The 230,686-nt window shown below is 43.3% G+C and carries 188 protein-coding genes, 1 tRNA gene and 3 pseudogenes (2 of these 192 cut by a window edge); 67 read left to right on the forward strand and 125 right to left on the reverse strand.

Annotation, left to right across the window (positions count from 1 at the left end; all coding sequences use genetic code 11):
* Nucleotides 1-5,453, reverse strand: partial view of a tandem-95 repeat protein gene (locus IHV80_RS08675; RefSeq protein ID WP_192888739.1) — the 5' portion only. The gene continues 2,425 nt to the left of window position 1, outside the view; only the first 5,453 of its 7,878 coding nucleotides appear in the window; it begins with the start codon at nt 5,451-5,453; its stop codon lies off the left edge, out of view.
* A 369-nt stretch (nt 5,454-5,822) separates the two neighbouring features.
* Here IHV80_RS08675 and IHV80_RS08680 point away from each other — a divergent pair, with 369 nt between their 5' ends.
* From IHV80_RS08680 to IHV80_RS08705, 6 genes are all read left to right on the forward strand, one after another.
* Nucleotides 5,823-7,148: an HlyD family type I secretion periplasmic adaptor subunit gene (locus IHV80_RS08680; RefSeq protein WP_192888740.1), complete on the forward strand. Its 1,326-nt coding sequence runs from the start codon at nt 5,823-5,825 to the stop codon at nt 7,146-7,148.
* A 6-nt stretch (nt 7,149-7,154) separates the two neighbouring features.
* A complete protein-coding gene (locus IHV80_RS08685) occupies nt 7,155-9,374 on the forward strand; it encodes a response regulator (protein ID WP_192888741.1) in 2,220 nt (739 codons plus the stop codon).
* Nucleotides 9,374-10,822, forward strand: coding sequence for a TolC family protein (locus IHV80_RS08690; protein WP_192888742.1), 1,449 nt, complete (start codon nt 9,374-9,376; stop codon nt 10,820-10,822). Before IHV80_RS08685 ends, IHV80_RS08690 begins: the two co-directional genes overlap by 1 nt.
* Complete coding sequence (locus IHV80_RS08695; protein ID WP_192888743.1) at nt 10,815-12,395, forward strand: ABC transporter transmembrane domain-containing protein; 1,581 nt, start codon at nt 10,815-10,817, stop codon at nt 12,393-12,395. Before IHV80_RS08690 ends, IHV80_RS08695 begins: the two co-directional genes overlap by 8 nt.
* Before the next feature lies 1 nt (nt 12,396).
* Nucleotides 12,397-14,550 (forward strand): ATP-binding cassette domain-containing protein, encoded by a 2,154-nt coding sequence (locus IHV80_RS08700; RefSeq protein ID WP_192888744.1) that lies wholly within the window; start codon nt 12,397-12,399, stop codon nt 14,548-14,550.
* Between the two features lie 476 nt (nt 14,551-15,026).
* On the forward strand, nt 15,027-16,769 hold the full coding sequence (locus IHV80_RS08705; RefSeq protein ID WP_192888745.1) for a S8 family peptidase: 1,743 nt from the start codon (nt 15,027-15,029) through the stop codon (nt 16,767-16,769).
* A gap of 176 nt (nt 16,770-16,945) precedes the next feature.
* Here the strand turns inward: IHV80_RS08705 and IHV80_RS08710 are convergent, their stop codons facing one another.
* Nucleotides 16,946-17,404: a GNAT family N-acetyltransferase gene (locus IHV80_RS08710; RefSeq protein WP_192888746.1), complete on the reverse strand. Its 459-nt coding sequence runs from the start codon at nt 17,402-17,404 to the stop codon at nt 16,946-16,948.
* 217 nt (nt 17,405-17,621) lie between these two features.
* Here IHV80_RS08710 and IHV80_RS08715 point away from each other — a divergent pair, with 217 nt between their 5' ends.
* Entirely contained in the window at nt 17,622-18,965 is a 1,344-nt protein-coding gene (locus IHV80_RS08715; protein ID WP_192888747.1) for a sensor domain-containing diguanylate cyclase, read from the forward strand.
* A 129-nt stretch (nt 18,966-19,094) separates the two neighbouring features.
* Entirely contained in the window at nt 19,095-19,838 is a 744-nt protein-coding gene (locus tag IHV80_RS08720; protein WP_192888748.1) for a class I SAM-dependent DNA methyltransferase, read from the forward strand.
* A 113-nt stretch (nt 19,839-19,951) separates the two neighbouring features.
* Here IHV80_RS08720 and IHV80_RS08725 read toward each other — a convergent pair whose 3' ends face one another.
* From IHV80_RS08725 to dmeF, 7 genes are all read right to left on the reverse strand, one after another.
* A complete protein-coding gene (locus IHV80_RS08725; protein WP_192888749.1) occupies nt 19,952-21,997 on the reverse strand; it encodes a TonB-dependent receptor domain-containing protein in 2,046 nt (681 codons plus the stop codon).
* A gap of 181 nt (nt 21,998-22,178) precedes the next feature.
* Nucleotides 22,179-23,099 (reverse strand): LysR family transcriptional regulator, encoded by a 921-nt coding sequence (locus tag IHV80_RS08730; RefSeq protein WP_192888750.1) that lies wholly within the window; start codon nt 23,097-23,099, stop codon nt 22,179-22,181.
* Between the two features lie 212 nt (nt 23,100-23,311).
* Nucleotides 23,312-25,501, reverse strand: coding sequence for an immunoglobulin-like domain-containing protein (locus IHV80_RS08735; protein WP_192888751.1), 2,190 nt, complete (start codon nt 25,499-25,501; stop codon nt 23,312-23,314).
* Nucleotides 25,502-25,982: 481 nt separating this feature from the next.
* Nucleotides 25,983-26,990: a DHH family phosphoesterase gene (locus IHV80_RS08740; RefSeq protein ID WP_192888752.1), complete on the reverse strand. Its 1,008-nt coding sequence runs from the start codon at nt 26,988-26,990 to the stop codon at nt 25,983-25,985.
* A gap of 224 nt (nt 26,991-27,214) precedes the next feature.
* Nucleotides 27,215-28,939, reverse strand: coding sequence for a methyl-accepting chemotaxis protein (locus tag IHV80_RS08745; RefSeq protein ID WP_192890742.1), 1,725 nt, complete (start codon nt 28,937-28,939; stop codon nt 27,215-27,217).
* 591 nt (nt 28,940-29,530) lie between these two features.
* On the reverse strand, nt 29,531-29,947 hold the full coding sequence (locus IHV80_RS08750) for a MarR family winged helix-turn-helix transcriptional regulator (RefSeq protein WP_192888753.1): 417 nt from the start codon (nt 29,945-29,947) through the stop codon (nt 29,531-29,533).
* On the reverse strand, nt 29,925-30,914 hold the full coding sequence (gene dmeF / locus IHV80_RS08755; protein ID WP_192888754.1) for a CDF family Co(II)/Ni(II) efflux transporter DmeF: 990 nt from the start codon (nt 30,912-30,914) through the stop codon (nt 29,925-29,927). Before dmeF ends, IHV80_RS08750 begins: the two co-directional genes overlap by 23 nt.
* A gap of 620 nt (nt 30,915-31,534) precedes the next feature.
* Between dmeF and IHV80_RS08760 the strand changes: the two genes are divergently transcribed.
* Nucleotides 31,535-32,041, forward strand: coding sequence for a YgjV family protein (locus tag IHV80_RS08760; protein WP_192888755.1), 507 nt, complete (start codon nt 31,535-31,537; stop codon nt 32,039-32,041).
* Nucleotides 32,042-32,054: 13 nt separating this feature from the next.
* On the opposite strand, the gene IHV80_RS08765 is transcribed toward IHV80_RS08760, so the two are convergent.
* The 4 genes from IHV80_RS08765 to IHV80_RS08780 all read right to left on the reverse strand — a co-directional run bounded on the left by IHV80_RS08765 (nt 32,055) and on the right by IHV80_RS08780 (nt 37,020).
* Nucleotides 32,055-32,561, reverse strand: coding sequence for a hypothetical protein (locus IHV80_RS08765; RefSeq protein WP_226088480.1), 507 nt, complete (start codon nt 32,559-32,561; stop codon nt 32,055-32,057).
* Between the two features lie 38 nt (nt 32,562-32,599).
* Entirely contained in the window at nt 32,600-34,555 is a 1,956-nt protein-coding gene (locus tag IHV80_RS08770) for an alkyl/aryl-sulfatase (RefSeq protein ID WP_192888757.1), read from the reverse strand.
* A gap of 129 nt (nt 34,556-34,684) precedes the next feature.
* Nucleotides 34,685-35,665 (reverse strand): helix-turn-helix domain-containing protein, encoded by a 981-nt coding sequence (locus IHV80_RS08775; RefSeq protein ID WP_192888758.1) that lies wholly within the window; start codon nt 35,663-35,665, stop codon nt 34,685-34,687.
* Between the two features lie 428 nt (nt 35,666-36,093).
* Nucleotides 36,094-37,020 carry a LysR family transcriptional regulator gene (locus IHV80_RS08780; protein ID WP_192888759.1) on the reverse strand — a complete coding sequence of 309 codons (927 nt, stop codon included), beginning with the start codon at nt 37,018-37,020 and terminating at the stop codon, nt 36,094-36,096.
* Nucleotides 37,021-37,203: 183 nt separating this feature from the next.
* On the opposite strand from IHV80_RS08780, the gene IHV80_RS08785 reads away from it, so the two are divergent.
* Complete coding sequence (locus IHV80_RS08785; RefSeq protein ID WP_192888760.1) at nt 37,204-38,463, forward strand: adenylosuccinate synthase; 1,260 nt, start codon at nt 37,204-37,206, stop codon at nt 38,461-38,463.
* A 79-nt stretch (nt 38,464-38,542) separates the two neighbouring features.
* On the opposite strand, the gene IHV80_RS08790 is transcribed toward IHV80_RS08785, so the two are convergent.
* The 15 genes from IHV80_RS08790 to IHV80_RS08860 form a co-directional block, all read right to left on the reverse strand.
* Entirely contained in the window at nt 38,543-39,484 is a 942-nt protein-coding gene (locus IHV80_RS08790; RefSeq protein ID WP_192888761.1) for a sensor domain-containing diguanylate cyclase, read from the reverse strand.
* Nucleotides 39,485-39,664: 180 nt separating this feature from the next.
* Nucleotides 39,665-40,303 carry an OmpA family protein gene (locus IHV80_RS08795; protein WP_192888762.1) on the reverse strand — a complete coding sequence of 213 codons (639 nt, stop codon included), beginning with the start codon at nt 40,301-40,303 and terminating at the stop codon, nt 39,665-39,667.
* A gap of 8 nt (nt 40,304-40,311) precedes the next feature.
* On the reverse strand, nt 40,312-41,868 hold the full coding sequence (locus IHV80_RS08800) for a TadE/TadG family type IV pilus assembly protein (RefSeq protein ID WP_192890743.1): 1,557 nt from the start codon (nt 41,866-41,868) through the stop codon (nt 40,312-40,314).
* 10 nt (nt 41,869-41,878) lie between these two features.
* A complete protein-coding gene (tadF, locus tag IHV80_RS08805; protein ID WP_192890744.1) occupies nt 41,879-42,436 on the reverse strand; it encodes a tight adherence pilus pseudopilin TadF in 558 nt (185 codons plus the stop codon).
* Nucleotides 42,426-42,908, reverse strand: a complete 483-nt coding sequence (locus tag IHV80_RS08810; protein WP_192890746.1) for a TadE/TadG family type IV pilus assembly protein — start codon at nt 42,906-42,908, stop codon at nt 42,426-42,428. Before IHV80_RS08810 ends, tadF begins: the two co-directional genes overlap by 11 nt.
* Complete coding sequence (locus tag IHV80_RS08815) at nt 42,895-43,596, reverse strand: tetratricopeptide repeat protein (protein ID WP_192890745.1); 702 nt, start codon at nt 43,594-43,596, stop codon at nt 42,895-42,897. Before IHV80_RS08815 ends, IHV80_RS08810 begins: the two co-directional genes overlap by 14 nt.
* Before the next feature lie 47 nt (nt 43,597-43,643).
* On the reverse strand, nt 43,644-44,486 hold the full coding sequence (locus IHV80_RS08820) for a type II secretion system F family protein (protein ID WP_192888763.1): 843 nt from the start codon (nt 44,484-44,486) through the stop codon (nt 43,644-43,646).
* The gene (locus tag IHV80_RS08825) at nt 44,483-45,385 is read right to left on the reverse strand and encodes a type II secretion system F family protein (protein WP_192888764.1); all 903 of its coding nucleotides are present in this window, start codon (nt 45,383-45,385) and stop codon (nt 44,483-44,485) included. Before IHV80_RS08825 ends, IHV80_RS08820 begins: the two co-directional genes overlap by 4 nt.
* Before the next feature lies 1 nt (nt 45,386).
* Nucleotides 45,387-46,658 (reverse strand): CpaF family protein, encoded by a 1,272-nt coding sequence (locus IHV80_RS08830; RefSeq protein ID WP_004733950.1) that lies wholly within the window; start codon nt 46,656-46,658, stop codon nt 45,387-45,389.
* The gene (locus IHV80_RS08835; RefSeq protein ID WP_192888765.1) at nt 46,655-47,896 is read right to left on the reverse strand and encodes an AAA family ATPase; all 1,242 of its coding nucleotides are present in this window, start codon (nt 47,894-47,896) and stop codon (nt 46,655-46,657) included. The genes IHV80_RS08830 and IHV80_RS08835 overlap by 4 nt, the downstream gene beginning before the upstream one ends.
* Nucleotides 47,896-48,375, reverse strand: coding sequence for a hypothetical protein (locus IHV80_RS08840; protein WP_192888766.1), 480 nt, complete (start codon nt 48,373-48,375; stop codon nt 47,896-47,898). The genes IHV80_RS08835 and IHV80_RS08840 overlap by 1 nt, the downstream gene beginning before the upstream one ends.
* A complete protein-coding gene (locus tag IHV80_RS08845) occupies nt 48,372-49,742 on the reverse strand; it encodes a type II and III secretion system protein family protein (RefSeq protein WP_192890747.1) in 1,371 nt (456 codons plus the stop codon). Before IHV80_RS08845 ends, IHV80_RS08840 begins: the two co-directional genes overlap by 4 nt.
* A complete protein-coding gene (gene cpaB / locus IHV80_RS08850) occupies nt 49,742-50,566 on the reverse strand; it encodes a Flp pilus assembly protein CpaB (protein ID WP_192888767.1) in 825 nt (274 codons plus the stop codon). Before cpaB ends, IHV80_RS08845 begins: the two co-directional genes overlap by 1 nt.
* 21 nt (nt 50,567-50,587) lie before the next feature.
* Nucleotides 50,588-51,028: an A24 family peptidase gene (locus tag IHV80_RS08855; protein ID WP_192888768.1), complete on the reverse strand. Its 441-nt coding sequence runs from the start codon at nt 51,026-51,028 to the stop codon at nt 50,588-50,590.
* A 157-nt stretch (nt 51,029-51,185) separates the two neighbouring features.
* Nucleotides 51,186-51,392 carry a Flp family type IVb pilin gene (locus tag IHV80_RS08860; RefSeq protein ID WP_192888769.1) on the reverse strand — a complete coding sequence of 69 codons (207 nt, stop codon included), beginning with the start codon at nt 51,390-51,392 and terminating at the stop codon, nt 51,186-51,188.
* A 419-nt stretch (nt 51,393-51,811) separates the two neighbouring features.
* Between IHV80_RS08860 and IHV80_RS08865 the strand changes: the two genes are divergently transcribed.
* Nucleotides 51,812-52,705: a LysR family transcriptional regulator gene (locus IHV80_RS08865; RefSeq protein WP_192888770.1), complete on the forward strand. Its 894-nt coding sequence runs from the start codon at nt 51,812-51,814 to the stop codon at nt 52,703-52,705.
* A gap of 360 nt (nt 52,706-53,065) precedes the next feature.
* Here IHV80_RS08865 and IHV80_RS08870 read toward each other — a convergent pair whose 3' ends face one another.
* Nucleotides 53,066-53,389: a winged helix-turn-helix transcriptional regulator gene (locus IHV80_RS08870; RefSeq protein ID WP_192888771.1), complete on the reverse strand. Its 324-nt coding sequence runs from the start codon at nt 53,387-53,389 to the stop codon at nt 53,066-53,068.
* 139 nt (nt 53,390-53,528) lie between these two features.
* On the opposite strand from IHV80_RS08870, the gene IHV80_RS08875 reads away from it, so the two are divergent.
* Entirely contained in the window at nt 53,529-53,942 is a 414-nt protein-coding gene (locus tag IHV80_RS08875) for a YybH family protein (RefSeq protein ID WP_192888772.1), read from the forward strand.
* A 254-nt stretch (nt 53,943-54,196) separates the two neighbouring features.
* Here the strand turns inward: IHV80_RS08875 and IHV80_RS08880 are convergent, their stop codons facing one another.
* The 21 genes from IHV80_RS08880 to IHV80_RS08980 form a co-directional block, all read right to left on the reverse strand.
* Nucleotides 54,197-57,973: a DEAD/DEAH box helicase family protein gene (locus tag IHV80_RS08880; RefSeq protein ID WP_192888773.1), complete on the reverse strand. Its 3,777-nt coding sequence runs from the start codon at nt 57,971-57,973 to the stop codon at nt 54,197-54,199.
* Between the two features lie 14 nt (nt 57,974-57,987).
* Nucleotides 57,988-59,991, reverse strand: coding sequence for a phospholipase D-like domain-containing protein (locus IHV80_RS08885; protein ID WP_192888774.1), 2,004 nt, complete (start codon nt 59,989-59,991; stop codon nt 57,988-57,990).
* 1 nt (nt 59,992) lies between these two features.
* Nucleotides 59,993-61,246, reverse strand: a complete 1,254-nt coding sequence (locus IHV80_RS08890) for a hypothetical protein (protein ID WP_192888775.1) — start codon at nt 61,244-61,246, stop codon at nt 59,993-59,995.
* On the reverse strand, nt 61,224-61,763 hold the full coding sequence (locus IHV80_RS08895) for a HEPN domain-containing protein (protein WP_192888776.1): 540 nt from the start codon (nt 61,761-61,763) through the stop codon (nt 61,224-61,226). The genes IHV80_RS08890 and IHV80_RS08895 overlap by 23 nt, the downstream gene beginning before the upstream one ends.
* 18 nt (nt 61,764-61,781) lie before the next feature.
* Nucleotides 61,782-63,287, reverse strand: coding sequence for a VWA domain-containing protein (locus IHV80_RS08900; protein WP_192888777.1), 1,506 nt, complete (start codon nt 63,285-63,287; stop codon nt 61,782-61,784).
* Between the two features lie 34 nt (nt 63,288-63,321).
* Entirely contained in the window at nt 63,322-64,845 is a 1,524-nt protein-coding gene (locus IHV80_RS08905) for an AAA family ATPase (protein ID WP_226088481.1), read from the reverse strand.
* Nucleotides 64,846-65,213: 368 nt separating this feature from the next.
* Nucleotides 65,214-66,116, reverse strand: a complete 903-nt coding sequence (locus tag IHV80_RS08910; RefSeq protein WP_192888778.1) for a hypothetical protein — start codon at nt 66,114-66,116, stop codon at nt 65,214-65,216.
* A 2-nt stretch (nt 66,117-66,118) separates the two neighbouring features.
* Nucleotides 66,119-67,561, reverse strand: coding sequence for an AAA family ATPase (locus IHV80_RS08915; protein WP_192888779.1), 1,443 nt, complete (start codon nt 67,559-67,561; stop codon nt 66,119-66,121).
* 26 nt (nt 67,562-67,587) lie between these two features.
* Nucleotides 67,588-73,911 (reverse strand): DEAD/DEAH box helicase, encoded by a 6,324-nt coding sequence (locus IHV80_RS08920; protein ID WP_192888780.1) that lies wholly within the window; start codon nt 73,909-73,911, stop codon nt 67,588-67,590.
* Entirely contained in the window at nt 73,912-77,220 is a 3,309-nt protein-coding gene (locus tag IHV80_RS08925; RefSeq protein ID WP_192888781.1) for an STY4851/ECs_5259 family protein, read from the reverse strand. It lies immediately after the preceding gene.
* Between the two features lie 360 nt (nt 77,221-77,580).
* Entirely contained in the window at nt 77,581-78,759 is a 1,179-nt protein-coding gene (locus tag IHV80_RS08930; RefSeq protein WP_192888782.1) for a restriction endonuclease subunit S, read from the reverse strand.
* Complete coding sequence (locus IHV80_RS08935) at nt 78,756-80,351, reverse strand: type I restriction-modification system subunit M (RefSeq protein WP_192888783.1); 1,596 nt, start codon at nt 80,349-80,351, stop codon at nt 78,756-78,758. Before IHV80_RS08935 ends, IHV80_RS08930 begins: the two co-directional genes overlap by 4 nt.
* A 168-nt stretch (nt 80,352-80,519) precedes the next feature.
* Entirely contained in the window at nt 80,520-83,957 is a 3,438-nt protein-coding gene (locus IHV80_RS08940; protein WP_192888784.1) for a DEAD/DEAH box helicase family protein, read from the reverse strand.
* 76 nt (nt 83,958-84,033) lie between these two features.
* Entirely contained in the window at nt 84,034-85,473 is a 1,440-nt protein-coding gene (locus IHV80_RS08945) for a sigma-54 interaction domain-containing protein (RefSeq protein WP_226088482.1), read from the reverse strand.
* A 100-nt stretch (nt 85,474-85,573) separates the two neighbouring features.
* A complete protein-coding gene (locus tag IHV80_RS08950) occupies nt 85,574-88,465 on the reverse strand; it encodes a UvrD-helicase domain-containing protein (protein ID WP_192888786.1) in 2,892 nt (963 codons plus the stop codon).
* 153 nt (nt 88,466-88,618) lie between these two features.
* A complete protein-coding gene (locus IHV80_RS08955; protein ID WP_192888787.1) occupies nt 88,619-89,746 on the reverse strand; it encodes an HNH endonuclease in 1,128 nt (375 codons plus the stop codon).
* Nucleotides 89,746-90,363: a class I SAM-dependent methyltransferase gene (locus IHV80_RS08960; protein ID WP_192888788.1), complete on the reverse strand. Its 618-nt coding sequence runs from the start codon at nt 90,361-90,363 to the stop codon at nt 89,746-89,748. Before IHV80_RS08960 ends, IHV80_RS08955 begins: the two co-directional genes overlap by 1 nt.
* 186 nt (nt 90,364-90,549) lie before the next feature.
* Nucleotides 90,550-90,717, reverse strand: coding sequence for a helix-turn-helix transcriptional regulator (locus IHV80_RS08965; protein ID WP_055318677.1), 168 nt, complete (start codon nt 90,715-90,717; stop codon nt 90,550-90,552).
* 57 nt (nt 90,718-90,774) lie between these two features.
* The gene (locus IHV80_RS08970) at nt 90,775-91,275 is read right to left on the reverse strand and encodes a phage N-6-adenine-methyltransferase (RefSeq protein ID WP_016784429.1); all 501 of its coding nucleotides are present in this window, start codon (nt 91,273-91,275) and stop codon (nt 90,775-90,777) included.
* A complete protein-coding gene (locus IHV80_RS08975; RefSeq protein WP_226088483.1) occupies nt 91,265-91,930 on the reverse strand; it encodes a YagK/YfjJ domain-containing protein in 666 nt (221 codons plus the stop codon). Before IHV80_RS08975 ends, IHV80_RS08970 begins: the two co-directional genes overlap by 11 nt.
* A gap of 1 nt (nt 91,931) precedes the next feature.
* Complete coding sequence (locus IHV80_RS08980) at nt 91,932-92,201, reverse strand: helix-turn-helix transcriptional regulator (RefSeq protein ID WP_102535802.1); 270 nt, start codon at nt 92,199-92,201, stop codon at nt 91,932-91,934.
* Between the two features lie 155 nt (nt 92,202-92,356).
* On the opposite strand from IHV80_RS08980, the gene radC reads away from it, so the two are divergent.
* The 5 genes from radC (at nt 92,357) to IHV80_RS09005 (ending at nt 95,324) form a co-directional block, all read left to right on the forward strand.
* Nucleotides 92,357-92,821 (forward strand): RadC family protein, encoded by a 465-nt coding sequence (gene radC, locus IHV80_RS08985; protein ID WP_192888789.1) that lies wholly within the window; start codon nt 92,357-92,359, stop codon nt 92,819-92,821.
* Complete coding sequence (locus tag IHV80_RS08990) at nt 92,818-93,252, forward strand: DUF2787 family protein (protein WP_192888790.1); 435 nt, start codon at nt 92,818-92,820, stop codon at nt 93,250-93,252. The genes radC and IHV80_RS08990 overlap by 4 nt, the downstream gene beginning before the upstream one ends.
* Before the next feature lie 101 nt (nt 93,253-93,353).
* A complete protein-coding gene (locus IHV80_RS08995; protein WP_192888791.1) occupies nt 93,354-93,800 on the forward strand; it encodes a DUF2787 domain-containing protein in 447 nt (148 codons plus the stop codon).
* An 82-nt stretch (nt 93,801-93,882) separates the two neighbouring features.
* Nucleotides 93,883-94,656 (forward strand): hypothetical protein, encoded by a 774-nt coding sequence (locus IHV80_RS09000; protein ID WP_226088484.1) that lies wholly within the window; start codon nt 93,883-93,885, stop codon nt 94,654-94,656.
* 380 nt (nt 94,657-95,036) lie between these two features.
* Complete coding sequence (locus IHV80_RS09005; protein WP_192888793.1) at nt 95,037-95,324, forward strand: hypothetical protein; 288 nt, start codon at nt 95,037-95,039, stop codon at nt 95,322-95,324.
* Nucleotides 95,325-95,369: 45 nt separating this feature from the next.
* On the opposite strand, the gene IHV80_RS09010 is transcribed toward IHV80_RS09005, so the two are convergent.
* Together IHV80_RS09010 and IHV80_RS09015 are read right to left on the reverse strand one after the other, a co-directional pair.
* Nucleotides 95,370-95,630, reverse strand: coding sequence for a helix-turn-helix transcriptional regulator (locus tag IHV80_RS09010; RefSeq protein WP_055318719.1), 261 nt, complete (start codon nt 95,628-95,630; stop codon nt 95,370-95,372).
* Between the two features lie 682 nt (nt 95,631-96,312).
* On the reverse strand, nt 96,313-97,335 hold the full coding sequence (locus IHV80_RS09015; RefSeq protein WP_192888794.1) for a hypothetical protein: 1,023 nt from the start codon (nt 97,333-97,335) through the stop codon (nt 96,313-96,315).
* A gap of 135 nt (nt 97,336-97,470) precedes the next feature.
* Between IHV80_RS09015 and IHV80_RS09020 the strand changes: the two genes are divergently transcribed.
* Entirely contained in the window at nt 97,471-98,220 is a 750-nt protein-coding gene (locus IHV80_RS09020; protein ID WP_192888795.1) for a hypothetical protein, read from the forward strand.
* A gap of 220 nt (nt 98,221-98,440) precedes the next feature.
* Here the strand turns inward: IHV80_RS09020 and IHV80_RS09025 are convergent, their stop codons facing one another.
* The 3 genes from IHV80_RS09025 to IHV80_RS09035 all read right to left on the reverse strand — a co-directional run bounded on the left by IHV80_RS09025 (nt 98,441) and on the right by IHV80_RS09035 (nt 100,867).
* Nucleotides 98,441-99,682: an integrase domain-containing protein gene (locus IHV80_RS09025; RefSeq protein WP_192888796.1), complete on the reverse strand. Its 1,242-nt coding sequence runs from the start codon at nt 99,680-99,682 to the stop codon at nt 98,441-98,443.
* A gap of 174 nt (nt 99,683-99,856) precedes the next feature.
* Nucleotides 99,857-99,933: transfer RNA gene (locus tag IHV80_RS09030), tRNA-Val, on the reverse strand.
* 265 nt (nt 99,934-100,198) lie between these two features.
* A complete protein-coding gene (locus IHV80_RS09035) occupies nt 100,199-100,867 on the reverse strand; it encodes a DUF2726 domain-containing protein (RefSeq protein ID WP_102278572.1) in 669 nt (222 codons plus the stop codon).
* A 273-nt stretch (nt 100,868-101,140) separates the two neighbouring features.
* On the opposite strand from IHV80_RS09035, the gene IHV80_RS09040 reads away from it, so the two are divergent.
* Nucleotides 101,141-101,326: a hypothetical protein gene (locus IHV80_RS09040; RefSeq protein ID WP_099166894.1), complete on the forward strand. Its 186-nt coding sequence runs from the start codon at nt 101,141-101,143 to the stop codon at nt 101,324-101,326.
* 97 nt (nt 101,327-101,423) lie between these two features.
* Here IHV80_RS09040 and IHV80_RS25410 read toward each other — a convergent pair.
* Nucleotides 101,424-103,388, reverse strand: a pseudogene (locus tag IHV80_RS25410) (diguanylate cyclase).
* A 259-nt stretch (nt 103,389-103,647) separates the two neighbouring features.
* Here IHV80_RS25410 and IHV80_RS09050 point away from each other — a divergent pair.
* Nucleotides 103,648-104,754: a M20/M25/M40 family metallo-hydrolase gene (locus IHV80_RS09050; protein ID WP_192888797.1), complete on the forward strand. Its 1,107-nt coding sequence runs from the start codon at nt 103,648-103,650 to the stop codon at nt 104,752-104,754.
* A 100-nt stretch (nt 104,755-104,854) separates the two neighbouring features.
* Here IHV80_RS09050 and IHV80_RS09055 read toward each other — a convergent pair whose 3' ends face one another.
* The 5 genes from IHV80_RS09055 to IHV80_RS09075 form a co-directional block, all read right to left on the reverse strand.
* On the reverse strand, nt 104,855-105,250 hold the full coding sequence (locus IHV80_RS09055) for a hypothetical protein (protein WP_192888798.1): 396 nt from the start codon (nt 105,248-105,250) through the stop codon (nt 104,855-104,857).
* The gene (locus tag IHV80_RS09060) at nt 105,247-105,513 is read right to left on the reverse strand and encodes a hypothetical protein (protein ID WP_192888799.1); all 267 of its coding nucleotides are present in this window, start codon (nt 105,511-105,513) and stop codon (nt 105,247-105,249) included. The genes IHV80_RS09055 and IHV80_RS09060 overlap by 4 nt, the downstream gene beginning before the upstream one ends.
* Before the next feature lie 270 nt (nt 105,514-105,783).
* Complete coding sequence (locus tag IHV80_RS09065; protein ID WP_192888800.1) at nt 105,784-106,125, reverse strand: hypothetical protein; 342 nt, start codon at nt 106,123-106,125, stop codon at nt 105,784-105,786.
* A 188-nt stretch (nt 106,126-106,313) separates the two neighbouring features.
* The gene (locus tag IHV80_RS09070) at nt 106,314-106,736 is read right to left on the reverse strand and encodes a DUF3859 domain-containing protein (protein ID WP_192888801.1); all 423 of its coding nucleotides are present in this window, start codon (nt 106,734-106,736) and stop codon (nt 106,314-106,316) included.
* 94 nt (nt 106,737-106,830) lie between these two features.
* A complete protein-coding gene (locus IHV80_RS09075; RefSeq protein ID WP_192888802.1) occupies nt 106,831-107,199 on the reverse strand; it encodes an AAA family ATPase in 369 nt (122 codons plus the stop codon).
* Between the two features lie 273 nt (nt 107,200-107,472).
* Between IHV80_RS09075 and metA the strand changes: the two genes are divergently transcribed.
* Nucleotides 107,473-108,414, forward strand: coding sequence for a homoserine O-acetyltransferase MetA (metA, locus tag IHV80_RS09080; protein ID WP_192888803.1), 942 nt, complete (start codon nt 107,473-107,475; stop codon nt 108,412-108,414).
* Nucleotides 108,415-108,600: 186 nt separating this feature from the next.
* Nucleotides 108,601-109,347, forward strand: a complete 747-nt coding sequence (gene pilW, locus IHV80_RS09085) for a type IV pilus biogenesis/stability protein PilW (RefSeq protein WP_192888804.1) — start codon at nt 108,601-108,603, stop codon at nt 109,345-109,347.
* A gap of 80 nt (nt 109,348-109,427) precedes the next feature.
* On the opposite strand, the gene rlmF is transcribed toward pilW, so the two are convergent.
* A complete protein-coding gene (rlmF, locus tag IHV80_RS09090; protein ID WP_192888805.1) occupies nt 109,428-110,729 on the reverse strand; it encodes a 23S rRNA (adenine(1618)-N(6))-methyltransferase RlmF in 1,302 nt (433 codons plus the stop codon).
* Nucleotides 110,730-110,733: 4 nt separating this feature from the next.
* Nucleotides 110,734-111,231, reverse strand: coding sequence for a M48 metallopeptidase family protein (locus IHV80_RS09095; protein WP_102307301.1), 498 nt, complete (start codon nt 111,229-111,231; stop codon nt 110,734-110,736).
* Nucleotides 111,232-111,368: 137 nt separating this feature from the next.
* Here IHV80_RS09095 and IHV80_RS09100 point away from each other — a divergent pair, with 137 nt between their 5' ends.
* Nucleotides 111,369-111,605, forward strand: coding sequence for a glutaredoxin family protein (locus IHV80_RS09100; RefSeq protein WP_004734934.1), 237 nt, complete (start codon nt 111,369-111,371; stop codon nt 111,603-111,605).
* Nucleotides 111,606-111,996: 391 nt separating this feature from the next.
* Here IHV80_RS09100 and IHV80_RS09105 read toward each other — a convergent pair whose 3' ends face one another.
* Nucleotides 111,997-112,869, reverse strand: coding sequence for a LysR family transcriptional regulator (locus tag IHV80_RS09105; protein ID WP_192888806.1), 873 nt, complete (start codon nt 112,867-112,869; stop codon nt 111,997-111,999).
* A 110-nt stretch (nt 112,870-112,979) separates the two neighbouring features.
* On the opposite strand from IHV80_RS09105, the gene IHV80_RS09110 reads away from it, so the two are divergent.
* Both IHV80_RS09110 and IHV80_RS09115 read left to right on the forward strand, forming a co-directional pair.
* Complete coding sequence (locus IHV80_RS09110; protein ID WP_192888807.1) at nt 112,980-114,179, forward strand: MFS transporter; 1,200 nt, start codon at nt 112,980-112,982, stop codon at nt 114,177-114,179.
* A gap of 85 nt (nt 114,180-114,264) precedes the next feature.
* Complete coding sequence (locus IHV80_RS09115) at nt 114,265-114,831, forward strand: DUF1415 domain-containing protein (RefSeq protein WP_102350833.1); 567 nt, start codon at nt 114,265-114,267, stop codon at nt 114,829-114,831.
* Nucleotides 114,832-114,870: 39 nt separating this feature from the next.
* On the opposite strand, the gene IHV80_RS09120 is transcribed toward IHV80_RS09115, so the two are convergent.
* A complete protein-coding gene (locus tag IHV80_RS09120) occupies nt 114,871-115,941 on the reverse strand; it encodes a sensor domain-containing diguanylate cyclase (protein ID WP_192888808.1) in 1,071 nt (356 codons plus the stop codon).
* Nucleotides 115,942-116,154: 213 nt separating this feature from the next.
* Here IHV80_RS09120 and IHV80_RS09125 point away from each other — a divergent pair, with 213 nt between their 5' ends.
* Nucleotides 116,155-116,730: a nucleoside triphosphate pyrophosphohydrolase family protein gene (locus IHV80_RS09125; protein ID WP_102516678.1), complete on the forward strand. Its 576-nt coding sequence runs from the start codon at nt 116,155-116,157 to the stop codon at nt 116,728-116,730.
* Nucleotides 116,731-117,048: 318 nt separating this feature from the next.
* On the opposite strand, the gene IHV80_RS09130 is transcribed toward IHV80_RS09125, so the two are convergent.
* The 24 genes and pseudogenes from IHV80_RS09130 to IHV80_RS09270 all read right to left on the reverse strand — a co-directional run.
* Nucleotides 117,049-117,222 carry a hypothetical protein gene (locus IHV80_RS09130; protein ID WP_192888809.1) on the reverse strand — a complete coding sequence of 58 codons (174 nt, stop codon included), beginning with the start codon at nt 117,220-117,222 and terminating at the stop codon, nt 117,049-117,051.
* A gap of 79 nt (nt 117,223-117,301) precedes the next feature.
* Complete coding sequence (locus IHV80_RS25195) at nt 117,302-124,147, reverse strand: Ig-like domain-containing protein (protein WP_226088487.1); 6,846 nt, start codon at nt 124,145-124,147, stop codon at nt 117,302-117,304.
* Entirely contained in the window at nt 124,140-125,156 is a 1,017-nt protein-coding gene (locus tag IHV80_RS09160) for an OmpA family protein (RefSeq protein WP_226088488.1), read from the reverse strand. Before IHV80_RS09160 ends, IHV80_RS25195 begins: the two co-directional genes overlap by 8 nt.
* 310 nt (nt 125,157-125,466) lie before the next feature.
* Nucleotides 125,467-126,057, reverse strand: a complete 591-nt coding sequence (locus IHV80_RS09165; protein WP_192888811.1) for an outer membrane beta-barrel protein — start codon at nt 126,055-126,057, stop codon at nt 125,467-125,469.
* Between the two features lie 531 nt (nt 126,058-126,588).
* On the reverse strand, nt 126,589-127,059 hold the full coding sequence (locus IHV80_RS09170) for a hypothetical protein (protein WP_192888812.1): 471 nt from the start codon (nt 127,057-127,059) through the stop codon (nt 126,589-126,591).
* Nucleotides 127,046-127,723: a winged helix-turn-helix domain-containing protein gene (locus tag IHV80_RS09175; RefSeq protein WP_192888813.1), complete on the reverse strand. Its 678-nt coding sequence runs from the start codon at nt 127,721-127,723 to the stop codon at nt 127,046-127,048. The genes IHV80_RS09170 and IHV80_RS09175 overlap by 14 nt, the downstream gene beginning before the upstream one ends.
* A 706-nt stretch (nt 127,724-128,429) precedes the next feature.
* Nucleotides 128,430-128,918, reverse strand: coding sequence for a GNAT family N-acetyltransferase (locus tag IHV80_RS09185; protein ID WP_102435203.1), 489 nt, complete (start codon nt 128,916-128,918; stop codon nt 128,430-128,432).
* A gap of 265 nt (nt 128,919-129,183) precedes the next feature.
* Entirely contained in the window at nt 129,184-129,363 is a 180-nt protein-coding gene (locus IHV80_RS09190; protein WP_192888814.1) for a hypothetical protein, read from the reverse strand.
* A 223-nt stretch (nt 129,364-129,586) separates the two neighbouring features.
* Nucleotides 129,587-129,688, reverse strand: a complete 102-nt coding sequence (gene cydX / locus IHV80_RS09195) for a cytochrome bd-I oxidase subunit CydX (protein WP_192888815.1) — start codon at nt 129,686-129,688, stop codon at nt 129,587-129,589.
* 10 nt (nt 129,689-129,698) lie between these two features.
* On the reverse strand, nt 129,699-130,835 hold the full coding sequence (gene cydB / locus IHV80_RS09200) for a cytochrome d ubiquinol oxidase subunit II (RefSeq protein ID WP_192888816.1): 1,137 nt from the start codon (nt 130,833-130,835) through the stop codon (nt 129,699-129,701).
* A 12-nt stretch (nt 130,836-130,847) separates the two neighbouring features.
* Nucleotides 130,848-132,431 (reverse strand): cytochrome ubiquinol oxidase subunit I, encoded by a 1,584-nt coding sequence (locus tag IHV80_RS09205; RefSeq protein ID WP_192888817.1) that lies wholly within the window; start codon nt 132,429-132,431, stop codon nt 130,848-130,850.
* A gap of 174 nt (nt 132,432-132,605) precedes the next feature.
* Complete coding sequence (locus IHV80_RS09210) at nt 132,606-134,024, reverse strand: aminotransferase-like domain-containing protein (protein ID WP_192888818.1); 1,419 nt, start codon at nt 134,022-134,024, stop codon at nt 132,606-132,608.
* 225 nt (nt 134,025-134,249) lie between these two features.
* Nucleotides 134,250-135,698: a lytic polysaccharide monooxygenase gene (locus IHV80_RS09215; protein ID WP_192890751.1), complete on the reverse strand. Its 1,449-nt coding sequence runs from the start codon at nt 135,696-135,698 to the stop codon at nt 134,250-134,252.
* Between the two features lie 387 nt (nt 135,699-136,085).
* Complete coding sequence (gene gbpA, locus IHV80_RS09220) at nt 136,086-137,531, reverse strand: N-acetylglucosamine-binding protein GbpA (RefSeq protein ID WP_192888819.1); 1,446 nt, start codon at nt 137,529-137,531, stop codon at nt 136,086-136,088.
* Nucleotides 137,532-137,951: 420 nt separating this feature from the next.
* On the reverse strand, nt 137,952-138,311 hold the full coding sequence (locus IHV80_RS09225; protein ID WP_192888820.1) for a DUF6559 family protein: 360 nt from the start codon (nt 138,309-138,311) through the stop codon (nt 137,952-137,954).
* Nucleotides 138,312-138,402: 91 nt separating this feature from the next.
* Entirely contained in the window at nt 138,403-139,161 is a 759-nt protein-coding gene (btuD, locus tag IHV80_RS09230) for a vitamin B12 ABC transporter ATP-binding protein BtuD (RefSeq protein ID WP_192888821.1), read from the reverse strand.
* Nucleotides 139,148-140,143 carry a vitamin B12 ABC transporter permease BtuC gene (gene btuC / locus IHV80_RS09235; RefSeq protein ID WP_017104468.1) on the reverse strand — a complete coding sequence of 332 codons (996 nt, stop codon included), beginning with the start codon at nt 140,141-140,143 and terminating at the stop codon, nt 139,148-139,150. The genes btuD and btuC overlap by 14 nt, the downstream gene beginning before the upstream one ends.
* Before the next feature lie 132 nt (nt 140,144-140,275).
* A complete protein-coding gene (locus IHV80_RS09240) occupies nt 140,276-141,304 on the reverse strand; it encodes a succinylglutamate desuccinylase (protein ID WP_102307313.1) in 1,029 nt (342 codons plus the stop codon).
* A gap of 258 nt (nt 141,305-141,562) precedes the next feature.
* Nucleotides 141,563-143,359: a M3 family oligoendopeptidase gene (locus IHV80_RS09245; protein ID WP_192890752.1), complete on the reverse strand. Its 1,797-nt coding sequence runs from the start codon at nt 143,357-143,359 to the stop codon at nt 141,563-141,565.
* A 147-nt stretch (nt 143,360-143,506) separates the two neighbouring features.
* On the reverse strand, nt 143,507-144,124 hold the full coding sequence (gene cobC, locus IHV80_RS09250; protein ID WP_192888822.1) for an alpha-ribazole phosphatase family protein: 618 nt from the start codon (nt 144,122-144,124) through the stop codon (nt 143,507-143,509).
* Nucleotides 144,125-144,133: 9 nt separating this feature from the next.
* Complete coding sequence (gene cobU, locus IHV80_RS09255; RefSeq protein WP_192888823.1) at nt 144,134-144,727, reverse strand: bifunctional adenosylcobinamide kinase/adenosylcobinamide-phosphate guanylyltransferase; 594 nt, start codon at nt 144,725-144,727, stop codon at nt 144,134-144,136.
* 26 nt (nt 144,728-144,753) lie between these two features.
* On the reverse strand, nt 144,754-145,560 hold the full coding sequence (locus IHV80_RS09260) for an adenosylcobinamide-GDP ribazoletransferase (protein ID WP_192888824.1): 807 nt from the start codon (nt 145,558-145,560) through the stop codon (nt 144,754-144,756).
* The gene (gene cobT, locus IHV80_RS09265; RefSeq protein ID WP_192888825.1) at nt 145,557-146,597 is read right to left on the reverse strand and encodes a nicotinate-nucleotide--dimethylbenzimidazole phosphoribosyltransferase; all 1,041 of its coding nucleotides are present in this window, start codon (nt 146,595-146,597) and stop codon (nt 145,557-145,559) included. The genes IHV80_RS09260 and cobT overlap by 4 nt, the downstream gene beginning before the upstream one ends.
* A gap of 89 nt (nt 146,598-146,686) precedes the next feature.
* A pseudogene (locus IHV80_RS09270) lies at nt 146,687-146,794 on the reverse strand (flavin reductase family protein); the annotation flags it as partial.
* A 621-nt stretch (nt 146,795-147,415) separates the two neighbouring features.
* On the opposite strand from IHV80_RS09270, the gene IHV80_RS09275 reads away from it, so the two are divergent.
* Both IHV80_RS09275 and IHV80_RS09280 read left to right on the forward strand, forming a co-directional pair.
* Entirely contained in the window at nt 147,416-148,111 is a 696-nt protein-coding gene (locus IHV80_RS09275) for an NAD-dependent epimerase/dehydratase family protein (RefSeq protein ID WP_192888826.1), read from the forward strand.
* Nucleotides 148,112-148,296: 185 nt separating this feature from the next.
* Nucleotides 148,297-149,667, forward strand: coding sequence for an L-cystine transporter (locus tag IHV80_RS09280; protein WP_192888827.1), 1,371 nt, complete (start codon nt 148,297-148,299; stop codon nt 149,665-149,667).
* Nucleotides 149,668-149,787: 120 nt separating this feature from the next.
* Here the strand turns inward: IHV80_RS09280 and IHV80_RS09285 are convergent, their stop codons facing one another.
* Both IHV80_RS09285 and IHV80_RS09290 read right to left on the reverse strand, forming a co-directional pair.
* Entirely contained in the window at nt 149,788-150,180 is a 393-nt protein-coding gene (locus tag IHV80_RS09285; RefSeq protein ID WP_192888828.1) for a GlcG/HbpS family heme-binding protein, read from the reverse strand.
* A 9-nt stretch (nt 150,181-150,189) separates the two neighbouring features.
* Complete coding sequence (locus IHV80_RS09290; protein WP_192888829.1) at nt 150,190-151,200, reverse strand: aldo/keto reductase; 1,011 nt, start codon at nt 151,198-151,200, stop codon at nt 150,190-150,192.
* A 142-nt stretch (nt 151,201-151,342) separates the two neighbouring features.
* Here IHV80_RS09290 and IHV80_RS09295 point away from each other — a divergent pair, with 142 nt between their 5' ends.
* The 4 genes from IHV80_RS09295 (at nt 151,343) to IHV80_RS09310 (ending at nt 155,660) form a co-directional block, all read left to right on the forward strand.
* The gene (locus IHV80_RS09295) at nt 151,343-152,227 is read left to right on the forward strand and encodes a LysR family transcriptional regulator (protein ID WP_192888830.1); all 885 of its coding nucleotides are present in this window, start codon (nt 151,343-151,345) and stop codon (nt 152,225-152,227) included.
* Between the two features lie 278 nt (nt 152,228-152,505).
* Nucleotides 152,506-153,267 carry a YdcF family protein gene (locus IHV80_RS09300; RefSeq protein ID WP_192888831.1) on the forward strand — a complete coding sequence of 254 codons (762 nt, stop codon included), beginning with the start codon at nt 152,506-152,508 and terminating at the stop codon, nt 153,265-153,267.
* A gap of 485 nt (nt 153,268-153,752) precedes the next feature.
* The gene (locus tag IHV80_RS09305) at nt 153,753-155,225 is read left to right on the forward strand and encodes an aerolysin family beta-barrel pore-forming toxin (protein WP_192888832.1); all 1,473 of its coding nucleotides are present in this window, start codon (nt 153,753-153,755) and stop codon (nt 155,223-155,225) included.
* A 252-nt stretch (nt 155,226-155,477) separates the two neighbouring features.
* The gene (locus IHV80_RS09310; RefSeq protein ID WP_086713224.1) at nt 155,478-155,660 is read left to right on the forward strand and encodes a hypothetical protein; all 183 of its coding nucleotides are present in this window, start codon (nt 155,478-155,480) and stop codon (nt 155,658-155,660) included.
* 227 nt (nt 155,661-155,887) lie between these two features.
* Here IHV80_RS09310 and IHV80_RS09315 read toward each other — a convergent pair whose 3' ends face one another.
* The gene (locus tag IHV80_RS09315; protein ID WP_004734880.1) at nt 155,888-156,409 is read right to left on the reverse strand and encodes a DUF2058 domain-containing protein; all 522 of its coding nucleotides are present in this window, start codon (nt 156,407-156,409) and stop codon (nt 155,888-155,890) included.
* 402 nt (nt 156,410-156,811) lie between these two features.
* Between IHV80_RS09315 and IHV80_RS09320 the strand changes: the two genes are divergently transcribed.
* Both IHV80_RS09320 and IHV80_RS09325 read left to right on the forward strand, forming a co-directional pair.
* A complete protein-coding gene (locus IHV80_RS09320; RefSeq protein ID WP_192888833.1) occupies nt 156,812-158,146 on the forward strand; it encodes a sphingomyelin phosphodiesterase in 1,335 nt (444 codons plus the stop codon).
* 39 nt (nt 158,147-158,185) lie between these two features.
* Nucleotides 158,186-159,136, forward strand: coding sequence for a chromosome partitioning protein ParA (locus IHV80_RS09325; protein WP_192890753.1), 951 nt, complete (start codon nt 158,186-158,188; stop codon nt 159,134-159,136).
* Nucleotides 159,137-159,161: 25 nt separating this feature from the next.
* On the opposite strand, the gene IHV80_RS09330 is transcribed toward IHV80_RS09325, so the two are convergent.
* On the reverse strand, nt 159,162-160,196 hold the full coding sequence (locus tag IHV80_RS09330; protein ID WP_192888834.1) for an AraC family transcriptional regulator: 1,035 nt from the start codon (nt 160,194-160,196) through the stop codon (nt 159,162-159,164).
* 170 nt (nt 160,197-160,366) lie between these two features.
* Here IHV80_RS09330 and IHV80_RS09335 point away from each other — a divergent pair, with 170 nt between their 5' ends.
* On the forward strand, nt 160,367-161,380 hold the full coding sequence (locus tag IHV80_RS09335; protein ID WP_192888835.1) for a DUF2804 domain-containing protein: 1,014 nt from the start codon (nt 160,367-160,369) through the stop codon (nt 161,378-161,380).
* A gap of 109 nt (nt 161,381-161,489) precedes the next feature.
* Nucleotides 161,490-162,338, forward strand: a complete 849-nt coding sequence (locus IHV80_RS09340) for a sterol desaturase family protein (RefSeq protein WP_192888836.1) — start codon at nt 161,490-161,492, stop codon at nt 162,336-162,338.
* 30 nt (nt 162,339-162,368) lie between these two features.
* Here the strand turns inward: IHV80_RS09340 and IHV80_RS09345 are convergent, their stop codons facing one another.
* The 4 genes from IHV80_RS09345 to IHV80_RS09360 form a co-directional block, all read right to left on the reverse strand.
* Entirely contained in the window at nt 162,369-164,813 is a 2,445-nt protein-coding gene (locus IHV80_RS09345; RefSeq protein ID WP_192890754.1) for a carboxypeptidase-like regulatory domain-containing protein, read from the reverse strand.
* Between the two features lie 74 nt (nt 164,814-164,887).
* Nucleotides 164,888-165,598: a fimbrial biogenesis chaperone gene (locus tag IHV80_RS09350; protein WP_192888837.1), complete on the reverse strand. Its 711-nt coding sequence runs from the start codon at nt 165,596-165,598 to the stop codon at nt 164,888-164,890.
* Nucleotides 165,595-166,032, reverse strand: a complete 438-nt coding sequence (locus IHV80_RS09355; RefSeq protein WP_192888838.1) for a DUF4402 domain-containing protein — start codon at nt 166,030-166,032, stop codon at nt 165,595-165,597. The genes IHV80_RS09350 and IHV80_RS09355 overlap by 4 nt, the downstream gene beginning before the upstream one ends.
* 52 nt (nt 166,033-166,084) lie before the next feature.
* Nucleotides 166,085-166,519, reverse strand: a complete 435-nt coding sequence (locus IHV80_RS09360; protein WP_192888839.1) for a DUF4402 domain-containing protein — start codon at nt 166,517-166,519, stop codon at nt 166,085-166,087.
* A 941-nt stretch (nt 166,520-167,460) separates the two neighbouring features.
* Between IHV80_RS09360 and sbcB the strand changes: the two genes are divergently transcribed.
* From sbcB to purT, 5 genes are all read left to right on the forward strand, one after another.
* Nucleotides 167,461-168,885 carry an exodeoxyribonuclease I gene (gene sbcB / locus IHV80_RS09365; protein WP_192888840.1) on the forward strand — a complete coding sequence of 475 codons (1,425 nt, stop codon included), beginning with the start codon at nt 167,461-167,463 and terminating at the stop codon, nt 168,883-168,885.
* A gap of 24 nt (nt 168,886-168,909) precedes the next feature.
* A complete protein-coding gene (locus tag IHV80_RS09370) occupies nt 168,910-169,281 on the forward strand; it encodes a CidA/LrgA family protein (protein WP_192888841.1) in 372 nt (123 codons plus the stop codon).
* Nucleotides 169,282-169,283: 2 nt separating this feature from the next.
* Nucleotides 169,284-169,961 (forward strand): LrgB family protein, encoded by a 678-nt coding sequence (locus tag IHV80_RS09375; RefSeq protein ID WP_192888842.1) that lies wholly within the window; start codon nt 169,284-169,286, stop codon nt 169,959-169,961.
* Nucleotides 169,962-170,250: 289 nt separating this feature from the next.
* Nucleotides 170,251-171,138, forward strand: coding sequence for a cytidine deaminase (cdd, locus tag IHV80_RS09380; RefSeq protein WP_192888843.1), 888 nt, complete (start codon nt 170,251-170,253; stop codon nt 171,136-171,138).
* Nucleotides 171,139-171,305: 167 nt separating this feature from the next.
* On the forward strand, nt 171,306-172,481 hold the full coding sequence (purT, locus tag IHV80_RS09385; RefSeq protein WP_192888844.1) for a formate-dependent phosphoribosylglycinamide formyltransferase: 1,176 nt from the start codon (nt 171,306-171,308) through the stop codon (nt 172,479-172,481).
* A 90-nt stretch (nt 172,482-172,571) separates the two neighbouring features.
* On the opposite strand, the gene IHV80_RS09390 is transcribed toward purT, so the two are convergent.
* Nucleotides 172,572-173,225 carry a thiopurine S-methyltransferase gene (locus tag IHV80_RS09390; protein ID WP_192888845.1) on the reverse strand — a complete coding sequence of 218 codons (654 nt, stop codon included), beginning with the start codon at nt 173,223-173,225 and terminating at the stop codon, nt 172,572-172,574.
* A 332-nt stretch (nt 173,226-173,557) separates the two neighbouring features.
* On the opposite strand from IHV80_RS09390, the gene IHV80_RS09395 reads away from it, so the two are divergent.
* The gene (locus IHV80_RS09395; RefSeq protein WP_192888846.1) at nt 173,558-174,337 is read left to right on the forward strand and encodes a RelA/SpoT domain-containing protein; all 780 of its coding nucleotides are present in this window, start codon (nt 173,558-173,560) and stop codon (nt 174,335-174,337) included.
* 131 nt (nt 174,338-174,468) lie between these two features.
* Here IHV80_RS09395 and IHV80_RS09400 read toward each other — a convergent pair whose 3' ends face one another.
* The 6 genes from IHV80_RS09400 to IHV80_RS09425 form a co-directional block, all read right to left on the reverse strand.
* On the reverse strand, nt 174,469-174,993 hold the full coding sequence (locus IHV80_RS09400; RefSeq protein WP_192888847.1) for a c-type cytochrome: 525 nt from the start codon (nt 174,991-174,993) through the stop codon (nt 174,469-174,471).
* Nucleotides 174,990-175,493, reverse strand: coding sequence for a cytochrome C (locus IHV80_RS09405; protein ID WP_192888848.1), 504 nt, complete (start codon nt 175,491-175,493; stop codon nt 174,990-174,992). Before IHV80_RS09405 ends, IHV80_RS09400 begins: the two co-directional genes overlap by 4 nt.
* Nucleotides 175,493-176,719: a molybdopterin-dependent oxidoreductase gene (locus IHV80_RS09410; RefSeq protein ID WP_192888849.1), complete on the reverse strand. Its 1,227-nt coding sequence runs from the start codon at nt 176,717-176,719 to the stop codon at nt 175,493-175,495. Before IHV80_RS09410 ends, IHV80_RS09405 begins: the two co-directional genes overlap by 1 nt.
* Entirely contained in the window at nt 176,716-177,021 is a 306-nt protein-coding gene (locus IHV80_RS09415) for a c-type cytochrome (RefSeq protein WP_086713204.1), read from the reverse strand. The genes IHV80_RS09410 and IHV80_RS09415 overlap by 4 nt, the downstream gene beginning before the upstream one ends.
* A gap of 481 nt (nt 177,022-177,502) precedes the next feature.
* Nucleotides 177,503-177,799: an integration host factor subunit alpha gene (ihfA, locus tag IHV80_RS09420; RefSeq protein WP_004734853.1), complete on the reverse strand. Its 297-nt coding sequence runs from the start codon at nt 177,797-177,799 to the stop codon at nt 177,503-177,505.
* 447 nt (nt 177,800-178,246) lie between these two features.
* Nucleotides 178,247-178,978 (reverse strand): SDR family NAD(P)-dependent oxidoreductase, encoded by a 732-nt coding sequence (locus tag IHV80_RS09425; RefSeq protein WP_192888850.1) that lies wholly within the window; start codon nt 178,976-178,978, stop codon nt 178,247-178,249.
* A gap of 129 nt (nt 178,979-179,107) precedes the next feature.
* On the opposite strand from IHV80_RS09425, the gene IHV80_RS09430 reads away from it, so the two are divergent.
* A complete protein-coding gene (locus tag IHV80_RS09430; protein WP_192888851.1) occupies nt 179,108-179,866 on the forward strand; it encodes a helix-turn-helix domain-containing protein in 759 nt (252 codons plus the stop codon).
* Between the two features lie 42 nt (nt 179,867-179,908).
* On the opposite strand, the gene IHV80_RS09435 is transcribed toward IHV80_RS09430, so the two are convergent.
* Nucleotides 179,909-180,802, reverse strand: coding sequence for an EamA family transporter (locus IHV80_RS09435; protein ID WP_192888852.1), 894 nt, complete (start codon nt 180,800-180,802; stop codon nt 179,909-179,911).
* A 103-nt stretch (nt 180,803-180,905) separates the two neighbouring features.
* Between IHV80_RS09435 and IHV80_RS09440 the strand changes: the two genes are divergently transcribed.
* Together IHV80_RS09440 and cqsA are read left to right on the forward strand one after the other, a co-directional pair.
* On the forward strand, nt 180,906-182,294 hold the full coding sequence (locus IHV80_RS09440; protein ID WP_192888853.1) for an aminotransferase-like domain-containing protein: 1,389 nt from the start codon (nt 180,906-180,908) through the stop codon (nt 182,292-182,294).
* Nucleotides 182,295-182,602: 308 nt separating this feature from the next.
* Nucleotides 182,603-183,784 (forward strand): alpha-hydroxyketone-type quorum-sensing autoinducer synthase, encoded by a 1,182-nt coding sequence (gene cqsA, locus IHV80_RS09445; RefSeq protein WP_192888854.1) that lies wholly within the window; start codon nt 182,603-182,605, stop codon nt 183,782-183,784.
* A 153-nt stretch (nt 183,785-183,937) separates the two neighbouring features.
* Here the strand turns inward: cqsA and IHV80_RS09450 are convergent, their stop codons facing one another.
* The 5 genes from IHV80_RS09450 to IHV80_RS09470 all read right to left on the reverse strand — a co-directional run bounded on the left by IHV80_RS09450 (nt 183,938) and on the right by IHV80_RS09470 (nt 191,719).
* Complete coding sequence (locus IHV80_RS09450; protein WP_192888855.1) at nt 183,938-185,986, reverse strand: ATP-binding response regulator; 2,049 nt, start codon at nt 185,984-185,986, stop codon at nt 183,938-183,940.
* Nucleotides 185,987-186,342: 356 nt separating this feature from the next.
* Nucleotides 186,343-188,112 carry an ABC-F family ATP-binding cassette domain-containing protein gene (locus IHV80_RS09455; RefSeq protein ID WP_192888856.1) on the reverse strand — a complete coding sequence of 590 codons (1,770 nt, stop codon included), beginning with the start codon at nt 188,110-188,112 and terminating at the stop codon, nt 186,343-186,345.
* 313 nt (nt 188,113-188,425) lie between these two features.
* Complete coding sequence (locus IHV80_RS09460; RefSeq protein WP_192888857.1) at nt 188,426-189,241, reverse strand: TauD/TfdA dioxygenase family protein; 816 nt, start codon at nt 189,239-189,241, stop codon at nt 188,426-188,428.
* 132 nt (nt 189,242-189,373) lie between these two features.
* Nucleotides 189,374-190,578 (reverse strand): IS3 family transposase gene (locus tag IHV80_RS09465; RefSeq protein WP_192888858.1). Its coding sequence is split into 2 segments (ribosomal slippage): nt 189,374-190,191 and nt 190,191-190,578, totalling 1,206 coding nucleotides; the frame shifts between segments, so codons are not numbered across the junction.
* Nucleotides 190,579-190,816: 238 nt separating this feature from the next.
* Nucleotides 190,817-191,719 carry a Vmh family MBL fold metallo-hydrolase gene (locus tag IHV80_RS09470; RefSeq protein WP_192888859.1) on the reverse strand — a complete coding sequence of 301 codons (903 nt, stop codon included), beginning with the start codon at nt 191,717-191,719 and terminating at the stop codon, nt 190,817-190,819.
* 177 nt (nt 191,720-191,896) lie between these two features.
* Here IHV80_RS09470 and IHV80_RS09475 point away from each other — a divergent pair, with 177 nt between their 5' ends.
* Together IHV80_RS09475 and IHV80_RS09480 are read left to right on the forward strand one after the other, a co-directional pair.
* Nucleotides 191,897-192,790, forward strand: coding sequence for a LysR family transcriptional regulator (locus IHV80_RS09475; protein WP_192888860.1), 894 nt, complete (start codon nt 191,897-191,899; stop codon nt 192,788-192,790).
* A 132-nt stretch (nt 192,791-192,922) separates the two neighbouring features.
* The gene (locus tag IHV80_RS09480; protein ID WP_192888861.1) at nt 192,923-193,324 is read left to right on the forward strand and encodes an ACT domain-containing protein; all 402 of its coding nucleotides are present in this window, start codon (nt 192,923-192,925) and stop codon (nt 193,322-193,324) included.
* Nucleotides 193,325-193,425: 101 nt separating this feature from the next.
* Here IHV80_RS09480 and IHV80_RS09485 read toward each other — a convergent pair whose 3' ends face one another.
* A complete protein-coding gene (locus IHV80_RS09485) occupies nt 193,426-195,312 on the reverse strand; it encodes a methyl-accepting chemotaxis protein (RefSeq protein ID WP_192888862.1) in 1,887 nt (628 codons plus the stop codon).
* Nucleotides 195,313-195,617: 305 nt separating this feature from the next.
* On the opposite strand from IHV80_RS09485, the gene IHV80_RS09490 reads away from it, so the two are divergent.
* Both IHV80_RS09490 and IHV80_RS09495 read left to right on the forward strand, forming a co-directional pair.
* Entirely contained in the window at nt 195,618-196,319 is a 702-nt protein-coding gene (locus tag IHV80_RS09490) for a helix-turn-helix transcriptional regulator (protein WP_192888863.1), read from the forward strand.
* A 134-nt stretch (nt 196,320-196,453) separates the two neighbouring features.
* Nucleotides 196,454-196,813 carry a VOC family protein gene (locus IHV80_RS09495; protein WP_192888864.1) on the forward strand — a complete coding sequence of 120 codons (360 nt, stop codon included), beginning with the start codon at nt 196,454-196,456 and terminating at the stop codon, nt 196,811-196,813.
* 87 nt (nt 196,814-196,900) lie between these two features.
* Here the strand turns inward: IHV80_RS09495 and IHV80_RS09500 are convergent, their stop codons facing one another.
* Entirely contained in the window at nt 196,901-197,617 is a 717-nt protein-coding gene (locus IHV80_RS09500; RefSeq protein WP_192890755.1) for a DUF1826 domain-containing protein, read from the reverse strand.
* Nucleotides 197,618-197,919: 302 nt separating this feature from the next.
* On the opposite strand from IHV80_RS09500, the gene IHV80_RS09505 reads away from it, so the two are divergent.
* The 6 genes from IHV80_RS09505 to IHV80_RS09530 all read left to right on the forward strand — a co-directional run bounded on the left by IHV80_RS09505 (nt 197,920) and on the right by IHV80_RS09530 (nt 202,808).
* Nucleotides 197,920-198,492 carry a YceI family protein gene (locus IHV80_RS09505; protein WP_192888865.1) on the forward strand — a complete coding sequence of 191 codons (573 nt, stop codon included), beginning with the start codon at nt 197,920-197,922 and terminating at the stop codon, nt 198,490-198,492.
* Between the two features lie 210 nt (nt 198,493-198,702).
* Complete coding sequence (locus tag IHV80_RS09510) at nt 198,703-199,947, forward strand: NADH:flavin oxidoreductase/NADH oxidase family protein (protein ID WP_192888866.1); 1,245 nt, start codon at nt 198,703-198,705, stop codon at nt 199,945-199,947.
* A 164-nt stretch (nt 199,948-200,111) separates the two neighbouring features.
* Nucleotides 200,112-200,807 carry a VC0807 family protein gene (locus IHV80_RS09515; protein ID WP_192888867.1) on the forward strand — a complete coding sequence of 232 codons (696 nt, stop codon included), beginning with the start codon at nt 200,112-200,114 and terminating at the stop codon, nt 200,805-200,807.
* Nucleotides 200,808-201,159: 352 nt separating this feature from the next.
* Complete coding sequence (locus IHV80_RS09520) at nt 201,160-201,435, forward strand: HU family DNA-binding protein (protein WP_192888868.1); 276 nt, start codon at nt 201,160-201,162, stop codon at nt 201,433-201,435.
* 27 nt (nt 201,436-201,462) lie between these two features.
* Nucleotides 201,463-201,609, forward strand: a complete 147-nt coding sequence (locus IHV80_RS09525; RefSeq protein WP_192888869.1) for a hypothetical protein — start codon at nt 201,463-201,465, stop codon at nt 201,607-201,609.
* A gap of 284 nt (nt 201,610-201,893) precedes the next feature.
* A complete protein-coding gene (locus tag IHV80_RS09530) occupies nt 201,894-202,808 on the forward strand; it encodes a VirK/YbjX family protein (RefSeq protein ID WP_192890756.1) in 915 nt (304 codons plus the stop codon).
* Between the two features lie 53 nt (nt 202,809-202,861).
* Here the strand turns inward: IHV80_RS09530 and IHV80_RS09535 are convergent, their stop codons facing one another.
* From IHV80_RS09535 to speA, 4 genes and pseudogenes are all read right to left on the reverse strand, one after another.
* A complete protein-coding gene (locus IHV80_RS09535) occupies nt 202,862-203,542 on the reverse strand; it encodes a Crp/Fnr family transcriptional regulator (protein WP_192888870.1) in 681 nt (226 codons plus the stop codon).
* A gap of 90 nt (nt 203,543-203,632) precedes the next feature.
* A pseudogene (locus tag IHV80_RS25505) lies at nt 203,633-204,259 on the reverse strand (ISL3 family transposase).
* Between the two features lie 138 nt (nt 204,260-204,397).
* Nucleotides 204,398-205,327 carry an agmatinase gene (gene speB / locus IHV80_RS09545; protein WP_192888871.1) on the reverse strand — a complete coding sequence of 310 codons (930 nt, stop codon included), beginning with the start codon at nt 205,325-205,327 and terminating at the stop codon, nt 204,398-204,400.
* Entirely contained in the window at nt 205,327-207,216 is a 1,890-nt protein-coding gene (gene speA, locus IHV80_RS09550; RefSeq protein WP_192890757.1) for an arginine decarboxylase, read from the reverse strand. Before speA ends, speB begins: the two co-directional genes overlap by 1 nt.
* A 442-nt stretch (nt 207,217-207,658) precedes the next feature.
* Here speA and IHV80_RS09555 point away from each other — a divergent pair, with 442 nt between their 5' ends.
* From IHV80_RS09555 to IHV80_RS09575, 5 genes are all read left to right on the forward strand, one after another.
* A complete protein-coding gene (locus tag IHV80_RS09555) occupies nt 207,659-208,363 on the forward strand; it encodes a class I SAM-dependent methyltransferase (RefSeq protein ID WP_192888872.1) in 705 nt (234 codons plus the stop codon).
* 234 nt (nt 208,364-208,597) lie between these two features.
* On the forward strand, nt 208,598-210,034 hold the full coding sequence (locus tag IHV80_RS09560) for a coniferyl aldehyde dehydrogenase (protein WP_192888873.1): 1,437 nt from the start codon (nt 208,598-208,600) through the stop codon (nt 210,032-210,034).
* Nucleotides 210,031-210,609 carry a TetR/AcrR family transcriptional regulator gene (locus IHV80_RS09565; RefSeq protein ID WP_192888874.1) on the forward strand — a complete coding sequence of 193 codons (579 nt, stop codon included), beginning with the start codon at nt 210,031-210,033 and terminating at the stop codon, nt 210,607-210,609. Before IHV80_RS09560 ends, IHV80_RS09565 begins: the two co-directional genes overlap by 4 nt.
* Nucleotides 210,610-211,080: 471 nt before the next feature.
* Nucleotides 211,081-212,655 carry an ABC-F family ATP-binding cassette domain-containing protein gene (locus IHV80_RS09570; protein WP_192888875.1) on the forward strand — a complete coding sequence of 525 codons (1,575 nt, stop codon included), beginning with the start codon at nt 211,081-211,083 and terminating at the stop codon, nt 212,653-212,655.
* Between the two features lie 114 nt (nt 212,656-212,769).
* Nucleotides 212,770-214,008: a leucine-rich repeat-containing protein kinase family protein gene (locus tag IHV80_RS09575; protein ID WP_192888876.1), complete on the forward strand. Its 1,239-nt coding sequence runs from the start codon at nt 212,770-212,772 to the stop codon at nt 214,006-214,008.
* Nucleotides 214,009-214,141: 133 nt separating this feature from the next.
* Here IHV80_RS09575 and IHV80_RS09580 read toward each other — a convergent pair whose 3' ends face one another.
* From IHV80_RS09580 to thrS, 6 genes are all read right to left on the reverse strand, one after another.
* Nucleotides 214,142-214,579 (reverse strand): hypothetical protein, encoded by a 438-nt coding sequence (locus tag IHV80_RS09580; RefSeq protein ID WP_192888877.1) that lies wholly within the window; start codon nt 214,577-214,579, stop codon nt 214,142-214,144.
* Nucleotides 214,580-214,629: 50 nt separating this feature from the next.
* The gene (gene yqfB, locus IHV80_RS09585; protein ID WP_192888878.1) at nt 214,630-214,947 is read right to left on the reverse strand and encodes a N(4)-acetylcytidine aminohydrolase; all 318 of its coding nucleotides are present in this window, start codon (nt 214,945-214,947) and stop codon (nt 214,630-214,632) included.
* 261 nt (nt 214,948-215,208) lie between these two features.
* Nucleotides 215,209-215,562 carry a 50S ribosomal protein L20 gene (gene rplT, locus IHV80_RS09590; RefSeq protein ID WP_004733517.1) on the reverse strand — a complete coding sequence of 118 codons (354 nt, stop codon included), beginning with the start codon at nt 215,560-215,562 and terminating at the stop codon, nt 215,209-215,211.
* 42 nt (nt 215,563-215,604) lie between these two features.
* The gene (gene rpmI / locus IHV80_RS09595; protein ID WP_004738430.1) at nt 215,605-215,799 is read right to left on the reverse strand and encodes a 50S ribosomal protein L35; all 195 of its coding nucleotides are present in this window, start codon (nt 215,797-215,799) and stop codon (nt 215,605-215,607) included.
* 104 nt (nt 215,800-215,903) lie between these two features.
* On the reverse strand, nt 215,904-216,374 hold the full coding sequence (gene infC, locus IHV80_RS09600) for a translation initiation factor IF-3 (RefSeq protein ID WP_009846505.1): 471 nt from the start codon (nt 216,372-216,374) through the stop codon (nt 215,904-215,906).
* Between the two features lie 83 nt (nt 216,375-216,457).
* Entirely contained in the window at nt 216,458-218,386 is a 1,929-nt protein-coding gene (gene thrS, locus IHV80_RS09605; RefSeq protein WP_029223062.1) for a threonine--tRNA ligase, read from the reverse strand.
* Nucleotides 218,387-218,790: 404 nt separating this feature from the next.
* Between thrS and IHV80_RS09610 the strand changes: the two genes are divergently transcribed.
* On the forward strand, nt 218,791-219,774 hold the full coding sequence (locus IHV80_RS09610; RefSeq protein ID WP_192888879.1) for a DUF3187 family protein: 984 nt from the start codon (nt 218,791-218,793) through the stop codon (nt 219,772-219,774).
* A 92-nt stretch (nt 219,775-219,866) separates the two neighbouring features.
* Here the strand turns inward: IHV80_RS09610 and IHV80_RS09615 are convergent, their stop codons facing one another.
* The gene (locus IHV80_RS09615; RefSeq protein WP_192888880.1) at nt 219,867-220,610 is read right to left on the reverse strand and encodes a sporulation protein; all 744 of its coding nucleotides are present in this window, start codon (nt 220,608-220,610) and stop codon (nt 219,867-219,869) included.
* Between the two features lie 181 nt (nt 220,611-220,791).
* Between IHV80_RS09615 and hutC the strand changes: the two genes are divergently transcribed.
* The 6 genes from hutC to IHV80_RS09645 all read left to right on the forward strand — a co-directional run bounded on the left by hutC (nt 220,792) and on the right by IHV80_RS09645 (nt 228,204).
* A complete protein-coding gene (gene hutC, locus IHV80_RS09620) occupies nt 220,792-221,505 on the forward strand; it encodes a histidine utilization repressor (protein WP_192888881.1) in 714 nt (237 codons plus the stop codon).
* A gap of 113 nt (nt 221,506-221,618) precedes the next feature.
* A complete protein-coding gene (gene hutI / locus IHV80_RS09625) occupies nt 221,619-222,869 on the forward strand; it encodes an imidazolonepropionase (RefSeq protein WP_192888882.1) in 1,251 nt (416 codons plus the stop codon).
* A complete protein-coding gene (gene hutG / locus IHV80_RS09630) occupies nt 222,856-223,902 on the forward strand; it encodes a formimidoylglutamase (RefSeq protein ID WP_192888883.1) in 1,047 nt (348 codons plus the stop codon). Before hutI ends, hutG begins: the two co-directional genes overlap by 14 nt.
* Nucleotides 223,903-224,010: 108 nt before the next feature.
* Nucleotides 224,011-225,705: a urocanate hydratase gene (hutU, locus tag IHV80_RS09635; RefSeq protein WP_192888884.1), complete on the forward strand. Its 1,695-nt coding sequence runs from the start codon at nt 224,011-224,013 to the stop codon at nt 225,703-225,705.
* Nucleotides 225,706-225,719: 14 nt separating this feature from the next.
* Nucleotides 225,720-227,252, forward strand: coding sequence for a histidine ammonia-lyase (gene hutH, locus IHV80_RS09640; protein WP_032501161.1), 1,533 nt, complete (start codon nt 225,720-225,722; stop codon nt 227,250-227,252).
* Between the two features lie 226 nt (nt 227,253-227,478).
* Complete coding sequence (locus IHV80_RS09645) at nt 227,479-228,204, forward strand: DUF3581 domain-containing protein (protein WP_010438254.1); 726 nt, start codon at nt 227,479-227,481, stop codon at nt 228,202-228,204.
* Between the two features lie 127 nt (nt 228,205-228,331).
* On the opposite strand, the gene IHV80_RS09650 is transcribed toward IHV80_RS09645, so the two are convergent.
* Nucleotides 228,332-228,793, reverse strand: a complete 462-nt coding sequence (locus IHV80_RS09650; protein ID WP_192888885.1) for a methyltransferase family protein — start codon at nt 228,791-228,793, stop codon at nt 228,332-228,334.
* 67 nt (nt 228,794-228,860) lie between these two features.
* A protein-coding gene (ydiJ, locus tag IHV80_RS09655; protein ID WP_192888886.1) for a D-2-hydroxyglutarate dehydrogenase YdiJ crosses the window boundary here: on the reverse strand, nt 228,861-230,686 show its 3' portion. 1,210 nt of this gene lie beyond the right edge of the window; 1,826 of the gene's 3,036 nt are visible here — the last part of the coding sequence; its start codon lies beyond the right edge, outside the window — the gene reads right to left on this strand; the stop codon is at nt 228,861-228,863.

A 230,686-nucleotide genomic window follows, 5' to 3' on the forward strand; every position in this document is an offset into this window, starting at 1 on the left:
TCGCCCTGAATTGTCACGAGCTGGAGCTCTTCAGACAAAGTTCTTGATACCGTCATGTTTTGTACTACATAAGTACCGCCACCACCTGTTGTCCCTAATACGAAGTGGTGAACAGGTTGATCTGTTGTGAAGGCGTATGTGTCTTGATACTCACCCGACTCACGGTAACCACCTTGAGAGTCAATGACATTACCATCAGAGTCATAAGCTGTAATGATGACTTCCGTTGCATTCGAGTTAGATTCATCAAACCAGCCTCCCAAACCATCTAGTTGGAAAGTTATCTGGTTAACATCCTCCCCTTCAACCGTCACAATAAGCTCGTCATCGTCCGATAAACCATGTCGACCTTGGTCACCAATCCCTGCACCAACTGATGTTCCAGCGCCATTCCACGCTGTTAGGTCACCGTTAGTCACTTCTGTTGTAATGGTGACGTTGTCTTGAGCAAACACTGCAGTACTACCATTAACTTGGCCCCAATCGGAAGCCTGTGCAACGCCGTCAAACACCGTTGTACTTGCATCGCTATCAAAGCTACCAACCTTAATATCCATTGTTGAAGCTTCAACGTCGGCGACGTCTGGAACATACTGAAGTTCGGTATCCGCCGGGTAAACAACACCAACTTCGAGTTCAGCCCATTCGTTATTGTCATTGAGGTATTCCAGTGTGCCGTGTTCCGGCGCAGCATCGAGACGAATCGAAGGCTCAGCGGCTGGTAAAGAGGAATCATCTGTCGCAAAAACAGCATCATTGACTGACACAACGGTAATATCGGCAGTCGTATTTGCTAATGCTCCTTCGTTATCTGAAATAACCACATCTAACGACAAATTACCGTGGAAATTTTCATTTGGTGTAAATAGGTAGCTACCATCTTGGTTAAGCTCTAACGTCCCATCATCACCAGAATAAGTGACCGATTCTAACGTCACGTCACCTTCTACATCTGATGAATTTTCCAATAACATTTCAGGTGTCAGTTCGAGTACACCGTCTTCGTCAAATTCATAGGAAGTCACACCCGCAACTGGACCGTCATTGACAGCTTCCACCTCAAGCTCAAGGCTTCCCTCAACAGACTCTACGCCATCGGTCACTTGGTACGTAATCGAAACAACACCGGCGTAATTTTCGTCAGGTGTAATCGTGAACGTATCATCACCGTTGTCCATGATTGAGCCATTCTCTACTTGGAAGTCGCTCACAGAAAGTTCATCACCCTCAACATCATCAGCATTCGCGAGTAGCTCTTCTAAGCTAAGAGTGATTTCGTTGTCTTCTTTGGTAGACGCAGAAACTGTTCCCGACACCGTTGGGCCATCGTTGACTGGGGTCACATTTAATTGAAGATCACCCGCCACTACATGAGTCCCATCACTAACATCAAAACTCAGCTCGATTTCACCATTGACGTTGGCATCGGGCGTTATTGTGTAAGAACCGTCTTCATTCTCTATGACCGAGGCGTTACCGTTAACAACCGTTAAATTGGTAGCAATAAGGTCATCACCATTGACATCAGACGCGTTGGCTAACAGCTCATCTTGCGTGACAGTAATCGCGACGTCTTCATCCGTTGTGGCTTCAACAGATTCAACATCCGGTGCATATTCATTGGCATCAACGTGAATCGTATGTAGTGTGGTCGCTGAATCTTGATTTGCTGCTTCTGTCGTTGTTGCAGCAACTTCCAAATCAAATGAATCACTGAACCCATCAGGCAATTCAAGCGCTAACGTTTGGTCCAATACAACGGAAGGGATAACGATCGGTGTATCATCGGAAACAACTATTTCACCGCTGTATATCCCTTGGTTAACTTCACCTAAATCGATAGAGAAAGAGAAATCATCATAGTCTCGGTCACCTCCATTATAGAGGTCCTCGATTCCATAGATCAGTTCGCCTTCTTCGTCCATCGTTGTGCGAGTATGCTCTTGACCATCTTGGTTGAGGTTGGTGCTAGTTCCGCCATGAAATACCGCGTCACCATTCTGGCTCCGAACGACTGTCTCTGTGCCGTCTTGAGCTATATAGATAAGTTGAGGATCAACTGAAGACATCGACGCTGGAGAGCCATCATTTTCTCTAAACTCATATTGCCCATCTTGCATGGTACTAAAGTTGTTGTGGCTATTGCCGTTTGGAATGACAAATAGGTTGAAGCTTTGACCTGCTTCTAGGTCGAAAGAGAAGGAAGACTGACCGGGTATTAGATCCCCTCCAGAGCCTTGCTGTGAAGCATTAACGTAAACCAAATTTACATCTGAAATGGTGCCATCTTCTTCAACAAGGTAGTAGCCAGCCGAGTTTTGGAAACCAGCGCCCTCACCTTCAAATGTCACCGTTACCGTAGTATCTGCAAAACTCGTCAAACCGTTCGACTGGTCATTAATAACGGCATCATTGTCATAACGAAGAACACTGCCTTGTGGCGAACCACCTAAGGTCACACTTAACGTTTCTGACAGATCTTGGTCGACTAGTTCGGCATCAATATTCAGCTCAACGACATTGGCGTCATCGCGAATTGAGCCACCGTCTTCGATTACGGTACCATCACCTTCGGTAATTTGAAGATTGGCAGAATCCGCAACTGCATCAACCGTGATCTCTATTGATGCTGAACTACTTTCGATCCCATCCGTGATAGAGAAGTCCAAATTCAGTTCACCACTGAAGTTCTCGCTAGGCGTAAACACATGAGTTCCGCTAGCAGGGTCACTAACTAACGTCCCGTCGTTGCCACTGTAAGAAACCGATTCAACCGCTAAGTCATCGCCATCAACGTCTGACGCAGCTTCAATTAACTGGACATCTGTCAGTGTAATAGTGCCATCTTCATCCATTTGATAAGCGAGGTTTTCAACTACTGGCCCATCATTTACCGCAGCGACATTAAAGCTCACCGTCGAACTGGTGGTGGAAGTGTCGCCATTGGAAGCTTCAATGGAGGTCGCAGACACTTCTAAGTCCACATCTCCGTTGAAATTCTCGGCGGGTGTGAACTGTAAGTCTCCATGAGCCCAATCTTTGACATCAACAGAGTCATCATCACCACTTGCTGTAAAGGTATTCGTACCATCCGTTACGGTTGCACCTTCTGGAATGGCATCAATGATAATGGACTGCATACTCTCAGAGCCATCTAAGTCCGTGAGCACTGCACTAATATCAATCGCAATATCTTGATCTTCAGTCGCAACTTCGGTGACTTGAATTCTATCTAATACACCCCCGACACTATCATCACCAGGAGCGTTAAATTCGAGACGTGGGTTATCCGTTGAAGCCGTAAGTTCATAATTGTATGTGTGCCAGCCGACACTGTCGTGGCTGATCGTGTCGATTAACTCGCCTTCAAAGTAAACTTGAATCGCAGAGTTATCGCCTTCCGCATTCTGTCTTGCGGAATAATCGAAGCTCAGAGATACCGTCTCACCTTGTTGAATGGTCAAATTCTGGTAGATATTCGATTCATCACCAGGATGGGCCTCTAACTCTATTACGTTGCCTCGGTCGCTATCACTGATGCCGGTGTAAACTTGTTCACCACGAATTTCCAAATAACCATTCGCGTTGTCTGTACTCCAGTTGGCTAAAATATTAGGGTCATCGAAGTCGGTAGTGACAGGCTGACCTATCGTGACAGTAACATCTGGCGCATCAGCCACAGCGTCTACCGTAAACTGAACAGAAGATGTGGTTGTGGCCGTGTCCCCATTGGACTCTTCAATAGAAGTCGCTGAAACACTTAAACTAATATCACCACTGAAATTTTCAGGTGGGGTAAACTGTAACTCAGAGTGTTGCCATCCATTTACGTCAATTGAATTATCGTTGGAAGTCGCTGTAAATGATTGCTCCCCATCCGTTAATGTTGCGCCTTCTGGAATTGAGTCAACAACGATTGACTGCATGCTCTCTGAACCATCCAGATCAGTAAGAGCAGCACTAATATCGATACTAATATCGTTGTCTTCAGTCGCTAGTTCTGTGACTTGTATGTTATCCAACACACCACCAACACTATCGTCCCCAGGCGCGTTGAATTCTAAACGAGGATTGTCAGACGACGCGGTTAGCTCGTAGTTATATGTATGCCACCCCACGCTGTCTTGACTGATCGTGTCGATTAACTCGCCTTCAAAGTAAACTTGAATAGCTGAATTATCACCTTCGGCGTTCAAACGAGCCGAGTAATCAAAGCTAAGCTGGACGGTTTCGCCCTCTTGGATCTGCAAGTCTTGGTAAATATTAGACTCATCACCAGGGTGCGCTTCCAACTCAATTACGTTACCTCGCTCACTATCCGTAATACCTGTGTAAACTTGTTCACCACGAATTTCGATATGGTCATTCGCGTTGTCTGTGCTCCACTCGGAAAGCAAATTAGGGTCATCAAAATCGGTGATTGTAGGATCGCCCACCGTCACAGTGACTTCAGGAGCATCAGCTTCAGCATCAATGACGAACTGGATAGAAGAGTGTGTCGTTGCGGTATCACTGTTGGATGTTTCGACAGAGGTAGCTGAAAGATCTAGCGACACTTCACCGCTGAAATTTTCCACTGTAGTAAACTGTAAACCGTCATGTTGCCAATTGGTAATATCAGCTGACGATTCACTTGAACTCGAGGTAAAAGTGTTGGTTCCATCGGTTAGCGTTGCGCCTTCCGGAATATCACTCACCACAATTGACTGCATCGCTTCAGAGCCATCCATATCAACCAATGCCGCACTGATATCAATAGAGACGGCGTGATCTTCAGTGATTATTTCATCCACGACGACATTAAGTTCTGGTGCATCAGCCTCTGCTTCAACACTCACATCAAAACTTAATGTATCGGTAGTCGTATCTGAATGTTCCAATTCGTCGGAATAAATGGAATGTTCCGGCTCAACTTGCACACCAAATGATGTGGAATCTACTTTACTGTCGCTACTTGAATCATTGTTTGAATTTTGTGAGGACGACGCTGACTTAGCACTGTCATTTGAGGCTGAGCTCTGTTGTGAGTTTTGTTGTTGACTCGAACTCGCAGATGGTGATTGTTCAGCTGAATTTCCGCCTACATCTTGTGTCTCTTGAGCACTACTTGAAAGAGGAGATAGCCCATCATCGGCTTCCGGCTCGTCCTCAAGCACTTTAGATTGAGCGCTACCTTGTTGTTCACTCGGTTGATCTTCTTCGACGGCTTGAACTTGAGATTCGCCTTCTTCTTGAGAAGCACCCTGCTCTTGCCCGCTTTCTTCTTGCTGTACTTCCTCTTCAGCCGATAAAGGTGCGACCGAATCAGTACCAGTTGCTACCGTGTTTGCGGCAGAGGATTGCTGATTATTTTGACTGTTCGCATTCGATGAAGCAGGAGATTTGTCATCAGTAACAACCTGTTCTACTGCATCATTTAGATTATTGTTATTAGTATTTCCACCAACTGGCATATTCCGCTCCTTGTCATTAACTTAAACATGCACAAACTACAATGCTACCTGTAGCATAGAATACAAAGCTCATATGACAAGCTTAGAAAAAGCAATAATATTTAAAATCTGATCGCTCTCTTACTTGAAACATTTAAGTATTAAAATTAACAAGTTGCGTCCTATTATATGCAATAGGTTTTTATGCGTCTCAACCAAAACTAAAACAACATAGATAAAGTTGAGGTTACGAAAGCCATTTAGGTAGATTCAGTTCTATACGGAGTATTAGGAAGTAACCCGTATTCTGATGAATTGACCAAGTGAGCGGAATTGCTCCGCTACTTGTGTACATAAAATACGTCAAGGCAAAAGCAAGGACATTGGCTTATGAGTGACTTAGATAAAATCATCGAGCGATCAATAAACAAAGTGCACGATGATCAGACAGACAGAAACATCACCCCAAGTAAAGTCACCACACATACCGTCTTCATTGTGGCGGTGTTTCTTGGCTTTTGTGCCGTTGTTTGGTCATCACAGGCAACCATTGATATAACCGTTTCGACTCGTGGTGAGGTTTTATTAGAGTCAGACGTTGAAAAGGTACAGCACCTCGAGGGAGGAATACTCAACGAACTCTTCGTATCCCCGGGAGATCTGGTTTTCAAAGGTCAGAAGATTGCCTCTCTAACCTCTAAAGATCGTGTATCGGAACTCAACTCCACGCAATATGAGATTGCCGAACTCCAGATCGAGCAACAGAAATACTCCTCTCTTATCAATCAAACGACCCCCGATTTTTCACGATATGGTCAATACCCAAACTTAGTAAAAACTCAGACCCTATCTTGGGAAGAAGAGAATAATAAGAACCAATCGAACGATGATCTGTTTGTTCACGATATCAAACATAAACGAAGCTTGATTCAGTCGATGAATAACCGCGTCCAGTCTTCCAACAAGCAGCTAAAACTCATCAGCAAGCAACTCTCCATTAAGAACCAGTTGTATAAAGAAGAAATGGCCTCTTATGTTGACGTTATAAATATGGAAATTCAGAAAATGAACATGGTTCGTGAGATAGAAAACCTTGATGAATCTATCTTGAATGAGCGTTTTCAGATGCAGCGCCTTGAAAAACAGCTCGGCGATCACCGCAAAGCCCGAAACTCAGAATATTATGAGAAGCTCACGGAAGTGAATAAAACGCTCAAAAACAAAGAGACGCAACTCCCGACCATTACCGACAAAGTAGAAAGGTTGATCGTCTTCTCTCCTGTTGATGGAACAGTCGACAAAATCAACTTCAACTACTTATCTGCCGTGATACCACCTGGCGACAGCATTGCTGATATCACCCCCCTAAATAATGAAATGCACGCAGAGGTTAAAATTCCAAGGAAAGACGTTGGTTTCATTGAAAAAGGGCAAGAAGTTAAGCTCAAATTCGACACCTATAACTTTGCGAAGTACGGCGTCATTTCAGGTCAAATAGCCTCAATTTCTAGAAGCTCTTACGAAGAACAAGAGCAAGAATATTACTTAGCAAAAGTTAAAATCGCTGAAAACTACTTACTGAGAAATAACGTGAAGTTCCATATTGCACCTTACATGGAGTTCACAGCTGATATCAAAACCGGGAACCGAAAAATTATTGATTATGCTCTCAAGCCAATCATGACAGCGCTCGACGAATCTTTTAATGAGAGGTAATGGGATATGAAAAACAAATTACAGTACAACAGCAAAGTCAGTCATATCTTATTTATCTTGATCATAGGAATCATGTTACTGAATGGGGCTTACACTCTGCATAGTATTACTTCTGAAGATCAGCAGAGCCACACTCGTACTCTATTGGTGAGCAAATCCAATGAGATCCTAAATGACATCAATTTACTCAATGCAACATTAGGGACCTGTTCAAGCAACAACGAGACATGTTCTTCTGCGGCAATACAGCTTTTAGTCGAAGAGTTGAACTTAGAAATAGCTCGCTTTCAAAGTATTGTTTCACAAGAAAAATCTCTGGCCTCACTGACGGGTACGCTTGGCTTCGATTTATTGCAGTTACACATCAAAGAGTACAAGCAAACACGGGATACAAATAAGCTGGCAACCTCAATTAAAGAGGCTTCAAACACCAGTATTGCGATCATTAATAGCCTGTTGGCAAACTACAGCGATTCCAACACAAGAGAAGACACGCAAACGATCTACAAAGTGGTTGCTATCAACGCCTTACTGCTTTGTGTGTTTATGCTTTTTTATTTTAGAAACGCTCGGTTAATCAAGCATATAGAAGTAGAAAGACAGCGTGCTCACGCTACGTTCAAAACGATATCAAACAACCTTAAAACGATCGATCAAGAGAAGGTTAAAGAACGCATATCAAACATCACGACCACCAGCATCGAAAAGAACATTTACGCAAAACTGCTGACGAGCTACGAACAATTAGAAGGTCAAAAGTCCCAAACAGATTTATACCAAAGGCTCTACAACCTTCTGGGCTACGAGATTCGAGGTATCACCAACACCATCCAAGGAGGGGTTAAACTATTGGTTAAAGACAGTGATGAAAACGGTGCTTTACTTGCTAAAGAAATTATCTCGGCAACGCGTACGCTTGAAAACCTTGCGGACAACTTTAATCGAATCTCAAATATCGACTCATCAAACACTGAAAAAACCATCAATTTCTACAACTTAGTGAGTGAACTTATTGTTTTGGGTGGCACAAAATCTAAGCAACACTCAAAGCACATTGAGTGCTTCGTTGAGAACACCATCCCTCAGCAAATGCATGGCAATCAAACCGGACTGTTTTGGATCTTACTGCTACAAATTTCAAATCGTATATCAGCCTCTCCATACTCAAATGTCTTACTTCATGTTGGGTGCTCAGGCTCTCAACAAGTCGACAAACTCACCATAACGTTCACCTTATATTTCTATGATGAAGATTATGAAACTGTCGATCATGTTGAAGGCCTTGATTGGGACAGCGCAAGTAACAAAGATATTACCAATACGGAACTATCCAACAACCTGTTAAACGGTATTAAAAATTACCAAGCAATGCTACACACGATCGAAAGAGCGGAGAAGGTAGCGATTTCGTTTGATGTCCACACTTCACACTACACACCATTAAGTAATCGCCTAGCAGGCAAAACTATCCTGTTGTGCGGAACAGCAAACATCCACTTGGATATTTTGCAAAAAATATTGATAAGCGAAGGCGCTAAGGTTGTCATCGCTAATACCGCCAACGACATTTTTATGATGATGAAAGGTCTCAATGCAAATGACGGTATTTTCTTAACCGATCATATTAAGGGCATTACGCTCGATTCTTTCTGTAAAACACTAAAAGCACGTCTATCCGCAAGAAACATTAAGTTGATGATGTCGATGTCTAACTCTGTCGATATTGACGACATCTACAATCACGTTGACTACATTTTTTATCATCCGTTTACACCAACAGATTTCATTGAGCACATCGTTAAAACACTTGAAAGTGTCGGCCAAGAAGAAGAGAAACTCGCGAGTTCATTTCTGATCGTTGAAGACGACCGAGTTCAGCAAATTATCCTTAATAAAATCCTTAGTGGGTTCGACTTCCAGTGTCAGGGTGTTGATGATGGTGAAAAAGCAGTTTCTCTTATCAAAGAGCAAGATTTCGACATCATATTCATGGACTGCATCATGCCTAATATGGGGGGGATAGATGCGACACTACTCATCCGACAGTACGAAAAAGAGAATGGACTTCCGCCAACAACCATCATTGGTGCAACGGCCTTAAAGAGTAATAAAGAGCACAAACGCTGTATCGATGCAGGAATGGATTACGTCATCAGTAAGCCGTATAAAAATGAAGAAATTTACTCGGTGATTAAGAAGTACATGGCAATAAGGAAGGTTGGCTAATGAAGACACTTGAACGCCGTAGCTCCCCTGTTGTTCTATCGATATCTAACTCAGGATCAACATCGCCTTTAAGTTTGGCAATAAAGCGCGTCTTACTCCCTCTCGCCTGTGGTTTTGGCTCTTTCTACAGTGTCTCCGGGCATACAAGTGAACTGTCTGCGTTAATCAACCATACAATAGATAGTAACTACCAGGTCATTAGCGCTCGATATGATGTCAATTCATCGCGCTACGACAAAGACATCAGCAGCGCTTTTTTCTACCCATCAATCAATGCCAGTGCTAACACAACGTGGAACGAGTCTGATGTTGACTCTACAACGCCATCAAATAACGAATACAACAGCAACGGGTATCGAATATCCATTACTCAAACTATTTTAGACCTATCACGACTCGACACGTACAAAGAGTCAGAGATCGACCTTAAAATCAGCCGCCTTCAACATGACAAAGTGGTCAACGACATTGTCTTTGAAGTTGTCGATAACTACTTCTCATATCTAAAATATCACGCACAGAAAAAGGCAACAGACGCACAACTCAAATCCTCTCAGTCTCGGCTTAAACAGATAACTAGAAACCATGAACTGGGTAATTTGCCAAAAACAGATGTGTACGAAACACAAGCTCAGAAAGGCACGACTAGTAAACAAATCACTGATATCCGTAAGAAAATAAGTCAGGCCCTGAATCAACTTCGTTCGACCACACAAACTCGTATTTCGCCGTCATACGATATGGCACTGACTAATCAATATAGTGAGATTGATGAATCAGAAAGAGCTGCACTCGAAAAAAAACTGATTAGCGGTAACTTTGAAATTGCGATTGCGCGCTCTAACTTAGATAAGTCGAAACGCACTCTCAGTAAATCAAAATCCGAGTTCTACCCCACATTATCTGCCAGTGCGAATTATGAATATTCAGACAGCAATCTCGACCATTCAATACAAGACACATCGACCTACGCGCTAACCTTAGATGTACCCATTTTCGAAGGCGGTTCGGACTACTACGAATACCGAAAGAGCAAAAACACAATCCAACAACTGTCATCTCGCTATGACCAATCGCTCAACGACACTCGTGTGGAACTGGACGACACAATATTAAACATCAACGCCAATATTGAATCACTGGATATCTTAAAGTCCGTAATTCAGTCGAATTACTTAGTGTATACAGGCAATAAAAAGGCTTATCGGCTAGGAACAAAAACCCTAACAGACTTATTAAACTCTGAATCTGACCTCTATGATTCGATCCGAGATTACCATTCCAACCAATACGACTACATCATCAACACCACCAAGCTGTACTCTCTATTTGGTGCAATAGACCTCAAAGCAATTGAAGCAATTTCCAATAGCATGGTGCCGATAAACGAAACCTTCGACATGGCCGCGCTAGAACAATTTGCCTCAGGAGAGATGCCGAATGAATAAGCTCAATTACCTCCCTAAACTCAGCATTACAGACAGTTGCTTTCTTGTTGCATCGAGTACGATGACCACGTTGCTAGGTTTGGTTCTGCCGTTCTCAATTTTGATCATATTTGACAGAATCATCCCTAATAACTCGAGCTCTTCGCTGTATTTTATTTTCGTTATTATCCTTGTTGCGATTGCTCTGGACTACAGAATCAAAAACATCGAAGAATCCATGGTCTCTCGCATTGGTAACCGATTTGAAAACACCGTCACCAATCAACTATTCCATGCTATTTGTCACTCCAAAGGTTCACAATTCAAACGATTGGAAACTGGTGAATACCTGGAGCGCTTAACCACGATCATGGGGCTTAAGTCTTTCTACAGTGGCGAATTGATTAGCGCATTTATTAATGCATTCACGTGTCTTATCACTTTAATCGTCATCGCGATTATTAACCCACCAGCCGGCGCTATTTTGGCCCTAGCCTCTGCTTTTTTGTTGGCTGCATCGCTTCATTTATCGCGCAAAAAAATCGCACTAATGAAAATGAAATCAGACTCCGAAGGTGCAACCAATTCCAATATCATTAATATCATTTCGTTCCCACTCGACATCAAGAGTCGCTCTATGGAATTTCGCCTTGAGAACCTTATGGACGCGATGGTCAAAGAACGTGAATACCACACCAGTGAATTCGAAAAACAAGAGTCAAAATTCAACCTGACACTGACCCTTATCCAGCAACTGGCGATTGTCCTTACCGTCGTCACCAGTGCAATTGCAGTGATAAACCTAGATATTAGCCAAGGTGTCATGGCCGCGATCATACTGCTGACCAACCGCTTCTTTGCACCTTATCAACAAACCATGAGAGCGATCAGTCAGTGGGAAGTAAACAAAAACTATATCGCTCGTCTAAATGAAATCTTAGAGTTAGAGTCAGAGCAAGATGCCCATGCTGTAGATGAACCACCACCGAAAACACTCAATTATTCCGGCCGCAGTGACTACCAATTTTTATCCAATAAAATTTCAGTACTATCGGGGCAATCAGGATCTGGTAAGTCATCAATTTTAAGAGCCTTTACTCACACGCAACATGACAATGAGTATCAAGTCTCAACCGACCAATTGTCGGCAGAACAATACTTAGCATCTAACACTGAAAACAATGTCATCTTAATAGACAAAAGCAGTACATTTGTTGACGGTACAATCATCGACAACATCACCTGTTTTCGCCCTCAACTACACAAAGCCGCCTATTCTCTTTGCGAATCTCTTGGTATTAAAAGTGATATCGATGACCTTAAACTTGGCTTTTATACCGATATCACAACCACTGGCGTAAAACCGTTCTCTCGAAAGGTGAGCTTCGCTTTATTGATCGTCAGGGCACTATTAAGTAATAAGAAAATCCTATTAATTGATTATCTGGATCTGTCATACGATGAAGCGTTTTGCTCCAACTTATTGTCATGCCTTCGCCCGAGAGTGAACTCTTATTTGTTTATTATCGCGAGCAATAAAATCAAACATGTCGACATGAACCTTCAATATGTTAATGCCAATGAGGTCGCTTAATATGGATACATTAATTGCCTTTGATGAGATTCAAGAACGTCTAGTGCACTTTCGAGAAGGTCATTTATCAACGCGCTATGCAGAAACACCCATTTTACTCGGCTTAAGCTACGCTTTAGTCTCTTTGCAGTGGGAAGGAACCGCTGACATGCTTTCCGATGCCTTTGTCAGCCACAGCCAACCGTCAACCTCTTTCGATAAAACGCTCTCTCGGCTCGGATACCAATGCATCAACAGTCGAATCACACATACAGACCAATTGTGTACGATCAATAGCCCAGCGTTTATTACCATTGATAAACAACACTATATTTTACTGAACTACGAAGGCGGGGTTCTTTTCTTATACGATTACGAGAACGACCTGCCAATCGAGAGCCCAGTATCGGGAAAGCTCAAAGCGTATGTGTGCAGTATTTCGAGTTACTCTCGAATATTTAGAGAGCCATCACCAGAGTCACAAGACAAAAGGAACTGGGTCAAACACATTTTTTACCAGTACAGCAGGGAGTTTAAAAGTCTTGCCTTGTTGAGCCTGTTTAACACTCTCTTTGGTACGATACAGCCATTCTTTATTATGGGGGTGTACACGTTTGCATTAACGGCAGAATCGGTATCAACCCTATACTGGCTCGCGTCTGGTGCTATCGTAATCGCCATCTTAGAGCACTTTTTAAAACGTCAAAGGATGAATATCCTCAACACTTCTGGGCAAGAACTCGCGTGCTATATTTCATACCATATTATTTCAAAGCTTCTATGGTTACCCTACTCTCTAACGTCAACAGCCACGACGTCGTCTCAACTTGCAAGGCTTAAAGATATTGACCAGTTTAGACAACTAGTGACCGCGGAATCGAGCCTAAGCTATTTCGACCTGCCATTCATCTTCATATTCCTAGTCGCGATTTCCATCATGTCAGGCACTGCAGCAATCACGGTATTAGTCGGTATCGCCGTTATGCTCGTATTCTGTATGTACTCTCGATATGTCTACCTTCAAGCAACATCAAAAAGTTCTCGAGCTAATGCCATGGTTTCTTATCAATGGAATGAGCTACTGATGAACGTGGGTTCGATTCAAAAGCTGCCACTGCTATCCGTGGTTAAATCTCGCTTCAACTCAGCGCTCACGCAGCGCCTAAAAGATTCATACCAAGTGTCTGTCACTAACGCAAAAATACAGCAGCTGGGGACCAGCTTTATTCAGATTATCGGTACGACAACCATCGTTGTTGCTGTGAGTGCGGTGATGTCTGGTGACGCGAACCCTGGTTCAATGTTGGCTATCATCATCTTAGTTTGGAAGGCATTAACGCCGATCATGGGGATCTATAACTCATTAGCTAAGGTCGACACCATCAAAGCGTCTTCCGCTCAAATTAACGCCCTGATGTCGTTAGATGATGATAAAACCCGAATGGAAAAAAGCCCGCCTATCCATGAGTTTAGTGGCAACCTGAATATCAAAGCCTTGTCACATCGCCACCAAGGCTGTAGCCGTGGACTAACGAATCTATCGTTCAATATCCAAGCTGGTGAAAAAATTTCTATTTGTGCGCCTTCAGGCTCCGGAAAGACCACACTTATGAATATTCTGGCTGGGATTGAAGTACGTTTTCAAGGGCAGTTGCTGTATGACGGTTACAATGTCACGCAATTCAATAACTTTAGGTTCAGAAGCAGTATTTGCCATATCCCCTTCGACATGCACATTTACCATAGCTCCGTGCACGCAAATTACACGGTATACAACGGGTATGTACCTGAAGACTTTATTGATGAGATGTTGAATTTCTTAGATTTGATACCTTACCTACCACACGGAAAAAATACCGTTTTGTCTGCGGAGTTCTTGTCCACACTCCCTGATGGCGTATACAGGAAGCTCATACTTGCGATAGGCATCGGATATTGCAATAAGAAAGTGATCATCATGGATGAGCCGTTTGTAGGCTCTGAACAAGAGAACAATCGCTATCTAACTCTCCTATTCAAAGAGTATCTTGCCAATAGCACCGTTATATTCACTACTTCAAGTAAAGCGATGGTCGCGATCACGAATCAGTGCCTTTTACTTGAGAAAGATGGCTCTCAGAAGTTCTTTGGGACCCCAGACAAAGTATTACAAGCGGCACCAACCATGTTGACGTAGATGTTAATTTGAACATCGACTATCGATTCGAACTAGAAATTCGATAAACGTCATTTCAAAAAAGGTCAGTCATAAAAGATTGGCCTTTTTATATTACCGGGGTGCTCTTCACACCACTAATGACTGTGCTATCGATACCATAATCACGCCTCCTACTCTTCTCCACAATAACTAACAAACTAATCAATTGATTTTTAAGGCCTTTACACTCGAAGTTTATTTTATAAATGTTGATCTTATTAATAGAATTCAGCTCAAACTTTACGACGTAAAAATCGACCACAGTGAGACCTTTCTACCATTTTATTGACTGAGTGAATGATACAAATCTGATTGCATATTACCTTTTGACTGATTTTGAGCGGGCATTTCCCGTCCACGTAACTGACTTAACGCGTATTTTTCCATCGCTCTTCGAACACGTCAGTTTTAATCGCACAACTATTTAGTCGCACAATGATAAGGATGTAACACAGATGAATCACGGACACAGACTTACCACTATAGCCTTAGCCATTATGGCTTCGGCTCACGTATCAGCTTCGGATCTCAATGAAAATAGCCTAGAGCCGCAACCTTTCAACTCACCTTTCATCCAAGATGTAAAAGGTACGATTGTCGAGGATTACTCGCGAGAAACAATCCAACCTTCATTTTTCTCCATGAGAATGATGAATAATGCCGATGAACAACGTGGCGATTGGTTTAACCTATCAGCAAGCTACACAAGACTTCAGGGCGTGGGTTCTGATGTTGTTTACGACTACCTCATGCCCCCTCTTCAACCGCAGCCAGTGATCGTTGCCGTTCTTGATTCGGGAGTCGATATCCAACACGAAGACCTAAAAAACAAGCTTTGGACCAATGAAGGAGAGATCCCAGACAACGGTATCGATGATGATGGCAATGGCTACATCGATGATGATGGCAATGGCTACATCGATGATGTTCATGGTTGGAATTTCCTTGGTAACTCATTAGGTATTAACGTTGATCAAGACACATTAGAGGTCACCAGAGAATACAAGAAGTACCTCGAATTAAAAGAGAACGGACATTGGATTCCTCGTAAGAAACGTACGTACTATCAAGCTGTTGAAGCAGATTACTTGTCGTCTCTAAAAGATGACCAAGACGCGTTGAATCGTGTAACCGCAGCAACTGACGAAGCAAATGTTTACAAAGCAGAAATACTAAAACTCACCGAACATAAAGACTTCACAGTAAACGGATTACAAGTTCTATTAAATAACGACAACCCGAGTGTTGTTACAGCTGCTGAAGGGCTTTTGAATGTGTTTGATTCATGGTACTCATTTGAATATCTAGAATCACGTCGAAGCCGTTATCAAGACTCCTTAGATTTCCATCTCAACCTAGATCTCGATACGCGTGCTGACATTGTTTGGGACGACATCAACAATCCTTGGGAAAAAGGCTACGGTAACAACGATGTTAAAGGCCCCGTCGGTTCACATGGCACACACGTGGCTGGAATCATCGCAGCAGAACGCAATAATTTCATCGGTATTGATGGTGTAGCGGACCATGCTCAGATCATGGCGGTACGTATGGTGCCAAATGGCGATGAGCGAGACAAAGATATTGCCAACGCAGTGCGTTACGCAGTCGATAACGGCGCGAAGATCATTAACATGAGCTTCGGAAAGAGCTACTCACCACGTAAATATATAGTCGACCATGCTTTCCGCTATGCCGCGCGTAAAGGCGTGCTGATTGTTCACTCTGCTGGGAACAGCCGCAACGATAACGACATAAAACCAAGCTTTCCAAATCGCTACGCAAAACACTACCGATCAAAACCAATTTCTACATGGTTAGATGTGGGCGCATCAGCGAAATACGCTGACGAAACGTTAGTTGCGAGCTTCAGTAACTTCGGCCAGAAATCTGTTGATGTTTTTGCTCCGGGGTACCGTATTTTATCAACCACTCCGGGTAACACCTATGGTTCGAAGAGTGGCACTAGTATGGCTGCGCCTGTTGTTTCTGGCGTCGCGGCATTAGTGTGGTCACGCTATCCGGATTTATCAGTCAAAGAGCTGAAGGCAATGTTGATGGGTGATTCAAAAACCTACCCTGAACTGCTTGTTAAAAAGCCTTCTCACCCTGAGGATTTGGTTCCGTTCAGCACACTTTCTATCTCAGGAAGCATGGTGGATGCTGAAGCTATTTTCGCAGAGCTTGAAACTCGCTAACGATTTTAGCTATTAGTCATTGATACCGGAAATTCGTCATTCCCTAAAGCGAGGGACGAGCATTATAGGGAATCTCGCTTTGAGGTTAGAGATTCCACATACCTCGTCCCTCGGTTCTGGAATGACGTAGGGAATATCTCTTTTATCATTGTTGGCGATTAGCTATTGAGCTTGTATTAGCGCAGTTCGATACTCATAAACTGGCTGTACGGATCTAACTCGTAATCAGCAAACGGTTCACAGTAACCAAAGCCAAACTTCTCATATAGATTACGAGCAGGTTTAAAATAGTCTTCTGAACCTGTTTCTAAACTGACTGTTCGATACTGACGAGCGATTGCGGTATCCAAAACGTGCTGCAGTAACTTACTTGCCACCCCAGATTTACGAGCAACCTGAGTCGTACGCATTGACTTTAGCTCAGCGTGATTGCTATCTAACTCTTTAATGGCAACACACCCTAGTAGTTGGCTGTCTTTCCAAGCGCTAAAAAACGTTATCTCAGGCGACTTTAACCCTTCGATGTCGAGCGCATGAACACTTTCAGGCGGTGATGTTGCGTACATATCAGCCAAGTGCTCTTCAAGCAATCCAACCACCTCTCCGCCAGACAAGTCGTCTATCTTTATTTCCATAACGATTTAATTATCCTTAATAATTTTTTAATCCGTTTTCGATACAGTAAAATTAAGCTAGTCTCGAAAATCATGAATATCATATTTTGTTTACATAGTCTCGCGCGTTTATATTGCAACACCTCGAAAACTCTTTCTTGGTACTGCAACCTAATATGCTTAGCACCAAAATCCATACAAGCACCTATTCCCGGTGAGAGATAATAGCCAGGTCGATATGAGCATCCAACTAGATTTAACCACCGCTACACCTTGCCAGAATTTCGACTCGGTACAGGGCTACATCACCCTACAAGATCATCTAGTTATCGATGTAGATGACAATATCGCAAAAATATTCGGTTACGTTAGCCGAGAAACGCTCCTAAACAATGTCGACTTCGTTTATTCAATAGTACCTGAAAATTATCGTGGGTCTGTTCGCGAGCGCTATCTCTCAGCAATCAAAGGACAACTCCAAAAGGGAAAACTGTATAAAGACGTTTCAATCAATGGACGAACCCTCTCTTTATTTAGTCTGGCACAAGCCATTAAAGTCAATGATCGCCCTGCACTCCGTGTCATGATCATTGATATCACATCGGTTGTCGCTTCAGAACGAAAACACCAAGCACAAGACCGCATGTACCGAGCCCTTCTCAATAGTTCGAAACAAGGCGTACTCATTCATCGGAATTTTAAGCCGTTGATGGTTAATCAAGCTTGGGTTGAAATGCAGGGCGCCAAATCGATATCGCAAGTACTTACCATGGAATCAGTCATTTCAATCATTCCACCTGACAATCGCATTAACGCGATGAGGCGTAGTAACAACATTCTTGCAGGTAACACGCCAAGCTTCAGTTCAGTGGTAGAAAATCATTGCCTCGACGGCAGCAAGAAACACTTCAACATCTACGACAACATCATTTACTGGGAAGGTGAAAAAGCGATTCAAGTTGTAGTAGAAGACGTCACAGATAAGGTGAGATTGGAACAAGAGTTATTGCACCGCGCCCTTCACGATGACCTAACACAAGTGTTCAACCGCAGTGCTATTTACGATTGGTTGAAAGAACCGGTAAACAACCACACAGAGATTTCTTGTTTACTGTTCGATATTGATGATTTCAAAAAGATTAACGACCAGTTTGGGCACAATGTTGGGGATGAAGTCATCCGAACTCTTGCTCAAACCATCAAGAAGCACGTCAAAATCTTAAACGGTGTCGTAGGGCGTTGGGGCGGCGAAGAATTTATCGTCTTTTTCCCAAGAGCTCGAACAACTTACGCGACGGCACTCGCCACCGCTGAATCTCAAGCAAGAATTGTTGGTGAGCGCATCTGCGAGGAATTTCGTTCACTTCAGTTTTTAGGGTTTAACCGAAAGAAATTTCAATCGAGTGTCAGTATTGGCATCACCGACAGTTGCATTGTACGCTCCAGCAGATCGATCAATACCTTGATAAAAGTAACCGATGACGCGCTCTACCAAGCGAAAGCCAAAGGTAAAAATCGAGTGTCGGTAACCCCAGAAGGCCGTTGTGTGGAGTGCGAACCCAAAACAGCATATCTAAGATAAAGAGATGCAATAAAGGACAAGAGTTTGTGCTGTTTAAGTCAGTAAATTTATATAAGATTTTCTTGTCATTTTTAAGTTCTAGTTTACTATGCGCCACCCCAACTTTTTCAGCAAATGCTGCAGGCAAACATGTCCGCCAACGCGCTCTATACCGACCTATCTGGTTACTATGATTTAATGTGTGTTGATATTGACTACCAATCGCAAAGTAACTGCATTCGTAGACTACATCAGATTTTTGGAAACGAAGGAAAAAACCACCTAGACCTTGGATGTGGCACTGGACCACACGTTCGCTACTTCATTGATTATGGCTATCAAAGCAATGGTCTTGACCTGAATAAGCCGATGCTAGATATTGCTCAAGTCCGTTGTCCTGAAGCCAATTTTTCAGTACAGAACATGAGTAATTTCGAAGTCTCTGAGCCATTCGACCTTATCACTTGTTTCTTATACTCCATCCACTACAACGATGGCATCGATAAGTTGAAAGAGTGTATTGCGAGTGTTCACAAAGCACTTAAAGAAGGCGGAGTCTTCTGCTTTAACGTGGTCGATAAAGATAAGATCAGCAACGACCTATTTGTTCGACATACGACTAACCAAGAAGAGGAAGATTTTACTTTCCGCTCTGGCTGGTATTACTCAGGTAAAGGCGATAAACAGGCATTGAAACTCTGTATTGAGAAGACAACAGCAGGTAAAACGCAGGTATGGAATGATGAACACCCTATGGTGGCATTCACGTTCAAAGAACTGATCGAAATGTTGAGCCCCTTGTTTGAAGTTCATATATTTGAACACGATTACGACAAGCTTTTGCCGTGGAATAACCTTTCAGGCAATGCTCTAATCACTTGTGTAAAAGCCTAATACGAAAAGAACCCACACAACTTATAATCTGTAATACAGCTCAGCGTCAGTAATAACGCTAAGTTGTGCGGGTCTTTTTAGTAACTTAGACTGGTTAAATCATCAAATCCAGATTAGAAATCAGCTGTCATACCTACGTAGTAAGTACGTGGTTCTTCAACATAACCCATACTCTCTAGCTCTTGTGATACCGCTTCGTCAGTCAAGTTCGTGATACCCGCACGCAATCGTACTGAATCATTCACGTTGTACACGGCACCCATGTTCAGCGTTGTATATGCGTCTTGAGTTAGGTCGCTTTCAATCTGACGCTCACCACGGTAACGCGCACTAACAAACGTATTCAGGTCGTAAGTCGGGCTCCAGTTCAGTTTAACCAAACCCGAGTGTTTGTAACGCTCAAGCAGTTCTTCACCTGTTGATTTGTCTTCTGTGTCTAAGAATGTGTAGTTACCAGACACGCCCCACTCATCCGTAATTTGGAATTGACCTGTCAGCTCTGCACCTTGGACAACGGCTTCTGACACATTGGTGTAAGTACGTTTACCTTTTACATAGCCAGTTGAACTAGAGCTATCCGCACACCCTTTGCCCGATTCAAACATTCCGCCGTTCTCACAATATGTTTCATCACGGTCAATAAGGTCGTTAATTTCATTGCGGAACAACGCACCTTCGACATTCCAACGAGGTTGACTGTATATAGCTGCAATCTCATAGTTCCAGCTAGTTTCAGGCTTTAGATCTTCGTTACCATATAGATCACATGCCCCTTTACAGCTATTAACTTGATAGTCCGCTTGGTTTTGCGTCAAGGTCGGTGCTTTAAATGCTTTACCCACTCCACCCTTAATGATCAAGTCATTTGTGGTTTGGTGTACCAAGTACACTCGCGGGCTGAACTCTTCACCGTACAATTCGTGCTTATCTAAACGCCCACCAATGGTCGCCGTTAGTTGTTCTGTCATTAGCCATTGGTCTTGAACAAACAATGCGCCTTGGTAAGCCTCTGACGTTCCATTAAGGAGGTTTTCTTTGTTGGTCAACTCACTCAATTGGTAATCCATACCAAACGTTACTGTGTGGCTGTCACCAAGATAAGTGGTTGCAGACGCTTCAACTATTTGGGTCAGCTCTTCAACATCACTGCTGTAATTAGTATCAGAGTCAGCAGCATCATTATCAGTCACGTTCTCACGAGAATAACGTACTTGAGTATCACCCCAACTCCAAAAGCCACTATGGGTAATCGCTTGGCTCTGGCGCACTACTTGTGTATCAGATTCAATTACAGAACTTAAGTTTTCAGCGGATGAGTCACGTTCATCATCACTGTAGCCAAAATCGAAATCGATGGTTTGGTTGTCTGTTGCATTCCATGTCAGGCTCGCAAGTAAGCTTAACGTGTCGCGTTCTTCTAGAGCTGTTATCTCTGAACGATCGTAACCAGAACTGTGTGTACCAGAATATGGTTGCCATGCGTTACGGCTCGTTTGGTTAACAGAAAGGCGAGCAAACAACTCATCTTCAATCAATGCACCAGATGTCGTGAAGCCCATGGAGTACTCTTCCCCTCCATAACCATCAAGCGGTGATGAAGTGTCCATGCTTAGTGTTGAACTCCAATCATTTTCCGGAGCTTTAGTGATGATGTTGATTGTGCCACCCATGCCATCTGAACCGTAAAGCGCCGACATTGGGCCACGGATGATTTCAACACGCTCGATTGAATCGGCAGGAATGGTAGAAAGGTCGAAATCGTTACCACGGATGATGGCGCTTGCTGAGCTTAAACGACGGCCATTGACCATGATAAGCGTGTAATCAGAATCCATACCACGAATAGAGATCATTTGACGGCCAGCACGTGTGCTATCGAAGTCAGATTCAACACTCGTTGATTCAGCAACGATGTCAGCCAAGGTAATACCCGGGCTATCTTCAATATCTTGAGCGGTGATAACCGACATTGAAGCTGGTGCTTGTTTTAGTGCCATCTCAGTACGAGTTGCCGTAACCACCATTTGTTCATCTGTAGCTTGTGCTTCTTCTTGCGCTAACACGTTAGCTGAAAGTGACGTACAAATAACAGCGACTGCGACCGAAAGGGGTTTACGAACCAAAAGAGGTTTGCGAATCAAAAGAGATCTCTCAGACATGATATTTATTCTTATATGTGATTGGTAATGATAATGGTTTGCATTAAACAGCCTGATACCATTCTTATCAACGAAAGTTTCATACCAAAAATTGATTCTCGTTATTCACCTTTCAAATAACAAAACAAAGGCATATTCATTTCAATATAACCATTTCAATAGCATTCACCACCCAGATGAATTAGGTGTATATCTCTTTAAATAGATTGCGAACCCATCGACACATAGGATCATTGTGGAAACGCTTGTGCCAATATAGATACACGTCTTCTGACGGGCTTCTAATGGCTTTAGGTACGCGTTTACAAATCAAATCTCGTTGATTTGCAGCTTGTGTGGCAAACGGTGTCGGTAAGTGGAAGATGATGTCGGTTGTCTCAGCGATATCCGCAGCAATATTAAAGTTGGATAGCTGAATTGGGATGGATAGCTGGCGCTGCTTATCAATCAAACCTAAATCTTTAAAGCGATTTTCAATGGAGAGTTTTTTGTCACCTTGCAGCGAGATCTGACCTAGTTGGCTGTTGAGTAAATCATCGACCGTGATCTCTTTATCGGCAAGCGGGTGATCTTTGCTCATCAATAAGCGGTAATCACGGCTGATCACGAACATTCGATACAAGTTTTGTTCAGAGCTTAACGGCTCATGAGTCGATAGCACAAAGTGCGCATCGCCTGACAACAAAGGTTCGAAGTGACGTTTAGGGATAGAATCGATATCGACAACCATGTTCGGTGCTTGCTTGCGAATTTGCGCCACTACCTTTGGCAATAAGTGTGAAACCTGAGGAACCAAGCCAAAAAAACGAACGGTATTGTCACTCCTCTGAGGATCAAATACATCGCCATGAACCAGCTTTTCTAAGCGCGTAAGTACAGAATTAAGATCTTGTTTAATCGCTTCCGCTTTTGGCGTTAATTCATAGCCATAAGCCGCTCTCACCAACAAATCATCGTTAAATACAGTGCGCAGTTTTTGCAGCGAACGACTCACCGTAGGTTGGCTCATATCCAACGCTAAGGCTGTGTTTGAGACGTGCTTTTCTTCGAGAAGGTGTTTGAGGATGACTAAGAGATTAAGGTCGACTTGCGCTAGATTCATTATTTAAATATTCAAGAAATGGAAAATTCAGTAGGCGCATACTGCATTTTCACAACAGATAATACAATTGATAATCACTCTTGTTTTGATCTAGAGCAGTATCTATAGCACTCATTTACATGTCTCCTTTTGGCCTCTCACTTATACACAAAAAAAGAGAGACCGAAAGGTCTCTCAATATATGTGCTATTTACGTTGTATCAGATAACTGATTAAAGCTTTGTCCAAGCATCTTGCCAGTATTGGCTTTCTGCTGGTGCATAAGATGCGCTTGCACACCAAGCCGTGTATGGCCAAGGTTTACATTCGTATAGACCATTGTCACTGCCCACAACAATATCGCCCGCTTCGTAGTTGGTTCCTGCTTCATACGGAGGGTAATCACCTGGAGGTGGTGTTGTACCGCCTCCGTCTTTAACAGAGAACGAATTGTTCACCGTCACTATTTCGCCGTCTGTTGCTATACCAACCACTTCAAGTGAGTATTGCCCTTCGGTGACATCACTTAAAACGATAGTGATTGTTTGGCTATCGACGAGGTTTACCTTCGTTTGCTCAACCACAGTACCTGCACTGTTAATAACCGTCGCAGTTACATCTAATGCTTCGTTAGATGTTAACGTTAGCTCTAAGCGGACATTGCCGTTATCTGGAGCGTATTCAGACTGAAGGCCCGAAACTAGAAGTTCAGGATCTACACCCGGGTCTGGGTTGCCACCACATGAAGAGTCTGAAACCTTTCTCCAAACACCCCACTCACCTGTCGTTCCCGGCTCTTCGCCACGAGTATACCAGCCAGCTCCCCACGTTGAACCGTCATGTGATACTTGGTCGCCTTCAACATAAACCGTATCGGCATCCCACGCAGCAGCACAGTTAGATCCATCAGTCACCGACACTTTACGTTCAGCTGTTTCCGTTTGATTAGCACTATCAGTGACACTATATACCAGCGTGTAGTTGCCAATTTCGTTCACGTCGACACTGCCAGAATGTGTGATAGTACTCGTTAAATCACCGTCTTCTGCATCGTTCGCGCTTACGCCAGCCATTGGATCAAACGCAGTACCCAGTACAACAGTAGTATCGGATACACCGCTGAATACTGGCTTCTGACTGTAAACCTCTACCGTTCTCGCTTTAGTAGTTTCGTTGTTATCGCTGTCTTTTACGCGATAGGTCAGAACATAAGTACCGATCACATCAGTTTCAACATACCCTTCAACATCAATTGAAGACGTCAAATCACCATCTTCTTTATCTGTTGCTGTCACACCGTCCATTGGATCAAATGTTGTGCGGTGCAGAACGCGCGTATTTTCAACACCTTTCAGAACGGGTTCACCTTCAACCGGGGGCGGTGTCACTTGGCCATGGACAAAAGGGCCATAGTCTTTAATAAACTGTTCGTTGTATTGTTGACCGCTCTTATTAGTACCCATATCCCAGTTGATCGACCAAGTCATCACACCGCGCAAAGGTTGGCCTTGAGCTGTCAGGCTATCGAACGCATCGTATAAGTCTTGTGGCTCTTGCACAAACCCCGTAGCTGCAGCATCGATACTTGAAGGGATACCAAACACGAGTTTGTCATGTGGGATTTTGTGGAAACCACGAGTACCGTTGATTAGAGAGTCAGAGATGTAATAGATGAACTCTTCTTTTAACTCATCGTTATTTTGAGCAATCCAACCTACCCCATCAACCCAGATACCATCACCACCTTGATTATAAAACTGTGGGTTAATCCAGTCGTAGTAACCTTCTAGGTTATCGATGTAAGGGACATACTTACCGCCTGTCGTTAAGTACGGAAACTCAGGCGCCATGGTAATCAGGAAGTTTTTGCCTTCAGCGCGGTAATGATCTTTCACTAACTTAAGGGCATCAGGAATCACGGTTTGGTTATTTTCTGCGGTTACTGCTGCTTGTTCTAGATCGATATCTAAACCATCAAAACCGTAACGCTCTGTAAGGCGGATAATCTCATCAGCAAAGGCTCTTTCATCACCCGTTTTTAGTTCTACGTGTGCATCAGCTCCACCCAGAGCTAGCAGTACAGAGCGACCTTGCTTGTTGAGTTCAGTGATTTGGTCAATAAATTGTTCTTCTGAAAGCCCAATCGTTGGGTCCAGTTTAAAAGTTGGAATTCGACCATCCGCCACGTCGTACACCTTCATGAATGATACATTCACGATGTTATACATCGGGTTCACTTCATCCAGTGTCACGCAAGGCGCATTGCCACCTTGGTAGCCACCACCATCACACCAGTTATGCCAATAACCTACCACGACACCAGAATCTGGATTCGTCATATCTGAACCATTCGCATAAACAGCACCAGACATTGCGGCCATGCCGACCGATACTGCTAATTGTAGAGCTTTACGTTTCAACATCAGTTCCACTTCCTTGCTTAACAGCTGTGCCAATCACAACCGAACCCATTCATTTTAGCCATGAATATTTATAGATAAGTAATGGAATTTATAAGAAAAGATAACCTTTGATTTAACTTGTGACCTTAAGTCACAGATTGAATATCAGAATCAATATGATTTTGACTTTCCATTCAAATTAAAATGTTAAAAGTAGGTATTCATCGCCTGAAACATTGACATGCAAAATGATTGACTGAGGAAAAATTCACACGCGTAATTAAGGTGAGTTTAAAAAATGGGCCAAAAGAATATGTAAGACTAAAAATGAGGAAAAATATGGCCTAAAGCCCCGTATTTATTGAGTTTATTACTATTTTACGTTGCGAGTGACATCACTAAAATCGATTGGATCTAGTAGCTATACATATGCTAGTTGATACCCACACACGGCCAAACATGAAGATCAGAATTGATGCAACTCTAAGGCTAACCTCGGCTATTAACTGTCTACATCGCCATTAAGATTTGAATAAAAACTCTCAATTAACGATATAAAATTCACTTTATCCATTTCATTAAGTTGGTTAATACCTGCCGCTGCTTTTCGCCCACCACCCGTTTCAAAACTAGAACAAATTTCATCAGCCCCTACTCTATTTGATAACGGTGCTCGTAAGCTCACCGTATAAGAATCTCCACCTTGGTTCTTTGTTAACACCGCTTGTGCTCGGGCCGGATCTTGATTGACGATATCATTACCAAAGACACCACTAATGCGCCTTGCCCAAGTTTCTCCCGGTAATTCAAATACACGAGCAACATCGCTCTCATATATTGGTACTAAGTTCGATAATTGTTGGTAGTCATTTTGATAAGCAGCACGCAGACGATAAAACACAGAGTTTTTATCAGCCAATAGATCCAACGGATTAGGATATTGGTAAAGGATTCGATACAGCTCAGCTGGCGTGAAGTGTAAGTCACTCAATGACGAGCCGTAACCGTTGTAATTAATGAGAGTTCCCAACTCTTCTAAAAAAGTAGTTTGAGCTTCATCAAAACCATTTGTCGCTGCTAGCCGTGTCGCAACTGTTTTAAGATTGTCCCCAAAGGCAGCCGCAATTGCCCATGCAACATAGCGCCCCTTCAACTTTTGGTTTATCAACAAGCTGGTGCAACATTCAGACGCTGTATTGATCAAAGTATCGAGGTGATTAGACGATGGTATATCTCCGGTACGATGGTGATCGCAATAAAAAACGTCGACATTATCATCGAGTAGCGAGTTCAATGCCGGGAGGTTCTTCTCCATCGACACATCTAAGACAGTAACAGACGAAACGTCTCCGTGATCGTTCTGCTTTGCTATTTTAGAGACGACTTGAGATAGCAACTTAATATCACGCTTTACACCAGTTACGAGCACGCTCTCTTTAGGCTCATTTAGGCGCAGCTGCAGTAATGCGATTATGCCGTCGGCATCTCCATTGAATACGTCGTAGTGCATTTTATTCCTCTTCCTTTGAGTTTTAACTGACGAGCGAAACAAGGCTCAAACGTTACTATGCTTGATAGTCTGGCATCATTTTAGTTTTATTTCACAGATACTTAAGTCTATTTTGGAATGCCTTATTCTTATCTATTCGGATACTTGCCTATACCCCACACACAAAAAAGGCACAGATGATCTGTGCCTTTTCGGGTTGACTACTCAGTTAGCGATCAAAGAGTTTATGAAGTCTTAAACTGCGCTACCGCTTTGTCCATATCATTCGCTTGTTCAGCAACCTTATCAACTTCAACTAAACAGTGTTGAGCCGATGCATTGTTATCGTTCGAGATGGTGTTTAACTCTGTGATTGAATCACTCACTTGCGCCATCACAGCGCCCTGCTCTTCAATCGCTGAGGCAATACGCTCCGAGTTACCCTGAATGCTTTCCATGTCACTCAAGATAAGCTGTAGGCTCGCATCTAGCTCTTCAGAATCTTTCAGTGTTAGCTGACCTTGTTGGTTACATTCACCAATCTCAGTCATCGAGGCATTCATCTGACTTTGAATTGCTGTCACTACGCTGGTGATTTCTGTTGTTGATTGATGCGTTCTGCTAGCCAATGCGCGAACTTCATCTGCTACTACGGCAAAACCGCGGCCTTGTTCACCCGCTCGTGCAGCTTCAATCGCGGCATTCAATGCCAACAGGTTAGTTTGTTCTGCAATGCCTTGGATGATATTTACTGCATCACCAATTTGATCAACATGGTGATTCAGTGAGCTAATAGAATCTTGGCTGCTTGAAAGGCGCTCAGACAAGCGAGTGATGTTGTCGATGGTATCTACTACAACTTCTCGCCCTTTATCAGCATTAGCTTTAGCTTGATACACCCCTTCTGCAGCAACCGAGGTGCTTTCAGAAATTTCACCAATAGTCTGTACCATTTCTTGCACTGAAGTCGTCATTGTTGAAGTGTGATTCGCTTGTACTTCAAACTGGTTGATTACTGATTCAAGCTCATCATGCATGTTTGATGTACTTTGAGTCAGTTGCTGTGATTTCGATTGAGAAGCAGCGATTAAGCCTTCAAGTTGATCAAGCAAACGGTTGAAATATTGACCTAGTGTACTCAGTTCGTCTTTACCATCAATATCTGAACGAATGGACACATCATTGGAATCCACAATGTTACGAATCACAGTAAGTAATGACTCAATCTTGCCAATGATAGAACGGACTATTAACCAGCTGAACAGAATGATAGACACAAGTAATGTGATACAAAGGATGTTGTTGATCAGCGACAGTTTATCCATCTCTTTTTTGGTTTCTTGGTCTAGAACCGCGGAAAACTCTTTAAACTGAGTCTCAATAGCGTGAGAGCCCGATCGAGCTTGCCCGAGCAAACCTTCATTATGCTTCAAACCAATCACACGTTTCTGCGCGACAACTTGCTTTGCAGCATCTAAAAGCGTACTTGAACTGCCCGCATTCGAAGTAATAGAAAGAACACTCGGGTCGAATGTGCCCTTTTCAATCAGGTCATTAAACAGGTACAGCTCAACTTTTTGTTCAGCACTCGCTGTTTGGTTAATGCCTTCTAGCACTTCATGAAACTGTCCAAGTAAACCTTTATCTTTCGCTAAGCCATATACCTCATTGGCTTTTACCAACTCAACAAAGCTTGTGTGGTACGTTTCGATGTCTTCACGTAAATGCGTACTATTGGCTAACCCCAAATCACTAAGGACAGCATTAAGTTGCGATTCTGACGCTAAAAATTTGTCATAGTTTTGTTCAAACTTGTCGAGGTACTTCATGTCACTGCGCAGCAAGAAGTCTTTCTCGTTTCTGCGCAGGTTGAGTAGACGCACTTCAAGTTCTTTGGTGAGTTGTTTAGCTTCGCTCATTTGAGCAGTTGTGTCCGCAAATTGCGAAGTTGTAAACAGCAATGCAATCATGCCGAAAATGGAAAATATTCCCAATGAATAGAGCTTTTTCTTTATATTCATATATGTGACTCGTCTTTGCTTATCTAATTATGGGTTTCTAAGTTTTATGTGATTTTTACTATCTAAATTTCGCTATCTAGCTGTTGTTATGGTTTTTGTATCAATAATGAGCACTAAGGTTGTGGCACTGCATTCGTGGCAAAGGGCGAAGAGTTTTTCAGTTCACCAGTGGTGTATTTTCATTTACATTCAAGCAGAGAATGAACTCTTCATTTAAAGTCGATTTTATCAATAACACACTTTTATACTATGTACATTATCAGAATCATAAATTTGAGAGACAGCTATTTGACGGGGTGAACAAGGCTTGTACAGCAGGCTGCGTAAGGCTTTGAATAAAATGATCTTTCACATTTCATTTACCTCACCACATTTAGTGACATTATTTTGGCTCATAAAGTGAGCCGGAGTTACGCACGATTTCTTAGATTCATAAAAAATGGACCGACTCTATTCGAGTACGGTCCATTATTATTTGTTGTCGATTCTAGATTCGTTACCGAATGAAAATTGGCTCAATAATCCATGAAGCCACTCAAACTAAAACGCTTTTACCATCTTACTCAGGCACTTCAGCAAAACGGCTTTATCGTCTTCTTCGATGTCTTGCGTTAACTCGTTCACGAGATTCAAGTGAAGCTGGTTATGATGAACATGGATTTTCTGACCTTCATCGGTCAAAGCCACGACTATTGCACGGCGATCAGTTGGGTGTTCATGACGCTCTATTAACTCTGCTTTCACTAATTTTTCGATTTGAACAGTGAGTGTACCCGTGGTGATACCCAACTTTTCAGCGAGTTCTTTCATTCTTAACGCACCATGCATACCAAGCACTTCGATAGTATGCACTTGCGCTAAGGAGTAACCCGTTTCTTTAACAACGGATTGCTCCCACGAAGACATTTTATCGTAGAACTCAGTCAGTATTTGGTTAAGCTGTTCTATATTTCGCATGGCCGTTTGAATGCACTTCAAGAGTAAGATGATTAATCTTATCAAACTTGGCGAGCATTTGTTTATATTCAGAGACGGTTTTATCACTGTTTGATTCAAGAGTAATCGCCGCTGAGTAGTGATGCCCGCTCACCTTCCACATGTGTAAGTCGGTTACAGCCGCATAAGGAGCTAAAACTTCAGTTATACCGTTACGGTACTCATCGTCGATATTCTGATCGAGCAAGATTGGACTCGTCTGCTTCATTAAGTTCATGGTCCATTTCGCAATAACCACAGCGCCAACCATACCCATAGCGGCATCCAACCAGTTCCAACCGTAAAACTTACCAAATAGCAGTGCCACGATCGCCAGCAGAGACGTCAATGTATCGGCCAACACGTGCATGTAGGCCGCGCGGAGATTGTGATCATGATGATGTCCTTTGTGCTCTGCGTGTTCTTGGTGCTCACCATGTTGATGATCGTGGCAGTGTCCCTTGTGTTCAGAATGAGAGTGATCGTGCCCATGATCATGTCCGTGGTGATAATCCCCTAGCAAAAACATACTCACTACATTCACTGTCAAACCAACGCACGCAACGATGATCGCTTCGTTAAACTGAATCGCTTGCGGGTTAAACAAGCGATGTACTGACTCCACCAGCATCAACAGCGCCACAATCCCCAATGCAATCGCACTGGTGTATCCCCCTAGCACACTGACTTTACCTGTACCGAAAGAGAAACGTTCACTGTCGGCATGTTTCTTCGCGTAACGGTATGCGAACAAGGTAATACCAAACGCCGCCGCGTGTGTTCCCATATGCCAACCATCGGCAAGCAATGCCATGGAGCCGTAAATAGTACCGGCAACGATTTCGACAATCATGGTAATAACAGTTAACAAGAGAACGTAAAAAGTGCGTTTTTCACCTTGTTGATTGTGTGAAGAGAAGTTGTGTTGATGACGTGTTGGAAAACTCAAAATGGCGTCCTTAGCTTGTGTTCACAGTTAGATGGTCGTTACTGACCGTACTTTTTAAGAATAAGTACCTTGATTGACAAGTATTTTGATTATCAAACCAATGGGTGAAATTTAGTTTGATCGTCAAACATTGTCAATAATCAATTTGAGCTAGCAAGATTTCAGATTGGTAAGTCTGAAATGAAGATTGGAAATTGGGATTAGTCTGTTGTGACCACGCAAAGCAGATTTATTCGAAAGCTCAAATGTGTAATAGGAAGTAACATTGATATCATTTGTGTATTCAAGGCGGTACACTGGCGTCCTATTTAGGGCAATCGATACGAGGAGTAACAATGCACACACTTGCTTGGCTAAGCTCTTCAGACGCGATCTGCCCGATAGCAAACACCTTTCAATCTGCTGGTAGCGCCTTTCCCTTAAAAGCTATCGCGGTTTATCTCCCCAACGCCTAACACATCACTGATGGTTTGATATCTCAAGATTCTAAATAGGCCAACAACAATAAGCTTGTCGGTTCAACGGCTTGTATTTGCTTGCTCGTTTTTAAAAATTCATCGACATCACAAGCCCATCACTCAATCTGCCCCGTGTAACTTCTTTCTGTTGTTGGAGGACTTGTGTCCTTTTTTATCGCTTCCCAAATATTGGTAGGTTTGGCTTCCCTATTCGATATCGCTTCATTCCAATTTAAAAGCCGCACCAAATTGTTGGCGACATTGACGGTTTCAGCCTTGTTGATCGCCGCGCATTTTGCATTACTTCAAGAGTGGACAGCTGCATGTCTGTTAGTGATTGGTGCGTGTCGTTATTTCGCAGGGATCTTTATCTCAGATCCTCGGATGAAATGGCTGTTTTACTTTGTCACAGTCTTAGGCACCATCCTCACCTTTAGCGGACTTGCAAGCGCACTCAGCTGCATTGGCTCGCTACTTCATACCAAGGCTTCATTCACAGCCAATGATAAGCTGATGCGCTGGTTAATGGTGATTGGTACTTTGGTGTGGGTAGCTCATGACATATTGGTTGGCTCACCCGTCGCGGTGCTATTGGACGTTTTGTTTATCATTAGTAGTGGCGTTGGTTATTACCGACTTCATATTAAGAAAGCCGCTTTGACTGTGTAATCGTGCACAGAGTTTAGTTGAGGCAGTTTGAAAAAACAGTAAAGAGCAGCGCTTCATTTGCTGCTCTTTTAATTTCTGAATTAGCATTAACTTTCGGAGTGCTATTCCGTTTCACCACACCCACATCTAACGCACTTTGAAACTCTATTGTGTTAGAGACTATATTCAACAAAGCAGCTTCGGACATAAGTAACACTGGCGCAGAGGTTTCAGGCTGGTCTACATGTATCATTAGCTTCATGTCAGTATCTATTTTACTCCACAGGCGACGATCAACGAGGTAAATGTACGAACCAACCGTTAACTCACGACTCTGATTTTGAATAAACAAGGTTAACAACCAACTGGCTCGTCTTAACCCAGCTTGTCCATCTAATTTATCCGGCTTTATCATCGTACGTTTCTGCACTTCGTTATGAGTAGCAAGTGCAACATCGAACGCTCCTGCGTAGCTCTCCACAAAAGGGTTATTAAAAACACAATCGAAGGTGCAAGCCCAAACGGGGCCTACACTCAACATCCAGTATAATATGACTACTCTTATTAACTTTGGCATCGTTAAGGTGTCACGATGTTGAACCAAAACTTAAAGCTATCGAGCATGTTCATAAAGTCTTTAAAGACTTGCGAGTCGCCCTCAATCACTAAATCTCCATTTGCCACAGCGCTTTCTAGAGATACAGTACCCAATTGAATGTCATCAAGGGTCTTTTTGGACAGCGTTAGACTGACATCTGGTGTTCTAGTCACTTCACGAGTGTAATTGAGTACCGAATTTTCCATTGAAAGTGTGTAGGCTTCCTCTAAATCCGTAAACGCAATGTTGATTGAGAAGAGCTTGCCTTCTGCTTGCTCTGGCAGAATACGTACCGATAAGTAATCAAAAAGCATTTCAGGAGGCATATTTTTGATTATATCTGGAGATGCAGTAGTTAAGCCACCTGACTCAGGCGTCCCATTGCGAAGTTCGTAGGCCCCTTGAAGATATACTGAACGCCAAGGGCCTGACTCTGATTGGTAGCCTAACTGTTCATAGGTGTCGGCCAATAGCATTTTGCCTTGCTCGGATTCGGGATTAGCGAAAACGACATGTTTCAATGCTTCAGCGACCCAACGATATTCACCTTTGTCAAAATCAACTTTTGCCTTTTCAATAACGGCTTTCTCTCCCCCCATATACTCGATGTATTTCACAGCAACATCCACTGGAGGCAAGTTATTCAGATCTGAAGGATTTCCTGTGTACCAGCCCATATAGCGCTGATAGATAGCTCGGCTATTATGTCTTAGTGTTCCATAATAGCCTCGTGTTGCCCAATTCTCTTCCAACGAATTTGGTAGCTTGATCGTTTCTGAGATTTCCTCTCCCGTATAGCCTTGGTTCATTAAACGTACCGATTGGTCATGGGTATATTTGTAGATATCACGTTGTTTTTTGAAGTAATTATTAATGTCTTCTTTGCCCCATAAGGGCCAGTGGTGACTTTGAAACTTCACTTCAACTTCATCTCCCCACATCTCTATGGTTTCATTCAAATAGCTAGACCATTTCAATGCATCACGAACCTGTGCTCCACGCAGAGTTAGGATGTTATGCATGGTGTTCGTGGTGTTTTCAGCCATCCAAAGTGCTTTTTTCTCTGGTATCCACGTGTTCATCTCAGTTGGAGCTTCTGTGCCGGGCGTGTATTGGAAAACCATTTTTACGCCATCGACCACTCTTTCTTCACCTGTTTCTTTGATTAGGTCTGTTGGCTTAATCAGGGTAGCCTGGCCTGTAGAGGTAGTCTGGCCAAGCCCACCATTCACACTGCCAAACTCATTACGCGGAAGCAGCGCGCCATACATATAAATAGCTCGACGACCCATTGTGTTACCAGCAATCACATTTTCTGACACCGCATGCTCGGTAAAGCCCTGTGAAGCGATGATCTGGACCTTACCCGATTCAACGTCTTTTTCGTCCACGATGCCACGTACGCCACCAAAATGATCTAGGTGACTATGACTGTATATAACAGCAGTAACAGGCCTCTCACCCAGTTCTTTGTTCACGAAATCTAATGCAACTTTAGCCACCTCTTGTGAGATCAGAGGGTCAAAGACAATCCAACCAGTCTTGCCTTCAATAAACGTAATATTTGATAAGTCATAGCCACGAACTTGGTAAATGCCATCGGCCACTTTGAAGAGACCATTGATCATGTTGAGTTGGGCATTTCGCCACAAACTAGGGTTAACGCTCTCGGGTGACGCCTTATCTAACGAGATATATTTCTTATACTCCTCGAGATCCCACACAACATCACCAGCTTCATTTTTTACGGTAACGGTATCTTGAACCGCAATAAGCCCTCGCTTAGCGTCCTCAAAATCTTGCTTATTGGAGAAAGGTAAAGCCTTCAGGACAGTCTGGTTAGCAGCTATGGTGGCCTTTGAGGCAGGTTTGGATTCGATGGCTATCGCGTTGGCAGACAGCGCCAACGCGATAAGCGCAACTATATTCTTGTACATATAATGAGCCCTTTATTGGTAACAAGTGAATGTAGAAATTACGCTTCAAACATAAATGCTATCAATATAAACAAGGAGGTTATATGCAATTACCGCAAAGTGAATGCTGTTTAATATTTGAGACTACGGTTACCACTTTTTATGGCGCAGCGTTTCAGACGGCAATTCGTTGAAAAATTCAGCGTATTCTTTGGCAAATCGGCCGAGCTCTAAAAAGCCCCACTTTAGTGCCACATCAACGACCCTTGGATCACCTTTTTCTAAACAAGTGGATAAATCGCGATGGGCACCATTAAGTCTCACAATCCGTAAATATTTTATGGGTGTCACACCTAACAGCTCTTTGAATCCATATTGCAAGCTGCGTTCGCTAAGCGCCGCCACCGCACACAACTCAGGAACGGTTGGAACTTGGTGCGCATGTTCACTAATAAACTCTATGGCTTTTCGCGTTCCCCTAGTTCGCTTCGAAAAAGGGGCGAGATCCTCTGAAAGCTCCAGAGTCGGGAGCAGAGTACCCATGAGCAGGTTAAAAGCGGCATCGCTTAATAGCTTTGTGATTGAAGGGTAAATAAGAATAGTCGGTTGAAGACGAACAAGAATAAGTATTCGCTGGATGCCATGGCTATAGCGAGCCAGTGCTTGACGAGAAGTATTTGTGACCCGGCTAGACAACCACTCTTGAGGAAACTCTCGCCCTGTTAGGTTGTAATAGTTTGTATAAAGGCGTTCTCGATTAAATGCCGAGCACACATACTGCATACGATTAGATACCTGAATATCCCACTCTCCGCCTGTCGCTTGAATGAAAGGCTTATCAGGCAATGGACATCCATAAAAGTTACCTTGGGTTCCTTCAGAGACAATCGCCGCAAATGGCAAATAGTGGCTCGCTGGAGCAGCTTGAATTCTTGCACCGACATTGAGATTTTCAGTGAATATCTGTACATCATCGAGGTTAACTTCAATATAATTAACGTGAAATGCACCTGAAGCAAGTTTGGTGTAGCTGCGGTTTTTACTCGACTGGAACATGGCGAGCTCATCAGCATCAGATGTGCTTAGTGAGCGCAGCCTCTGTTGAATGCCCAAATGTTGACTCTCTAACATACCTTACATATCCATATATAAGTTATATGACTTCACCACATTTAGAAGCTTAAGCCAGATTGAGGTAACCGGTTTCTTCAGCGTTAGCATCATCGGGCTTATCGAATCCAATACAAACTAAGCATTCTTGTACTGTGCCAACTTACGGTTCCAAACAATATTTTCGAGCAAAGTCTCTAATTACGTCATGGAATATTAGTTTATTTTATAAAATTAAGTCAATTATCGAACTGACGAATGGCTAACCAACGCAAACTTCCAGTGCAAAGAGTTTTAATTCGCCGAACAACCGTTCTGCTGTGAGGGTTTACCAAACCCTAAGCTGTATAGCTTCTATATACGTAAGTTTATAGAGCAGGACCTCGACACAAAAAAGCCCACACTCGGTGGGCTAGCTTATAACCAAATGTAGTTAGGATATGGCTGTATCACTCGCCGTTATTTTTCCTTTTTTGCGACTGTGTAATCTCATCATTCACCCAACCTAATAACTGCTTGGTCGCTTTAGACAAAACTTGATTCTGCCTAACGATATAGCCAAGGCTTGTACTTGAGAAGTTGGTTAATGGTGTCACTTTCGAATTCAAGTGCTGCTTGGTGGATATCGCAAACTCAGGAATGATAGCGACCCCAAAACCAGCTTCTGCCCAGTCGATTTGAGCGTCTACACTCCCTACTTCCATCACCCTGTGATTGGGTAGATTCAGGCTAGGTAAACCTTCATCAATAAAGTCGCGGGTTCTCGTATCATGGCCCAGTAGAATCAAGGTCAATTCGGGATCAGCTTCGGCTTCTTTAACCTCATTTTCTGTCGAGCAATCAGAGCCTTGTATATCCAAACCATCACCCAGTGCACACCATGAGAGTTCTTGAAGCTTGGTGAAATAGAGTGACTCGTTGTGCTGTTCTTTCGCAATAACGAAGCCAAGGTCTGCCTGAGCATTCTTAACTAAACTCGACGCCTGAGACGACGTGGTATTCAACAATGTTAGGTCGATACCCGGATATTGTGCTTTGAACTTCTGGAAAGGACGAATCAACAAGAATCGAGAAATGATGTCACTCACGGCAATGGTTAACGTCCCGATTTTAAGATCGTTAATGGCATTGAGATCAGCCTGACAAATCTGCAGTTCGAGTAACGTTCTCTGGCTTGTCTCTAATAGCCTTTCACCCGCTTGAGTCAATTGAAATGGGCTTCGCTCTATCAACTTTATACGTGTGAGTTGTTCTAGTTGTTTTAGGTGCAAACTCACATTGGGTTGTGTCATATGCAGTGCATTGGCCGCTTTCCCAAAATGCTTATATTCCGCTAGCGTCACAAACGTCTTCAACAAATTAATATCAAGCATCATGTCCCCTCTCTAGTGTCACTTACGTCATTCCTTACAGTGAGGAACGAACGTGATAAGGAATCTCACTTATGGGTTAAGACTTTAGAGCCATATGGAATCCTTATCAAGATAATAAAGATAATTAATTTCTCTTATCCACTTTGTAGGCCTAACATGATTTCTCAATCAGTCAGGAGAAAAATTATGCCATCTATTGTTGTTGTAGGCGCAAACTGGGGCGACGAAGGCAAAGGCCGTATCGTTGATTTTTTAGCAGACCAAGCTTCTGCTAGCATTCGCTTTCAAGGCGGAAACAATGCTGGTCATACCGTGGTAAATGACTTCGGTACGTTCAAACTGCATCAACTTCCAAGTGGTATTTTTAATCCTGATTGTACGGGGGTTCTTGGCCCAGGCATGGTGATCAGCCCCGCTGCACTAACTGAAGAAATTGCAGAAGTACAAGCGGCTGGCATCAAAGTTAAAATGGCGATTTCAGATCGTGCGACATTGTGCCTGCCTTTACATGCCCTTGAAGATACGCTTGAAGAAGAGCGCTTGGGTGATGGCGCTTATGGTTCAACACGTCAAGGCATTGCACCAGCGTACGGCGACCGTGTGATGAAGAAAGGCATTCTTGTGGGTTGGTTAAATCAGCCTGAGATTTTAGAGCAGCGTATTCAATTCCTGCTTGATTGGAAGATGCCTCAGCTAAAAGCTCTATACCCTCAATGTGACTTCACACAAACCGCCTCTGAAATGACAGAGTGGCTACTTGAAGTGACTAAGGCTTGGCGTCCATTCATTTGCAACGTGACTGAGCCGCTTAAAGCACTGCAATCACAAGACGCTAATCTACTGTTTGAAGCTCAACTAGGTGCGGGCCGTGACCTTGTCTACGGCGAATACCCTTGGACGACGTCTTCTAATGTAACTGCAGCTTACGCTGGTATCGGTAGTGGTTTACCTGCCCTTCGTCCTGAGCGTGTTATTGCAGTTGCTAAAGCATTCAGCTCATCTGTAGGTACTGGTACGCTAGTGACTGCAATGGAAGAGCAAGACAGCTTCCGCGAAAGCTCTAACGAATATGGCGCAACAACGGGTCGCCCACGTGATATGGGTTACTTTGATGCGGTAGCAACTCGCAACGGCGTTGACCTACAAGCCGCGACTGAAATCGCACTGACTAAGATTGACTGTCTGTCTGGTTTGTCTGAACTTAAGATTTGTACCGCTTACTCAGGAGAGCACACTGAGAACCCGATTTGGCCACAAACAGCAGAGCTAAAGCCGGTTTATGAAGATATGGCAGGCTGGGACGAAGACATCACTGGCTGTCGCACGTTTGAGAGCCTTCCTCAGGCCGCACAAGATTACGTTACTCGTATCGAAGAGTTAATGGGTGTTCCAATTGTAATGGTATCGGTCGGTCCAGAGCGCGAGCAAATGATCATTCGAGCTTAGTTTAGAAAGCTATAACATCTACATCTACATCTACATCTAAGCCCACACTAGTGGGCTTTTTTGGGTCTGTCATGAACACCTAAATCTTGTTCTTCTTGTTGAGATACATGTTTTCATCGGACGACTTTATTAGATTTATGATATTGAAGCTTCGAGAGTCTGCAGTACCACAACCATATGAAAAACCGAGCGGAACATCATCATCACAACAAAAACCTTCGATAAAATCATGAAATTCAACATGAATTTTCTCTATCAACTCAGAAGCATAACCAGTCTCTTCTGAATGTATGACGACAATGAATTCATCACCACCGACCCTCGCCGATATGACATTTTCTTTTGCATTGTTTTTTATGCATGAAGCAAAGCCAGAGATATAGTCATCACCTTTAAAGTGGCCATAGGTATCATTGATGTACTTCAAATTATCCAAATCAAAATACAAACAAACTATCTCGCCATCACTTATGTTTGCTTTGTTGAATTCTTGGAAGAAGCCCCTTCGATTAAGCAGTGTAGTCATGATATCAAAATGACTGTTTTTGTATAAAATTCGGCTCTCTTCTTTTAATAAAATTTCTGAACGCAATAGAGTCGAGATGTTTTCAATCAAGTTAACTTGGCTTTGCGTGTACGTCGTTGGGCTTAAATCAAACACCAAAAGAACCGCAAACACTTCGCCATCGATATCTCTTACAGGGACGCCGCAAAACGACTTATAGGAATCCGCTCCATTTTCAGAAACGGATTCACCACCCGAGTGACCACTCAAATAGACTGTGCGATTTTCATTATGTACATACTCACAAAAGCAGCTAATTCTACTCTTATGTTGATTGCACGATACGTTTGAGGAGCTCCAAACACTCTCAGAACCAGAACAACTCAAATCAGAGATCATAATGATGCCTGCATTCGATGCGTCCATTATGTCTCGTATGTTATCTAATATAGATACCCACGTATCGACATCGATATTTCTTTGCATCCCTTCAGAAGAGATTTTATCAAAAAGCATTAATATTTCTTTAGTATCAGACAGTTAAACTTAATCGAATATTCATTAGTATACGCTGTAACAAAAATTCCAAGAGCGATAATTTAGGGCCGTTATTACAACAAAGTAATAACCAAGCCCTACCACTTATTCTATCGGCAGTGCCGCATTGGCTAGCAAGCAGCGGCCTTTGAGTGCATCTTAATTTTCTAAGTCAGTGGCATCGTTCGAAGAGGCCCAGATTTCTGAGCGTCGGTTATTGGCTCTACCCTCTGAAGTTGCATTAGAGGCAATAGGTTTACTCTCACCAAACGAACGAATCACAAGGCGATTCTTCTCGACACCATCCGCGATTAAACCGTCCGACGTAGTCAGCGCTCTTTGAAGCCCTAACGCTTGGTTGTAACCTGCTTCGCCAGTGCTGTCAGTGTGGCCATCCACTGTAATCGCGCTGCCGTTAGTCTTTAACTCGCCTGCGAGTTGGCTCAATGCTTTACTGCCCATCAGCGTTAAGTTGTGTTGGTCAAAACCAAAATGAAGGCGAGCCAATAACCCTTGACGCTCTTGGTTACTGATCCAAGTCTTACATCCTGACTGGTTCATACCTAGATTGGATTGACCAGCTAACGCTTGTTTTAGCTCACTGCTATCAGGCGACTGCTCTATTTGTAAAAAGCCCTGTCTGTGCTGTGCAATGCCAACAACATCATCAACCGTGACACTGTGTTGATATTCACTAAACGCAGTGTCGCAATAAACGCTGATACCTTCTTCTGCATGGGCGATAAGACTAAATTGCAATGTCGATATGACGATTGAACTGATCATTAACTTTTTCATATTTTCCTCTAGTACAACTTAGTGATTCCGCTTGTTTTTGAGCCTTTACGGATGAGTTCTTCTATCTTTTCAATCAATTCATCTAGGTTAGATACATCGATGATGTCTTCATTTGGATCGACAACGCAGTCTTGAAAACCACTTTGCTGAGATGCTCGAAAATCAATTCCGATGACACCTATGTATAAGCCTGGTATTTCCTCTCTTGCTTTGTCACACATGCCTCTGTCGACTAACCCTTTGAGGATGCCGTTATCAGGGCTTTCCTGCCCATCGCTTAAAATCAGCAGCATCTTGATTTTCTTGTTGTAGACTTGCTGCTCTTCTTGATCGGAACTGTTCGGGTCACCGTCATGGAGCACCTGAGAACCTCTCAAAATACCTTGAAAAGCCGCAGTACCGCCGTCTGCCCACATCGAATTAATCGGATTCAAGTCTGAGAGCTTGTTCGATAGGCGAATGTTGGAAAACTGCGATGAATTTGAAGACCCATGTGCGTTAAATAGCTTTGTTCCACTCACACCATAGAAATCAGGCTGTAACCCCGACTTGTCAGTAAACATCGTCGACACTGATGTCGGTAAATCTACATAGTTATAAACATCGGCAACGGCGTATCGATCGGCATTGATGACATCCCTTATACGTTTGGCGTACTTTTGATTATCCGATTTTGGATTTGAACAACGTGACTGTCGGTCAGCACACCTAATTACGTCATTTTGAGAGTACGTACGCCAGTAATCCCAGTTAACATCGTTGTAGGAATAAGGTGATACGTTCGTTTTATAGTTATCTTTGTAGCTCAATTGGCTTGTTGCGTTAGCTTTATTACCCGAAACGATTTCCCTCGTTCGAACGTTAAAAGGCACAAAGCCAACTCGGTTAAGCAACTTGTCTCCGGTTGTATCTTCTCCCGGTTCGTCACAAACGTATTTCCACTCTCCATCGACATAGTCCTGTTTAATCGATGTGCAAAGAATTTTGCTGGATATTTCATCGATGGCTGTCTTAAGATCGTCGATTTTTATGTGTCGACTTGAACCCCATCTGTCGTTCATTGAACCGGAAAAGTCCGATACAAAAACAATATCGATGTTGTTATCACCAAGGTAAACTGGGTACTTTCTCGCTAACGAACGTCCCGCCAAGTCTTGTTGCTGATCAAACGAAGGGATAAAGCTACTCGCGAACCAAGAGTCGTGCGTTGTCTTGGCATTTACTGTGTATTGGATGTATTCCAGAACCCCAGTGCCCTCGTCTTCCGCTTGGTGAAATCGGTCTGCTGAGAGGTTGGTTGATTTGATGTCTCGCACATAGTTTTCGACATACTTGGTCGCCAATCCACGAGCCTGGTCCGGTTGATCTTCAATAGTCACCGCTATGGCCGCCGCCTCTGCTGAATCTCGTAATCGGCTAGTCTCTTGAACATAACGTGTGCCTTCAACCGCCCAAAAGGTCATACCCATGATTGGCACGAGCAATAAGCCCATCCAAACTGCCGCAACCCCTTGCTGTCTTTGGAGACTAAGATGCTGGCGATTGATATGACGATCGTGCTGCATTTTCATTTCATTATCTCCCAGGCATTATTGAAGAAGAGCCAATCTTAACCGTGGTACCAGTGCCACTGTTGAAGAAGGGTTTAAACCAAGAACTTTGCTCTTCACAAAGACTGATTCGGTACAATGGATACACAACTCCCTTTTCTACAGGAGCTAAATCTGCATGCTCGAAAATCGAATCGGTTTGGCAATTTAAGCTTCTGTACTTGCTGGTTGAGAATTCAGCGACATTCGTTTTATTGGTCAATGACTCTATCTTGATCGCCACGTTATCGACTGGCGTATTGAGCATGCGACTCGCCACTTTCGCCATGTCTTCTAACTCTGAATTAGTTACGGGTAGGTTTTGTCCTGCCAGCACGTCGGCTTCAAAATAACGAGTACGCTCTTTGATCACATTGACTAAAGCAAAGCTGGATCGATCGAGCTTTGCGCGCACGAGTAGCTGATGGCTCAAGTCTGCGGCAAACAGGTAAACGCCCCACAAGGCCACAAGGATGAACAGCAATTCAACGGTAAATGAACCTTGCTGGCGAATCGCGTAAGACACACGTTGTTTACGGCGCATCATCTTCCCACCCCTCGTGTTCTAGGTTCAAAACCATGGTGCGTGAAATATTCCTATCCGCAGCACCAGCCAGTTTAATTACTGGCGTATAGCGGTAGGTTACCGTGATCTCGGCTAAGTCGTAATTGAAGTTCAATCCTTGATCAGAGTGCCCCCTGTTCGCGATGAAATCATCATAGGTTTTGAAATACTGACCTGCGATAGAGAACCTTGAACTATCGATTAAGAAACTCCAAAGATTGTCATCACCTTCAATTAGCGATTTGAACTTGTTTTCGTACTGCTCGTTGATCCCTTCGCCTTCATATATTTTGGTATTCCTGATGGTTTCTCTCAGCGAATACTCTGTCATGTTCACGACGTAGATTTGGTAGCTCGATTCAAAGATCGCAAAGGTGGCGAAAAATAGAATAAGTGCACCCAACACAAACTCAATCGCCGTCACACCTTTCTGCTTGTTAAGAGGCTTCATCATTAACTCCTAGTTGAGTTAATTCAGCGGCGATGCTCTGGATCTCTTCCGCTGAGAAGTCACCTTTGAGCAACTTTTTGGCTGAGTCGATTTGCTGAGTTTTCATTAATGCAATAGCTAGGTTCGCTTTAACGATCTTATTCGCAGGGTCTTCTTTTAAAACCGGAGCTAACGTTTCGATCGCCTGCTGGTACTCGCCATTGGCCATTTGAATCATCGCAATGTTGTTCTTAACAACGACATCGTCATAACCGCGTAAGCGGGCTCGGTTGAGCTCTTGGTACGCTTCATCGAATCTTCCAACTTTGGTGTATGACACGCCGAGCAAGACGTGAATTTGCCCCGTGGTATTCCCCGCATCTACTGACTCCATATAAGCAGCAATGGCACTTTCAACGTCATTTCTTGCATCAAACACTTGCCCTTCTAACTGGTACAAGTTGGGATTTTCAAAACCCTCTTTTTTCAAATGTTTGACATAGAAGTCTGCCGACTCGATATCCCCTTTATGAAAATATGCCCATGCCAGTTTCTCTTTTATCTCTGGGTCTTCGGAGCCCTGCTCTAGCTCGGATTTGTAATAACTAATCAAGCCGTCATAGTTCTTCACTTTTTCCATGCTAGTAACGTCGGCAAGCTGCAGGTCTTGTGGTGAAGGGGCCGATTGACAGCCCGCCAACACACTCATCGACAACAAAATGAGACAAAAATGTTTTCCAATCACTCGTCATCTCCCTAGATATTCAATGTCATTTGCATGATGCTCGGCGCGAGAATCAAGATAACGATCGGGAACATAATGAAGAGGATCAAAGGGACGCTCATCTTCGCGGAGAGCTTGCCAACCTTTTCCTCGACCGTAAGAATTTGAACTTTTCGCATGTCTTCCGCCAGATCACTTAACACCTGAGCCACAGATGTACCGTATTGCAGGTTTTGAATGATGGTCAGCACAAAGCTTCGTACTGGTGGCGTTGGGATACGTTCGCTAAGGTCATTGAGCGCCTTTTCCAAACCGTGTATTTTCGCAGAATCAGATGTACGCTTGATTTGGTAACAAAGGTCTGAATCAAATTCAGCAAGTTCTTTACCCAAGTAGACTAGTGCCGCTTCAATCGTCATACCGGTTTGAACACATACCGACATCATGTCGAGCAAATACGGCAGTTGAGCTGAAGTTCGACTGATCAACATCTTACGTCGCATTTGAAGCACAGTATCTGGGACAACAATGACGCCAATCAGCGAGAAAATAACCACGATCAGTTTGGTGGTGGATGTCATATCCCCTAACAATACCAAGCCTGAAACCAACGCTAATACCAACAACTTGGCCGGAAAATAGAATTTGGCCCAATCCGTGTTGTAATAACCCGCCTCAATCATTTTTTGCTCGAGTTCTTGTCGATGTTCTTTACCAAAACGAACAAAAAAGCGATTTACGCGCGAAGGCGCACGAGCCGAATTATCCCCGATATAGAGCGCAACCTTCTTATGTCGTTGCTCTTTACGAATAGAATCAACAATCAGAAACAGTAACGAAAAAAACAACACAATAAGGGAAGCCAGTAACATCATGCGCGTACCCCTCTTACTAATAACCAAACAATGAATAGACCGAAAAGCTCACTGCCCAATACGTAAAACAGTACGAGCCTTCCCTTCGGGTCGTAGAGAACAAACTCAACATTATCTGGATTGACGTAGTTAAGAATAAGCATAAAAATCAACGGGATCGCAGCAACAATTTTGGCCGAGATTCGAGCTTCCGAAGTCATCGCCATCTTCTTTTTCTCTAGTGTTCGAGAGTCCACCAGCACCCTAATCAACCGCGCTAACACACCTTTGAGTTGCCCGCCTCGCGCGATATTCGCCCTGATCGTCACGGTAAAAAACAGAAACTCCGAATAAGGATAGTTTTTGCACGATCGTTTAAGCACCACTTCTGGCGACTCACCCAATTTCAGTCGGTCTCCCATCAGTTTAAATTCACGACCAATTGGGTTGTGCATGACATCGCCTACATAACCGATAGCTTGCATTAAGCTGTCACCTGCAGTTACCGCACTCATTAAAATGTTCAGTGCATCAGGGAAGGTATTCTCAAATTCTCGACGCCTTCTTGTGACCAAAAATCGATAACCGCAAAGGGTAAACACCATAGATGAACCCAGTACAAACCACGTATTGGTGATTGATAACAACTCAACAACGATGTACCAAGATACGATAATGCTGCCCGCAATATAGAGCGCGATGTATAGAGAAGAACGAGGGCCTAACACCATCAAAGTGGGTGACACCGACTCTTTGAGTTTTTGCCAGTTTTGTTTACGTACCAATGACTTGACGTTAATGGCATTGAAGTTTTCAGCTTCTACTTCTTCAATATTGAAGAACTGATTGACCTTTTTTACCTTTGAATCTCGGATCAAAAGCAGCACAAACGCAAAGAGGATTAACGAAAGCCAAAGCATGCTAGGCCCCCTTAAACGATGCTTTCAGCTCTTCATAGAGCCCGAAGAATTGCGCTTTTTTCACAAGCTCAGATCGCTGCATAATGCCGTCGGTGACAAACTCACCTTTAACGGTTTCTCCGTAATGCGCGTCGTCATAACGAAAACGATAAATTTCTTCCATTACCACGCTGTCGCCTTCTAGGCCGACGATTTCCGAGATGCTTGTGATCTTACGAGACCCATCACGCAGCCTGTTAACCTGAACAATCATTTGAACAGCACTCACGATCGTTCTTCTGATCGCATCAAGAGGCTGATTTAGGTTCGCCATCATCACCATCGATTCAACACGAGCAATCGCATCGCGCGGCGTGTTGGCGTGCAACGTAGACATCGACCCATCATGTCCAGTGTTCATGGCTTGCAGCATTTCGAACGCTTCAGAGCCACGACACTCACCAAGAATAATGCGATCTGGACGCATACGAAGCGCATTGATTACTAACTCACGCTGAGTCACCGCTCCAGTTTGTTCAACACTTGAAGTTCGCGTTTCGAGTCGAACTAAATTGGGTTGTTGCAGACGCAGTTCAGCCGCATCTTCAATGGTGACGATACGTTCATCTTCGGCAATGTATTGAGATAGCGCGTTAAGCAATGTGGTTTTACCTGAGCCTGTACCGCCAGAAATCAACACATTGATGCGACAGCGCGAAGCGATCATCAGCACTCTCGCCATATCTGGAGACATAGACCCGAAGCCAATCAAATCTTCAAAACCGATGTTCTGCTCTCTGAACTTACGAATAGAGATCGAGGTACCATCCAGCGAAATCGGAGGAATCACGATGTTCACACGGCTGCCGTCTTCTAACCTGGCGTCGACCGTCGGCGAAAGTTCATCGACACGCCTTCCGACACGTGACGCAATGCGCTTAGCAATGGCTAACAACTGTTCTTCATTCACAAACGAGACTTCGGACTTTTTTACCTTACCGTGACGTTCGAAAAAGATGTTGTTGGGCCCATTCACCATGATGTCGGAAATGGACTGATCTTCGACCAAAGGTTGTAAAGGTCCCAAGCCAAACAGCTCATCAATCAGGCTTTTCACCAAGCCCGACTTCATCATCGAGGTGATCGGTCTTTGGTAGCTGTTCGCCAGTAAATCTACCGCTGCTTGTATCTGAGATTCCAGGTCTCGACGGCTCATTTTCTGAACCGCTTCTGCATCTAGGGCTTCAAATATCTGGCCACGAAACGCGAGGTATAAGTCTTTGTTAGAACTCATTTAGCACGCACCTTTTTCAACCAAGAATTCATGCCCTTCTGATCCATCGGCTGGCCATTAATCAACTTCACCAGTTGTTCCATAGAACGACTAATGTGACGGTCATGCTTATGGCCTCGTTTCCCATCGATAATGATGTGCGCTAACGCTTTGCAGTAATCGACTTCGAGATCAACACTGGCGCCCAAATACTTAATCAGATCGGGCTTTTGTAAGACGTAGGCATTTTCCGGGCGATGGTAGTTCACCACAGTAATCAAACGAGTACGCGACGATAACGAAAGCTGTAAGTTGGAGACTTTTTCAAACAGTCGTTTTGCACTTCTTACTGAAGACACCGACGCATCCAACACCAACACAACCACATCAAAGTTTTCTACCAAGAGTTGAGGTTCAACTTTGAAATCTACGCCACCAGAAAAATCTTCAATAATGAAATTGGTGTTGCGCGCTAACAGGTCACACAAGGTTTGGTTGTAATTAAGAACGTCGGTTTGACTCATGTCGCCATCAATCGCCAACAGACGTAAATTCTTACGAGCATTAATTAGGTAACTCAACGCCCCTTCTTCATCCATTTCATGCAATGGCGCAGTGAACTCGTCGATGGTTCTCGGTTTAAAGTCTTTGAGCCCGAGCAAGACATCAATGTTGGTATCGGCGTATTGATGATCGACGAGAATCGTGTCCGAGCCTTGTGTCGATAACAGTGAGCTCAACTCGGTTGAGATAAATGATGCGCCAACCCCGCCTTTTGAACCGACAATCGCCACTCGCTTCGCTTTTCGCTTCTGGCTCACACCAGAAAAAGTCTTGAGGTTCTTACTTACGTGATTTAGGAAGTCAGCAAACTCCTGCTTATTCACTGGCCAGAACACGTAGTAAAAACCCATGTCTTTAAGCGAACGAAGCGTAGAAATGGCATCCTCTTTACCAATCACAACCACCCCTTTATGCGTGGGTAGTTTGCTGGCAAAGGATTTAGCATCTTCAACCACATTGGTCGATTCATTCAGTTCCAGAATAACGATATGGCTACTCTGTTGCTCTGTCAGCTTGGTCAATCCGGCTTTGGCTTTAACGCATGCAGGATCATTCCACCCTTCAAATCGAAAGACTTCTTGAACAAGATCTAAACACTCTTGAGATTGATAGAACAAAGTACATCCGGCAACACCTGTCGTTCCGGTCTGAACTGGCTTAGCCTTGGTTGTTAATGCTTTAGTCAGGTCAAACATTATTGCTCTCCTACCAATCGAGACTTGTAAGCCACTTGCTTCAAACGCATCGATTCAGCAAAGCAGTCTGACTGCCTCAACCGAACATGAATCTGTGCTGGCGCGCATTCTTGAGTCTTCAAACGCGTTAAGGTCACTTGAATCTTTAAGTCGCTCGGTAACAACTGAGCGCTTCGATACAAAACTCTTTGTGGCGCGATGACATGTGACGGATATTGATCGAAGATCTGTTGCAACATCTGTTTGCTACGGGTTGACTTGTAATCCACGACATAAGTGGCTTCTTTGTCCATCGACTCAATATCTTGAATCAAAGCATTAAGCTGCTTAGCCGTTTCAGCACGGTTTTTCATCGCAAACTCAAAACTATGGTGTTCTTTGTACACCAAGGCTTCAGCTCCATGACCCACAAAATATTGCTCAGAGGCGCAACCTAAAAGTGACGAGGTAAGTAACGCCATTAATAGTAATTTCTTCATTGGATAAACCCTCCTTGCGACAACAGACGAATCGTTGCATCGGAAGACGTTACCGACTTGCCATCCCACTTAATGTTTAGCCAACGCGCCAATGTGGAAGTCTTCTTGATATAAGGCAGTTGAATGTCTTTCGGTTTCATCGGTTCAACAAGATTCACAGTGGCAACGATGATCAATTCGGTTCGTTTTCTTTCTGTGGTTGCTTTTCGGAATGCTGCACCGAGTACTGGTATGTCGCCAACAAAAGGGATTTTTTGCATTTTTTCTAGATCAGCGCTGCTCATCAAGCCACCAAGGACGAAGCTGTCGCCATCGGCTAACTCAACGGTTGTCATCGCTCGTCGAGAAGCCAGTTGCGGGACTTTGATTCCTGCAGCTTCTACATAGCCTTCTACTTCGCTCACTTCTGGCGCCAGTTGCATTCTGATTCTGTCTTGGCTAAGCACTTTCGCAGTAAGATCGAGCTTAATGCCGAACTCTTTGAAAGAGATATTCACGTTACTATTGGTAGACACGATAACGGGCACTTCGCCACCCACAAGGAAACTTGCAGACTCACCGGATAACACGGTCAAGTTAGGCTCAGCCAGAACCTCTGCGATCTGGTCATTGCCTAATGCAGTGATTAACGTACTGAGGTTCGCTGCGTCGAACTGGTCGAAAACAAATTCGCCAACGCTTGAACCTACTGAGCTCCAATCAACACCAACGGTTTGTCCAAACGATTCCGTTACCTGAGCCACTGATATTTTGACGTTCACTTGCTGAGTCGTCGCCACTTCAATGCGTTCGATGATCCCTTCCCACGTCATATTGCGGGCAAACACCATGCTTTCAGGTTCTTCATAATTTGAGTTGTCGGATTTAAACTCCAGTTTCACCGTTTTGTCCCATTTCTCTGTTTTTTCTCGTCCAAGCAGAGTGGCAACCAAACGATAGATATCATCACGCGTCGCTTCGGAATCAACGAGACCACTCACGGCGACTTGCTCTCCCACAGACTGAACCTTTACTTTGGCTTCAGGGAAATGGAATTTGAGTTGACGTCTGATATCCGTTAAATCCAGATCAACAATAATGCGGTCTGAAAGCAGAACATCGCCATCAATGCCATAGACGATCAGTCGTGATTGCCCAATAGCATTGGCGAACACAACGATCGTGTTGTCGTTGATTATTTTGTAGTCAACGATGTCAGGGTTATTAATAAACACTTGCCCAATCGGACTTTTTAACTGGATGTGCTGACCATCGTTGAGCGTGATGGAGCGATCGGCGGCAAAAGCGTTTGTTATAGAAAGTAAGCCAATCAGCGGCGCTAGAATGGAAGCAAACAGTACTTGTTTGATTCGATGGTGAATCATCATCACAAAGCCTCTCTCGGGTTGTTCTCGTTACCACGTAACTCAGCAATCCCTGTATAGTTATCGATAATATTGCGAACCTCCGCGAACTCAGGTTGCGTGTAGGTTTGGCTTCGGTAAATTTCGATGTGCATTGTTCGTTGTGCTAACGCAAGTTTTGGTAACTCGTCAGGGCTAACTTCGATGACCACTGTAGTCAGTCCATCCTCTTTGCTCGGAGCGCGAGCGGTAATAGAACTGTCGCCAGTGGCGTCATTGCCAATGTTGAGTACTTTGACGTTTTTAAGAAACATTGACGCCTTCACACCTCTAAAGCGCTTCGGCTTATCGATAATTCCGGCTAAGTTATCGTTTGGAGAACTCACAGTTAGGATATCGATGGACGTTCCAGGGCGGATGTAATCGTTGATTAGGTTTTTGTCACTGACTTTAAGTGGGTATAACGTCATGCCTTCCGTGACCAAAAGGTCGATGTATCCAGGCTGGCCTGGCGTCACTTGATATTCAGGCAGTACAATCTCACCTGCGTTAAGACTGCGATTGAGCAAAATGGAGGGTGAAAAGCTGATTTGTGCGTCTTCTCTGACACCAAGCGTTAATGCTTCACTAAGAGGTAGTTGTTGTTTGACGACACCTTGCGCATCGATCGCACGTCCTTTTTCATAAGGTTTCGTGGTCATCCAAACGGCAACATGCTCTTCATTCTTTTGTTCCACCACTTCAGTAGTCGTTGTCGGTTGAGGTTCACTCTTCAACAAATCGACAACGCCTAGTGCGCCTACTATTAAGGCAGCAATGGCAACAAGTAATACCAGTCGAGATCTCATAATGTTCTCATTCTTGGAGGTTTATATATGTGGCGTGTTTTGAGTTAAAATTACCAAGTAGAATCCAACGCTAATCGCTATCCCATATGGAATACCTTGTTGGTCGTTCGACGTTTTTCTTGTTAGCTTTTTACTTATCAGCTTGTTATTTACGAGATAAATAACGGCTAAAAAGCCGCCAGCAAAAGCCGTCATAACAAACGCCCAATGTAAATCGTTGAGAGGTATGGTCAGTGATAGAACCGCGGCATATTTAATATCACCGGCTCCAATCCAAATCAGGGCGTAAACAATCAGCCCTCCCCCTAACACCAGTAAAAAGCTCATAATCTGAATGTCTAACGGTGACAGAAAACATTGCAAAAAGAGTAATATTAACAATGCGTGATTTTGTATCTTGCGATAGAGAAAATCGGTAACCGATACATAGACACACACGATTGCCAAAAGCAGTAAATACACTTCAAAACTCAAAATTGGAAATATTGCCTAAATTTATATGGATTGGCGTTAGCATGTATTAATTAGTATTCCCAATTAACTGAGCCAGACCAATGAAAACATAGGTCTGGCACAAATATCTTCCGATATATTCTACATTAGCCAATAAGGCTTGATGTTACTTGCCAGCAGTGTCAATAGCGGTAGCTACTTGCGCAAAAGCAAGTTCTAACTTACCAATGAAACCATCAGCGCCTACTGCAGTAGTTACTAATACAGCCATTGCTACTGCAATAAGACCATATTCAATTGCAGTTACTCCGCGCTCATCGTTCTTGAATTGTGATAGAAACATGCTTGTTTTAACGTATAACTTAGTAATCATTATTATGTCTTCCTATAAGAGCTGTTGAAAATTCGTTGCCATTATAATTAGCCCCACCAATCTATGGAAAATACCCCCTATCGATTCAATCTATAGACCGTGTAAAAAATGATCAAAACAAACACCTTAAAAATACCAAGAGAAATACAAAATCGATACATGACAAACACTTACATTAAAAACCAGCTAAAAACAAAATGAATATTTAAATTTATAAACTTGAAAAAATAAGACATACGTCAATATTTTACTTAATCTAAAATTTATTTAAGCTTTGGAACTAGCCTAATTGATAATTCATCTATCTTTATTACTCCTTATAAAACATGTTGAAATACAATTATCATCACGCTATTGTTCTTCGAATCAACAAACCATAAAAAAATATAATTTCTTTGTGTCAAAAGGTTAGTCGAATCATGAAACTACATTTCGAAAATATTGTTTCGTTCATAGCAGTAGTTGAAGAAGGTTCATTTAGCTCTGCTGCACGTAAGCTTGGCAAGTCTCAGTCAACGGTTAGTACCGCTGTGCAAAACCTTGAGTCAGACTTGGGTTTCAATTTATTTAATAGAGAACACTCTAAAGTCTGGTTAACTGAGAAAGGAAAACGCCTATTCCAATTATCTTTACCTGTCGTATCGAAATATCGCGAGTTAATCACTATTGCAGAACAAATGAATCTATCCGACCAGATAGTTTACCGCGTGGGTATCGATCCATTAGTTTTCAACAAAAACGTTAAAAAGGCATTGCTGGCATTTTCAGAAGCTTTTCCTAATGTCGACCTACTTGTTGTGACCAAACCAAGTTTCGTTTTAGGAAATTACGTCAATGAAGGAAAGATAGACCTAGCGTTAGGTAACCCCTATCACAAGACAAATAACGACTTTAATATAGAAGAGCTTTTTCACGTCAACTGTTGGTGGGTGGCACACGAAGACTTGGTATCCTTGAAGTCTCATGCGGCATCTCAACGCGTTCTATTAATGGATGGCTGTGAAGAGCTACTGAATTTGTCAAACATCGCCTCATATAATCTATGGCGACTGGATGATTTAGCCACCATTATCGAACTATGCAAAGCTCAAAAAGGCATTGCTTTTTTACCGGGATTTCTCATCGAAGGGAACGTAGAAGACAGTAAACTTAAGGTGATTACAGACCATCCCGATTTTTTTGGTAAACGAGTTATTGCATCCCTTTTCTGGCAAATACATTCTGACTTTAGCTTGTTTAATCAATGGATTAAGGACGAACTAAAAACAAGTCCCAGTTATAAACAAACATTTATTGCTGACTTAGCCCAATAATGCTCTATTAAAATCATGACAATCACACTCTATTGCACGCCCCAGCTTCGAGTGTGATATTTCAATGCCGACATTTATCGTATATAAACGCCAAGAAAAGCATATGAAATATATATAATTAACATTGGATACATCAATTAATATATGCATTTTTATTTACTTCGAGTTTTTCATTACCTAGCCATTCATAAATTTGTAATAAAACCTAGATAGAAACTGGCCTTTAAGATTATTCAGCACTTAACTAATACTTAGTTTGTCACCAAGTCTCGATCAATGCCTCTTAAGCTATGAACACAGAAAGTCCGCCATAAATAGTGACGTTGGATAAAAGAAGAGCTTTTCTGTAGTTACATCAAACTAGTCCCAGCTATCAGATTTTTTTACGATAATATCGACAATATCCGCTAGTTCTTTCCCTTTTTCTGTCAGGCCATAATACACAGTCACCGGAACGGTTTCTTCTTGCCTGCGCCAGATAAAACCTTCTTTACTAAGTAACTTCAGCCTCTCACTAAGCACTTTACTAGACACTAGAGCCAACTGCTTTTGAATTTGTCCAAAGCGTATCTCGCTACTCAGACCTAATAACCAAACGATGTGAGCAGTCCACTTCGTAGAGATCAAGGTCAAATATTTATCAGCGCTACAGTAACCTTCAGGTTGCTTACCCTGTTCACTCATATTTACCTCTCAGCTTATTCAAATCACCAATTGCATAGTTACTTAAAGGTAATTAGTTACTTTTAGGTAGCTAATTTCTTTTAGTAAGCACCCTATCTATTATGGCTTCAACACAAAACACAAACAAGCAGGTGGTTCCATGAAGATATTTCTGTTCATAGTTTTAAACTTTATAACGTTCTATTCTTACGCATCAACAGATTACAAAAAACCGCAGTCGCCAACAGAACTGCATCAACTTTTCGCTGAATACTTTTCAAAACAAGACATCGATGGACTAGGCACTCTGTTCCATGAAGACGCCATATTCGTCCTGGATGCTCAGGGGAACCTTGCTAGAGGGCCAAAGGCTATCAAGCCTATATTGAAAAGTTACCTTCAAGGTGACGTTGAAATGCTGACCCATGATGTATCTATCCATGTTAACGGCGATACGGCTCTTATAAGGTCTGACTGGGAGATAGTTGGAGGCCCCAAAGGAACCGCTCTGGAAGTGATGAGATATGTCGATGGAGGCTGGCTATACGTTATTGACAACCCGAATGGATTTTAATTGGCCATCACAGTTTGGAGCATTGAAGGACAAAGTCTAAAAGCTTTGTAGGCAATAAATTACAGGTACAAAAAAGCCCACGCTAGGTGGGCTTTTTTGCTTGTTCATAAAGAACGAATTTGGTGCGCTACTGGACTCTACTATCATACCTATCTTTTTGATTAAAATAATAATTATAAAAATAGAGCTTTAAGATGTTACTTTAGTAACTATCGACCTTCAACTTACACATTGGCTACAGATTTTTGAAAAGACTACAGCTTATCTTGATGATCTACTATGTACTCTAATCTATCCGCTTCAACAGCTAGAGTATAAGTACAATAGACAAACTCTTCCCAACTGAAGTTATCTAGTGGATGGATAATCCGTCCACTTATACCCCCCTCTTGGTCAAGCAAAAACTCAACAACATCGATTTTCTTGTTTCTCATCCACGTGTATTGAACAATTTTCTTGTCTTTATTGACACCAAACTTAGCTATATTTTCAGCTAAGACAGCCTTACTAATTAAGAGGCATAAACCATCGAGCTCATAGACCTCGACAGTATGATAACGCCGTAATGCTTCATGCCCAATATCAAACCTTAAGGCGATATGGTCTGGCTTATAAGTTACATCGACAGTGACATCTAACAGATGATTATTCAGTTGTAATGAAGAATAGCGAACATCTTTAGAATAACTAAGAAGGCATTCAGATTGAGGAAAATGCTTTTCTCCCTTAAGGCGTTGGAGTCCAAGTCTGTCAAAGGAGAACTCAATTTCCTGAGCTTGTGTAATCGTATTATCACCAACAAGCATTTCACTATTCGCATACAACTGGTAACTACCAGATCCAGTTTCAACAGCAAGAGTCCGATGCGGTTTTTGCCAGCATTCCTTTTGCATGTATTCGAACAAGCAATCGTTAGAAAGTTGGTAGTGAGCTAATTCACGTTCGGTGTGAAATAACAGATCCCCAGTCCTTTTCGCTGCACTAATTTGCGCTGTTACTTTTTCACCAATAGATTGCTCAAATTGCTCAACAAGTGATTTTACGTGCGCAACCGTATCGCTTACTGTAGTACTATGCTTTTCAATAATGCCTTGCTTTATCTCTGATAAATCAGGGAATGAAAATTCTGCATAAGGCGACTTCAAAAAACTGACTATCTGAGATGGAATATCAGACTTATCACTCAGAGCTTCGTCTGTATTTACAGTATCGAGTGGTTTTGTTGTTGGCTGTTCAAGCTCATGAAGTGATTCGATAAAATCATTCAGGTTATGACATAACTGTCTAACTTGTAGCAGTTCAATGCTTTCTTTTATGTAGGGAAAAGCAACCTGTATCAGATCATCTTCTAATGTCACTTTACCTTCAGATTCTCCATGCGAGATGAATCGACGTTGCGTAAGAGATGCTACTCGATCTACACGTCCTGTTTTTTGTTCAATACTCACAGGAGAGCCGGATAAACCGTAGTGAACCACACTGTCACAGAAGGAATGTAAATCTTCGCCCTCTTGGAATACATTCGTTGATATCAGCGCCAATGGGTATCCCGGCATCCGAAATTTACGAGCCTGGGCAGAACGAATACCATAGGTTTCACCTGTTGCGCCAATAACAGGTGATACAGGGTTTAATCTTTTACTTAGAAACGAACGTCTCTCATCTTGTTTTTTATCGAGAACTTCAGGGATATTCACTTTAATAATGTGATCCAGTTGATCTGCTAGTGCTGATAGTTCTTGGTATGTTGAGAAGCCCGCACTCTTTTGTTGTTGCTTAATACGCGAGACTAGATCTTTTAGTAAATCAGTGCGGTCTTTTGATTTAAGTTTACCCGGAGATTGCTTCAAACGGGATAGATAGAGATCAATGATACCATGCCCAGTTCTTAGGCATAAACTAATAACCTGGCTATGAACGTCTAGTTTCTCTAGTAGCGCAACACAATCTCCATTGTTCATGAGTGCAGAGTAGAGAGCATCTTGAAGTGGAAATATAACTTGTAATAAGTTTTTTTTCTGAAGTTCAGTGTAGAAAGTTTCTCTAGATAGATGTTTCTGGAGTACATCGAGCGACACATCCCCATTATTATTAATCGATGGGGAGTAATGTGTCACTAAGCCTTGTAGTAAAGGTTCCAAGAACAAATATTTAGTATCAGAGCACATTAACCATTCAATAAAGCCCAGCTGACAAGCCCTGAATTCATCTAGCTTGTTTTTCGGTTGTTTGGAATCCCTGTACTTCCTTGCATACGTTAACAAATCATCCTGATTTTTCGTAATAAGCTTTTCTAAGTTACCCAGTTCCTTTTGATTCGTTAGGATAAACGCTGCCCAATTATGCTCAAAAATCAGACCAATCGCCCGATTTTTAGATGATGTCGCTTTACGAATATCGTCTGGAGTACTCAAATTCGATACCGAGTTTACCGTAATATCAACCGCTTCTTGAGTTAATTTTCCACGGAAAAACCAAGAGAAAAATGTATCATTCTTCGGGGGTTGGTTATCATCAGGCGTCCCCTCTTTGCCTTCAATATATTCCCCTTCAGAAATGCCCTCTTCCTTATAACGGCTGTCGTGTCTATATGCTTCAAATAATGTTTTAAACATTGAATTCATTGGCTTGTATAAGCTCAACTCTTCAGAAATGTAACTTTCTAACCACTGACTATAGTGATCATCGAGCTTGTCTTTCAGTTCTTTCACACTCTTCACACGTCTTACGAAGACAATCTGTTTTTTGTTCTGTTTAAATAACTTGCCACTTAGCTGTTCGCAAACGGTATCCATTTTGGGATGAGGTAAAGTGGTACCAAGATTTGACTCCTTGTAGCTTTCAACAATACGATCAAGGACATTTCTATCTTGAGCATCCTTCGTGTCTCTGTCGGTATCATCATTATCGAACTGAACAGGCAATGATTTTGCTGTTTGTGCATAGCTTTCAAAACTAGCCATCATACCGATTTGAAATGCAGGGCTGTCCCCTGCTCTATTTAGGCTCTCACCAACTTTCTTTTGAACCAGTGCTGTAACCAATTTTTGATGATCACTTTTTAGCTGAACTTGTGCCGAGGCGCCATCTCTATGCTCTTTTCGATACATGTTTCGAGTATGGTCACGGCCATTCACTTCAATACGGTTCAGTCTTCTCACCATAAAGTGGCGAAGGTGTTTCACTATATTTTCTTTATCGTCGTTAAATATATTGTCTGGTAGGAGGTTTCCTTTTCCTACCAATCTCAACTGATTTCTCAGCTGGTTTATATTCCGATCATATGGTGTAGCTGACAGGAGAAGTGCATTTTTTACCCTTGGCTGTAAATTGCCATTGAAACCTAAAACCTTAGACAACACCTGATTGCGATCGCTGCTTTCAAAGCCATGTTTAAAGTTATGTGCCTCGTCAATAATGATAAGATCAAAAGTAGGCAAGATGTAATTCAGAGCTTCAGCATATCTATCTTTAACATCATGCTTAGACTCAATGATCTTAATCCAGGTTTTAGCTGGTACAAGTTCTTGCAACTCATCGCAGCGCTTTTCCCATAGAAATAGGTCATCATTCAAACTGATACTAAAACTGTCTTTAGAAATAAAGTAATCAGCATAATATCCACTCGAAGCAGCGTAGATCATCTCCGGAACATTGTTGCAGCTAATATGGGGAACAGCCGATTTTCCATCTGGGGTACGAATACGATACTGAGAAACTTTCACATTATGTGCAATAAAGCTTCTGTACTCTTTTAACCATTTATCCTGAACATTCTTACTCGGACAGATATAAAGAACCCTTAGCGATGGGTTGAAATAGCGCATCAAGGCCACAACACCAAGTGCTATGTAAGTCTTCCCCATTCCTACTTCATCAGCAAGATAGCCAAGCCCCACACTAGGATCTGCAATCATATTATGCAGAGCGACTGCGCCTTCTAGCTGAACTTTTCCTAAAGGTATTAGAGATTCTTGCCCTCCTGAAAAATCGACCAATTCTCGGGCATTTTCCAAATCTAGCATTGTCATAGTTGGTCACTCATTTATTGAACCGATTCAGTGTCGTAGGGATGAGAAAACTGGGTTTCAAACCAATTAAAAAATCGCTGACGATCTTTTGCTGAATTATTGTCGAGTTTGATATCGTCACTATGTTTAAGTGCTCTGATGCGCCTTTCAATTTCATTGATCAACCCTTCAACATTTGAACGACAAACAAAGTCATCGTCATTCAGAATTTCCAATGCAGAAAGGGATAATAAATAAGCAATAATTCCATCGTAATTTTCTGACTCTTTGTCATACACACATTGAATAAGCGAAGGTAAGCTATCTATACCAGCCCCTGTTAGGTAATAGTCAACTTGTTCTGAAGCATCGTTTGCAAAGGCAACTTTTAGACGTTGATTTAAAATTTTAAATGCTTGGAAAATTTCGGCATATTCGCAGAAGAACTGGTTTTCAACCTGGTCGTCATCAATGCCCGTGATCTCTCCACCGGCTTTTGTTAATACCAATCTATTGATGAAGGCGTTATCTAGTACAAGCTGACGTTGCTCTGGCTTCATACCTGAATAGATAGCGAGTATTTGTTGAGGTGTTAAAGTTGGAAGTTCAATAGGTTTATGTGTCCAGCTTGTTTGTTGAATCATAATCCTATGAGTTGTAAACGGTTTATTCGTTCTCTCATTCACACCACTGACTTCCATCAGAGAACTGTTTTTTAAAGCGTCTTCAAGATTTATACTCGGCTCACAATGCGTTTCATTGTAAGTAACTTGCCACGGATTGGTGACAACGTCACCATTGGGACCATGAAGTTGGATCTCATACTTCATGCACTTTGATGTTCGACCAATCAGTGTTTTTTCTTTCCAGTCATACGTTAAGTAGAACTCAGGTAAGGTTTCATCACTATCAGCATCCCCCTCAGGTCCTTCTTCGATTGTCGATGGCTCAAATTTAACGAATGCTTTCTGTTGAAGAGGTTCAAGCATCGATTTGATTTTTGGTAACCTAACAAAGAACCCCGACTCCACATTTTCAGAGGTTGCCATATGGCTGAAGTTCACAGAGCCAATAAATACCCATGATTGCATTCCGTTATAAAAATGAAAAATTTTGGCATGCAGCTTACGAAAAACATCTTGATTTAACCCTAATGAAGTCTGCAGTTCTTCTGTCCATTGCCCCCACTCAATATCATCACTGTCATTGATGTGTTCAAAAAATTCTTTCTGGCAAAATGCCGTTTCCTCTTCATCTTGTGGTAAAAGCATGGTTATGCTTTTAACGCCAAGAGGATAAAATTTTTGATGTAACTTACTTTTAGGATCGTCAGGAAAAAATGGCGATATAATTTCTAATTTCCAATTCTTATATTGGTTAAGTACTTCACTTTGTTTCAAAAACTTAAAAAAATCACCTTTGGTTCTTTCCAGATCAAAATAGTGAACCGTTGGAGCACGATTAAAATAAGTACAGTCTTCTAAGAAACTTTTAATAGCCGTAATTGCATCAGAGTTGATATTACGATGTCGATTTGACTCTAGGAAGGCGATGTCTGACTTTAAGCGGTTCAAAAAACGTTGTTTTACATTACCACTCGATACATCTTCCCAATGCTGTACCTCTATGTTTTCCCACCAACCTTTTTGGGTCAGATTATTTGAACCAGAAGAAAACAGAAGTGTTTGATTTCCATCATCATCCTCACCCAGTAGGTAAATATTTTTGGCATGAAATGCACGGTTACCTGCGGTGACACCATGGCACAGGTACTCCATTTGAGGTGACTGCTCTTTCTTGAACACTTTTGCATCATAGAATACATCAATGCTTAAATCTGATTCCCTAAGTATTTCTCTAATTTGAAATAGCTTAACGCGCTCGTCAGTCGAGTAAGGTGTATGTGTTGGCAATAGTTCGGGAATTACTTCTAATTCGAAAAAATTGGGCTCAAATGTATATGAAGTGAAAACAGCTGCGATTATATGTTTGTCATTGATTACCGAGGCCAATGCATTGGTGATTGAAGATTTCTCCATACTATTTCCCCTCGGAAATCATAAGATTTTGATAAGTTAATGCCATGGTTAAAAATGAGCCAATAAAATAGTCATACGCCCATTTTTTTCTTAATTCTTCAGTGTTTAATAGTTTTGCTGATTCGCTTTTGATCAACACGTCGAGTTTCTTATTTTCATCAACTCGAATCCATGCTGCGCCACCTCGCTTCTGCATGACTACCTTATTAAGATCAATGATCATCGTGATAGCATTGGTAAAATCATAAGATTTGATTTGTTTAAGGATCATTGAAATTTGATCTTTTCGCGGATAGTTAGACTGTGGTAATTCGTCTGGCAGATAAGAAAAATCAAACTCTTTATCTTCTAAAGTCTTAATGACTTTTTCTAACTCAACACCATGCTGGGTCTGGCAGTATTGGAAAATGTTATTGATAGCCGCTAGTACTTCATCTACCACAGTAATCTCTTTGAGCGCAGACTTTAACTGAGGTGAAATGTTTTTGTTTAGCAGTTCATTAATATAACTATCTTTGTTACTCATAAGAATTCGATTTTTAACTAGCTCCTGAGTATGACGCCATAGCTCTTGCTGTAGGCAGTTTTGCCCCTGTTCTAACTTTGTGGAGCTAGTAATACCGACTAACAGTTGTTCAAGCATATTTAACGTGATAGCTGGATTAGCCAGCATATCCATAAATTCAGCGGAATAGCTTTCTAAACGTTGAACTGAGATTTCTTTAGCACTAATCATTTCTTGAATTGCTGGCTTATCAACAAGAGCTTCTAACTGCAAAGCAATTTGTAATCCGCTTTCGGTTAATTCCCTATCATTACCACGAATAAGACCAGTGTCTCTCATTGCGGAAGAATAAAGCCCCCACAGCCCATAACTGGCTTGATTACTCAGTATTTGTTCTTTACCTGTACCAATCGCAATTTTATTTTGCTCATTCATGCGCTGTGAAACACGGTTAATCCCCATAATTGCATTAGATTGCCCAATACGCCTTAAATAGGCTGCAACTTGTTCATAACGTAAAAAGTATTCTCGAATTTGCTTATTGCGAGCTGTTGGCTCTGATTCACTAGCCAATTCATTTGCCCAGTAAAAACCAAGTAATGCCGTTGTGAAGTTTTCAAGAGAAGAAGTAATTGTTGTTAGATTTCCGATGACATTACGGCCTAAAGTACTCCAAACCAACTCGAAGCCCAAAGGGTCTCTGGAGCCTTTGGGCTTCGAACGGTCATCAAGAAGAGACAATAATGGCATGCTCAGTGGCCTCAACTAGGTTTTTAAAGAACTTAATGCACTTTTCAGCTTCTGGCTTACTGATCAAGTGAGATGTTTGCTTATCTACAACAGAACGATGCACTGCATCCCCACGCTTCTGTATCCACTCATTGAGTTTAGCTCTAGTTCTGTTGGGATCTTCATAACCAGGCCACGACCAAGAACCGGTCACATCAATACCAAGAAAACGTTCAAAAATATCTTTTGTTTTTTTGCTATTCGGCGTATGAAAGAACTTTAGTTCTTTTTCCAATGAATTACTGATGAAGTGACCTATCTGAGAGCCTTGAAGTACCTTTGTCTGCAATGCAACTTCCTCACTAACCTTGTCTTCCACATAAGTTTCCCATGCGGTTAAAGACATTATCAGCGCAGCACGCTTTAATTCTTCAGGGTCACGTCCCAAATCTGGAATACTCTTCATGTGTTCATATGCTTCTAAAATCCTTTCAGCGTCTTGAATAGACACATCGAAGATATTTCTTGCTTGGTACATAACAATCCTTAATTTTTACTAACGTCTTAAGTCAGTCCACTCTGAAAAGTAATGAATGGGTTCACAAATTTTGTTCATTGATGCGTAGTGAGAGTTACCTATTTGAATACCGTGAACCTGTAACCCATGATTTTTCCTTCGGTTGCTAATTTTTCTACTTAATCCCGAAGACACTGGAAATTCGCCATCACTAACTAGCAAGATATCGGCTTTATACCACTCTTCCGAATCACATTTTTGCAGAGCTTTATTAAGAGGCTCGTCGACATCAGTGCCACCACTAAAGGACATGGTTAAAAAGTTAAGTAAGTCATTAAAGCCTGAAGCATCCAATGTTAGGTCAAGCTCACTGACTTCTCCCTTGCTACCAAATAAATAAACGTAACAGCGACGCTTTTCCTTGTATGCGACCTTTAGACATTCCAAAACACTGGCTTTGGCAATATTTTCGGGCAACCCAGCCATGGAGCCCGACGTATCCAAGCAAATCACCATCGGGCCTCGGTTCTTATTACTTTTATTACCCTGCTTTTCACTAACACACTCTTGCTCTAGCTTCTCTTCTGTCTCCAGGGTATCAGTTCCTTCCACTGAGTAAGAAATTAAAGCATGCTCTGCTCGCTTGGCGTGCCACAGTTTTTTAAGTACAGGGTTGGTTAACAGTGAGGCTTCTTGAGGCAACATTCTAGAGATCGAATCAGAGCGAGTAATGCCTTTAGTCTCCATTGGAACAAGAGGTGTCGTTACATACTTTTCATGTCTGGAAGTAGCACTCATTTTGATTACTATTTCTTCAAGGACTGAGCCTTCTGCTTGCTCATCACGCCCTAAGTCTCGAATCAGGTTTTGCAACTTGGGAAGCTTTTTAACAAGCTTGTTTAACCGAACAATATCGAGCCAGCCATGGCTTTGGAAAACGCCTTTTGATAAGTCAAAACCTAAACCTGTAATCAGTCCAAGTTCAGTAAATACCTCTTCTAATTGAGACCATACCGCTAGCCTCTCTTGCCATATATCAGGCAAGATTCCAACACCATCTTGTTCACCGAGCAATTGCTGCCAGACTTCCTTTGAGGCGGTTGCGGCAATCCTTTTTCGCTGTGTGTTAGTGAGAAAAAGAGGTTTGGTTTGATTGCGCTTGTTCTTTCTCTTCTCTAAAGTTTGTTTAATTTGGCTTAACGCTTCATCTTCTAACTTCTTTATCATGTCAAATACCAAAGGCGAGGCCTTCGATTGAAGCTTCTCTATTAGAGTAAGAACGTCCGAAAGCAACGCATCCGTGACCTCTTCATTCTTTGCACAGTATCGACTTAATCCAGTTTCTTCTATCACTTTACTGATTGCATCTGTCAGTGACTGAGGGGCTAAGGGATTTAAACTAGTCGGACTCCCACCCACAAGAAGTTCATTTCTGGAATTAACTAGGGACTCGCACCGTTCTACTAATTCACCATTAGTACTTGTAATTACAGCGGGAAGAAACTTCTCCGGCACGTTATCGAGGCATGTAAATTGACTATCCAAGTTGAATAACGGAGATTGAACCTGATATGACTCGCTAATCACACAGTTCTCCTTCGATTACGTCACTATTACTTGGATCTAGAATTAAAGTTGGGGATTCTTCTAGAGGAAGGTTTTTAAAATCTGATTCCAACGAAGCAACCCTTTTAAGTAATTTATCACCCTCTTTTATAGACGCTTGAAGAGCATTGGTAACTTCAGACAATAAGCTTTTTTCTAGCCAGAGGTGTTTATCAAAGTAGCCAGAGACTTCTGATAGCTCTTTGTTCACATGATTGCAATTGGATTCTACACTACTTCTTAGACTTTGGATTTCTCTAACTCGCCCTTCAATATGAGCTTTGGAAAAAGAGCTATTCAGGGGTATTGAAGTATTTTTGACCGCCTCCATGATTGGCTCATTCTTCTGTGAGCCAGAGTAATGTCGATTTTGTTCTGTCGTCTCATCTCCGTAACGATCTGTATAAAGTAATTTACCGCGATAATCTTTTTTATGGTATTTACTCACCTCTTTCGTTGTTTCTTCTCCATCTCTGTCGAGGTATAAGGGGCGACCTTTCGCATCTTGTTTATGCGTTTTTTGATCTTCTTTAAGCTTACCTTCCCAAGCCTTTATCACTTTTATTAGTCGTGAAGGCGGTTCTTTTCCATCAACTGTCACCAAGCGTTTATAAAGGTCCTGAAGACCTTCAAACTGTTCAGGTTGTTCCCATAAGCAATGAGGAAGAATCCACGCGTCGTAGATACTCGTTTCGTTATAACCGGAGGTTAAAGCTGATACTTTCATCAACTTCACCAATTTACGCCAACGACGATCAGATACGTAAATCTCTTGTGCGGTTAAGTAATGTCGAAACTCTTTGCAAGCTTCTAATGTCGCGGGAGTTATAACTACTTTCTCGGCGAGATGCTGTACCTCATTTAAATCTTCTATTTTCAAACGGATATTGAGCTCTGGATCAAAACCCACTAATGCACCGCACAATAGTTTGTCAAATGAATCATTAGACACAGGTGACACGTAAGAGCGCAGAATAAATCTATCGTACAGTGCACTTAGTTCCTGACCATCAGGTAGTTCATTACTCGCTGCAACTACAGATACTAAGGGAACATCAACTCTTCGATTTCCATTGTCGAACTGGCGTTCATTCAGCAACGTCAAAAGACTATTTAATATCGCACTATTGGCTTTGAATATTTCATCAATAAACGCAACGGATGCTTCTGGTAAATATCCACTAGTTAACCTGTTGTATCGGTCTTCTTCTAACGATTTAATCGAAAGAGGGCCAAATAACTCTTCAGGTACAGAAAAACGTGTCACTAGACGCTCGAAGTAATTGGCTTCAACAAACGCACTCTTCAGGCGTTTCGCTAATTCACTCTTTGCTGTACCGGGAGGCCCTATCAACAATACATGCTCCCCTGACAAAGCAGCAAGCATCATGAGCTTTACTTGATGCTCTCTTTCTAATAAACCGCTATTCATTTGAGCCATTAGTGTTTGTATTTTTTCTTTTCTATTTGGATTAACTGCACTTACCAACGTTGTCATAACTGACTCCTTCTTATTTAGTTTTCATGCCAAGAGAAACGCATAATTTCTCATTCAGGAAATCACATTCGTAGTTCTTCTTATGCACGTTCTTAACGAGCATTTCTGTGTACCCGACGAGTAAAGCATTGAGTTGTTATTGTTCTTTTCTCGCTCCCGCCTTCAATGACGTACAACTATAATGGCATCAACAAACATGCCAACGCTAACACTATGATTTCATTGAATCTAAGTGGAAAATCACAAATCTTTGTAGTAAATAAATTTATAATTCGTAAAAATAATTACCTAATCATTGATTTGTTTTGGGTATAAAAAAGCCGTTAGGTACAAGTACCTAACGGCTGAGGAGTTAATCTACTAGTGAGCTATGAGCCAACTACAATTATTGGGTCACCTTGACGCACGGCTGTATTTGAAAACTTTCGATACTCAGACTGGCGGGCCGTTTCTGCCACCCTATTAACATTGACATCAATGGCCCCTTGATAAGTAGCTTCATCCAAACCATGCCCAAATGAATACCCCACTTGTTTAGTTAACACAAATCGGTCATGCATTAGATTCGGCGGCCAGAGAGACAACTCCACTTCAAACCCAGCAGGCAATAGAGGTTGCACATGTTCAGTTAAGCCTCTTTGCAAATCCGCTCTCGTCTTTCCTTCATGGATTGCTGTATACACCAACGCTCTTCGACATGGCCGGCGGCCCGCAGAAAGGCGGTTAACAAACTCAATAAAGGGTAGCCTGTATCTATCATCTGAGGGATGAAAATATGGGTCAATAAACATAGCGACTTCAGCTAATGAAAGCGACACTGAAAGTGCGTCTGCTAGCGATTGTGCATTTCTCGGTACGCTAATAGTTTGGCCGATAATCCAATTTTGCGGCTCGTTAAACATCAACTCAGCGTAATCAAATTCACCGTTTGCTTCGTCGGTATTGCATGTAATGATGGCCTCTGTACCCAACTCCCCTTTTACATGTCTTGCCTGTTCTATCCATAAATTTAGGTTTGCTGGTATTTGTATACCTGGCATCAATGAGCTGCTTGCCAATTCAGAAATTTTGTCAAAACACTTTCTACGTTGTACTGGAGGTAACTGCATAGCTCTAATACTATCTTGTTGCGCCCTTACCCAGTTACGCTGCAAATTTGGGATAGCGGTAACAACTCGCCCTTTTTCTGCTCTAAAGTCTGTAAAGAAACGCTGTAAAGCATCTAAGTTTCTTGTGTAGGCATCAGGGTCCACGGCATATTCTCTAATCATTCTTACACCTCTCCGTAGCGCTCTTCAAAGAAACCTTCCGGCCAGTCAAGTTCGAAATCCCCACTGTCTGTAATACGCTGGCGTTGATAATGAATTTCATCGTCGTTTTTAAACACATTGATAACACTAATCTCATCAGGCGTTATTGAAAGCGTCCCTTCATCAATCGTTCTTCTTAAAAGGCGTAACATCAAGTGCTCACTATGAGTCTCGATGAGAAACATTTTATCTGGGTTGTTCTTAACTGCTTCGATCATCATATCCCCTAAAGCTAACTGCCATTTGGGGTGGATATGCAGTTCAGGTTGTTCACACGAAACGATAAGGTCTTGTTCAAGTGATGTGGCAACAACGAATGGGAATACTTGAGAAACGCCAACACCTACGCTTGATGGCAATAAATGTATGTTTGTGTGCGAGTCTTTGAGGATAACGGTTTTCTCAATCAAGCTTGCTTCGCCGTGATTAGGTGCTTCAAAACAATAATTGGTGCCAAAGAAATCATTGTTTGTAAATTTTTCATTGGTCTTAGCTTTAACACTTTCATTCGAGTAAGCGAACGTCTCCCAACCCGCAGTCCCATCATACCAACGTTGTGGACTGGTTTTACTGTTTAACACTATCGAACGATTTGGCACAACACGTAGTGGCCCGATATGAATGAAGTCTTCTAGCTTTTTCACCAACAATTTCATGGGCGCTAATATCGCTTGAGAAGATGTCGCTTCTGCAAATAACTTTGCAGCTAAAGGATGATCAGGAAAAACTTTATTCCAAGAGAATGGAGCATTAGATAGATCTAGACGAGTATAGATATTAGGTAATGCGTCCTGACCTTTCAGGAACATTTCTTCCCATTCTCCCGAATCAAATAAGTTGTTTAATGAGAACGATTCATCTACTTCCCAATGAGGTAACGGTTGATAATGAGTGATGCTACTTTGTTGTTTACCTGGTTGCGATTCGATGCAACACAACTCATTTCCTTTACTGTTACATTCATAACGGCTGACGAATGTCTTCTGTTTAAGGTGATCCCATCTAATATCTAATTCGAAATTAAATTCATCCGCTTCTGAATCAGGAGTAAAGCCTAAATAAGATTCGAGTAACCAACGCTCAGAATCGGACAAATACTCATCCCAAATATCCGTTGCACCATCCCTAAAATCAAGAGTGGCACCTATAGTGATAGTGCCATTTAAGTCTTTGCCATGAACTAGGTTTTGAAATCCACCAAAATAGAGGGCTTCGCCCGCTATTGAGCTATATTGTGCATCAAAGTTGCGCTTCGCGACTACTTCGTACAAATATAATAACGCATGAAGAACGGTACTTTTACCCGTACTGTTCGCACCAAAGAAAAGCGTGATAGGTGCCAACGGAATGACAGCCTTTGTCTTTATTCCCTTAAACCCACCAACAGTCAGTGACGTTATTTTCATATTTTACCTTTTAACATTTGAAATGCTTACAACACGTTAACTGCTATCCAAGTAGACCAGCTGGCACTATTAGACACCTTCGCCAATTTATAAACCTCAATTAGCCTCTTTATCTGATCGTGTGTATCTCTCATGAAATCAAATCGATGCATCCCGCCAGCGAGATCTAAACGCCAATATCCAAAGCCTTGATCTAGAGTTACTTCAACGATATCACCAGTAGAAAAATGCAATTGTATTGCTCTTCGGTGCGGTACTTCTCGTTTGTTATCAATTATGTTGGTATTTACTTTTTTGCCGGCCATATGAGTCAACCACGCATTAAATATAGCGTCATAATCGTAGCGATCGTTCCAATCATGATTAACAGCAAATGGATTTCTATTTTGTTCATCAAAGCAGCTGTTGACTTCTATTTGGCAATCCGATGTTTCTCCTAGTACTTTGAGAGCCTCAGCTAACAACAACAAAGAAACGGGACTTTGGAGATACCTATCCGAATATGAAATACTTTTCAACTCACCTTCTTTAAGCAGCTTTGCTAATCGCTCATCTTTACTTTTCAATAACTTAATAAAGCCACTGCCGAAGTTTGATAGCGGTCCATTTAATTCAGTCGTGAGATCAACATGAACAGCTCCTAACAAGTGAGTTGGCTCCATGGAGTCTAATTCGAAAGGAGTTGTCGCTATTTCTGGTTCACTATAAGAAATAATGGAAATATCTTCCGCTGTAAGCCAATACTCTCCAGGGGTGGTTGCTTTAATATCAAGGTTAGCTAATGTTGACCAACCGCTACCGGTTAAGCCTTGAAAAACAATCGCCCCACACTCTTTTCCATATCTAAGTTGAACCCCGATTTTTTGTATTTCCCTTAAAAAACTCAGAATTTCTTCAGTAAAATCAACTTTCGAGACGACTATTGAAACAGCTATATTCTTCGCCAATAGTTCATGTAATTTTGATTTCATCAAGACAAGAGATGTATCCCAACTTTCGACTTCAGAAGAAAGAACAAACAAACATTCCGATACTTTCTCATTGAGTAAATCGGTTAGTTGCGCCTCAATAGTTTGAGGGCAGTATTTTCCATCATTGATAAGGTTTTGGTGCTTAGTAGCAAGTGATACGTAGTGCTTAAAATCATCTCCTAACCATTCTATTGCTAACATGCGATCGAGTTTATCGGTATCGTGTCTCGAATCCGACTCTAAAAGACATTCAGGACAAAACGCGTCACAATGCTTCCTACAATCAAGTTTTCCAACTAATCCATTTAATATCTTAGAGATATGAAATGGCGCGGAAGTCGAAAATCCGGCACCGCCGCCCACGCTGTCGAACAGTTGTAGCACTAATGCGTGTTGATTCTCACCAATAACTGTTGGCCTAACGCTATACTGGACCTCATTTGTAGACACTCCAAGTTGTTCGATTAAACACTTTCGTAATGCCACAGCTAATGTAGTCGCGACTTTCCGACCCTGCTCATTATCAGGTATGTATTCACCCGTTTTGGGGTTTTTAATCACCAGCTCAAATACATCGGTTCGAGAGTTAATACCTAAATGAATTGAAGACATTATCTTGGCTGACCCATCACAATCAGCGTGTCGACCTACTTCATCTTTATCGAACTTACTAGGACGCGGGGGCTTATGTGTTTTTTCAAAGTTAAGCGCATTTGGCAACTCACCTTTCGCTGTCATCGACTCTGCGCGGCCACAAGCCATACATAACGCGTATCCTTTACCAGACAACCCAGAACTATGATGGAAGACCTTTCCATTAGTATCCGCCACCATATAACCAAGTGAAGGCATGGGTAATGGTGTCGCTGTACCGGATGCAATAACCCAAGAAGGTTGTACTGGAACATAATTATTATTCGAAATATTATTTGTTGGCTCTCGATAATAATCAGTGACAAAACCTGTAGGTTGAATCACTTTTTTTCTACAGTCAGTATTATCAGGAATACTTTGTCCACAAGCGATATTGGTACACACGAGAGAATTTGAATCAGATTGTATTTCCAGATCCGTTTCGTAACCTGTCTGGCCACAACCTGGACAACGCCAAGCTAAGTCAAATTTCTGTGAATCCTTCGCGCCATCAACGTGAATTTTCTGCCAGTTAAGAGAAATGCCAGCCGCCCGATGTACTCGCCCATCAAGAACTATTTCTGAACCTGGAGCGTATTCTCGAATTGCAACAGCTAGATTTCGGCTTGGTAACCCTCGATTGATAGAAACATTATCCTCTCGATCAAGTTTACTTAGATTCCTAAATTGAAGCTGCCTTCTAAAATCGACGATATTATCGGTATCCAAGTTTACGACATCAGTAGGGAATCCATATCCAGGCAGGAACGCCCTTGTCGCTAAATCCCGTAGTAAGTACTCTCTACATAAACGGGACTTTTCACTATTTAGCTTAAAAGCGTAAGGTCCATCTGGATCAACACCGACTAATTCATTTTCTATGTATTGATACTCTTTTAGCCAACGCGTGGTTATTTCCTCTATTTTCTTTGCCGAGCGCTTACAGATTTGTGTCAAAGGAATTTTTTTCAACTCAGTACCTTCAATTAGAGTAGATAAAGCTGATTCAAATCTCTTATCACACGTTTTTAGCCAATTAATATAACGTTCTGCTATAGATTTTTCACCGTTAAGCTTCGCATTAAACCACTCAAGATCTAAGTTAAATTTCTCTTTATTCGTTAATCCAACCTCTTCAATTAAGAAGCGCCCCATCAAAAATGAATTCACATGGCGCTGCACCAATTTCTCAGACGAAAATTCAACATGAGGAGCTGGTATAACGGTAGTAAATGGCCATTTCGGGTTATTAAAAACCAACGTATCATGAGGGTTACTTTTACACAGCGTATAACTTATCGCTCTAGATTCTTTAGATCGACCAGCGCGACCTGCTCGCTGAAGATAGTTCGCAGGGTGTGGCGGCACATTGTTCATCACTACCGCTGTAATACCCCCGATGTCAACGCCCATTTCCATTGTTGTTGAGCAATTGAGGACATTTTTCCTGCCAACTTTAAACTCATCCTCATAGATTTTAAGTCGCTCAGCGGATTGTTGCGCAGAGTGTTCTGCTGAAGCATAGTAAAAACCACCCTCTACTGTTCGGTCATTAATGTCCGTCCACAAATTCTGCTCTCTAAGTGATCTCACTTCCGATGATTTTTCAATATCCTTGCGCGTTAGAATCAATGAAAGTAAGAAGTCGTCACTTCCTTCAAAAGCCCATACTGCGGGAAGTTTCACTTTTTCACATAGGTTGCTATATAACTGGCCTTTAAACGGAATATAAGGAGTGATCCCTTTAAACGTAGTGTCCAACAGCTTGTTCGTAATCGGGCATATATAAGCCGAATTCATCAAAGAAAAGCTGACATTAGTCAGGTTCAAACTATATTGTTTGTCTGCTGTTGAATCTTGTAAAATTTTTGATCCAGTTAATGCATTCCATGCAGAAATCAACCAACCATTAACCGTGTCTTCTCCTAATGTACTCGTAATATCAATTCCTGTGGCAACAGTGAGCAGAGTGATTATACGTTGTTGACGTTTACTGCCTTTTCGCACTAACGGCCAACTCTTCGCTCTGTTTTCATCGACATCACTAGCATCTGGCCCTAATAATGTTTTAGGTGAAAAGTGCATACCGATCCAACGAATCCATTCACGATCAATGGTTATATAAGAGTTTTCGCGGACAAAAAAATCCAAACAAACTTTAAGGTAATCACGCCAATCTTTTACCGTTAGGCCGTAATTCTCCCAAAGCTCCGGAACAACATCGATTTTATCCAATCCTGGGTAGACTATTTTGACCAACCCCTGAGTCTCTAGACTGTTTCTATTTTTTGGCCGTCTCGCAAACTCTCTCGTCAATAGCATTTGAGTGAGTCGTAAAGGTCCGGTCGAGTCATCGAAAATTTCTGGCGATAGCCGCTTGTTCTCTTTTAACATCGACTCTTTTAGATCGTTATCTTGCTTAATAACAGCTGCCAATTCAGACCAAGGGATCGTTTGAGGCAAAGGTATAGCAACCGAACTACTGACAACATCAATATATTCTTTTAGTGCCTTTGCATCTTCAGGCATGGATTGTTCGATGGATGGCAACATGACTCGTAATTTGTCGATAGGCATACTCAAGTAGTCCTTTACGCTGTCGAGTAACGCCTCATCTATAACGACTTTCTCTTCAACATGCCTGCGAAGCTCCTTAAATACTAAACCTCGCAATCGAGAGCGCTCTGCTTCTTGCTGCATTCGAATGGACATTTTTGCCGTTCCTTGTCGGCTATCGGTAAAAGTAATTAACCGACGCCCTCGACCCGGGACAGAATTAGGACCTATTTTGGATTCTTTATCGACTTCAATATCCGGACAGTATTCTAATACTGTTGGTACCGCATTTGCTGTATAAAATGGTGCACCCAACAACCCTCTTCGTAACGCTTTACTGTACTGACCTCTACCTGAGTAACCACATTCGCAACATTGTTGTGATTCATTCATCGACTTCGATAAGTGAATTGAACTATTATCCAAAAACTCTTCACGACCTGCATTATCAAAGCCTGTTAATAGGTAATCATCATTCTGCTTTGAGCCAATAACGACTTGAGTATCACTTGCCGTTGTCTTTTTGGAAAACTGGTCTGAGCGCTCCTCATCTACCTCTTTTTCTTCTTCATCAAGTAGCGAAAATTCATCGCTTATTTTCCCGGTACATTGTTGCAATTGACCATTTTGGTCTATGGCTAATAGGTGTGGTTCATTACAATCATTGCAAAATGTCAATTCAAGTACTGCAGACCCACAATGACATTTCTGACGATGTTCACTATAAACAAGACCAAATGGCCATGCGCCATTCAGTTTAGACTGTTTCTTATTCGCACAATTTGGGTCAATGCAGCACCACAAACCATGCAATGTGCGCTGAAAATAGTGAGCTCTAAGCTTTAAAAAGGCCTCACTGTTATGAAACTGCTTGGTTCCGGTACAGATATCTAGCCATCGGCATAATTCTGCTTCGTTTAAATCATAAGGTTGTAATTTATCAAGCAATTCAGCGTAATGTACCGGACCTATATTGTCGCCAGCTAACAACTCTCGTATTCTAACGGCTAGTTTGGAACTCGCTAAAGCAGAGTATCGACGCTCTGATACTTCCGAGTTTTGACTTAGCTTCTTCTCTTTAGGTTGTTCACCTTCTGGATCTATCGCTTCTATTTCACTGATGGTTAGGTTTGCTGGTGTTACTTTGGGTAAGCCCGGAACAACGCGTCTCCCCCCAATGACGGCTACCTGCTCTACGCCGACATTAGCTAGCCTAGCGAGGTATTGTTTAAGTTTCGTTTCTGCTTCAGCGCCCGCAATTGTTGCGGACGTAGCAATAAATCGAATATCCTCTGGCTTAACATCAAAAGCTTGCATCACACGTCTTAGCTGCAAAGCAAGTTCAGCGGCTTGGGAACCAATATACGTATGCGCTTCATCTAATACGATCCAACGCAGCTTGCCCTGCGATTGCTGGATAATGGGAGCATCTGCTTGCCTCACCAACATATACTCCAACATGGTTCCGTTGGTGACCAAAATAGGAGCCGGGTTGTCTCGCATCAACTTTCTCGAAAGCACTTCCTGAGGCTGATTTTTTTGCCTTTGCCTATCTTGAGCTTTAAGGTCATTAGGCGTATTACCGTTATACAGACAAAAACGAATATCACCGTTAAAGTGTGTCGTCCAAGCATTCAGTCGTTCTTTCTGCGAGTTTATTAACGCATTCAAAGGATACAAAAATAGTGCTCTCACCCCGGTTAGCGAACTGTTGGTCTGTTGTGTTTCTCGATACAAATCTTCGAGAACTGGTACCATGAAACACTCTGTTTTACCCGAACCTGTACCACTGGTGATAATTTGGGATTGGGGGCGAGGGTCAAGCAGACCTCTCCATGCTTCTAGTTGATGTTTGTACGGCTTTATCTCTCGATTCAGAACATACTTACACTTGCAGCTACTGTCTCTTTTACACCCCTCTTTATGCGGTGCTACATCTAGCGCGTCTAGTAGCTCTGGGCTGAGTAGGTTGTTATATTCGGGGGTAGAAAGGTCTTCTATCGTTATTTCGTCTGCTTCCCAAGAGAACATTTGCTCAAACACTGGGCCGTGAACAAATTTTTCATCCGTTTCCATTCTCTCGCTTAAATGGTTTCTAAGCGCCGGGTTATTGATACCCAAAATACTTAAAGTTGACTCTTTTGCTCGGCTATTAGCTTGTTGTTTTAGCGTGGAAAAATATTGCTTCATTTAAGCTTCCTCTTGGGAAAATACGCACAATGCACTCTGAAATACGGGGTTAAACCAATGACGGTCAAACTCGACAATCTGTCGTAGATGGAAATAATCTATGGGGTAAAGTGACGGGGACAATTCTTCCAGTTGCACTTTTCCACACGCCATTGCAGCGGCAAAAATAGGGAAATAAAGCACGCTTTTGTGTGAACTTCGGTTTACTTCAAAATGAATAAGCGATTCGCAATGTTTCTGGCACCATGTTTCTAAGTCATAGCCAAATACTTTAGGCCATTCACGGTCAGACAAGTGAACTCGCATCAAGTCCTGGCTCCATTTCGGTAGAAAGTATTGAAACACAGCTGATAAATTGGTTGTTTGCTGAGTAAATTGATCGTCAATTAGTGCTCGGCACTGCTTTTCAAACAATGGGGTAAATTCAGAAAGAGTTTCTAGCTTGCTCTTAACTTTGTTATCCACCACTTTTTCAGGCAGCCCTATATCTAGCAACATCTGGCGATACTTAACAGTATGTGACCGCCAAATACTCAGCGGTATAAGCTCCCAAATAACATTGAACTCAACTTTCAAACGTTCCATTAATTGAGCGGGGTTATCGGCTTTAAACGCAAGAGCCGATAAGCAAGTCGTATTCGTCACTATTGCCTTCCACACTTCAAAGGTCGCCATCGGAAGATGCGAGTAATTAGCAAACAAATCGTTGATAAATCGCCAGCTACTGTGATTAAAGTCATTCGCTAACATTGGGAGCACATCGGCTATCGCGTTTGGGTTAGTTACTGGATGAAATAACGCAACCGCCTTATTTAAAGTTTTAACATCACTAGAGTGTTCAATAGGCTCACGACTTGGGATAAACTTCGCGCGAAAAGCCAACTGAGTCTTGTTTGAAGGAACGATTAACGCTGGCTGAGATAATTTTGTATTTAGCTCGAATACGCCTGTCGCTACGCCATTGGAATATCTTTGTTGAAGGGCGTGCGGTTTTTCTGCTGGGTCAGCCAAATTAATCAATTCTGGCTTAATAATGAGCTCTTTTTCCAGTTTTACATTAAAGCTCACAGTGTCAGTTAGCTGTTGAGCTTCTGTGGCATATCGTCCAATGATAGTTTGTTGTTCTCTACAACCCGACCCTCCAATAACCATTCGGATTTCATCATCAAGTTCACCAGATGCTGCCAATAGTTCGCGAATTCGATGGCGAAACTCATATAAGCTGACCTCTAGCACCTTATCTGCAACCTTGTACTCCCAATAATAAGACGCATCACGAGACCTCGTCGGCCCTTTCAATTCAATATGGTAACTTGCCGCTACATCTACACGCGGGAAAAACTGAATACGTGCACCTAATAAATCATCGATGGTGATACGATTGGCTAGACCGTTACCATGTTTGTCAAAGGTTAACGCTCCTGAGGCTGGAAAAGGTACCCGTACTTTTATCGGGTCAGCCATCAAGTTAGCACTGATTGAGAGAATAATATCCGCTGGCGGTGACCCTTCAGCTGTCACCGTTATTCTCTTGCCACCTTCTATATTGGTTTGTTTATAGGAGACCTGTTCGCCTTCTATGGATACAAATAAGTTCCTTTCACAATGAAGATCGACAAAACCACTATTAGCCTGCTTAGACGGCTTAAGTTCAATGCCGAATGATTGCGGAAGAATAGCGAGGCGTTTACGAAGCATTGTTCGATTACCACTCGCCTTTAAACGTACTGATTGGATACCAAACAAGCCAGCTTGATGCGTTTCTCCTAGTGGTTTATTACCTAACCATAATTCTGTATGCGCTTCTTGGCTGGTAATGGTTGGCAACCCCAGATAGATAGGTTGTCCAGTACTTGAGTAATATTGTAATTTGACACCTCGAACGCTCACTTGCTCTGCTAAGACTGCAGACTGTCGCGTTGATATTACATAAGTATCATGCTCATCATCTTCAGTATAATAATCAACCTTAATTTCCCCACTAAAGTGGACAAACTGGCAGTGTTCTGTCGTTACTGATGTGCACAATTCTGGAAACTCGGCAGTGTACGTCGAACCTTTTGATAAGATAGCTTTCAGTTGATCTGCTTTAACATTTACACTTCCTTGTCCAACGACCCAATCATGTTCACCGTCTGACTTAAGCACAATGGGCATCTCATTCATAGCGAGATCAGAATTAGCGATTTCTTCACGATGAAGCTCAACACCGGCTTGCAATACGACTAAGTACAGATCTTGCTCCATAGCTTGGCGACGAAATTCACAAGCAGGAGTTCGTAAAATAACCTTCGTCGTTTCTCCTTCAAAGGTTGTATGACCAATGCCTAGCTCTGCAATTACTCTATTGCCTTCTTGTATAAATAACTCAACTCGACTGTTAATCAATGCTTCGCGTTTAAAAGGCATAGGTATCGCCTTCATCAATTTAATTTGAGCAACAAAGCCCAAATCATCATTGTTCGAAAGCCTTTGCCTGCAAATAATTCGTTTTGTTTGTTGTGATTTATCTTTTCGCTGAACGGAGGCTGAAGTCAGCAAGCCAGTGAGAAATTCACTTCCGGTGTCTACATCAAGCGGGATTGGAAATAGATCTCGCCAATTGGGTAATTGGGTGTCTAAATGATTGGCTGGTTGCTCTTGTTGTTGCAGGTTGTATTCGTCGGTTAAACGCAGCAATAGCTCCGCCATATTAGTGATAAGATCAACCGTCGTTTCTTGTCTAAATGCCTCAGGTAAATGTTCAAGGCCCTCCGACACTAACTGAAAAGGCGATTGACCAAATTCCTGAGCGTCGTCAAAAACCCTAAGAATACGTTTAAAGATTGTTTGGAAACGGCCGCCTTCACTCGCTAGCAGCCCATAGGGCAAACCGCCCTCTCGAAACACTGAACCAAGAAAACTATGCCTTTCATCGTTATATTGGCTAACCGTACGCTGCCAATATTTAAAACCTGTTTTTATTACCTTACTACGTTGGTTAGCATCTAACTCAAACTCTAAGCTACTTGATATACCACTCCAGCTCCATCCACCTTGATATTGACGTCGATACCATTCAGCACTAAAAAGGCAAAAAGCGGCACACCAGCTACTATCTCCATGCAACCTTGTTGGCAATTTTTGTTTTTTTAAACTGGTTCGTAAGTGATGATATTCGGATTCTGATAGCTGATAGGTAAAGAGCGGCTGACCTGTTGGCTGAGATAGTTCTCGCTTCGTCAAAATGGCTCGTAGGCAACCATTAACCGAAGTAAAGCCGAGTATCGCACTTGTAGGTTCAAATGCGCTGGGGGACGTAGTATCCATTAATAACCTAACCTTATTTACTTAACCTTAACTGTAAGCCGGCCAAATACTTCGCACTTAGCCATTTTTATACAAGCCAATGCATTGCAACAAACATTCCGATTAGTAACAAGTTGATTTATCAAGGAATAAGTCGGTAATCACACTTTAACTTTGGAAGTTAAATTACCAAGGTGTAATTAATTTTACGGTTAAGTTTAGATAAAATAGATTATTTGGATAGCCACTAATGTGGTGAGTACTATTGCGATCTAGGGCCGTTGAAACCACCAACGGAAAGCAATGCTGTTTAACGTTATTTAAAGTAGAACAGACCTAACCTTTGATCAAAAAAGAGGCATCCGAAGATACCTCTGAAATTTATAGTTGGCCTGAGAAAGCTTTTTGGGAAAGACTATCGAACAAAGGAAAAGCGACTTGTTTATTAGTTTTAGTATCTATATCTAAGACTTTACCAACAATATCGCAAAATTTCTTTTGTAGTTCCATCGGAGGAACTATTAAAGTTAGATTTTCAACCTGCTGTTTTGTTAAAGCCTCTCGTGTAGCGCCTCCAGATGTAGCGATTCGCATCAACATTTGCTTAAAACTCGTCGAGGTTATTAGCCTCTTCGCAAATTCTGGTAAAAGTAACTCCCTATCAACACGTATTATACAAACGTGTTGGTTTACTCGAGCGGGTAATACGTTGCTTGGAACCATTGTACAACGACATACGGACGCGCCTGTAATATTCAAAAGAATATCTTGCTCTTGAACGACTACATTTTTAAGCTTTTCAGCCTGTTCGTTTGATATAAATGCAAGATCTTTATAGATAAAGGTATTATCATGCACATTAAGGCTTCTTATGAGAGAAATCCCGGCGCTCAGATAAGCTTCCTTCCCTCCGCGTGGAGTTGACCCACTACCAAGTTTTGATGTTAAATCTTGAAGCTTACGAACACCCCACCCCTTCGGATTCGTTACCGGATCACCAAACATATCCAAAAACACGCTGCGTAAGAACTCATCGGCAAGGCCAATGGCTTGCTTTCGTTTCTGGCGAATTGCATCTGCTTTATCCAAAATAGCAGCAATGCGCTTTTGTTCGTCTAGTGGTGGGAGTGGGATTTCAAAATTCTTAAGAAAAGTACCTGAAATATTAGGTTGTGCACCGCCTGAACCTGCTTTGACAAAAGCTGGTTTACTATGCTTCAGCAAGTAATACAAAAAGACAGAATCAACTTTCTCGGTAGGAATGAATGCAGCACATGCTTGATTAGTTGCTGCTTCAATATCAAGAATAGAGCAAGCTCCTATCGTTGCACCATACATTGCAACCAACACCGTACCTTTTGGGTAAAGCCTTGCAGAAGAACCATCCAATCCCTCTTGAGTAATAAACTCGCTAGCCGAACGAACATACTTATTATGGAGATCTCCAGTTTTTACCCAGTGGATATCTCCACCATCGTAATATTCCGACTTTTTGCGAGATGGGGTCCCACCCGATGTTACCTTAAATAGGTCGCCTAGCTTAACTAAAGGCCAACTCATAGCATTGACTCCAACTCATTCAAGTCAGCCAAAATCTCATTCTCTAGTGCTTTGAGTTTGCCTAGAACCACTTTTGGTTCTTCATAACTTTCTTGCTCGTACACTACTTCTTTATAGCGATTAATCGACAGGTCATATTTGTTCGACTTAATATCTTCTTTATCAACCAAGAAGGCTTTTTGTTTTTTGTCTGACCATTGCTCAGTTGATTCACCCGCCATTACCGCAGCTTGGTACGCTTTGTACTGCTTAATAAGATCAGGTAAATCGTTCTCTTTGATTGGCGAACGTTTATCGTCAAGTGATTTTCCATCGGCCTGTACATCGTAGAACCAAACGTTCTCAGTACTGCCACCTTTGGTGAAGATGAGAATTGCGGTAGACACACCTGCGTATGGCTTAAACACGCCACTTGGTAGTGAAATAACCGCTTCTAACTGGTTATCTTCAATTAGGTGTTTACGCAGTGCTTGGTGTGCTTTAGAGCTACCAAATAACACGCCGTCAGGCACAACTGTTGCGCTACGCCCACCGATCTTAAGCATGCGTTGGATCAGAGCAACAAACAGCAGTTCGGTCTTTTTAGTTTTGACGACTTTTAGAATCGCAGGATCGACGTCCTCTTCATCTAGGCTACCCTTAAACGGCGGGTTGGCTAGGATGATATCGAAACCATTTTTTGCCTCACCTGGGAAACGTTCAATAAAGCTTTGGCTTAATGTATCTTGGTAGTGGATATCCGGCTGTTTTACACCGTGCATTACTAGGTTCATTGCGGCAACGCGAAGCATGGTCGAGTCAAAGTCAAAACCGTGGAACATGTCATAATCGATATGGGCGCGGTTTTCAAGCTCGTCACCAGCGTACAGATAGTTAAATACAGGCTTACCATGCACATCTAATACTGGCTTACCTTCTTCGTCAAATGCTTGCTCTTTCTCAGTGCCTTCTGGTGAAGAGTATTTCTCTAACAGGTATTCGTACGTCGATGAAAGAAAGCCGCCAGTACCACAAGCAGGGTCACAAATGCGGTGTGTTTCTTCTACATCGAGCATTTCGATCATTGCTCGGATGATATGGCGCGGTGTACGGAACTGACCGTTAATACCTGCGGTGGTCAATTTTGAAAGCAGGTACTCGTACAAATCGCCTTTTACATCTTTGTTTTCTAGCGGCAGTTCGCTCACCAATTCTACCGCTTTGACTAATAGCGATGGCTTTTGGATCATCAACTGCGCGTCTTTCATAAATTCAGCAAACAAGGTGTCATCGCTGGTCAGTTCTTTAAAGAATGGAAATAGCTCGTCTTTAACCAATGGGTAAAGATTTTCCGCACCTAAGTGACGGAAATTTTCCCAGCGGATATGTTGCTTGTCCTTCTCTTTATCTTCACTAACAGGAAAGCGGCGATTAAATGGCTTACCAGTACGAGCGCTGCGCTTCTCATCGTTACGCTCATTCATGTCTAACATACGGGCGTACATCAAGTAAGTAATTTGCTCAACGACGGTTAAAGGGTTGGTGATACCACCAGTCCAGAACTCTTCCCATAGCTTATCGATTTGGCTTTTTAGTGCACCTGATGTAATCATTATTCATTCTCTTAGTTTTTCGCTTAACTACTTGCTCAATTCTTCGGCAAAGCGAGTTCGGGAACAACCAGCGGGGTATTCAGAGCCTTAATTCAAGGCCCTAACTCAAGGTAATAGTCGCTGGTTTAATGGTTGTAGTGTAATCAGCTTGCTGGCTTAACCAAAGGGCTAATTCACTGCTTTCTCGACGCTTGATTGTTTATTACCCAAATGCACGCTAAAGCGGCGAACAAACTGTTCAACTATGTCTGCTTGCGCAGGGTTAGGGAAAACTCCGTCTAATCCCGCATCATCAACTTGATTAAATGGTGCGTCATAAAGAGCTTCAATATCAACGCTGCCATAACGACATAAGTGATTCTTGAGCATACCGATAAAACGCTGCTGTCTTGAGTTCAAGTGAGTATGAACTTGTTGAACGAATGCGGTAAATTCATGCTCAATTTGTTGTTCATCCATTCCAACTATCGTTCGCAGGATTTGATCCAACTCTGCTGTTGATTCAGGGAAGAACTCTTTAAGTGTATGTAAATCCACATTTGGGTTTTGTGTATGCACCAGTGCATTCAGTGTTGATAAATCAGCTTCTGTCACCGCTTGCCCACCACGTATTTTCTGTAGCACAGTGTTAGATTCAAACAGTGGTGTCAGTGTTTTTTCAACTTCTTGACGGTAGATCTCGTAATCCACAGTGATGATGTCGGTTTTAATCTCTTGCGTTTCATACAGCCCTGAATCTTCTTGCAAGTCAATAATGGGCGTTTTCGGTGCAGGAGGCGCTACGCCTTTATCGCGTAAATGGATAACCGTACGTAAGTTATGACGACACGCTTCTACCGCAAAATAATCGGCATCACTCAAATAGTTGGGTTGTTGAATCTGCTTAATCGTGCTCGCTTTGCTACGCACTTCATTTAGATGCATCGACAGACTGGTAACTTTATCCAATATTGGCGGCACTTCTAACTCGACTTTACTCGGCTGTTGCAGTTTGGTGAGTTGCAGTTGTAAGAGTTGCAGGTCTAAACGCAGCGCTTCACTTTCACCAGTGGTCTTCTTCCACTGCATCAGAGGCGCCATTTCATCAAAGAGTAACGCTTTAGTATCTGGCGCCATCTGCATTAAACGCTTTTCTTCACTCAGCTGTGCTTTTAGTTTCCATTTCTCACGTACCGCGATGGTTTGATCATTTAGAGAGTCAATGTCCGCCTTAATCTGCGGTATAACGTCGGCAAAGATTTCCATCTCTGCTTTTTTAAGCGCTTCGACGGCAAGCACTAATTTGGCTTCAAATACTTTTTGCGCCAAAGATTTACTTTGCGTTCCTTCATCCTCATCTGGGTTCATTTTGAAATGCTCAAAGTTGCCCCAGTGGTCGAAGACGAGGAAGTGCTTTTTATCTAACCCTGGTCCGTACAAGTTTTCACATAAACGCGTACCACGCCCTACCATTTGCCAAAATTTCACTTTTGATTTGATAGGCTTAGCAAAGACCAAGTTAACACATTCAGGTACATCTATACCGGTGTCTAACATATCAACTGAGACGGCAATGGTAACTTCATCATCGTTCCCTTCAGTACTTTTGAAGTTGTCGATAAGTTCTTCTGCTCTCTCATATTTTGAGTGGATAACTCGGCAGAAATTTCCACCCATATCTGGGTACATTTCACTAAACAACTCAGCTAGCAGTTCGGCGTGAGCTATGTTTCTTGCAAAGATAATCGATTTACCAGGAAGTTGGTCATCCACATCTTTTAAACCCATTTCCATTAGGTTGCGGATGATTGCTCGGTTGGTATCTTTATTGAATATGGCTTTATCAACCTGCTTCGCATCGAAATCCAGAGTGTTTGGATCAATACCTTGATCTTCTAGTTCTGCAATCTGCTCATCCGTCAGTTCGCTTGCCTTAATGCCGTCACGTAAGAATTGAGTTGTGTGAGTAACGACTTTAAATGGAACTAAGTTTTTCTCTTCAATCGCTTGCTCAAGTGGGTAGTTCGCCGTCGGCATTTTGTAATCACAGCCGAACAACTGACTGGTTGAGCGCGAAATCATCTCAACAGGAGTCGCGGTTAAACCCACTTGTAATGCATCGAAATATTTGAATAGCTCGCCGTACTTGTTGTAAATCGAACGATGCGATTCATCAGCAACGATCAGGTCAAAGTGGCCAACATCATACTCTTCATAATTTTGGATCATACCCGGATAGGTCGCGATAACAATACGCGCCTTTGAAGCTAGTTCTTTCTTACTTTTACCTTTGATGAAAAGCGGCTCTTTAGTGTGCTCATTAAACGCATTACCAGCCTGTTTACGTAGCTCTTTTCGGTCACATAAGAACAGAATACGTTTCGCCCAACCTGCATCTAACAAGCGCTTGGCTAAAGCAATAGAGACTCGCGTTTTACCCGTCCCGGTTGCCTGTACAATAAGGGCCTTTCGATGCTTGTCTGAAAAGCGCTCACAAATACGGCTGATGCTTTCCATTTGATATAAACGACCCGCAACTTTTGTATCAATGGGTGTGCTGTTTAAATCTTTCTTTATTTCTCGTTGAAGAATCAGATATTGAAGGCTGTCTTTTGAGTAATAGCCAAAAATCAGTCTAGGTGCGTAACCCTGAGCATCATCCCAAATATAGATTTCGTAACCGTTAGTGTAGAAAATGACTGGGCGCTGGCCGGTACTTGCTTCTAGTGCATCTGAGTATAGTTTCGCTTGCTCACGCCCTGCATTGGCATCTTTTCGAGTACGCTTAGCTTCAATAACTGCTAATGGTTTGCCATTATCATCCCACAATACATAATCGCAGCGACCTTTGCCTGTTGTGGTTGGTTGGCCGTCGACTTCGTACTCTTTTGACACCTGTTCCGTGCTTTCATTATCAAGAGCGACATCCCAACCTTCACTGCGTAATTCAGCATCAATGAGACGCTTACGAGTTTCGGCTTCATTAAAGTCAAAGCTGCTTTTTAGTGACAGGGTATTAGTGCGAATTTTATCGGCTTTAACGTGGTCAGTTTGCTGCTTCAGCTGAGCGGCTTGTTTCTGAGCTTCTAACTGCGCTTGCTTTACTTCTTCTAATTCTTTTAGCGCTTTCTTAAGAAGGTCATCATTTTGGTTAAGCTTCTGCTGTAACAGTTTGTTCTTTCTCTTGAACTCAGCTTTAGACTCTTCACCCGTTGGTGCATTGTCTGGAACAGTAAATTTAGGGCAACCTTCTATATCACCGTCGCCATAGGCCATATAGAGCCAGCAACCAATAAAGTAAGACTCTTTCAACAACCAAATCGAATCATGTTGTGAGACTTTCCCTTCATGAGCAGCTTTGTTGCCCCCCTTGCGAACAGCGTGAAACTTATCAGCAATGGTTTTATCAACAACCGAGGTAAAAGCGCCACTGACAAGTTTGTCGTGCATTGAAGCATTGGGAGCAACAGGTAGGTGAAGTTCTTGGTATAGGTAACCAACAATTTTTTCAACATAACAACGTAGCTTCACGAGAGCACTTTGCGGGTCAACAACGGCATACGTTTCAGCAAAAGCACCAAGCTCAGCTAGCTCTGGCCACTGTTCTCTCAAATGTTCAAAATTCATAGACTTCTTCACCTTTCTGTCTCCTAAGATGAGTGATACTTAGCAACGTTTACGCCAATTTCAAACTTGGTTGTTTTTATGATTCCAAATTAAGCGTTTTCAGCCAATTATTCAGCGTTTGATGATTATTTAAACCCAACGATTTTGCAGCTTTAGATTTGTTTCCAGCAGCATAATCCATCGCAGATTCAATTGCACTTTTCTTTATATTATCAATATGTTGCTGAAGGTCACCAGGGACCCTAAATTCACCATTGTTCACCGAAGTTAGGTCGCGACTTATTATCGCGACCTCCAAATCTTGTTTAGTGATCTCTTTACCTTCCGACCATAATACGGCTCGGTTTAATGTGTTCCATAGCTCACGAATATTACCCGGCCAGCTGTATGCTTCTGCAAATTCTATTGCAGACTTGGAAATATTCTTACTCTCAAATAAGGGATGAGTCTTCATCTGCTGGTTTATCTCGATCATCAACTCTTCGATCAGGAAAGGGATCTCTTCTGAACGCGCCCTTAACGAAGGCAACTCAATCACTCCAACGGCTAGCCGATAGAAAAGATCTTCACGAAAAGACTCGTCAGAAACCATTTTAAAAAGGTCACGGTGTGTCGCAGCGATAATCCTCACATCAACACTTTTCGTGGCAACGTCTCCCACCTTTGTAATTTCCTGCTGCTGCAATGCCCTAAGTAATTTAACTTGAACGGCTAAAGGGAGTTCACCAACTTCATCAAGAAATAATGTTCCACCATTTGCTTGCTCAAATAGACCAGCATGATCTTGGTGTGCCCCTGTAAACGCACCTTTTACATGACCAAACAAAATGGAATCAACCAAATTTTCAGGTAAAGCACCACAGTTAACAGCTTTAAATGGCTTATCAGCACGAGGACTGGCTTTATGAATACCTTTTGCCATCACTTCTTTACCGGTACCACTTTCTCCGAGTAGCAAAGCCGGCAGATCTGCATAAGCCAATCGTTGCGCTTTCTTGATGACGTTCTGCATGACAGTAGATTTGGCCGTAATCGAATCAAAAGCACTATTGAGAGACGGTGTTTTTGAAGCAAGTTGAGCAATAGCTGTTGACGAAGATTTTTGATACTCAGCAGAAAAGTCTACAGGTACATCAACTTCGATTAACTGACCTTGAGGGGTAGTTTGAACTAACTGACATTTCGCAATACTCTTTCCAAGTAGAACAGAAACGACTGTCATTGCAGGAGTACCAGAGGTCAAATTTAGATAAATACCATCAGCCTGATCAGAGACATGAGCCAGTTGCTTGTGCATGACTTTGGTAATTGCAGTGTAATCAATTGGAGATGACAACCTGATACGTTGAATCTTTACTGAAGTATTGGAGCGCCCGGCACAAGCAAGTTTTTTTTCAAGCCACTCTTTGTAATCATGCCATTCATCTTCCCATGTACTAGCCAGAATCACGACATCATCAAATGCTGGCGCTTTTAACGCAATAGTCGCAATTGAAGCTGTTTTATCTAGCTTCATCTGATCAAGGTCTGTTCTTCCAAGCCAACTAAGCAAGGTTGCCATTCTATCTTCCGTAATTATCTTTACTTATTGATAAATACTTTACAGCAATAGTCGCTTAGTTGATATTCAACTGCTCTAGTTTCTGCGTATAACCACAATTTTTATCTGCATTTTTTCTATATGTCGAACAACTCCAGAACTGACCGTACTTCCCATTTCTTAGCTTCATCTCACTTCCACAACGCTTGCAGAGAGGGCGAATGTCGCCACACTCTTCGTTGATGCACTCCTGAAAGCCAGGCTTAGTTGTACTGCTCATTGGGCTGCCACACTGGCTACAAGGGGTTTCTTTGTGCTTACAACGAGGATAGAACGAACAAGACAAGAACTTACCGTAGCGACTAACGCGCTCTTTCAATATTCCTGTTTTACAGCTGCTACAAGAAATTTGTTCAAACAGTTTCTGTACAAACGATGCATCAAATTCATCGGTATCTACGTAGTATTTGTTCTTTATGAGTTCGACAACAAAATCACTGACATCCGTCATATCTGCTAATAGGTACGCTCTATGTTTTGCTCTGGTTAAAGCGACATAAAAAAGGCGCCTCTCTTCAGCAAATTCGTAATCATCACCTTTAGGCAATAGCGCGTCCACCAGCGGAGGGGTTACTTTTTGAGACGGGAAGCCATTCTTACCCGTTATTAATCCCATAATGATGACATAATCGGCTTCTTTACCCTTAGAGGCATGGAATGACTGACAAGTAATTTGTAATGATGGGTATTGTCTATTAATTTCTTGAAGCTGCTGGTAATCAGGCATTTGATGCCAAAACCTGGCTAGTAGATACACCTTATTCTGCGCTGGTTTACCTGAGGTATGAACGCAAGCCAAAACAGCATTAAGCGCTTTTTCTAGGGGAGATACACCTTGTTCATTTCTACCTTGTCTGAGTATTGATACAGCAGGCTTGTTAACCTTAATCAGGGACTGAATGTCTTTTTTGACTTGTACTGGGTTTCTGGTGACAAATTGCGTTGCTACATCTCCAATCGCACTGTTAAAACGAAACGTTAAATCCAATTTTGTTTCCGAAGTCGCACCGAAATACTCAACAAAATTAGTAGTAAGCTTAACGTCTGCACCACTAAAGCGATAAATAGCCTGCCAATCATCCCCAACACAAAACAGTGACGTACCAGGCAGTGAATCACGCAACGCTTTGACTAGCCTAGCTCTGGGCTCTGAGATGTCTTGAAACTCATCCACTAAGATGTATTTCCAGGATGAAACAAACTGTCCGGTTTGGACGTACATCAATGCTTTACTGATCATGTCATTGAAATCTATCCACTGTTTTTCACGAAGAAACAGCTCATAGCGATTGTATAGTGGATACAACAACTCTAATGCTTTCTCTGTTTGCTTGGGATCGATTGAGTTTCTAATGACGTTCTCTATCGCAATATCATCAAGGCAAGCCGCTTTGTACATATCCACCAAAGCACTAAACAATTTAGCCAACTCTGTCACTTGACCTAACTGGCGCAGGTTATTAAGTAAATCCTGTGGCGGGATGGGGTTAAATTCGACTTCACGCTCCAACAGTTTATTTTCAAGCACCTGAAGAAGCTTTCCAACTTTATGCTGGTGGTAGAACACCTCAACATAACCAGTCTGGTATTGCTTGTGCGTTTGGCGTTTCCATTCAATCGACTCTTGATAGCGATCTTTATCAATCCACGGGGCTGTATTACCGTGCTCATCAGTACCGTAGTATTCAATGTAAATGTCGTGGTCTGGTAAATAAAAGTCTGGGTGATATTGGCGATATTGATCTGTACTTACGTCAAATCGATAGCTCGCTTCATAATCATAATTAATTCCGTTTCTAAATAGCCAGTTGGCAATGACAACCTCACCGTAACTCTTTACCTGGTCGCCTTTCAATGAACGGATGTCATTGTCAGTTAAGTACTGTAGATACTCACCTTCACTTTGAAACTCAAAAGGATTCTTATCAACAAAATAATACGAGCTGAAGTACTCAAGTAAAGACTCACGGTAGCCATCATCAAGCATGAGTTGCTCTAGGTTATCGTTCATCCATTTTGATTTAGCTTTAATGTCGTCTTCAAATGGGGATAGGTTTGGTTTTGAACCTTCAACTTCAGCGATTATTTTCATACCCAAGCTATGGAAGGTGCTGGCTCTCACGTCATCAAAACCCAGTTTGTCTTTGATGCGCTCGTCCATTTCCTTAGCTGCAATACGACCGTAAGCCAACAGCAAGATATCATTTGCAGTCGCTTGATCACTATTAATCAGATACCCAGTTCTACCAACCATAACACTTGTTTTACCGGTACCCGCTCCAGCTAAAAGTAGATTGTTGTCGTTATCCGTAATACAAGCGATTCGTTGCTTCTCTGTTAACGGGTTAGATTCGACGTTGTCGAAAAACATTCCGTATTCTGTTAGCTGCTTTTGGACGTAGGCATAGCGCATATTCTCAATATCTGACGGCTTCCAGGCACAAATTACATCGAGTGTGTGAGCGACCTGTTGGGCTAGTTCGCTTAACCCTAAAGCTGACCGCCATCCCTTCCACCTTTTCGCTTCTTTATTTGCGATGGTTTGAAAGCTTCGAGTTTCAGACGTTCTAATAAAACTTGCGGCAGAGGCATTTTCCACTTGGTCCAAAAATGGAATCAGTTTCTGAGCGTTACTGTTGGCCCAAAAAGGAAAGAAAGTGTGTTTGTGTCGATGTGTAAATAGGTAGCTCAACATCGGAACGGACAAACCGACGTCATTTGTTTCAAACGACAAAACGCCACCTGAAAAGCCTAATTTGGCTACTGGAGGAGCAACTATCGTATCCCACTTGTACAACGTTTTTATATTGTCTTTGAAGATGGTAATACCGTCTTCGTTAACGTTTACCTGTTGTCGCTTGCCAAGAAGGTGTGCCAAAAAGTTGGTTTTGAGGAGAAGTTTCGTCATTAAAAATACAATCGCAAAGTTGGAATGATAACGTTATATGCAACTGTAGTTTACATGACAAAGTATGAACTATAGTGATCTACATCGGTATTGAAGGGAATAGAGCTCTGACTTTTACCCAGAGCACTCTGAAGGTATTGAGCAAGAATTCAATTAGCGTCCTTTAAATAACTCGCCTCGATGACAACGAAGGTATGGTCTGTGATCCGGCATGATTCTAAATGCCATATCTTCCTTTAAACCGATCATATCCGGAGACTCCAAGTAGCTTGAAATAAGTACCTTTCCGTTATCATCAAAGGAGATAAAACCGAGATCAAACGCTTTATCTAGGTTGGCAAGAAGCAGCAAACCATTAAATTTATCTAATCGCTCTTCATTACTAGAATCTCGCCAGGGTTTAATGTGTGAAGCCAATAACAGCTGTGTATTTCGATACCCTGTAATGGCGCAACCACCCCACATCTGAATCAGCTTTGATCTAAAGTGTCCCTGCCCTACTCTTGTATTAACCAAAATAGTCTTTTCAGTTTCGGACAAAGTTTTGTCAGTCATCACTTGTTTGATGTCTGCATTAACATCGACTTGAGATAGGTCAGCTAAAAACTTGTGGTAATGAGACAAAGCGGCGCTGTACATCCCCTTACCCCTAGAGTCACAAATTTGAAACTGTTCCAACTTTCTCGCTTTTTCTTCATAACCAACAAACTCACGATACGAATTGATATCAGTAAGCGGTGCTTCTAACTCACCAACATCCATCAACCAATTAGATATCGAGCCTCTTATGGCTCCAAGGTAGTTCTTCGCGGTTTTTTCAGATTTACCAATATCAATCAACCACTGATGATATAACGTCGCTAGATCAGATAGATTAGAAACTAAAGCATCCTTTAGTTCGTTAGAAACGATATAGCTTTTCATGTAGCTAAACAGCTCATCGTCAATATATGCGTGGGAGACCGCCTTTACTGAATAACGACTGGTTGACGTATTGTCATAACCGTCATTGAAGAAAAGGTGCCAAAAGCCTTCACTTCTCAAATGGAAGAAAGGGTTTTCTGGGGTATTTTTGTCAGCCCCCTGAGCTAGGTTATCAAAGTGATGTGTAAACCGTTCTTTAAGGGCTTGGTTAAGGCAGATCTTATTGGTCGAAATATGCCCTGCTTGAATTAGATCCATAACAGCCAGCAACATACAGACTTTATGAGGACTTTTTTTGCCACCAGCATTGTTCATTTTCAGGTTTTGAAAACGATCTAAGTAGTACTCTAATGCCATTATCGACCCTTGCTTTTGTTAGATTTTGCATGTTCTAACACTACGGTTCGCCAAGATATCTCTTTTCTCTTCAATGAATCAGAGTCTTCGGCAACGTGACAGACTGTCAGCCCTACAGCTTCACTTAACCTTTCTAATTGTTCGACTGAAACACTGTAAGCACTACGCTCATCATTAAAGCCGCCATGACGCAATGTGATCACTAGTTTTCCATTCTCGGAAAGCAGTTCAGACAATACAGCGATCGACTCTTTTCGAACCGCCGAATTTAAATGCATCCATACCGCTGAAAGTAAAATCAAATCGTAATGACTGCACAGCTCTCTAGCTTTGCTTAAAGCAGGCAGAGCATCGTCTAACCACTGAACTTGAGTCGAGGAGTTTAATCTCCCTAACTGGCAAAGTTCGCTTGCTGGTTCAACAGCGACCACTGAGCAGCCTTGTTCAACAAACCACCTCGAATCTCGACCTGAGCCAGCACCGATATCAAGTACACTTGCATCACCATAAGGCCAATACATACGCCACACACGGTGGACATTTTCGAATTCTAAAGAATCGTACTGCTTTGCAAGCTGAACAGCGTTTTCGTTGTAGTAAGAAACATTCCCCGACATAAACCGACCCATATACCAATCTGACTCGATAGTATATGGGTCAGTTGCATATGACGATTAAGTATTAGATAAGTATCAGTAATTGTGATTAGAGTCTCGTGATGCCTAACTAACAAGTATTCCATCGATTTACTGCCTTTTTAAGAACATAGAGCCAGTAGCTTTCACTACTGGCTCATACTGTTGCTACATTCTATTATCTATCCATTCATCCAGTTCGTACTCTACCCATGCAGAAGCTCTCTCACCGAGTGATACGTTGTGTGGAAACTCCCCGTTAGCCATCATTTTATAGATACTCGATTTACTCAACTGAACCCTTTCTATTACTTCTTTTAAACGAACTAATCTCATGAGAATTTCCTCGTGTTGTTATCTCTCATGAGATAGAGGCGCTATGTAAAAAATGACTTACTTGGGCTCTAGCTTAAGCTTGTCTTGAGTAGTGGTTCCTATTTTTTGCTCCACATCATTTCCCATTACACACACCATGCTTGGGAATGGCGCTGCATCCTGCTCCTCTCCATCTTGTAAGAACTTAAGTCGCCCCTTAATAAGACGCACCTCTCCATGGCTTAAATGGTCATGGAAGGCTTTTGTGTCCGTTCTAGCAGGAACCAACATGACGACGGTTGCCCCTTTATTCGCTTCTTCTTGTGCTTTCTTAGCAAAGTCTTTGAGTTGGGAATAAGGTGGATTGCAGTAGACCGTCTGATTACTCCAGTCTTGAGTGAGCGCATCATCATCCATCGTGAAGTAATGGTCACACAGTGCTGTTTCAGGCTCAGCCGTTGCATCAAGCGTAAAGTGAAATTCTTCGTTGAGCTTCTTAAATACAGCGGGTGGTGTTTGCCATTTGTCACGCTTGGGGTTCCCTGTTCGAGCGCTGGAGAAAAAGAGCTTATTGTCCATCACAACTCTCCTTGGTATTAGCGTAATCGGCTTTCTTCTTGGCCTTTTTAGATTTACTGATAAACGAGCCTAATGTGTTTTTCTCATCATGAGTCGTTGTGTTGACTCTGGCCTGTCTACTCAATACATAGAAAAGAAACCCACGCTGGTAACGGTAATCATCATGCTCTTTGTTCAACTCAACGAGTGGTTGATTCAGAAAGAGACAAACGGCATTGATATTACGTTTATCAACATTGGTTGTATTTCTCCACGAGTTTTTGGTGTCTTTTGTCAGTCGCTTTCTAAGCTTGAATTCATTGACAAATGGAGGGTAACTTGAAGCATCAAGGAAAAGAGTCATACGGTAACTTATACAACCCGTTTGGCTCACCTCCCTTTTCCATATCACGTTAAGGTTGTCATCCTTTCGGTAGTGGCACAGACGGTAGAACCATTGGTTGATTAGCGTTTTCTCTTGCTGGTTTTGTTTTTTGGGTATTCGTAACCGGAATCGAAAGACATAACAGTGACCAAAGCGCATCAAGGCGTTTTGATATGCACGAGATAAAATCTCAAGCGCAGCCAGAGAAAGATTGCCATGGTCAATATCGACTTGATAATCACGATAAAACCCCTTCTCTAATTGCTTCAAACCTGCCTCATTGTTCATCATTTTATCTTCCATAGCGTTTCTCCTGTTTTGCCTTTTCCACTGCTTGTATTGCCAGTCTTTCGTCTCGCTCTTGTATCTTCTCTTGTATCCAGTTTTGGATATCTTGAGAGCGCCAGCCAATGGCTCTCGCGCCTAATGACACGGACTGAGGAAAAGCACCTTGTTCCATAAAGCTGTAAATTGACGCCCTTGAAAGGCCACTGATATGAATCACTTCTTTTAATCTCATCAAGCGATTGGGATGTTCGGTGTTCGAATGGTTTGAATTCATGATGACTGCCTTTGTTGGTTTCACTCAAACAAAGACGTTGTTGTGTATTTTTTATCTCAACTGGTCTCAGGTGGCCTCATTCAAATTCGATTGAAAAGTTTTTCACATCCATATTATCCCCTTGAGTATTCCGTTTATTGATACAAGGAGAAGATATGGAAACGCTATATACCTTCAGCGCTCCCGTCACAGAGCACCAGATATTAGAGAAAGCCGTCGAGATACTAGAGAGCCGCTTAGTGAGTGGGGATGCTTTTACTCGTCCGAATGACACGAAAGCCTTTCTACGCTGCAAGCTAGGAGAATATGAGAGAGAAGTCTTTGGGGTGATGTTACTCAACAACCAACATCAGTTGATTGAGTTCAATGAGTTGTTCTTTGGCACGATTGACAGCGCTTCAGTGTATCCACGAGAAGTGGTGAAGCTGGTGCTTGAGAGAAACGCCTCAGCGGTGATTTTTGCTCATAACCATCCATCGGGTGATTCCACCCCATCACAGGCTGATAGACGCATTACAGAGCGTTTAAAGGATGCTTTAGCACTGATTGATGTGCGAGTACTCGACCACATTGTGGTGGGCAGTGATTGTGTGTCTTTTGCTGAGAGAGGTTGGCTATGAATCGTGTTATCAAACGTAATTTCAAACTCGACCTATTCCACCAGCTGGTTGAGCTCTTAATTGAACAATACGACATTCCCACAGAAACAAAACGCCTTGCGCTTAACCTTAAGGCCGCAAGCTTCTACAGCAACCGAAGCGGGATACACCCCATAGAGGTACAGCTTGAACGAGCTACTCCTAATGAACCTTGGGAGGTACGATTCATCGCTTCTTTTGATTACCCAACACTAGAAGCTGAGAGCGTTGAAGTATCTCTATATTTTAACTTCAAACACCAATGGTTCTATCAACCAGATATCCAACGATGCGAGCTCAACAGGCCTGAGGTGCATTCGCTCTTCATTAGCTGGCTCAAGGCATTCACCAAACACCTAAAGGCATCACAGTTCGATACACAGACACTCACTATCGTCAGTCGATTTCAGTAGTTGCTTCTTTCTTACTTCAACCATCCCAACCACATTCGATTCAAGCCAATCTCAGATACATATCATCCAACCGAATAAATAACTATTGAAAGGGAAAGACCATGAAACCACAAACACTGACCATCACAGCGCCATACTCACCCGTATCTCAAAAACTCAAAAGCTTGTTGAAAAACAAGATAGAGACTTTCTGGAAACAGAACCCAACCAAGAGGGGCTGTGAAAGCCTCACCATTAACTTTCGAGATGTCAGTTACAGTGCTGACGCTGGTGGCTATCACCCGGTAGAAATCATGTTGCTGAAAGAACAGGAGAGCCAGTATCAAATCCAATACCTTACTGACTTTGCTTACATGAGCAACGTTTACCCAGAGCTAGAGCGTAATGTGGATTTTGATATTGCTAACGGACAAACGTTCATTGCCTCTATGGGGTGGCAAAGCTGCGACGATAAATCCATTGTGGAGTTCTACTCTCTCTGGGAAAGTAACTTTCTTGCTTACTTACAAATGGGAGCCTATGACGAGATTAAAATATCGATAAGTTAAAGACGCCATCGGTCAGATAGTGACGCACCCATCGTTAGGATGATTGCCACTCTATCAAGTAACCACCAGCAGCGACCTAACCATGACAACAAGGGATAAAGCCAGTACCACAGAGCAATTATCATTGGTGTTTGAGTTATATCGACGTATACCACAAGGTCGAAAGGTGACGGCTAAGCAGCTTCAGGCTGAGTTAGTGGATGCAGGGATGTATCGAGGCATCAGAAGCGTACAGCGTAATCTCGATGTTATCGTCGATTATTTTGATGTCGATAAAGACACTCGAAGTAAACCTTTTGGTTACAGTCGCGGAATGTACAGTCAACCAACCTTAGGCGCGAGAGAGCTTGTCCTGCTACAGCTCGCCAAAGCAACCATTAGCCAGCAACTCCCACCATCCTTAGAGTACGCCATTGATTTTGCATTCAGCCTGTTAAGAGCCCAACCACGCACCTATGCAGGAATGAAACCACCACGAGGAGACACAAACAAAACACATGCAGTGATTAATGAACTAAACACACCAACAACGCTAGGGGAGTTCTTCGAACCCATTTCAGTGGCACTGGTTCATCAAAAACAAATCACGCTTACCCTTAAATCCGGTAAACAGATAGAGCAAGTCTCACCTGTTGGTATCACGACGACCGCAAGTGAGCTTTATTTAGTCTATCAAAATACACTCAACGATTACGACGACCTTCCTTTAACCTGTATTGCTAAGCTGAAAGTACTGACCTTCTATTTTGATTACCCGTCAGGCTTTCAATTACAGCAGTATCAACTCAAATCAGAGCCTAAGCGCTCAATACAACAACTAAGTAATGTCACTCAATTGATTGCATCGGACAGATAATGACGCAAGCAGTGATACCTTACCTCTGCTTCAAAAATTCAATGGAATCCACAGGGTACTTACTCCCTTTCATGTTCCATTGTGCCATAGCGCAATCAAAGTAAAGCATGGGGCACTAATCTTACTTCAACTCCATTAGGTTAGTGTGCAAGGCAGAACTGTACTTTACGATTGGCTGCGCCATTAAACGTCTCTAGCTAAGACGAACAATGTTAAGGGGGACGGCCGCCCCCTTAGTATGGTCATGTCGAAACCACCTTATCTGAAACGCATATTATACAAGAAAAACCCCATATCTAGGCTATTAGCGTTTATCTCACCTGTCGTCACTTCGTTGAGTTTTACCTAACTAATACATACATCTCAATTGGAGAATTATCATGAAATCAATCATTACTAAAATCATCACACTAGCTGCTTTAACCATCTCAATGAACGTGAGTGCTGAAAGCGCTATTGATGCGCTCAGTGTCGAATCGATTAAAGCTACTCTTACACCTGAGCAGATTCAACAATCCCTCAGCCAGTGGAAAGAGAACCAACTAAAACAAGTTGAATCACGCGCTCAGAACATCTCTGATAGAGCGCCTATTGAGGCAAGGCGACAATTAGTGAAGTCTCAAGTCGAGCAAGAATACAAACAGACAGCGAAAGCCTTAGGCTTGTAGCTTGTCGATTATTAGGAAGGGAGCGTAACGCTCCTTTTTTTTGCTTCAATACGAAGCGAAAGGATTAACTCGCTTCTCAGGGGTAACGTAATGTGGGCTATTTTTCATTTCAGCCTGCTCTCGCTTGAAATTGCTTTGACTCACCTTTCTCATTAAGAACTCATCAACCAAGGATTCTTCCCAGCCAACAGTACGAGCAGATATTTGAATGCTTGCAGGAAACTCACCAGCAGCAATCAATCGGTAGAGAGTCGCCTTGCTCAACCCTGTTTTATCTAACACTTCTCTTAATCGAATCAATCTCATTTTGACCTCACTCACTACGGTTGTAAAAACGATGACTCCCTTAGACGCCAAGATATCTAGCACCACAGGGAATCACCTAGTCTCATACAATAAGTAACAATGAGTTCGTAACGACCTTGCACACTATCGATAGGGCAACAACTCATTTCCAGATTAGTTAGCTTCGACTCAACATTACATTCAATATGAAAAATTGATCTGTAATTGATTGATATTGATAAACATAAGAGTCTTTAGGACTCTTAATTGACTAGAATAAATTTGATAGAAAAAAGAGATAAGAAAAAGATTTATAATGATGTCGCATGGTCATGCTCCTCTATGCATTATAAATCCTACCCAGTCTTCTCTGCTCTCTTAATCTAACAGACACAACCGAATCTCTTCAGTCATGCCTGTTAGGTAGAGCCCCTTGTCGAAACAGAAGCTCTCTATACAATAGGGATGAGAATGTATTTTTTATTTGCAGAAGATAGTGCAGCCTTTTGTATCAACATGGAAAACAATTCTAATACTCGTCGAACTAGTGAGATTCACATTCCACATTGAATAGATACAAGGTTGTCTCGCTACCTTAAGCCAGCAAGTTGCTCACCTATAGATCAATTTGTCAAAAGACTAGGCGAGTGACCAAACAGTACCACTCTGATAAATATCAAAACTATTCGTAATAAATTATGTCTTACCAATTATCTGAAAACGTCAACGATGCATCAAAAGCAAACTTAAGACCTTTCATGACTTCAGAGAGCCCCACCTTTATCATTTCCAACTCGTCAACATTCAACTCGTTATCAAGGATCCCCTGATAAGCCTTGGACAATGGACATAGCGCTTCCAAATGAAAATTGGTATCTGGATGTTGGATACAGTGTATAGATAAGTTGAACAACAAATGCTTAGCAATGGCAGGCCTTAACAAATCGGAATGTATATCTATCAGCGCTCGTTTCACTTCATCGCAACACTCCCCCTTAGACTGCATAATTATTGAACTTACTAACACATCATAATCATAGTTTGATTCGTAACTCTCTAGTAATAGGTCGGAGTAACTCACAAGCTTTCTACCCTCATCTGAAAAAAGAAGTCCATAACTACTACTTACGACACCATACAAGTATTTCCCAGTAAAGCCTGAACTCAGCTTTGTGATTACTCCTAAGGATATTAAACGCTCCAACTGATTACGGACACCGTCGACACCAACACCAGAAAACTTAGCTAGCTCTTTCGTTCCAGGAATAACTATACATCCTAATGGTGATTTTGATATCAACCAGAAGAGTATTAAACGTCCCGCATAACTCAAACAATCGACTGCATCAATCCAACTCTTATTAACACCACTCCCCTTATCTACTACTGAGTAAAGGCAATAAAGTGATAGCGCATCGACCTCTCCTCTATCAGGCTGAAACGATGCAAATCTTAAATGATTTTTCATCACAACTGAGTACATTGAGAAACGATAGCAATATTGCCTCGAATCAATTCGATGCTTATGTAACACGCCTTGTTTAACGAGAGAGGTTATGCTCGCTTTTATCATATTTTCTGGAAAGGCAAATTTTATCGATAGCTCTTTAACCGACAATATGTACTCAGCTTCTACGCCCTCATGATGCAATAAATTCAGCATAAATAGTTTATCTCTTGCGATTAAACCTCTTAACCATTTATCAACAATTTGAAATTCAACCACAAATAAACCTATAGGTATTTTAGCTTTAGTGACATGTAACATAACACATAATGACTACATGTCACACTTCAAAAAGTGACACCTACATGTCATCTCGCATTTCGATATACTGAGTAAAAAATAGGGAGTCTTCATATGAGAGCATTGGATAAATGGGATGTGAGTTGGGTTGACCAGTTAACTGAAAACGAGCTTGATTGGTTAATTACTCATTTAGACAAGAAGGGAATTTCGTCCCCTTACGATACCATCAGTGAAAGCTTTGATTTGTCTAAGAAAGAGTATGTCTGCAACCGTTTGGTGACGATAAACTCTGCGGGTGAATATAGAAAAATCAGACAAAGCTACCGGCAGTTCAAATACAGGCAATCTAGCTCCTCAAAGACCAGAAGCTATACGCTGAGCAATCAAGCAATTACCGAACTCGACAAGCTGCGCTTTTCACTCGCACAAGCACAGAATAGAAACACTCCACTCTCAAAGTCAGACGTAATCGAACATTTAATCTATGACACGTACAACGACTTAATTGACAGAAAGAGCGTAGAACGCCTTGCCCATAAACAGCTAAAACATGAAAAAGACATTGAAAAATTAAGGTATGAAAAAATCAATTTTGCTAATGCTAGAATGGAAAAGCTAAGAGAAAGAGCTCAATCTAATCAGACTTCAGTCATTGATCAACTTACTGTTGAGAATGAAGAACTTTATAAAGAGCTTGAGAGTGAGATGAATATAAATTCACTATTAGAGGATAAAATAAAAACCCAAACGTCCTATCATGATCAGACTATTTCAGAGAATGAAAAATTGAAAACAGAAGTTGATGAGCTTAAAAAACAAATTCAAGCTTTGCTAGCAGCTAAAAAACGCCTCGGTCTTTGATGGTACTCAACCAGGTAAAGAGTGTTACCTTGTCCTCCGTTCTAAACCCAAAACTTAGGTCGTCAGCATCTCTGGGCAAGGCATTCCGTTGACCTTTTTCACGTAATGGTTTCAGGGGTTCTTTCGAGCTAATTGTGACTGCAGCACGCAAAATCAATACTGGATTAGTTGTCACCAACCAATTTGTCGAGTGTTGATAGTACTAATACTCGGTCTGCAATTAACCCACAATCTTAAGGCTCTTTTTACCACTCATCGACAAGCTTCCTGTTGCAGCTTCTTCAATATGATCACTCCACCACGCCATTAGAACTTTGCGACGTTCAAGGTAGTCTGTGCGGTTATATGCGCTTCTCACCTTATCTCTATCAACATGAGAGAGCGCAGCTTCAATAATATCTGGATCGAAGTTCTGCTCATTTAGAGTGGTACTGGCTAATGCACGTAAACCGTGAGAAGTTTGCCTGCCCTTCATACCCATTCGTACCAATGCTTTATTTGCTGTCTCTTTATTGATGTGATTGGGGTTGCTTTTGTCTGCTGGGAAAATGTATTCACTTTCACCCGTGATGAAATCAATTGTTTCTAATAGGTCTAAAGTTTGTTTTGTTAAAGGAACAGTGTGTACTCTTCCTTTTTTCATTCGTTCAGCAGGAATGATCCAAAGCATCTTTTCTCTATCAATTTCATCCCAACGTGCCCCGGCTGTTTCAGCTGGCCTTGTCATAGTATGAAGTTGCCATTCTAGCAAGCAGCGAGTGATCGGCTTAATTGACGCGTAGTTGATTGTTTTGAGGAGTTCTGGAAGCTCATCTGGGGCTAACGCAGCTTGGTTGGTTACCTTGGCGGTTTCAAATGCTTTACCAATACCTGCGAGCTTGTTGTGCTCAATAACACCTGTGTTTACTGCAAAGGTCATTATCTCATTGAGATTGCGACACAAGCGCCCTACTGTTTCTAATTTACCTTGGTTCGCAATAGGTTTAATTGTTTTAATCGCTTGAGGGGCTGTAATATCGCTAAGTGGACACTTACCTAGATCCGGCAAGAGGTACTTTTCTATTCGTTGTTTTAACTTTTTAGCCGTTTGCTCTTTGACGCTTGTTCTCTTCACTTCAATCCAATCATCAAATACCGACTGTAACGTATTCGACAATTCTAACTGTTTTTCTCTAAGAGTAGTGTCACGGTGCTCTTTAGGGTCAATACCATCAGCAAGTAGTTCTCTCGCTTCAATAGCTTTGGTTCGAGCTTTAGCAAGCGATACAGATGGGTATTTACCAATACTGAGGTTTGCTCGCTTACGAGTAATTGGACGGTAATAGTTAAAGAGCCACAATTTGGAGCCATTAGGCTTTATTCTCAATGCAAGTCCATCGCCATCGAGCAGGTTATATTCCTTTTCTTTAGGTTTTGCTTGCAAGATCTGCGTAGCCGTTAATGGGGTTGTTTTCTTAGCCATAGTAACATCACCAATCCATGTTCCCTTCTAATGTTACCAATAGTGTTACTTTAAACTGTGGATTTTACAAGATGCTATTGGACGTTCTCGGAAGTGAAATTCGCTAAATCACTGATAAAACAAGGAATTCAGGACACACAAAAGCCCACACTAGGTGGGCTTTCTTTTTGAATTTGGTGCCCGCTACTGGACTCGAACCAGTGACACCTTGCATGTCATGCAAGTACTCTAACCAACTGAGCTAAGCGGGCAATGCTGTGAAACTTAACTAACCGCTTTACTAAGTGGCTAACGCTTCAGAACGAGATGGATAATAGCGAGTGAATGGGTAGCGCGCAAGGATAAATTTACACAAAACTGATCGTTTGCTTTTAAAAACAACAATCAGAATAAATTTTAAACACAAAGCAGATCAATGGCTTGAAGTAGATCACATTTCGCCTCTACTTCAATAGCTACATACATCTGCCGGTTTCGTGTCTTATTACCTTGCTCTAAGTATTTATACTCAAGATATTAGTTAGAATCTTCATCCACATCGAACACAACATTGTAATTCTCGGTGTAAGTACAATTAGGTTGACGGCTACATGTGAAGAAGCGTCGGCCTTTATAGTCACCTTGGCTTGCCAACTTGATGATCATCGGGCTACCGCACTTCTTACAGAATCGAACTTCTTTCGATGGTTCAATAAGGTCAATATGAGTTGCCAATAACCTTTTCAAACGACTCACCTGGTAGCTGTGTTTTACCGATGCACCAATCAAGGGTAACCCTGCCGATTTGCACACGTGTATTAGCAGCTTCTCGCGATCTACCTTGCCCTTATTCAGCTCTTTGCCGTTGTCGAGCTCGATGATGACTCTTGGCTCTAACGTACGCGGGTCACACACCACAAAGTCGAAATAGCTTCGTGCGATTTTATTGTTCGCGATGAACCAGTTTTTCTTGGTATTCGATTTTGCAGGCGCAAGTACGTTTGCCATGTTCACTTTTGCAAACACCACGCCATGATTGCCCACTGCGGAGATCAAGGCCGTATAAAAGGTGGCTTGCTGTACGTTGAGCAATGCGCCTTTCTTTTGGTAAGCGTGGTCTTTGGTGTCGTCGTGTTTAAACACATACTTTTGAATAAAGTAAAAGAACACAACAAGAACCACTACAACGATAAAAATATTAGTCATTTTTGAATGCAATCACGTAAATAGGGAGATTAGAAGAGTTTGTAGCCTAAGTAGAAAGCCAGCATGTGGCAAGAAAAAGAAAATCAATTGCTAACAAACATCACGCCCTTTCAAGCCAGCCAAGAAGAAAGTGTCAATTGATGAGTTCGACACAGCTCACCCATTTGATCATTTTAAGAATATTTACACCCTAACTTGATGTAGATCAATTTGCGCACATTTGTGATCACTTAGATTGAAAAACGTTAGGCAAATGTTAATAAGGAAATTGATATGACACTAAAACAAGACCCTCGATGTTACACCGATGTCTGTGTAGATGGTAAATGGTTCCACTACGATCATTGCGGAACGCAAGCCTACATGCTGAAAGGTGGATCTTCTGCTGTGTTCGAGCTTTCTAAAGAGCCTGCGACAGAAGGCGAATTAGTAGAAATGCTGCAAGGCATCGCAAAGTAAGTTAATACGCTCATCTAACACTGACACCAAAATTACCGCCTAGAAGTCATTCTTATCTAACCACGATCAGAATGGCTTTTTATTCCCTAATTACCGATTAACTTTCAGCTATGACCACACAGTCTCTACCCGATTCTTTAGCTTGATATAAAGCATCGTCTGCGGCCTTGAGGTGCTTCTTATAGGTTCCGCTATTAACTTGCTCTTGTGGGATGTTAATAGTGGCACCAATCGAACAAGTAAGCTTCAACGTTCCAGTATGAGTATCAACGGGGTGCTGAGCGATGGCTAGCCTGATGGTTTCCAGTTGTTGTTCTGGCTCCTGAGATCCTGAAAGTAGCAGAACGAACTCTTCCCCTCCCCAACGAGCGACGACATCGTTTTTAGACAACTGTTGTTGGATACGCTTAGCCACTTCCACCAGAACTTCGTCACCAACATCATGCCCGTAGGTATCATTCACTCGCTTAAAGAAGTCGAGGTCTAAAATCGCCAAACTCACGCCAAATTCAGTGTGGTCGAATGACATAGGTTGAGTGAGTAACTGCTCAAGATAGCGTCTATTGAATAAGCCTGTGAGCTCACAAGTCGTTGATTGTGTTAACAAGGCTTTGTTCTTGTATTGAATTGAACGCAGTCGAATCATCAATAAAAATGCGCTAATACCTACCATGATGATCAGTGCGACAACGATTCGATTCCTAAGCTGCTGCTTTTGCAGTAACAACTCATTTAAATCTTTTTCAGTGTTGAGTAATTCGTTTTCTTTTGCGAGTGTCGCAGTAGCAAAGTCTTGCTCTAAAAGGAAGATGTCACTCTGACGCTTGTCAAAAAGCAGCGCTTTATTGTCTTTATAGTAAAGCTTGTAATAGTGTAATGCCTTATCAAGGTCGCCCTTTGATTCGTAATATTGAGCCAACCGTTTTAGACCGAGTACCTTCCAGCTTCGGCTGCCCACCACTTCAAAACTGTCGAACGCGTGTTGAAAATCTGTCAGGGTATCGTCGTCTTGATTCAGTCCAATTTTCGCCAACGCTCGGTTGAGATAGCACTGACCATGTTGAAGTGTGTATTTCTCAACGCCAGGATAGTGAATGCATTGATTCGTCACACTTAATGCTGATTGAAAATCACCTTCCGCGAGTAATACATCGCTATATGTTCTAAGTAATAGAACCTTGTATCGAGCACTCACTCTCTCACTATTAAGCTATTGCGCTTTGTTATAAGCAATACGACCTTTCACGAGATCGCCACTGCCTAAATAGGTAAAGGCTTCGTTAATGTAGAGGATGCCAATGGCTTCATCTTCAAGTAAACCGCTTTGATAATAGAGCTTTTTGGCCTTTTCAATAATCTTGAGTGCTTTAGGCCAATCTTCCAAATAGATGTACAGCAACGCCATGTTAGACATGAGTTTGCTGTTATAAATGTGTTTTGGGTACTTTTTACCAAGTTGTATCCCTTGATGGAAAAAGTATTGAGCATCTTGGAGATCGTTACGAACGTTATTGATGGCGCCCGCCGTGTTATAGGCTTTGACCAACAGTTCTTCGTATCGAATGGATTCTGCAATATCGATCGCGGCGCGGATTTGAATTTCAGAGGCTGCGAGCTCCCCTTCTTTCAAATACTCGATGGATAATTCAACAAGCGACTGGGCTTTCAACCACAACAAATCTTCGTGGTCAGCCAGTTCTTCAAGCTGTTGAACGTATCTCATGACGGCTTCGGTATCTTGCTGATGATGGGCGACATTTGACAGAATCATCAGACGGTAAGCTTGGTAAATAGCTGAAGGTTTTGCAGGTGAAGTGTCTGTAAGCTCAGTAAGCTTTTGCTGTGCGAGAAGTGGGTCACCGCGAGATAGCTCAAGCAGTTTGATTAACTGAAGCCCATATGCGGATTTAGCCAGTTCGTTTTCTGGGGTGTAAGCAGCAATGTTCGTTGATTGCGTATGACTCAGGTCGTCGTCCTGCAATGGGTACAACAAATAGAGCCCGAGTACGGCACTCATTGTTACAACGAGTAGAAAGGATCCTAAAACGTTGTTTTTATTCATGTATCAAGACCGTTCCAAATTGAATTCTCATATCACTGCTGTTTATCTATATTAGAAACGTATTATACCCGAGCCCTAGACAGATTAAAATGTTGCCAGCTCGACGATATAAATAAGATTTTTCTAATTAAATAGAATAATCAGGCAACTTTCTTGATTTAACTCAGGCATTCATCTGGCACATTGGCGTTATAGTGATTTTCCTGTTCCTATAGCCGTGACTTCTGACGAACGAGCGGAAACATAATGAGAATTAACAATGACCCAAATTAATGAACAACGTCTTGTCGACCATTTCTGCGATCTTGTGAAAATCGATAGTGAATCACGCAACGAAAAAGCCATTGCGGAAGCACTGGCTGAGCAGCTAGGCGAACTAGGCTTTGACGTACATAAACTGGCTGTTCCTGAAGAAGTGTCGAACGGTTTCAACATCTACGCTCGTCTAGATGGCACTCTTCCAGGTAGCACAGTGTTCAGCTGCCACATGGACACAGTAACGCCAGGTATCGGCATTGAGCCAATCATCGAAGACGGTATCATCCGTTCAAAAGGCAACACAATTCTTGGTGGCGACGACAAGTCTGGTATCGCAGCTATCATGGAAGCGGTTCGTTGCATCAAAGCTGAAGGCCAAGAGCACAAAACTATCGAGATTGCATTTACGGTATTCGAAGAAGGCGGTCTGTTCGGTTCTTTGAACTTCGATATGTCTTACATTCAGTCTGAGCACGCTATCGTTCTAGATACAGGCGGCCCAATAGGCACCATCGTAAATGCGGCTCCGGGTCAGCAGAAGATTGTTGCTAACATAAAAGGTCGCCCTGCTCACGCGGGTTTAGCACCAGAAGAAGGCATCAGTGCCATTCAAGTTGCTGCAGATGCGATCACGAAGATGAATCTACTTCGTATCGATGAAGAAACTACGGCAAACGTCGGTATTGTTGAAGGCGGTCAAGCGACTAACATCGTAATGCCGGAGCTTAAAGTCGTAGCAGAAGCGCGTTCACTGAACGGTGAGAAGCTAACAGCGCAAGTTGAGCATATGATTTCGACATTCGAAGCAAGCGCTAAGCAGTTCGGTGCTGAAGTAGAAATCGAATCAACTCGTGCTTACGATGCATTCGTGATTGCAGACGATCACCCGCATATTCTTTCAATCAAATCAGCATTCGAAAAGCTTGGCGTAACGGCTAACACCAAACGCACTGGCGGCGGTAGCGATGCAAACAACTTCAACGCTAAGGGTCTGACAACGGTTAACCTTTCTACTGGTATGGCGAAAGTTCACACCACTGAAGAGTACATTGCAGTGAAAGACATGGTCGCAATCACTGAGTTTGTTGTCGCTTACGTAACGCAATAATCTAATCGATTATCTAGATGGCAACTTATATCTAGCACAATAAACAAAGCCGAGACATCATCATGATTCTCGGCTTTTCTATGGTAACAACACCTGATTATTAGTCGCTATGTTGATAATCAAAATAGTATTCACAGTTAACATTCATGACATCGGTAATGATGTCTCGACCATGGTCAATATACACATACTCTTTCATTTCCCACCAGCTTATACGATTAACTCGCTCATCCTTGCTTGTTGCGTGCTTCATCGCGACGGTATTTAAAATATTGGTGCACCCTCTAAATCCGCTTTCAGAATTCCTCATTCCTTGATATTCGGAAAACTCAGCGACAACATGTACACCATAGCCATAATCCTTGATGCTATATTCGCCTACCATTACACCATCAGGATTGAACTGTTGAGGCTCACCAATATGATTTATTCCAGTGCTGCATCCCGACAATACGAGCACCGAAAATAAAACCATGGGGATTAACTTGGTTGTCATTCCACAATCTCCCTCAGTCCTAGTTCGATTCGTCGCGATGACAAACCTAGCCGAAGTAGATAATCAAGGTCCTCTTTAGCCATTGATTGCCAAATGTTATCCATAAAGACCGACGTAGCCAATTCACTTTCTTGATTATTCAGAAACTCGTGCCCGGTTAAATCAATATTTTCATGCACTTCTCTAGAAGTGCTTTTAGAGTCACTATTTACTACTCGACACTCATCAACATCCAACATTAACTCAAATTTGTACTTTGCCATTTTTCTTCCTACCTAAAGTTTTGAAAACTCTAAGCTAAACCTATGAATACAGTTAGGGTGCAAACGACCCTAATGACAACGTTTTTCTAGCTATGTGCTAGAAGCGGACGAGTATCGTTAACACTTTCTATCCCGTAAAGTTAAACCTTACACATTAATATTAGGTTTATATTTTTGAGAGATAAGTGATTGTATTTTGTAGTTCTATTGAGAGGGACTAGATAAGTTGAAGATATATTAATACTGAAGTCCAGACAGAAGTAATCCTACCTAAGCCGCGCTCTCCATGCGTTCTAGAACATCCGTAGCATGTAACAAATCATTCAAAGCAACGGTTCTTCCTTCCATTAGCGAGCAAAATACAACTTCCAAAAACGTGTTCGTTTTGTATAGCGCTTTATTAGACATGTATTGAGCGATGTAGGTATGTTTCTGTATTTCAATTTTTGCTTTTACGGCTTCAGTCATTCCATCTGGCAGAAAGAGTAATACAAAGATCGAAAATGGCATCAATAAGCTAAACGCTCCCCAAAGGTAGAAATTTCTATTTTTAGATTTGGCTATCAGTGCGCCAGAAACTGACGAAATTAACAGAAAGATGAAAGTTAACATGGGCCTACCTTTACTTTAAACAGCCTAAACATTATGAAGCTGAGTGAGTATCTAGAGCACGCCCTATTGAGTAAAGTTAAATTAGCTTATTGATATTATTGAGAGATAAACGTTTGAATTTTAGCGAGTTAAAATTACGCTCGCAAAAGCCGATAATGTTGTTCTTAAGGCACTCCCACGCTAATTAACTAAAATCCCCTACGCTTCCAGAACTGACTTTCGTCTTTACCAACTAAGTCGAATGTTTTGTCGGCAATGATGTTTCCTTTTAGCTCGACCGTCATGCGCCATTTACCGAGTTTGTTCGAGACTGGCGCCCAGATAGTGTCACCTAAGTAGAAATCCCAATCGTTGTTACCTACATACTCTTCACCATCGAAGGGTTCTAAGACCTCACCTTTGTCTGTGGTGATATCTGGGTGGTAGATGCAGTAACGGATCTTTTCACCTTTGGCCTTTTTAATATTCAGAATGTAACCAAACTCGACGTCAATTTCTGCGTCGACAATCGTGGTGAACTCTTGGATTTTTGGTAGGTCTTTGGATTTTGAATCCCATGTGGAGTAGATACCATAAGAGGTCATGTCGACCACAACAGAGCGCTTTGCCATTTCAATCTTTACCTTGGAGTTATTCTATGAGTTTAAGTATTGGTCGTTGTGTTTGATTCGTTAGCCAGATACTCGTTAACAAAAAAGCACAGGGCTATTCTTGCCAATCTTTCGCCATACGCTTAATCACCGATGGTTCGATATCGTGAACGCTGCCATATTGCTCACGGCAGACTTCTATAACCAAATCTGCTTTGTATTTGAGTGCAAGTTGGCGATAAGCCTTCATTTCCCACGGCTTGATAAAGGTATTCGACACCACGACATCTAGCCCTTGCTTTAGACCGTTTTCCGTTGTGTTCTGACACCACTCATGCGCTTGCTGCAACTGTCTAGGATCAAAACAGTACTCACCTTGTTCATTCACGTAATACATATCCGCTTCGACATGTAATGCATCGTAGGTCTTTGCTTTTGTTGATTTGCCCGAGCCAGGCAACCCTCGAATGAGTATTAACTTCATCTGTCACTTTACAGGCTAATTCGAAAACGTAAGTTTATCTTAAATACTAACGAGTTGCTCCGATAACTCCTCTAATCCTACATACTTGAATCAATCAGTTCCCCCAAGCTGAATGTGTGAACAACAAACACCAAGCCCCTAAAAACCTGTACCTTGCTTCTGATAAAAAACACAAATAATTTACATCTATCCACTTTGTATATCGACAAGCGTATCAAACTACTATAGATTTAGAAGTATAGACGTCTAAATATCTAGCTTAGGGAGAAAGCTTTGCCTATTCGCATTCCAGACCAATTGCCAGCATCTGATGTTCTTCGTGAAGAAAACATCTTTGTAATGCCGCTATCAAGAGCATCGACACAGGAAATTCGTCCGCTTCGAGTCTTGATCCTCAACCTAATGCCAAAGAAGATTGAAACTGAAACTCAATTCTTACGCCTACTATCGAACAGCCCACTGCAAGTGGATGTAGAGCTGCTGCGCATAGATGACCGACCAAGCAAAAACACACCAACCGAACACCTTGACAACTTCTACCGTCAATTTGAAATGGTCAAAAATCGTAACTTCGATGGATTGATCATCACAGGTGCGCCGCTTGGTTTGGTTCAATTTGAAGATGTGATCTACTGGGATCATCTAAAAACCATCATGGAATGGGCAAACAAGCACGTTACCTCGACTCTGTATGTGTGCTGGGCTGCTCAGGCAGGTTTGAAACTACTGTATGATTTACCAAAACGTACTCGTAAAGAGAAGCTATCTGGTGTTTATAATCACGAAATACATAACCCATATCACCCTCTTTTACGTGGCTTTGACGATACGTTTTTAGCCCCCCACTCACGTTATGCTGATTTCTCACCAGAATACTTAGCCGACCATACAGAGCTGGATATTCTTGCGACATCTGACGTCGCGGGTGTGTACTTAGCGGCCACCAAAGATAAGCGCAACGTGTTTGTTACTGGTCATCCAGAATACGATGCGCATACACTACACGGTGAGTACGTTCGTGATTTAGGGGAAGGTATGGAGCCAGTGATTCCAATCAATTACTACCCGAACAATAATCCAGACAACAAACCCATCGCGAGCTGGCGAAGTCATGGGCACTTGCTGTTCTCCAACTGGCTAAACTACTGTGTTTACCAGCAAACGCCTTACGACTTGGATCACTTCAGCGAAGACAACTTCACTAAAGACGATTAAACGAAAAGCCATTTAGGTATTTGGTTATTCAGAAAAAGTTCAGTAAAGCCGTGTTCAGTAGGTTGTTGATAAAACACCGAATTGAGCGCGGCTTTTTTATGGTGTGTGACTCGCATTCCATAATAGATTTACCACTTCGACGACTGCGATTTCATATGATGTGTCTGTGTTCATAAGGAGCCGCACATGCCTGCCAAGTCGTTGTTTTCATATCCGCTATTATCAAATCTCGCACTACTCGCCTCAATCTCAACGGTTGGCTGCGTTTCTGTAACTGAAGGACCACCTAAAATAGAAAGTGATCCGATTGCGATGTCTGAATCTCGAATTGAGTTAGGCTTGGGGTATATGGGGCAAGGTAACATGGTAAGAGCGCGAGAAAATCTTGAACTCGCCGTTAGACATGCACCAAGTTACTATCGCGCACGCCTGTCTATGGCTCACTACTTTGAACAAGTGGGAGAAATTGATGAAGCCAGAGTGACTTATCAAAAAGCTCTGCGCTTGGATTCAAAAAATGGCAACGTGCTCAATAATTACGGCACTTTTTTATGTAAACAAGGGGAATACGAGCAAGCCGATAAATACTTCAACCAAGCTATTGATCAGCCTTACTATTATTTAGTGTCTGCCAGTTATGAAAACGCGGCTTTTTGTGCATTTAAAGCGGGCGAAGTAGACCAAGCACGATACTACTTCACGAGAGCGATTGACCACGATCCAAACCGCGTAAAATCAATTCTTCAGTTATCAAAAATAGAAGTCAGTGCTGAGGATTATAATGATGCCCGGCTGCGTCTGTTTAAATTCCACCAGCGTTATGGCTATCAAGTCCCCTCACTTCAGATCTTAGTCGAACTAGAAAAGAAAGCCGGCAACAGCGCATTACAGCAGAAGTACCAAAGTGAATTAGACGAGCTGCTTTCTGCTTAAACCAGCTTAGGCTTTAGATGATTAAATAAAAAACGGGCTTGCTGAAAGTATCAGCAAACCCGTTTTTAATTTTGGATCCGTTATTTCAATTCGATCCATTGTTGACGCTGTTCGTCGTCCATAAATGTCCAAGCAACGAAGCGACTGACTTTTTGTCCTTGCGACATCTCAACCACTTTTACTTGTTTTGCTCTCAGCTTACCAAGTTCTGAACGAATCATGTCTACGTTGTCTTTCTTAGAAATCAACGTCGTAAACCACAAGACTTGCGTCGAGAATAATTGGCTCTCTTTGGCCATTTTCAAGATAAACGCAGCTTCACCACCCGGACACCACAACTCGGTTTTCTGACCACCAAAGTTCAGTGTTGGTTTGTTCGCTGCATCTGAAGCTTTCTGCACAATTTTCTTATTTTTGCGCTCAGGCTTAAACGGAAGACCTGCTTTCTTCGCTCGATTGGCTGCTAAGTTGTCTAGCTTGCGTTGAGAACCTTGTTCAGCTTCTTCTTGTGAACCATGGAAAGGAGGATTACAGATAGTGACATCGTAACGCTCATTATCCTTGATCACACCTTTGAAGATGGACTCAGAGTCTGCTTGTAAACGACTGCGGATTTTACCTTTGAGGTTCGCATTACTTTCTGCGATAAAGTTCGCCGCTTTCACTGAAACAGGATCCACGTCCGTGCCTGTACAACGCCATTTATACTCTGTCGCACCGATGATTGGGTAGATACAGTTTGCACCAACACCGATATCTAGCGCTTTAACCGAAGCATGGTTATACGGTTCACCTTGGCCATCGCTATTCAGGATATCTGCCACTCTGTGGATATAATCAGCGCGTCCTGGAATAGGCGGACACAAATAGCCCGCAGGAATATCCCAATGCTTCACACCGTAGTGATGAGCAAGTAAGGCTTTGTTCAAGAGCTTGACCGCCAGAGGATCAGAGAAGTTGACTGTATCTTCCCCTACTGGGTTCTTAATCAGGTGTTCTTTGAGCTCAGGTAATGCAGCAACCAACAGTTCAAAGTCGTATCGGCCTGTGTGTTGGTTTCTCGGGTGTAATCCACCTTGAGGTTTTTCAGCCGAACGTCTTTTCTGCGCTGCATTTTTGTTAAAAGCCGTTTTATTGAAAGAACCCTTATTCGATGATCCTTTATTCGCACCCTGTTTACCTTTGCTATCTTTTGCAAAAGGTCGCTTTGTATTGTTATTGCCAGCGCCTTTGGGTGCACTATTCTTGCTGCTTTTATCAGATGTGTTCTTTGTAGAAATACGCTTGTTACTGCCTTCTTTAGCTTGGTTATCTTTTGTTTTTGCTGATGAGGTACTGTTTTTCGACAGGCTTAGCGTAGTTCTGTTTTTTGATTGGCTCATTGGGCTACTTCTTTAAATCTAAATACATCATGAATAAACGGGCATCTAACTCAAGTTGGTGATAGTCCGGTTCCATGTGACAGCATAGTTGGTAAAAAGCTTTATCGTGCTCTTTCTCTTTAATATGCGCCAGTTCATGAACCACCAGCATTCTCAATAGAGGCTCTGGTGCGTTCTTAAAAACACTCGCTATGCGAATTTCATTTTTCGATTTAATCTTTCCACCGTGATTCTTCGCAACGTAAGAATGAAGGCCTAATGCATTATTGATTAGGTGTATCTTCCCGTCGTAAATCACTTTGCTAATGGGCGGTGTTTTTTTCATATAGCGATTTTTTATCTCAATCGCATAGTCAAACAAGGCTCTCTCGCTCTTTATCTCATGATTATTTGGATAACGAGCTTCAAACCAAGGCACTAACTTATCCGACTCAAGTAACTGAGTCACGGGGTCAATAATGTGCTTGGGATAGCCTTGAATATACCGCAAAGAAGGATGCATGCTGAAAGACCGTATCGGTTACACCACGACAATACGTTGTGGTCTTGAAATTTGAGCCGCATAGTGTAACTGATCACACTTTTCTAATCACCTAGGATTCGTTACACTTTAGCGAGATTCACCAAGAGAATGAAAAAATGAAACGTGTTGTATTGTACGTCGCAGACAAGTGCCCGCACTGTAAAGATGCCCAACGCTATCTGGACTCGAAGAAAATTGAATATCGCCTCACGAATGCAAAAATGCAGCGTGGTCGTAAAGAATTGCAGGCAATGGGCGCGCGCTCTATCCCTGTACTGAAAATCGGCGATCAAGTGATGGTCGGTTGGAATCAGAAGAACTTCGATAAGATGTATAACTCAAAGAACACATAACGTAGCTTAAGAGTTTCATACTTCTACAACACAAAGCCCGAATATCCACCTAGGATTTTCGGGCTTTGTCTTATCTATGCCATCAAGCAACTAACGCTAGGTAACATTAGCCTTTAATCTTAAATGCAGCGTTACAATTATTACACTTGTACCTACCTTTAATACCCATCACTCGATCTATAAACGTTCTTCGAACTCTTACTAATTTTTGTTCTTTACATACACACTTCATAATTCACTACTGCATACCCAAAAAGTAGTAACATTATTTAGCATTGCGTATTATAAGTAAATTCAGAGCCCACTAGAATGGCACTCAATTAAGTGACACACGTCGCATAAGCCATCAAAAAGCGTGACATCAATTCCAATTATTGATAAGCGTTATGTTTCATACATATTGTTTTACGAAGTCAATGAAGGTTCTATCTGCTTTTGATAGATACCCCTCCTTTCTCCAAGCCAAAGATAGGTTCAGTTTTACTGGGTCTTTAAATGGCACGCCTACTACATCTTCTTCGTATTCTGTCACTAAGCTAAGCAGAGCGGTGATGGCGAACTCTCGCTTCACTATGGAGAGAATCATAGGCAGCAAGTTGGTCTCGAACGCAATGGTCATATCTAAATCGTATTTTTTGCAGGTTGCATCGATAAAGTCACGGTGGAAATAACCCGACTTGAACATGATCAGCTCTTGAGCGAAAAACTCTTCAAAGGTGATGGATGGTTGCGTTGCCAATGGGTGCTCTTTACCAACGACGGCTAACATTTCTGAGCTTAATAGGTGGTCAGTTTCAAGATCATCAGGTACGTTTTCATGGTTAATCACGCCGATATCAAGCTCACCGTTTAATAACATTTCACGGATCGAAGCGGTACCAGCATCTATAAGCGTCAGTTTTAGGTTTGGGTATTGGCTCTTAAATGCCATCACGACTTGCGGGAAAAAGTAGCTCCCCATCATGCTTGGAGCCCCTAAACGAACCTCCCCTTTCTCTAACCCCTTTAACTCGTTCATGGCGAGTTGAGCATCATCAAACTGCTGAGCAATTCTCTTTGCATGTTCGAACAACACTTTTCCCTCTTCCGTTAAGGTGACGGATTTGTCTCCTCGACGAAACAGAATTAACTCCAGTGTTTGTTCAAGTTTCTTGATAGAGATACTCAACGCAGGCTGTGCAATATGCAGCGCTTTTGCGGCTTGAGTAAAGTTACCAAACTGAGCAACGGCCAAAAAATGTCGAAGAGGTTTTGATTCAAGCATGTCGATATATTTAATATATGGAGGTGATATTTTTAATATATTTCTTTAATCATCATTGTGCTGATAACTTGTTCACAAATAGCTTATTAACTCGCACAGGCGCAACATCAATGTTTGATAAAGGCAGTACTCAATACAAACGAATCATCCAATCATTGGCGATTGGCTCGTTTATCATTTTCTGTAATCTGTACCTTTTTCAACCTATCTTGCCGCACATGGCAGAGCACTTCCAAGTATCCGAAACTCAAATCAACTGGCTATTTGCCGCAACAACGCTTGGTCTTTCGATTAGCTTGGTGCCTTGGGCGATAGCTTCGGAAACTTTTGGTCGTAAACCCATTATTCTGTTCAGCCTGTTCGCTATCCCATTAATAGGGTTAAGCATGGTGTTCACGACTACCTTACTGCAACTCGTTATTGCTAGAGCATTCATGGGAATCGCTGTCGCTGCGTTTGCTGGTGTGGCGGTTGCCTACATGGTGGAAGAGTTGTCACCGAAAGCGTTCGCAGTCGCGATTGGAGGTTATATTGCGGCTAACTCGTTAGGTGGTATCTTTGGGCGTGTATTAGGTGGCTTGATTACGGACTATTTTGACTGGCATGCAACGGTGTTGTTTTTTGTTGTCGGCTCTTTGCTTGGTGCGCTCTATATTGCGTATAGCCTGCCTGACCAACAAAACTTCAAACCGCAGAAAGGGCTGTTCTTTCATCATAACCGCTCGGTAGTGATGCACTTAAGAAACCGTACCTTGTGGCTCGCTATGTTGATTGGTGGTGCTAACTTCGCTCTGTTCGTTAACTTATATTCAGTAATGGGCTTTAGGTTAGTATCCGAACCTCATTCAGTGCCTGTTGGTTTAGCGTCACTTATATTCCTGTGCTATCTGGCGGGTACAGTCAGCTCTAAGCTATCGAACAAATGGACGCTACGTTTCGACCCGTTAAACGGAATTCTGTTAGGCGTGTGTATCAGCTTAATCGGGATGTTGGTTTCTGCCGTTGATAAAGTCCCATTCATGCTCGCAGGTTTATTACTGATTAGTGGGGGCGCCTTCTTCGCACACACGCTGGCCTACTCTTGGGTGAGTCAAAAAGCCCCTAGTGCTAAGGCAACGGCGACCGCGCTCTACTTAGTTCACTATTACATTGGCGGTAGTTTAGGTGGATTCTTGCTCTTATATTGCTGGCAACTATTCGGCTGGAATGGTGTGATAGCGGGCGGTTCTATCTTCTATGTCGCCATATTTGCATGGGTCTATCAGTTAAAACAGCTGCAAGTATCGACTTCTAAACTAGCCGAAGCTTAGGTTAGACAAGGTATCCAACTGAATTATTGCTTTTGATTGACGTCCGTTCTGATATCCTACGCAAAATTTCATTTCGGAACCTGTTATGTCGAACACTCAAAGCACAGATCTTCAAACCATCCATGACCAAGTAAAACAATGGTTAGATGATGTTGTTATTGGCCTAAACCTGTGTCCATTCGCAGCCAAGCCACAACGTAACAAGCAGATTAAGATCTTTGTGAGTGAAGCGAATACGGAAGAAGCGTTACTGGAAGACATCATGACGCATTTCGTAGAGTTAGATAACACGCCAGTCGCTGAATTAGAGACGACTTTAGTGGTTGTCCCTAACATGCTGCAGGACTTCTTCGACTACAACATGTTCATTGATTGGATTGAAGCGCTAATCAAACAGGAAGACTGGGAAGGTGTTTACCAAGTGGCAACGTTCCACCCAGACTATTGCTTTGGTGGGGCGGATCCAGAAGACGATGAAAACCTCACTAACCGTTCTCCGTATCCGGTTTACCATTTGATTCGTGAAGCAAGTATGGAAAAAGTGTTGAAGCACTACCCTAACCCTGAAGCGATTCCTGATACAAACATTGCAAGAGTTGAATCTTTAACACCAGCGGAACGTCGTCAGCTGTTCCCTTATCTATTCAGCTAATCGCGAACAATTGAACATTAAGAACGAACTAATTTCTGCTTACGAACCGGAGTGTTCTTGATGATATGGACGAGAAATAAACTGATCTCGTCCATTTTGCTTAGCAATGTACAGGCATTCATCGGCAACTTTGATTAACGAGTCTAACGTCGACATTCTTTCCCCTTTGGTATCTCCGGTACTCAATTCAAAATGACATGCACCGATTGATATGGTGACTGGATTTCTATCAAGCGTAATTGTCTTCATCTCTTGCAAAAGAGTCATGAACTTATCTTCAACACAACTTGGTGTTTTATTTGGATACCAAAGAATGAATTCTTCACCACCAAAACGCGCCACAAACTCACCCTCTTGAGTATTATTACTCAGTACGTTCGCCACTTTCTTTAAAACAACATCACCCATTTGATGACCATAAGTGTCGTTGACCTGTTTAAAGAAGTCGATGTCGACAACCGCGAGTGTCCCTTTCCCTAAAGAGCCTCTTAACTGCTCGACTTCCACATTCAGCGTTTTGAACAAGCAACGTCTGTTAGGTAGGTGTGTTAAAGGGTCGTACAGAGCTTGATACTCTAACTTCTCATTCAGCTCTTTGAGTTTTCGTTCTTGTTGTCTTCGAACTAACTCTACTTCTATCCATGAGGCCATTAACCTCATCACGTCGATGTCGAACCCTTTGAATTCGCGATGATAGGGAGCCGGGCTGGAAAAGTTTAAGGTGCCATAAAGCTCATCATTAACGAAGATAGGAATACCAATGTACGACTCCAAACCAAAAGACTGGTAAGCAGGGTGAGTCGCGTACTTATCGTGTTTGCCGCAATGTTCTATGCAGATAGGACCAATAGATTTACAAGTGATTTCACAATAGGTAGAACGATAATCGAAGGTATCTCCACTATTGAGCTCAACCTCTTCAGGTGTTACGCAGTGTTCAACCAAATAAGTATTACCATCGACTTTGGATAAGATTCCAATATCTAGGTTGAAGCGTTCAAGCCCCATGATAAGCAGCTGAGCGATCTGGCTATCGAAGCCCTTTCGATAATCATTAGTGATTTGATACAAGCGTCGTATCACAATTTCACTTTCACTGGCTTGGTTCATAACTGGGATCCCACTGCTGCCGAGTTTTATGACAACATCAATATTTGGTATATTTAGAAGAGTAAAGGGTAATAAAACACAATAATCAATTGGTTTGTATGCAAAATACCTCATTGGTCCAATGAATAAAAGTCGACTTCTTCGACTTTGCGTTAGCACCCTATTCCCAGCTTTGGTAAAATACCCCATTAACGAAACAGAATGGATAGGAAAATGAACCTTTCTCAACTAAGCCAAGAAATCTACGATCACCTTTACCGCGACATTGAAGAGTTCCGCAGTACTTTTGATCTGCCTGTTGCTGCTCCTGAAACAATGGACGAAAAAGGCGATACGCTACACACCTCTCTAGCGATCGAAGAACTGACAGAACTTGCAGAAGCTGACTCTAAAATCGAACAAGCGGACGCTATTGTAGACAGCGTTTATGTTTTGATGGGACGTTTGGTTCACCTTGGTCAGGCTAAGGTAGAAGACAACCTAGCAATCAGCTACCTGATCGACCTACTATTGAATGTTTCTAAAAACCGTTCGATCGACTTTCTGCCTTGTTGGGACGAAGTACATTCAAGCAACATGAGTAAAGTATGTCGTAACGAAACAGAATACGCAGAAACTGAAGCTTTCTATGCTGAGCAGAACATCAAACTGATGGCTGTTCAAAAAGGCGAATACATCATCGCTAAGTGTGCGGAAGATTTCGTATCTGAAGGCAAGACAATTCGCCAAGGTAAAGTGCTAAAATCAGTACACTACCGTCCTGCGAACCTTGAGCCATTAACGGCTTGAATGGTTACTAATATAGAATCGAAACGCTTCAATTAGATACATAAAAGCCACATTCATTAACAATCTGGATGTGGCTTTTTATTTGAACCTTGATTATGCCCCACTATCAAATAATGCGACGACTGTTATTCATTAACTATAATTTATCTTCAATGTTCACACATGATGCTTTTAAAAAGTATCCGTCTTCTTAGGAGGAATTTTGTTTATCCCCCTAAAAGGGGGCGTTCGCGCTATTAGTTCCCTCTATACCTATATCAATTCCAGCTTGCTTTAATGAATCTATAGGAAGCCCACCACACGACACCTCTCTTCCATTCAATTTCTTAACCTTTTCCTTAACACCTTCAATGTCGGCAATTGGTCCTGTTTAGATACCCACTGCTGCCAACCAAAGAGTGATTGCTCATAGAAACGTACAAACATCCCCTCTTTTATGCCAACAATACGTTGACTGCTTTCAACCAATGCTAATTTAGTTTCAATATTCACTTATCTTCCCCCTTTAAAAAGTGCCAGATGCGACTCTGACACTTCAAAAATTAAAACGTTAAACTCTAAACGCTCAACTTTAAGGATTTGAGACGCAGGATGCGTACAAATACCAGTGGGACCCACTCTTGGGGAGGAACGTGCCGCTGTAGAGTTTCACGCCGTAGTAGGAGTAATTAGCACCCACTTCAGGAGTCTCTGACCAATAGTAACCGACCGTCGGCCAACCGCGCGCGGTAAACATATTACCATATGTGTCGTATAGCTCCGTTTTTAACTCATCTTTTGTCGCTAAATACCAGTTCGTCCGCCCGCGGAGACTATGTCTGTTGTAGGCATCGCACAATGCATTAGCATCAGCCCATTTGAACGCGTAAAATTCACCAGCAGGGCCTTTAGTTCCTTTTTCAGTATTAGTAATTCCTTGTGGAGGACTATAGCCAATAATGTTGTCTAGATAGCCCACTGATGGTGAACTGGTAAATAACTTACCAGTACCTGTATCAAAGATATCAATACACATACCCGCAAAATTAGCACATACATTCACGTCCACCGTATTACTGGTGACACCATCTTTGTTGGCCGTGAGTGTCGTATGACCCACCTTAACCCCGGACACTAAACCGGTTGGTGACACGGTAGCCGTCGCCATATCAGCCGACAGCCACGCCACTGAGCTCGAGATATCAGACGATGTTCTATCACTGAGCTCCGCTGTTGCGGTTAACTGTTCAGTCTGACCTTTCGCAACACCTACAGCCGAATGGGTGACTTGAATGGCAGTAATGACCGCTGGCGAAACATTCACGTCCACCTTATTACTGGTGACACCATCTTTGAAGGCCGTGAGTGTCGTATGACCCACCTCAACCCCAGCCAATAAACCGGTTGGTGACACGGTAGCCGTCGCCGTATCAACCGACGCCCACGCCACTGTGTTCGAGATATCAGAGAGTACTCCATCACTGAACGTCGCTCTTGCGGTTAACTGTTTATCCAGACCTTTCGCCACATCCACAAGCGAAGGGGTAACTTGAATAGCGGTAATGACCGCTGACGAAACATTCACGTCCACCGTATCACTGGTGACACCATCTTTGAAGGCCGTGAGTGTCGTGTTACCCACCTCAACCCCAGCCAATAAACCGTCGGCTGACACGGTAGCCGTCGCCGTATCAACCGGCGTCCACGACACATAGCGAGAGATGTCAGAGAAACTTCCATCACTGAACGTCGCTGTTGCGGTTAACTGTTTATCCAGACCTTTCGCCACATCCACAGGCGAAGGGGTGACTCGAATGGCAGTGATGATCACTGGCGAAACACTCACCTCCACCGTATTACTGATGACACCATCTTTGAAGGCCGTGAGTGTCGTTTTACCCGTCTCAACCCCAGACAATAAACCGGTTGGTGACACGGCAGCCGTCGCCGTATCAACCGGCGTCCACGTCACTGAGTTCGAGATATCAGACGATGTTCTATCACTGAAGGTCGCTGTTGCGGTTAACTGTTGAGCCTGACCTTTCCCAACATTCACAGGCGAAGGGGTGACTTGAATGCCAGTAATGACCGCTGACGAAACATTCACGTCCACCGTATTACTGGTGACACCATCTTTAATGGCCGTGAGTGTCGTATGCCCCACCTCAACCGCAAACAATAAACCGGTCGAGAACACGGCAGCCGTCGCCGTATCAGCCGGCGCCCACGTCACATAGCGAGAGATGTCAGACGATGTTCCATCACTGAAGGTCGCTGTTGCGGTTAGCTGTTCAGTCTGACCTTTCGCCACAGTCACAGGCGAAGGGGTGACTTGAATAGCAGTAATGACCGCTGACGAAACATTCACGTCCACCGTATTACTGGTGACACCATCTTTGAAGGCCGTGAGTGTCGTGTTACCCACCTCAACCCCAGCCAATAAACCGGTTGGTGACACGGTAGCCTTCGCCGTATCAGCCGACAGCCACGCCACTGAGCTCGATATATCAGATACGGTTCCATCACTGAAGGTCGCTGTTGCGGTTAACGGTTCAGCCTGACCTTTCGCCACATCCACAGGCGAAGGGGTGACTTGAATAGCAGTAATGACCGCTGACGAAACATTCACGTCCACCGTATTACTGGTGACACCATCTTTGAAGGCCGTGAGTGTCGTGTTACCCGCCTCAACCCCAGCCAATAAACCGGTTGGTGACACGGTAGCTGTCGCCGTATCAGCCGACAGCCACGTCACTGAGCTCGAGATATCAGACACGGTTCCATCACTGAAGGTAGCTGTTGCGGTTAACGGTTCAGTCTGACCTTTCGCCACATCCACAGGCGAAGGGGTGACTTGAATGGCAGTAATGACCGCTGACGAAACATTCACGTCCACCGTATTACTGGTGACACCATCTTTGATGGCCGTGAGTGTCGTTTTACCCGTCTCAACCCCAGACAATAAACCGTTTGAGAACACGGCAGCGGTCCCAATATCAGCTGGCACCCACACCACTGAGCGAGAGATGTCAGACGATGTTCCATCACTGAAGGTCGCTGTTGCGGTTAACGGTTCAGCCTGACCTTTCGCCACATCCACAGGCGAAGGGGTGACTTGAATGGCAGTAATGACCGCTGACGAAACATTCACGTCCACCTTATTACTGGTGACACCATCTTTGAAGGCCGTGAGTGTCGTTTTACCCACCTCAATCCCAGACAATAAACCGGTTGATGACACGGTAGCCGTCGCCTTATCAACTGGCGTCCACGTCACTGAGTTCGAGATATCAGACGATGTTCTATCACTGAAGGTCGCTGTTGCGGTTAACGGTTCAGTCTGACCTTTCGCTACATCCACAGGTGAAGGGGTGACTTGAATGTCAGTAATAACCGCTGACGAAACATTCACGACCACCGGAGCACTCGTTACGCCATCTTTGAAGGCCGTGAGTGTCGTGTTACCCACCTCAACCCCAGACAATAAACCGGTTGGTGACACGGTAGCCTTCGCCGTATCAGCCGACGTCCACGACACATAGCTAGAGAGGTTAGACACTGTTCCATCACTGAACCTCGCTGTTGCGGTTAACGGTTCAGCCTGACCTTTCGCTACATCCACAGGCGAAGGGGTGACTTGAATGTCAGTAATAACCGCTGACGAAACATTCACGTCCACCTTATTACTGGTGACACCATCTTTGAAGGCCGTGAGTGTCGTATGACCCACCTCAACCCCAGCCAATAAACCGGTTGGTGACACGGTAGCCTTCGCCGTATCAGCCGACACCCACGCCACTGAGCTCGAGATATCAGACACGTTTCCATCACTGAAGGTCGCTGTTGCGGTTAACGGTTCAGTCTGACTTTTCGCCACATCCACAGGCGAAGGGTTGACTTGAATGGCAGTAATGACCGCTGACGAAACATTCACGTCCACCGTATTACTGGTAACACCATCTTTGAAGGCCGTGAGTGTCGTTTTACCCACCTCAACCCCAGACAATAAACCAGTTGGTGATACGGTAGCCGTCGCCGTATCAGCCGACACCCACGCTACTGAGCTAGAGAGGTTAGACACTGTTCCATCACTGAACCTCGCTGTTGCAGTTAACTGTTGACCCTGACCTTTCGCCACATCCACAGGCGAGGGGGTGACTTGAATGGCAGTAATGACCGCTGACGAAACATTCACGTCCACCGTATCACTCGTTACACCACCTTTGGTGGCCGTGAGTGTCGTGTTACCCACCTCAACCCCAGACAATAAACCAGTTGGTGACACGGTAGCCTTCGCCGTATCAACCGACAGCCACGCCACCGAGCGAGAGATGTCAGACACGGTTCTATCACTGAAGGTTGCTGTTGCGGTTAACTGTTGAGCCTGACCTTTCGCTACATCCACAGGCGAAGGGGTGACTTGAATGGCAGTAATGACCGCCGACGAAACATTCACGTCCACCGTATTACTGGTGACACCATCTTTGAAGGCCGTGAGTGTCGCATGCCCCACCTCAACCCCAGCCAATAAACCGATTGATGACACGGTAGCCTTCGCCGTATCAGCCGACACCCACGCCACTGAGTTCGAGATATCAGACACGGTTCCATCACTGAAGGTGGCTCTTGCGGTTAACGGTTCAGTCTGACCTTTCGACATATCCACGGTCAAAGGGTTGACTTGAATGGCAGTAATGACCGCTGACGAAACATTCACGTCCACCGTATTACTGGTGACACCATCTTTGAAGGCCGTGAGTGTCGTGTTACCCACCTCAACCCCGGACAATAAACCGGTTGGTGACACGGTAGCCGTCGCCGTATCAGCCGACAGCCACGCCACTGAGCTCGAGATGTCAGACGCTGTTCCATCACTGAAGGTCGCTGTTGCGGTTAACGGTTCAGTCTGACCTTTCGCCACATTCACAGGCGAAGGGGTGACTTGAATGGCAGTAATGACCGCTGACGAAACATTCACGACCACCGTATTACTGGTGACACCATCTTTGATGGCCGTAAGTGTCGTGTTACCCACCTCAACCCCAGACAATAAACCGGTTGAGAACACGGCGGCAGTCCCCGTATCAGCCGGTGCCCACGTCACTGAACTCGAGATATCAGACACGGTTCCATCACTAAAGGTCGCTGTTGCGGTTAACGGTTCAGTCTGACCTTTCGCCACATCCACAGGCGAAGGGGTGACTTGAATATCAGTAATAACCGCTGACGAAACATTCACGTCCACCGTATTACTGGTGACACCATCTTTGAGGGCCGTGAGTGTCGTATAACCCGACTCAACCCCAGACAATAAACCGGTTGGTGATACGGTAGCCTTCGCCGTATCAACCGACGCCCACGCCACTGAGCGAGAGATATCAGACACTGTTCCATCACTGAAGGTCGCTGTTGCGGTTAACGGTTCAGTCTGACCTTTCGCCACATCCGCAGGCGAAGGGGTGACTTGAATAGCAGTAATGACCGCTGACGAAATATTCACGTCCACCTTATTACTGGTGACACCATCTTTGAAGGCCGTGAGTGTCGTGTTACCCGCCTCAACCCCGGACAATAAACCGGTTGGTGACACGGTAGCCTTCGCCGTATCAGCCGACGTCCACGCCACTGAGCGAGAGATATCAGACACGGTTCCATCACTGAACGTCGCTGTTGCGGTTAACAGTTCAGTCTGACCTTTCGCCATATCCACAGGCGAAGGGGTGACTTGAATATCAGTAATGACCGCTGACGAAACATTCACGTCCACCGTATTACTGGTGACACCATCTTTGAAGGCCGTAAGTGTCGTGTTACCCGCCTCAACCCCAAACAATAAACCGCTTGAGAACACGGCAGCTGTCGCCGTATCAACCGGCGCCCACACCACTGAGCTCGAGAGGTCAGACGATTTTCCATCACTGAAGGTCGCTGTTGCGGTTAACGGTTCAGTCTGACCTTTCGCCACAGTCACAGGAGGAATGACTTGAATGACAGTAATGACCGCTGACGAAACATTCACGTCCACCGTATTACTGGTGACACCATCTTTGAAGGCCGTGAGTGTCGTATAACCCGACTCAACCCCAGACAATAAACCGGTTGGTGATACGGTAGCCTTCGCCGTATCAGCCGACACCCACGCCACTGAGCGAGAGATATCAGACACGGTTCCATCACTGAAGGTCGCTGTTGCGGTTAACGGTTCAGTCTGACCTTTCGCCACATCCGCAGGCGAAGGGGTGACTTGAATGGCAGTAATGACCGCTGACGAAACATTCACGTCCACCGTATTACTGGTGACACCATCTTTGGTGGCCGTGAGTGTCGTGTTACCCACCTCAACCGCAGACAATAGACCGATTGATGACACGGTAGCCGTCGCCGTATCAACCGGCGCCCACGTTACTGAGCTAGAGAGGTCAGACGCTGTTCCATCACTGAAGGTCGCTATTGCGGTTAACTGTTGAGTCTGGCCTTTCGCAATATCCACAGGCGAAGGGGTGACTTGAATAGCAGTAATGACCGCTGACGAAACATTCACAACCACCGTATTACTGGTGACACCATCTTTGAGGGCCGTGAGTGTCGTATGCCCCACCTCAACCCCAGACAATAAACCGGTTGGTGACACGGTAGCCTTCGCCGTATCAGCCGACACCCACGCCACTGAGCGAGAGATATCAGACGCTGTTCCATCACTAAAGGTCGCTGTTGCGGTTAACTGTTGAGCCTGACCTTTCGCCACAGTCACAGGCGAAGGGGTGACTTGAATGGCAGTAATGACCGCTGACGAAACATTCACCTCCACCGTATTACTGATGACACCATCTTTGAAGGCCGTGAGTGTCGTTTTACCCGTCTCAACCCCAGACAATAAACCGGTTGGTGACACGGCAGCCGTCGCCGTATCAACCGGCACCCACGTCACTGAGCCAGAGATGTCAGACGCTGTTCCATCACTAAAGGTCGCTGTTGCGGTTAACGGTTGAGCCTGACCTTTCGCAATATCCACAGGCGAAGGGGTGACTTGAATGGCAGTAATGACCGCTGACGAAACATTCACGTCCACCGTATTACTGATGACACCATCTTTGATGGCCGTGAGTATCGTATGCCCCTCATTGTTAGCAGTAAATACGCCTGGCTTATCAAAGTACCCCGCACCATAGTTACTTGCATGCCAATTATTCACATTCAATTCCGTCAATGTACGAGATGAGCCATCAGAGTAGTGACCAACCGCTTCAAAGGACTGCTTGTAACCAATCGCAAGCGTCAGATTACTCCCACCACTCGTTTCGATTGGCGATGCGATCATATCTATACGTTCTAATTTTACGGTTGATTCAGTGAAGGCGTCTTCTGAATCACAACCGGTTAATAACATTAATAATGGAAAAGCCACTATTGCTAATAGAGACTTAAAAAATTTATTCATAGTAATACAACCTATTCTTGAGCGGAAAACTTGGAATAGAGATTTCAACTCGGCGATTTTCAGCTCGTCCTTCGGCAACATTGTTATCTGCAACAGGTTGAGAATCACCTTCACCTCTCCACTCAAGTTGTGCCAGTGTAACTCCCAATTCGATCAGTTTATTGACGATCGCTTGAGCGCGACGCTCAGATAGATTTTGATTGTAAAGTGCTGGACCTGTTGAGTCAGAGTGTCCAACAACCACAGCCTGAGCTTGAGGATATGAATTTAATACTGAGGATATCTCAGTTAATTGGTCAATAAACTCTTGGTTAGGTTCGACTGAATCAAAACCAAACAATCCATCTAGAGTTTTTGGTGAAAACACGTGTATTTGAGGAGGCATTTTTACTGCGGCTGTCTCTTTAACGGGAGTATCTTCGATAATAGACATTGGTGCTGTTTCGACTAGCGCAGGTTGAACTGGACTGCCAAACATAAAGGTTAGACTAACCAATAACCCACGACTATCATACTTACCCGTGTTTGACTTACCAATACTGCCAATGAGTTGATAACCCGTTGATAATCGGACGTTAGGGTTAAAGTGGTAGCTAACCCCCACCTCACCGAGAGGAGAAAAACCTGTCGCATTGCTCTCATATGAAGACAGTTGTGATTTTCCCATGTCCCAATAAGCAGCACCAAGTCGACCGTATAAGCTTAGGTTAACTTGTAGGTGCCAATCGTAACGGAGAGTACTTTCAATCAACCAAGTTTTAACATGAACCGAACCAACATCCACCATTAGTTCGTCGTGATATTGATAGCCAAAATCCCACCCCCAAGAGGGGTCGAACTGTAACCCACCATAGAGACCTAAAATTGTGCCCTCTGGATTTGAATAATTGTAACTGTCGTCTAGGCCCCATTGATGCCCACCCTTTACACCAACAAAAACCTGAGGGAATTCTGTCGCGGATAGCACAGGAACACAGAATAAACAGACAAGTGATATTGTTATTTTCAAAAATACATCAACCATTCTTTAACAGTTTAATTTCACACAAACTGAAAATCATATTAAATGAGGGCTTCCTTTATTTTTTTGACTAAAAACGATTGTCAACAAAAAAACCCGCCAAAGATCTACAGGATAACAACTACAAAACAAACTATAAATATGGATTAAGTAGATTTAATATTAAAATTAAACACCCACACTCAACACAAATGACACCTTGCCACGTCTAATAAAAAACATAAAACATAAAACATAAAACATAAAACATCATAATTACATACATCAGTTATAATCCTGATGTATGTAATTATTACAACTAAAAGCGGTAGGCTGCACCAAGGGAAAATACACTAATTTTCGTAGACATTGTGGCCGAAGCATCACCTAATTTGAAAATATCCACTTCAGCTTCCATATAATCCCATTCAAAAGCTGCACTGAAGTTATCCGTTATCCTAAACTCCATTCCTAAACCATATTTCCCCGAAACAGAATCATCACTGACATCCCCATAAATAGATTCAAATCTCGCACTATAGTAAGAAAATCCAGCTTTAGCAAAAGTGTTTAATTTCTGTGTTATCGGCAACGTTGCTTTTCCTTGAAATGCAAAAAACCTCATATCACCCAGCGAACCCATAGGCCCATCCAATGCGTCGTATCCTCCGATTGAACCCTCTATTGCAATAAACTGATTGAATTCATAACCAGTTAATAGTTTTATCGCGAGGCTATTATCATCGATATCTAATTTTTGGCTTCCCTTCCTCGTTGGAGAATTAATACTAGCTTTTATATCTGAGAAATATGCTTGCCCTAGCGATATTCCAACATACGGTTGAGCACTTACCGGAGAACTAACACTGCCTATTGAGGCTATTAATAGCCCTACTCTTATCCTTTTCATAACTTTCAATCCTTAATGCATTATAAATATTAATTTCAAATAGAGCCCTAGATTCCTTACTGATTAAAGCTCGTTTTTTAAACTTCTCAAAAAATTAATTGGTAAATTTATCAGTAAAAGTAAAGGAAATCGTAATGTCCTCCCCACCTACCTTATCAAACTCATGTTTCATAATAGAATATGTAATGCTCGACTCAGAAACATTAAACGTACAGTGGATGTTTTTCCCTTCAACTAGCTTATTTCCACACATATCCATAAATGACTCAAACGACTGGCATACTATTGTTTCCATTCGACCTCCAAGACTTTAGATATAAACAAAATAATTACCTTAACTATAAATCAGACGTAACAACTGAAATACCATCCAAAGAGCGAACTCCCCTGAAAAAGAAAGGGTATTTAGTTGCACCATTGAACTACGATAGATGATCAGCAACTTTATATTACATTCGATTTTAGAAAAAAATCATTAAAATATAACTTTAACTACAGATAATATTAAATCTATAATCAATTGCATTTTTCTTAAGGCCTAGACCCAATCCCGGGCTGTATACAAGAACTGAATATACCTTTTAAAGGAACTTCTTGACGATCACTATTAAAGCGAACACCTCTTTGGTGGTTCAAAAGAATATATTTTCCTGGAAACTCTTGTTTTATATAGTATGCATCAAATTTAAAATAACGAGGACTGAATGGAGAGTCGGTAACCCAAGAAAGAAACACATAAAAATTTGACCACCGAAGAAACCAACCGTTAAATTGTCGAGTATCATACAGATTTTCATCTTTATCATAACCTAAATATGTTGCCTGTCCTTTTATTCTATTGAATTTAATTCTTAACACCTCCTCACCACCATTAACATCAGAAACCTTAAAATTTACATTAAAATTAGTTAAAGATGCACTTAAAAAGCCATACATTATAAAAAGCATTAGCGCTAATAAAAGAAAGCATACGATATTACTACTAACCTTAAATAGATTCACAACTATTCATCCCAAATACATTTGTCATATCTACAAATCGACCATTTACACTTGCTAATATCTGGACATGTTCACAATTGACGACATCTGGCATAATATAAACACTATCCGCTCCAGCTTTACTTAAATAATCTAAAACTTGGTTATAACTTTGATCGATAGATGTTCCAAATGACACTACATTGATACCCATTATCTTATCTTCGTTATAAGGCATAATAAGAAAGTAAGCGACGTAATAGAACATAATTAGCATTGTAAGAAGCCCTCCACCTTTAATGACCATTTTTCTTTTTTCAGTACGAATAGTATCAGCCCCTACCTTAATCCCATCAGAATCGCCTACCTCCCTAACAGGCTCTTCTTTTTTGGGAGGTATATAAGGTATCATTGAGTAACCTCGCCTTGGTGAGGTAAAAATAGTAATAGAACTACCACAATCAATCAAAGCGAGCCTTATGTTTCTTATGGCAACATTCAGTGAACTATCCGTTACTACCTTTCCCTCCCAGCATGATTTTAGTAATTTTTCTCGCGTGACCAATTCCCCATTAGCTTCTACTAGCATATTTATTATTAATAGTTCTCTCCTTGCCAGCGAGCATTTTTTACCATTTTTAGTATTATTAAGTTCGTTAGCAATTAAATCAAAGAAAAGATCCATCTTACCCTCCAAAACTGATTGAATAATTTATTTATAAAAGCACAACAACTAAATAAGTAATGATAAAAAAGACAAAACTCCCAGATTTAAAGACAAATAAACAGCAATATCTCTTGTCTTACCAACTAATAAACACCTCATATTTCCTTCCCTTACAGACTTTCAATTCATTTCTTAACAAGAGTACACAAATAAATGCAACTAGCGACAGCTAATATCAACATTGTCAATAAAATAATATTAATCTTCTCATCACAAATTAATATAAACAAATCTAAAAGATTAATTTAAATTTAATGTTAATTATTTCATTTTCTTTTGATTAGATCTTGACTTACTTACCAATAAGTTTAGATGAAAAAATGAATTTAATTTGACATTACATTGAGCAATAATAATTTATAAACTGTCCAATCAACACTGTTGTTGTGAATTTATAACTTTCAATGTTTTTTAAAAAATAAAATGTGAAGAAGATTTTGTATCGCAAGGTAAAATGGTTCGCCAAGGTAAAGTGCTAAAATCAGTACACTACCGTCCTGAGAACCTTGAGCCTCTAACGGCTTAAGTTGAACAGAGTATGAAGCTGTTAAAACGAGCAGCTCACTAAAATAACAAACGCCACGTTATAACAACGTAGCGTTTTATTATCTATTAGAGAACTCTAGCTCTGTGTTAATTGTAGCCGTGTGTTAGAAGCCGAGTGTTATACCAGTCGTGCCATGTGATAAGCCGCCACATATTCGCCATTTCTAAAGGCAAATCCAGCAGACTCCCCTTCAATCACAAAACCAAACTTCTTATATAGGCTGATCGCTCTTTCGTTATCGGTATATACCGTAAGCTCCAGTCGTTTGATGTTAATCCAGTTATCACACAAGTCGATCGCGGTCGCGAGTAGCTGGCTACCAACACCTTTGCCTAATACATCATCTTTAACACCCATACCGAATGAAGCAACATGACGCCTTCTCGGATTTACACACACTTCCATTCCTAAATTGCCGACAATCTCATCGTCGATTAACGCGACATATGAATACACGTTATCAGGGATATTAGAGATTCGTTTTTGCCAGCTTTCCAGAGATGGGTTTGGGAGTTGCAGCGTTCCGGTATAAGCATTAGTGCATTCGTAGACTTCTTTTATTCCCTTCGCATCTGACGGTTCAGACCGTCTCACTATAATACTCATCGCAACTCCTACTATTATTCTTCGCTAAATGTGATACACATCCTCAATGTGCACCTAGACACACTATCAAATAGTAAATATTTAACAATAGGTTAGATGAAATTGTTTTGGGTGTTGATATAAAGCGAAGGTGTAGATGTTCTAAAGAGGATATTACTTGAGGAATAAGACGAGTTGATCTGGAAATAATTCGATATGGGCACCTTGGTCATACCCATATCATCAAAGTTATAAAGTTGGTTTACTTAGGTCCATGACGTTTCGGCTAATCACGCTCACATTGAACTTGGAGCACTTTAAGATCGGTGGCATTTAGTTTCTCAGCTAGCGCTGCACCTTCTTCATTACATTGCTCAAGAGTCGTAAATTGAGTATTAATTTCCATTTCAGCCGTGCTGTCAGCGCCACCAATCATTAAACTAAGAAGTAGTGTAAGTTCGTACATTAATTAATCCTCTTTCGAGTTTTCAAAGCATCCATTCGAATTAGATAAAGTGACCAGATTAAGTCCTAGTTCACTTTTTTCGTTTGAGACAATTCTAGTCATTCACTCAAATCGAGTCTTACCATTTTGTGCCACTAACTAATAAAGCGGCATAGCCATGATTTAAAGGTGTAAAAAAGACCAGAGCATCATGCTTCTGGTCTTTTTATGAATAAACCGTCAATCAGAACTCAGTTTCTGAGTCACTTTTCTCTAAGCTAATGGCATTCAAAACTGCAAATGCAGAGGCTAGGAATAAGCCTAATATCCAAACAAAATACCACATGAGAAACTCCTTAATACAGTGAATGGCCGTTGCGTTCGACATACTCGTTATCGAGTCGTCCAAACATGGTGCGGTAACTAAAAGCGGTGTAACACAAGATGATTGGCACCATCACAAATGCTACGCCTGTCATGATGTTCAAAGTCAATTCGCTCGATGTTGAATCCCACAACGTTAAGCTGTGACTTGGGTTAACACTAGATGGAATAATGAATGGGAACATCGCGAAACCAGCCGTTAAAACAATGCAGGCATTAGTAAGGCTTGAACTAATAAAAACAAACGCATCCCATTTCAACCTAACGCTGATCAAAGCTAATAGCGGGATAAGCACACTACCAATTGGTGCAAACCACATCCAAAGGTAAGTGTCGAAGTTGGTAAACCAAGCTCCTGTTTCTGCTATCGCTTGTTTGTTTAACGGGTTTGAAACAGCGCTATTGTTCAACTCACTAACAATCAGATAGCCATCAATTTGGCTTATCGCTAAACCACCAATTACCATCAGGCTAGCCACAAGTATCGCACTCACCTGCGCAACCAATCTTGCCTTGTTGTATAGCGCATCTGTCGTTTTCATCATCAGCCAAGCACTGCCTTGCAACAACGCCATTAGTAACCCAACGAAACCACACAACAGAGCGAACGGATTAATCAAATCATCAAACGACCCGTGGTATTCAACCATCAGTAAACTATTGAGCGAGAATGGAAGCCCTTGCATTAAATTGCCAAATGCGACACCAAATAAAATCGACGGAAAGAAGCCTGAAAACGAAATCGCCAAATCACACACTTTTCGCCATTGGTCGTTATCTATCTTGGCTCGATACTCAAGCGCAAGAGGACGCAGCCACAATGAGATAAGAACCAAGTACATCGCCACATATAAGCTTGAAAAGGATGTCGCATACACCAGCGGCCAAGCCGCAAACAAAGCGCCACCTGCTGTAATTAACCACACTTGATTGCCGTCCCAATGGGGCGCAATGGAGTTAATCATCACTCGTCTTTCAGAGTTGGTTTTACCGATAAACGGTAACAACGCTCCTACTCCCATATCGAAGCCATCGGTGATCATAAATCCAATCAGCAACACACCGATTAGCACCCACCAAATTAAACGTAATGTGTCATATTCGAACATGAGTCAGTCACCTTATTGTTGAACTTGTTGTGCCAATTTGGCTTCAAGTGATGTTGTTTGTTCATAGTGATAACGGCCCGTTTTCAAACTGCTTGGGCCTTTTTTAGCAACGGTAATCATCAAGTAGCTTTCAACAATGATGAAGACTGTATAGAGGCTAATAATTAGCGCGAGAGACGTAAGTAGGTTTTCAACGGTTTGCGAAGATGCCGCGACCGCAACAGGAAGAATTTCACCGACCGCCCATGGTTGACGACCATACTCAGCAACAAACCAACCCGCTTCGATTGCTACCCAAGGTAATGGGATTGACCAAAGCGCTGCCTTCAATAGCCAAGGCTTTTGAGTGATGTTTTTACGGTAGGTTTGTAAGAAAGCCGCGCCAAAGACAAACAACATAATGAAGCCACAACCCACCATGATTCGGAATGACCAGAACAGTGGCCACACAGTTGGGATTGAATCGTCGGCTGCTTGTTGGATTTGCTGTTCAGTTGCATCAGTCACGGTGTCTGTGTATCGCTTAAGCAATAAGCCATATCCGAGGTCGTGCTTGGTTTGATCAAAGGCTTGTTCCGTCTCATTTGAGGTGTCGCCCGCTAGCAAACGCTCTAGCAATTCATAAGCAATAATGCCGTTTCGAATACGCACTAGATGTTGCTCTCGCAAGTCATGAAGGCCAGTCACTTGCTCATCCAAAGATCGCGTTGCAATAATCCCCATCACATAAGGGATTTTCACAGCGAAATCAGTTTTACCTTCCTCTTGGTTTGGTAATCCGAACAAGGTAAAAGCCGCAGGAGCAGATTCTGTGTGCCATTCAGCTTCAATCGCTGCCAGCTTTACTTTTTGAACGTCACCCAGTTCATAACCAGATTCATCGCCCAATACAATAACCGAGACAATGGCTGCCATGCCGAAAGACGCGGCCACAGCGAAAGAACGCTTTGCAAAGGCTACATCTCGACCTTTCAGTAAGTAATAGGAACTCACACCTAGGATAAACATCGCACCACAGGTATAAGCAGAAGCTACCGTGTGTAGGAACTTAACCTGCGCCACTGGGTTAAGGACCACTTCGGCAAAGCTGGTCATTTCCATACGCATGGTTTGGTAATTGAACTCCGACCCAATCGGGTTTTGCATCCAACCATTAGCAACCAGAATCCATAATGCAGAGAAGCTAGAGCCCAACGCCACTAGCCAAGTCACAATAAGGTGTTGGCGTTTAGATAGCCTTTCCCAGCCAAAGAAAAATAACCCAACAAAGGTCGACTCAAGAAAGAACGCGACGAGGGCTTCAATCGCTAAAGGCGCGCCAAAGATGTCGCCTACATAGTGAGAGTAATAAGACCAGTTTGTGCCGAACTGGAACTCCATGGTCAAGCCAGTCGTGACACCCAAGGCAAAGTTAATACCAAACAATTTGCCCCAGAAGCGAGTCATGTCCTGATAAATTTGCTTTCCGGTGAGCACATAGATCGATTCCATGATTGCCAATAAGCAAGACATACCGATAGTTAATGGGACGAAGAGAAAGTGGAACATAGCGGTTAGCGCAAACTGTAAACGCGACAATTCAACTACATCAAACATTTAAGCTCCAAACATCATAATGATGGCTTTCATATTAAGAATTGGAGCATATTTCAGCATAGTTACCACGAACCAAACTAGAACAGATTGATTAGTAAAAAACAGAACAGATTGTGTATCCAGTCAATAAATGACTAGCGTTGAGGTGAAAAAGACGGTAACTCAGCCAACGGATTAAGCTTGCAGTTCCATGGTTCTGATTAGGTTGCCTAGCGTTTGAATTGCTTCTGCGATTTTGTCGTCGCAAGCATACGACCAATTAAGTCGAATATGATGGGAGAACTTCTTGTCACTGCTGAATATGATCCCTGGCGCGACAGATATGTTGTGTTCAAGAGCTTGCTCATAAAGTGTCTCAACACAAACAGAGTGAGGCAATTCTATCCAAAGGAAATAGCCACCTTGGCTTTTATGAATCAAAGTACTTTCAGGTAAACTGGACTCTAGAAGTGCTATATGTGCCTTCTTCCTTTCATTCAGAAGTTTGCGAAGCTTTTTAAGGTGGTTATCATAGCTATAAAACGTCAGGTAGTGAGACAAGCCAAGTTGAATAGGAATACTGCTGGAGAGTGTCGATAAGTGCTGTAATCGTTGAATCTTTAGCGCTTGTTTGCGTGCCACTACCCAACCAATTCGAAAGCCCGGCGACAGTGATTTGGAAAACGAACCACAAAGCATGATCTGTTCATCAGAGTCATAGGCTTTGGCAGGCAAAGATGTTTGATTACCAACGTGAAGCTCTCGGTATACATCGTCTTCGATCATCGGGATCTTGTGTTGATTCACCAACTCAGCCAATCTTTGCTTGTTGCCGTCACTCATCGAATAGCCAACCGGGTTCTGAGATTCCGTCATGAACCAACATGCTTTGATGTCCATTGATGCGAACACCGACTCCAACACATCTAAATCTATACCCGTTTCAGGGTCTGTTGGTATCTCAACTGCCGTCAGGTTAAGCCTTTCAATGGTCTGCAACGCGCCATAGAACGCAGGATACTCGATAGCGACCAAGTCACCTGGATCTGTGCAAGATTGTAGGCAGAGATTAAGCGCTTCCATCGCTCCAGAAGTAATCACAATATCGTCAGGCAGTACATTTAATCCATGCATTTGGTAACGCTGGGCGATTTGCCTACGGAGTGTTTCACTGCCTGGAGGTAAATTGGTGAGCATGCTGTTATCGGGCATTTGGCGACTGGCATTGGCTAAACTGCGCGACAATGCTTGATGCGGAAACAAGGCAGGGTCTGGAAATGCCGAGCTAAGTGGAATGATGCTAGGGTCTTTGGCTCGTTGAAGCACATCGTAAAGCAGATCACTGATCTTCACGGGATACGGTTTGATGGCTTTGTGTTGCACGTTTTCTGAAGTGAATATGTTCCTGCGAGGTAACACGAAATAGCCGGATTTGGGCTTTGAGCGCACATAGCCTTGGTCTTCAAGCTGTTGATATGCCTGTAACACCGTTTCGATACTGAGTTTGTAACGCTTACACGCATCTCTAATTGATGGGATCTTCTCACCACTCAACCAGATGTTTTGTTCTATCTGATTCTTGATTGTATTGGCGAGTATCTGTGATTTTTTCATCAAAAAGTCTTTTCTATCTAATGTGCAAAAGATTACTAAACCGTGGCTATTCGAAGTACTCGGACATTCAGGTATAACAAAGCCCCACCCTAAACCCAATTACCCTCACGGTCGACTTGTTTATCTCTCCCACAAGAAAAGGCACCACACTCATCAATCGAGTGTGGTGCCTTAGTTACTTTGTTAGTTAGTAACTTACTTTAGGTTAACTAGCTAACTAGCTAACTAGTTAGCTGGACGCCAAACGCCCCACTTGTCGTTTTCGTAAGTCGCTTTAGGGTTTTCACCACCCTGAATCCACCATTGTGCTTTCCATGACTGGTTAGAGTAAGTCACGATTTCACCGCCAAGGTAAGTTGCTGATGAATCCCACGAGCCTGGGTCTGGAGTCGGATCAGGATCCGGCGTTGGATCTGGGTCTGGTGTTACGCCACCGTCATCAGCAATCACTTCGAAAGTGAAGGTTTCAACACTTTCGCTCTCAATTGAACTAGCAATGAACGACAGAGTCTCGTTCGCTGTAATCGCAGTGGTATCAACCACAATTGAAGCTGTGCCATTGTTTTGAATACTAACTGCAGAACCTTGAGTCTGTGTTAGGTTTGCTGCTTCGCTTGTTGCAATCACAACCTTGTCGCCAGCATTAACGACGTTGTCACTCTTCACGAGTTCGTAGATGTCGCCTTTTAATGGCTCAACACCACCTTCTCCACCATCAATCAGCGTTAGCTGACCAGAAGCACGGCTATCTTTTGAGTTAAAGAAGTTACGTGAAGGGTCGTTTTGGAAGTACATGTAGTGTTGCATTTCAGCGTGCCAGTCACCAATGAAGATCGCGCCATCTTTAAACTCTTCATGCCAGCCGTTGATTTCTGAAGCCAGTAAGCGAGCCCAATCGTTAACGTTTGTTCCATCAATAACAATGTCAAAGCTACGCGCTACTTCACCGTATTTGTTGATGATGTCGTACTTAACTGTATCACCAATTTCTGGCGTACCAAACTGATCAGAAACAAACAGATCGCCACGAACTAGATCCGGTTGTGGTGTAGGATCTGGCGGAGGTGTTGTACCGCCCGCGATGGTGATGTCTGAACAGTTGTAGAAGCCTTCGCCAGCTGCATCGTCACGTTGCCAACGTACATATAGGATTGCATCGCCAGAGCGGTCTGAAGGAATCGTCACGTTAATACGGTATTTACCGCCGCTAACAGGAACATTGCCCACTTCTTGGATCAAATCTAAGTCTCCCCACGCTAGGCCTTTGCTCAGATCTGCGTTTGGTTTGGTTAGGTAGAACTCCCAAAATGAAGGATTGTGTGGCGCAGTCGCGTTGAATACATATTCAAATGTACCTGTGCTTAGCTCGGTGCGAGTCCAACCGGTATGAGGCGCACCCATACCGCGCTTTTGCGAATCATTGGCATAACACAACGTGCCATCAGGAATCGCCGCTTTAACAGCATTGATGTTGTTGAAATCTTGGATATTTTTCGCGTACTCGTTACGTTGAACGAACGGGTATGAACCAGAAATATCTTTTGCTTGAGCACATGCGGCGTTAGGTGGCGTACCCGACCAAATCCCACCTTGCTCGTAACACGTGTTCTGACGTGCACTTGGAAATTCAGACCAGCCATGAGCATTTGCCACTGACGGCACACTCGATAGCATAGCCATACCTACTGCTATTTTTAGAATGTTGTTATTTATTGTTGTCACTTTCCCACTCTCTTTTATTTTACCCTTCACACAACACCAACAGGTCACTTATCAACCAAAGTTGCAGTTCATGGGTTTATCGTTTTTGTTTAAAGAACAACGAAAATATATACGTCAATTTTATCAATGATAGTGAGTTTTATATTGATAGGAATCAGAGTCACACAACTCAAAGAAATGCGTTGTCGATAGATGATGTTGCTTCGAATTATTGGATTTCAGTATTCTGTCTTGATTGGAGGCATAACATTCAAAGTGAATAAAAAAGCGGCTTAACAAGTAAGCCGCTTTGGGTTTCCCTATTCAAAAGAGAATCAAATCAGATAGGTAAGTGAGATGTTAGTCCAACTTTTTCCATTGCTGTTCAACCCAGTTTGGATCGGCAGCAACACCTGGCAAGTAAGCTTCGTTGTTGCATTCTGCCGCCCAAGGGCCGTAACATTGATAGACACCCTCACCTTCGAATAGGACGATGTCTCCATCCACATAGCTACCGAAACCTTCTGGGTAAACATAATCATGTTCAGGCGGTGGTGTGCCAGCTTCAACCAAATGGAAGTTCAACGTCTGTTGCCCTACCAACTTGCCTTCGCTGTTTTTCACACTCACGACTAACATGTGGTGGCCAGCTTCTGATTTGGATAAAGGCAGTGCTACCGATTCTGACGAATCATCTTCTACTTCACCACTCCAATGCGCTAGTGAATCACGCCCGTGGTTATAGACAGTAAGCTCAGCTTGAGCGTCACCTTCGGCAATCAATGTAAGATCCAGAACCGTCGCTTCATCCCCAATGATGTATTCAGGCTCTAGCCCTTCAACAGTAAGTGATGTATCTGGTTCTGGCACCTCAACATCGTAGCCTATTTCGACACGCTGGATATCGCTGTCTTTATTGACGTATATAGGGTTCACGCCATAAATAGGAGCGAATCCGTTTTCACTCCATACACCAGACTTAATATTGTTGTTCTCTTCATTAACTTTGGTCGCTAATGCCTTTGACCAATTCTTTGGTTGGCCATCCTCGCTATTAGCTATCTCAACACGAGTACTTAGGGCTGGGTTTTCACCCGTCCCATCAAATACACGCGTATATACCGCGTCACCTTCTTTCAAATTCATCGTAGGGATTATCTGCCCTGCTTTTTCCCAACCCGGTAGTTGAGAGTCGTCGCCATCAAACACGACATCAATTGCGTTGTAGAAAGCCTTATCTGTATCGCCGACATCCCATACAGCAAGAATTACGTGATAGCCTTCCCTCTTTGGTACATCACAGGTATGGGTAGCCGTGTCTTGTGTCATAGTTCCATTACCATCAACTTCACAGAAAGGTGTAAGGTCAAACGAAGCACGTTCCAGTGGTGAGTTTTGGTCCCAACCTTCTTTCGTGATGTAATATTTAAAGCCAGCCGCGACGTGGTTAGCCTTAAATGTCCACTCAAACTCTTGAGAGCCCGCTTCGATTGAGCGTTTCTGCCAGCGCTCAGAAGTTTGCTCATCTAGGTTTCTAGCCATTGCTATTTCGGCACTGGCGATGTAACCATCAGCTGGTCCATGGTCAGGGAAGCCATCAAATCCTTCCACACTTTGTGGCTCATATTGTATGTTGCCACAGTCCATGTTCTTCGCCTGACCCTCTGAGTCTTCTAGGTGACATAAAGCAACACGGCTTATGATGTTGCCATCGTCATTCAATGACACAAAACCGTGTGCCATTGCACCACCACAGACCGTAGACAAAGCGATAGCTAAAGCCGTTTTCTCGATTTTTATTCTCATAACCATTCCAAATTAAAGACTTTATTTTCCAAGCCGCAGGCTAATTGTATTGTCCTGTCAGCCTATTTGACTTTCTTGCATGAACTGACAACCACACTTCATTAGTCGTTACTTGGCTCGAACATTAATAAAGTGGGTGCATATCGTTCAACTTGAGCATGGGTGATGAAGATTGGATTATTTAGTCAATAAACCTAATTGATACTCAACAAAGATGATATGAGGTGGAAGGTGGCTTATATATCTGAAAAACATGAGGTTTACCCAGAAAAGAAATGAAGTAGTTACTGGTTGTTAAAAGGATTTTAGGCTTGTTTAATAGATGGGTTTTAACGAATAGAGAGTTTTTGAAAAGGAGCTTCTCGTCAAAATAACGATTTTAACGAGAACAATACAGGAAGAAATAAGTGGTATCAGGCTTTAGTAGCGGCTATGCATGCCCATGCGATGTGACATGTCGTCGTCCATACGACCACCCTTCCAGCCACTACCACCCAGAAGGTTCAGAATATCGCGTGCGTTGTAGTCCTCGCCAACGAAGAAGTCATTCGACACATCTTTTCGCAGCAATTGAATGGTGGTCGCCAGTTCAGTGTTGAGATCTTGTGGATCAGCAAACAGCGCGAAAGCAATTTGTTGCTGACGCTTACTCAGGTCTTTAGAGCTAGTTTCTACTTGTCCGATAGAGAAGAAATCACGGCTTCCGTAGCTCTTTACCATCTTTGCAGACAGAAGCCTAATTACTTTTTTGATTCTTCGCTTTTGGATGTATCTAAACATATTTGATCCCTTTACTCACTCGTTTCAACCCAATAATCAGCTTAACCAGATGACCTTTTTAGCAAATACTCTTTCTAGCCAAACGCTCTCTCTAACCAAACAGCAGATAGGTTTGATCATCGACTGAGATACTTTTAACGTCAGTATTGAACACCGATTCTAACTGCTCAGGGGTAAGCACTTGTTCGGCAGTACCAGAAGCTTGTAATACGCCTTTGTCGAGCAACAACACTTGGTCAGCGTGTCTTAGAGTCCGGTTAAGATCGTGGTTTGCCATTATTACTGTGATGCCCTTATCTGCTACTCGTTCAATAAGTTTGTAGAGCAAAGCTTCTTGCGCAATATCTAACGGAGCTGCGGGTTCATCGAGGATCAATAGCTTGGCGTAAGGGTTAAGAGTCGGCCAGATTTGTAGACACATGCCCGCCAAACGAACGCGTTGCCACTCACCGCCAGACAAAGCTTGAATAGAGCGATGAAGTTTGTCTGCAATGTCTAGCATCTGGCTGATTTCGTCCAAAGCCGTATTGATTTCAGCATCAAGGCCATGTGAGGAGCTTGGCAGTGACAACGCCAAGTACTGGAACACCTCTAAGTTAAAGGCTGGCCTTGCGCTTTGACACAGATAAGCACGACGTAATGATAAGTCTTGTAGTGACAGTTCCGACAAATCCTGCCCGTCGAGCTTGATATCGCCTTTGTAACCATCACCGATACCAGATATCGCTTCCAGTAAGGTACTTTTACCGCTGCCATTGGGGCCAATAACGTGAGTCACCTGCCCTTGCTTGAGCTCGAATGATAGCGGTAATAAACGAGCGCCGACGCTCAGGCTCTTAATTTGAATCATGATTTTTAATTAACATCCAAATGAAGATAGGCGCACCAATACTGGTGGTCATCACACCCAATGGTAGTTCTGCTGAATCTAACAAAGTTCGTGCACAAATATCAGCAAATACGAGCAGCGCGGCACCTGCAACGGCAGACAAAGGAAGCAGGTATCGGTTGTCGGTGCCAATCGCTAAACGCAACAAGTGTGGCACAACCAAGCCAACAAAGCTGATTACGCCGCCTAATGCCACCGCGCAGCCTACTAAAATAGACACAGCGAAGATCAAACGCCAACGTAATCTCGGAACGTTCACGCCTAACTGAGCAGCATGAGTCTCGCCAATCATGAGCTTATCTAGCTTACTACCTTGCAGACATAGCCAAATAATCACGGGAATCATTACTAACGTGAGTGAGTGTTGATACCAAGTAACACCGCCTAAACTGCCCATCAACCAGTACATCAATAAGCGAAGGCTGAGGTCATCACTAAAGTAGAAAGCCCACGTCACCATCGCACCAGAAAGAATGCCTAACGCGACCCCCACCAGCAGTAACTTGGCTGTAGTCAGTCGCATCGTTTTGACCATGCTCACCAGAATCACAGTAAAACAGAGTGACCCTAAAACTGCTGCGACCATGAAGAGTTCAGGTGTGGGAGCAAACGGCAAGAAGAACAGCACGATCACCATGGCTAAGCTCGCGCCACCGGAAATACCGAGCACACCCGGCTCTGCTAATACGTTGCCTAATAAGACTTGTAAGCTTGCGCCAGATACAGCCAAACCTGCCCCAATAGCAATAGCTGCTAAGAGTCGAGGTAAGCGTAAATCAATCAGTAGTTTTTGTTCTAACGTGGACAAGGTGCCCAGAGGGGAAATGAAGAGATCGCCAACCATTAGGTAAATTGCACTCAGCGCGACAAGCAGTGCTGCCATCAGATAAATGGCTCGCGTCCATTTGCGCTGTTTTTGGTGAAGAAGTTGTTGGAAATCCATATCAAGCTACTTTGAAAATGTTCGCGTAACCTTACCTGTATACCCAAATAAACTCAAGGCTCACACCGTAATGTGAACCTTGATATTTCAACCAGTTGAGCTGTTGTTTAGTCGCTTAAATCCGACTCAGTATTAATCGTACACAAGCTGACCGTGGTCGAATCGCGTTTCAACTTCACACACCATCAAGGCAGCTCGTTGACCAATAGCAACGTTTCGATTTGGGAACACCACGGCTTCGTTTTCATTCTTCGCCATTAATGGTTTGTCACCATCATGACCAAACACTTCACCGTGTTTAAATGCGGTAAAGTTCTCTACAGAATCAGAGAACATGAAATCGAAGTCATCATGCAAGCGAACAATAGTGCGGCTCACACGATACATGATGGTTCGTTTAGGTAGATGCTCTGGCTCAGCTTCAGCGATCAAGTTACGCATCGCCAAATCAAAAGCAGTGAGCTTATCAAGTTGGTTTTCACCAATTCTTGCTACCTGACCCAATTCCATTGTCAGAGCTTGCGCTTCGAAGTTTTCAGCGCTGTACCAACTGAAGGTGCTCGTTGGTGCATTCGACAGCAACACAGCTTCAACGTGGGCACTGTTGATGAAATCGAAAAGCTCCTTGTTGCGTACTTCGTGGCGAACCTTAGGGCTCACAGCGAACGAGTAATGCTTAGATAAACGGATTGCGCAGTGCAAATCTAGATGCCAACGAGTGGCAGGTTCCGTTTCTTTGTAAAACTCAGTAACCAAGAACTTCAAGTTCTTAGCGATATCCACTTCTCGATTGCTTTCGTGCTGCTTTTCATCAAACAGACGATTCATATTCACATCGAGAAAACGCGTATGCGCATTGGTCGCTTCTGGGTGAGCGATGATAAACAAGCATCGAGCATTTACTACTTGAAAGCCTGTCTCAATATCCTCAACTAATTTATCTACTAGCTCCATAGGTGAAGTTTCGTCACCATGAACACCTGTTGAGAAGATGATGTTCTTAGTTTCAGAATTATAATCCGCGGGAATTACTTCCAATACACCACGTTGATGAAGCTTAATTTCAACACCGTTACTCAGTACGGTCTGTCCTGCAAACACTTCTTGCTCAAGATCTAGGCTGTCAAAAAGAAATGATTGGCGAAAGAGGGTCTTCGTCATGCGCTACTCCTTAATTGCACGGCCGTATGTTAATAAATTGTACATAGAAATTGTGTCGCTAGGATCGCACTTATCAACAGAAACTCCGTTATCAATCACAAATACTACCCATATATTTTTATATTACCTGCTGGTTTTACTAACCGACATCTGTTCCAAATAACTTTCTCTATCCAAAATAACTTTGGAGGATCACAGCAAGATAAGAGCCACGTAAGCTAACACAGCTCTGACCTGCTATGAACAGATTGAGATCAATTAATCTTCCTGATTCAGCAATCTTTCGAATTCATCGATTTGAACTTTGACCATGTCGATGCTTTGTTGCCAAAAATCTGCTTGAGTTAGGTCCATTCCGAGATGCTTTTGCACCACTTCCTCTGCCATCATGCTGCCAGTATCACGAAGCAATGAGACATAATCACTATAGAACTGTTCGCCCTTAGCATCACGTTGTGCATAAACGCCTTTACTGAACAGGTAGCCAAACAGGTATGGATAGTTGTAGAAGCTCACTTGAGAGATGCTGAAGTGCAACTTACTCGCCCAGAAATAAGGGTCGGCTTCTGTCATTGCATCGCCGTACCAATCTTTCCAAGTGGTTTCCATCAAGTCACACAATTGTTTAGCCGTCAGCTCGCCTTTCTCACGCTGCTCGTAAAACGCTTTTTCAAACTCAAAACGTACTGGAATATTGACCATCAAAGCCAATGAAGAAGAAAGCTCTTCCCACAGCATTTCAAGTTTCTCATTGCGTGTTTGTGCTTGTTGTAACAAGTGGTCACGAACGATGTTTTCAGCGAAGATTGAAGCGGTTTCTGCGAGCGTCATTGGGTAGCGAGTTTGACACAACGGCATGTCTTTCATTACCCAGTTATGGAATGCGTGGCCCAACTCGTGTGCCAATGTCATTAAGTCAGAGCGGCTACCACTCCATGTCATGAACACAAGTGGCGTGCGTGTCGCGGCAAACTTAGTGCAGTACGCACCTAAACGTTTATTGGCTGCTGGTGCGGCATCAATCCAACCGTTCTCAACCATCAAAGCGACGAAGTCAGCCATTTCTGGGTTTACTTCAGCGAAAGCAGTTTTGATCACTTCGATCGCTTCATCAAATGGGTAAACCTTAGATTCAGCGTCACCCAGTGGCGGCATTGCAGCTAAGTGATTCCAAGGCTTCATTTCATCTAAGCCGTGGACTCTTGCCATCAACAAACCCGCTTTCTGACCAACAGCTCGATTGGCTTTTGCCACCGACATCATGGTGTCTAGCGTTTCTGGCACGATGCGGCTGCCATGTAGGCTTGGATCTAAGAAATGTACGTCGCTTATTTTTGAGCGCTTTTTGTTTTCAGTCAGTCGCCATCCAGCAAGTGCGTTTAAGATCGAAGCAAAAGACTCTTGATGCGTTTTCATCGCACCTTGAACCGCGCGCCATGCAGGTTCTTGTTTGTCGAATTCGCTGCCATACAACAAGCTCGCCGCTTGAGAAAAACCTAGAGCTTCGTCTTCACCGTCCAGCTTTAACGACAGTTTCAATGAACCCGTCAAGTTGTCGTACAAACGTCCCCACCCATCACGGCCATCAACCTTCATCGCGGCTAATAACTGCTCTTCAGCAACACTAAGGCGACTGCTCGACAGTTTGCGCGAGCTTTCAATAGCAAAGCGCTGCCCTGCTACATCGGCACTATCATGCTCTAATACGGCATTCACAAATTCAGGTTCTGCGTGAATCAACGTGTCTTCATAAGGGCTGAATGCTTGAGACATTTCGGAGTTCAATTTAGCTACACGGCCAAGCAGTGCTTTTGCTTCCGTGTGTGTCGCGTCGACCGATGCGTGGCAGTTAGCAAAGGTATTGATAGTGCTGAGTAACGTGCCTGCTGCTTCTGAGGTCTGGATTGCGTTTTGCATTGCCAGAATGATGTGACGCTTTTCAACGTGCAGGTACAACAGTTCAATACACTGTTGAATCAGTTCGATGTCTTGTTCAATTTTTGCATCATCAAGATCGCGATAAGCAATGCTTAAATCCCAACTCGGAGTTGTAATGACTAAATTCCTTTCACGTAGGTAGTAATACCAATCTGATATAGCGGCTGTTAACGCCGCTTTATACTTTTAGTTACTTTTAGTTACTTTTAATACTTCTAATATTTTTAATAGATTGTTAATTCTTAAACTGTGTTTTTTGAACACTCAGAGAACAGGTAGCCCTATCGCTTTCACGCTGATAAAGCTCTGCGCAAACTGAGTGACTTGAATATGAGTTATCGACGCATTCTCAATCGATAACTTCGAATACAAGCTCGGGTTTTTCCAATCAATATCAAGGCAATGCGCCAATAACATTCGAATTACGCCACCATGAGTAACCAGCAATAGATTGTCACTTGGATCATTCAAAAGTTGCGACCAAGCTTGAGTTACTCTGTTATGGAAGCTCTGTAAACTTTCCGCGCCGGTCAGTTTATGGTTTGCGGGATCTTGCCAGAAGGTTTCTAACATCGCCCACTTGTCTTCAAGTTCATCAAATGCGACCCCGTCAACTTCACCAAAGTTCATTTCCTGGAAGTCTGGTGCAAAAGATAAAGGCACTAACATACGCTCCGCATACAAGCTCGCGAGATCACTGCATCGTCGTAATGGCGAGGTAATAACACCATCGAAAGCGACATCGTTCTGAGCCAACGCATCACAAATCCGCTGTTGAAGCTTTGGGTTAACCAACACGTCAGATAAACCATTCAGTGCAGCTTTCCCTTCAACCTTGCCATGTCTCAGTAAATAGATATTTTTGGTAGTTCCATTGACCATGAGTGCGACCTAGCCTTGCGTATTTATAGAATGGTTTGAAGGTTTTAAATTCAGTGGTAATCCTGCGGCTATCAGCGTAACTCGTTCGACAACGCGAGCAAGCGCTTGGTTCATTCGCCCTGCATTGTCTACAAACAAGCGCGACACTTTACCCAGTGGCACCACGCCTAAACCGACTTCGTTAGACACCATAATAATGCGTGCTGGGCTTTGCTCTACGCTTCTAACCAAAGCTTCAACCACAGCTTCGACTTGCTCATTGGTCGCATCCTCACCCAGTTCAAAAATGATGTTGTTCAGCCATAGTGTTAGGCAGTCAATCAGTACTACATCATCTTGATTAAACGACTGCAGTTTCGTGGCTAATTCGACAGGCACTTCATGCTCAATCCACTGTTTACCGCGACGATCTTTATGATGGGCGATTCGTTCTTGCATTTCGTCGTCCAAATAAGTGGCCGTCGCAATATAGTTGAGGCGTCCATTTGAACATGCTTCAAGCGCACATAATGCTTGTTGCTCTGCAAAACTCGATTTGCCAGAACGTGCACCACCTAAAACAAGATGACGATGACTCTGATGCGCTTGATTATTCGTTGTCATATGTTGTCCCTGAAGTCCTGAATGATTTACATAAGGCCGTTATAAAAAGCAGCAGCGAACGCAACGTAAATCAGTAGCTCCATCAACTGTTGAGCCGCACCTAAGCAGTCACCAGTAAAGCCGCCAATTCGAGCCATTAACCACTTTTTAAAACCTGTTCTGAACAGATAGGCGACGACAGATAAAACCAAAGCGAACTCAAGACCAAACCACAGGCTAGGCAGAACGCCAACAAGCAATAGAAAGACAAGTTCGCCCCAAGTTTGCTTATTGGCCAATGGCTTACTTTTACTGGTATCTAAATCGCTGACGTAGGGCATGTCGTAAATCAGTGACGCAGCAATTGCACGGCTAAAGGTATAACTGGTAACTATAACCATAAACAAAGCAGTCATGTTGACCAATTCATTCAATAGCACCCACTTTCCAAACAGGGCCATAACCAGTGCAGACGCGCCATAAGTACCAATTCGACTGTCTTTCATGATGGTCAAACGGCGTTCTAAAGTCATGCCGCCGCCAATGCCATCCGCCATATCGGTCAAGCCATCTTCATGAAAAGCACCCGTCAGCATTAAGCTAAAACTCATCATCAAAAAGATCGCAAGCGTACTCGGTAATACCACATCGAGCAGTAAGAACAGACAGCCACACAATACGCCAAGCAACAAACCGACCATTGAGAAATAACGACCCGAACGGTTCATTCGTTCCGATGAATAGGGTGTATTCTTCGGCATTGGCAAACGAGAAAAGAAGCCCATTGCCAACGAAAACAGCTCCCATTGATAAGCAGCGCGATCTTTCAACGATCTTTGTGGCATATCACTCATTCAACCGTGACTCCAGCGCTCTCGAAGCTCGCCATGTTGTTGTAAAACTCTGCCGCCGCTCGGATGATTGGCATTGCCAATGCAGCGCCTGTACCCTCGCCCAACCTCAGCCCAAGATCAAGCAACGGCTCAGCATCTAGCAGCTCTAATAGGATTTTGTGCCCTGACTCTTCAGAGCGATGCGCAAAGATCATGTAATCACGGCAGTTAGGCTCAATTAAGGTCGCGACATATGCAGCGACTGATACGATAAAACCATCGACCAATACGGGGGTTCTGTTTTGATAAGCGCCAAGGAAAGCACCGACCATTTGAACGATTTCATAACCGCCGACCTGAGCTAGTACCTCTTTAGTATCTTTAAGCTCCAAGCCTTTGCAACGAACAACACCTTGCTCAACCACAGCCACTTTTCGCGCAAGTTGATCATTGTTGATACCAGTTCCTAGGCCAACACATTCAACTGCAGTGCGGTTTGCTAGTGCACTTAAAATCGCTGAAGCGCTGCTGGTATTGCCGATGCCCATTTCACCAAACATAATGATATTCGTGCCATTCGAAATGGTTCTAGATACAAGCTCTGTACCCAGTTCAATCCCGCGTTCAACCGTTTCTAAACTCATTGCGGCTTCGTTGGCAAAGTTATTGGTTCGTGTACCCAAACGCTGGGAGATCAGCATTGGGCTATCAGATTCGACTGGTAACAAAATCCCAGTATCCACCACCGTAATATCAATGTTGTTCACCGCACAAAAGCAATTGATCGCCGCGCCACCGTTTAAGAAGTTCAACACCATTTGTTGTGTTACAGCACTTGGGGCAATACTCACGCCTTCGTCTGCAATACCATGGTCGCCAGCAAAAATGATGATGCTTGGCTTGTGTAACTTGATATGTTCAACCGCTGAGCCTTGGCCTTGACTCTGAATTAACGCGAGCTGATGTGCCACTTTTTCTAATAAACCAAGAGCGCCTAATGGCTTAGTTTTTTGGTCAATACGATGTTGGATGTACGGTGAGTATTTTGTATCTAGCATAATTTTAGGGACACTTGATTTTGAGAACACGTAATTAATGGACAATGAGTTTCGAGAACTCGAGTTCTTTGTACGTTAATGGATAACTCTTATTTAGGGCGAGTGACGGAGAAGACATCAGGAAGCGTGGCGTATTCACCACCATCAGGTCGAGATAAAGGATCAATCTGGTTGGGAGCAAGAGTATCAAACTTGAGGTTCATAGCACGTCCTTGGTCTATGTGGAATACGACTCAGTTTACGTGTTAAGAAGAGCTGTATCCATGGCTAAGTAACAGAAACCACAGAGAGTGTTCTTAATTTAAACAGTTCACGCCCATTTTTCTCAAATTGAGAATCAAATTAACGCCCCCTAAAACAACCACATCGCTGATAACATAATTATCAGTAACTTACGTTTTGGCATCGTTTATGCTTTATTTAGAGTACTTATTGATCTCTCCATTGATAAGATCGTGCAGTGAACTCCCACAACACTGACACAACACAAAGAAACACTATTGATTGAAAGACAGCTCAAAAAATGGTTTAGGAGGTGTGATGATTCCCAACTCAAGTAAAAGAAAACCAAATAAATCAAATAAGAAAACGAGTAAAAAGGTAAGGAAAATCCCACTCTCCTTCACCTAGCAAGTAACAAAGTAAGTAACAAGCCCGTCGCCCAGCGGGCCTTGTTATATTTGGGGTTCAACTTCCTAGCCCCTCAACCACACCACTAGCTATTAAGTATTAACCACTCGTTTATCAAACTTTTATTCGCTTAAATTTCAAACACTCTTTATATTAAACAAGCATTTGCAAACGGGTAAAGGATAGCTATGAGCATTTCAGGAGACAAAGCATCAGTCATCGTTGCAGGGGCAACAGGACTGATAGGTTCAGACGTTCTGGATTTACTCATAGACGAGCCCGCGGTCGAGCATATCTATGCTTTGTCCCGAAGAGCACTTGATTCTCATTTTAACTCCAGCAAACTCCACACGCTCATTCACAGTGATCTGCAAGTAATAAGCTGGGATGACACCAAAGCGACGCCCAACTTAGGAATTATCTGCCTAGGTACGACCAAGAAAAAAGCCGGTTCTAAAGAAGCATTGCGTAAAGTCGATGTTGAATTAGTCAGCCAAGTGGCACAGTCGATGAAGTTCTTAGGCGTTCAACGTGTCGCGGTAGTATCAAGCTATGGAGCATCCGTCGATTCCTATTCACACTACCTCAAGTGCAAGGGGCAAATGGAACAAAACTTAAAACGTATCGGTTTCAAGCAATTGTTTATTGCTCGTCCTGGTCCTCTTGTTGGCGAAAGAGCCCAGCCACGAGCCGACGAAAAACTCCTACAAAGTATCTTTCCTCTGCTGTCACCATTTATGATTGGTAAATATAAGAACCTGCGCCCTATTCAGTCAAAAGACGTGGCACAAGCCATGTTGTTCCGATTATTCGAAAATAATTTCCAAAATATAGAAATTTACTCGTCAAGTGACATGCTCAATTTATTGGCAAAATATCGCTAAAAAGCTCACCTATTCATCACAATGTTGAATATCCACCCATCCTATTGAGTGGATATTACTAATCGTTCTATTAAATTACTTTTCCTTATTTTACGTTTTGTTACAGGTCGCTACTGTAGCTAACAGTATTTGCGCCCATACATCCAAGCACCCTATAGATTTAAAGAAATTCATAAGGAAAACAAATGTCATTTTCAGCTATCGCTGCCTTAGCGGTATTCACTGGTATCCTCTTTTTTCTCTACGGACAGCAGAAAAAAGAAAACACACTTTCTCGCCTTGTTCTATTAGGTTTAGTTTTTGGTAGTGCTTTCGGCCTAGGTTTACAACTGCTATTTGGTGAAGGCAATCCGGTCGTCAAAGAAACTTTGGATTGGGTAAATGTTGTTGGCAGTGGCTATGTTGGCCTATTAAAAATGGTGATCATGCCATTAGTATTGGTTTCAATGGTTGCGGCAGTAGTGAAGCTTGAGAAAGGCGGTTCACTGGGCAAGATTTCTGGTATCACTATTTCAGTATTACTGGCAACAACGGCGATCTCTGCAATTGTGGGTATTGCAGTGGCTCAGGCATTCGGTCTTTCGGCAGAAGGCTTAACAGAAGGTGCTCGTGAAACGGCTCGTATCGCAACACTAGAAAGCCGCATGGGAAGCGTGTCTGACCTAACTATTCCACAAATGCTGGTTAGCTTCATTCCAACTAACCCGTTTGCTGATCTAACCGGTGCTCGTTCTACTTCCATCATCGCGGTCGTTATCTTCGGTGTGCTTACGGGTATTGCTGCTCGTAAAGTGATGGCTGAGAAAGAAGAACTAGAGTCACCAATTCGCACTTTCGTTGAAGCGGCTCAATCTATCGTAATGCGCTTAGTTAAGATGATTATGGCACTAACGCCATACGGCATCGCGGCATTAATGGCGAAAGTTGTCGCAACATCAAGTGCTTCAGACATCTTAAGCCTACTGGGTTTCATTGTTGCTTCTTACGTAGCAATCATCCTGATGTTTGTTGTTCACGGTGTGTTAGTCTCTTTTGTTGGTGTAAACCCGAAAGAGTACTTCCAAAAAATCTGGCCTGTGCTGACATTTGCTTTCACCTCTCGCAGTTCTGCAGCAACGATTCCACTGAACGTCGAAGCTCAAATTACTAAGTTAAACGTTCCACCAGCGATTGCTAACTTGTCTGCAACTTTCGGTGCAACAATTGGCCAGAACGGTTGTGCGGGTATCTACCCTGCCATGCTAGCAGTCATGGTTGCGCCAACCGTGGGTATCGACCCAATGGACATCAACTTTATTCTGTCTTTGATTGCGATTATTACGGTGAGCTCGTTCGGTATCGCGGGTGTGGGTGGCGGTGCAACTTTCGCAGCGCTTATCGTCCTGCCAGCTATGGGTCTTCCAGTGACTATTGCAGCTCTACTTATCTCTATCGAACCACTTATCGATATGGCACGTACTGCGCTTAACGTATCAGGTGCAATGACAGCCGGTACGATTACAAGTCGTATACTGGGTAAGAAAGAACAAAAGGAGTTGGAACAAGCGAACGCTTAATTCGACTTCCTTACCGAAGAGCGATTAAAGCTTTTGGTATGAGTAAGCAAAAAACCGATGCAAATGCATCGGTTTTTTATTATCTGTCTTTTATCTGAGTCACTTTGTAAACGGCAGAACTTAAAGCACTAACTGAATCACTTTCTCAGCCAGTGCTTCATCGTCGTCTTCGCTCAACCCACTAATACCAATCGCCCCAAGCACCTGCCCTTTATGTTGAATAGGCACCCCACCCTTAAAACCGGTGATCTTTGGGTCTGTCCAATAGTTCAAGTCTTTACCTGTCGTCTTTGCCCACGCGCCCAAGTTACCACTCGGTTGTCTATCTCGTGCCGAGGTATAGGCTTTGTTTTGAGCTAACAAACCCGCCTGTACGCTAACGTTGTCCATTCGAGAAAACGCAAGCAGTTCACCATGTGTATCACACACACTCACCGCAATCGCTTGGTTGTTATGCCCTGCGATATCAAGAGCGCTATACACGAGTTGCTGTACTATTTTTTGATTCAACATATTGATCCCTTATGGCAGTGCCTGACCGCGTGAATACACGTATAAGTTGTACCACTCTTCGCGACTTAAGGTGATTCGAGTCGCTGCTGCAGAGGCTTTGATTCGCTCTAGATTAGTCGTGCCAATAACAGGTTGAATACTTACTGGGTGACGAAGTAAAAACGCTAACACAATCGCTTCACTTTCAACACCATATTGATTTGCCAACTGAGCCACATAGTGCGCGGTCTTTTTCACGTTATCGTGTTCTGAATACAAGCCTTGCTCTGCAAAGCGACCTTGCGCCAAGCAGCCCCACGCTTGCAATTGAATCCCCTTCATTTGGCAATGCTCTAGTGTGCCTGCAGCAAAATCAGATTGATGGTGACCTTGCGAGTTAATCATTACCCCATCGTTAAGCCAATCAAGCTTTGCCAAGCTCATTTCAATTTGGTTCGCGACAATAGGTTGGTGTAACGCAGATTGCAGATACTGGATTTGGTGACTGTTCATGTTAGACACACCGAAGAAATCGACCTTGCCCTGTGCTTTCAAATCCTCTAGCGTTCTTGCTAATTCATCTAGCTCCATTAGCGGATCAGGGCGATGTAGAAGCAACACGTCGAGTTTTTCCGTATTCAAACGATTCAGAATGCCCTCTACCGATTGACCTACCCAATCTGCTGAGAAATCATAACGGCCAACGTTGCCCTCAGCTTCAAAACGAATCCCACATTTAGATTGAATGAACATCTGATCACGCAATTCAGGGGCTTGCTGTAACGCTCGACCAAAGGCTTGCTCTGCTTTGCTGAACGTATAAATGTCAGCATGGTCGAACAAATTGATTCCTGACTCTAATGCTGTGTCGATTACGCTACGCGTTTGCGCTATATCAGCTGCCACTACTGGATTGTCGTTCCAGCCACCACCAAGTCCCATGCATCCGTAGGCGACTTGCCCAACATTAGGTAGATAGTTCGATAATGGAATGTTCTTTTTATTATCAGTTTTGCTTTTTGAATCAATGCTGTTCGTCATACCTGATCTCGCTTTGAAGATTTGATGCCAATAAATATGCCTCTATCATATTGTTCTTTTTAGAAAACAGAATATGCTAGTTACGAATTGATTGTTTGATATGACGAACAATAAGATTGGCCAGTTTTGAAGGAATATACACATGAACGAGCACAAGAGAATAGAACGACTGATCCTATTTGTAGAACTTGCTCAGCAACTTAACTTTACCAAGGCAGCAGAGAAACTCGGCATATCTAAGAGCTATCTTTCAGAGCAAATCAAACGACTAGAGAGCGACTTACAGTGCCCTCTTCTTGTAAGAACTACGCGCAGCGTTCGATTAACCCAAGAAGGCGAACGTGCCTTACAACAAGGCTTAACCATTCGCTCTCAAGTATTGCAGCTTGAACGCAGTGTTTCAGAGCAACACGACATCGTTAAAGGTACATTACGGCTGACAGCACCAAAGATGTTTACCGAGGTCTTTCTATTCGGTATCTGCCAACAATTTAGAGAGCAATACCCAGAGGTTCGCTTCGAGATAAACAGCAGCTACACCAACTTCAATCTTAACCAAGATGATATCGATATCGCCTTTCGCGCCACTAACACCCCACCAGATAACATGATCGCGAAACGATTGATTACCTATCAACATGATTTAGTCGCGACGCCCGGTTACCTTGATCAATTTGGTCGCCCAACCAATGTAAGTGACTTAATTAATCATCAATGCTTGGCTACACTGCACCAAACCAAGTGGCCTTTAAAATCTGCAACTATTGATGTATCTGGTTGGCTTTCAAGTAATGACAACCACTTACTTAAGCAACAAGCCATGGTAGGAAGCGGCATTATTCGAATCGCGAGTTATTACGTTGATAAAGAAGTTGCGCATGGAGAATTAGAGCGAGTATTACCTGACGAGTGCCTACAACAAGGCAACAGTATTTATCTGTTCTACCCACAAGTCATATATCCGGCAAAGAAACATCAAATGTTCATTAAGTTTGTTCAAAATTACTTTGAAAGTTTAAGTCAATAAATTGATGGGTTAGCGAGCTAAGTCAAGTAAACTTAAATAACACGAAATAAGGTTTAAATAATTCCCTCGTTTATATACCTGTATTTTAATAGTGGTTATTGAACAATAATAAAGCGCTTTTACTCATGCTCTTATTAGTTATCGTATTTAATCGCAAGAAATTGTGCATTTGTTCAATAATACAATGAGTTAGCTATGAAGAATCATCATGATTGATATATGATGCAACGCTTCAACATGCTACACCACCTTGGCACCAGTTCGATAACGGGATCCTCATGAGCTTTATTATACTTTTACTTCTTCTACTATTCGTTGGCATTACACGTTTACTTCAATGGCGAACAACTTCTAATTTTTTATCTCTTCTTCTTATATCGTCATTTGTGTTGATTGGTTCAGGTTTGATCCCTCGTTATTTATTAGACGACCTACAAGCGAATTATGAAAATAAGCCTGATATCCAATGGTCTGACAATAACGCCATTGTTCTTCTAGGTGCAGGCACGCAGTTAATTAAAAGCACGCAAGAGTTCGAGCCAGCCTTTTTCTCTTTTGGCCGAATCAGCGAAACTGCAAGCCAATATAAAGATTGTGCAAAAGCGCAAACCACATGCAAAGTGATCATCAGTGGTGGTGATGCTCAGAATAACGGCGTTACAGAGGCTGAAGTTTATGAACAGCAACTGCTTAGGCTTGGCGTTCCAATGGCCGACATCATTCAAGAACCGAACAGCGTGAACACGTGGAAAAATGCACAGCTGACCAGCGACCTGATGAAGCATCATAAATTCGACAACATTGTGCTGGTTTCATCTGGCCTGCACATTCGCCGCAGTGAACTCTATTTCAACCACTTCGGGTTGGACGTGATTCCGGTTAGAGCTGATTACATGGCGGCTCAAATTTCATGGCTGCCACTGTGGTACAACTTTGCGGTAACAGACTTTGCTCTGCACGAACAAATCGGCTTTGCTCGATACAACATCTACAATTTTATGGGTTGGAACAGCAAACGCGAAAAGCCTGGGGATGCTTAATCGCGTTCAATTAAGATAATTTGAGCGATACAAACAAAAATGCAGCAGCAACCGAAAGGTTGTTCGCTGCATTTTTTAATCCTACCTATCACAGCATCATTTCTTATTCTGGCTTACGTTCTTACTCACCATCCAATCAGCAATATATCTTTCTATTCAATCTCACTAGCCTAATTTTCCAAGCCCATATCCTAGATAACGAAGTTACAGGAATACAAACGTTCAACAATTAACCACCCATTAATTGGATGGTTGATACTAATTAAAATCAATCAAGATAAGTCTTTATCAAACAACAAGATGATCAGCACAACCCTCTGATATTTATAAGTATTTATTTTCAATTCATTTCAGTACTTTTGGCTTTGTTTTATATGACAGAGTACACCCCGCTAGAGACCCTCGGCTTTAAACAATACTCATAACAACACATATAAATCGAATCCAAAAACAATAGCCAAATATTGGCAACTAGGAATTTATTCATGCTTAACGTCAGTAAAACCATTCTATTTAGCACTACCCTATCGTTACTACCTTTGACGGCTCATTCAAAAATATACTCAGACCAAATTGTCTTAGACAAGCTTGGGGAAGATGTTTGTCGCTCGGACTATCGACCACTTACTCATACCGAAGCACAAGAACACAAAACAGCGCTTATCTCTCGCATGAACGTGTGGGACATAGCAGGCCTTCAAAATGACTGGGTGATCATGGGCTCGGGCTACCATGGGCTAATCAAACGAGACCAAGCCAGCGACGGCACATGGTGTTATCCCAACCACCCAGACGCAGGTTTGCCTTACTATCAAGCGCAAGCCATTGAAGAGCACGACAACGTTGAGGTTCAACGAGCGTTAGTCAGCGACAATGCTAGCTTTATCCGCCCATTGAGTTACTTAGCACACAACCTGGGTTACGCTTGGGTTGGCGGTGACAATGGACGCTACGTAGGCCAAGATATGGGAATCAAACAGCTTAACGATGGTTGGGAGATAAAGGGCAACAGCGACGGAGCATGCTCTGGTGAACGCTGTAACGAAAAGACAACAATCATGGTGGATAACTTCTCTTACACACTCGATAGCAAAGCATTTTCTCATGGTGACGTTAGCGAACCAGAACAAACTCTTATCAATACAGTGTCGGCTTACGCTATTAATGACAGCGACGAATCGAAGCAGATCATCGTTGACCTTCATTTTGAGCAATCCACCCAGTGGCGCAAAACCAATAGCTTTGACCTCTCAGACTCAGTAATGCTCAAAGAGAACTTTACTTGGCCTCAGGTTGGGAAAACAGATGTAACAGTGGTGCTTGAGCAAGACCAACGTTTCTCTGATACCGACAATGGTTCTCGCTCAGAACCTACAGAGCTTCAAGCGATCATCACCGTACCGGCTAATTCTGTTTTGCCCTTTAGAGTCGAGTTTTATCGCTCAAGTATCTCTTACCCGTACCGCATAAAAACGAACATCGGCTACGACGTCAATTTCACAGGCTTCTTACGCTATAGCGGTAATGCACTAAGTTCACACCCAACAAACCGACCAACAATCTCACACACCTTCACCATGGGGACTAATAGCGAAGAACAAGCGAATATACGCTATCAATGGGATCACCGTTATATTCCTGGTGAGATGAAATGGTGGGATTGGAGCTGGGCGATTAACGCGAATGGCTTAAGCAGCATGCAATATGCCGCGGGAGCAAGTGTACGTCCCTTCTACACACACGTAACTGGCCAATTCAGTGCTGAATCTCTATATTCAGGCCTGATCGATATCGGTGAACAGCACTCTGTAGGCTCATTCGATGCGATGACCGCACTGAACAATCATAAAATTTATTATGCAGGCGATATTCAGGTGGTTACTGACTTTGATTCTGAAACCCTTTCGCAGCTGGGGTTTGAAGATGCTGAACTAACGATAAACCCAGCACAACGATAAGCCCACTAAGCTAGTAAACGATAGCTGTAACAATAGTGATTCTTCCAAGCCCACCGCACTCGCTTTGGGCTTGATTTTTCTTAACTGAATTGTTCTTAATTTCTTTATCTTCGGTTCACTAGACTCACTCAATTACGCCTAAAACATCAGGCTCTTGAATCATTCCACACTGACTTAAAAATGACATCACAACGAAACAAAAGTTTGAGTTAATGGGGCCGGTTATACACTGGGAATCCATCAGGAGGATCTATGAAACACTGCCCATCTTGTTCAACTGAACTGGTCGCAAGAGACGATGTACAAATTTGCCCACGCAATGAAATCGGCGACTGCTATTTCGATGGCTATGAGCAATATCAGCTCGAATATCATCAACTTAAACATAGCCAACAAGACTCAACTTTCGACATCGCAGACATTGTTGCCGATTAGCAGGCCAAAGCCTTAGTCGGTAACCTACCAGTAAAGCGGTCGTAAGTGAGACACTGGCAATGAATTATTTCTCGAATATAGAGACATGACTGGTTCAGATGAACCCGTAAATAATTCTATGCAGTTGCCAACATTGAAAAAGCCCCGATGCAAGACACATCGGGGCTTTTTAATACTTCTTCAACGCAACAAGTAATTGACGAATTAGATAGTGGTTTAGTCGAGGACTACCACATTAGATCATCTGGGATCACAAAGTCTTTGTACGGGTCATCTTCGTCTACTTCATCAGAGCTTGAAGCTTGAGTATCAACGATAGATTCTTCGTCACGCATCGCGATCTTGTTCGCTACCGCCGTAGGGATAACAACATAGCTTTCGCCTTGACGCGCGATACTTAGAATACCTTTACTTAGTTGCTTTTGAGTCAGGTCTTCTACGTAAAGGTATTTAACTAGCGTACCATCGGTGAAGTTGTATTTGATCTCACCATTCTTCTGTTCGATCTTGTTCATCTCAATCAGTTGCTTCACTTGAGCTTTAATTTCTTTGCTCAACTGTTGTTCTTTCAACTGTTGGTTTAACTCTTTGTCTTTCGCTTGCTGCGCCAGTTTAGTTTCTTCTGCTGCCGCTTTTGCTTCACGAGACTGAACGCGAGACTTTTTTGAGCCCTTCTTCGCCTTCTTTAATTTTTTCTCATTTACCAAGCCAGCTTTAAGCATTTGCTCTTGGAGTGTTAACTTTGCCATGACTTTCCCAGTTCAGGATTAAAAACGACACTATCATACCTGTTTTTGAGGAATCTGTTTACTGAACAATGGCAAAATTTATGCTGATAGAGCAAGGCTGTTAGCGTTATCCCTTATCGTGATTCACAGTATCCACATCTGGTTATTTCCCGACCTCTGATTTCCACGAAAACACACCACTAGTGACTTACCCTCAAATCCAAATCGTTCCTCTGTTTGTTAACGTGCGCGCGTATCACTTATCATTCCGACAAAGCAATATGTTAATTTTCAATGAGTAATCGAATTTATAAAACCATGGCATATATCTAATATTTGGATAATTCTGATAGAGTTATAACTCCAATGTCATAACTCTTTACTACGTTGTTCTTTAAACCAATCAGTAAGGATAACGTGAAAATGAAAACTCAATGGACTTGCCTGAGTGCATTACTTGCATCAGCTTCATTCATTTCAACCTCTGCTAGTGCAGATACCGATGTGTATCTGACCAACAACACCAACCAAGTGATGACGATTCAAGCCAACCATACCGGCACCGATCTACTTCAACTTGGCGATGAATGGCAACAACATGTTGAGCAAATTGGCCCGTGGGAAACGAAGAAGCTGATCAGTTTCAATCGTTGGACAGGCGTAAAGTCCGGTAAGACATACGAGTTTGACACCGTGGTATCAAACTCTATTGGAGAAAGCGTCACGCTTAATCAAACCATGGAAGGACATTGGTACAACTCAACACTGCAACACGGTTTGAGCGCGGCAGACGTTGACTTAACACAGCATGATGATCGCAATATTCATCGTAGCTCTACTAACGCTTTTGATGTGAATACTGAACTCGCGCTTAAAGCCGATTCAACCGCTCGCTACGATGATATTTACTACACCATCACCCCACAAAAAGTGGATGAGCAACCCGAACCAGACGCCAATACACTGAAAGTGATGACCTACAATATTTGGGCTCTACCGGCTATCGCTTCGCACATCGGTGATCGTTACGATCTCATCCCTCAATACGTTAAGGGCTACGACGTGTTAGCGCTTCAAGAAGTGTTTGCCAACGGACGAGATGAGTTCCTGCGTGAACTGGCAAAAGAGTACCCATACCAAACTAAAATGCTCGATAAGGATGGTATCAACATCTATGACGGCGGCGTGATCATTGTGAGCCGCTACCCTATCGTCAACGAAGCGCAATACGTGTTCCCTGATTGTACGGGCACAGATTGTTTTGCTGATAAAGGCGTGAATTACGCTGAGGTCATCAAAAATGGTCAGGCTTACCATGTGTTTGGTACGCACACCGCCTCGTTCGACACGGACACGGCGCGTGATTATCGTCAGCGTCAATTTAGACAGATGCGTGAACTCGCTCAATCACTGGAAATACCAACCTCAGAAACGGTGATTTACAGCGGTGATTTCAACGTGAACAAGCTTAAGTTCCCTGGCGACTACCAACAGATGTTCGCTAACTTGCAGGCCACTGAGCCTGAGTATTCAGGTTATACCGCTTCAACTTTTGATCCTCGCATCAATAACTTTGCTGGAGAACCAATGTCTGGTGGGGAAAACGTTGAATATCTCGATTACGTAGTGGTGAGCTCGGAGTACGCACAGAAAGCTCACAACAATAACCGCGTTGATGTGCCTCGCTCGACCAGCAGTGAATTATGGAAGCACTACAACCTTTCAGATCACTTCCCTGTAAGTGCTGTCATTAAGTAACGCGGTGAACGGATAATGCATCGAGTTATATTAATCCTAATGCTCGTCGCTATGACGAGCATTGTTGGCTATTCATGGTCATCAAAATCCACTGAAACACTGCAATCTTCGGTTCAGCATACAGAAGAAAAGCAGCACGTTTCTAAAACGACTGATAACGATAGACACACATCAAATACGGCAAGCTTTTCAGACAACCCCGTTTCTCAAGGCAAACAAGTCCAAGCTGAAGACCTGCACGGAAAAGTGTATGCAGAAAACCTAACAGAACTTGAAGGTAAGGCGCTGCTCAATGAGCTCGATGAGTTTTGGACGCTTTGTCAACAAGTGGGCAATTGCACTGAACAACTCGCGCAGTTGAAAACTGAGTTACCGATAGAATGGTTTGAACTATTAAGTGATTACCGAAAGCTCTCTGCCGAATGGCAAGTAAGGGAAAGCACAATTCCACTCGAATCCATTGATTCTTTGGAAGCACGAGTTGAGCTGTTCAAGCAGTCTGCACAAGAGGTTTGGGGAGAGTTAGCCCACCAGCTGTTTGCCGATCAATTTGCGCAATTGGATTTTACGCTCAGTGCAAACATTCTTGAGGAAATTGAGCCCACTGAGTTTGTCTTGCACTACCAAGATTTGCTCTCGGAATGGGAAAGTAAAACGGGAACATTAAACGCAGAGACTCCGGCTCAAAAATACGAGCTTGCTGTCTCACTGCTGCCAAACAGCTATAACCCTGCCGAGCTAGCGACGATCAAGGCTGAACTTCAACAAACATATTTAGATGCAGAACAAGCTGATAATATCACCGCGCGCGAACAACAAGTGACGCAACAACAACAGACGGTAATGACCTATCACGACCAACTTGATCAATTGAAATCGAGCTTAGAATCTCAACGTTCTGCAAGTCATGCCAATTGGGATACTCTGGAATGGGACAGTTATTATCAACAGCAAGTAGCTGAATTTCGTGAACAGTTCTTTAGGAAATAGAGCTCGACAAATATTTACAACCAGATTAAGTAAAACCATGACGAAACTGCGCGGGCGTTTTACTCAGCCACCCTTTAAACGCCCTTCTGAAGTTTGCAGGGTCGCTATAGCCGAGCCTTTCACCGATATCGTCGATAGTCATGGTTGTGCCGAGCAACAACTCTTTGGCTAACTCGACTCGGACTTCAGTGAGTAGCGTTTGATAGCTAGAATTGTGAATAACCAGTTCTCTGCGTAGTGTACGAGAACTGCAAGCAAACTCATCCGCGAGTTGTTCGATATTCGGAAAGTTGCCTGCAGTTTGGTAAAAGATCGTTTTGATCTGGTTGGTCAACAGATGTTCAGAGTCCAACGTGTCCACTATCGACTGACAAGAAGTGAGATAGCGTTTAAGCGTTGCGGCATCATGTGTGGCTAATGTTTGTGATAGAACCGAGGCGTCGAAGCGCAGCTCACAGGCGCTATGCCCGAACGTCACCGGACACTGAAAGCGTTCATCATAGAGCTTGGCATAACTTGGTTCAGCATAGGGGAAAGACAGCGCTTTAATCCCTAACGCATCGCCAGTTAACTCTTGGAACAGTGAAAGGATTGAGCTTAAGAAATATTCGTTGCAGAACGGAAGTAGATCCCCGACTTCCAAGGTGTTTTCAATTTGAATCACAGCGTGTTCAGCATCAACAATCAACTTAACCGAAAAGATAGGCCCGTTTAAGCGCAGGTACTTAAAACCTGATTTGATAGCCTCGCCCACATTCTGACTGGTCGACAGTGCATAACCCAATACTCCGAAGTGGCTCAAGCTGGCATGTTCTCCCAACCATAGACCCAAACCATCATGTGGAAAGCTTTGGTTAGCCGCACTAAAGATTGAAAGTTTATCTGCGTAGGTCAGCTTCCCATTTGGGTCTCGCCAATCTAGGTTTTCTAGGCCAACACCAACAACCAGTTTTTCAATATCGATGCCTCTTTGCTCTAGCGTATTCAGTAGCAACACTACATCCAATGAGCCCAATTGGTGCCGATGCTCTGTTGGCATGTACTCCGCGATAATTTCCAACCGAATCTCCTTATATTGAGCCTATTCCCAAACTCATGACTACTCAGCTTCAACAACACATGCTGACAAAATCGTGATTGGTAACCTGCTCTTGTCCGATTATGACCTCCCAATTCTACGTTACTCGCCGCACAATGCTGTTAATTGTTAAATTTATGTGAACCGTCGCAATGATAAAAACCAACCCTGCCCCACACAATTTGATTGATTCTAATGGTCAGCCGACAATTGGGCATTTCGATGGCATCCCGAAACATCTCAACATAGAAAAATTCGACTATCGCAATTCAATGGACGGAAAAGCAAACCCTTGGCACAAGTACTTCCATTACAAGCAATTTCAATTTGTCAGCGTTGTTACCGAGACTCACATAATCGGAGTGGCCATTGCAGACATTCGTTACTTGAGTTCTGCGTTTTGTTACGTCTACGACATCGAGAATAACAAATTAGAAGAGTGCTCTTGGCTACGACCACTGGGGTTTGATAAACAAGTCACGAGCTCCCCGTTTGAAGGCACGACAAACATCGCAAGGCAAAACATTGTGTTTGATATTGAGAACGGGCAATGGAAAGTTTCACTCAACACAAAACTCATTAAGGCTGAGCTTTGCTTAGAATCAGAGCATGACAGTTTACCCTTGGCAATGTGTAGCCCAACGGGTTACTCGGGGTGGACCTACACCCAAAAGCATAACGCGTTAAAAGTAACGGGCACCCTTGAAATCAACCAACGTGAAATCGCCCTCGACCACGCTCGTGCTGGCTACGATTTCTCTGCGGGATACATGAGGCGCGAAACCAGTTGGCGCTGGGCGAGCATCAACGCGAAATCCAATAATACCGACATTGGCCTCAACCTCGCATCAGGTGTCAATGAAACAGGAGGGTGTGAAAACGTATTATGGGTGAATGGCACCAGACACTTGCTCAATGCCGTGCAGTTTACGTTTAGTCGTCAAGACACGGATTTACCTTGGCAGGTAACCTCGCAAGATAGTCGTATTAACCTGACTTTCACCCCCCTTAATAAGCGAAACGAAAAGCTCAACTTGTGGTTGCTAAAGAGTAACTTCCGTCAGTTTATCGGTCACTTTTCTGGTTCGATTCAAGACAACAACGGCGTAACTCACCAACTCGATAACATTCTCGGCCTAACCGAAGATCATTTCGCTCGTTGGTAATACAACACATTAACCAAGATTCCAACTTCGGTCCTCCTGTAAGGTTTTCAGGTTACAGTTCTCGAATATAGCTGACTCTCAAATACAGATAGTAGAATAGGAACAAGAAATGAATATCGACGCATTAATCAATCACCCAGAATGGCTGCTGTTGGTATTGGCTCCTTTGTTCATGATCTGTATGTTGGCCGAATATTTTATTGGTCAGAAACAAGGCCGATTGCCAGATAATTCAAGCTACAAATTGTCGGAAGTGATTTGTAATTTCACATTAGCAGGCATGCATCAACTCTCCGATTTATTAACCGGACTCGTAATCGTTCAGCTCTATCTCTGGCTATTTGGTTGGCACTTATTGGACATTGAAATGGGCGTGCTGAGTTTCATTGTGTTGATGGTTCTACAAGACTTTTTCTATTACTGGTTTCACAGAGCAAGCCACCGCGTTCGCTGGATGTGGGCGGCACACGTGGCACACCATAGTTCAGAAAGCATGAACTTCAGTACGGCTTTCCGTCAAAGTTTAATGTACCCACTTGCGGGCATGTGGCTATTTTGGGTGCCGTTAGTCATCATAGGTTTCGATCCTAAATGGGTGATCTTTGTGGTGCTTCTAAATTTAGGTTTACAATTCTTTGTGCATACTCAATGGGTAAGAAGCTTAGGACCATTGGAGTACCTGTTTAACACTCCATCGCATCACCGTGTTCATCACGGCAGAAACCCACAATACATCGATAAAAACTACGCGGGCGTTCTTATTATCTGGGATAAGTTATTTGGTACGTTTGAACCAGAAGTGGAAACGGTGCGTTACGGCGTCACTAAGCCCGTAAACAGTTTTAATCCGCTAGCGGTGACCTTTCAAGAATGGAAGGCTATCTTCAAAGATTTACGAAACCAAAAGCTGACATTGAAGCAGAAAGTAAAGTTAATGCTCTCGCCGCCTTCTGACTAAATAACTTACATAAAAATAGACCGTACAGACCTAATACACTCTGTGGAAGTCGATAAAATGGAAGGTGAGATCGCTCACCCAAAAGTCACCGTCCAAGTCGGCTCCTTGGACGTATCTTTTGTCACCCATCTCTAGGGTGATAATGTACTTTCCAGCGATCAGCCCTTCGACCATGTAAAAGCCGTCACTCTCTATTTCGCTAGAATACTCAGTCCCTTTCTGGATATGTTTGAAGTGCAGATACGCATTGCTTGCGATAGCGCCTTCCACTGTGCCATCAACACCAAACGACACCACCATTTCGATATTGGCATGAGTCAAACCTACCTGCTTGGTATTCACAAACACGGGGTTTTGAATCGGTGTGAGGTTCAGATCGAGCGCCCCTTCATCAATATAGATGGGTAGATTACTTCGGGCCGGAACACTCAAAAACTCAAAATGACCTCTCGCATCACTGATCGCGCGTTGATCGAGTATCTGCAGACTCACCCCAGGTATCGGTTGTTTATGGTGATCATATACAATCCCAGTCAATTTAGAATGGTTGTATCGATTCCATTCAACAAACTCTCCGATGTTTTCATCAAAGTAAGTTTTAGCCCCGAACTCAGTGGTCATTTCAACGCCGTAACGGTCTTCGGTTCCCTCCAACTTAAACAGTAAATAGGGGTTCACACGCGCTTCCAAAGAGGCCGTAAACGAGACATCCTGCTTCTGATAGCGTGCTGATACGTTCGTGGTGAGTTCTTGGAATACGTTAAAAGGATCAAGCACGCACTCTTTGCATGCATTTCTTAAAGAGAGTTCGGTTCTTTCATGATGACCAGAACCATTAACCGTTCCAGAGATATTCCACGACGTATCAGAAAATCCACTTTTGGCGAGTTCGACCGTATGTAAGTAACTGTCTTCGTGAGTGTCTTTAATGTATTGATAGTCGCCAGCATAGGATAGAAACAGATTACGGGACACTTTAGAGTTAACTTTGGGTTCAACACTGAGCTCGTCTTCATCGTCTCTGACCGTTAAAAATGCAGTGAGGTTTGCAAGCGACAAGTTGTATTTGAAAATATCGTATTCCATCGACTCCAAGTCTAATTCATCGGTTTTATTGAGCTCAATTGACGCCGACTGATCGCTGCCGAGCAAGATATCAAACTCCATTGGAAAGCGATTGAAATCAGGCAACCATCCGATATGACCTGCAAACCAATGTGCTGGTAAGTATCGCCCTTGAAAGCCAATCAGGTCTTTACCACGTTGCCTCATGAAAGCGCTCCCCACGGTAAAGTAATCAGCAAGGCCATATTCCAGAGACACGGCACCCGCTCTGTCTGCACCTTCATTCCCGACCACCTGCACGCCCCAATCGTTGCGTGGCAAAAATGCATCTTCTAAACCGGCGACGGTAATCTCTTCTTCTTGCCAGACGCCTTTTGATAAGTAGTAGCGAAACTTGATGGTGTCACCCGGTGAGATGTTGTCTTCTTCCACAACGAAACGTCCAAACTCATCAGAACGATAAGTGGTTTGATAGATGCCATTAACCAACACATCAATGCTGATATTGGGCTGCGTAATACGTTCCAGTTGCAGGTTACCAAACTCAGGCTGACGCTTTCGGTTGGTGTAATAGAGCCCATCTTCGAGTGTTTGATTGACGGTAAAAACACTGCCATCTAACAGTACATGCCCGATTTCAAGAGAGCCTTCTCCTTCATTCGCCTCAACCGCAATGTTGTAATAGACGATGGGTTGATCTTCTCGCGAATCAATAGACAAGCGAGACAAGGAGTGTTCGGTGCTTAATATAGTGTCGGAGATGGCGTAAACATCGCCGCCCGTTTCACTATCATGATAAACAGAAGCTGCAACTCTCGTCGCCAAACCCACCGTCGCAAGCGGCTCTATAGCTGGGATGTTGCCCGCACGCTTTAAGTCTTCTGCTTTCTTACGGGATTCATTTTTTATCTTAGAGATCACCGCTTCTAACTCGGTCAACGAGCTGAATTCTGGTGAGACAGTTAACCGATAGTCATCAATGTCCCATCGGATTTTGGCAGGAATGCAGGCTTGCAAACTGTACCAGTGGATGTAGGTTTCTGAGTCAATCACTTCAAATTTGATTGACTGGATATTGTTGTCATCGCGATAACAAAGGCCTTGCTCGGTATCGACAATATAGGGAGGAGACTCTCTCCCCACATCTTGCGGTAGGTAGATTTCGCAATAGCCGTTTCCATCGCACTGCCCATTCATCTCTAACAGAGAAAAAGCGGCATTCGATGTCGAAATGAAGGGCTCTTCGTAATCATCCATCATGACACGATAAAAGCTATCGCCGACTTGCCCAACTCGAACTTCAATATGAGCGGGATAAAGTTCAGTCGCCTCGTGTTCCTCTTCCGAATGCACTACAAAAGGAAACAGAGAAACAAGCAAGACAACTCGCCAAATCATGTGTGTGAACATTGATTTTTTCGTCACTCGATAGATCGCTTTGTCACTCAATCGAGCGTGATATCACTGGCAATACATCTCTCGATTTACAAAACACATTCGTACAAAGTCTGTTCGTTCTGAACCAGTGAGATCTTTGACCCTTTTGGAAAAGGCTTGGTTAATTCCGCATTACGAAGTAGCACCACTTTTTCACTATGCTCGTCGACATTTAATTTCGCAGTAAATTGAAAGTTACCATTGTTAGTGATCTTGAGGTTTTGGTCATCACATTGAAACTTCACATCTTGTACCTGCTCACCTTTCTGAACATAAACCGGTACATAGCTGTTGATATGAAAGTTAAGTTGAAAGGCTGAACCGTCGCTGTTGGTTTTACTCGAAGACAACGCAATGTCTGATAACTCTGCGGCTTTTGCTATCGGTGAAAACCATAAGTAAGCTCTGTATTCGCCATCAGGCATGTCGGCTGGCAAGGCGTTCATACGTAAGCGGACAGTGCGTCTTTGATTGGGTTTCAGTTCACGAATAATCGGTGGTGAGACTTTAATCCAATTGGCGATGTTTTCAGACTCTGCAATATTGGCGTCGGTACGAACCAGCCCATTAGCTTTTACTGGTCGATAGATAGGTTTGATCTCCAATCGAATCGGTTGATCTGAATTATTCTCCACGACGATTTTCTCCGTCACGGAGGTATCTGCGTCTAAAACAAAACGAGTGGGAGCGATTAGGAGTTGAGCATAGGCTTGTGCCGTGAAAAGTAAGCCGAGAACGCATGAGATAAACAACTTCATTTATAATTAACCTCAAAAGGGATAGTGCTGGTATAAACGCCAGCAGGATGATTAGCGCCGATTTTTACTCTCGCGCCAATGCACAGTAATTTGCTTCTTCCATTGCCTTTTATTTTGGCTCTGCCTCGCTTTGATAAGCCGCAGCCAAAATAGAACTTTTTAATACGAAGACGTTTAGATTTACGAGAATGGTTGAGGTACTGCTTAGAAGGGAGAGAAACCACGATCTTTTTACCTGGTTCGCCTTCAACATAAAAACGCACCACATGGATCTGACTATTAGTCGGATTAGCATCGGCGTTTTGACCCGACCCAGAGATATACATACCCGGAAACTTCACTTCCATATTTTCAGGAATGATTTCTAGAGCATGAAATGGGCTTGAATAAAAAACCAGCCCTATATATATCGAATATTTTAATAGAAGCTTCATAGTAAAAGCGGCTGCTTTACAACAGCCACAATATTACACCTGTTTCATTTAATTACTGGTAAGTAACATCGACTGCAACGTTTGCAGTATAAGTACCAGCAACTAAAGTTGCTGTTGACGTTTTTGCTGTACCACCAATTTTAAGATCCGCAGTACCACCCGTCAGAGTGATAGCACTATTAAAGTCAAATTCAGCCCCAATTGTATTTGCGCCGTTAAGTAAGTCAGTGTTAGAAATACTGACTGTTACCGCATCACCAGACTCTCCAGAAAGCGTAAATGCCGCAGCACCTGCGTCACCTTGAGCGATAACAATATCTGTTGTGTTATCTGAAGTGATGATACCGAAGTCCAAATCACTCGTTTTTGTCATTGTAATTGCTTGTTTTACTTCTAGCGTTGCATCAAAAGTGTCACTCACAGCGAAAACGTTCGCTGAAGAGATAGAAAGTGCAGATACAGCAACAACCTTAAAGACTTTGTTCATTTCTTTAATCCTTTATATAAAATCGGCTTTATTATTAGGGTTACCTAACAGTCAACCAAAGTTAACAATTAAGTAACAACAATCCTATTTAGAAAATATATATATTGACACCTATTTATAAAGAAATGAGGCGCATTGAGAATAAGATCACGCAAATTGATATAAATAACACTAGCAAAAATAATGGTATTTACTTATTTCCATCAGTTAGATATAAAACTGGTTTTACATTTAATTCCTTTATTTTTGTAAGCCATTATTTTTTATAAAAGGCAACTTAATTAAAATAACCACAAAATAGTAAAGACCAATAAACACTTATTTAATTAAGGTTAACTGTTATATAGATCATCGTATTGCAATATAGTCTCAAAAGTGAAACAAACCAGTATTAATCTTAAGTTTTAATAAAAATGAAATATTATCGCACCTTGTATTATCTAATTAAAACAAGGTGTCTATAAAGTATTAAAAATGAGACAAGTACAACTCACCAATTAAGTTGATTTCTACACTCATAAATACCCCGAAATTAATTAAAGCTAAGAGAATTATATTGCCGATGGACACCTACGTGGGCAGAGCGCGACACAGGCAGATGCAGCGATTTAAACACTCGTACGATAGCTTAACCTGTCCAAGAAAAACGAATGCACCTCTAACCATCGTCTCTAGAGTAAACCGTAAACAAGGTCGTTCGCGGTACCTTCAAACCCAACTCATGAAGACCTAGGTATAGAGGTAAAAGGAAGAATCATTACTAAGAAATAGTCACAACTGGATTTTAAAGCACAGCTATCGACTCGATTGAATAGTAAACCACCGTTTTACGGCAATTTATTTGTGATCTGGGTTGCACGCGTACCGCATACTATCAGATACTGAACAAAACTAACCTTCAGCCACAGTAAACGGCTCCCGCTTGCTGTTCAGGAAATTCAATGAGTTCAGATAATCAGTCGACCTACTTCTTTTTCGATTACGAAACATGGGGCGTTAGCCCAGCGAAAGATCGCCCGAGTCAGTTCGCCGGTGTTCGTACCGACCAAGATTTCAATATTATCGGAGAGCCTTTAGTTATCTACTGCCAGCCTCCTGCTGATTATCTACCTGGACCTGAAGCTGCATTAATAACCCGAATTACGCCTCAGAAAGCCATGTCACAAGGCTTACCTGAGCCTGAGTTTATCGCTAAGATTCATGCCGAGCTTGCTAAGCCGAACACAACGAGCCTTGGATACAACAGTATTCGATTCGATGATGAAGTGACTCGATACACTTGTTACCGCAACTTCATTGACCCATATGCGTGGAGCTGGCAGAACGGCAATTCACGTTGGGATTTATTGGATGTGATGCGCGCAGTCCATGCACTGCGCCCTGACGGTATTAATTGGCCAACAAACGATGAAGGTTTTCCAAGTTTCAAACTGGAACACCTATCTGTGGCAAACGGCATAGAACACGAAAACGCGCACGATGCGATGGCTGATGTTATTGCGACTATCGAACTGGCTAAGAAGTTAAAGGCCGCACAGCCTAAGATGTTTGATTACCTCTACAACATGCGTCATAAGCGCAAGTTGAACGATTTAGTCGACATCGTAAACATGACGCCTTTAATGCACGTTTCTGGCATGTTTGGTCGTGATTGTAATTACACAAGCTGGGTAGTGCCTATGGCATGGCACCCAACTAACCAAAACGCGGTTATTGTGGTCGATCTCGCTAAAGACCCTAGTCCGCTACTGGAACTGGATTCAGAAGCGCTGAAAGAAAGGCTTTATACCAAACGTAGTGAGCTTGCCGAAGACGAACTGCCAGTACCAATCAAATTGGTTCAACTGAACAAGTGCCCTATTCTTGCTCCAGCCAAAACGCTGACGGCTGAAAACGCCGAAACGATCGGTATCGACCGTCAACAATGTTTGAAGAACCTAGCCCTATTACGTGAACATCCAGAGATCCGTGAGAAGCTGATCGGTTTGTATTCACAAGAGCGTGTGTACGAGAAAAGCGATGACGTAGACACACACCTTTACGACGGTTTCTTCTCACCAGCCGACAAAACCGCGATGAACATCATTCGCGAGACTGACCCAAATAATTTGGCAGCACTCGATATCACTTTTGGTGATGAACGCATTAAGCCTTTGTTATTCCGTTACCGCGCTCGCCATTTCCCATGGACGCTAGACGAAGCTGAACAACTGAAGTGGGCTAACCACTGTCGTGAGTATTACGAGAGTCGTTTAGAGGATTACATGTTAAACCTCGAAAACCTCGCGCATGAACACGAAAGCGACGAGAAAAAAATGGCTATCTTAAAAGCGGTTTATCAGTACGTAGAAAAGTTAGCTAGTTAATTCATTATCAAGAGACGTGACACTTTGAAAGAAAGATTGATCAAACTCGTTTACTGCTTAATCTCCTTCACCTTAATCATAGGTGCTCTCACTGCAGGCAACGCGTTACAACAATATCTAGAGACCTCTATCCCAGGCAGTATTTTTGGCATGTTGATTCTGTTTACTGCCATGGTGATTGGTATCGTTCCTTCACACTGGGTGCAGCCCGGTGCCAGTTTGATTATTCGTTTGATGATCTTATTGTTCGTCCCAATCAGTGTTGGGTTGATGGAACATTTCGACATGCTTATCGCCAATGCACTGCCAATTATGGCGAGTGCTGTTGGTGGAACGCTGATCGTATTGGTGTCTTTATCATGGTTCTTAGACCGCTTGCTTTCGAGAGGTAAATAATCATGTGGATTCTACTCACCATCGTGGTCTTCCTGTTTGCTCGCTGGGTCAGCCAGAAAGTGAACTCACCGCTGTGTAATCCTTTATTGATCAGCATTGGCATCATTATTCCTATTCTGTTGTTCTTCAAGGTCCCTTTCGAGACCTATTACGCAGACAACACTTGGATTACTTACATGCTTCAGCCTGCGGTTGTGGCACTTGCTTACCCTTTGTATGAGCAGTTACCTCAAATTCGAGCTAACTGGCGCATCATTACCTTTGCTTGTACATTGGGCAGCGTGATGTCGATGACCACGACAGCATTGATTGCTGTCGCCTTTAAAGCAGATCTAAGCCTAATTGCTAGCCTACTAGGTAAATCGGTCACCACACCGATTGCAATGGAAGTATCGAGCCATTTAGGCGGTGAAGCAGCGATTGCAGCGATTCTGGTTTTAATCGTTGGTCTGTTCGGAGCCATCTTTGCTTACCCTATCTATAACCTGATTGGAATTAAGAGCCCAATCGCCAGAGGTTTAACCATGGGCACGGTATCTCACGCTCTAGGTACCGCTACGTGTGCTGAAAAGAACCAAGAAGATGCGGCTTTCAGTTCATTGGCGTTGGTTCTTTGTGGGGTTATCACCTCAATCATTGCACCTAGCGTATTTTCAGTGGTGATTTGGCTCTACTCTTAACGAATCGACTCTGAAATTATTTTTATAAGATCATGTAAGCCCAAACATCACCCTGTTATTTCAGCGTCTGTTTGGGCTTTTTCGTCGCCATTATTCAGAGATAACGGTACCAACTACCCGTTGATTTGCGATATCAACGATGATTTTTGTCCTTGCAATCGATTTCATCTGTGACTTCACTCTAATTATGCAAACCAATGTAACAACAACAGTGTAATGGTGATCATTATCACAGAAAAATCCTGGGCATTGCATAAAATTAAAGCCTAAGGTCAATTAAGGATTCAACATGAACAGTCGTATTACCCTGGCGCTGGAAAGTGCTCCAATATCAATGAAAGCGCTTTTGAGTGACATCGTATTAGCAGACAACTTTGACGCCACTATCTCTAAAGAGCAGTTGCAAAGCTTGCAGGATGCAAGCGGTCTTTCTGATAAAGAAGTTCGCCTAGCTTTACTGCCAATCGCTGCGGCATACTCTTATGCGCCTCTTTCTGAATTCTATGTTGGTGCCATCGTACGTGGCCTATCTGGTCGCTTGTATTTCGGTGCAAACTTGGAGATCGCTGGTGCTCAGCTAGGTCAAACAGTTCATGCTGAACAATCAGCCATCAGCCACGCTTGGATGAAGGGTGAAGAAGGCCTTTCTGACATCACTATCAACTTCAGCCCTTGTGGTCACTGTCGCCAATTCATGAACGAATTGACGACGGCAAAAGAGCTTAAAGTTCAGCTTCCACAGCGCGATGAAATGTCACTACAAGAATACCTGCCAGATTCTTTCGGCCCTGCTGATTTAGGTGTGACAACTGGCTTGATGACAAAGCTGAACCACCAATACACAACAGATGAAACGAGCCCTGTTGTTGTAGACGCTTTAGCTGCATTGAACCGCAGCCACGCTCCTTACACTAAGAACCTAAGTGGTGTTTCACTACAACTGACAACTGGCGAAATCTTTACGGGTGCTTACGCTGAAAACGCAGCGTTCAACCCTAGCCTACCACCTCTACAAGTGGCTCTAATTCAGCTGAAATTGGCTGGCTTCGATTTTGAACAAATTGAAAACGCAGCTTTGGTTGAAATGGCCGATGGTAGCATCAGTCACCTAGCGGATACGCAATCTACATTAGAAGCGATTAATCCCGACATTCCAGTGACTTACTTAGCAATCTAAATACATCTAGTTAACAAAAATTTAAATAAGCAGCTCTATTTAACGGGGCTGCTTTTTTTATGCTTGTAATTAACGCAACAACTTGCGCAAACGTTTGCTTTTATCATTCAAATAAGTATGATCACCCCGTTTTCAATCAATCGTTCAAAAGATCGGAAGGAATTTCTATGTTTGGTACCGCTACTCGTGAAAATGCTACTCGTGTACTTCTATTAGGTTCAGGTGAACTTGGCAAAGAAGTGGCTATCGAGTGCCAACGTTTAGGTTTAGAAGTTATTGCTTGTGACCGTTATGCAGACGCACCAGCTATGCAAGTCGCACATCGCAGTCACGTATTGGATATGTTGGACGCTGACGCTTTAGAAGCCGTTATTGAACTAGAAAAACCAGATTATGTGGTACCGGAAATCGAAGCGATTGCCACCAGCAAGTTGGTAGAGCTAGAAGCAAAAGGGTTGAATGTCGTTCCAACTGCAAATGCAACCAAGCTGACGATGAACCGCGAAGGTATTCGTCGCCTAGCCGCAGAAGAGTTGAAACTGAGCACGTCTCCTTACCGCTTTGCAGACACCTTTGAAGATTTCGCAGCCGCTGTTGAGTTCGTGGGTATGCCTTGTGTTGTGAAACCAGTAATGAGTTCTTCAGGCAAAGGCCAAAGCGTTATCAAAACAGAAGAAGATATCCAAAAATCTTGGGACTACGCACAAGAAGGCGGCCGCACTGGCGCGGGCCGTGTGATCGTTGAAGGCTTCATCGATTTTGATTACGAAATCACACTGCTTACCGTTCGCGCAGTCGACGGTGTACATTTCTGTGCACCAATCGGCCACCGCCAAGAAGACGGTGATTACCGCGAATCATGGCAGCCACAAATCATGTCAGACAACGCTTTAAAAGCGGCTCAATACACGGCAGAGCAAGTGGTTAACGCACTAGGTGGTCACGGTATCTTCGGTGTTGAACTATTCGTTAAAGGCGATCACGTGATCTTCAATGAAGTATCCCCTCGCCCACACGATACTGGTTTGGTTACTTTGATGTCTCAAGATTCGTCTGAATTCGCACTGCACGTTCGTGCCTTTACAGGTATGCCAATTAAGTCGATTACTCAATACGGGCCATGTGCGTCTGCGGTTATCTTAGGCCAAGGCACATCGACAAACATCCGTTTTGAAGGCCTTACAGAAGCGCTAGACGCACCACAAACACAAGTTCGTCTGTTTGGTAAGCCTGACATTGATGGCCGTCGTCGTCTTGGTGTGGCGTTAACTCGCCGTAATAGCACAGAGACAGCAATCGAAGATGCCATCGAAAGCGCTTCGAAAGTAAAAGTGATTTACTAACTAGCTATTCAAATCTGAACAATAAAAAGACGGGCTATCGAGCCCGTCTTTTTATTGGTGTTACTGTTGGCTTAACTAAGCAAACTGAACTTAAGCGTCTGACTCAATCAAATACACTTCTTCACTGAATCGAGACAAACCTTTCTTAGCAATCTTCGGATGTTCATCGTCTGCAATATCTTGATTCAACAATGTGATTTTGTATCCAGAGAACAACTGTTCGATCTCTAGTTTAGGTACGCTAAACGGAGGCCCTGCCATCTCGCTTTGGTCGTAATCCAGAGTCACCAGAAGGATCTTACCGCCCGGTTTCAGCAGTTGTTTCAAACGCTCTACATACTGCACTCGCATCTCTTCAGGCAAAGCTACCAAAGAAGCACGGTCATAAATAGTGTCGACAGGCTGAATTGGCGCAGTGAAATAATCTCCGGTATAAACACTCAGCTCATCGAATTGGTAGAGCTCATGTTGACCACTGATTTGAGTCACTGTCGGTGTGTATAAATGCTCAGAGAAAAATGCGCGAACCGCGATCTGGCTTAATTCGACACCTTGAACCTCTTCATGCTTGGTCGCTAACCAAATCAAATCTTCACTCTTCCCACAAAGAGGCACGAAGACACTCTTGTCGTAACTAGGGTTGGTCTTTTGCCAAAACTCGATAAGTAACGGATTTACATCTTCAAGGTGGAAACCAATTTGGTTGGCTGCCCATTTATTGTGCCAAAATTCAGGATTATTCATCTTTCGTTCATGTTAAACAGTCATAATGCAAGGGTACAGTATAGAGAAGTAAGAGCAACCTTCGCTTGATTCAAACTTGAAAACGACGCGAGTTGACAAAGAAGATTGCTGAGGTTCAAAGTTCTCAAAATTTGGGAACAAACGCTTAAATGATTTGTCTATATCTTCACATTTTAAAGCAATATTAAACGTTAGAGTTGGTTTCGGTCTTAACTAGCCCCATCTAATATATAGCGAGATTGGTTAGTGTAGTTAAACTGTTTTCACTCTTATGCGTTACTGGTTACCCCTTTTGATTACCCGTTTTTGTAACCTTGTATTTTGGAGTTTGAATGAGTGTATTTCTCCGTACGACGGCCCTAATGCTTCTAGTATTGAGCCGAGCGCCTGCATTCGCAGCAGCACCTGTTTCAACAAGTTCAACTGATCAATCGCGCACAGCGTCATCGCAAAACCAAGTTTCATCAAATGTATTCCGCCATAGCCTAAGCGGCTTGTATGGCATAAAAGCATTCGACTCACGTCCGACTCAGCCTTATACCGACTTCGATATTCTGTACAGCAAAGCGCATCAAGGCCAAGCTGAACTAGAAACTATCTGTAAAAGTACTGCCCTACTCACTAATTCTGAGGCGCTATTTGCTGGCGTTAAATCTCAAGCTCGTGCAGAAGAAAAAATCGCCCTAGAGCTTGATGGTGATGTAACACGAATTACTGACCTAGCCCGTGCAACCATCATCGCTAACGATGTCGAAAGCTTGGTCGAAGTGTACGAAGCCCTAAGTCGCGAAGCAGATGTGGTAAAAGTGAAAAATAAATTCAAATCACCTGCTGATTCTGGCTACCGTGATTTGAACCTTTTGGTTCGTTTACCTAAAACTAATGTTATCGCCGAAGTGCAACTTCACTTGAGAGCCATCGCTGATGTGAAAAGTGGTCCTGAACACGAGCTGTACGAAATCATTCAAGGCATTGAACGTCACGCTATTGCAGAAAAACGTCCGATTAACGACATCGAAGCGGCGCAAATCAATAGCCTAAGACGCCAATCTTTAGAGCTTTACCAACAAGCATGGCAACCATACATTACAACGCACATTAAAGCGGCTTAACCACTGGCTGAGCGCTTATCATAAACAAGAACGACAAAGGGCTGCATAATCGCAGCCCTTTCTTTTATCTACTATTTTGCTTATCAAACCTCGTAGAAACCAACTTAACCAGTGTCCCGAGAAAGCCCCACCTACTGGTGATAATACTCTTTAGTGCGATTGTATAAATCCAATGGCTTCAACGAGCCATAGAATGCGGCTACGTCTTGTAAGTCTTCATCCGAAAGGTGTTTGACCACCGACTGCATGTACAAATCTTGTCGCTCATCGCTTTTAAAATCACGCAGCTGCTTAAGAATATACCCAGCTTTCTGACCTTTGATGTTTGGATAAGATTGTACGAAAGGAATAATTTTGTCGCCATGACACTGGCTACATAGATTCAGAACCAACTTTTCACCAGAAACTAAGCTAGGTATGTAAACCTTGGCGGCGACCTTGTTATCAACAAGAGTTTCAACCTCGGTTTTAGCTTCCGCTTTAAGCTTCACCGATGGTTCTGACTCTATACCTAATGATTCGAATCGTGAGGCAACGTTGTCTTCAGTGCTCGGCTGTTCGTCGGTACACGCCGACAACGACAAAACCACTGCAACAACGGCTATCGCAACAACTCCACTCACAAAAGAAGTTCGCTTTAATCGATTGATGATCATTGGCTCTCTCCTGGCATAGGTGGCATCAAGGCGCTATCAATAGGCTTACGACGATACTTGTTCATATCGATGCCTTTGTCTTGATAATAGGTACTTAGGTAATCTAGCACTGGATCCCAAGTATCAGACAGATCCCACAAACCTTGAGTGTCGACCATCCATTGAATGGTTTCGCGCCATTGCTCTCTGTTACCGCTGTTCTGAGCAACGATTAAGCTGGTATGACAGGCGTTACATTGCCCTTTCACAGTCTCCCAGCCGGGTGCCATAATCAGACCCGATGCTTTATCTACGCCATAGTACTCTTTCGGGTTTTCTGGAATCTCATCGGCCTGTACGAGCATCGACGTTAACAAGCTGCACACCAGTGCCGCTCTCATTATGCCTTTACGGTAACTACGCTTACTGACAGGGTTTGAGTCTGCGTGAAATGAGTAGCCATCAATCAAATTGGTAAGTTTAGAACTGCTATCATTAGGCTTATTGGAAATAGAAGGCATCACGACACTCTTACTGCGATACGGTGGCAACCATTAAACAGGTAACCTTTGGGGTTCCACTGCGGTTGCACCACAGGCTGACTATCACCTTCACTGTCGGTCGCCTTCGCCCAGATCTCATAATAACCTGTCATAGGAAGGTCTAGATCTGCTTCCCATTGTTGCCATGCGCCCTTGTTTACTGGCTTATTCAACTTTGCATCTTGCCAAGTAGTACCGTAGTCGTAACTCACTTGCAGCTTCTCAACGGTTCTTAACCCTGCCCATGCATGGCCACTAACCTTGACCTTCTTACCGAGAGCAAACTCTGTCCCGCTTTTGGGAGAAGTAATCAGCGATTTCACAATCATTTCTTCTATGATTCGGAAATCTTTGTTATCCACTTTCTCACCCGGGGCGATTGGGTTCTTAGGCACTTGATACGCAGGTGCTGCCATCTTGTGTCCATCGTGGATTTTGTTTCGAATACTGATGCCTGTTGTACATTTCTGAGAAACAGAAGCCGGTCGGCCGCCAAATACAGTTCGTAGCGGATAACCATGGAGATAAGGGATCGGCTCACCATTCATCTCCCAGGCAATTAACGCGTTATCGTTCATCGCAGCTGCAATAGGAACGCCTCGTGAAATCGCCTCACCTTTGCCACTCAAGTGTTTATCAAAGCCATGATTACCGACATAAACCGCATCATCTTTGATACCACAATCTTTAAGCACATCGCTCAACAACACACCGGTCCACTGTGAACAATAGACACCAGCGTTGTTCCATTGATTACCTTTGGTACTTGGATAAAAATTGTTACGGCTGTTACCGCCACACTCAAGCACCAAGCTCTGGGTATGGTGCTTAAACTTAGATTTGAGCTCGGCTATCGTATAGGTTTTGCTCTGTTTTACGGATTCACCTTTCACTTCGAAGGTCCAAGTATCAGGGTCCATCTCCGTAAAATCTGGCATCAAGCCATTCCAACGAACGAAGGGAACATCTGCAGGAGTCACAGCAGGCGCAAGCATACTTTCTGGCGGATACGCATTCAAAGGGTTGGTATTTAAAACGGTGTAGTAATCCGGTAGATCTTCTGCTTTTGCCCACGTTAATGCATTGATATCCAGTGCTGCTAAACCTTCAGGGCGATTCGCGGCAAATACCCACGACACCGGCAATGCAGATACTGCTGTTGCTGAAAGCGCGGCTTTAAGGAACTGTCTTCTATCTAAACTCATTGCGGTGACCCTGTGTTATTCAGTTGGTAAAAGTAATTGGCTAACTTCTTGATGTCTTCTTCTGACAATAGTTGTGCGACTTTGGACATCGTTTTGTCCTCACGCTTACCACTTTTGAAGTCAGACAATTGCTCAGTAAGGTAGACTTGGTTTTGCCACTTAAGGTTTGGGATAGAGGGAAACGAGGTATCGTTGTTACTGCCATGACAAGCAATGCACATATTGGCAAGTTGCTGGTACTCCGCTGCCGAAGCGACAGTCGATAAAAAGAGTAACATCAAAGCTAAAGCGGACTTACGCAAAGCTTCTCCTTAGATTTAGATCAACAAAATAGATTAACTGGCTGTTTATTGAGCGCATTACAGCAAATCACTCGGGTGATTTAAATTCAATTAGATTTAACCTCTGTTCAATTTCACTGAACAGATTTAAAAAACAAATAACATAAGCTGAATCGATACTGCTTAGCTGTCCATTTTAAATGTATGGGTAATATATGAAGACGGGTTGGGGATATGTGGGGCCGAGATAGACTGTAAGATCTGAGATGCGAGATGCGAGATGCGAGATGCGAGATGCGAGATGCGAGATGCGAGATGCGAGATGCGAGATGCGAGATGCGAGATGCGAGATGCGAGATGCGAATGCGAGATGCGAGATGCGAGATGCAGATGCGAGATGCGAGATGCGAGATGCGAGATGATAAAAGACTGAAAGAAAGACACAACAATAATTGCCAGACTAAAAACAAAAAGACCACGCTAGGCGTGGTCTATTGCTTGGCTACTTCTCGATTTTAATATTCTCGACACGGGCCTTTAGTTTTTGTCCCGGTCTAAAAGTAACAACACGTCGAGCAGAAATTGGAATGTCTTCACCAGTTTTCGGGTTACGACCAGGTCGCTCGTTTTTCTCGCGAAGATCAAAGTTACCAAAACCAGACAGTTTTACCTGTTCGCCATTTTCAAGTGCCTTACGAACTTCTTCGAAAAACACTTCAACCGTTTCCTTGGCATCCCGCTTGCTGTATCCGAGTGTCTCAAACAGGTTCTCAGCCAAATCGGCCTTCGTGAGTGCCATAAAACTTTCCTCAAAGCTATGTTAAACATTGCTACCATCGCCAGTAGCGCCAAAGCATTTACCCTATTCAATCAATGAGATAAGGTCATTTACAAGGAAAGTGTATGCCAAGCTTCTGATTTTCGCCAACTTTTTTATCTCAACTATTGAATTATTCTTTCAAATCAGAAAGATAAGCCACTCCTAAATTCACATATATGGCTAAAAAACATCTACTAACACACAACCAAATAGAACTATATTCCATTTAACCAGGCTTATATGGAATTTAAAACTTTAGTTTCCTAAATATTAATTTGTGAGACTTTTCTCCTATGTTCAATAAAATCAGCCACTTGATTTGATATCAAACTCAACAGAGGTTACTAAGTAAGCGTTATTAAATATGAGATTCGTATCATTTCAGAATTTAATTCGATTAGGCATGAATAGTTTATGCCGGTATGGCTAATATTGCACATGACTAGTCGATGCTCCATCAACATACCAGTTAGACCCCGAGACAAAACTCGCAACAGGGCTTGAAATAAAGGTGACGACATCGGCTACTTCTTTAGGGTTTGCCAAGCGACCCATCGGGTTTCTATCAATAACTTTCTGGAAAGTGTCCGGTTCTTCACACTTACACCGCCCCCACAAACCATCAGCAATATATGTGTCTCCAGGGGAAACGGTATTAACCCTCAACTTAGGAACGTAAGTCAAAGACAAGGATTTCATGTAATGGGCTAAAGCAGCCTTACCCGCCCCATAAGCATTAGCGTCACAAACAGTATAGCCACTCGCTTTTGAGCCAATATAAGTTATTGCAGCACAACGCGATTCAAGTAACTTAGGTAAGACTAACGTAATGGCCTGCTGCGTGGCGGCAATATCTTTCAGTAGAACATCCTCCCACTCATCAGAAAGCGTGCTTACATTGGGAACGAAGATATCGATATTAGGAATAGACCCAACCCAAGTTTTCATTTGCGTCAAATCGTGAACATTAACGACTTTACCGACAACTTGTTTAGCCGCCTTTCCGAGTTGTATAAGCAGCTTATCTATCCGATGTTGAGAACGTCCACAGAACCAAACATTCGCCCCTTCATTAGCAAAGCCTTCAACTATTTTTGCTCCAATTCCACTAGATCCTCCAGTGACAACAACATTGATATTCTTTAATCCTAAATCCATCTTTAACCTCTCAAATAACACCTACCACTGAAAGGAAGTATCAAAAATGATCGCTTATATTTCAAAGAGAATTATAAAAGTGACACTTTGTGCTACCTTAAGTGTATGAAATAGTGATGGTATAGAGTAATGGATACACTTGACGACGAAATTTGTACAACAATCAAACGCCATTTGAAAAAGGCTGGTATCTCTTATAAAGAAGTTTCAGAGTTCACAGGAATCTCCGAAATAGGCATTAAACGATTGCTGAACGGCCATCAATCACTCTCTATTTTGAAGTTACAAAAGATATGTAAATTAATTCAGCTTCCTCTATCAGCTCTTATCACAGAAGCAGAAGAAGCATTAGCTTCGGTGTCACTATTTACAGACGAACAAGACGCAGCCTTCTGTAAAGAACCGGCGTTGTTTACGATTTTCCAAGAGATTGTAAATGAAGGAGCAAACGCCCAGCAGTTAATGGCCAGTTATGACTTAAACGAACCATCACTGCATATCTACCTCAGGAAACTGGAACAGTTAAAACTAATAACAATGTTATTAGGCTTAAAATTCCATGTCATCGTGCCTGCCAATATAGCTTTCTCTGAACAAGCACGATTTAGCGTCATGTTCAAAAACCAAGTCATAGATGCACTAAAACAGGCTGTGCAATATATCGATGCAAGTAACAAACAAGCTTACTTTATTACGACTAAACTTAGGCTGACCGAAGACGAATTTAAAGAATATAACGCTAGGCTTGAGGAGTTAATGTTCAAAACCCTAAAGGTCAGTCAGTCGCATAGCCGAATGACTGAAGGAGTCAACGACTATGCTATTGTCGACATGGGCGCCAAAGGAATTTTCCACCCTACACTCAAAGCACCAGTAAATTTAGTTTAGGTATGCCTTAACAGTGCCCATTGTTCTAACAACATTGTGCAATTACTGTTTCGCTAGTTTAGTTGCCTTGTCGGTACGCTCCGCACTCGCGGGTTTAACAATCAAACCGATCCCGACTAAGAACAACGCCGATGCAAGCACTTGAGCGAATGACAGTACTTCGTCATACATAAAGTAACCGCTGATCAATGCGAAGATTGGCACTAGCAGAGTTAACGGTGCCGTTGTGCTTAACGGGTATTGGATTAATAACTTGTTCCATACCCAGTAACCAAATAGCGTGGTTGGGTAAGCCTGAAACAGAACAGCGATTGTCGTATTCCAATCCCATTGTTCTATGCCCTGCCAGATAATTTGGTCACCGTGTAACATGACGGCAAACAACACTAATGGAACTGGCGCAAACAACATTCCCCACACGTTAAACGCAAAAGCCTGAGTGGTTTTTGAAGCTTTAACAATTACACCCATCAGCGTCCAGCTACATGCCGCAATCATAATCAATATCACGCCGTTAACGGTGACATTACCTGTTGCTGCAGATACCAATACAGCCAAAGCGCACATCGCTAACATCGCTCCCATTAATTTACGCACAGAAGCACTCTCCTTGAACACCCATACGCCAACCGCCATGCCGATTAATACGTTGGTTGACAGTAATACCGATGAAAGCCCAGAAGATAACCCAGCGGTGATCGACCATGAAGCCATACCCCAGATACCGACACCGAACACAAAGCCGTAACTGACTAAGTAACGCCAAGCGACATTCGGTCTTGCCACAAAAAATATCACCGGAACAACCGCTAGCGAGAAACGCGCGGCGGTTGCCAACAACGGATGAACATTGGTCACACCCATTTTTATCATCGAGAAATTGAATCCCCAAATTACCATCACAAATACCGCTAACAACAAATCATTTCTTTTCATACTGACCCCTCCTTTGTTTTAAAAGAGTATCCCTTGAACAATAAAACCAGTACAGATACAATTTTTGCAATAAAAACCAGTACAGTTAATAGCGGTCGTGATAATGAGCATCTATAGAAAGCTAGCCAATCAGTTTATCGATGAGATAGAAACAGGTAAAAGACCGGAAGGCGGACGTATGCCTTCACTTCGTCAATTGGCTAAGCAGCAGGCCATCAGCATGTCGACCGTGGTGAGCTGTTACCAAGAATTAGAATCGCAAGGTTGGATACACTCACGACCGCAAGCTGGGTATTTTGTTTCACCTCACAAGCCTATTCATTCAACGCCTGAGTGGGCACAGTTTGAAAGTAAGGTATCGAGCGTCAAGCAAACGTCATCGGCTCACAACTCAATCAATGGGCCTTTAGGGGTTTCTAGTACCACCAATGATGAACAATCGATTGTTGAGCTAGAACGCAGTTTCCGCCGTTCAATCAAACGGATGGGAAGCAGACTCAACCATTACCCAGATACACAAGGTGAGCCGATGTTGCGACAAGCATTATCCACTCACTTTGCCAAACTCGATGTGCACTTTTCACCTGAAGAGATGGTGATCACTGCAGGCTGTATGTCGGCGATTAAGGCTGCACTTGAATCGTGTACCAAAGAAGGCGACACCATTGCGATTAGCTCACCTTGTTTCAACGGCATTCTGGAGTTGCTCGGAAAGATGTCACGCCAAATCATCGAGATCCCATCTCTCGATGATGGTGTCGACTTACAACAACTGGAAACTCATTTGAAGAACAAACGAGTGGACGCCGCGATCTTCTGTACCTCTCATATGAACCCTCAGGGAATCAATATGTCAGCCAATCAAAAACAAAAACTTGCCGAGTTAGCTAATTATTACCAAGTGCCGATCATTGAAGATGATGTGTATCTAGAGCTCTCTTACTCATCACACACACCACTGCCAGCGAAATACTATGACAAAGGCGGCTATGTGCTGTGGTGTGGTTCTGTATCGAAAAGCCTATCACCGAGCTACCGTTTAGGCTGGTGCTTACCGGGAAGGTACATTGATGAATACAAAACTCAGTTTTCTGCAGCGAGTTATGGCGTCGCCCTACCGACTCAACTTGCGGTTGCTGACTTTATCGAATCTGGCCAATACGCAAAGCATGTTAGAAGACGATGTACCCAGCTCCTTTCGTTGCGCCAGCAATACCTTAGTTATTTAGCCCAACACCTTCCTCAAGACGTGAAGATAAGTAACCCGCAAGGTGGCATGGTACTTTGGTTACAAATCCCAAATTTGAACCAGAAAATTTTTGCTCAAGCGGTAGCTGATCAGAATCTTGATATCAGGCTTGGACATCTGTTCAGCACGCTCGATCTCTACAGCAACTGCCTACGCATCAATTTTGGTTACTCACTAGAGGGAGAAGCCAAACAGCAGTTGGATGACTTGATTAGACTTATCCACCAATGCGTCAACGGTTAGCCTTACCCAATCTAATTTGCTCATAATTGGCGCGTATTAGTTGTTTAAGTTCTACTTTTTCATGCCTTCTTTCATAGCTTTTGTTCATAACTCTTCATAGCTATTTGTCATAAAGGAGGAGGCTATTATTCCGATTTAAACTGGATTAAAGCCCCGTACCGTAAGGAAATTCACTCGCCTCAAAACCCTTAAATACTGAGTTTGCAAGCACCCACAAAATTATGCAACTCAGCTAATGACACATCACTTTTTGTCGTCAATATACAGCCGTCAGCGCTGGCGTTATCCTGTATTTGAAGAGAACTATTATGAGTGATAAAACCAAAAAAAAACCATTACCTTCCTTTATTGAAGAACGCTTGAACTTCTATATTCAAGACCTGATTACCCAGAATGAAAGCCAGAAACACTTGGTTTTGGGTAAACGTCCACCACGCAACGCTGTTGTCATGCAGAGCAATGATTACTTAGCACTGTCACATAACAAGCAGATCCAACAAGCTCACCAAGCGGCGATCAGTGAACACGATGACAACGTGGTGATGTCTGCGATTTTCTTACAAGACGAAGAATCTAAACCTGCGTTTGAAACCGAACTCGCGAACTATGTCGGAATGGAAAGCTGTTTGCTTTCTCAATCTGGCTGGGCGGCCAATATTGGGTTACTTCAAACTATCTGTCCGCCAGATACGCCAGTGTATATCGACTTTTTTGCACACATGTCGCTGTGGGAAGGCATTCGCGCGGCTGGTGCAATAGCCCATCCATTTATGCATAACAATATGAGTCACTTACGCAGGCTGCTTGAACGCCACGGTTCAGGCGTTATTGTGATCGATTCGGTTTATAGCACAATTGGCACCATCGCCCCACTACGCGACATCTACGAAATGGCGCAAGCGTTTGATTGTGCGGTCATCGTTGATGAATCGCATTCACTGGGCACTCATGGAGAGAATGGTGCTGGCTTAGTGCAAGCGCTCGGACTCACGAATCAAGTCGACTTCATCACCGTCAGCTTGGCAAAGACCTTTGCTTATCGCGCAGGCGCAATCCTCGGGCCCAAACAGCTCTCCGATACCTTGCCGTTTGTCGCATACCCTGCGATTTTTAGCTCAACGGTGTTGCCACAAGAAGTGATTCGTTTAGAGAAAACCTTAGAGGTGATTAAAGGTGCCGAAGATAAACGAAAGACTTTATTTGAACGCGCTAAATCGCTCGCTACAGGCCTCAAACGGATTGGCTTTAACATCCGTAGTGAATCTCAAATCGTTGCGTTAGAGTGCGGCAATGAGAGAAATACAGAGCGAGTGCGCGACTTCCTTGAGCAACGTGATGTGTTCGGTGCTGTGTTCTGCCGCCCCGCTACGGGCAAGAATAAGAACATCATCCGATTTTCAGTGAATGCCGACATGACACCACGAGACATTGACCATGTGCTCACGGTTTGTCACGAAGCGTACAATCACCCGGAGTTAGAGTTCGTATAACTCTGTACACACCCATTCTATAACCAACAAAACGGCAGGACGGAATGGACGCTATCATGTCGCTAAACAAAAAGAGCCCAGCATTTCGCTGAGCTCTTTCTTGTGTTTGTGTTCGCTGACAAAATGGCCGTGTGCTTCAACCTATGGCATTCGCTAAATCCAGTGAGCAATTTTATCGAACAGTCGGTTTTTATCTGCGGGTTTGACGATAAAATCTGACATGCCTGACGATTCCATTTTCTCCAAAGTGACTGGCGAACTGTCGCCTGTGTGAGCAATGATTGGCACCGAAGAGTACGCTTTATTGGCACTTCGAATTCGGCGAGAAGCTTCCACACCATCCATGATGGGCATTTCGATATCCATCAGAATCAAGTCGATCTCGTCGCTATCCAAAGCGTCTAATGCTTGTTGGCCATCTTCTTTCTGAACAACATCAAAGCCCTGCTTTTCCAGTAACATCGCCGTAAAACGACGCAAAGATTCGTTGTCATCCACCACCATAATCGTCCGCTTATTCGCGGCCTCTAGTGGTTTTGTTGGCGCAGCTGGCATCACGTAATTGGAATCGAAAAGTAACCGGTCGATGGTCGCTTTGGTATTAAGCAACCAAACTTGTGTTTCCACCCAAATAGGCTCGTAAGAAACGTTACGCACACGCTTAATGGGATGATGCTCATACAAGTAGATGATTCGCGCTTCAGTGAACGAAAGCAGTGACTCAATCCTCTCTAGGCAACTGGCTCGTAAGTCCAAGCTCTCCATATCAACGAAAATCAGATCGAACTCGAACTGGTATTCCTTATTTTTTAGGGCGGATGCGACATCTAAGATGGCGAGATCAAAGCCCATAAAACGCGATATCTCGGTCATTTTACTGATCAGAATTTTCTGGTCGCTCACCATCAACACGGTCTTCAGCTTAGTGAGCTCGCTCTTGATCTCTTTCACTGTATTTGAAGCCAAAGATGGGAAGGTCATCGTAAACTGCGTCCATTGTTCCACTTCCGACTGACATTTAATCTCACCACCAAACGAACGCATCACCTTCTTACAAAATGGCAAACCCAGTCCGTAATTACCCGATTGACCCGTGGTGTAAAAATCTTGGAAAATGCGTCGAATTAAATCGCTTGAAATACCCGCACCGTTATCGGTGACCATTATTTGATTGGTCACTTCATCACTGTACATAGAGACATGAATATGAAAATCTTCTGGGCTGCGATGATGGAATGCGTTCTTGAACAAGTTATACATGACGTACTTCAACAAGGTATCACTGCCCAAGAAGTCAAAGTCGCTTTGTACATCTAAAGATATCGCAGACTTATCGGCTGAACGCTTGTAGTTAAAGCTGTCTATGGCATCCTTAACCACCACTTGTGCTGAATGCTTTTTAAACGTTGAACGAGATACGCGGTTTTCATCGATTGAAGTCAGCAACAGATCAATCGTCTCGTTACCTGAGTGGATAATCTCCATCGCCTCATCACCCACTTCACGCAACTGGATAACGTCTTCATTGCTCAGCGCATATTGCCCTTTATGGTCGCCACTTTTGGGGTTCGGCAATATGGACTGCATGACATCTATAGAGGTCAACAAGCCACTAAGAGGGTTTCGCATCTCATGGGCAATGCCAGCCCCAAAAGATTTCGCCAAGGACACCTTGTTCTCGTGTTCCACCTGATTACGAAAGTAGAACAAGTTGCCGAATAAGTAGATAAACAAAAAGATTGGCACATGCGTCCAGTCCATTGTGAGTTCTAGATAGAAGCCCTGTGCTACCCAAGCACACAAGGTTGCAATCCCAATAGCGGCAAAGGTTTGTGCAAACATCACTCTCGTCACGTGCACTAATAAAATATGGAGGAAAATAGCCGACATGAATGACATAACCCAAACATTGGACCAATTATTCATTAGCAGCATGTAGAAAAAGAATCCAGGTAAACAGATAGTCACAGTGACTTGATAATAAGCCGGAAGGTATTTTCGCCATTCAAATGGAACACGATTGCGAAATATAATGCCAAAGAATAATACCGAGCAAAACAGGCGAAGCGCCAAGTTTTCGTAGGGTTGCGGAAACAAAAATTCCCACACAATATAGTAAATTGGGAAACCGACAAAGCCCATCCACCCTACTAGGGTTAGATTTGGTTCTGCGTACTGGTAAACCTTACGAATCGCGTTCATACGAAATACTTTGTTCTCTAAGCCCTAACGTTTAATAATTTTATGGTTTGGTTTTTGTTCTTATAATTTGGCATTGATTATATTACACATCAGCTCCGAGCAATGAGGTTTCAATCAAATATATATCAAGGTTTTTGCTTTTCAACTTGAATTTAAAGTCAGTGTAAATACTGACAAAAGTAACAATTCCCTTTAACCGATACATAACTAAAGAGCCTTTGGTTTGAGTTATGCGTGCTCAGCGATCGCAGCCGAGCACTTTCATTAATCCGTCAATGTAATATCGAATCGGCTGACGTGCGTAGCTAACCAAGACATTTAACAAACTGACACGCACAACTAATTGAAATTTACAACTAACTAAGCTCCAATTTCGTATTGATGCTTACAATTTCTTGCTGCCATTTATGTTGAAGATCTGGCTTCTGATGTTTTGCTTTTCGAGACTGATCTTGTGCCAGTAACTCTTCCAACTCCAACAATCGTTCCAAAAGCAACTCTTCATCGTGTTGAGTCGTTTCTGGGCGATGATTTTCACTAGACTCGGATTTTGATAACAACACCGAGCTTGGTGGTGCCTCACTCGCCTCTAAGCTAACGACCTGATTGCCGATAGACATGGCCTCATAAACCGCATCTAAGTAAGTCATTTCCACAAGCTGTCCATCATTGATATACCAGAATCGATTACATGAACTCTCGATGAGTTCTCGATCATGGCTGACCAACAACAGCCCTCCTTCAAAATGAGTTAAGCAATGTGCTAACTCTTCCTTACCTTCAATATCAAGGTGGTTCGTTGGTTCATCCAATAACAGGAAGTGGTACTTAGCCAAAGATAGCCCGACAAACAGTAAACGAGAACGCTCGCCACCGCTTAGTTCAGCGATCTTTTGGTCGTGTCTTTCATAAGAAAAACCAGCACTGATCAGCGCCATTTTTCTCGCTTCCTGCGACACAGGATAAAACGGGTACAGCGAATCTATCAACGAGTGCTTATCGCACAATTGGTTCAAGCTTTGGTCGTAATAACCCACTTCGGCTTGCGGATGAAAGTAACCATTACCTTCAAGTTGAGAGGCTTGATAGCTTGCCCATAGCACTTTCAACAATGAAGACTTACCCGCTCCGTTCTTACCTAAAATAGCAACTCGATCGCCGCTCTTTACCTGCTGAAACAGAACTTCAAACAATGGCGCTTGGTCTTGCGTGGCAGCTACTGGCACCGATACTAATTCAAGTAAGCGGTTAGCTTTCATCGACTCACCAGAGAGACTTAGCGTCCATGGTTCAATCGTATCCAAACGCGTCATGGTCGTTCGCAAACCAGCGGCGCGTTTCTCCATACTTTTGGCTTTACGCGCTAAGCCTTCGTTATCGAAATCCCTACCCCAAATAGCTAACCGCTGCGCACTCTTTTCAATGCGGTTAATCTCCTTTTGCTCCACCTCTTGCCTTTCAGCATCAGCTCGGTCTTTCTCTTCTAAAGCCTCTCTTGCTTCAGTGCAGGTCTGGCTGAAGTTTTGCAGTTTTTTGTCACGTAACACCCAAGTACAATTGGTCACATGGTCGAGTAACCTTTGGTCATGCGAAACCATGACAAAGGTGCCTTTCCAATCCATCAGGAATTGCTCTAACCAAAGCAAGGTTGGCAAATCTAAGTGGTTGCTCGGTTCATCAAGCAGTAGAACATCAGGTTCGACAATTAAGGCTCTTGCCACCAAGACTCGTGCGTATTGACCACCACTTAAGGTATCAATCGACTGGTCCCAATAGCTTTCTGCAAAGCCTAAGTTAGACAAGATAATTTGAGCACTCCATTGCTCAGAGAGTTGGAGCTCAGATGGAAGGTTATCGATGACGGCATCAAGCATCGACATGCTCAACAGGCGTTTAGGCAGATGTTGCTCAATAAGTGCGACTTCAGCATAAGAGGCGAAAGACACACTGCCGATAGAATCAGGTAAGTCTTTGTTTAATAAACGTAGTAAGGTGCTTTTCCCACACCCATTGCTGCCAATTAGGCCAATACGGTCACCCTTTTTAATGGTGAAAGAAAGCCCATCAAATAAGCGGCATGATGCTAAATCGTAAGAAATGGATGATGTAGATATTAATGTAGTCATTTGTTTACTCAAGTTTCAAGCGCACGAATGCGCTGTCGTCATTCGCTGACAACAACCAAGTAAACTAGAGTGAAGAAACTCTATTGAAGTTTAGTTTTAAATGCTTCGCTCAAGTTTTGGTTATCGCAGCACGATAGTGTTAAAACTTGAGTTTTGGTCGTACCAAAAAATATGCGCAAAGTTAAATTCACACACTTTCATAAAAATCCTCCTTATATTTGTAGTGAGCTGAACATTAGCGCTAAAAATAAATCACATTAACCTATGAGTCAAAATATTTACTTGCCTTCGACTTGGTCTAAATTGTCGAAAGCTAGGTCACTGTGACTCGGTGCATTTTTCTTGGGGTATCACCGTAATCAATTACCGCGTAATGCTGCGTTACCCTGTTGTCCCATATAGCCATTGATCCTTTGTCCCATTTAAAACGGACTTGAAACTCAGGGCGGCGCGCTATTTCAAACAGCTGACTGAGTAAAGTATCGCTCTCTTGTCGGTTAAGCTCATTGATATAACGAGTAAACTGTCCATTGATATAGAGCGTCTCTTTACCCGTTTCAGGATGGACTTGAACAACAGAGTGAACCACTGGCGGATTTTCCCGAGCTGTTTTGATTAACGACTTGTGCCAATCAAGTTCAATTTGGTCTGACTCTATGCCTTCAAACGCCACCAGCGAATGGGTCGCCGATAAGCCCCTCAGCTTTGCTTTCATGCCTTCATCTAACGAATCAAACACAGCAGTCATCGAACACCAAATCGTGTCCCCGCCTACGCTTGGAATATGTTGGGCATGCAACAAAGAAGCTTTCGATGGCAATTTGCGCCAGGTTAAATCGGTATGCCAATAGCTTTCCATCGGAGCATTGCCACGCATTGATTCTATCACGCTCACCTGAGGTACATGCTCGACGCGAGGAAAAAACGGATGCGCAGGTTCGAGTTGTCCAAATCGCTCTGCAATCATCAAGAGCTGCTCTGGCGAAAGGGTTTGATCATCCAGAAAAATTACTTGATGGGTAACAAGCGCCTGATAAACCTCATCGAGTTCAGTCGCACTGCATGTGGCGAGATCGACTCCATGGATACGAGCACCGATGTGAGGGGTAATGAGTTCGATTTTCAACATAAATTCGCTTATTGATGATGTGACATTTCAGAGTCAATTTAGATACTGACTATTAAACCGGACAATGATGAGTTTTCTTTCCACGCGCTTCTAATACATGACCCGTCCTGATATGGGTTGACACTTGATTGACTAAAACGCTCGATGTACTTCATCGGGCGTTTTGTATTTTAGAGCTGTGTGAGGCCTATATTCATTATAGATTTTTACTGATTCAGCGACCATTTTCTTTGCTTCATCTAAATCATTAGGCTTATTCAACAGATACTCCATCTTCAGTATTCCGTTGATCCTCTCTGCCAACGCATTCTGATAACAGTCATAGCCATCAGTCATTGAGCAAGATACATCATACTGTCGATGCAACTCTTGGTATTCAACAGAGCAGTACTGAACACCTCGATCTGAGTGATGGACAAGCTCACCTGTATTCTTCCGCTCTTTCAACGCGTTTAAAAAGGCCTGCTTGACCGTGCGAGCTTTCATATCATCACTTATGTGATAGCCCACGATTTTTCTTGAGTAAGCGTCCGTCACTAAACTGAGATAAGTACTACCACGCCGCGTTGCTAGATAAGTAATATCGGCAACCCATAATTGCTCTGGACCTTCCGGTATTAAGCCTTCTTTGATTCGATTTGGATGGCAGTAAAAGCGATGATTACTGTTTGTGGTTCGATGGTAAGCCCTTCGATTCTGTACTAATAATCGATTCATTCTCAGCAGAGAGAATAAGCGGTCTCGCCCGATTTCAATATCGTTTTGAGCAAGTAAATACTTGATCTTACGAGTCCCTATACGAGGGTGCATCATCCTTTGCTCCTTCACAAAACCGAGTACGGATTCATCTTTCTTTGTCTGATGAATTTCTGCAACACAGCGCTTGTAGAAAGCTTGTCGTGTAATACCTATGAAGTGACAAGCTTTAGTGACGGTCAACTTTCTGACCGTTTTTTCCTTAATAACTCGGCCTTGCGCTTCTTTGAAATTCGGACTCCGAAATCTCGATCCATGACTTTTACAACCGCTTCAAAGAACTGAGCTTTGAGCTGAGTTTCTTCTAATTGCTGCTCGAGTTCTTTGATTCGTTGCTCTGGGGTTTGAGTTGAGGAAGAGTTTGACATAGTCGCTCCTAACGCTCTCGATTGTTCTATTCCTTTAGACCAATCTAGTTGACCATGTTTGCGAAGCCAAACTAAAACGGTAGAGCGACCTTGGATCCCATAACGTTCTTGAGCTTGCTTATAAGTCATTTCGCCTTTTTCAACTTGGCTTACGACTGCCAATTTAAAGGCAAGAGAATAATCTCGTTGAGTACGTCTACTTGTTGTTTTCATGACACTCTCCAATTTCATGTTGGAAATGTGTCAACCATATTTAGGACGGTACAACATCAAAAAAAGAGCCCCTAAATAGGCGCTCTTTTCGTTTTTTGATACTTCCTGTATCCATAGACAAGTCCAATCTGTAGTACTTTCACTGAAAGCCAGATCATCGATATCTCCAGTTGTGTATCACCAATAAATCTAGCACACAATCTTCAGGTTTTTCTGAGATACAACCGAGATAATGAACTTAGTGCCACTCCATCTCACCGCTTAACACTTTTGCACCCAACTCTAGGTCACCTTCCGTCGCCTTAAATTGTGGGTATGCTTTCTTCATGTAATCACTGATATCAACAGACGTTGGCTTACTTGCACTTACCAGCGCATCTTCGATGTCCGCAACGTAATCCAATGTAAATTGAACGCCATCAGTACCTGTTGGCATCTCACCTAAGTAGTGCCCTGGAATGACCACCTCAGGCTCAAGAGCTTTCATGCGTTCTAAAGATTGTGACCACTGGCTACGAATCTCTTTTGATGCAGTATCTGCCATCCATACATGTACGCCACTATAAACCGACACTCCACCAAACACAGTTTTCTCAGACGGAACCCAGAGATAAGCTTGGTGTGTGTTGATTTCTCTCACTTCGATGGTTTCACCTTCAATGTCCAGCCTGGTGTCGTTAAGAACGGTTGGGACAATTACTTTAGACGGCGCATTGTCTTCTAAGATTGGGCCCCAGTATTCTAGTTTTGCATCTTTGGTACGCTTTATATGAGCAACGATCGCTTCACTGGCAACGACCTCAACGTTAGGAAATGCCGCAACAATTGGTTCCAATCCGAAGTAGAAATCAGGGTCGCCACTGCTGATGTAAACCATCGACAACTCTTTACCTGTAGCTTTGATTTGCTCCACCAGATTCTTTCCATCTGCGACGCTAAATTGCGCATCAAACAGAATCACTTCTTTCTCTCCTGAAACCAGCACAGAGGTTGCTGGGAATATCGCATTTTCACCCGGATTGTAATGAGTGATGTTTAGCTCAGCAGCAGAGACAACACTCGATGCTGCTAGCATGGCACCTAAACTCATTGTTCCTAAAAGCGCGGTTCTTGATAAAAGGATTTTAGATAACTTTTTCATAGCTTTATTCCGTTATTAAGAGCTGAACGCCTGCCAACTCATTGAGTGTGCAAACATCTTATTTAATTGGATTTAGATGAAATAGACATCAAATTAACTTTCACTGTTGCGATTTTCGGACATATACTGATTTTCTGTTAGCGATCAGATTCAAAAATTATTTGGGTAATAAGAACAATGGATAAACTTGAGGCAATGAATGTCTTTGTCACCATCGTTGAGCGTGGCAGTTTAAGTGCAGCAGCCGAACACCTTGAGCTCTCTCGAACCAAAGTCACTCGCTATTTGGGGGAACTAGAAAGCTGGATGGATACACGCTTGCTTCATAGAACCACTCGAAGCTTGAGCTTAACTAGCGCAGGAAAAGAGACGCTTGAAGTAGCAAGGGAGTTACTTGCCCTTGAAGCATCGTTAGCCGGTATCAGAAATCAAAGCCGCGAGCACTTAAAAGGCCAACTTCGTATTACCGCGAGTTATTCCATTATCGACAGTTTCTTGATGGACGTGATCAGCCGCTTCATAGCCAAGTGGCCAGAGGTAACAATTGATATCGTTTCTACCGATCAAACGGTTAATCTTGTTGAATCGCGTATTGATTTAGCAATTCGCATTACCAACGAGCTGACACCCAATATTGTCGCTAAACAGCTAGGTGAATGTCGCTCGGTGATTTGCGCGTCGCCTCAATATCTAAAAGAGAAAGGCACACCCAAAGATGCGCAAGAGCTAGCGCACCACAACTGTTTGTCGTTCAGTTACTTTGGTAAAACCGCATGGACATTTAATGGCCCGAATGGACTAGAATCAGTACCGATTAAAGGGAACATCAGTGCGAATACATCTGAAGTTCTGCTTTCTGCAACACTCAAAGGCAACGGTATCTGCTTACTGCCCTTCCCTTCAGTGGAAGACTTAATTGAAAACGGGTTATTGGTTCCTCTGCTCTCTGAGTGGAAACCCAAAACGCTGGGCGTGCACGCGGCTTATGGAACGCGTAAACAAATCACACCGCTGTTAAGATCCTTTATCGACCACCTATCTAACGAGATGGAACAATCGACAAGTTGGTAGGTAGGCCTTGTCATTAACAAAGCTGATGTGGAATAAGGATTATTCATTTTACTTATCTGTCACTCAACCCTATCGTGGTTAGATTATCCAATCCGCACCAACAAGTGCGTTAATTCTAATAGGGAAAAGATTATGCCTGCCATTACCGATTTAGACGTTCTTCTAAAATCGATGTCACCTGAGCTCATTGAAGGCAATTATGTTTTTTGTACTGTCGACGGGGCGTTGACAGATTATGTTCAACTAGACCCAATAGCGACTTTTCGTGAAAAAGAAGGCTTAACCTTGGTGCTAACAGAAGAAGCTGCAACTCAAGCGCAGTTAAATTTCGAGGGTGTATTTAGCCTAATTACTTTGTCGGTACACTCGAGCCTAGAAGCAGTAGGACTAACCGCAGCTTTTGCCAAAAAGCTAGGCTCACACGGCATTAGCGCCAACGTGATTGCCGGCTATTACCATGACCATATCTTCGTTCAAAAAGACAAAGCAGGCGAAGCAATGAGTGCGCTTAGAGAGTTTTCAGAAGCCAGCTAACAAAGAACGCTCTTCAGGTATAAAAAAAGCGACGTAATCTACGTCGCTTTGGCTTATTGCTTACTGTTCATTCACTGATCAGGCATCAGAGAGTGAGACAATTAAGCAAGCTTAAAAGTGGCCACTTTGTCACTTAAACCAGCGGCTTGGCTCTTAAGTTCATTCGACTCAGTTAAGCTGTCCTGAGCGCCCACAACTAGGTGGTCAGTGACATCTTTAATGGTCGTAATGTTCTGGGTAATTTCACCCGTCACGTGCGTTTGCTCTTCAGCGGCAGTCGCGATTTGAGTCGCCATGTCACTGATCAAAGCAACCGCGGTATTGATCTCCTCAAGCGCGTGCGAAGCTCTGTCTGCATCTTCTACTGAGTGTATTGCCAGTTTAGAGCTACTCTCCATAAGCTCAACGGCTTGGGTCGTTGTGCGCTGTAGAATATCAATCGTTGATTTGATCTCTTCCGTTGAAGAGTGAGTGCGTTGTGAAAGCACACGTACTTCATCTGCTACCACAGCAAAACCACGACCTTGTTCACCTGCACGAGCCGCTTCAATCGCCGCATTCAAAGCAAGTAAGTTAGTTTGCTCTGCAATGCCTTGGATTGTCGCCAATACGGTCGAGATCTCTTGAGCGTGCTTGTTAAGTTCGCTAATCACGTTGCCCGCTTCGTTCACTTCATTGGCCAAGTTATTAATTGAGCCTTTAGTGTCGACAACCAGAGCATGACCGCTATTAGTGCTTGTCGCTGAGTCTTGTGCAGCTTTTGCTGTTTGCTCTGCATGCGATGCAATCTCTTGAGTTGCGCAGGCCATTTCCGTTACAGCCGTTGCCACCATGGTGATTTCTTGCTGCTGATGGTTAAGTTCATCCACAGAACGGTTCGCGCGTTGAGCACTTTGCTCTGACTGGCTGTTTAACTGTTCTGACTGCCCACGAATATGACCAATCAACTGCTGTAAGCTACCCACAAAGGTATTGAAGTTATGAGCCAATTCACCTACTTCATCTTGGTTTTCGACATGAATACGTTGAGTTAAATCACCACTACCATTGGCGATTTGCGCCAATGCTTGAGATACGTGGTTCAACGGACGGAATAGAATCGTACACAGCAGGTTAAACAATATGGTACATACGATTACCACAAGTAATGTCACCAACACTTGACCAATCACTGCATCAAATAGTGGCGCTACCAAGGAGTCATGATTAACAACGCTGATGGTAATCAGGTTTGTTCCATCAATCGCACGCGCATACAGAACATAGTCACTGCCGTTCAAATCGATCGAAGTGTCTTTACCGCTCACCAACGCTTTTTGTACGTCGGAGAAATTCAACCCAAGCGAGCTGATATTCTTGTTCAGTAGCTTAGTATCTGCGTGCGTGTAAACCGTGCCTTTATTGGTCGCTATGAACATGTAACCTTCGCCCGGAAGGATCACCTTTTCAAGGCTATTAAGGATGTCGGTAATTTCTACATCTGCACCCAAAACAACCTGCTGACCGTGCAATTGCATTGCGGTACCCAACGACACAACGTTAGCACCCGTTGCAGCAGCAACCGTTGGGTTGTCCATGAACACTTTACTTGGGTTCGCAACCGCATTGGTGTACCAACCCCATAGACGCGGATCATCATTACCCGGTGGCAGTACCACTCCGTTAGCGTTCTTTTGCGAACCATCAGGGAATGCCAAGAAGACATTATCAAAAGAGGCAGAATCACGAACCTGTTTTAGGTGAGTCACCAAGCTTTCTTGTTTGGATTCTTGCGAAAGAGAAGTGAGCGCGCGCTCTTTGGATAAGATCCAATCCGATACATATTGATTGTAAGAAGCCGATGCGCCCTCTAAGCGCTGTTCAACTTCAGTATCCAACCTTTGCAGTGAAGCACGAAACGACAATGCCTCGACTAAAATCCCCCCCAGGATAATGGCCATACTGGCAGAGATCGCCAGCTTATTCTTAAGCGAAAGTTTCTTGAACATAGAAAACCTATAATTTTTGTATAAATAACCGTGGGTAACAGAACCGTTCCCATGCGGTAGCAAGCCCAATATATTTTACACATTAAAATAAATAATAGAACGGGCTAACTCATTGTATTATCGATATATGTGAACCAATAGCAGATCCAGATCAATTCACAATCGAAAGAATGATATACGTTAAGTTGCGCCGTCAAAGCCCTCACAAAAATGCCGAGCCTTTTGCTTCATTTGTAACAATCCAAATAGCGTCCACATTACCAATGCATTAACCTTACAACTCGTTATGTCATTAGAGTTTTTCTATGTCCCGAAGCCAACGCCTCTTCGACCTGCTCCAATTATTGCGCTGTCATAAATACCCAGTTTCCGCTGACTACTTGGCTATTGAGCTCAATGTGAGTACTCGCACCATTTATCGCGATATCGTGACACTGCAAGCACAAGGTGCTGAAATTGATGGTGAAGCTGGTGTGGGTTATCAATTGAAACCCACCTTCACTCTCCCACCGATGATGTTTTCAACGGAAGAATTGGAAGCGTTACGGCTTGGCGCTGAATGGGTAGCCAAGCAAGCCAATGGGGAATTCAGTGAATCGGCTAGAAATGCCATTGCCAAGATTTCTGCGGTGTTACCTGCTGACCACCAGGCCAAACGCAGTGAAGACATTGTGCGTGTTGCTTCAATCATTGAGGTTGCAGAGTTAGCCATCGAACTGTCAGATATTAAGCTAGCAATTAAGCAGCAGAACAAAACTGATATTCATTACACAGACGCAAAAGCTAATGTGAGTTCAAGAATCGTTTGGCCAATGTTGATTGGCTTATTCGAACAACACTATGTTTTGGTCGCTTGGTGTGAAGCGCGAAATGCTTATCGTAATTTCAGGTTAGATAGAATTACTGAATGGAAAATGCTTGAGGAAAAGTATCAACGTCCGCGTCATGACTTGATCAAAGATTGGCAGAACATAGAAGGCATTGCAGATAAAGTGATTCGCTACTGACAAAAACTGTCACTGGCACGCGCTATATTTCTCTCAACCCAAGCTAACTCGATGGAAATCAAGTTGCCCGAAGACAAAGCTGGGTTAACTCAACACCAATACCGCAAATCAAATTGACTAGCCTAGGAGCTATTATGTTTACCATTGATTCATTTGTTCTTTATGTCGCAGACATTCATCGCAGCATGGACTTTTATGCAAAAGCATTTGATTGCGAGCCAAAGCTTCTATCACCGACCTTTGCGGCCTTAGACTTTGCAGACAACGTTAAAATCACACTCAAACAGTCTGATGTTCTAACACCAGCAAGTACCATTAAGGGTGGCGGTACTGAGCTCTCTATGCCTGTTGCTAATAAGGATACACTGGAAAACCTCTATAAAGCCTGGAAAGAAAAAGATATCCAGTTTGAGCAAGCGCCAGAAGAATCCGTTTACGGCATCAACTTCCTCGCGGTTGACCCAGACGGACACCGTATCCGCGTCTTCGCTTAAATGAGTGAGAGCAATCTGCATTTAAGCCGCTTGCTCATCTCATCTCATCTCATCTCATCTCATCTCATCTCATCTCATAAAAGCTTATTAGCCGAAATCTAACGTCAGCAACAATCGTGTCTCGTCAGATGAAGTTACGGGGGAACGATGCACAAGACCCGCATTTTCATTGCCACTCCAACTCCCCCCTTTTAATAACGCCACATCACCACTCGCCATTTGTTGAATGTCAGATTCATGAGTATATAAGCCTGAAGCAGAATCTGGCTGTCCATTGGCCCCTCGTCCTAGCTTCGAACGGTCAACCGCGTAGTTTGGCAACCATTGAGTCGCGATACCGTGATAAGTCGTTACTAAGCGGCAAGGTACTTGGTCAAAATGAAAACGGGGACACATCGACTTATTCAGAACCGCTAGACGCAGCCCTACTTCTTCAAGCTCAAATAAACAACAGAACATATCCACCAACTCTGCCATATTTTCTAATAGCGCTTTAGAGGCCGTTCCGTCGGTCGCAAACTCTAATTTCTCATAAGCGTTGTATAGAGACACGCTAATAGACTTACTAAAGTTTGGGTTAGAAGCGATAAACTCACTGATCGCACCTGTTAAGTCAGCATCAAATGTACGCCGCCAAATCGCAATATTGATATCGCTTTGATAGATATCTGCCAGTACCGTTGGCTGCTCAGAAGCACTAAAGCATGGCTTGTGACTCGCCTGATCCTTGATACTCGCCGCGGAGCTAATGTTAAGTGGCTGATTGCTATTGGTTGTCAAAGGCTTCGTTAACACGGCATTCATTACGTCATCTCCTTGATACATGCTCATCGTGTCCCTCTTAGCACTATGATCGCTATTCGCAGTAAGAATTATTTTTAGTTATGTTATAACATAACTAAAAATACACAAGTAACTTAGCCGATCATGGTTCCAATAATATGGCGATGCTCTACCTTCCTGAGGTAATTTGACGAATGCTAGACTAAGCTTTTATCTATCTTTGTTTTCCAAAAGATGTGCTCTAAAAGATGTGCCAAAGAAGTTCTTTAAGCGAACGGCTCCATAACGTTAAACCTGTAAATTCATCAATGTGGTGACCACTTATGAAAAAACTAATACCAACGCTCGGTCTGTTTTGTATCCTCATTTCTGCGACATCTTTTGCAGAAACGGGTTACACGTTAGATCCAAGGTTATCGAACGTTACATTCGCAACCATTAAGAAGCAGTTTGTAGTGGAGCCCGCGTCGATAAAGCCTTTATCCGGAGGGCTGACAGAAGAGGGTCAGTTTTCCATATTGTTAGACTTGAAGAGCGTCAGTACCGGAGTCTCGATTCGCGACCAGCGACTCAATGAGCTCTACTTTGAATCGATGACTTTCCCTGAAGTGAAGATCTCCGGAAAGGTTGACCCTGCAATGCTATCTGGCGACCCGCAAAATACGACCATCGCTGCCGAAGTCACCTTGCATGGCGTTACCAAAACCATCGACTTCCCGGTTATAGTTGTTCCGTCTGAAGGTTTTGTCATGGTCAATTCAACATCAACCATCATCGTCAATGGCGCTGATTTTGGAATTTCGACGGAAAATCTCAACAAGCTTTCTGCAACCGTTGGAGGGCTAGCGATTTCCGACAAGGTTCCGCTAAGCTTCAATCTACTCTTCGACAAGTAATGGTTTTATCATCTCTTTCTGACTCCCTCTAAGCTCTCCCTTTCCTATTAAGGTGAGAGCTTAAGCGGAGAATACCCCGTCATTCTTAATGCTTATAAAGTCCCAAACAAAGGCAGAACAGGGTTCAACAAAGCCGAATTGCTCGGAACGAACGACCAAATAGGTCATACTAGAGCTCTCATAAAAAAAGCCCATAGCCGCCAAAACCGTATGAACTCTATTACCCTCAATGAACCTTTCACCCTAATCAATGGCCAAGTGATTAAGAATCGCCTGTTTAAATCAGCGATGAGCGAACAACTTGGCGACAAACACCACAACCCGACAATCGGTTTAGTTAACCTCTATCAACGCTGGGCGAACGGTGGAATTGGCTTGTCGATGACTGGTAACGTAATGGTCGATAGGAATGCACTCGGTGAACCGAAAAACGTCGTTTTGGATGAGCAAAGTGACTTAACCGTTTTTCGCCAATGGGCTAACGCCGGAAAGCAAAACGGATCACAAATATGGATGCAGCTTAATCACCCAGGCAAACAGATCCCTAAGTTCTTATGCAATGAACCCGTCGCTCCCTCAGCCATATCATTAGGTCGAGGATTAGAGAAAGGCTTCAACACTCCAAGAGCACTCAATGATAACGAGATCCATGACGTTATTAATAAGTTCATCCTGAGTGCTAAGCTCGCCAAACAAGCTGGCTTTACTGGTGTACAAATCCATGGCGCTCATGGTTACCTTGTCAGCCAATTTTTGTCGGCAAGACACAACCAACGCGACGATAAATGGGGCGGATCATTGGAAAACAGACTTCGATTCGTACTCGAAGTGTATCGTGGTATCCGAAAAGAAGTGGGCGATGATTTCTCTGTTGGTATCAAGCTTAACAGTGCCGACTTTATGAAAGGTGGCTTCACGGAAGAGGAGTCAATGCAAGTTGTAAAAGCATTGAGCGAAGACGGAATCGACTTAATCGAAATATCAGGCGGCACTTACGAGAGTCCGTCGATGATGGGATCTAAGAACAAAGGTGAACCAATAAAGGCAAGCACACTCAAACGTGAAGCCTACTTTATGGATTACATGGTTAAGGCGAGGAAGCTGGTCAGCACGCCTCTCGTGGTCACTGGTGGCTTTAGAACCGCACAAGCAATGAATGACGCATTAAACACATCCGCGACTGACTTTATCGGTATAGCGAGAACCATGGCGGTTGATCCTGACTTCCCCAATAAGTTAATTGAAAACCCAGAATACGGAATGCCACTAACCGTGCCTACCACAGGGAAACCTTCATTAGATAGAATCGCGGTGGTTGGATTGGTTTGGTACGAACATCAAATGTGGCGAATGGCCGCAGGAAAAAACACCGACCCTAGATTAAGTGCTCTTGGAGTCGTGGTTAAAACGATTTTCAGTGCAGGTTGGCAAGCCTTCAAGAAACGCAGAGCGTAAAGTATTTAACGTATTTATTCTTGAGAATTGAAGTCCTTACACTCCAAAAGATGTCGTTGGTGTCACATGTCGTTACACAGCATGATGCCTTAAGGCTTTACATCTTGGGCGAGGTAAACAACAATCCCTGAGAATAAATCCATAACATAATGTATTTAGAAATTATGAGTAACACAGAAAACAAAAAATCTAGCCCTCTTTTCGAAATCGTTTTTAACGTCTTTCTTCCTTCATTCATCTTAATGAAGTTTAGTGGAGAGGAACATCTAGGAACCGGTTTAGCTCTGCTGGTCGCACTCGCTTTTCCTATCGCTTACGGTGGTATGGAGTTGATCCGCAACAAGAAGTTTAACTTCATCGCAGCACTTGGCTTTGTGAGTGTGTTATTGACGGGTGGTATTGGCTTCTTCGAGTTAGACACTCGTTGGTTAGCGCTAAAAGAAGCATTAATTCCAGGTTTGATTGGCCTGGCAGTACTTGGCTCTACGTTCACTCGCTACCCGTTCATCCAAAAGGTTATCTTCACTCCTGCACTATTAAACATCTCTCTTATTGAAGAGCGTTTAAGACAGTTTGGCCATCAAGCTAAGTTTGATCGTTGCCTAATGACATCAAACTACATGTTCGCTAGTACGTTCGCCTTCTCTTCAGCGATGAACTACTTCTTAGCAACTTGGATTGTGACAAGCCCAGCTGGCACAGCAGCCTTTAATGAAGAACTTGGTAAGCTGACACTTTACAGCTACCCAGCAATCGCAATCCCAAGCATGCTGATGATGTTAGGTATTTTCTACTACATCTGGCGCCAAGTTCGTACTATGACGTCATTGGAAACAGAACAGATTTTTATTACTAAGTAGCTCTTACCGAACGTCCTTGGAAACACACACCAAAAGCTCAGCACATTCGCTGGGCTTTTTCGTTTTACTCTCTCGTTGGTCGATCGATGGAATTTCATCTTTGATCGATCAAATGAATCACATTTATAATTCGAGGTCAGTTTTCTTAGATTGGCTCAAGTAACTCACTTTAAATCCATAATAATCAACGAATTCCATTGATTGAACCGACAGATGCTTTTATAGTCGATTTTGTTGGTTACTTTACAAAGCCCTACCCAATCACTGACATTATCTCAATTGCTATTGATAAGATCGTATCAGCTAGGTGCTAAAGGTAGACGCCAGCCGTACTCAATAAGGAATATAGATTATGAACAAATCTCAATTAGTTGAACACATCGCGACTTCTGCAGACATCTCAAAAGACCAAGCGGGCACAGCGTTAAATGCTCTCGTTGAAGGCATCTCTACTACGCTTGCTAACGGCGATGATGTGTCCATCCTTGGATTTGGCAGTTTTAAAGTGAACACTCGTGCTGCACGCACTGGTCGTAACCCACGAACTGGAGAAGAGATTCAAATTTCAGCATCAAAAACGCCAGCCTTTAAAGCAGGTAAAGCTTTAAAAGAGGCATGCAACCTTTAACACCGCAATACAACAAGGAAAGTTACGATGACTAAGCCAAAAGAAAAAGCGAAAACCAGTCGCAGTAAAAAAGCTGGCAAGTCTACTAAAGCACAAGCCGAAACGCCCAAAACTCGTCAACGTATCGAAGAGCTTATGGAACAGCGTGAATTGGCCAAACTGTTAGAGTTATAGATTGTTATCGTTCAAATGCCACTGCAGACCTGTAGTGGCATTGTTTGTTTAAGGGCCAGCGCCTACAACAAATACCCCTCTCCCACATGACCCCCTTCACGATTAATAGAGACAAACGCACAAGTTATGACCACTAAGTAACTGATTCAGTTACATTGCTATACATACCCATACATACCCACATGACACTTTTCATTATCATCATTTCCCTTGTTGTTTATGAGAATAAAGGAAGTAATCGCGACACTGATGTGTACGTGCTGTGCTTCTTTGTTGAGGTGATTATGAATGTAGTTCGCATGGGAATTGATGCTAATGTCCATAAGAATAAAGGAAAGTACAAGGCGATAGTTAAGTTCGCTGTTCGTGCACTGTTTTATTATTCAGATACTAAAAAAATGAGTGAGAACTTCAGCTCAGTCGAGAGAAAACTCTTATTCAAAAAGCAGCCAAATTTCCTATCTAAGTTTGTCACCCCTTACTTGTGTACTGACTTCAGTAAAAAAGAAAAAATCGAAATATTATCAAAGCATTATGATTGGTTTGAAGACAAGTTCACGACAGAAGCGCGCCATCAAATTTATAACGAAAGACTTAACCTTTTAGAGCTTGAGATCGACGAGCAAACCTACTTGCTAAACCTGAGTTTTGAAAGAAATGCGAGAAAAGAAGGCGAACTCACTCTCTCCCTTACTGATTCCATGTTGAACAAAATGTACACCATATCATTCTCTGTTTTTAACGATGATATCTACATTGGTGGCGTTCAAGGCGGTGCAAACGACAATGGCTTCAGCCGCACATTCACAAAAGCATTTTATGGTTTGAGACCCAAATCCTTCATGGTAGAAACCCTTCGATTGATGGCGACCAGTCTGGGAATTAATCACATCTACGCGGTCAACGAGTCTGGACATGTCTCGAACTCATTACGATATGGGAAGAAAGGGAAAGAGATAAGCCTCAAGTATAATTGCTTGTGGGAAGAGCATGACGGACAACAACATGACAAATGTTTTTACGCTCTACCTATCCACTCAACAAGGAAAGATCTTGAGGCGCTTAAACGCCAGAAACGCAAACTATATCGCGAGCGCTATGCTTGGTTAGATCAGTACGAGCAAGACCTGCAGAACATAATCAGTCAGCACACCCACGGTGCTGACATGCCACCAATTCAACTAGCAAAAGCTAGCTGATTTAATTCTGTTGAATAGATCACTAGGCCTCGCAATCACGGGGCCTTTGAGTTTCACTCATACGAATCAATAAAGGCTTGAAGTGCTTGCTGGTCGATAATTTCCAACCCTTGTTGCCCTTTCTTGATGAAGCCTTTATCGAGTAAGTCTTTGACTGCCCTTCGGTATACTCTGCTCGATGTGCCGAAACGTTCTGCTTCTTGATTCACTTTATCGAAGCCGCCTAACACGGTATTGGTCTGGCTTTGCACCAACAAATCGTAGGCAATGTTATAGGTAATTGAGTGTAAAAGGCGATTGGTGTAAATACCCATCGAGTCTTGGTAATCTTCGGCCAGTGCCGAGGCGAAAAAGAACATCATCTCCGGATTTTCATGTAGCGCTTCTGATAGTTTCTGGATACAAATAACATCAACCTGCATGTGTTCATCTGCCACTACATTCCATTGGCAAGGCGTTTGAGTGAAGAACTCCATCTCGCCAAAGATATGATAGTCGCAATTCACCTCTCCTAGTTGAAAGCGTCGCCCATTAGCCGCAGAGATGCTCATAGAGACTTTCCCAGCAGGCACAACATAGAGATGCTGAAGCTGTTCACCTTGGCGCAAGATTTCATCATTCTTATTAAAATAACGCGAGCTAACTTGGTGTTGGTAGATGAGAGCTTTAAAATCTGAGCTTTTGTGTTCTAGGTAGTTTTTAAAACGTCCGCTTGAGTATGGTGCGATCTTCATACTAATTGTCTCTCATGGCATGAGCTATTGTTGCTGCTGCTGCTAGCGATTGTAGCGGCTTAAACCAAAGGAGAGAACAATAAAAAAGGTTCATCGCGGCTTTCCGAGGAAGCCGCTTTTATCTTCAAGAAGAAATAGTCTGTATCTCGATATCCACACTCCATTCGTTTGATTAACTTTATCTTGTTATTTAGCCCTTCAAGTGTACAACTGTTTAACGGATAACTTGCCGATGCGATAATACCGTGAAGATAAAGCCTCAGTTTTCGTGCGAACTCTTTCAATGGCTTAATTCCACTCTCTTGGACCTGTTCATACCACGCCTCCCAAAGTCCCTTAGCGTGCCTTTCTGATTCACAATACCAAAGCTCTTTGAGTTGTGCTCCGAGTATATAAGTGGTCATCAAGTCCTTATTGATATTCAATATTTCAGTAAGATGGCTATCTTGTCGTGCATTTAAGTTGCCTCTGTTTTTATACCGCAATCACGACATTTAACCCTTCGTGTTTGAACGGAAAGTTCAACAGGAACACCGAGCAACATGGCCTCTTCACATGACGCCGTTAATACTCATGGATAGCTTCGGCTTCAAGACCACAAAGGCATTTAGCCTCAGAGTTAGGTTTAAGAGTCAGGGTAATAAGTGATGCTGTCTGGTGAGACTTTACTAGTTGAAAGCCTTCCCAGAATGAAGATAGGAAAATGTGATTCGGCAAGGGAACGGTAGTTTGTGTATGATTTTTGTTTGGCGACTCAACCATATCACTTACTACCGTTTTTTGTTTTTAGTTCCCGCGAATCCGCGATGAACCTTTTAAATCAGCAAGCAACGTTATGCTTTTAACAACGACATATTATGATTTAGCTAGGCGATTCGCCGTCCAAACATAGAGCAGCTCAAGAGCAATCGTAGCTCCAGCCAATGCCGTAATTTCGCTTTGGTCATACGCGGGAGACACTTCTACAACGTCCATACCAACCATGTTGATACCCTGCAAACCACGGATGATTTTCAGAACTTTGTCTGAGTTCAAACCACCACATACTGGCGTGCCAGTACCCGGAGCAAACGCAGGATCTAGACAATCGATATCGAACGTCAGATACACTGGCTTATCACCAACAATCCCTTTCACTTGAGCAATGATCTCATCGACGCTCATGTCATTGGCTTGCATCGCATTAATAACGTTGAAGCCATGACCTTCCTGCTTATACTCAGTACGAATACCGATCTGCACCGAGTGTTTCGGAGAGATAAGCCCTTCGTTTGGTGCATGATAGAACATGGTGCCGTGATCGTAACGGCTGCCATGGCTATAAGTATCTGTGTGTGCATCGAAGTGGATCAATGCCATTTCACCGTACTTCTTGCCGTATGCTCTTAGTAAAGGCAAAGTGATGAAGTGGTCGCCACCTAAACCTAACAGCGTTTTACCACTGTTTAAAATCGCATCAGCCGCCGCTTCTAAACGTTGAGTCAGATCTTCAGCATCACCGCAATCAAATACAAGGTCGCCAGCATCAATCACCGAGGTATGTTCAAATACATTGAAGTCCCAAGGAAACTTTTTGCCTTCCCACGCCAAGTTTACTGACGCACGACGAATCGCATCAGGTCCCATGCGCGCACCCGGACGACCAGATGTCGCCATATCTAGCGGCGCACCTAACACAACCACATCAGCATCGTTGTCGATTGGGTTTTGCACCAGTGGACGACGCATAAACGTCATCGCATTGGAGTACAGCGAATAATCTGGTTTCGTAAATAGATCGTTCATTAAAAATCCTCAAGATAGGTGTAACCCATCAAGCCTTGCTCTAACTCTTCAAGTACACTTTTCTGCTCTTGCGCTGGTACTTTAGCCGTTACCAATTCTTTGTAGTTCTGACGAATTAGGTCCATATCAATGTGAACGTAACGCATCATGTCTTCTACTGTGTCACCTTCGTTGATGTAGTCAATATTCGCTTCTCCGCTCTCATCAACATTCACCACTACACTGTGCGTGTCACCAAATAGGTTATGCATATCACCCAAGATTTCTTGGTAAGCCCCTACTAGGAAGAAGCCCATCAAGTATGGTTCATCTGGATTCCACGCAGGCACTGGCAACGTTGTTTCAATACCTTGACCGTCAACGTACTGATCGATCGTACCGTCAGAATCACATGTGATATCCAACACAACAGCACGTCGCTCGTCCGCATTATCTAAACCGCTAAGTGGCAATACAGGGAACACCTGATCGATACCCCAAGCATCTGGCAAAGACTGGAACAGCGAGAAGTTCACGAAGAACTTGTCGGCTAAACGCTCGCTCAGCTCATCCAAAATAGGGCGGTGATAACGGTTCTTAGTGTTCATACGAGAGCTAAGTTCGTAGTTAATACGCAAAGACATCTGCTCTGCCCAAGCACGGTGCTGAAGATTCAGCATACCTGTTGCAAATTGGTTGTGCGCTTCTGCGATATCACTCTGGGTATCGTTGTAGATCTCAATCAACGCTCGGTCATCATTGCCCGCGTCTAGCTCTAAGAAGTTCTTCCACATGTTGTTTAGCAACATTGGGGCGTCAGCTTCAGGCGCAGCCATATCTTCCGGAGAATAGCTTTCAGTACCAATCACGTTGGTGATCAGCACAGCATGGTGCGCAGTCAGTGACCGACCAGACTCCGAAATAATCACAGGTTGTGGCTGATTGTAGAGCTTACAGATATCCCCTACTGTCATCACGATGTTACGAGCGTACTCAAGCAAGCCGTAGTTCATTGAGTTTGAAGACTGACTGCGTGTGCCGTCGTAATCAACCGCCAAACCGCCACCCACATCTAAGTACTTCAATTGAGCACCGATATCGCGCAGTTCACAGTAAAAACGAGCCGCTTCACTCACACCATTTCGCACATCACGAATATTGGCCATTTGTGAGCCAAGATGGAAATGTACTAACTCTAGAACATCGAGTTGGTCTTCTGCTTTTAAACGTTCAATAACGGTAAGCACTTGTGATGCAGACAAGCCAAACTTCGACTTCTCGCCACCACTTGCTTGCCATTTACCTGCGCCTTGAGAAGCAAGACGAATACGCAGACCTAAACGAGGTTTGACGCCAAGCGCTTTCGCTTCAGAAAGAACAAGATCAAGCTCTGACAGCTTTTCTAGAACGATAAAAACTTTGTGGCCTAGCTTTTCGCCAATAAGCGCAAGACGGATGTATTCTCTGTCTTTGTAACCGTTACAAACGATCACTGAACTCGCTTTTTGAGCCAACGCCAATACCGCTAATAGTTCAGGCTTGCTACCTGCTTCTAGGCCTAGCTGCTTTTGCTCTAATTGAGCTTGGCTCGCTAAGATCTCATCAACCACTTCTTTCTGTTGGTTAACTTTAATCGGGTAAACAAGCAGGTAACGGTTGTCGTACTGATATTCGTCGATCGCTTGGTTAAATGCGTTACAGATATTGTGCACACGTTGATGCACTATTTGAGGAAAACGCACAAGAGCAGGCAAACCAATATTTCGCTGCTCTAACTGTTTTACGATCTGACTAAGCGGAACTTGATGATCGGTTTCGCTCGGTGAAACATACACCTCGCCGTTATCATCAATTCCATAAAAACCTTGGCTCCAGTGCTTTACATTATACTCAGCACGGATGCGTTCCAAATTAACCGAATTTTCCAATTCTAGAGACCTCACACTATAGGGCCATCGACAGAAGATACCTCATTGGAATAGCGAGGTATAACCCAACAAAAAGCGTTCAAAAACGATTTGTTGGCTGCATTAACCGATATTATTAAGAGCGAGTCCAACCATTGATATTTGTGGTTACGATTACATTTTTTTATCGACGATCCGACTTAAAGTGACAGGTAAGGAATTACAAGGTTTTAGACCAAAAAACAGGCTGAAGCGCATTAGATTTAAAGCACTTTCTAATAAAAAATCAGATGAATAAAATACCAAAGACACATAAAATTCTTGGCTAATCTGGTCAAGTTAAGTCAGGGTTGTGACAAATATAACCACTTCCCTACCACAACTCTCGCTATCACCGACATAGCTTGTATCCTGTTATTCCACGCCTATTGATGAGTGCTAAATCATGTCTGAAATGTACACCACCTACGCTAAGCAATACGACTCGGCTGCCCGCGATAATATTTACAATGCCTTACTTGAGCGTCCATCAACGATAGCCTTACTCGATGATGTAAAAGGCATGGATATTGTCGACATTGGTTGTGGTTCTGGCATTTACGCGCAATGGTTTATTGACCAAGGCGCAAATAAAGTGACGTGTACGGATCTCTCTCAGGATATGGTCGACTTGGTGAACGGAAAACAGATCAAAAATGTTTCCGCTTACGCTCAAGATGCTGCCCTTGGCCTGCCGAACGAACAAGACAACAGTGCCGATATAATCGTGTGCCCGCTAGTCTTGCACTACATTGAAGATCTAAAACCCGTCTTTGATGATATTTATCGAGTCCTTAAGCCAGGCGGTTACATCGTATTTTCTACTCACCACCCTTTTGCTGACTTCGAATGCACGATTTCTGGCAATTACTACGAACGTGAATTCATCCAAGAAGAATGGAACACAGTTGGCACACCCGTTCAGGTGAGCTTTTACCGCCGTTCACTTACAGAGCTTTGCCAAGCTGTGAGCCAATCTGGTTTGCTGATTTCACAGATCACAGAGGGCACAATTGACGAGAAAGCCAAAGCCATTTCTGAAGAAACGTACGAGCGCCTATCGAAAAACGTTAACTTCATCTTTATGCGTTGCGAGAAAGTATCTGCATAACACTAATGCAAATCACGTGTGCCTTTGATTGCCCCAAAGGCACACGGTCATCTCTCTGCAAATCTACCATTTCCTCTCCAATATCAACCTTTCCGTTGCTGTTCTCACTCTACTAAATCGTAAGTTCATTGCACAAAAAATAAACTTTTCTCATGCATATCTTGTATTCGGTTCGATCTTCTTGTAATTTCAACCGACCAACCAATCGGTCAGCTTTCGAATTTAGGGGATACTATGAGCCATAATCTAGACCTTGAACCAACCACGTCGAACACCAACGACATGGATCAAATATTCAACCGACAAAAAGATCATTACCGCAGTAATGTAAATCCAACGCTTGAGCAGAGAAGAAAAGACCTCTCGGAATTAAAAGCGTTGCTAATGCGCTACCAAGGGCAATTGATTGATGCGGTGTCTGAAGATTATGGCCATCGAGCAAAACACGACAGCTTGATTGCGGATATCACCCCTTCTCTTCACCAGATCAATTACAGCCTGAAGAACCTTAAGAAATGGTTGAAGCCATCTCGCAGAAAAGCAGGCTTAATGCTAACGCCAGCTAAAATCACCGTTCATTATCAGCCAGTGGGTGTTGTCGGTATCATTGTTCCTTGGAACTTCCCTGTGATGCTTTCTTTGGGGCCGCTCATCACTGCGCTGGCGGCAGGTAATACTGCAATGCTCAAGATGTCCGAGTTCACGCCAGCGACAAACCGAGTTTTGAAAGCCATGTTGACTGAAGGTTTTAACGAAGATCAGGTTGCGATTATCGAAGGTGAAGCTGATGTTTCCGCGAAGTTTAGCCAGCTCCCGTTTGACCATATTCTATTCACAGGGTCGACCTCTGTGGGTAAGCACGTAATGAGAGCGGCAGCCGATAACTTAACGCCTGTCACCTTGGAATTGGGCGGCAAGTCTCCAACGATTATTGCCCCTGACTTTGATGTGGCTGACGCCGTTGAACGCATCCTGTTTGCAAAAAGCTTAAACGCTGGCCAGATTTGTGTGGCACCCGATTACATCTTATTACCACGAGAAAAAGTCGATGTGTTCATCACAGCTTATAAGCAGTACTTCAAAAAGTTGTATAAAGCAGGTATTGAGAGCAAAGACTTAACCTCAGTGATCGATATGCGCCAATACAATCGTTTGAAGGGTGTTATTGCAGACGCACAAGCGAAAGGCGCGATTATTCACACCGTCACCGAACAGGCACAAGACGACGTGAACCACAGAATGACGCCACACCTTCTAACCGAAGTGAACGACGACATGCTCGCAATGCAAGAAGAGTTGTTTGGCCCTATTCTGCCTATCGTGCCTTATGATTCTATTGAAGAAGCAATCAACTACATCACAGCAAGAGAACGTCCACTTGCTCTGTACCTGATGAGTCATGATAAGCAGACTCAAGGTCAGTTCTTATCGAGCACACATTCTGGCGGTGTTTGTATTAACGACTCTCTAGTACATGTGGCCGCAGAAGATGCGCCGTTTGGTGGCATTGGCCCCTCAGGCATGGGACACTACCATGGCATTGAAGGCTTCCAGACCTTTAGCCATGCCAAGACTGTTCTAAGTAGAGGAAAAATTAACTTCACCAAGTTAATGCACCCTCCTTACAATAACCCAATTAAAAAGATTCTGTTCAAAGTACTAAATAGATGATAACGAAAAGGCAAAAAATCCTAGATGCTGCACTCCTGCTCTTCTCTCAACAAGGGCTAGAGGGCACATCTACCGGACAAATAGCGAAAACAGCAGGCGTCGCAAAAGCGACACTGTTTCATCACTTCGAGAATAAATCGTTATTAATTGATGAGCTGTTTCGCGAGCTAAAACTGGCACTATTCTCTACGCTTCAACCACACACAGATATTGCAGAACAAGATCGCTACCAAGCCTTTAAGTTCATGTGGATCACGGGGCTTGAGTGGGCGTTAGAAAATCCAGTTGCGATGAAGTTCTTCACCAATGTTCATTTCGATCCGACGACTCAAACTCGAGAAGTCATCGTCTCACAGATGTTCGCATCGCTAGATGAAATTGTTTTGAAAGGACAAGAAGCTGGTGAACTGATGGTGTTAGACATCAACCTTGTTAGGCACTTCATTCACAGCCACTTTTTGATTTGTGCAAACTGGTTGATTGAGCAGAATGAGTTACCACCAGAGCAGTCAACCAAGTACATCAGCGATAGCTTTGACATGTGCTGGCGTGCCGTCGGCGGCCAAAAATTGTAATTATCCCATTCCTCAAAAGGTCCGGTATTCCAAAAATGATCGAGAGCGCCTTATTGGCGCTTTAATTATTTGGATACATTTTAGTCACTTCATCATATTGACTTTCAGCACCTTCTTTCAGTAACATCGCACCATCATTTCAAAAGAGAATAACGCCATAATGAAGTACTAACATCCTGACATCCGATTTATTTTTATAAAAATCATTTGGACTCTCGGGGTTAGTGGGCGTTACTTCGTCATCTATTTCTTGAAAAATCAAGCTATTGAAGAGCAGTCGATTTAAGACTAATCTCTTTAAGATCAGCACCTTGAACAAAGAAAGCATTTCAGCAAGATAATCTCTATCTTTTGCTGTCATCCTACTTAAGTAACGTCTTTGGCGATCTAAACATAGAATCCCACGTAGGAATCTATGCAGAAAAGCGCCTCACCCCTTTTACTCGTTTACACGTAAAGGGAGGTATTTTTATGCCTACTATATTAGCCAACAATCTCTCATTCCAACTCGATACTGGTGAGTGGTTATTCAAAGACATCACCTTGAGTTTGAGCAGTCGCCTGACAGGCTTAGTCGGAAGAAATGGGGCTGGAAAGTCATTACTACTTTCGTTACTGGTCGGGAAAACACAACCCACATCAGGCAGTGTTTCCAAACAAGGCTCGATCGGCTTTTACTCCCAGTTACCTTCAGAGCTCTTGGATAGCGCAATCAGCATTGCTGACTTCTTGGGGATCACCGAAAAGTTAGACGCATTACACGCCATAGAACAAGGAAGCTGTGAACTTCAGCACTTCAATATCGTTGGAGAGGATTGGGATTTACAAGCGAACACCAAGCAACTTTTAGCCACATTGAAAATAACCAATGGGTTGACCACACCGTGCAATACATTGAGCGGTGGGCAACTCGCTCTTTTACAGCTTCATCGGTTATTCGCATCAAACTACGACATACTGATTCTCGACGAACCTTCAAACCATTTGGATAGCGACGGACGTAATTGGTTACTAGAGCAGTGCCAGTTGTTTGAAGGCAAAGTGCTTATCGTCAGTCACGATCGAAACTTATTGAGACACATGGAAGGGATCTATCACCTCAACAGTTTAGGTATGCGTTTCTACAAAGAGAATTACGATGATTACTTCACGCAAATGTCGAGTCAAAGTGAAGCACTGGATAAGCAGATAGCGCATCATCAATCGGAAAAGAAACGACTCGAGCGCCAAGCTCAGACTAACAAGGAAAAAGCACAACAACGTGAGTCTCAAGGTAACCGACTCCGAAAATCGGGTAGCCAACCCAAGATATTATTGGATGCCATGAAAGACAAAGCCGGACGAACGCAGGGAGCATCAGCCACTAACCAAAATAACTTAAAGGAGCAAAACCAAAATAAACTCCAGTCTCTTAAAGAACAACATGAGCAACTGAAACCGCAGGCCTTGTATCTACAGCAGAGTAATAGCAAGAAAAAGAACGTGCTATTAACTATTGAAGAATGTCGCCTAAGTTTTGGTTCTGGTGCTCCTATTAGCTTCTCTCTCTCACAAGGGGAACGATGCTATCTAACCGGGGCTAATGGGTGCGGAAAATCGACACTGTTAAAAGCCATTCATGGCCAACACTCGAACTATATCGGCTCCATTAAGCGCTTAGGGGCAACGGTATACTTGGATCAACACTTTGGCCTGTTAGACACCAACGACACCATGTTCGATAGTTTGATGACACACAGCTTTGGGTTAACAGAAAGTGACGCTCGAACCTTACTCGCTGGAATAGGGTTCAGGCGAGACTCCGTATACCGAAAAGTGGCACATTTAAGTGGTGGTGAAAAAATGAAACTGGCGATGTTGATCGTTAGCCATAAACAAGACACCCCGCTTCTCTTGCTCGATGAACCGGACAACCACCTAGACATAGACTCAAAGCAAATATTGGCGTCCGCTTTGCGTGAATACAAAGGTGCATTTATCTTGGTGAGTCATGATAGCGACTTTGTTGAAGAAGTCGGCGTCAGCCAAAACCATATACAGCTTTAACCTTCGTAAATTCGTTCACTTAGTTTAGTTAAGCGAGCATCGTTCCGGTGCTCGCCTTTCTTGATTGAGACAAGTAAACTACGCGCCTCGAACATCTATTCATAAGGCTAAGGTTTGCATACTCTAGAACAATTAAAATCAGGGCAACTAAACGGTATTACGCGCTTACAACTGTCAGAAGGTCTCACCGAGTTTCCTTTAGAGATCTTAGAACTCGCTGACTCTCTTGAGATTCTAGACCTTTCAGGTAATCAACTGTCAGATTTACCAGAAGAGTTATCACAGCTGGCCAACCTGCGTATTATCTTCGCGTCGAATAACCTGTTTACGCACCTTCCTGATGTTCTAGGTACACTTCCTAAGCTTGAAATGGTTGGCTTCAAAACTAATCAAATCAAAACCGTTGGCGAGCAGTCTCTGCCCGCTCAATTGCGTTGGTTGATCCTGACAGATAATGCAATCGAGGTTCTTCCTCACTCTTTAGGTGAAAGACCACGCCTGCAAAAACTCGCATTGGCGGGTAACAAGATTCGCGTTTTACCAGAAAGCATGGAAAACCTATCAAACCTTGAGCTAGTTCGTCTGTCTGCAAACCAACTGACTGAATTCCCGGAGTTCCTTATCAAGCTACCAAAACTGGCTTGGTTAGCGTTTGCGGGTAACCCGTTTTGCAAACACCCAAGTAGTTTAGATAGCGTGCCTGCCGTGAGTTCGCAATGCTACTCACTCAATCAAGTGCTTGGCCAAGGTGCGTCTGGTGTGATTTCTCATGCTAACTGGTTAAACCGTGACTTTGATTTCCCACAAGAAGTGGCCGTTAAAGTATTCAAAGGCGAAGTCACCAGTGACGGCTACCCACATGATGAGTTGGAAGCGTGTCTGCAGGCTGGACATCATGGCAACTTGGTAAAATCTATCGCTCAAGTCGAGGAACAAGACTACCTAGCTTTGGTGATGGAACTCATTCCAAGTAGTTACTACAACCTAGGGTTGCCACCGACACTCGAGACTTGTACGCGTGATACTTTCCCAGAAGGTTTCGAACTTCCAATCGCGCAAATCGACAACATCGTTACCCAAATGATCAATGTATTTAATCACCTGCATGACAACAAGGTTTGTCACGGTGATTTATACGCGCACAACACCTTAGTCAATGAGCAAGGTCAGATGATCTTTGGTGACTTCGGAGCTGCGACTATCTACGGTTACCTAACTGAAGAGCAGCAACAAGGCATTCGCCGAATTGAAGCACGTGCATTGAAGTACTTTATTGAAGACCTACTGACGGTTTGCGCTGCAAGCGACATCAACTCAGAGCTGTATAAGAAACTCGAAAGCTATCACGCATAAGAGCTACATGCTTAAGCGCTCAATCAAGTTTCTCCAGAAATGAAAAAGCTAACGTTGATCGTTAGCTTTTTTCTTTTTGCGTATTGATGAACCCAATCAGACTCAAGCTTGGCTTCTTTCTGTTACGAATGACTTAACTAGCTTCCACTTGAACAAGCTTAAGGTAAGAGTGGAGTTCTTGATTCTTATACTCCACTGCCGAATGAATATTAAGGTCTTTACACGCGACAACATCAAACTGGTAACGATTGTCACCTTTATTGATTTCAACTTGCAGCAACCCGCTTTTCAGCAACCAATGACCTTGTGTTTCAAATCGGTCAAACAACCGATATTCCGTTAGACTACCATCAGAATGAAAGTGAACCTCGGTAATGTACCCTGCGGGGCAACTTTTTACCCAAGTCCGCCCTAATACATCTTCCTCAACAAAGTTTCTTTTGCTCTCGCACCACTTTAAATAATCGGCACTCTCACTCAGATCTCTATCAAGGTCATTCTTAGACAATAACGTTTGGTCTTGTTGTTCACGATAGTAAAGCTGAAGCAGTGTCTGTTGGTTATTACTCATTAATCGCCATCCCTAGCTAGTCAGTCCAATCCAATCCAATCCAATAAGGCTTAAGCTACCAATTCATAAGAGACCACATAAAGCTCAGAGATCCCTGGGTAAATATCTTGAATCACACCCTTCAGGACTTCTAGCGTCATGTTCTCTTGTTGAGCATGGAATTCGCCTAAATCATCAAACAGGATTGGTTCAACGCTAATGATCTTAAGGTTACAGAACACACGTCCTTGCTCTAGCGTTGATACTTCCACAACACTACCCGGCTGGTAGTCGCACTCAGATTCATCACGAATAGTAATCGTCTTTTTGCCTGAAAGGATATCGGTTTCAAAACGTTCGAAGAACGTCATAGTAGTAGGTGCGCACATAGAAAACCTAGTATTAGTTAAAGGTAATATTGAGGCTAAGTTATATAACAGAAAGGAGAGCGAAGCGAATGAAATATAGGAGGATAGACCGCTAAAGTGAGATGCGAGATGCGAGATGCGAGATGCGAGATGCGAGATGCGAGATGCGAGATGCGAGATGCGAGATGCGAGATGCGAGAGAATGAGGCAGAGCCAAATAGCAGGCAATAAAAAAGGAGAACCGAAGTTCTCCTTTTCTTAAACCTTTAAGCTAACTCTAAATTATAGAGATGCTTTCGCTTTTTCAACTAGAACAGCAAATGCTGCTTTGTCGAATACTGCGATGTCGGCAAGAATCTTACGATCGATCTCGATAGATGCTTTCTTAAGACCGTTGATGAAACGGCTGTAAGATAGACCATTTTGACGAGATGCCGCGTTGATACGTGCAATCCAAAGTTGACGGAATTGACGTTTCTTGTTGCGACGGTCACGGTAAGCGTATTGACCAGCTTTGGTAACTGCTTGGAAAGCTACGCGGTAAACACGTGAACGTGCTCCGTAGTAACCTTTAGCTTGTTTTAGAACTTTCTTATGACGTGCACGAGCTTGTACACCACGTTTTACGCGAGGCATTATGCTTCTCCTAAACTAAACGAATTTATAAACTAAAAAGAATTAAGCGTATGGCATCATACGTAGAACTTGAGCAACTTCACATTTAGGAAGGATCGAGTTCGGACGAAGCTGACGCTTGTTCTTAGTAGTACGCTTAGTCAGGATGTGACGTTTACCAGCGTGCTTAAACTTAATACCACCAGCAGTTTTCTGGAAACGCTTAGCAGCACCTTTGTTGGTTTTCATCTTAGGCATGATGAATAACTCCGCATTGTTGAGTTGTTAATAACATAGTAATTAGGGCGAATAAAACCCTACAGCCTAGGGCTGCAAGGTTTAATTACTTGTAAAGCCGTTAATTACTTCTTTTTAGGGGCCAACACCATGATCATCTGGCGACCTTCAATTCTCGTTGGGAAAGATTCGACAACTGCAAATTCTTCAGTATCTACTTTCAAACGATTAAGAACGTCAACACCGATTTCTTGGTGAGCCATTTCGCGGCCACGGAAGCGAATTGTTACCTTCACTTTGTTGCCGTCTTCTAGGAAACCAGTCAGGTTGCGTAGTTTTACCTGATAGTCTCCAATATCAGTTCCAGGTCGGAATTTAATTTCCTTGATCTGAACCTGCTTTTGCTTTTTCTTCTGTTCTTTCGCAGCTTTGCTCTTCTCGAAGAGGAACTTACCGTAGTCCATCACACGACAAACTGGCGGCTCGGCGTTAGGGCTGATCTCTACAAGATCCATACCAGCTTCATTTGCAGCTTCCATCGCTTCAGCGATTGTTACTACACCAACAGCTTCGCCGTCTGCGCCAGTTAGACGCACTTCACGAACGCCACGAATGTCACCGTTTAAACGGTGCTGGTTTTGTTTGGCCGGTTGTTGGCCACGTCTTCCGCCTTTAATAGCTATTCCTCCAGATTAAGCTTACGGCTTGAAACCTCGGCTTGGATGTATGAAATAAAGTCATCCACTTTAAACTTGCCAAGGTCCTTGCCTTTACGTGTACGTACTGCTATTTCGCCGGCTTCCATTTCTTGGTCACCACACACAAGCATGAACGGTACACGTTTCAAAGTATGTTCGCGGATTTTAAAGCCAATCTTCTCATTTCTCAAGTCTGCTTTGACTCTAAATCCACTTTTTTGCAGTTTTTTCGCAATTTCTTGTACATATTCAGACTGTTTGTCTGTAATGCCCATAACAATTGCTTGTTCTGGCGCCAACCACGTTGGGAAGAAGCCAGCGTATTCTTCAATAAGAATACCGATGAAGCGTTCTAGTGAACCTAAAATAGCGCGGTGGATCATAACTGGCGTGTGACGCTCGTTATCTTCACCTACGTAAGTTGCACCTAAACGTTCTGGTAATGCAAAATCGAGCTGCACTGTACCACATTGCCATGCGCGGTCCAAACAATCATGCAAAGTAAATTCAATCTTAGGTCCGTAGAACGCACCCTCGCCTTCTTGAATCTCGTATGCAATCTCCATCGCCTCAAGCGCTTGCTTAAGATCGGCCTCTGCACGGTCCCACATTTCGTCTGAACCTACACGCTGTTCTGGACGAGTAGATAGCTTAACAACAATGTTTTCGAAACCGAAAGTTGTGTAAGTATCGTAAACCATTTCAATACAAGCTTTAACTTCTTGCTGAACTTGGTCTTCAGTACAGAATACGTGAGCATCATCTTGAGTGAAACCACGAACACGCATAATGCCGTGAAGTGCGCCAGACGGCTCGTTACGGTGACATGAGCCAAACTCAGCCATACGTAGCGGTAGATCACGGTAAGATTTCAAACCTTGGTTAAAGATTTGAACGTGACCAGGACAGTTCATTGGCTTGATCGCGTATTCACGGTTCTCAGAAGAAGTAGTGAACATCGCTTCAGCGTACTTATCCCAGTGACCAGAACGTTCCCAAAGAACACGGTCCATCATTAACGGGCCTTTAACTTCTTGGTAATCGTACTCAGTCAGTTTCTGACGAATAAATACTTCTAGCTCACGGAAGATAGTCCAACCGTTGTGATGCCAGAACACCATGCCTGGTGCTTCTTGCTGCATGTGGAATAGATCTAAGTGCTTACCGATTTTACGGTGATCACGCTTAGCCGCTTCTTCTAGGCGCACTAGGTGGGCCTTAAGCGCTTTCTTATCATGGAATGCAGTGCCGTAGATACGTTGAAGCATCTTGTTGTCACTGTTACCACGCCAGTAAGCACCCGCTACGTTAAGTAGCGTGAAGTGTTGGCAGAAGCCCATATGTGGAACGTGTGGACCACGACACATATCGATGTATTCTTCATGATGGTACAGGCCTGGACGATCGTCTTTAGAAACGTTCTCATCCAAGATTTCGATTTTGTAAGTCTCGCCGCGAGCTTCGAATGCGTCACGCGCTTCCTGCCAGCTAACTTTCTTCTTAACAACCTGATACTTGGTCTTCGCTAGCTCTTTCATACGCTTTTCAATCTTTTCTAGATCTTCTTGCGTTAGAGAGTGCTCAAGGTCGATATCGTAGTAGAAACCGTTATCGATGGTAGGACCAATCGCCATTTTCGCTTCTGGAAAAAGCTGCTTAATCGCGTGGCCTAAAAGGTGAGCACAAGAGTGACGAACGATCTCAAGGCCATCAACTTCATCTTTAGCAGTGATGATTTCTAGGCTTGCATCGTTTTCGATAAGGTCACAAGCATCAACACGCTCACCATCTACACGACCAGCAATGGTCGCTTTCGCAAGACCAGGACCGATTGATAGGGCAACATCTAAAGTTGATACAGGGTTGTCAAATTGACGCTGACTACCGTCAGGAAGAGTAATAATTGGCATTATTTGTCCTTTACAGTGGTGTTGCACACCAAGCAACACATGAAAATGTTTAATATATGTTTTTCAACCAACAAGTATGTTGATCGGAGATATATGCATAATAAAGATACCCACATAGAAGCAAATACAGATGCCCCATTTGTGAGTAGCCGAACATTGTAACGAAATTATATGAAATGACAATGACAGAGAGAACTGGCCTACTCTCCAACTACTTCGTTTAATAATAACGTACCATTTCAGCAATAACTTCGCTGATCCCTTCAATCCCTCTTTCCAATCGAGCAGCATCAACTTAACTATTATCCCTATCTCTTGTGAGTTCGCTCTTTCAACTTATCTCTTACAAACTAGACATTTAGAACTAAGCTATATAGAAGCAACGGAATGCGGATGAGGTGCATATGGGAAAACAGGCTATTTTTTTATCGCTCATACCACCTTTATCGTTAATAGTAGCCGCAGCAATGTATGCTCCCGCTTCATGGGGCAACAAAGATTACGGCCCGCTAATTAGTTATACCCAATCACCATTACAGTCTGTTCGTCTTACTCCAATGCTCCGATCTGGCTTTCCACTCGAAGAGAATAAGGTTGAAGTGTTTACTGCTTTCACCGCCGCGAGTATCTGGGCTAACTCTCACGACTACCATTTGGATTATTATCAAAACCAACTTCAGACAGGACTGCGATGGCAATTAACTAAAGCATGGCAAGTCGAGCTCAATTATCGTTGGTTATACGCCGCCAACAACCACCTAGATAAAGTTACCATCAACTTTCATGACCTATTTGACATCGACCAAGCAGGACGAACTCGTAAAGAGCGACACCAATTTGATATCTACGCACCAGACCACGACATTAATATTAGAGACTTCTCCGGCGACACGCTGACTAGCGCTTTCACGCTCTACACTCAATACCAAATCATAGACCTTGAAAACCACGGTTTATCCTTTGGTGCATCCCTTTATTACAACAATGTCGGCCACGGCGCCTTCGAAGGAAGCAGCAACGAGCAAAGCGCTCAATTCAACTATTCATACCAACTCGACATCAATACCTTTTACACAAGCTTAGGGCTCGCCAATCAGTCTAATCGAGAGGTAGAACATGGCTTTTCACATAAGAAAACAACATGGTCATGGATGGGAGGATATCAACTCACGCTATTTGAAAACCATGAGTTGCACCTTGAGTATCGTTGGTATGAAGGCGCAGAAGACGGTGACACTGAGTTTTCAGAAGCCGCAAATGAAATGATGTTTGGATATCGCTACCTGATGCAACGTTCAGCCGTCGAGATATCCATTATCGAGAACATCTTCAACATGGACAACTCCACCGATGTGGCCTTCCAATTGGCCTATCGTCACCAGTGGTAAACACGTTTCAGGTCAAGAGAGTAAAATAAAAAAAGCCGAACTGAAAAGTTCAGCTTTGGAAGCCTATATCGGTTCTTTATCCGTCAGAACAACTACGCACTCATGATTCTTGAGACTGCGTTGCGAATGTCTGAGTCAGCCGCGTTTGCAGGCAAGCTGAATGAGATGTATTGGTCGCCACGAAAGCTCATTGAGCGATCGATTTCTGCTAAGCAATGAACCATAGAACCATCTACGATGAATGACAGTTCGATCTCTTTGTTGTTCATGAAGCCGCCGCTGCGAAATTCAATCTCTTGGTAGCAACCAGAACGAGAAGCAAAGCTGTTGCCTTTCAGGAAGCCCTTCTCTACGTCTGCTTTCACCATTGCCATGCCCGATGCTTCGACACCTTGGATAATTTTAGCGACCGTTGGCAGTGGGTGAACAGAGATAAAATCGCGGTCTTTAGGGTCAATCGCGAAGCCGATATCTAGGTTGGTTTCTACCCACACGTGACATTGATTCATTTTTGCGTTCAACGCGGTGACTGGCGTTTCATCATTCAGTTTAAGACGGAATGGAACCAGTTTAGTTTCGCCCGGTTGAATAATGAAAGGCTCTACGGCTTGAATACGACCTAGTGAAAAAGTTTCGTAGCTGGTGCTGTCTTCCGTTTCAACTTTCACTTCTGTGTTAAGAACCAAGTTGATCAGGTCAATTTGTTGCTCAACGTCGCCGCCAACAATGTGAACATTGCCAGACAACTCTCCACCTTGGAAAACTTCAATATTATCTAAGACAGTATCAACCTTTGCTGCACCGATGCCCAACGAGGCCTTTAATTTCTTAAACATATTATTTCCCTTTCTAATTATCTGATTTACGAATAGTTATTGCGTGACAATTTGCGACACTTGCCTCACAGAATCAAGCAATTTGCCCCATCTATGTTGAATAAGATCACATTGCCTGAGGAAATGTTGAAATCGTGAAAAATTCCGTTACTCTATTTGTATAGTCAAATAAGGTTTCATTATGTCGAAAGCGCCGCTCTACCTTCAGATAAAACAGTTCATAGACGACAATATCAGTAGTGGTCACTGGCCAGTGGGTTACCAGATAACCACCGAACTCGAACTCACAGAACAGTTCAATGTGAGTCGAATGACGGTCAATAAAGCCATTCGAGATCTTGTGTCTGAAGGCAAGCTGATCAGGAAGCCAAGGCTGGGCACTTTTGTTTGTGAACCAGACGAAAAAGCGCAATCTCCGCTGCTTGATATCAACAACATCGCGCAAGAAATCAAAGACCGCGGCCAAACGTATACTAGCCAAGTTATCAAACACGATAGCATTAAGGCTGATGAAAGCACCGCCACACGGTTAGGCGTGATGATTAATGCAGAAGTATTTTATAGTGAAATCATCCACTTTGCCGACAACGAACCAATACAATTGGAAGCGCGTTGGGTGAACTCGCTAGCTGCTCCCAAATACCTAGAGCAGGACTTTTCAACCTCTACACCCAACGAATACCTTTCAAAAAGCTGCCCGTTGAGTGCTATCGAGCATACGGTTGAAGCCATTATTCCAGACACTCAGATCAGAACGTCACTAAAGCTATCTGAATCAGAGCCTTGCCTACTTTTGAATAGAAGAACATGGAGCAAAGAGCGTCTCATCAGCTTTGCATTGCTCTACCATCCAGGTTCTAAGTACAAATTAAGCTCCAAGATACTTCTAGATTAAAGAACATCATCCTGATCGCTGATCACATTTTTGCAACATCAACTTGATTCGGGTCAGCATTTAGCCTATTTATTTGTATATACATTTAATGTTTAGCAAAGATCTAGGTGATTATGAATTTGATCCTCAAAAACGCACGAGTGGTCTCCATGAGTTCGGGAACCGATGGTTATCAGCCGTCTTCCCCTCAAGATATCGTTATCGAGAACGGTAAGATCGTGTCCATGTCTCGTTCAAATCACGAGGTACTTGCTTCTGAGTTAGAGCAACCGAACATTGATGATTCTTTGGATTACGTCACCTATGACTGCAAGAACAAGCTAGTAACACCGGGATTAATTGATTGCCACACTCACCTCGTATTTGCGGGTAATCGTGCCAATGAATTTGAGCAGCGTTTGAATGGTGTGTCTTACACCGACATCGCCAAGCAGGGCGGCGGCATTCTAGCGACAGTCACCGCGACACGCGTAGCGCAAGAGTCTGAACTGGTTGAAATGGCTTTGCCTAGACTCGATGGCCTAATAAGAAGTGGCGTAACCAGCATCGAAGTAAAATCTGGCTATGGTTTAACACTTGATGATGAACTCAAGATGTTACGCGCTGCGAAAGCGTTAGAGAATCATCGCCGAATTAAGATCACCACAACTCTCCTTGCAGCACATGCTGTGCCGCCCGAATACAAAGAGCAACCGGACAGCTATATTGATCTGGTTTGCCAAGAGATCATCCCTAAAGCGGCTGAACAAGGCCTAGCCGATGCTGTTGACGTGTTCTGCGAATCTATCGGCTTCAACCTAGAACAAACCGAACGTGTATTTGCAGCAGCCAAAGAACATGGGCTCGCGATTAAGGGCCACACAGAACAGCTTTCTAATATGGGTGGCAGTGCGCTTGCAGCAAAATACGGCGCACTCTCTGTTGACCATGTTGAGTACCTTGATGAAACCGGAGTCAAAGCGCTGGCTGAATCAGGCACAGTTGCCACCTTGCTACCCGGCGCTTTCTATTTTTTGAAAGAGACTCAGCAGCCGCCCGTTGCCCTACTTCGTGAGCACAACATACCAATGGCGATCGCGACCGACCTCAACCCCGGCACTTCTCCCTTTGCTGATTTAACACTAATGATGAACATGAGCTGCACTCTGTTTGGCACGACGCCTGAAGAAGCACTGCGTGGCGTGACTTGTCATGCTGCGGCTGCCATTGGCGGCTCACAAACCAAAGGCAAAATCGAAATCGGTTATGCCGCAGATTTGGCTATCTGGAATATCGACCACCCTGCTGACTTAAGCTATCAAGTCGGTGTTCCTCATCTGCATAAACGCATTGTTAACGGCGAGGTGTGTCATGACTCAATCTAAGTCCAACGGCATTCAAAAGAACGCAACAGCCGTACATAATTTTGTATGGACGGGACGCAATGATCTTGAAGATGGCGAACTTAGCACACGTGTACATCACATTACCAAACAAGTGCAAAGTAGTGATTTAAGTAACGAGCTTACTGATAGCGCTATCGCTTTGATTGGCTTTGCTAGCGATGCAGGTGTGGCAAGGAATAAAGGACGCGTAGGCGCGAAACAAGCACCTAACCTGATTCGTCAAGCGTTGGCGAATATGGCTTGGCACAGTGACGCTTATATCACGGATCTTGGTGATATCGAGTGCAATGATGGCCAGCTCGAAGTCAGCCAAAAACAGTGTGCTTCTGTTATTGCTAATGCTTTATCAACAAACAAAGTGATTACCCTTGGCGGTGGTCACGAAGTCGCTTGGGCATCTTTCCAAGGCCTAGCTGAGCATTTACATAAAGCGAAACACCTAAATAAAATTCAATCTGAGCACAAACCTAAAATAGGCATCGTTAACTTCGATGCTCACTTTGATCTTCGTGAATTTGAAAGCGACATTGCTGATGTTAAACCCAGTTCAGGTACACCTTTTAACCAGATAAATGACTACTGCCACAAGCATCAGTGGCAGTTTCATTACGCTTGTCTTGGCGTTAGTGCAGCCAGCAATACCAAAGCACTGTTCAACAAAGCCGACCAACTGAGTGTGTGGTATGAACACGACCGCAACATGACCCAAGTAAACCAAATCGCTCAATTGGTTAAGTTGCAAAAATTCATCGCTGAGTGTGATTACCTCTATCTCACCATTGATCTTGATGTTTTCCCCGCAGCTACAGCGCCGGGCGTAAGCGCACCAGCAGCAAGAGGCGTGAGTTATGAAGCGCTCGCTCCTTTTCTAGAACAGATTTTCAAACACAGTGAAAAACTCATTATCGCGGACATTGCGGAATATAACCCAGACTACGACGTCGATGGCCAAACGGCTCGATTAGCGGCACGTTTGTGTTGGGACATAGCCAGTGCAATGGCCAGCGACTAATCCAGCTATACCGATAACTACAACTACAACTACAACTACAACTACAACTACAACTACAACTACAACTACAACTACAACGATATAACGTGAAACAGAAGGAATTCCAAAATGACGGAACACCACAACAGTGACCCTCGTCTCGACACGACTCGCGAAATTCGCGCACCTCATGGCACCACTTTGCGCGCTAAATCTTGGTTAACAGAAGCACCACTGCGTATGCTGATGAATAACCTAGACCCTGATGTGGCAGAACACCCACATGCACTGGTTGTGTATGGTGGTATTGGTCGCGCTGCGCGTGATTGGAAATGTTATGACAAGATTGTTGAAGTATTAGAACGTTTAGAAGACGACCAAACGTTGCTTGTTCAATCAGGTAAACCTGTGGGCGTGTTCCCAACTCATAAAAACGCACCTCGCGTACTGATCGCGAATTCTAACCTTGTTCCACACTGGGCGAACTGGGAGCACTTCAACGAGCTCGATAAAGAAGGCTTGATGATGTACGGCCAGATGACAGCAGGTAGTTGGATTTACATTGGCTCACAAGGCATCGTTCAAGGTACTTACGAAACATTTGTCGCTATCGCGAAGAAGCACTTCCAAGGCGAAGCAAACGGTAAGTGGGTTCTAACAGGTGGCCTTGGTGGTATGGGCGGAGCTCAGCCTCTTGCGGCAACTATGGCTGGCTTCTCAATGATCGCGGTTGAATGTGACGAATCACGAATCGACTACCGCTTGCGTACTGGCTATGTAGACAAAAAAGCCACCAGCATTGATGAAGCGATGGCAATGATTAAAGAATCAGACACGCCAATTTCTGTTGGCTTACTTGGTAACGCAGCAGACGTATTCCCAGAGCTTGTTGAACGTAATATCACGCCAGACGTAGTGACTGACCAAACCTCTGCCCACGATCCACTGAATGGCTACTTACCGCAAGGTTGGACGATGGAGAAAGCAGCTCAAGAGCGTTTAGTTGATGAAGCAAAAGTGGTGAAAGCCGCTAAGCAATCAATGGCTATTCAAGTACAAGCGATGCTAGATCTACAATACCGCGGCGCTGCGACCGTAGATTATGGTAACAACATTCGCCAAATGGCACTGGAAGAAGGCGTGGAAAACGCATTTGATTTCCCAGGATTTGTTCCTGCTTATATTCGTCCTCTGTTCTGTGAAGGCATCGGTCCATTCCGTTGGGCTGCCCTATCTGGTGACCCAGAAGACATCTACAAAACAGATCAAAAAGTAAAAGAGCTGATTCCAGACAACCCACACCTGCACAACTGGTTAGATATGGCACGTGAACGCATTCAGTTCCAGGGCCTACCAGCTCGTATTTGTTGGGTTGGCTTGAAAGATCGTGAACGTTTGGGCCAAGCATTCAATGAAATGGTTAAAAATGGTGAACTGAAAGCACCCGTTGTTATCGGTCGTGACCACCTAGATTCAGGCTCAGTAGCGAGCCCGAACCGTGAAACAGAAGGCATGATGGATGGATCAGATGCCGTATCAGATTGGCCTCTATTGAACGCCCTTCTAAATACTGCAGGCGGCGCAACATGGGTTTCTCTGCACCATGGCGGTGGCGTTGGCATGGGCTTCTCACAACACTCAGGTATGGTGATTTGTTGTGACGGTAGCGAAGATGCATCACAACGTATTGCTCGCGTACTTCACAACGACCCAGCAACCGGCGTTATGCGTCATGCTGATGCGGGTTACGATATTGCCAAGCAGTGTGCTAAAGAGCAGAAGCTTGATTTACCAATGCTAAACAAAGAACTTCGTCGCCTTTAATGTCTGGAGAAAACATGTTGAATTTATTACTTAAACCAGGACTTCTAGGCCTACCAGAACTTCGTAAGATTAGTCGTAGCCCTGTGAACTTATCACTCGATCCAGCAGCAATTCCTGATATTGAAGCGAGCATGCACGTTGTCGAACAAGTGATTGCTGAAGATCGCACTGTGTATGGGATCAATACGGGTTTTGGCTTGTTAGCAAATACCAAAATCGCCCCTGAAGATTTAGAAGTACTACAGAAAAGTATCGTGCTTTCTCACGCAGCGGGCATTGGTAAATTCATGTCGGATGAGACTGTGCGTTTGATGATGGTGCTCAAGATTAACAGTTTGTCTCGTGGTTACTCTGGTATCCGACTCAAGGTCATCAACGCTCTTATCGATCTAGTGAACGCGCAGGTTTACCCGTGTGTACCACAAAAAGGATCAGTTGGCGCTTCTGGAGATCTCGCTCCTCTTGCACATATGAGTACAGTTCTACTAGGTGAAGGCCAAGCTCGCCACAACGGCAAGATCATAACAGGCTTAGAAGCAATGCAGATCGCCGGCTTAGAGCCTATAACGCTAGCACCTAAAGAAGGTTTGGCGCTGTTAAACGGTACTCAGGCATCAACTGCATTTGCATTAGAAGGTCTTTTCGCAGCAGAAGACTTATTCGCGTCTGCAACCGTGTGTGGTGCAATGTCTGTTGAGGCAGCGCTAGGTAGTCGTCGTCCATTTGATCCTCGTATTCACCGCGTTCGTGGTCATCGTGGCCAAATGGATGCAGCACTTGCTTACCGCCATATGCTTGATCAAAAGAGCGAAATTGGTGAATCACATACTTGCTGTGAAAAGGTTCAAGACCCTTACTCGCTGCGTTGCCAACCTCAAGTGATGGGTGCGTGTTTACAGCAGATTCGCAACTCAGCAGAGACGTTAACGATTGAAGCGAATGCCGTATCCGACAACCCGCTTGTTTTCGCTGACGATGGCGACATCATTTCGGGCGGTAACTTCCACGCAGAACCTGTCGCAATGGCAGCCGATAACCTTGCACTAGCGATAGCTGAAATCGGTAGCTTGTCAGAGCGTAGAATGGCGTTGTTGATTGATAGTGCGCTAAGCAAACTTCCACCTTTCTTGGTCGATAACGGCGGCGTGAACTCGGGTTTTATGATTGCTCAAGTAACGTCTGCAGCACTCGCTAGTGAGAACAAAACCTTGGCTCATCCGGCGTCAATAGACAGCCTGCCTACTTCTGCAAACCAAGAAGACCACGTCTCAATGGCTACCTTTGCAGCTCGTAGGCTTAGATACATGGCTGAAAACACCCGTGGGATATTGGCAGTAGAATATTTAGCAGCGGCACAAGGGCTAGATTTCCGAGCTCCGAATCTATCTTCTCCTCGTGTGGAAGAAGCGAAACAGATTCTGCGTGAAAAAGTCAGCTTCTACGACAAAGACAGATATTTTGCACCGGATATTGAACAAGCTAACCTGTTGCTCAAATTGTCCGTTCATAATCACCTAATGCCAGAAGGTACTTTGTGTAGCTTTTAAAGCAAAAACATTCTGAACAACACCCATTAGAGTGTCATATAAACAAGGGCTATTAATTAGCCCTTGTTGCATTGAGCCAAAGGCCATATCTCCCTTAAAATCGTCACATACCATCCAACGTATTTATCTAATTGACTGATATATAAGCAAAGTTAACTGGATAGACCATTAGAACGAAGTTAGTTAGCTATAATCCACCCCAGATTTGATGACTAATAGCGATACTATGTTTCTGACACCTTACTTTTCTACTGAAGACAATCAATTTCAATTCACTCGTGAACAGGCTAGCCACTTTGCTAAAAAAGTAGCCGCTGACTTCAACCCAATTCACGATGAAGACAACAAGCGCTTCTGCGTGCCTGGCGATCTTTTGTTTGCAGTACTGCTGCAAAAAGAAGGCATCAGCCAAAAAATGCGTTTTGATTTTTCAGGTATGGTGGGTAACGGTATTGCGCTTAGCGTTGACAACAAGTGTGAGAAAGAAAGCTCACTGGTTGACGAAAAAGGCAAAGAGTACCTACACATGTCTTGTGAAGGTGAAAAGAGCCACGATCAAGCATTCATTGAGCACGTAGTAACAAACTACGTTAAGTTCTCTGGTATGAACTTCCCACACATCATGGTTCCTCTTATGGAAGAGCAACAGATGATGATCAACTGCCAACGCCCTCTTGTTATTTACGAGAGCATGGAAGTTGAATTTACTCGCCTAGACCTATCTCACCCAGAAGTTGAATTCTCTGGTGCAACTTTTGATGTTGAAGGCAAGCGTGGCATCGTGACACTAAACTTCGATTTCAAAGAAGATGGCGAAGTTGTCGGTAAAGGCGTGAAACGCATGGTAGCAAGTGGCCTTAAGCCATACGACCAAGCTTCTGTCGACGACCTAGTAAACCGCTTCAACGAACGCAAAGAGATGTTTCTAGCTCAGTTCGCAGCTGCTGCTTAATCAGCATCCTTATTTACACCACGTGATGTAAATAACTCTAGAACAAGATCAATAAAGCCCAGCTTGATAATCTCAAGCTGGGCTTTTTTATTTCGATTCCGTTTACATCAAGCTACTCAATCCAGGCTTAAATCCAGCGTCTAACCTTTTGTTTGTAATCAACATATTCCGCACCGAATAATTGCTCTAGAGCGCGCTCTTCTGGCTTAATTTGGAACTGAGTCATGTAAATCACGAATACAAAGCTAAGCAAAACACTGAACAGGTTTTGGAAGAAGTAACCGAAGCAAAACAGTAGGATGAATAACCCTAAATACATTGGATTTCGTGTGTAGCCAAAAATGCCGCTGTCCACGACTGACGAGGCGGTTTCGACTTTGATCGGATTAACGGTGGTTTTCTGTTTTCGAAACTCCCATATGCCTGATATTCCAATGATGCCACTCAATGCAATCCCGATACCGAGCACAACCATTCCATAAGGCAGTGCCAATGTCCCTAGGCTCAACTCCTGAGCGCAGAAGTACGAGGCTATAAATACAATAATGAATAGTGCGACGGGTGGTACTTTTAACTCTAAAAATCTCATAGCTTTCCTTATTAACAATTCCATTGTTAGTTTAGAAAAAAGCCCAGCAATTGCTGGGCTAAATGTATTAAAGAATTTTGATTAGCGCCTGTAATGGGTGGGCAAGCTTCTCACCCTCAAAACGCTTCACTTGGCTTCGACAGGAATAACCCGTCACTAAGCAACGCTCTTTCGGTAAGTCTTGCATCCTTGGCTTCCAACTTAAACCATATATATCTTTCGACATTTGTAGCTTATCGACTTCGTGTCCGAAAGTGCCCGCCATGCCACAACAGCCAACAGGAACGCTGGTTAACGCAGCGCCAAAATGTTTAAAGATAGCGCCCCACTCTTTTTCAGCGTTTGGCATTTTGGTTTTCTCAGTACAGTGAGCGAACAAGTACCACATCTCTTCACTTGCAGAACGCGCTTCAAACCCACCTAGTGATGGTAGCAACCATTCGTGCACTGTTAACACATCAAAGTCTCCGCGCTTGTCAGCCAAGATCTCGACGTATTCATCGCGATAACAAAGCACAAGTGCAGGATCGACGCCCACCAAAGGAATACCGATATCAGCAACCATCGACAAGAAATCAGCAGTTGATTTCGCTTCACGCGCAAAACGACTTAAGAAGCCTTTGATATGCAGTGCTTTGCCATTTGGTTTAAACGGCAGTAATACCGGAGTTTTGCCAAGCTTTTGAGCCAGAGTGACGAAGTCTTCAACCACCTCGGCATCATAGAAACTCGTAAATGGATCTTGAACGATCAACACATGCTGCTTTTTCTGCTCAGAAGAGAGCCCTTCTAGATATTGAAGATCGAAGAGTTGCAGCTCTTTGCTTGCCAAACGATTTTTCAGCGTAGGCACCGACATCAATGGTGCATCGACATAACCCACCGTTTTCGCAGTTGCCGTTTGTATCCATTTTTGACCCAATGCAGCGTTCACTACTTTTGGCGCTTTCGCCATTAATGGCAACATGGTTTCAATGTTCGCCACCAAGTAATCTTTTGCTGGGCGTTGGTAGCGCGAGTAATAGATATTTAAGAATCGTGAACGGAAACTCGGCACATCGACTTTAATCGGACATTGGCTCGCACACGCTTTACACGCAAGACAACCGTTCATCGCTTCGTGGACTTCATGAGAAAAATCGTATTCATGGCGTTTGTTCATTGTGTTACGAACACGTTCCACCATGGTTTTAACCGGAGTATTGTCCTTCAGCGCTTCTTGCTCTAAATCGAGAATATCGACGCCTTGTTCCGTTAACTGGCGCAACCACTCTCTTACTAAGCCTGCGCGGCCTTTTGGTGAATGACGACGGTCAGCAGTAACTTTCATCGAAGGACACATTGGCGAGCTAGTATCGTAGTTGAAGCACAAACCGTTGCCATTACATTCCATCGCTTGTTTGAAGCTATCACGAACTTGTACGTCGATCTGACGGTCATAGAAGCCACGCTTGGTATCGGTGACTTTCACCAATTCTGCGTCGCTTTCTAATGGCGTACAGATCTTGCCTGGGTTCATCTTGTTGTGCGGGTCAAACGCGGCTTTAACTCGTCTTAACTCAGTAAACAGCTCTTCACCAAAGAAGTCAGGGCCATACTCAGAACGGAAACCTTTACCATGCTCACCCCACATTAAGCCGCCGTATTTAGCCACCAGCTTAACCACTTCATCAGAGACTTCGTGCATCAGTGCTTCTTGCATTGGGTCACACAGATCAAGTGCCGGACGCACGTGTAACACACCCGCATCAACGTGACCAAACATGCCGTAGTTCAACTCTTTGGAATCGAGCAGGACTCTGAATTCAGAAATGAAGTCCGCCAAGTTTTCCGGTGGTACACAGGTATCTTCAGCAAAAGCGACTGGCTTAGCTCGGCCTTTCGCCGCACCTA

Origin of the sequence: Vibrio bathopelagicus (genome assembly GCF_014879975.1) — a bacterium.
GTDB lineage: Bacteria > Pseudomonadota > Gammaproteobacteria > Enterobacterales > Vibrionaceae > Vibrio > Vibrio bathopelagicus.

Coding starts and splice junctions, on each gene's coding strand:
- IHV80_RS08680 (WP_192888740.1), top strand. CDS start 5,823: ATGAGTGACTTAGATAAAATCATCGAGCGATCAATAAACAAAGTGCAC.
- IHV80_RS08685 (WP_192888741.1), top strand. CDS start 7,155: ATGAAAAACAAATTACAGTACAACAGCAAAGTCAGTCATATCTTATTT.
- IHV80_RS08690 (WP_192888742.1), top strand. CDS start 9,374: ATGAAGACACTTGAACGCCGTAGCTCCCCTGTTGTTCTATCGATATCT.
- IHV80_RS08695 (WP_192888743.1), top strand. CDS start 10,815: ATGAATAAGCTCAATTACCTCCCTAAACTCAGCATTACAGACAGTTGC.
- IHV80_RS08700 (WP_192888744.1), top strand. CDS start 12,397: ATGGATACATTAATTGCCTTTGATGAGATTCAAGAACGTCTAGTGCAC.
- IHV80_RS08705 (WP_192888745.1), top strand. CDS start 15,027: ATGAATCACGGACACAGACTTACCACTATAGCCTTAGCCATTATGGCT.
- IHV80_RS08710 (WP_192888746.1), bottom strand. CDS start 17,404: ATGGAAATAAAGATAGACGACTTGTCTGGCGGAGAGGTGGTTGGATTG.
- IHV80_RS08715 (WP_192888747.1), top strand. CDS start 17,622: ATGAGCATCCAACTAGATTTAACCACCGCTACACCTTGCCAGAATTTC.
- IHV80_RS08720 (WP_192888748.1), top strand. CDS start 19,095: ATGTCCGCCAACGCGCTCTATACCGACCTATCTGGTTACTATGATTTA.
- IHV80_RS08725 (WP_192888749.1), bottom strand. CDS start 21,997: ATGTCTGAGAGATCTCTTTTGATTCGCAAACCTCTTTTGGTTCGTAAA.
- IHV80_RS08730 (WP_192888750.1), bottom strand. CDS start 23,099: ATGAATCTAGCGCAAGTCGACCTTAATCTCTTAGTCATCCTCAAACAC.
- IHV80_RS08735 (WP_192888751.1), bottom strand. CDS start 25,501: ATGTTGAAACGTAAAGCTCTACAATTAGCAGTATCGGTCGGCATGGCC.
- IHV80_RS08740 (WP_192888752.1), bottom strand. CDS start 26,990: ATGCACTACGACGTATTCAATGGAGATGCCGACGGCATAATCGCATTA.
- IHV80_RS08745 (WP_192890742.1), bottom strand. CDS start 28,939: ATGATTGCATTGCTGTTTACAACTTCGCAATTTGCGGACACAACTGCT.
- IHV80_RS08750 (WP_192888753.1), bottom strand. CDS start 29,947: ATGCGAAATATAGAACAGCTTAACCAAATACTGACTGAGTTCTACGAT.
- IHV80_RS08765 (WP_226088480.1), bottom strand. CDS start 32,561: ATGTTGAGTGTAGGCCCCGTTTGGGCTTGCACCTTCGATTGTGTTTTT.
- IHV80_RS08770 (WP_192888757.1), bottom strand. CDS start 34,555: ATGTACAAGAATATAGTTGCGCTTATCGCGTTGGCGCTGTCTGCCAAC.
- IHV80_RS08775 (WP_192888758.1), bottom strand. CDS start 35,665: ATGTTAGAGAGTCAACATTTGGGCATTCAACAGAGGCTGCGCTCACTA.
- IHV80_RS08780 (WP_192888759.1), bottom strand. CDS start 37,020: ATGATGCTTGATATTAATTTGTTGAAGACGTTTGTGACGCTAGCGGAA.
- IHV80_RS08785 (WP_192888760.1), top strand. CDS start 37,204: ATGCCATCTATTGTTGTTGTAGGCGCAAACTGGGGCGACGAAGGCAAA.
- IHV80_RS08790 (WP_192888761.1), bottom strand. CDS start 39,484: ATGCTTTTTGATAAAATCTCTTCTGAAGGGATGCAAAGAAATATCGAT.
- IHV80_RS08795 (WP_192888762.1), bottom strand. CDS start 40,303: ATGAAAAAGTTAATGATCAGTTCAATCGTCATATCGACATTGCAATTT.
- IHV80_RS08800 (WP_192890743.1), bottom strand. CDS start 41,868: ATGCAGCACGATCGTCATATCAATCGCCAGCATCTTAGTCTCCAAAGA.
- tadF (WP_192890744.1), bottom strand. CDS start 42,436: ATGCGCCGTAAACAACGTGTGTCTTACGCGATTCGCCAGCAAGGTTCA.
- IHV80_RS08810 (WP_192890746.1), bottom strand. CDS start 42,908: ATGAAGCCTCTTAACAAGCAGAAAGGTGTGACGGCGATTGAGTTTGTG.
- IHV80_RS08815 (WP_192890745.1), bottom strand. CDS start 43,596: ATGAGTGTGTTGGCGGGCTGTCAATCGGCCCCTTCACCACAAGACCTG.
- IHV80_RS08820 (WP_192888763.1), bottom strand. CDS start 44,486: ATGATGTTACTGGCTTCCCTTATTGTGTTGTTTTTTTCGTTACTGTTT.
- IHV80_RS08825 (WP_192888764.1), bottom strand. CDS start 45,385: ATGCTTTGGCTTTCGTTAATCCTCTTTGCGTTTGTGCTGCTTTTGATC.
- IHV80_RS08830 (WP_004733950.1), bottom strand. CDS start 46,658: ATGAGTTCTAACAAAGACTTATACCTCGCGTTTCGTGGCCAGATATTT.
- IHV80_RS08835 (WP_192888765.1), bottom strand. CDS start 47,896: ATGTTTGACCTGACTAAAGCATTAACAACCAAGGCTAAGCCAGTTCAG.
- IHV80_RS08840 (WP_192888766.1), bottom strand. CDS start 48,375: ATGAAGAAATTACTATTAATGGCGTTACTTACCTCGTCACTTTTAGGT.
- IHV80_RS08845 (WP_192890747.1), bottom strand. CDS start 49,742: ATGATGATTCACCATCGAATCAAACAAGTACTGTTTGCTTCCATTCTA.
- cpaB (WP_192888767.1), bottom strand. CDS start 50,566: ATGAGATCTCGACTGGTATTACTTGTTGCCATTGCTGCCTTAATAGTA.
- IHV80_RS08860 (WP_192888769.1), bottom strand. CDS start 51,392: ATGATTACTAAGTTATACGTTAAAACAAGCATGTTTCTATCACAATTC.
- IHV80_RS08865 (WP_192888770.1), top strand. CDS start 51,812: ATGAAACTACATTTCGAAAATATTGTTTCGTTCATAGCAGTAGTTGAA.
- IHV80_RS08870 (WP_192888771.1), bottom strand. CDS start 53,389: ATGAGTGAACAGGGTAAGCAACCTGAAGGTTACTGTAGCGCTGATAAA.
- IHV80_RS08875 (WP_192888772.1), top strand. CDS start 53,529: ATGAAGATATTTCTGTTCATAGTTTTAAACTTTATAACGTTCTATTCT.
- IHV80_RS08880 (WP_192888773.1), bottom strand. CDS start 57,973: ATGACAATGCTAGATTTGGAAAATGCCCGAGAATTGGTCGATTTTTCA.
- IHV80_RS08885 (WP_192888774.1), bottom strand. CDS start 59,991: ATGGAGAAATCTTCAATCACCAATGCATTGGCCTCGGTAATCAATGAC.
- IHV80_RS08890 (WP_192888775.1), bottom strand. CDS start 61,246: ATGCCATTATTGTCTCTTCTTGATGACCGTTCGAAGCCCAAAGGCTCC.
- IHV80_RS08895 (WP_192888776.1), bottom strand. CDS start 61,763: ATGTACCAAGCAAGAAATATCTTCGATGTGTCTATTCAAGACGCTGAA.
- IHV80_RS08905 (WP_226088481.1), bottom strand. CDS start 64,845: ATGACAACGTTGGTAAGTGCAGTTAATCCAAATAGAAAAGAAAAAATA.
- IHV80_RS08910 (WP_192888778.1), bottom strand. CDS start 66,116: ATGATTAGAGAATATGCCGTGGACCCTGATGCCTACACAAGAAACTTA.
- IHV80_RS08915 (WP_192888779.1), bottom strand. CDS start 67,561: ATGAAAATAACGTCACTGACTGTTGGTGGGTTTAAGGGAATAAAGACA.
- IHV80_RS08920 (WP_192888780.1), bottom strand. CDS start 73,911: ATGAAGCAATATTTTTCCACGCTAAAACAACAAGCTAATAGCCGAGCA.
- IHV80_RS08925 (WP_192888781.1), bottom strand. CDS start 77,220: ATGGATACTACGTCCCCCAGCGCATTTGAACCTACAAGTGCGATACTC.
- IHV80_RS08930 (WP_192888782.1), bottom strand. CDS start 78,759: ATGAGTTGGCCTTTAGTTAAGCTAGGCGACCTATTTAAGGTAACATCG.
- IHV80_RS08935 (WP_192888783.1), bottom strand. CDS start 80,351: ATGATTACATCAGGTGCACTAAAAAGCCAAATCGATAAGCTATGGGAA.
- IHV80_RS08940 (WP_192888784.1), bottom strand. CDS start 83,957: ATGAATTTTGAACATTTGAGAGAACAGTGGCCAGAGCTAGCTGAGCTT.
- IHV80_RS08945 (WP_226088482.1), bottom strand. CDS start 85,473: ATGAAGCTAGATAAAACAGCTTCAATTGCGACTATTGCGTTAAAAGCG.
- IHV80_RS08950 (WP_192888786.1), bottom strand. CDS start 88,465: ATGACGAAACTTCTCCTCAAAACCAACTTTTTGGCACACCTTCTTGGC.
- IHV80_RS08955 (WP_192888787.1), bottom strand. CDS start 89,746: ATGGCATTAGAGTACTACTTAGATCGTTTTCAAAACCTGAAAATGAAC.
- IHV80_RS08960 (WP_192888788.1), bottom strand. CDS start 90,363: ATGTCGGGGAATGTTTCTTACTACAACGAAAACGCTGTTCAGCTTGCA.
- IHV80_RS08965 (WP_055318677.1), bottom strand. CDS start 90,717: ATGAGATTAGTTCGTTTAAAAGAAGTAATAGAAAGGGTTCAGTTGAGT.
- IHV80_RS08970 (WP_016784429.1), bottom strand. CDS start 91,275: ATGGACAATAAGCTCTTTTTCTCCAGCGCTCGAACAGGGAACCCCAAG.
- IHV80_RS08975 (WP_226088483.1), bottom strand. CDS start 91,930: ATGATGAACAATGAGGCAGGTTTGAAGCAATTAGAGAAGGGGTTTTAT.
- IHV80_RS08980 (WP_102535802.1), bottom strand. CDS start 92,201: ATGAATTCAAACCATTCGAACACCGAACATCCCAATCGCTTGATGAGA.
- radC (WP_192888789.1), top strand. CDS start 92,357: ATGGAAACGCTATATACCTTCAGCGCTCCCGTCACAGAGCACCAGATA.
- IHV80_RS08990 (WP_192888790.1), top strand. CDS start 92,818: ATGAATCGTGTTATCAAACGTAATTTCAAACTCGACCTATTCCACCAG.
- IHV80_RS08995 (WP_192888791.1), top strand. CDS start 93,354: ATGAAACCACAAACACTGACCATCACAGCGCCATACTCACCCGTATCT.
- IHV80_RS09000 (WP_226088484.1), top strand. CDS start 93,883: ATGACAACAAGGGATAAAGCCAGTACCACAGAGCAATTATCATTGGTG.
- IHV80_RS09005 (WP_192888793.1), top strand. CDS start 95,037: ATGAAATCAATCATTACTAAAATCATCACACTAGCTGCTTTAACCATC.
- IHV80_RS09010 (WP_055318719.1), bottom strand. CDS start 95,630: ATGAGATTGATTCGATTAAGAGAAGTGTTAGATAAAACAGGGTTGAGC.
- IHV80_RS09020 (WP_192888795.1), top strand. CDS start 97,471: ATGAGAGCATTGGATAAATGGGATGTGAGTTGGGTTGACCAGTTAACT.
- IHV80_RS09025 (WP_192888796.1), bottom strand. CDS start 99,682: ATGGCTAAGAAAACAACCCCATTAACGGCTACGCAGATCTTGCAAGCA.
- IHV80_RS09035 (WP_102278572.1), bottom strand. CDS start 100,867: ATGACTAATATTTTTATCGTTGTAGTGGTTCTTGTTGTGTTCTTTTAC.
- IHV80_RS09040 (WP_099166894.1), top strand. CDS start 101,141: ATGACACTAAAACAAGACCCTCGATGTTACACCGATGTCTGTGTAGAT.
- IHV80_RS09050 (WP_192888797.1), top strand. CDS start 103,648: ATGACCCAAATTAATGAACAACGTCTTGTCGACCATTTCTGCGATCTT.
- IHV80_RS09055 (WP_192888798.1), bottom strand. CDS start 105,250: ATGACAACCAAGTTAATCCCCATGGTTTTATTTTCGGTGCTCGTATTG.
- IHV80_RS09060 (WP_192888799.1), bottom strand. CDS start 105,513: ATGGCAAAGTACAAATTTGAGTTAATGTTGGATGTTGATGAGTGTCGA.
- IHV80_RS09065 (WP_192888800.1), bottom strand. CDS start 106,125: ATGTTAACTTTCATCTTTCTGTTAATTTCGTCAGTTTCTGGCGCACTG.
- IHV80_RS09070 (WP_192888801.1), bottom strand. CDS start 106,736: ATGGCAAAGCGCTCTGTTGTGGTCGACATGACCTCTTATGGTATCTAC.
- IHV80_RS09075 (WP_192888802.1), bottom strand. CDS start 107,199: ATGAAGTTAATACTCATTCGAGGGTTGCCTGGCTCGGGCAAATCAACA.
- pilW (WP_192888804.1), top strand. CDS start 108,601: ATGCCTGCCAAGTCGTTGTTTTCATATCCGCTATTATCAAATCTCGCA.
- rlmF (WP_192888805.1), bottom strand. CDS start 110,729: ATGAGCCAATCAAAAAACAGAACTACGCTAAGCCTGTCGAAAAACAGT.
- IHV80_RS09095 (WP_102307301.1), bottom strand. CDS start 111,231: ATGCATCCTTCTTTGCGGTATATTCAAGGCTATCCCAAGCACATTATT.
- IHV80_RS09100 (WP_004734934.1), top strand. CDS start 111,369: ATGAAACGTGTTGTATTGTACGTCGCAGACAAGTGCCCGCACTGTAAA.
- IHV80_RS09105 (WP_192888806.1), bottom strand. CDS start 112,869: ATGCTTGAATCAAAACCTCTTCGACATTTTTTGGCCGTTGCTCAGTTT.
- IHV80_RS09110 (WP_192888807.1), top strand. CDS start 112,980: ATGTTTGATAAAGGCAGTACTCAATACAAACGAATCATCCAATCATTG.
- IHV80_RS09115 (WP_102350833.1), top strand. CDS start 114,265: ATGTCGAACACTCAAAGCACAGATCTTCAAACCATCCATGACCAAGTA.
- IHV80_RS09120 (WP_192888808.1), bottom strand. CDS start 115,941: ATGAACCAAGCCAGTGAAAGTGAAATTGTGATACGACGCTTGTATCAA.
- IHV80_RS09125 (WP_102516678.1), top strand. CDS start 116,155: ATGAACCTTTCTCAACTAAGCCAAGAAATCTACGATCACCTTTACCGC.
- IHV80_RS25195 (WP_226088487.1), bottom strand. CDS start 124,147: ATGAATAAATTTTTTAAGTCTCTATTAGCAATAGTGGCTTTTCCATTA.
- IHV80_RS09165 (WP_192888811.1), bottom strand. CDS start 126,057: ATGAAAAGGATAAGAGTAGGGCTATTAATAGCCTCAATAGGCAGTGTT.
- IHV80_RS09175 (WP_192888813.1), bottom strand. CDS start 127,723: ATGGATCTTTTCTTTGATTTAATTGCTAACGAACTTAATAATACTAAA.
- IHV80_RS09185 (WP_102435203.1), bottom strand. CDS start 128,918: ATGAGTATTATAGTGAGACGGTCTGAACCGTCAGATGCGAAGGGAATA.
- IHV80_RS09190 (WP_192888814.1), bottom strand. CDS start 129,363: ATGTACGAACTTACACTACTTCTTAGTTTAATGATTGGTGGCGCTGAC.
- cydX (WP_192888815.1), bottom strand. CDS start 129,688: ATGTGGTATTTTGTTTGGATATTAGGCTTATTCCTAGCCTCTGCATTT.
- cydB (WP_192888816.1), bottom strand. CDS start 130,835: ATGTTCGAATATGACACATTACGTTTAATTTGGTGGGTGCTAATCGGT.
- IHV80_RS09205 (WP_192888817.1), bottom strand. CDS start 132,431: ATGTTTGATGTAGTTGAATTGTCGCGTTTACAGTTTGCGCTAACCGCT.
- IHV80_RS09210 (WP_192888818.1), bottom strand. CDS start 134,024: ATGAAAAAATCACAGATACTCGCCAATACAATCAAGAATCAGATAGAA.
- IHV80_RS09215 (WP_192890751.1), bottom strand. CDS start 135,698: ATGCTATCGAGTGTGCCGTCAGTGGCAAATGCTCATGGCTGGTCTGAA.
- gbpA (WP_192888819.1), bottom strand. CDS start 137,531: ATGAGAATAAAAATCGAGAAAACGGCTTTAGCTATCGCTTTGTCTACG.
- IHV80_RS09225 (WP_192888820.1), bottom strand. CDS start 138,311: ATGTTTAGATACATCCAAAAGCGAAGAATCAAAAAAGTAATTAGGCTT.
- btuD (WP_192888821.1), bottom strand. CDS start 139,161: ATGATTCAAATTAAGAGCCTGAGCGTCGGCGCTCGTTTATTACCGCTA.
- btuC (WP_017104468.1), bottom strand. CDS start 140,143: ATGGATTTCCAACAACTTCTTCACCAAAAACAGCGCAAATGGACGCGA.
- IHV80_RS09240 (WP_102307313.1), bottom strand. CDS start 141,304: ATGACGAAGACCCTCTTTCGCCAATCATTTCTTTTTGACAGCCTAGAT.
- cobC (WP_192888822.1), bottom strand. CDS start 144,124: ATGGTCAATGGAACTACCAAAAATATCTATTTACTGAGACATGGCAAG.
- cobU (WP_192888823.1), bottom strand. CDS start 144,727: ATGACAACGAATAATCAAGCGCATCAGAGTCATCGTCATCTTGTTTTA.
- IHV80_RS09260 (WP_192888824.1), bottom strand. CDS start 145,560: ATGAGTGATATGCCACAAAGATCGTTGAAAGATCGCGCTGCTTATCAA.
- cobT (WP_192888825.1), bottom strand. CDS start 146,597: ATGCTAGATACAAAATACTCACCGTACATCCAACATCGTATTGACCAA.
- IHV80_RS09275 (WP_192888826.1), top strand. CDS start 147,416: ATGAGCATTTCAGGAGACAAAGCATCAGTCATCGTTGCAGGGGCAACA.
- IHV80_RS09280 (WP_192888827.1), top strand. CDS start 148,297: ATGTCATTTTCAGCTATCGCTGCCTTAGCGGTATTCACTGGTATCCTC.
- IHV80_RS09285 (WP_192888828.1), bottom strand. CDS start 150,180: ATGTTGAATCAAAAAATAGTACAGCAACTCGTGTATAGCGCTCTTGAT.
- IHV80_RS09290 (WP_192888829.1), bottom strand. CDS start 151,200: ATGACGAACAGCATTGATTCAAAAAGCAAAACTGATAATAAAAAGAAC.
- IHV80_RS09295 (WP_192888830.1), top strand. CDS start 151,343: ATGAACGAGCACAAGAGAATAGAACGACTGATCCTATTTGTAGAACTT.
- IHV80_RS09300 (WP_192888831.1), top strand. CDS start 152,506: ATGAGCTTTATTATACTTTTACTTCTTCTACTATTCGTTGGCATTACA.
- IHV80_RS09305 (WP_192888832.1), top strand. CDS start 153,753: ATGCTTAACGTCAGTAAAACCATTCTATTTAGCACTACCCTATCGTTA.
- IHV80_RS09310 (WP_086713224.1), top strand. CDS start 155,478: ATGAAACACTGCCCATCTTGTTCAACTGAACTGGTCGCAAGAGACGAT.
- IHV80_RS09315 (WP_004734880.1), bottom strand. CDS start 156,409: ATGGCAAAGTTAACACTCCAAGAGCAAATGCTTAAAGCTGGCTTGGTA.
- IHV80_RS09320 (WP_192888833.1), top strand. CDS start 156,812: ATGAAAACTCAATGGACTTGCCTGAGTGCATTACTTGCATCAGCTTCA.
- IHV80_RS09325 (WP_192890753.1), top strand. CDS start 158,186: ATGCTCGTCGCTATGACGAGCATTGTTGGCTATTCATGGTCATCAAAA.
- IHV80_RS09335 (WP_192888835.1), top strand. CDS start 160,367: ATGATAAAAACCAACCCTGCCCCACACAATTTGATTGATTCTAATGGT.
- IHV80_RS09340 (WP_192888836.1), top strand. CDS start 161,490: ATGAATATCGACGCATTAATCAATCACCCAGAATGGCTGCTGTTGGTA.
- IHV80_RS09345 (WP_192890754.1), bottom strand. CDS start 164,813: ATGTTCACACACATGATTTGGCGAGTTGTCTTGCTTGTTTCTCTGTTT.
- IHV80_RS09350 (WP_192888837.1), bottom strand. CDS start 165,598: ATGAAGTTGTTTATCTCATGCGTTCTCGGCTTACTTTTCACGGCACAA.
- IHV80_RS09355 (WP_192888838.1), bottom strand. CDS start 166,032: ATGAAGCTTCTATTAAAATATTCGATATATATAGGGCTGGTTTTTTAT.
- IHV80_RS09360 (WP_192888839.1), bottom strand. CDS start 166,519: ATGAACAAAGTCTTTAAGGTTGTTGCTGTATCTGCACTTTCTATCTCT.
- sbcB (WP_192888840.1), top strand. CDS start 167,461: ATGAGTTCAGATAATCAGTCGACCTACTTCTTTTTCGATTACGAAACA.
- IHV80_RS09375 (WP_192888842.1), top strand. CDS start 169,284: ATGTGGATTCTACTCACCATCGTGGTCTTCCTGTTTGCTCGCTGGGTC.
- cdd (WP_192888843.1), top strand. CDS start 170,251: ATGAACAGTCGTATTACCCTGGCGCTGGAAAGTGCTCCAATATCAATG.
- purT (WP_192888844.1), top strand. CDS start 171,306: ATGTTTGGTACCGCTACTCGTGAAAATGCTACTCGTGTACTTCTATTA.
- IHV80_RS09390 (WP_192888845.1), bottom strand. CDS start 173,225: ATGAATAATCCTGAATTTTGGCACAATAAATGGGCAGCCAACCAAATT.
- IHV80_RS09395 (WP_192888846.1), top strand. CDS start 173,558: ATGAGTGTATTTCTCCGTACGACGGCCCTAATGCTTCTAGTATTGAGC.
- IHV80_RS09400 (WP_192888847.1), bottom strand. CDS start 174,993: ATGATCATCAATCGATTAAAGCGAACTTCTTTTGTGAGTGGAGTTGTT.
- IHV80_RS09405 (WP_192888848.1), bottom strand. CDS start 175,493: ATGCCTTCTATTTCCAATAAGCCTAATGATAGCAGTTCTAAACTTACC.
- IHV80_RS09410 (WP_192888849.1), bottom strand. CDS start 176,719: ATGAGTTTAGATAGAAGACAGTTCCTTAAAGCCGCGCTTTCAGCAACA.
- ihfA (WP_004734853.1), bottom strand. CDS start 177,799: ATGGCACTCACGAAGGCCGATTTGGCTGAGAACCTGTTTGAGACACTC.
- IHV80_RS09425 (WP_192888850.1), bottom strand. CDS start 178,978: ATGGATTTAGGATTAAAGAATATCAATGTTGTTGTCACTGGAGGATCT.
- IHV80_RS09430 (WP_192888851.1), top strand. CDS start 179,108: ATGGATACACTTGACGACGAAATTTGTACAACAATCAAACGCCATTTG.
- IHV80_RS09435 (WP_192888852.1), bottom strand. CDS start 180,802: ATGAAAAGAAATGATTTGTTGTTAGCGGTATTTGTGATGGTAATTTGG.
- IHV80_RS09440 (WP_192888853.1), top strand. CDS start 180,906: ATGAGCATCTATAGAAAGCTAGCCAATCAGTTTATCGATGAGATAGAA.
- cqsA (WP_192888854.1), top strand. CDS start 182,603: ATGAGTGATAAAACCAAAAAAAAACCATTACCTTCCTTTATTGAAGAA.
- IHV80_RS09450 (WP_192888855.1), bottom strand. CDS start 185,986: ATGAACGCGATTCGTAAGGTTTACCAGTACGCAGAACCAAATCTAACC.
- IHV80_RS09455 (WP_192888856.1), bottom strand. CDS start 188,112: ATGACTACATTAATATCTACATCATCCATTTCTTACGATTTAGCATCA.
- IHV80_RS09460 (WP_192888857.1), bottom strand. CDS start 189,241: ATGTTGAAAATCGAACTCATTACCCCTCACATCGGTGCTCGTATCCAT.
- IHV80_RS09470 (WP_192888859.1), bottom strand. CDS start 191,719: ATGAAAAAGTTATCTAAAATCCTTTTATCAAGAACCGCGCTTTTAGGA.
- IHV80_RS09475 (WP_192888860.1), top strand. CDS start 191,897: ATGGATAAACTTGAGGCAATGAATGTCTTTGTCACCATCGTTGAGCGT.
- IHV80_RS09480 (WP_192888861.1), top strand. CDS start 192,923: ATGCCTGCCATTACCGATTTAGACGTTCTTCTAAAATCGATGTCACCT.
- IHV80_RS09485 (WP_192888862.1), bottom strand. CDS start 195,312: ATGTTCAAGAAACTTTCGCTTAAGAATAAGCTGGCGATCTCTGCCAGT.
- IHV80_RS09490 (WP_192888863.1), top strand. CDS start 195,618: ATGTCCCGAAGCCAACGCCTCTTCGACCTGCTCCAATTATTGCGCTGT.
- IHV80_RS09495 (WP_192888864.1), top strand. CDS start 196,454: ATGTTTACCATTGATTCATTTGTTCTTTATGTCGCAGACATTCATCGC.
- IHV80_RS09500 (WP_192890755.1), bottom strand. CDS start 197,617: ATGAATGCCGTGTTAACGAAGCCTTTGACAACCAATAGCAATCAGCCA.
- IHV80_RS09505 (WP_192888865.1), top strand. CDS start 197,920: ATGAAAAAACTAATACCAACGCTCGGTCTGTTTTGTATCCTCATTTCT.
- IHV80_RS09510 (WP_192888866.1), top strand. CDS start 198,703: ATGAACTCTATTACCCTCAATGAACCTTTCACCCTAATCAATGGCCAA.
- IHV80_RS09515 (WP_192888867.1), top strand. CDS start 200,112: ATGAGTAACACAGAAAACAAAAAATCTAGCCCTCTTTTCGAAATCGTT.
- IHV80_RS09520 (WP_192888868.1), top strand. CDS start 201,160: ATGAACAAATCTCAATTAGTTGAACACATCGCGACTTCTGCAGACATC.
- IHV80_RS09525 (WP_192888869.1), top strand. CDS start 201,463: ATGACTAAGCCAAAAGAAAAAGCGAAAACCAGTCGCAGTAAAAAAGCT.
- IHV80_RS09530 (WP_192890756.1), top strand. CDS start 201,894: ATGAATGTAGTTCGCATGGGAATTGATGCTAATGTCCATAAGAATAAA.
- IHV80_RS09535 (WP_192888870.1), bottom strand. CDS start 203,542: ATGAAGATCGCACCATACTCAAGCGGACGTTTTAAAAACTACCTAGAA.
- speB (WP_192888871.1), bottom strand. CDS start 205,327: ATGAACGATCTATTTACGAAACCAGATTATTCGCTGTACTCCAATGCG.
- IHV80_RS09555 (WP_192888872.1), top strand. CDS start 207,659: ATGTCTGAAATGTACACCACCTACGCTAAGCAATACGACTCGGCTGCC.
- IHV80_RS09560 (WP_192888873.1), top strand. CDS start 208,598: ATGAGCCATAATCTAGACCTTGAACCAACCACGTCGAACACCAACGAC.
- IHV80_RS09565 (WP_192888874.1), top strand. CDS start 210,031: ATGATAACGAAAAGGCAAAAAATCCTAGATGCTGCACTCCTGCTCTTC.
- IHV80_RS09570 (WP_192888875.1), top strand. CDS start 211,081: ATGCCTACTATATTAGCCAACAATCTCTCATTCCAACTCGATACTGGT.
- IHV80_RS09580 (WP_192888877.1), bottom strand. CDS start 214,579: ATGAGTAATAACCAACAGACACTGCTTCAGCTTTACTATCGTGAACAA.
- yqfB (WP_192888878.1), bottom strand. CDS start 214,947: ATGTGCGCACCTACTACTATGACGTTCTTCGAACGTTTTGAAACCGAT.
- rplT (WP_004733517.1), bottom strand. CDS start 215,562: ATGCCTCGCGTAAAACGTGGTGTACAAGCTCGTGCACGTCATAAGAAA.
- rpmI (WP_004738430.1), bottom strand. CDS start 215,799: ATGCCTAAGATGAAAACCAACAAAGGTGCTGCTAAGCGTTTCCAGAAA.
- thrS (WP_029223062.1), bottom strand. CDS start 218,386: ATGCCAATTATTACTCTTCCTGACGGTAGTCAGCGTCAATTTGACAAC.
- IHV80_RS09610 (WP_192888879.1), top strand. CDS start 218,791: ATGGGAAAACAGGCTATTTTTTTATCGCTCATACCACCTTTATCGTTA.
- IHV80_RS09615 (WP_192888880.1), bottom strand. CDS start 220,610: ATGTTTAAGAAATTAAAGGCCTCGTTGGGCATCGGTGCAGCAAAGGTT.
- hutC (WP_192888881.1), top strand. CDS start 220,792: ATGTCGAAAGCGCCGCTCTACCTTCAGATAAAACAGTTCATAGACGAC.
- hutI (WP_192888882.1), top strand. CDS start 221,619: ATGAATTTGATCCTCAAAAACGCACGAGTGGTCTCCATGAGTTCGGGA.
- hutG (WP_192888883.1), top strand. CDS start 222,856: ATGACTCAATCTAAGTCCAACGGCATTCAAAAGAACGCAACAGCCGTA.
- hutU (WP_192888884.1), top strand. CDS start 224,011: ATGACGGAACACCACAACAGTGACCCTCGTCTCGACACGACTCGCGAA.
- hutH (WP_032501161.1), top strand. CDS start 225,720: ATGTTGAATTTATTACTTAAACCAGGACTTCTAGGCCTACCAGAACTT.
- IHV80_RS09645 (WP_010438254.1), top strand. CDS start 227,479: ATGTTTCTGACACCTTACTTTTCTACTGAAGACAATCAATTTCAATTC.
- IHV80_RS09650 (WP_192888885.1), bottom strand. CDS start 228,793: ATGAGATTTTTAGAGTTAAAAGTACCACCCGTCGCACTATTCATTATT.